The organism is Saccharothrix coeruleofusca, from assembly GCF_017876325.1.
GTDB classification, from domain to species: Bacteria; Actinomycetota; Actinomycetes; order Mycobacteriales; family Pseudonocardiaceae; genus Actinosynnema; species Actinosynnema coeruleofuscum.
The window spans coordinates 7,319,748-7,544,390 of record NZ_JAGINV010000001.1 but is presented as its reverse complement, the minus strand read 5'-3'; the positions used below and the strand labels follow the sequence as shown (position 1 = coordinate 7,544,390).

220 protein-coding genes, 4 tRNA genes, 2 pseudogenes and 2 riboswitches (2 of these 228 running past the window's edge) are annotated in these 224,643 nt (G+C 72.8%); of the genes and pseudogenes, 93 read left to right on the top strand and 133 right to left on the bottom strand.

From position 1 onward, the window contains the following. On the bottom strand, positions 1–1,480 hold the 5' portion of the coding sequence (locus JOF41_RS35170) for an ABC transporter permease (protein ID WP_372448511.1). The gene continues 140 nt to the left of window position 1, outside the view; 1,480 of the gene's 1,620 nt are visible here — the first part of the coding sequence; its start codon is at positions 1,478–1,480; the stop codon falls past the left edge of the window. Next, the gene (locus JOF41_RS35165; RefSeq protein ID WP_209623899.1) at positions 1,456–2,493 is read right to left on the bottom strand and encodes a thiamine ABC transporter substrate-binding protein; all 1,038 of its coding nucleotides are present in this window, start codon (positions 2,491–2,493) and stop codon (positions 1,456–1,458) included. The genes JOF41_RS35170 and JOF41_RS35165 overlap by 25 nt, the downstream gene beginning before the upstream one ends. After that, a riboswitch (TPP riboswitch) is annotated at positions 2,481–2,597 on the bottom strand. Its footprint overlaps the gene before it by 13 nt. A 33-nt stretch (positions 2,598–2,630) precedes the next feature. Here JOF41_RS35165 and JOF41_RS35160 point away from each other — a divergent pair. Beyond that, complete coding sequence (locus JOF41_RS35160) at positions 2,631–2,924, top strand: 4a-hydroxytetrahydrobiopterin dehydratase (protein ID WP_209623898.1); 294 nt, start codon at positions 2,631–2,633, stop codon at positions 2,922–2,924. Here JOF41_RS35160 and JOF41_RS35155 read toward each other — a convergent pair. Continuing rightward, a complete protein-coding gene (locus JOF41_RS35155) occupies positions 2,849–4,093 on the bottom strand; it encodes a mannosyltransferase (protein WP_209623897.1) in 1,245 nt (414 codons plus the stop codon). The genes JOF41_RS35160 and JOF41_RS35155 overlap by 76 nt on opposite strands. Positions 4,094–4,402: 309 nt before the next feature. Here JOF41_RS35155 and JOF41_RS35150 point away from each other — a divergent pair, with 309 nt between their 5' ends. Continuing rightward, entirely contained in the window at positions 4,403–4,957 is a 555-nt protein-coding gene (locus JOF41_RS35150; RefSeq protein WP_189224433.1) for a Uma2 family endonuclease, read from the top strand. A gap of 123 nt (positions 4,958–5,080) precedes the next feature. On the opposite strand, the gene ychF is transcribed toward JOF41_RS35150, so the two are convergent. Further along, positions 5,081–6,160 (bottom strand): redox-regulated ATPase YchF, encoded by a 1,080-nt coding sequence (ychF, locus tag JOF41_RS35145; RefSeq protein WP_209623896.1) that lies wholly within the window; start codon positions 6,158–6,160, stop codon positions 5,081–5,083. A gap of 79 nt (positions 6,161–6,239) precedes the next feature. Between ychF and JOF41_RS35140 the strand changes: the two genes are divergently transcribed. From JOF41_RS35140 to JOF41_RS35130, 3 genes are read left to right on the top strand one after another with little or no spacing between them, the layout of a single operon-like run. Further along, positions 6,240–7,502, top strand: coding sequence for an AlkA N-terminal domain-containing protein (locus JOF41_RS35140; protein ID WP_209623895.1), 1,263 nt, complete (start codon positions 6,240–6,242; stop codon positions 7,500–7,502). Beyond that, positions 7,499–7,996 (top strand): methylated-DNA--[protein]-cysteine S-methyltransferase, encoded by a 498-nt coding sequence (locus JOF41_RS35135; protein ID WP_209623894.1) that lies wholly within the window; start codon positions 7,499–7,501, stop codon positions 7,994–7,996. The genes JOF41_RS35140 and JOF41_RS35135 overlap by 4 nt, the downstream gene beginning before the upstream one ends. A 41-nt stretch (positions 7,997–8,037) precedes the next feature. Beyond that, on the top strand, positions 8,038–9,972 hold the full coding sequence (locus JOF41_RS35130; protein ID WP_189224429.1) for an ABC transporter ATP-binding protein: 1,935 nt from the start codon (positions 8,038–8,040) through the stop codon (positions 9,970–9,972). An 86-nt stretch (positions 9,973–10,058) separates the two neighbouring features. Here JOF41_RS35130 and JOF41_RS35125 read toward each other — a convergent pair whose 3' ends face one another. Continuing rightward, entirely contained in the window at positions 10,059–12,947 is a 2,889-nt protein-coding gene (locus tag JOF41_RS35125) for an AAA family ATPase (RefSeq protein ID WP_209623893.1), read from the bottom strand. Then, complete coding sequence (locus JOF41_RS35120; protein ID WP_189224428.1) at positions 12,944–14,089, bottom strand: exonuclease SbcCD subunit D; 1,146 nt, start codon at positions 14,087–14,089, stop codon at positions 12,944–12,946. Before JOF41_RS35120 ends, JOF41_RS35125 begins: the two co-directional genes overlap by 4 nt. A gap of 87 nt (positions 14,090–14,176) precedes the next feature. On the opposite strand from JOF41_RS35120, the gene JOF41_RS35115 reads away from it, so the two are divergent. From JOF41_RS35115 to JOF41_RS35105, 3 genes are read left to right on the top strand one after another with little or no spacing between them, the layout of a single operon-like run. Continuing rightward, positions 14,177–15,118, top strand: a complete 942-nt coding sequence (locus tag JOF41_RS35115) for a DNA recombination protein RmuC (protein ID WP_209623892.1) — start codon at positions 14,177–14,179, stop codon at positions 15,116–15,118. Positions 15,119–15,170: 52 nt separating this feature from the next. Then, a complete protein-coding gene (locus JOF41_RS35110; RefSeq protein WP_189224426.1) occupies positions 15,171–15,866 on the top strand; it encodes a DUF6542 domain-containing protein in 696 nt (231 codons plus the stop codon). 56 nt (positions 15,867–15,922) lie between these two features. After that, positions 15,923–16,786, top strand: coding sequence for an aminoglycoside phosphotransferase family protein (locus JOF41_RS35105; protein ID WP_209623891.1), 864 nt, complete (start codon positions 15,923–15,925; stop codon positions 16,784–16,786). Positions 16,787–16,824: 38 nt separating this feature from the next. Here the strand turns inward: JOF41_RS35105 and JOF41_RS35100 are convergent, their stop codons facing one another. Next, positions 16,825–17,769: a 4-hydroxy-3-methylbut-2-enyl diphosphate reductase gene (locus tag JOF41_RS35100; protein WP_209623890.1), complete on the bottom strand. Its 945-nt coding sequence runs from the start codon at positions 17,767–17,769 to the stop codon at positions 16,825–16,827. A gap of 64 nt (positions 17,770–17,833) precedes the next feature. On the opposite strand from JOF41_RS35100, the gene JOF41_RS35095 reads away from it, so the two are divergent. The 7 genes from JOF41_RS35095 (at position 17,834) to JOF41_RS35065 (ending at position 22,668) form a co-directional block, all read left to right on the top strand. After that, the gene (locus JOF41_RS35095; protein ID WP_209623889.1) at positions 17,834–18,325 is read left to right on the top strand and encodes a lipid droplet-associated protein; all 492 of its coding nucleotides are present in this window, start codon (positions 17,834–17,836) and stop codon (positions 18,323–18,325) included. Then, on the top strand, positions 18,322–19,566 hold the full coding sequence (xseA, locus tag JOF41_RS35090; protein ID WP_189224422.1) for an exodeoxyribonuclease VII large subunit: 1,245 nt from the start codon (positions 18,322–18,324) through the stop codon (positions 19,564–19,566). The genes JOF41_RS35095 and xseA overlap by 4 nt, the downstream gene beginning before the upstream one ends. Beyond that, positions 19,547–19,951 carry a sugar ABC transporter substrate-binding protein gene (locus tag JOF41_RS35085; RefSeq protein ID WP_189224421.1) on the top strand — a complete coding sequence of 135 codons (405 nt, stop codon included), beginning with the start codon at positions 19,547–19,549 and terminating at the stop codon, positions 19,949–19,951. The genes xseA and JOF41_RS35085 overlap by 20 nt, the downstream gene beginning before the upstream one ends. Next, positions 19,948–20,157 carry an exodeoxyribonuclease VII small subunit gene (locus JOF41_RS35080; protein WP_189224420.1) on the top strand — a complete coding sequence of 70 codons (210 nt, stop codon included), beginning with the start codon at positions 19,948–19,950 and terminating at the stop codon, positions 20,155–20,157. Before JOF41_RS35085 ends, JOF41_RS35080 begins: the two co-directional genes overlap by 4 nt. A 47-nt stretch (positions 20,158–20,204) precedes the next feature. Then, the gene (glpX, locus tag JOF41_RS35075) at positions 20,205–21,260 is read left to right on the top strand and encodes a class II fructose-bisphosphatase (protein WP_209623888.1); all 1,056 of its coding nucleotides are present in this window, start codon (positions 20,205–20,207) and stop codon (positions 21,258–21,260) included. Between the two features lie 122 nt (positions 21,261–21,382). Then, complete coding sequence (locus JOF41_RS35070) at positions 21,383–22,144, top strand: S1 family peptidase (RefSeq protein ID WP_209623887.1); 762 nt, start codon at positions 21,383–21,385, stop codon at positions 22,142–22,144. A 95-nt stretch (positions 22,145–22,239) separates the two neighbouring features. Continuing rightward, entirely contained in the window at positions 22,240–22,668 is a 429-nt protein-coding gene (locus JOF41_RS35065; RefSeq protein ID WP_209623886.1) for a L,D-transpeptidase, read from the top strand. A 34-nt stretch (positions 22,669–22,702) separates the two neighbouring features. On the opposite strand, the gene JOF41_RS35060 is transcribed toward JOF41_RS35065, so the two are convergent. Beyond that, positions 22,703–23,674, bottom strand: a complete 972-nt coding sequence (locus JOF41_RS35060) for an NAD(P)/FAD-dependent oxidoreductase (protein ID WP_209623885.1) — start codon at positions 23,672–23,674, stop codon at positions 22,703–22,705. A gap of 64 nt (positions 23,675–23,738) precedes the next feature. On the opposite strand from JOF41_RS35060, the gene JOF41_RS35055 reads away from it, so the two are divergent. Next, a complete protein-coding gene (locus tag JOF41_RS35055) occupies positions 23,739–25,133 on the top strand; it encodes a class II fumarate hydratase (protein WP_209623884.1) in 1,395 nt (464 codons plus the stop codon). 261 nt (positions 25,134–25,394) lie between these two features. Here JOF41_RS35055 and JOF41_RS35050 read toward each other — a convergent pair whose 3' ends face one another. Further along, positions 25,395–26,363: an EamA family transporter gene (locus tag JOF41_RS35050; protein WP_209623883.1), complete on the bottom strand. Its 969-nt coding sequence runs from the start codon at positions 26,361–26,363 to the stop codon at positions 25,395–25,397. 47 nt (positions 26,364–26,410) lie between these two features. Between JOF41_RS35050 and pdxR the strand changes: the two genes are divergently transcribed. The 3 genes from pdxR (at position 26,411) to JOF41_RS35035 (ending at position 30,903) form a co-directional block, all read left to right on the top strand. Continuing rightward, positions 26,411–27,781, top strand: a complete 1,371-nt coding sequence (gene pdxR, locus JOF41_RS35045; protein WP_209623882.1) for a MocR-like pyridoxine biosynthesis transcription factor PdxR — start codon at positions 26,411–26,413, stop codon at positions 27,779–27,781. 85 nt (positions 27,782–27,866) lie between these two features. Further along, complete coding sequence (locus tag JOF41_RS35040; protein WP_209623881.1) at positions 27,867–29,417, top strand: ATP-dependent DNA ligase; 1,551 nt, start codon at positions 27,867–27,869, stop codon at positions 29,415–29,417. A gap of 46 nt (positions 29,418–29,463) precedes the next feature. After that, on the top strand, positions 29,464–30,903 hold the full coding sequence (locus JOF41_RS35035; protein ID WP_189224412.1) for a GuaB1 family IMP dehydrogenase-related protein: 1,440 nt from the start codon (positions 29,464–29,466) through the stop codon (positions 30,901–30,903). Positions 30,904–30,949: 46 nt separating this feature from the next. Here the strand turns inward: JOF41_RS35035 and phoH2 are convergent, their stop codons facing one another. Both phoH2 and JOF41_RS35025 read right to left on the bottom strand, forming a co-directional pair. Further along, positions 30,950–32,206, bottom strand: a complete 1,257-nt coding sequence (gene phoH2 / locus JOF41_RS35030; protein WP_244992795.1) for an RNA 5'-3' helicase PhoH2 — start codon at positions 32,204–32,206, stop codon at positions 30,950–30,952. 462 nt (positions 32,207–32,668) lie between these two features. Continuing rightward, complete coding sequence (locus JOF41_RS35025; protein ID WP_209623880.1) at positions 32,669–33,976, bottom strand: DUF885 domain-containing protein; 1,308 nt, start codon at positions 33,974–33,976, stop codon at positions 32,669–32,671. Between the two features lie 184 nt (positions 33,977–34,160). Between JOF41_RS35025 and JOF41_RS35020 the strand changes: the two genes are divergently transcribed. Both JOF41_RS35020 and JOF41_RS35015 read left to right on the top strand, forming a co-directional pair. Beyond that, the gene (locus tag JOF41_RS35020; RefSeq protein WP_209623879.1) at positions 34,161–34,484 is read left to right on the top strand and encodes a hypothetical protein; all 324 of its coding nucleotides are present in this window, start codon (positions 34,161–34,163) and stop codon (positions 34,482–34,484) included. 299 nt (positions 34,485–34,783) lie between these two features. After that, on the top strand, positions 34,784–35,146 hold the full coding sequence (locus JOF41_RS35015; RefSeq protein ID WP_209624675.1) for a hypothetical protein: 363 nt from the start codon (positions 34,784–34,786) through the stop codon (positions 35,144–35,146). A gap of 236 nt (positions 35,147–35,382) precedes the next feature. Here JOF41_RS35015 and JOF41_RS35010 read toward each other — a convergent pair whose 3' ends face one another. Next, the gene (locus JOF41_RS35010) at positions 35,383–36,162 is read right to left on the bottom strand and encodes an isoprenyl transferase (protein WP_189224409.1); all 780 of its coding nucleotides are present in this window, start codon (positions 36,160–36,162) and stop codon (positions 35,383–35,385) included. An 81-nt stretch (positions 36,163–36,243) separates the two neighbouring features. Between JOF41_RS35010 and trhA the strand changes: the two genes are divergently transcribed. After that, positions 36,244–36,921, top strand: a complete 678-nt coding sequence (gene trhA, locus JOF41_RS35005) for a PAQR family membrane homeostasis protein TrhA (RefSeq protein WP_209623878.1) — start codon at positions 36,244–36,246, stop codon at positions 36,919–36,921. A gap of 20 nt (positions 36,922–36,941) precedes the next feature. Further along, a complete protein-coding gene (locus tag JOF41_RS35000) occupies positions 36,942–37,334 on the top strand; it encodes an NUDIX hydrolase (RefSeq protein ID WP_209623877.1) in 393 nt (130 codons plus the stop codon). A 75-nt stretch (positions 37,335–37,409) separates the two neighbouring features. Here the strand turns inward: JOF41_RS35000 and abmR are convergent, their stop codons facing one another. Next, complete coding sequence (gene abmR, locus JOF41_RS34995) at positions 37,410–37,958, bottom strand: ATP-binding transcription factor AbmR (RefSeq protein WP_189224407.1); 549 nt, start codon at positions 37,956–37,958, stop codon at positions 37,410–37,412. Positions 37,959–38,036: 78 nt separating this feature from the next. Next, a complete protein-coding gene (locus tag JOF41_RS34990; RefSeq protein WP_209623876.1) occupies positions 38,037–40,007 on the bottom strand; it encodes a thioredoxin domain-containing protein in 1,971 nt (656 codons plus the stop codon). 266 nt (positions 40,008–40,273) lie between these two features. Between JOF41_RS34990 and JOF41_RS34985 the strand changes: the two are divergent. After that, a pseudogene (locus JOF41_RS34985) lies at positions 40,274–41,044 on the top strand (metallophosphoesterase); the annotation flags it as partial. 11 nt (positions 41,045–41,055) lie between these two features. Here JOF41_RS34985 and JOF41_RS34980 read toward each other — a convergent pair. Both JOF41_RS34980 and mca read right to left on the bottom strand, forming a co-directional pair. Further along, on the bottom strand, positions 41,056–41,304 hold the full coding sequence (locus JOF41_RS34980) for a hypothetical protein (protein ID WP_372448510.1): 249 nt from the start codon (positions 41,302–41,304) through the stop codon (positions 41,056–41,058). After that, entirely contained in the window at positions 41,301–42,182 is an 882-nt protein-coding gene (gene mca / locus JOF41_RS34975) for a mycothiol conjugate amidase Mca (RefSeq protein ID WP_189224404.1), read from the bottom strand. The genes JOF41_RS34980 and mca overlap by 4 nt, the downstream gene beginning before the upstream one ends. A 109-nt stretch (positions 42,183–42,291) precedes the next feature. On the opposite strand from mca, the gene JOF41_RS34970 reads away from it, so the two are divergent. Both JOF41_RS34970 and greA read left to right on the top strand, forming a co-directional pair. Next, the gene (locus tag JOF41_RS34970) at positions 42,292–42,711 is read left to right on the top strand and encodes a DUF4307 domain-containing protein (RefSeq protein WP_307867667.1); all 420 of its coding nucleotides are present in this window, start codon (positions 42,292–42,294) and stop codon (positions 42,709–42,711) included. A gap of 183 nt (positions 42,712–42,894) precedes the next feature. Beyond that, entirely contained in the window at positions 42,895–43,392 is a 498-nt protein-coding gene (gene greA, locus JOF41_RS34965) for a transcription elongation factor GreA (RefSeq protein WP_189224402.1), read from the top strand. Positions 43,393–43,450: 58 nt separating this feature from the next. Here greA and JOF41_RS34960 read toward each other — a convergent pair whose 3' ends face one another. Beyond that, positions 43,451–43,945, bottom strand: a complete 495-nt coding sequence (locus JOF41_RS34960; RefSeq protein ID WP_189224401.1) for an Lrp/AsnC family transcriptional regulator — start codon at positions 43,943–43,945, stop codon at positions 43,451–43,453. 75 nt (positions 43,946–44,020) lie between these two features. Here JOF41_RS34960 and hppD point away from each other — a divergent pair, with 75 nt between their 5' ends. The 3 genes from hppD (at position 44,021) to JOF41_RS34945 (ending at position 45,885) form a co-directional block, all read left to right on the top strand. Then, positions 44,021–45,202: a 4-hydroxyphenylpyruvate dioxygenase gene (gene hppD / locus JOF41_RS34955; RefSeq protein WP_189224400.1), complete on the top strand. Its 1,182-nt coding sequence runs from the start codon at positions 44,021–44,023 to the stop codon at positions 45,200–45,202. 140 nt (positions 45,203–45,342) lie between these two features. Beyond that, positions 45,343–45,579: a hypothetical protein gene (locus JOF41_RS34950; protein ID WP_209623873.1), complete on the top strand. Its 237-nt coding sequence runs from the start codon at positions 45,343–45,345 to the stop codon at positions 45,577–45,579. Between the two features lie 33 nt (positions 45,580–45,612). After that, positions 45,613–45,885 (top strand): DUF2277 domain-containing protein, encoded by a 273-nt coding sequence (locus JOF41_RS34945; protein ID WP_209623872.1) that lies wholly within the window; start codon positions 45,613–45,615, stop codon positions 45,883–45,885. Positions 45,886–46,178: 293 nt separating this feature from the next. On the opposite strand, the gene JOF41_RS34940 is transcribed toward JOF41_RS34945, so the two are convergent. The 3 genes from JOF41_RS34940 to JOF41_RS34930 form a co-directional block, all read right to left on the bottom strand. Then, positions 46,179–47,330, bottom strand: coding sequence for a cystathionine gamma-synthase (locus tag JOF41_RS34940; RefSeq protein ID WP_189224397.1), 1,152 nt, complete (start codon positions 47,328–47,330; stop codon positions 46,179–46,181). A gap of 84 nt (positions 47,331–47,414) precedes the next feature. After that, the gene (locus tag JOF41_RS34935; RefSeq protein WP_209623871.1) at positions 47,415–48,578 is read right to left on the bottom strand and encodes an RDD family protein; all 1,164 of its coding nucleotides are present in this window, start codon (positions 48,576–48,578) and stop codon (positions 47,415–47,417) included. A gap of 119 nt (positions 48,579–48,697) precedes the next feature. Then, the gene (locus JOF41_RS34930) at positions 48,698–50,068 is read right to left on the bottom strand and encodes a cystathionine beta-synthase (RefSeq protein WP_189224396.1); all 1,371 of its coding nucleotides are present in this window, start codon (positions 50,066–50,068) and stop codon (positions 48,698–48,700) included. A gap of 168 nt (positions 50,069–50,236) precedes the next feature. On the opposite strand from JOF41_RS34930, the gene JOF41_RS34925 reads away from it, so the two are divergent. Then, entirely contained in the window at positions 50,237–51,454 is a 1,218-nt protein-coding gene (locus tag JOF41_RS34925) for an acetyl-CoA C-acetyltransferase (protein ID WP_209623870.1), read from the top strand. A gap of 157 nt (positions 51,455–51,611) precedes the next feature. Here the strand turns inward: JOF41_RS34925 and JOF41_RS34920 are convergent, their stop codons facing one another. Beyond that, positions 51,612–52,412: a Bax inhibitor-1/YccA family protein gene (locus JOF41_RS34920; protein WP_189224394.1), complete on the bottom strand. Its 801-nt coding sequence runs from the start codon at positions 52,410–52,412 to the stop codon at positions 51,612–51,614. A gap of 232 nt (positions 52,413–52,644) precedes the next feature. Between JOF41_RS34920 and JOF41_RS34915 the strand changes: the two genes are divergently transcribed. From JOF41_RS34915 to JOF41_RS34865, 11 genes are all read left to right on the top strand, one after another. Beyond that, positions 52,645–54,051 carry an MSCRAMM family protein gene (locus JOF41_RS34915; protein WP_209623869.1) on the top strand — a complete coding sequence of 469 codons (1,407 nt, stop codon included), beginning with the start codon at positions 52,645–52,647 and terminating at the stop codon, positions 54,049–54,051. 10 nt (positions 54,052–54,061) lie between these two features. Continuing rightward, positions 54,062–54,775: a class F sortase gene (locus tag JOF41_RS34910; RefSeq protein ID WP_307867665.1), complete on the top strand. Its 714-nt coding sequence runs from the start codon at positions 54,062–54,064 to the stop codon at positions 54,773–54,775. Positions 54,776–54,813: 38 nt separating this feature from the next. After that, positions 54,814–55,971 carry a polysaccharide deacetylase family protein gene (locus tag JOF41_RS34905; protein ID WP_189224391.1) on the top strand — a complete coding sequence of 386 codons (1,158 nt, stop codon included), beginning with the start codon at positions 54,814–54,816 and terminating at the stop codon, positions 55,969–55,971. A 104-nt stretch (positions 55,972–56,075) separates the two neighbouring features. Then, the gene (pqqA, locus tag JOF41_RS34900) at positions 56,076–56,195 is read left to right on the top strand and encodes a pyrroloquinoline quinone precursor peptide PqqA (protein WP_189224390.1); all 120 of its coding nucleotides are present in this window, start codon (positions 56,076–56,078) and stop codon (positions 56,193–56,195) included. Positions 56,196–56,257: 62 nt separating this feature from the next. Beyond that, complete coding sequence (pqqC, locus tag JOF41_RS34895; protein ID WP_189224389.1) at positions 56,258–56,950, top strand: pyrroloquinoline-quinone synthase PqqC; 693 nt, start codon at positions 56,258–56,260, stop codon at positions 56,948–56,950. Next, positions 56,947–57,216 (top strand): pyrroloquinoline quinone biosynthesis peptide chaperone PqqD, encoded by a 270-nt coding sequence (gene pqqD / locus JOF41_RS34890; RefSeq protein ID WP_189224388.1) that lies wholly within the window; start codon positions 56,947–56,949, stop codon positions 57,214–57,216. Before pqqC ends, pqqD begins: the two co-directional genes overlap by 4 nt. Then, the gene (gene pqqE / locus JOF41_RS34885) at positions 57,209–58,282 is read left to right on the top strand and encodes a pyrroloquinoline quinone biosynthesis protein PqqE (RefSeq protein WP_189224387.1); all 1,074 of its coding nucleotides are present in this window, start codon (positions 57,209–57,211) and stop codon (positions 58,280–58,282) included. The genes pqqD and pqqE overlap by 8 nt, the downstream gene beginning before the upstream one ends. Next, on the top strand, positions 58,279–59,154 hold the full coding sequence (pqqB, locus tag JOF41_RS34880; protein WP_209623868.1) for a pyrroloquinoline quinone biosynthesis protein PqqB: 876 nt from the start codon (positions 58,279–58,281) through the stop codon (positions 59,152–59,154). The genes pqqE and pqqB overlap by 4 nt, the downstream gene beginning before the upstream one ends. A gap of 52 nt (positions 59,155–59,206) precedes the next feature. Next, complete coding sequence (locus JOF41_RS34875; RefSeq protein WP_209623867.1) at positions 59,207–60,487, top strand: sensor histidine kinase; 1,281 nt, start codon at positions 59,207–59,209, stop codon at positions 60,485–60,487. Beyond that, positions 60,439–61,086, top strand: a complete 648-nt coding sequence (locus JOF41_RS34870) for a LuxR C-terminal-related transcriptional regulator (RefSeq protein ID WP_189224384.1) — start codon at positions 60,439–60,441, stop codon at positions 61,084–61,086. Before JOF41_RS34875 ends, JOF41_RS34870 begins: the two co-directional genes overlap by 49 nt. A gap of 53 nt (positions 61,087–61,139) precedes the next feature. Then, on the top strand, positions 61,140–62,780 hold the full coding sequence (locus tag JOF41_RS34865) for a DUF885 domain-containing protein (RefSeq protein WP_307867664.1): 1,641 nt from the start codon (positions 61,140–61,142) through the stop codon (positions 62,778–62,780). A 30-nt stretch (positions 62,781–62,810) separates the two neighbouring features. Here JOF41_RS34865 and JOF41_RS34860 read toward each other — a convergent pair whose 3' ends face one another. From JOF41_RS34860 to JOF41_RS34800, 14 genes are all read right to left on the bottom strand, one after another. Next, the gene (locus JOF41_RS34860; RefSeq protein ID WP_209623866.1) at positions 62,811–65,936 is read right to left on the bottom strand and encodes an AfsR/SARP family transcriptional regulator; all 3,126 of its coding nucleotides are present in this window, start codon (positions 65,934–65,936) and stop codon (positions 62,811–62,813) included. Positions 65,937–66,124: 188 nt separating this feature from the next. Then, positions 66,125–66,199: transfer RNA gene (locus JOF41_RS34855), tRNA-Leu, on the bottom strand. 87 nt (positions 66,200–66,286) lie between these two features. Beyond that, positions 66,287–67,357: a SagB family peptide dehydrogenase gene (locus JOF41_RS34850; protein ID WP_189224382.1), complete on the bottom strand. Its 1,071-nt coding sequence runs from the start codon at positions 67,355–67,357 to the stop codon at positions 66,287–66,289. Continuing rightward, a complete protein-coding gene (locus tag JOF41_RS34845; protein WP_229795853.1) occupies positions 67,338–68,426 on the bottom strand; it encodes an ATP-grasp domain-containing protein in 1,089 nt (362 codons plus the stop codon). The genes JOF41_RS34850 and JOF41_RS34845 overlap by 20 nt, the downstream gene beginning before the upstream one ends. Before the next feature lie 32 nt (positions 68,427–68,458). Next, the gene (locus JOF41_RS38040) at positions 68,459–68,581 is read right to left on the bottom strand and encodes a hypothetical protein (protein WP_268248749.1); all 123 of its coding nucleotides are present in this window, start codon (positions 68,579–68,581) and stop codon (positions 68,459–68,461) included. Positions 68,582–68,770: 189 nt separating this feature from the next. Next, on the bottom strand, positions 68,771–70,096 hold the full coding sequence (locus JOF41_RS34840; RefSeq protein ID WP_189224380.1) for an NAD(P)/FAD-dependent oxidoreductase: 1,326 nt from the start codon (positions 70,094–70,096) through the stop codon (positions 68,771–68,773). Positions 70,097–70,253: 157 nt separating this feature from the next. After that, positions 70,254–70,793 carry a hypothetical protein gene (locus tag JOF41_RS34835; RefSeq protein WP_209623865.1) on the bottom strand — a complete coding sequence of 180 codons (540 nt, stop codon included), beginning with the start codon at positions 70,791–70,793 and terminating at the stop codon, positions 70,254–70,256. After that, positions 70,790–72,112 (bottom strand): DUF58 domain-containing protein, encoded by a 1,323-nt coding sequence (locus tag JOF41_RS34830; RefSeq protein WP_209623864.1) that lies wholly within the window; start codon positions 72,110–72,112, stop codon positions 70,790–70,792. Before JOF41_RS34830 ends, JOF41_RS34835 begins: the two co-directional genes overlap by 4 nt. Then, the gene (locus JOF41_RS34825; protein ID WP_209623863.1) at positions 72,109–73,068 is read right to left on the bottom strand and encodes an AAA family ATPase; all 960 of its coding nucleotides are present in this window, start codon (positions 73,066–73,068) and stop codon (positions 72,109–72,111) included. The genes JOF41_RS34830 and JOF41_RS34825 overlap by 4 nt, the downstream gene beginning before the upstream one ends. Beyond that, positions 73,065–73,529 carry a hypothetical protein gene (locus JOF41_RS34820; protein ID WP_209623862.1) on the bottom strand — a complete coding sequence of 155 codons (465 nt, stop codon included), beginning with the start codon at positions 73,527–73,529 and terminating at the stop codon, positions 73,065–73,067. The genes JOF41_RS34825 and JOF41_RS34820 overlap by 4 nt, the downstream gene beginning before the upstream one ends. Further along, complete coding sequence (locus JOF41_RS34815; protein WP_209623861.1) at positions 73,526–74,191, bottom strand: DUF4129 domain-containing protein; 666 nt, start codon at positions 74,189–74,191, stop codon at positions 73,526–73,528. Before JOF41_RS34815 ends, JOF41_RS34820 begins: the two co-directional genes overlap by 4 nt. Positions 74,192–74,236: 45 nt before the next feature. After that, positions 74,237–75,055, bottom strand: a complete 819-nt coding sequence (locus JOF41_RS34810) for a GSU2403 family nucleotidyltransferase fold protein (protein WP_209623860.1) — start codon at positions 75,053–75,055, stop codon at positions 74,237–74,239. Next, positions 75,052–76,041, bottom strand: coding sequence for a type IV toxin-antitoxin system AbiEi family antitoxin (locus tag JOF41_RS34805; protein ID WP_209623859.1), 990 nt, complete (start codon positions 76,039–76,041; stop codon positions 75,052–75,054). Before JOF41_RS34805 ends, JOF41_RS34810 begins: the two co-directional genes overlap by 4 nt. Positions 76,042–76,233: 192 nt before the next feature. Then, a complete protein-coding gene (locus JOF41_RS34800; protein ID WP_209623858.1) occupies positions 76,234–76,932 on the bottom strand; it encodes a uracil-DNA glycosylase in 699 nt (232 codons plus the stop codon). Between the two features lie 30 nt (positions 76,933–76,962). On the opposite strand from JOF41_RS34800, the gene JOF41_RS34795 reads away from it, so the two are divergent. Further along, positions 76,963–78,432: a S10 family peptidase gene (locus JOF41_RS34795; RefSeq protein WP_189224373.1), complete on the top strand. Its 1,470-nt coding sequence runs from the start codon at positions 76,963–76,965 to the stop codon at positions 78,430–78,432. 72 nt (positions 78,433–78,504) lie between these two features. Here the strand turns inward: JOF41_RS34795 and JOF41_RS34790 are convergent, their stop codons facing one another. Both JOF41_RS34790 and JOF41_RS34785 read right to left on the bottom strand, forming a co-directional pair. Further along, on the bottom strand, positions 78,505–78,690 hold the full coding sequence (locus tag JOF41_RS34790) for a DUF397 domain-containing protein (protein ID WP_209623857.1): 186 nt from the start codon (positions 78,688–78,690) through the stop codon (positions 78,505–78,507). Between the two features lie 10 nt (positions 78,691–78,700). Further along, positions 78,701–79,528, bottom strand: coding sequence for a helix-turn-helix domain-containing protein (locus tag JOF41_RS34785; RefSeq protein WP_189224371.1), 828 nt, complete (start codon positions 79,526–79,528; stop codon positions 78,701–78,703). Between the two features lie 245 nt (positions 79,529–79,773). On the opposite strand from JOF41_RS34785, the gene JOF41_RS34780 reads away from it, so the two are divergent. Next, positions 79,774–80,109, top strand: coding sequence for a hypothetical protein (locus JOF41_RS34780; protein WP_189224370.1), 336 nt, complete (start codon positions 79,774–79,776; stop codon positions 80,107–80,109). Positions 80,110–80,140: 31 nt separating this feature from the next. Here JOF41_RS34780 and JOF41_RS34775 read toward each other — a convergent pair whose 3' ends face one another. From JOF41_RS34775 to JOF41_RS34735, 9 genes are all read right to left on the bottom strand, one after another. Further along, positions 80,141–81,145 (bottom strand): ABC transporter ATP-binding protein, encoded by a 1,005-nt coding sequence (locus JOF41_RS34775; protein WP_189224586.1) that lies wholly within the window; start codon positions 81,143–81,145, stop codon positions 80,141–80,143. A gap of 4 nt (positions 81,146–81,149) precedes the next feature. Next, positions 81,150–82,133: an ABC transporter ATP-binding protein gene (locus JOF41_RS34770; protein ID WP_189224369.1), complete on the bottom strand. Its 984-nt coding sequence runs from the start codon at positions 82,131–82,133 to the stop codon at positions 81,150–81,152. 14 nt (positions 82,134–82,147) lie between these two features. Next, the gene (locus JOF41_RS34765) at positions 82,148–83,104 is read right to left on the bottom strand and encodes an ABC transporter permease (protein WP_189224368.1); all 957 of its coding nucleotides are present in this window, start codon (positions 83,102–83,104) and stop codon (positions 82,148–82,150) included. Next, complete coding sequence (locus JOF41_RS34760) at positions 83,097–84,020, bottom strand: ABC transporter permease (RefSeq protein ID WP_189224367.1); 924 nt, start codon at positions 84,018–84,020, stop codon at positions 83,097–83,099. Before JOF41_RS34760 ends, JOF41_RS34765 begins: the two co-directional genes overlap by 8 nt. Before the next feature lie 65 nt (positions 84,021–84,085). Continuing rightward, positions 84,086–85,699: a peptide ABC transporter substrate-binding protein gene (locus JOF41_RS34755; protein WP_209623856.1), complete on the bottom strand. Its 1,614-nt coding sequence runs from the start codon at positions 85,697–85,699 to the stop codon at positions 84,086–84,088. Between the two features lie 146 nt (positions 85,700–85,845). Then, positions 85,846–86,802 (bottom strand): Ppx/GppA phosphatase family protein, encoded by a 957-nt coding sequence (locus JOF41_RS34750; RefSeq protein ID WP_189224365.1) that lies wholly within the window; start codon positions 86,800–86,802, stop codon positions 85,846–85,848. A gap of 64 nt (positions 86,803–86,866) precedes the next feature. Further along, positions 86,867–88,183: a lytic transglycosylase domain-containing protein gene (locus tag JOF41_RS34745; RefSeq protein WP_189224364.1), complete on the bottom strand. Its 1,317-nt coding sequence runs from the start codon at positions 88,181–88,183 to the stop codon at positions 86,867–86,869. Positions 88,184–88,355: 172 nt separating this feature from the next. Further along, positions 88,356–88,784 (bottom strand): DUF501 domain-containing protein, encoded by a 429-nt coding sequence (locus tag JOF41_RS34740; protein WP_189224585.1) that lies wholly within the window; start codon positions 88,782–88,784, stop codon positions 88,356–88,358. A 53-nt stretch (positions 88,785–88,837) separates the two neighbouring features. Next, entirely contained in the window at positions 88,838–89,203 is a 366-nt protein-coding gene (locus tag JOF41_RS34735) for an FtsB family cell division protein (RefSeq protein WP_209623855.1), read from the bottom strand. Between JOF41_RS34735 and JOF41_RS34730 the strand changes: the two genes are divergently transcribed. Beyond that, complete coding sequence (locus JOF41_RS34730) at positions 89,193–89,465, top strand: hypothetical protein (protein WP_209623854.1); 273 nt, start codon at positions 89,193–89,195, stop codon at positions 89,463–89,465. The genes JOF41_RS34735 and JOF41_RS34730 overlap by 11 nt on opposite strands. Before the next feature lie 82 nt (positions 89,466–89,547). On the opposite strand, the gene eno is transcribed toward JOF41_RS34730, so the two are convergent. Beyond that, entirely contained in the window at positions 89,548–90,834 is a 1,287-nt protein-coding gene (gene eno / locus JOF41_RS34725) for a phosphopyruvate hydratase (protein ID WP_189224362.1), read from the bottom strand. 89 nt (positions 90,835–90,923) lie between these two features. Between eno and JOF41_RS34720 the strand changes: the two genes are divergently transcribed. After that, on the top strand, positions 90,924–91,649 hold the full coding sequence (locus JOF41_RS34720) for an alpha/beta fold hydrolase (RefSeq protein ID WP_307867661.1): 726 nt from the start codon (positions 90,924–90,926) through the stop codon (positions 91,647–91,649). A 63-nt stretch (positions 91,650–91,712) separates the two neighbouring features. Next, complete coding sequence (locus JOF41_RS34715) at positions 91,713–92,090, top strand: tetratricopeptide repeat protein (RefSeq protein WP_189224361.1); 378 nt, start codon at positions 91,713–91,715, stop codon at positions 92,088–92,090. A gap of 330 nt (positions 92,091–92,420) precedes the next feature. On the opposite strand, the gene JOF41_RS34710 is transcribed toward JOF41_RS34715, so the two are convergent. From JOF41_RS34710 to JOF41_RS34690, 5 genes are all read right to left on the bottom strand, one after another. After that, positions 92,421–93,272, bottom strand: coding sequence for a lytic transglycosylase domain-containing protein (locus JOF41_RS34710; RefSeq protein WP_307867659.1), 852 nt, complete (start codon positions 93,270–93,272; stop codon positions 92,421–92,423). Positions 93,273–93,316: 44 nt separating this feature from the next. After that, positions 93,317–94,426: an SMI1/KNR4 family protein gene (locus JOF41_RS34705; protein ID WP_209623852.1), complete on the bottom strand. Its 1,110-nt coding sequence runs from the start codon at positions 94,424–94,426 to the stop codon at positions 93,317–93,319. 21 nt (positions 94,427–94,447) lie between these two features. Next, entirely contained in the window at positions 94,448–94,990 is a 543-nt protein-coding gene (locus JOF41_RS34700) for a hypothetical protein (protein ID WP_209623851.1), read from the bottom strand. Between the two features lie 86 nt (positions 94,991–95,076). Then, positions 95,077–98,250 (bottom strand): S41 family peptidase, encoded by a 3,174-nt coding sequence (locus tag JOF41_RS34695; protein ID WP_189224357.1) that lies wholly within the window; start codon positions 98,248–98,250, stop codon positions 95,077–95,079. Positions 98,251–98,289: 39 nt separating this feature from the next. Next, positions 98,290–98,715: a MarR family winged helix-turn-helix transcriptional regulator gene (locus JOF41_RS34690; protein ID WP_189224356.1), complete on the bottom strand. Its 426-nt coding sequence runs from the start codon at positions 98,713–98,715 to the stop codon at positions 98,290–98,292. 83 nt (positions 98,716–98,798) lie between these two features. Between JOF41_RS34690 and JOF41_RS34685 the strand changes: the two genes are divergently transcribed. Further along, a complete protein-coding gene (locus tag JOF41_RS34685; protein ID WP_189224355.1) occupies positions 98,799–99,161 on the top strand; it encodes a VOC family protein in 363 nt (120 codons plus the stop codon). 19 nt (positions 99,162–99,180) lie between these two features. On the opposite strand, the gene JOF41_RS34680 is transcribed toward JOF41_RS34685, so the two are convergent. Together JOF41_RS34680 and JOF41_RS34675 are read right to left on the bottom strand one after the other, a co-directional pair. Further along, the gene (locus JOF41_RS34680; protein ID WP_189224354.1) at positions 99,181–99,351 is read right to left on the bottom strand and encodes a DUF397 domain-containing protein; all 171 of its coding nucleotides are present in this window, start codon (positions 99,349–99,351) and stop codon (positions 99,181–99,183) included. Further along, on the bottom strand, positions 99,348–100,181 hold the full coding sequence (locus JOF41_RS34675) for a helix-turn-helix domain-containing protein (RefSeq protein ID WP_209623850.1): 834 nt from the start codon (positions 100,179–100,181) through the stop codon (positions 99,348–99,350). The genes JOF41_RS34680 and JOF41_RS34675 overlap by 4 nt, the downstream gene beginning before the upstream one ends. An 86-nt stretch (positions 100,182–100,267) precedes the next feature. On the opposite strand from JOF41_RS34675, the gene JOF41_RS34670 reads away from it, so the two are divergent. Further along, positions 100,268–100,471, top strand: a complete 204-nt coding sequence (locus JOF41_RS34670) for a hypothetical protein (protein WP_189224352.1) — start codon at positions 100,268–100,270, stop codon at positions 100,469–100,471. Here JOF41_RS34670 and JOF41_RS34665 read toward each other — a convergent pair. Genes JOF41_RS34665 through mfd form a run of 3 tightly spaced genes read right to left on the bottom strand, consistent with a single transcriptional unit; the run spans position 100,456 to position 105,912 of the window. After that, the gene (locus tag JOF41_RS34665; RefSeq protein ID WP_189224351.1) at positions 100,456–101,394 is read right to left on the bottom strand and encodes a nucleoside triphosphate pyrophosphohydrolase; all 939 of its coding nucleotides are present in this window, start codon (positions 101,392–101,394) and stop codon (positions 100,456–100,458) included. The two genes, JOF41_RS34670 and JOF41_RS34665, sit on opposite strands and share 16 nt — an antisense overlap. Further along, a complete protein-coding gene (locus JOF41_RS34660) occupies positions 101,391–102,335 on the bottom strand; it encodes a SurA N-terminal domain-containing protein (RefSeq protein WP_189224350.1) in 945 nt (314 codons plus the stop codon). The genes JOF41_RS34665 and JOF41_RS34660 overlap by 4 nt, the downstream gene beginning before the upstream one ends. Positions 102,336–102,348: 13 nt before the next feature. Next, positions 102,349–105,912, bottom strand: a complete 3,564-nt coding sequence (mfd, locus tag JOF41_RS34655; RefSeq protein ID WP_209623849.1) for a transcription-repair coupling factor — start codon at positions 105,910–105,912, stop codon at positions 102,349–102,351. A gap of 191 nt (positions 105,913–106,103) precedes the next feature. On the opposite strand from mfd, the gene JOF41_RS34650 reads away from it, so the two are divergent. Continuing rightward, positions 106,104–107,237: a PQQ-dependent sugar dehydrogenase gene (locus JOF41_RS34650; protein WP_209623848.1), complete on the top strand. Its 1,134-nt coding sequence runs from the start codon at positions 106,104–106,106 to the stop codon at positions 107,235–107,237. 414 nt (positions 107,238–107,651) lie between these two features. Here JOF41_RS34650 and JOF41_RS34645 read toward each other — a convergent pair whose 3' ends face one another. Both JOF41_RS34645 and JOF41_RS34640 read right to left on the bottom strand, forming a co-directional pair. Further along, positions 107,652–108,245, bottom strand: a complete 594-nt coding sequence (locus tag JOF41_RS34645) for a TetR/AcrR family transcriptional regulator (protein ID WP_189224583.1) — start codon at positions 108,243–108,245, stop codon at positions 107,652–107,654. Between the two features lie 104 nt (positions 108,246–108,349). Then, positions 108,350–109,309 carry an acyl-CoA desaturase gene (locus tag JOF41_RS34640; protein ID WP_209623847.1) on the bottom strand — a complete coding sequence of 320 codons (960 nt, stop codon included), beginning with the start codon at positions 109,307–109,309 and terminating at the stop codon, positions 108,350–108,352. A 540-nt stretch (positions 109,310–109,849) separates the two neighbouring features. On the opposite strand from JOF41_RS34640, the gene JOF41_RS34635 reads away from it, so the two are divergent. From JOF41_RS34635 to pth, 7 genes are all read left to right on the top strand, one after another. After that, a tRNA-Gln gene (locus JOF41_RS34635) sits at positions 109,850–109,920 on the top strand. 115 nt (positions 109,921–110,035) lie between these two features. Beyond that, a complete protein-coding gene (locus tag JOF41_RS34630) occupies positions 110,036–111,661 on the top strand; it encodes a GGDEF domain-containing protein (RefSeq protein WP_189224346.1) in 1,626 nt (541 codons plus the stop codon). 65 nt (positions 111,662–111,726) lie between these two features. Further along, complete coding sequence (gene glmU / locus JOF41_RS34625) at positions 111,727–113,202, top strand: bifunctional UDP-N-acetylglucosamine diphosphorylase/glucosamine-1-phosphate N-acetyltransferase GlmU (protein ID WP_189224345.1); 1,476 nt, start codon at positions 111,727–111,729, stop codon at positions 113,200–113,202. Positions 113,203–113,216: 14 nt separating this feature from the next. Continuing rightward, positions 113,217–114,188, top strand: a complete 972-nt coding sequence (locus JOF41_RS34620) for a ribose-phosphate diphosphokinase (RefSeq protein ID WP_189224344.1) — start codon at positions 113,217–113,219, stop codon at positions 114,186–114,188. Positions 114,189–114,431: 243 nt separating this feature from the next. After that, positions 114,432–115,034, top strand: coding sequence for a 50S ribosomal protein L25/general stress protein Ctc (locus JOF41_RS34615; protein WP_189224343.1), 603 nt, complete (start codon positions 114,432–114,434; stop codon positions 115,032–115,034). A gap of 58 nt (positions 115,035–115,092) precedes the next feature. Next, entirely contained in the window at positions 115,093–115,605 is a 513-nt protein-coding gene (locus JOF41_RS34610) for a DivIVA domain-containing protein (protein WP_209623846.1), read from the top strand. Continuing rightward, on the top strand, positions 115,595–116,164 hold the full coding sequence (pth, locus tag JOF41_RS34605; protein ID WP_189224341.1) for an aminoacyl-tRNA hydrolase: 570 nt from the start codon (positions 115,595–115,597) through the stop codon (positions 116,162–116,164). The genes JOF41_RS34610 and pth overlap by 11 nt, the downstream gene beginning before the upstream one ends. Positions 116,165–116,392: 228 nt before the next feature. Here the strand turns inward: pth and JOF41_RS34600 are convergent, their stop codons facing one another. Further along, entirely contained in the window at positions 116,393–118,039 is a 1,647-nt protein-coding gene (locus tag JOF41_RS34600) for a fatty acyl-AMP ligase (protein WP_209623845.1), read from the bottom strand. 158 nt (positions 118,040–118,197) lie between these two features. Here JOF41_RS34600 and JOF41_RS38035 point away from each other — a divergent pair, with 158 nt between their 5' ends. Both JOF41_RS38035 and JOF41_RS34580 read left to right on the top strand, forming a co-directional pair. Beyond that, positions 118,198–119,367, top strand: a complete 1,170-nt coding sequence (locus JOF41_RS38035) for a DivIVA domain-containing protein (RefSeq protein WP_276515727.1) — start codon at positions 118,198–118,200, stop codon at positions 119,365–119,367. Between the two features lie 44 nt (positions 119,368–119,411). Further along, on the top strand, positions 119,412–120,044 hold the full coding sequence (locus JOF41_RS34580) for a class I SAM-dependent methyltransferase (RefSeq protein WP_209623844.1): 633 nt from the start codon (positions 119,412–119,414) through the stop codon (positions 120,042–120,044). Between the two features lie 115 nt (positions 120,045–120,159). On the opposite strand, the gene JOF41_RS34575 is transcribed toward JOF41_RS34580, so the two are convergent. The 12 genes from JOF41_RS34575 to JOF41_RS34520 all read right to left on the bottom strand — a co-directional run bounded on the left by JOF41_RS34575 (position 120,160) and on the right by JOF41_RS34520 (position 133,340). Then, positions 120,160–121,932, bottom strand: coding sequence for an ABC-F family ATP-binding cassette domain-containing protein (locus JOF41_RS34575; RefSeq protein ID WP_209623843.1), 1,773 nt, complete (start codon positions 121,930–121,932; stop codon positions 120,160–120,162). A gap of 117 nt (positions 121,933–122,049) precedes the next feature. Further along, positions 122,050–123,015 carry a 4-(cytidine 5'-diphospho)-2-C-methyl-D-erythritol kinase gene (locus JOF41_RS34570; RefSeq protein WP_189224337.1) on the bottom strand — a complete coding sequence of 322 codons (966 nt, stop codon included), beginning with the start codon at positions 123,013–123,015 and terminating at the stop codon, positions 122,050–122,052. 127 nt (positions 123,016–123,142) lie between these two features. Continuing rightward, positions 123,143–123,949: a MetQ/NlpA family ABC transporter substrate-binding protein gene (locus tag JOF41_RS34565; protein WP_209623842.1), complete on the bottom strand. Its 807-nt coding sequence runs from the start codon at positions 123,947–123,949 to the stop codon at positions 123,143–123,145. A 30-nt stretch (positions 123,950–123,979) separates the two neighbouring features. Next, a complete protein-coding gene (locus JOF41_RS34560) occupies positions 123,980–124,663 on the bottom strand; it encodes a methionine ABC transporter permease (RefSeq protein ID WP_189224335.1) in 684 nt (227 codons plus the stop codon). After that, on the bottom strand, positions 124,660–125,670 hold the full coding sequence (locus tag JOF41_RS34555) for a methionine ABC transporter ATP-binding protein (protein ID WP_189224334.1): 1,011 nt from the start codon (positions 125,668–125,670) through the stop codon (positions 124,660–124,662). Before JOF41_RS34555 ends, JOF41_RS34560 begins: the two co-directional genes overlap by 4 nt. Positions 125,671–125,878: 208 nt before the next feature. After that, positions 125,879–125,969, bottom strand: a riboswitch (SAM riboswitch). An 86-nt stretch (positions 125,970–126,055) separates the two neighbouring features. Continuing rightward, a complete protein-coding gene (gene rsmA, locus JOF41_RS34550) occupies positions 126,056–126,928 on the bottom strand; it encodes a 16S rRNA (adenine(1518)-N(6)/adenine(1519)-N(6))-dimethyltransferase RsmA (RefSeq protein WP_307867654.1) in 873 nt (290 codons plus the stop codon). Positions 126,929–127,241: 313 nt separating this feature from the next. Beyond that, positions 127,242–128,663: a resuscitation-promoting factor gene (locus JOF41_RS34545; RefSeq protein ID WP_189224333.1), complete on the bottom strand. Its 1,422-nt coding sequence runs from the start codon at positions 128,661–128,663 to the stop codon at positions 127,242–127,244. A gap of 293 nt (positions 128,664–128,956) precedes the next feature. Further along, complete coding sequence (locus JOF41_RS34540; RefSeq protein ID WP_209623841.1) at positions 128,957–129,793, bottom strand: TatD family hydrolase; 837 nt, start codon at positions 129,791–129,793, stop codon at positions 128,957–128,959. Beyond that, on the bottom strand, positions 129,790–131,580 hold the full coding sequence (metG, locus tag JOF41_RS34535) for a methionine--tRNA ligase (RefSeq protein ID WP_189224331.1): 1,791 nt from the start codon (positions 131,578–131,580) through the stop codon (positions 129,790–129,792). The genes JOF41_RS34540 and metG overlap by 4 nt, the downstream gene beginning before the upstream one ends. Positions 131,581–131,853: 273 nt before the next feature. Then, positions 131,854–132,306, bottom strand: coding sequence for an Imm1 family immunity protein (locus tag JOF41_RS34530; protein ID WP_209623840.1), 453 nt, complete (start codon positions 132,304–132,306; stop codon positions 131,854–131,856). A 43-nt stretch (positions 132,307–132,349) separates the two neighbouring features. Continuing rightward, complete coding sequence (locus JOF41_RS34525; RefSeq protein WP_209623839.1) at positions 132,350–132,526, bottom strand: DUF397 domain-containing protein; 177 nt, start codon at positions 132,524–132,526, stop codon at positions 132,350–132,352. A gap of 13 nt (positions 132,527–132,539) precedes the next feature. After that, the gene (locus JOF41_RS34520) at positions 132,540–133,340 is read right to left on the bottom strand and encodes a helix-turn-helix domain-containing protein (protein WP_307867653.1); all 801 of its coding nucleotides are present in this window, start codon (positions 133,338–133,340) and stop codon (positions 132,540–132,542) included. Positions 133,341–133,472: 132 nt separating this feature from the next. On the opposite strand from JOF41_RS34520, the gene JOF41_RS34515 reads away from it, so the two are divergent. Together JOF41_RS34515 and JOF41_RS34510 are read left to right on the top strand one after the other, a co-directional pair. Next, positions 133,473–133,688, top strand: a complete 216-nt coding sequence (locus tag JOF41_RS34515) for a hypothetical protein (RefSeq protein WP_209623837.1) — start codon at positions 133,473–133,475, stop codon at positions 133,686–133,688. Between the two features lie 128 nt (positions 133,689–133,816). Further along, the gene (locus JOF41_RS34510) at positions 133,817–134,140 is read left to right on the top strand and encodes a hypothetical protein (protein WP_209623836.1); all 324 of its coding nucleotides are present in this window, start codon (positions 133,817–133,819) and stop codon (positions 134,138–134,140) included. Positions 134,141–134,175: 35 nt separating this feature from the next. Here JOF41_RS34510 and rsmI read toward each other — a convergent pair whose 3' ends face one another. Next, positions 134,176–135,021, bottom strand: a complete 846-nt coding sequence (rsmI, locus tag JOF41_RS34505; RefSeq protein ID WP_209623835.1) for a 16S rRNA (cytidine(1402)-2'-O)-methyltransferase — start codon at positions 135,019–135,021, stop codon at positions 134,176–134,178. A 24-nt stretch (positions 135,022–135,045) separates the two neighbouring features. On the opposite strand from rsmI, the gene JOF41_RS34500 reads away from it, so the two are divergent. Next, positions 135,046–136,617 carry a dolichyl-phosphate-mannose--protein mannosyltransferase gene (locus JOF41_RS34500; protein WP_189224324.1) on the top strand — a complete coding sequence of 524 codons (1,572 nt, stop codon included), beginning with the start codon at positions 135,046–135,048 and terminating at the stop codon, positions 136,615–136,617. On the opposite strand, the gene JOF41_RS34495 is transcribed toward JOF41_RS34500, so the two are convergent. From JOF41_RS34495 to JOF41_RS34485, 3 genes are all read right to left on the bottom strand, one after another. Next, positions 136,568–137,803, bottom strand: a complete 1,236-nt coding sequence (locus JOF41_RS34495) for a hypothetical protein (protein WP_209623834.1) — start codon at positions 137,801–137,803, stop codon at positions 136,568–136,570. The two genes, JOF41_RS34500 and JOF41_RS34495, sit on opposite strands and share 50 nt — an antisense overlap. Positions 137,804–137,944: 141 nt before the next feature. Further along, a complete protein-coding gene (locus JOF41_RS34490) occupies positions 137,945–139,963 on the bottom strand; it encodes a serine/threonine-protein kinase (protein WP_209623833.1) in 2,019 nt (672 codons plus the stop codon). Between the two features lie 29 nt (positions 139,964–139,992). Beyond that, positions 139,993–140,553 (bottom strand): TetR/AcrR family transcriptional regulator, encoded by a 561-nt coding sequence (locus JOF41_RS34485; protein ID WP_209623832.1) that lies wholly within the window; start codon positions 140,551–140,553, stop codon positions 139,993–139,995. Positions 140,554–140,618: 65 nt separating this feature from the next. On the opposite strand from JOF41_RS34485, the gene JOF41_RS34480 reads away from it, so the two are divergent. Next, the gene (locus JOF41_RS34480) at positions 140,619–141,347 is read left to right on the top strand and encodes an SDR family oxidoreductase (protein WP_209623831.1); all 729 of its coding nucleotides are present in this window, start codon (positions 140,619–140,621) and stop codon (positions 141,345–141,347) included. A gap of 33 nt (positions 141,348–141,380) precedes the next feature. Here JOF41_RS34480 and JOF41_RS38030 read toward each other — a convergent pair whose 3' ends face one another. After that, a complete protein-coding gene (locus JOF41_RS38030) occupies positions 141,381–144,380 on the bottom strand; it encodes a UvrD-helicase domain-containing protein (RefSeq protein WP_209623830.1) in 3,000 nt (999 codons plus the stop codon). Positions 144,381–144,581: 201 nt separating this feature from the next. Between JOF41_RS38030 and JOF41_RS34470 the strand changes: the two genes are divergently transcribed. Next, complete coding sequence (locus JOF41_RS34470; protein WP_209623829.1) at positions 144,582–145,547, top strand: ArsR/SmtB family transcription factor; 966 nt, start codon at positions 144,582–144,584, stop codon at positions 145,545–145,547. 514 nt (positions 145,548–146,061) lie between these two features. Here JOF41_RS34470 and JOF41_RS34465 read toward each other — a convergent pair. The 7 genes from JOF41_RS34465 to JOF41_RS34435 all read right to left on the bottom strand — a co-directional run bounded on the left by JOF41_RS34465 (position 146,062) and on the right by JOF41_RS34435 (position 151,635). Then, the gene (locus JOF41_RS34465; protein WP_189227809.1) at positions 146,062–146,676 is read right to left on the bottom strand and encodes a hypothetical protein; all 615 of its coding nucleotides are present in this window, start codon (positions 146,674–146,676) and stop codon (positions 146,062–146,064) included. Between the two features lie 41 nt (positions 146,677–146,717). Beyond that, the gene (locus JOF41_RS34460) at positions 146,718–147,440 is read right to left on the bottom strand and encodes a Crp/Fnr family transcriptional regulator (RefSeq protein ID WP_268248888.1); all 723 of its coding nucleotides are present in this window, start codon (positions 147,438–147,440) and stop codon (positions 146,718–146,720) included. Positions 147,441–147,882: 442 nt separating this feature from the next. Next, positions 147,883–147,955 (bottom strand) — tRNA-Ala (locus JOF41_RS34455). A 61-nt stretch (positions 147,956–148,016) separates the two neighbouring features. Continuing rightward, positions 148,017–148,682, bottom strand: a complete 666-nt coding sequence (gene sepX / locus JOF41_RS34450; protein WP_209623828.1) for a divisome protein SepX/GlpR — start codon at positions 148,680–148,682, stop codon at positions 148,017–148,019. A 153-nt stretch (positions 148,683–148,835) separates the two neighbouring features. Beyond that, a complete protein-coding gene (locus JOF41_RS34445; RefSeq protein WP_209623827.1) occupies positions 148,836–149,501 on the bottom strand; it encodes a GNAT family N-acetyltransferase in 666 nt (221 codons plus the stop codon). Further along, a complete protein-coding gene (gene glp, locus JOF41_RS34440; RefSeq protein WP_209623826.1) occupies positions 149,502–150,725 on the bottom strand; it encodes a molybdotransferase-like divisome protein Glp in 1,224 nt (407 codons plus the stop codon). It lies immediately after the preceding gene. 28 nt (positions 150,726–150,753) lie between these two features. Beyond that, on the bottom strand, positions 150,754–151,635 hold the full coding sequence (locus tag JOF41_RS34435) for a UTP--glucose-1-phosphate uridylyltransferase (RefSeq protein WP_189220943.1): 882 nt from the start codon (positions 151,633–151,635) through the stop codon (positions 150,754–150,756). 38 nt (positions 151,636–151,673) lie between these two features. Between JOF41_RS34435 and JOF41_RS34430 the strand changes: the two genes are divergently transcribed. The 4 genes and pseudogenes from JOF41_RS34430 to mscL form a co-directional block, all read left to right on the top strand. Continuing rightward, positions 151,674–152,252, top strand: coding sequence for a 5-formyltetrahydrofolate cyclo-ligase (locus JOF41_RS34430; RefSeq protein ID WP_189220944.1), 579 nt, complete (start codon positions 151,674–151,676; stop codon positions 152,250–152,252). Positions 152,253–152,339: 87 nt separating this feature from the next. Next, complete coding sequence (locus tag JOF41_RS34425; RefSeq protein ID WP_189220945.1) at positions 152,340–152,618, top strand: FmdB family zinc ribbon protein; 279 nt, start codon at positions 152,340–152,342, stop codon at positions 152,616–152,618. A gap of 87 nt (positions 152,619–152,705) precedes the next feature. Beyond that, the gene (locus JOF41_RS34420; protein WP_244989768.1) at positions 152,706–153,212 is read left to right on the top strand and encodes an SAF domain-containing protein; all 507 of its coding nucleotides are present in this window, start codon (positions 152,706–152,708) and stop codon (positions 153,210–153,212) included. Between the two features lie 81 nt (positions 153,213–153,293). Then, positions 153,294–153,680, top strand: a pseudogene (gene mscL / locus JOF41_RS37550) (large conductance mechanosensitive channel protein MscL); the annotation flags it as partial. A 270-nt stretch (positions 153,681–153,950) separates the two neighbouring features. On the opposite strand, the gene JOF41_RS34410 reads toward mscL, so the two are convergent. After that, complete coding sequence (locus JOF41_RS34410) at positions 153,951–154,145, bottom strand: hypothetical protein (protein WP_209623824.1); 195 nt, start codon at positions 154,143–154,145, stop codon at positions 153,951–153,953. Further along, the gene (locus JOF41_RS34405) at positions 154,142–154,642 is read right to left on the bottom strand and encodes a MogA/MoaB family molybdenum cofactor biosynthesis protein (RefSeq protein ID WP_189220948.1); all 501 of its coding nucleotides are present in this window, start codon (positions 154,640–154,642) and stop codon (positions 154,142–154,144) included. The genes JOF41_RS34410 and JOF41_RS34405 overlap by 4 nt, the downstream gene beginning before the upstream one ends. 94 nt (positions 154,643–154,736) lie before the next feature. On the opposite strand from JOF41_RS34405, the gene JOF41_RS34400 reads away from it, so the two are divergent. Further along, complete coding sequence (locus JOF41_RS34400) at positions 154,737–155,759, top strand: NAD-dependent epimerase/dehydratase family protein (RefSeq protein WP_209623823.1); 1,023 nt, start codon at positions 154,737–154,739, stop codon at positions 155,757–155,759. Here the strand turns inward: JOF41_RS34400 and JOF41_RS34395 are convergent. The 3 genes from JOF41_RS34395 to JOF41_RS34385 are packed head-to-tail and all read right to left on the bottom strand — an operon-like array spanning position 155,728 to position 158,652. Next, positions 155,728–156,747: a sensor histidine kinase gene (locus JOF41_RS34395; protein WP_209623822.1), complete on the bottom strand. Its 1,020-nt coding sequence runs from the start codon at positions 156,745–156,747 to the stop codon at positions 155,728–155,730. The two genes, JOF41_RS34400 and JOF41_RS34395, sit on opposite strands and share 32 nt — an antisense overlap. Further along, positions 156,747–157,442 carry a response regulator transcription factor gene (locus tag JOF41_RS34390; RefSeq protein WP_189220951.1) on the bottom strand — a complete coding sequence of 232 codons (696 nt, stop codon included), beginning with the start codon at positions 157,440–157,442 and terminating at the stop codon, positions 156,747–156,749. The genes JOF41_RS34395 and JOF41_RS34390 overlap by 1 nt, the downstream gene beginning before the upstream one ends. A 4-nt stretch (positions 157,443–157,446) precedes the next feature. Further along, the gene (locus JOF41_RS34385) at positions 157,447–158,652 is read right to left on the bottom strand and encodes a hypothetical protein (protein WP_209623821.1); all 1,206 of its coding nucleotides are present in this window, start codon (positions 158,650–158,652) and stop codon (positions 157,447–157,449) included. A gap of 150 nt (positions 158,653–158,802) precedes the next feature. Here JOF41_RS34385 and JOF41_RS34380 point away from each other — a divergent pair, with 150 nt between their 5' ends. From JOF41_RS34380 to JOF41_RS34360, 5 genes are read left to right on the top strand one after another with little or no spacing between them, the layout of a single operon-like run. Further along, positions 158,803–159,438 carry a glycosyltransferase family 2 protein gene (locus JOF41_RS34380; protein ID WP_189221695.1) on the top strand — a complete coding sequence of 212 codons (636 nt, stop codon included), beginning with the start codon at positions 158,803–158,805 and terminating at the stop codon, positions 159,436–159,438. A gap of 11 nt (positions 159,439–159,449) precedes the next feature. Then, positions 159,450–160,115: a TIGR04282 family arsenosugar biosynthesis glycosyltransferase gene (locus tag JOF41_RS34375; RefSeq protein WP_372448509.1), complete on the top strand. Its 666-nt coding sequence runs from the start codon at positions 159,450–159,452 to the stop codon at positions 160,113–160,115. Continuing rightward, positions 160,112–160,711, top strand: coding sequence for a class I SAM-dependent methyltransferase (locus JOF41_RS34370; RefSeq protein ID WP_209623820.1), 600 nt, complete (start codon positions 160,112–160,114; stop codon positions 160,709–160,711). Before JOF41_RS34375 ends, JOF41_RS34370 begins: the two co-directional genes overlap by 4 nt. After that, positions 160,708–161,745: a molybdopterin-dependent oxidoreductase gene (locus JOF41_RS34365; protein WP_209623819.1), complete on the top strand. Its 1,038-nt coding sequence runs from the start codon at positions 160,708–160,710 to the stop codon at positions 161,743–161,745. The genes JOF41_RS34370 and JOF41_RS34365 overlap by 4 nt, the downstream gene beginning before the upstream one ends. Beyond that, complete coding sequence (locus JOF41_RS34360; RefSeq protein ID WP_209623818.1) at positions 161,742–162,143, top strand: hypothetical protein; 402 nt, start codon at positions 161,742–161,744, stop codon at positions 162,141–162,143. Before JOF41_RS34365 ends, JOF41_RS34360 begins: the two co-directional genes overlap by 4 nt. A 32-nt stretch (positions 162,144–162,175) precedes the next feature. Here JOF41_RS34360 and JOF41_RS34355 read toward each other — a convergent pair whose 3' ends face one another. The 10 genes from JOF41_RS34355 to JOF41_RS34310 form a co-directional block, all read right to left on the bottom strand. Beyond that, a complete protein-coding gene (locus JOF41_RS34355) occupies positions 162,176–163,699 on the bottom strand; it encodes a trypsin-like peptidase domain-containing protein (protein WP_209623817.1) in 1,524 nt (507 codons plus the stop codon). Positions 163,700–163,770: 71 nt separating this feature from the next. Further along, a complete protein-coding gene (gene galT, locus JOF41_RS34350; protein ID WP_209623816.1) occupies positions 163,771–164,859 on the bottom strand; it encodes a galactose-1-phosphate uridylyltransferase in 1,089 nt (362 codons plus the stop codon). Next, entirely contained in the window at positions 164,856–165,653 is a 798-nt protein-coding gene (locus JOF41_RS34345; protein WP_189220956.1) for a DeoR/GlpR family DNA-binding transcription regulator, read from the bottom strand. Before JOF41_RS34345 ends, galT begins: the two co-directional genes overlap by 4 nt. A 1-nt stretch (position 165,654) precedes the next feature. Further along, the gene (locus JOF41_RS34340; protein WP_209623815.1) at positions 165,655–167,637 is read right to left on the bottom strand and encodes a beta-galactosidase; all 1,983 of its coding nucleotides are present in this window, start codon (positions 167,635–167,637) and stop codon (positions 165,655–165,657) included. Between the two features lie 238 nt (positions 167,638–167,875). Further along, positions 167,876–169,255 (bottom strand): HAMP domain-containing sensor histidine kinase, encoded by a 1,380-nt coding sequence (locus JOF41_RS34335; protein ID WP_189220958.1) that lies wholly within the window; start codon positions 169,253–169,255, stop codon positions 167,876–167,878. Continuing rightward, positions 169,252–169,944 (bottom strand): response regulator transcription factor, encoded by a 693-nt coding sequence (locus JOF41_RS34330; RefSeq protein WP_189220959.1) that lies wholly within the window; start codon positions 169,942–169,944, stop codon positions 169,252–169,254. Before JOF41_RS34330 ends, JOF41_RS34335 begins: the two co-directional genes overlap by 4 nt. Positions 169,945–170,072: 128 nt before the next feature. Further along, positions 170,073–170,678, bottom strand: coding sequence for a trimeric intracellular cation channel family protein (locus tag JOF41_RS34325; protein ID WP_189220960.1), 606 nt, complete (start codon positions 170,676–170,678; stop codon positions 170,073–170,075). A 49-nt stretch (positions 170,679–170,727) separates the two neighbouring features. Continuing rightward, complete coding sequence (locus tag JOF41_RS34320; RefSeq protein WP_189220961.1) at positions 170,728–171,867, bottom strand: GNAT family N-acetyltransferase; 1,140 nt, start codon at positions 171,865–171,867, stop codon at positions 170,728–170,730. 10 nt (positions 171,868–171,877) lie between these two features. Continuing rightward, positions 171,878–172,702, bottom strand: a complete 825-nt coding sequence (locus JOF41_RS34315) for a 3-hydroxyacyl-CoA dehydrogenase family protein (RefSeq protein WP_189220962.1) — start codon at positions 172,700–172,702, stop codon at positions 171,878–171,880. After that, positions 172,699–173,019, bottom strand: coding sequence for an EthD family reductase (locus JOF41_RS34310; RefSeq protein ID WP_189220963.1), 321 nt, complete (start codon positions 173,017–173,019; stop codon positions 172,699–172,701). The genes JOF41_RS34315 and JOF41_RS34310 overlap by 4 nt, the downstream gene beginning before the upstream one ends. A gap of 55 nt (positions 173,020–173,074) precedes the next feature. Here JOF41_RS34310 and JOF41_RS34305 point away from each other — a divergent pair, with 55 nt between their 5' ends. The 3 genes from JOF41_RS34305 to JOF41_RS34295 all read left to right on the top strand — a co-directional run bounded on the left by JOF41_RS34305 (position 173,075) and on the right by JOF41_RS34295 (position 176,178). Beyond that, on the top strand, positions 173,075–173,719 hold the full coding sequence (locus tag JOF41_RS34305; protein WP_189220964.1) for a histidine phosphatase family protein: 645 nt from the start codon (positions 173,075–173,077) through the stop codon (positions 173,717–173,719). Positions 173,720–173,995: 276 nt separating this feature from the next. Next, positions 173,996–174,628: a 5,6-dimethylbenzimidazole synthase gene (bluB, locus tag JOF41_RS34300; protein ID WP_189220965.1), complete on the top strand. Its 633-nt coding sequence runs from the start codon at positions 173,996–173,998 to the stop codon at positions 174,626–174,628. A 71-nt stretch (positions 174,629–174,699) separates the two neighbouring features. Continuing rightward, entirely contained in the window at positions 174,700–176,178 is a 1,479-nt protein-coding gene (locus JOF41_RS34295; protein ID WP_229794835.1) for a diguanylate cyclase, read from the top strand. A 76-nt stretch (positions 176,179–176,254) separates the two neighbouring features. On the opposite strand, the gene JOF41_RS34290 is transcribed toward JOF41_RS34295, so the two are convergent. Continuing rightward, on the bottom strand, positions 176,255–176,902 hold the full coding sequence (locus tag JOF41_RS34290) for a response regulator (RefSeq protein WP_189220967.1): 648 nt from the start codon (positions 176,900–176,902) through the stop codon (positions 176,255–176,257). 172 nt (positions 176,903–177,074) lie between these two features. Continuing rightward, complete coding sequence (locus JOF41_RS34285; protein WP_209623814.1) at positions 177,075–177,707, bottom strand: peptidoglycan recognition protein family protein; 633 nt, start codon at positions 177,705–177,707, stop codon at positions 177,075–177,077. Positions 177,708–177,856: 149 nt separating this feature from the next. Between JOF41_RS34285 and JOF41_RS34280 the strand changes: the two genes are divergently transcribed. Continuing rightward, the gene (locus tag JOF41_RS34280) at positions 177,857–181,042 is read left to right on the top strand and encodes a penicillin acylase family protein (protein WP_209623813.1); all 3,186 of its coding nucleotides are present in this window, start codon (positions 177,857–177,859) and stop codon (positions 181,040–181,042) included. A gap of 68 nt (positions 181,043–181,110) precedes the next feature. Here JOF41_RS34280 and JOF41_RS34275 read toward each other — a convergent pair whose 3' ends face one another. Further along, positions 181,111–181,863 (bottom strand): FkbM family methyltransferase, encoded by a 753-nt coding sequence (locus JOF41_RS34275; protein WP_209623812.1) that lies wholly within the window; start codon positions 181,861–181,863, stop codon positions 181,111–181,113. A 17-nt stretch (positions 181,864–181,880) separates the two neighbouring features. Beyond that, complete coding sequence (locus JOF41_RS34270) at positions 181,881–182,819, bottom strand: hypothetical protein (RefSeq protein ID WP_229794838.1); 939 nt, start codon at positions 182,817–182,819, stop codon at positions 181,881–181,883. Positions 182,820–183,039: 220 nt separating this feature from the next. Here JOF41_RS34270 and JOF41_RS34265 point away from each other — a divergent pair. Continuing rightward, positions 183,040–183,112: transfer RNA gene (locus JOF41_RS34265), tRNA-Arg, on the top strand. Positions 183,113–183,288: 176 nt separating this feature from the next. Here JOF41_RS34265 and JOF41_RS37545 read toward each other — a convergent pair. From JOF41_RS37545 to JOF41_RS34230, 7 genes are all read right to left on the bottom strand, one after another. Next, positions 183,289–184,653 (bottom strand): tyrosine-type recombinase/integrase, encoded by a 1,365-nt coding sequence (locus JOF41_RS37545; RefSeq protein WP_244989766.1) that lies wholly within the window; start codon positions 184,651–184,653, stop codon positions 183,289–183,291. Then, positions 184,650–184,859 (bottom strand): helix-turn-helix transcriptional regulator, encoded by a 210-nt coding sequence (locus JOF41_RS34255; RefSeq protein WP_244989765.1) that lies wholly within the window; start codon positions 184,857–184,859, stop codon positions 184,650–184,652. Before JOF41_RS34255 ends, JOF41_RS37545 begins: the two co-directional genes overlap by 4 nt. A gap of 12 nt (positions 184,860–184,871) precedes the next feature. Then, positions 184,872–186,446, bottom strand: coding sequence for a replication initiator (locus JOF41_RS34250; protein ID WP_209624630.1), 1,575 nt, complete (start codon positions 186,444–186,446; stop codon positions 184,872–184,874). A 26-nt stretch (positions 186,447–186,472) separates the two neighbouring features. Continuing rightward, positions 186,473–187,942 carry an FtsK/SpoIIIE domain-containing protein gene (locus JOF41_RS34245; protein ID WP_209623811.1) on the bottom strand — a complete coding sequence of 490 codons (1,470 nt, stop codon included), beginning with the start codon at positions 187,940–187,942 and terminating at the stop codon, positions 186,473–186,475. Between the two features lie 317 nt (positions 187,943–188,259). After that, complete coding sequence (locus JOF41_RS34240) at positions 188,260–188,517, bottom strand: AMED_5909 family protein (RefSeq protein WP_209623810.1); 258 nt, start codon at positions 188,515–188,517, stop codon at positions 188,260–188,262. Then, positions 188,517–188,732: a hypothetical protein gene (locus JOF41_RS34235; RefSeq protein ID WP_307867648.1), complete on the bottom strand. Its 216-nt coding sequence runs from the start codon at positions 188,730–188,732 to the stop codon at positions 188,517–188,519. Before JOF41_RS34235 ends, JOF41_RS34240 begins: the two co-directional genes overlap by 1 nt. A 4-nt stretch (positions 188,733–188,736) precedes the next feature. After that, positions 188,737–189,189: a hypothetical protein gene (locus JOF41_RS34230; protein ID WP_307867647.1), complete on the bottom strand. Its 453-nt coding sequence runs from the start codon at positions 189,187–189,189 to the stop codon at positions 188,737–188,739. A gap of 158 nt (positions 189,190–189,347) precedes the next feature. On the opposite strand from JOF41_RS34230, the gene JOF41_RS34225 reads away from it, so the two are divergent. Together JOF41_RS34225 and JOF41_RS34220 are read left to right on the top strand one after the other, a co-directional pair. Further along, a complete protein-coding gene (locus JOF41_RS34225) occupies positions 189,348–190,091 on the top strand; it encodes a DUF5919 domain-containing protein (protein ID WP_209623809.1) in 744 nt (247 codons plus the stop codon). A gap of 11 nt (positions 190,092–190,102) precedes the next feature. Then, positions 190,103–190,573 (top strand): NUDIX hydrolase, encoded by a 471-nt coding sequence (locus JOF41_RS34220; RefSeq protein WP_209623808.1) that lies wholly within the window; start codon positions 190,103–190,105, stop codon positions 190,571–190,573. An 18-nt stretch (positions 190,574–190,591) separates the two neighbouring features. Here JOF41_RS34220 and JOF41_RS34215 read toward each other — a convergent pair whose 3' ends face one another. The 11 genes from JOF41_RS34215 to JOF41_RS34170 form a co-directional block, all read right to left on the bottom strand. Next, on the bottom strand, positions 190,592–191,938 hold the full coding sequence (locus tag JOF41_RS34215; protein ID WP_209623807.1) for a hypothetical protein: 1,347 nt from the start codon (positions 191,936–191,938) through the stop codon (positions 190,592–190,594). 667 nt (positions 191,939–192,605) lie between these two features. Then, complete coding sequence (locus JOF41_RS37540; protein WP_189220971.1) at positions 192,606–192,794, bottom strand: DUF5708 family protein; 189 nt, start codon at positions 192,792–192,794, stop codon at positions 192,606–192,608. 166 nt (positions 192,795–192,960) lie between these two features. Next, positions 192,961–193,170 carry an AMED_5909 family protein gene (locus JOF41_RS34210; RefSeq protein WP_189220972.1) on the bottom strand — a complete coding sequence of 70 codons (210 nt, stop codon included), beginning with the start codon at positions 193,168–193,170 and terminating at the stop codon, positions 192,961–192,963. Between the two features lie 317 nt (positions 193,171–193,487). Next, complete coding sequence (locus tag JOF41_RS34205; RefSeq protein WP_209623806.1) at positions 193,488–193,934, bottom strand: SRPBCC family protein; 447 nt, start codon at positions 193,932–193,934, stop codon at positions 193,488–193,490. A 351-nt stretch (positions 193,935–194,285) separates the two neighbouring features. Further along, entirely contained in the window at positions 194,286–194,990 is a 705-nt protein-coding gene (locus JOF41_RS34200) for a DUF998 domain-containing protein (RefSeq protein ID WP_209623805.1), read from the bottom strand. A gap of 371 nt (positions 194,991–195,361) precedes the next feature. Beyond that, entirely contained in the window at positions 195,362–196,573 is a 1,212-nt protein-coding gene (locus JOF41_RS34195) for an FAD-dependent monooxygenase (protein ID WP_209623804.1), read from the bottom strand. A gap of 21 nt (positions 196,574–196,594) precedes the next feature. Then, entirely contained in the window at positions 196,595–197,239 is a 645-nt protein-coding gene (locus tag JOF41_RS34190; RefSeq protein ID WP_209624624.1) for a malonic semialdehyde reductase, read from the bottom strand. A 73-nt stretch (positions 197,240–197,312) separates the two neighbouring features. Beyond that, complete coding sequence (locus JOF41_RS34185; RefSeq protein WP_209623803.1) at positions 197,313–198,488, bottom strand: DUF5624 domain-containing protein; 1,176 nt, start codon at positions 198,486–198,488, stop codon at positions 197,313–197,315. A 44-nt stretch (positions 198,489–198,532) separates the two neighbouring features. Beyond that, entirely contained in the window at positions 198,533–199,660 is a 1,128-nt protein-coding gene (locus tag JOF41_RS34180) for a hypothetical protein (RefSeq protein ID WP_209623802.1), read from the bottom strand. Positions 199,661–199,848: 188 nt separating this feature from the next. Then, on the bottom strand, positions 199,849–201,834 hold the full coding sequence (locus JOF41_RS34175) for a glycosyltransferase (protein WP_209623801.1): 1,986 nt from the start codon (positions 201,832–201,834) through the stop codon (positions 199,849–199,851). Between the two features lie 174 nt (positions 201,835–202,008). Continuing rightward, positions 202,009–203,445, bottom strand: a complete 1,437-nt coding sequence (locus JOF41_RS34170; protein ID WP_209623800.1) for an MFS transporter — start codon at positions 203,443–203,445, stop codon at positions 202,009–202,011. 559 nt (positions 203,446–204,004) lie between these two features. Here JOF41_RS34170 and JOF41_RS34165 point away from each other — a divergent pair. Further along, positions 204,005–204,175, top strand: coding sequence for a hypothetical protein (locus JOF41_RS34165; protein WP_209623799.1), 171 nt, complete (start codon positions 204,005–204,007; stop codon positions 204,173–204,175). 546 nt (positions 204,176–204,721) lie between these two features. On the opposite strand, the gene JOF41_RS34160 is transcribed toward JOF41_RS34165, so the two are convergent. Together JOF41_RS34160 and JOF41_RS34155 are read right to left on the bottom strand one after the other, a co-directional pair. Further along, positions 204,722–205,024 carry a hypothetical protein gene (locus JOF41_RS34160; protein ID WP_209623798.1) on the bottom strand — a complete coding sequence of 101 codons (303 nt, stop codon included), beginning with the start codon at positions 205,022–205,024 and terminating at the stop codon, positions 204,722–204,724. Next, the gene (locus tag JOF41_RS34155) at positions 205,021–206,184 is read right to left on the bottom strand and encodes an FAD-dependent oxidoreductase (protein WP_209623797.1); all 1,164 of its coding nucleotides are present in this window, start codon (positions 206,182–206,184) and stop codon (positions 205,021–205,023) included. Before JOF41_RS34155 ends, JOF41_RS34160 begins: the two co-directional genes overlap by 4 nt. A gap of 110 nt (positions 206,185–206,294) precedes the next feature. Here JOF41_RS34155 and JOF41_RS34150 point away from each other — a divergent pair, with 110 nt between their 5' ends. Further along, positions 206,295–206,891, top strand: coding sequence for a TetR/AcrR family transcriptional regulator (locus JOF41_RS34150; RefSeq protein WP_209623796.1), 597 nt, complete (start codon positions 206,295–206,297; stop codon positions 206,889–206,891). A gap of 201 nt (positions 206,892–207,092) precedes the next feature. Here the strand turns inward: JOF41_RS34150 and JOF41_RS34145 are convergent, their stop codons facing one another. Beyond that, the gene (locus tag JOF41_RS34145; protein ID WP_189220985.1) at positions 207,093–207,707 is read right to left on the bottom strand and encodes a TetR/AcrR family transcriptional regulator; all 615 of its coding nucleotides are present in this window, start codon (positions 207,705–207,707) and stop codon (positions 207,093–207,095) included. A 161-nt stretch (positions 207,708–207,868) separates the two neighbouring features. Here JOF41_RS34145 and JOF41_RS34140 point away from each other — a divergent pair, with 161 nt between their 5' ends. From JOF41_RS34140 to JOF41_RS38720, 4 genes are all read left to right on the top strand, one after another. Then, positions 207,869–209,200 (top strand): DUF6351 family protein, encoded by a 1,332-nt coding sequence (locus JOF41_RS34140; protein ID WP_307867644.1) that lies wholly within the window; start codon positions 207,869–207,871, stop codon positions 209,198–209,200. A gap of 265 nt (positions 209,201–209,465) precedes the next feature. After that, positions 209,466–209,885, top strand: a complete 420-nt coding sequence (locus tag JOF41_RS34135) for a VOC family protein (protein ID WP_209623795.1) — start codon at positions 209,466–209,468, stop codon at positions 209,883–209,885. A gap of 135 nt (positions 209,886–210,020) precedes the next feature. Next, the gene (locus JOF41_RS34130; protein WP_209623794.1) at positions 210,021–210,263 is read left to right on the top strand and encodes a hypothetical protein; all 243 of its coding nucleotides are present in this window, start codon (positions 210,021–210,023) and stop codon (positions 210,261–210,263) included. Beyond that, positions 210,188–210,505 (top strand): acyl carrier protein, encoded by a 318-nt coding sequence (locus tag JOF41_RS38720; RefSeq protein ID WP_372448508.1) that lies wholly within the window; start codon positions 210,188–210,190, stop codon positions 210,503–210,505. The genes JOF41_RS34130 and JOF41_RS38720 overlap by 76 nt, the downstream gene beginning before the upstream one ends. Positions 210,506–210,886: 381 nt before the next feature. On the opposite strand, the gene JOF41_RS34120 is transcribed toward JOF41_RS38720, so the two are convergent. After that, positions 210,887–211,966, bottom strand: a complete 1,080-nt coding sequence (locus JOF41_RS34120; protein WP_209623792.1) for an epoxide hydrolase family protein — start codon at positions 211,964–211,966, stop codon at positions 210,887–210,889. Positions 211,967–212,062: 96 nt separating this feature from the next. Here JOF41_RS34120 and JOF41_RS34115 point away from each other — a divergent pair, with 96 nt between their 5' ends. Further along, positions 212,063–212,626, top strand: coding sequence for a CGNR zinc finger domain-containing protein (locus JOF41_RS34115; RefSeq protein WP_209623791.1), 564 nt, complete (start codon positions 212,063–212,065; stop codon positions 212,624–212,626). Positions 212,627–212,671: 45 nt separating this feature from the next. Here the strand turns inward: JOF41_RS34115 and JOF41_RS34110 are convergent, their stop codons facing one another. Beyond that, positions 212,672–213,307: a TetR/AcrR family transcriptional regulator gene (locus JOF41_RS34110; RefSeq protein ID WP_209623790.1), complete on the bottom strand. Its 636-nt coding sequence runs from the start codon at positions 213,305–213,307 to the stop codon at positions 212,672–212,674. Positions 213,308–213,437: 130 nt separating this feature from the next. Between JOF41_RS34110 and JOF41_RS34105 the strand changes: the two genes are divergently transcribed. Beyond that, the gene (locus JOF41_RS34105) at positions 213,438–213,998 is read left to right on the top strand and encodes a hypothetical protein (protein WP_209623789.1); all 561 of its coding nucleotides are present in this window, start codon (positions 213,438–213,440) and stop codon (positions 213,996–213,998) included. A gap of 49 nt (positions 213,999–214,047) precedes the next feature. Here JOF41_RS34105 and JOF41_RS34100 read toward each other — a convergent pair whose 3' ends face one another. The 5 genes from JOF41_RS34100 to JOF41_RS34080 all read right to left on the bottom strand — a co-directional run bounded on the left by JOF41_RS34100 (position 214,048) and on the right by JOF41_RS34080 (position 218,136). Then, a complete protein-coding gene (locus JOF41_RS34100) occupies positions 214,048–215,052 on the bottom strand; it encodes an SMP-30/gluconolactonase/LRE family protein (RefSeq protein ID WP_209623788.1) in 1,005 nt (334 codons plus the stop codon). Between the two features lie 52 nt (positions 215,053–215,104). Continuing rightward, positions 215,105–215,974 (bottom strand): helix-turn-helix transcriptional regulator, encoded by an 870-nt coding sequence (locus tag JOF41_RS34095; RefSeq protein ID WP_189220994.1) that lies wholly within the window; start codon positions 215,972–215,974, stop codon positions 215,105–215,107. Between the two features lie 100 nt (positions 215,975–216,074). Further along, the gene (locus JOF41_RS34090; protein ID WP_189220995.1) at positions 216,075–216,539 is read right to left on the bottom strand and encodes a MarR family winged helix-turn-helix transcriptional regulator; all 465 of its coding nucleotides are present in this window, start codon (positions 216,537–216,539) and stop codon (positions 216,075–216,077) included. Positions 216,540–216,642: 103 nt separating this feature from the next. Next, the gene (locus tag JOF41_RS34085; RefSeq protein WP_189220996.1) at positions 216,643–217,089 is read right to left on the bottom strand and encodes a winged helix-turn-helix transcriptional regulator; all 447 of its coding nucleotides are present in this window, start codon (positions 217,087–217,089) and stop codon (positions 216,643–216,645) included. Positions 217,090–217,755: 666 nt separating this feature from the next. Next, complete coding sequence (locus tag JOF41_RS34080; protein ID WP_189220997.1) at positions 217,756–218,136, bottom strand: winged helix-turn-helix transcriptional regulator; 381 nt, start codon at positions 218,134–218,136, stop codon at positions 217,756–217,758. A 153-nt stretch (positions 218,137–218,289) separates the two neighbouring features. Between JOF41_RS34080 and JOF41_RS34075 the strand changes: the two genes are divergently transcribed. Beyond that, positions 218,290–219,018: an alpha/beta fold hydrolase gene (locus JOF41_RS34075; RefSeq protein WP_209623787.1), complete on the top strand. Its 729-nt coding sequence runs from the start codon at positions 218,290–218,292 to the stop codon at positions 219,016–219,018. Positions 219,019–219,161: 143 nt separating this feature from the next. Further along, on the top strand, positions 219,162–220,184 hold the full coding sequence (locus JOF41_RS34070) for an alpha/beta hydrolase family protein (RefSeq protein ID WP_209623786.1): 1,023 nt from the start codon (positions 219,162–219,164) through the stop codon (positions 220,182–220,184). Positions 220,185–220,190: 6 nt separating this feature from the next. Here the strand turns inward: JOF41_RS34070 and JOF41_RS34065 are convergent, their stop codons facing one another. Next, the gene (locus JOF41_RS34065) at positions 220,191–220,925 is read right to left on the bottom strand and encodes an SDR family NAD(P)-dependent oxidoreductase (RefSeq protein ID WP_209623785.1); all 735 of its coding nucleotides are present in this window, start codon (positions 220,923–220,925) and stop codon (positions 220,191–220,193) included. Positions 220,926–221,018: 93 nt separating this feature from the next. Here JOF41_RS34065 and JOF41_RS34060 point away from each other — a divergent pair, with 93 nt between their 5' ends. Then, on the top strand, positions 221,019–221,903 hold the full coding sequence (locus tag JOF41_RS34060) for a LysR family transcriptional regulator (RefSeq protein WP_209623784.1): 885 nt from the start codon (positions 221,019–221,021) through the stop codon (positions 221,901–221,903). Here JOF41_RS34060 and JOF41_RS34055 read toward each other — a convergent pair. Next, entirely contained in the window at positions 221,870–223,417 is a 1,548-nt protein-coding gene (locus tag JOF41_RS34055) for an MFS transporter (RefSeq protein WP_189221002.1), read from the bottom strand. The two genes, JOF41_RS34060 and JOF41_RS34055, sit on opposite strands and share 34 nt — an antisense overlap. A 47-nt stretch (positions 223,418–223,464) precedes the next feature. On the opposite strand from JOF41_RS34055, the gene JOF41_RS34050 reads away from it, so the two are divergent. After that, complete coding sequence (locus JOF41_RS34050) at positions 223,465–224,043, top strand: helix-turn-helix domain-containing protein (protein WP_189221003.1); 579 nt, start codon at positions 223,465–223,467, stop codon at positions 224,041–224,043. A gap of 94 nt (positions 224,044–224,137) precedes the next feature. Next, a protein-coding gene (locus JOF41_RS34045; RefSeq protein ID WP_209623783.1) for a class I SAM-dependent methyltransferase crosses the window boundary here: on the top strand, positions 224,138–224,643 show its 5' portion. 367 nt of this gene lie beyond the right edge of the window; 506 of the gene's 873 nt are visible here — the first part of the coding sequence; it begins with the start codon at positions 224,138–224,140; the stop codon falls past the right edge of the window.

Here is a 224,643-nt window from a genome sequence, read left to right as displayed (position 1 = left end):
CCACCGGCAGCGTGGGCGCGTCCGGTCGGGCCAGGAAGCTGGTCGCGCCGAACTCGCCCAGCGCCACCACGAACCCGAACCCGGCCGCGGCCAGCAGCGACCGCGCGGCCAGCGGGAAGTCCACCTCCCGCCACACCCGCCACGGGCTCGCGCCCAGCGCGGCGGCGGCCTGCCGCAGCCGGGTGTCCACCGCGCGCAGCACCGGCAGCACGATTCGCACCACCAGCGGCGTGACCACCAGGGCCTGGGCCAGCGGCACCAGCACCGGTGAGGTGCGCAGCGCGTCCACGGTGATCAGGTAGCCGAAGCCGACGGTGACCGCGGACACCCCCAGCGGCAGCATCAGCGCGGTGTCCAGCGCCTCGGCGAACCACGAGCCCGTCCGCCGCAGGCCCACCAGTACCACCGCCGACAGCACGCCCACCGCCAGCGCCAGCAGCGTGGCGTCGGTGGCCACGCGCACCGAGTTCACCGCCGCGTCCAGCCCGGACACCGCGAGCGTGCCGCGCTCCCCGGTGCCCGCGAGCGCGCGGTAGCCCGCCAGGCTCCAGCCGTCCACTGCGGACACCGAGCGGATCAGCAGTCCCACCACGGGGGTCAGCAGCGCCAGCACCACCGCCCACGCCGCCGCCACGACGGCCCACTCGCCGCCCGACGGCCTGCGCGGCGGCTCCACCCGCAACCGCAGCCCGGACTCGCGCCTGCGCCGCGCCACCGCGCCCAGCAGCAGCGCGGCGAGCACGGCGGCGAACTGGAGCAGCGACAGCGCCGCCGCGCCGGACAGGTCGAACAGCTCGACCGTGCGCAGGTAGATCTCCGTCTCCAGGGTCCGGTGCCGGGCCCCGCCGAGCACCAGCACGACGCCGAAGCTGGTGGCGCAGAACAGGAACACCACCGACGCGGCGGAGCCGACGGCGGGCGCCAGCGCGGGCAGCACCACCGACGTGAACGCCCGCAGCCGCGACGCGCCCAGCGCCCGCGCCGCGTCCTCGGCCCGCCGGTCCACCCGCGCCCACAGCCCGCCGACCGTGCGCGCCACCACGGCGACGTTGAAGAACGCGTTGGCCAGCACGATCGGCAGCACGCCGCCGTCGGGCCACAGCGCCCGGAACGCCAGCCCCACCACGACCGTCGGCAGCACGAACGGCACCATCACCGCCGCCCGCACCACCGCGGCACCGGGCACCCGGCAGCGGGCCAGCAGGAACGCCACCGGCATCCCGGCCAGCAGCGCCAGCGCGGTGGCCGCGGCGGCCTGGCCGAGGGTGAACGCGACCAGGTCCCAGGTGGCCGGGTCGGCCAGCGCGGGCAGCACGCCGCCCTCGTCCAGGCCGAGCCCGACGATCGCCAGCACCGGCCAGGCGAAGAACACGCCCAGGAACGCCAGCGGCACCAGCGCCGCGAGCGACCAGCCGACGCGCGCCCTCCCGGTCAGCCCCGCACCAGCGCGCGCGGTCAGCCCTGCACCAGCGCGCGCCACTGCTGCACCCACTGCTCGCGGCCCGCGTCCACCCGCTCGGCGGGCAGGGTCCGCGACGTGCCGGGCAGCGGCGCGGCCTTGGCCCACGCCTCGGGCAGCGCCACGCCCTCGCGCGAGGGGTAGACGTACATCTGCTCGGGCACGTCGGCCTGGAACCGCTCGGAGAGCAGGAAGTCCAGCACCTTCCGGGCGTCCTCGGGGTGCTTGGTGCCGTTGAGCACGCCCGCGTACTCGACCTGGCGGTAGCAGGTGTCCAGCAGCGCCTTGGTGCGCGGCACGCCGTCCTCGCCGATCTCGGCCGAGGGCGAGGAGGCGTAGGAGACCACGATCGGCCGCGGCCCCTTGCCGCTGGAGCCGGAGAAGTCCTGGCCGTAGGCCTCCTCCCAGCCGCTGACCACCTTGACGCCGTTGGCCTTGAGCCCGCGCCAGTAGTCCTGCCAGCCGGACTCGCCGAACTCGGCGACGGTGCCCAGCAGGAACGCCAGTCCGGGCGAGGAGGTGGCCGGGTCCTCGACCACCAGCATGTCCTTGTACTTGGGGTCGAGCAGGTCCGCGTAGGTGCGCGGCTCGCCCACCGCCGCCAGCGCGGCCACGTCGATGTTCAGGCACACGTCGCCGACGTCGACCGCGTGCAGCAGGTTCGCGCTGTCGATCCGGTAGCGCTGCGCGCCCTTGTCCGCTTCGGGGCTGGCGTAGTCGGCGAACACGCCGCCCTCGACCGCGCGCGAGGCGAACGTGGAGTCCACGCCGAAGGCCACGTCGCCGATCGGGTTGCCCTTGGTGAGCACCAGCTTGTTGGTCAGCTCACCGGCGTCACCGCCGGCCAGCGTCTTGATGGTGATGCCGGTCTCGTTCTTGAACGCCTCCAGCGTCTCCGGCTTGGCGGCGAAGGAGTCGTGGGTCACCAGCGTCACCACGCGCTCCCCGGCGGCGGGCTCGGGGCCGCCGCCGGTCACCGAGCAGGCGGTGAGCAGCGCCAGCGAGCAGGCAGCGGTCAGCAGTGGTCGGAGCATCATCTCTCCCTACACCGGCATTACCCGGATCAGGTGCGGACGGTCGAGGGCTGGCGTGCCCTCCTCTCAGCCCGGCGCGACACCGGACTCCCGTGGTGATCGGGCATTTTACGGCATCCGGTGGCACGATCAGGCCCATGGCCGAGCTGCTGACCGACGACCAGCTCAACGCGGAGCTGGCGAAACTGCCGGAGTGGAGCGCCCAGGACGCCGCGCTGGTGCGCACCGTGGAGCTGGCGAGCTTCACCCGGGCGATCCAGGTGGTGAACCGGGTGGCCGAGATCGCCGAGAACGACGACCACCACCCGGACATCGACATCCGCTGGCGGACGCTGACGTTCCGGTGCAGCACCCACTACCTGGGCGGCATCACCGCGCTGGACGTCTCCTTGGCGGAGGAGATCGACGGCGTGCTCGACGCGCTGTCCTGACGCCCGCCCTGACGCCCTCTCAGCGCCACCGCGATGGCGACCAGCGTCAGCACGCCCGCGGCGGGGTAGACCCAGCCCAGCGCCGAGTAGTACCAGGGCCTGGGGATGGTCCAGATCGACGGCTGCACCCTGAGCAGGAACGAGATCAGGAAGCTGCCGATCGCCACCACCCAGACCCACGCGGCCACCGCGCACAGCCGGTGGCCGCCCCGGTACACCAGCCACATCAGCGCGGGCACCACCCACACCCAGTGGTGGCTCCAGGAGATCGGCGACACCAGCAGTCCCAGGAACTGCACGGCCACCACACCGGCGAGGGTGTCGCGCGCCCGCACGGCCGCGCGCAGCGCCCACAGCGCCAGCGCCGCCGCGACGGCCACGCCGAGCAGGAACAGCGGCCCGCTGCCCACGTCGTGGCCGACCGTGCGCGACAGCGCGCCGCGCAGCGACTGGTTGATCGCCGAGCCGACCGGCCCCACCCGTTCCGCGTCGCCCAGCAGTTGGAACCAGAACTGGTGCGACTGCCCGGCCGACACCAGGTAGCCCAGGCCGACGGTGACGCCGAACGCGACGAACGACCACACCGCCGCCGCCCACCGGCGGGTGGCCAGGAAGTACAGCCCCGAGATCGCCGGGGTCAGCTTCACCCCCGCCGCGACGCCGACGCCCGCGCCCGCCACCCACGACCGGGCGCTGACCACCGTGCCGATCAGCAGCGCGGCCAGCACGAGGTTGACCTGCCCGTAGTTCAGCGTGGTGCGCACCGGCTCGACCCAGACCAGCAGCCCGGTCCACAGCAGCACCCGGCGCGGCTCGGCCGAGCCGACCAGCCGCAGCGCGGCGCGGACCAGGAACCACAGGCAGGCCAGGCACAGCAGCTGCCAGAACCAGCGCGCCACGCCCCACGGCACCCAGGACAGCGGCACGAACACCAGCGCGGAGAACGGCGGGTAGGTGAACGGCAGCGCGAACTGGTCGGAGAACTCCTTGAGCCGCCACTGGTACAGCTGACCGGTGAACAGCTCGGGCGAGGCGTTGCGGTAGACCATCAGGTCGATCATGGTCATCTTCGCCTGGAGCGCGACCATCGCCAGGTGACCCAGCAGCGAGAGCCCGAAGATCCACGGCGCGAAGGCCAGCGCGCGGGCTTCCAGGGCACGCAGGTTCACAGCACTGCCTCCACGATGGTGTGAATTACGCGACTACCGGGGCACGAATCCGGGTACTCGTACGTCAAGAGGAGTGGGAGATCAACCGCAGCAAGGGGATATGCATGACCGCCGACATCGTCGTGTTCACCGTCGCCGCCTTCGGGATGCTGGCGACCGCCGGGGGCGTCTTCGCGCTCGCCCGGCACAGCCGCAACGAGGTCCGCTGACGCCGGGTGGGGCCTCCTCGACCGAGGAGGCCCCACGTCCCGGTGTACCGCCCCCAGGCGGCGACATGTCGACATCGCGACAGCACAGTAGCTTGACCTGATGCCACCTCCGCGCCCGGAAGGCCGGTTCGCGGACGATTCCGACCACTTCTCCGGAACACCGCGCCACGTCGAAGTGATCGACGGTGCCCCTTTCTCCCTGCGGCCCCAGCGGTCGTGGCACGGCCGGTTCATCACCGGACTCACGGTCGCGCTCATGGACCAGGCCCCGGACGGTTTCGAGGTGGAGCGCGAGATGACGATCCGACTCGACGCCCGCAACCGCCCGGAACCGGACCTGCTGGTGTCCACCGCGCGATACGACCCGAACCGAACGTGGTTCGAGCCCGCGGACGTCGCGCTGGTCGTCGAGGTGGTCTCACCGGAATCCGCCCACCGCGACTTCAACGTCAAGCTGCGCAAGTACGCCGAGGCAGGCATCCGGCACTACTGGTGCGTTGAGGACGAGGACACCACGCCCGTCGTGCACGTCTACGAGCTGGACACGCCCACGAAGGCATACGCGCCGGCGGGGATCTTCCGGCACTCGCTCCAGCGTTCAGTGCCGTTCGACATCAACCTGGACCTGGGCGCACTCGCCACCGGCCGCCGGTAGGGAGGTGGGCGCCACGCGCCCACCCCGCCTGCAAGTACTACCCGACACGACCGCGAGGGCGCACAACTACTACCCGGCAACCCGGACGCGCGGTTCGCCCTACCCGGATGCGCGACTCGCGGGTCAGACGTTGAAGCGGAACTCGACCACGTCGCCGTCGGCCATGACGTAGTCCTTGCCCTCCATGCGGACCTTGCCCGCCGCCTTCGCCGCCGCCATGGAGCCCGCCTCGACCAGGTCGTCGAACGAGACCACCTCGGCCTTGATGAACCCGCGCTCGAAGTCGGTGTGGATCACGCCCGCCGCCTGCGGCGCGGTGGCGCCCTGCGGGATGGTCCAGGCCCGCGCCTCCTTGGGCCCGGCGGTCAGGTAGGTCTGCAGGCCGAGCGTGTGGAACCCCGCGCGGGCCAGCGCGTGCAGCCCCGGCTCCGGCTGGCCGATGGACTCCAGCAGCTCGCGCGCCGACTCCTCGTCCAGCTCCAGCAGCTCGGACTCGACCTTGGCGTCGAGGAACACCGCGTCGGCCGGGGCGACCATCTCGCGCAGCTCCTTGCGCTTGGCCTCGTCGGTGAGCACGGCCTCGTCGGCGTTGAAGACGTAGAGGAACGGCTTGGTGGTGAGCAGGCTCAGCTCGCGCAGCAGCGAGGTGTCCACTTCGGACTGCGCGGCGAACAGGGTGCGCCCGCCGTCGAGGATCGCCTTGGCCCGCTGCGCCGCCTCCAGGGCGGGCCGCCGGTCCTTCTGGGTGCGGGCTTCCTTCTCCAGCCTCGGGACGGCCTTCTCCAGCGTCTGCAGGTCGGCCAGGATCAGCTCGGTGTTGATCGTCTCGATGTCGCTGGCCGGGTCGACGCGGCCGTCGACGTGCACCACGTCCTCGTCGTCGAAGACCCGGATGACCTGGCAGATGGCGTTGGCCTCGCGGATGTTGGCGAGGAACTTGTTGCCCAGGCCCGCGCCCTCGGACGCGCCCTTGACGATGCCCGCGATGTCGACGAAGGACACCACGGCGGGCACCTCGCGCTCGGAGCCGAAGATCTCGGCCAGCTTGCCGAGTCGCGCGTCCGGCAACGGCACCACGCCGACGTTGGGCTCGATGGTCGCGAACGGGTAGTTCGCCGCGAGCACGTCGTTGCGCGTGAGGGCGTTGAACAGGGTGGACTTGCCGACGTTGGGCAGGCCGACGATACCGAGGGTCAGGCTCACGGACCAGCAGTCTACGCGCTGCGCCCCCGTGTCCGATTTCCGCGAGACCTCGGACGTCCCCGCTGGCAGAGTGGTGTGCGTGCTGCTCGACACCGAACGCGCCTACCGGGCGGTCGCGGCCCGCGACGCCCGGTTCGACGGGTGCTTCATCCTCGCCGTCCGCACCACCCGGATCTACTGCCGCCCGTCCTGCCCCGCGGTGACGCCCAAGCGGCACAACGCCGAGTTCTACCCGACGGCCGCCGCCGCGCAGGCCGCGGGCTACCGGGCGTGCCGCCGCTGCTTGCCCGACGCGGTGCCCGGCTCGCCGGAGTGGAACCTGCGGGCCGACCTGGCCGCGCGGGCCGTGCGGCTGATCTCCGACGGCGTGGTGGAGCGCGAGGGGGTGCCGGGTCTGGCCCGGCGGCTGGGCTACTCGGAGCGGCACCTGTCGCGGGTGCTCACCGCCGAGGTCGGCGCGGGACCGCTGGCGCTGGCCAGGGCGCACCGGGCGCACTCGGCGCGGCTGCTGATCGAGACCACCGACCTGCCGTTCGCCGACGTGGCCTTCGCCGCCGGGTTCGCCAGCGTGCGGCAGTTCAACGACACCATCCGCGCGGTGTTCGCCTGCACGCCCTCGCGGATGCGCGCGGCCCGGTCGGCGGTGGGCACGACCGGCCGGATCACGCTGCGGCTGCCCTACCGGCCGCCGTTCGACGCCGAGGGGCTGCTGGCGTTCTTCCGCGCCGAGGCCATCCCCGGTGTGGAGGACGTCTCCGACGGCACCTACGCCCGCTCGCTGCGGCTGCCGCACGGCCCGGCCACGGTGCGCCTGACCCCCGCCGACGGGCACGTGTCGTGCTCGCTGCGGCTGGCCGACCTGCGCGACCTGGGCACGGCGGTGAGCCGGGTGCGGCGGCTGCTCGACCTGGACGCCGACCCGCAGGCGGTGGACGCCTTCCTGGGCCGCGACCCGGTGCTGCGCCCGCTGGTGCTGGCCCGGCCCGGCGTGCGGGTGCCGGGCAGCGTGGACGGCGCGGAGACGCTGCTGCGCGCACTGGGCCACGTCTCCCCCGGTGAGCCGCTGGAGGTCCCGGACGGGCCGATCACCCACCTGTACCCCGCGCCGTCGGCGATCGACTCGCCGGTGGCCCGCGCGCTGGCCGAGGGCAGGCTGGTGGTCGACGTCGGCCGCGACGCCGACGACCTGCGCGCCGAGCTGTCGGCGTTCCCCGGCGTCGGGCCGGAGGTCGCCGACCACGTCGTGATGCGCGTGCTGGGCGCACCCGACGTACCGCTCACCCCCGACCACTGGCGGCCGTGGCGCTCCTACGCCGCCATGCACCTGAGGAGGACCGCGTGACCGCGTTCACGTCGACCGTCGAGACCCCGATCGGCCCGTTCACCGCGGTGGTGGCCGCCGACGGCGCGGTGCTGGCCAGCGGCTGGACCGCCGAGCTGGACGACCTGCTGCCGCAGGTCTCGCCGTCGCTGCGGCCCGACGCCGTCGCCCCGCGCCGCGACCTGGGCGCGGTGACCAGGGCGGTGCGCGCCTACCACGCGGGCGACCTGGCCGCGATCGACGACGTGCCGGTGCGGCAGCGGTCCGGGGCGTTCCTGGAGCGGGCGTGGGAGGTGCTGCGCTCGGTGCCCCCGGGCAAGCCGGTCAGCTACACCGAGTACGCCCTGCTGGCGGGCCGCCCGGCGGCGGTGCGGGCGGCGGCGACGGCGTGCGCGCGCAACGCCGCGACGCTGTTCGTGCCGTGCCACCGGGTGGTGCGCACGGGGGGCGCGGTCGGCGGGTTCCGCTGGGGCCCGGACGTGAAGCGGTGGCTGCTCGACCACGAGCAGCGCTGAACCCGGTGGCGCGTCGCCGGTCCGAGCGGTTACCTGGACCGGTGACGGGGGTGCTGATCGGGGTCGAGAACGTCGCCACGCCGGAGTGGGCCAAGCGCAGCCGCAAGGCGGTGCGGGTCAGCCTGGGCACGGCGGTGCGCAGCCTGCCCAGGGCGATCCGGCTGGTGGGCGCGCTGGCCTGGCGCACGTCGCCGAAGCTGACCGCGCTGGCGGTCGCGGTGCACGTGCTGTCGGGCTGCGTCACCGCGTTCGGGCTGCTGGCCACCGCGGACGTGTTCGCCGCGCTGCTGCGCGAGGGGCCGACGCCGCAGCGGCTGGCGCAGTCGCTGCCCGCGCTGGCCGTGGTGGTCGGGTCCTACGCGCTGCGCGCGGCGCTGGACGCGGCGGTGGCGGCGGTGGAGAGCTCGTTGCAGCCGCGCGTCACGCGCGCGGCCAACGACGAGGTGACCGCCGCGCTGGTGCGGGTGGAGCTGCTGGCGTTCGAGGACGCGGACTTCCGGGAGCTGGCCAGGCAGGGCGGCAGGCAGGGGGTGCGCAGCCTGGAGACCAGCCTGCGCCAGCTGACCGCGCTGCTGTCGTCCACGATCACGCTGCTGGCCGCGGTGGTGACGGTGGCGCTGCTCAACCCGTGGCTGGCGCCCGCGCTGCTGCTGGCCGCGACGGCCAACGCGTGGGCGGCCGGGCGGATGTCGCGGCTGCGCTACGAGCACTTCCTGGACTCGGTCACCCGCACCATGCGGCAGCGCGTGGTGGAGGAGGTGGCCACCTTCCGCGAGTTCTCGCTGGAGCGGCACGCGCTGACGCTGCAGGAGCGGCTGCTGGCCGAGCACCGCCGGATCGCGGAGAGCCTGATGGCCGACCAGATCCGGATGGCCCACCGCACCAACGGCGTCCGGCTGCTGGGGCGGGCGCTGGCCGGGGTGGGCACCGGCGCGGCGTACGCGGTGCTGGGGCTGCTGCTGTACGCGGGGGCGCTGGACCTGGCGCTGGCGGGCACCGCGGTGCTGGCGATGCGGACCGGGTTCTCCGCGCTGTCGGCCACCACCGGCTCGGTGAACTCGCTGTACGAGGACTCGTTCTACATCGACTTCTACCTCAAGCTGATCGACGAGGGCGCCGCGCGGCGGCAGCGGTCCACCGGGGTCCAGGCCCCGCACGACCCCGAGCGGATCACCCTGACGGGGGTGTCGTTCACCTATCCGGGCAAGGAGGAGCCCGCGCTGCGGGACGTGGACCTGACCGTCGAGCGCGGCGAGGTGATCGCGCTGGTGGGTGAGAACGGGTCGGGCAAGACGACCCTGGGCAAGGTGCTCACCGGCCTGTTCCCGGCGACCTCGGGCACGGTGCGGTGGGACGGCGTCGACCTGGCCGAGGCCGACCTGCGCTCGGTGCACTCGTCGGTGGCGGTGATCGCGCAGGAGCCCGCGCGGTGGCCGATGACCGCCCGGACCAACGTGACCGTGGGGCGGCTGGACCGGGAGGACCCGGACGGGGCGGCGTGGCGGGAGGCGGTGACCGGGTCGGGCGCGGACGAGGTGATCGCGTCGCTGCCCGCCGGGCCGGACACCGTGCTGTCGCGGCAGTTCAACGACGGGCAGGACCTGTCGGGGGGCCAGTGGCAGCGGATGGGCATCGCCAGGGGCACCTACCGGGACGCGGCGGTGCTGGTGGCCGACGAGCCGACCGCGGCGCTGGACGCCAAGGCCGAGGCGCGGGTGTTCGAGGGCCTGCGCCGGGCGACCGCCCGGCGCACCACGGTCCTGGTGACCCACCGCCTGGCCAACATCCGCAACGCCGACCGGATCGTGGTGCTGGACCGGGGCCGGATCGTCGAGCAGGGCACCCACGAGGAGCTGATGGCCGCCCGCGGCCACTACCACGAGCTGTTCGAGCTCCAGGCCTCCGCCTACCGCGGCGACCTGCTCCCCCCATCCGCGTCGGCAAGTACTACCCGACCCACCGAAACCGGCCGTTGACTACTACCCGGCCCGTGCTCCTCACAGGCGCGGGTAGTAGTTACGCGCTCGGCGAGGGGGCACGGGTAGTACTTGCCGACGCGGGGTCAGCCGGTCACGAGTTGCAGCGTCGAGCCGGTGCGGGCCTTGCGGACCCTCAGCCGGGTCGGGATGCGCTGCCGCAGCTCCTCCACGTGCGAGACCAGCCCGACCACCCGACCGCCCTCGCGCAGCTCGTCCAGCGTGGTCATGACCAGGTCGAGGGTGTCCGCGTCCAGCGTGCCGAAGCCCTCGTCGATGAACAGCGTGTCCAGCACCGCCCCGGCGCCCACCACGTCCGCCAGGCCCAGCGCCAGCGCCAGCGAGGCCAGGAACGACTCCCCGCCGGACAGCGTCTTCGCGGGCCGCCGCTGGCCGGAGTAGTCGTCGAGCACGTCCAGCCCGAGCCCGCCGCGCGTCCCGCGCGGCCCGGCCTCGGTCGAGTGCACGAACCGGTAGCGGCCCTGGCTCATCCGCTCCAGCCGCGTGCTGGCCGCCACCGCGACCTCCTCCAGCCGCGCGGCCAGCACGTAGGTGCGCAGGGTCATGCTGCGGGTGTTCTGCCCCATGCCGTTGATCACGTCGGTCAGCGCGTGCAGCTCGGCGTACTCGGCCTCGACCGGCTCCAGCTCCGCCCACGCCGCGCGCAGCTTCCCGGCCAGCGCGCCGGTCCGCGCGGCCCGCTCGCGGGCCGCCGCCAGCTCGGCCGAAGCGCGCCTGGCCGCCTGGTCGGCCTCCCGGAACCGCTGCTCGGCCCCCTCGACGTCGACCTCCTCGGCCGGGTCGACCTCGGCCAGCTCCGGTTCGGCGAGCACCGCCTCGGCGGCGGCCCGGACGTCGTCGACCCGCCGCACCCGCTGCTCCAGCTCGGCCACGGCGGCCTCCTCGCGGGCCGCCGCCACCGCTTCGGCGACGTCGGCGAACCCGGCCTCGGCGGCCAGCCGCGACGTCTCGACGCGCTGCTCGGCCAGCCGCTCCGCGCAGTCGGCGACCGCGTCCCGGCGCTGGGCCAGCGCGGCCAGCGCGTCGGCCAGGTCGAGCAGGTGCGCCCGCCGCGCCACCACGTCCGCGAACTCCCCGCGCGCCGCCGCCAGCCGCTCGGCCCGCTCGCGCACCACCTCGGCCAGCTCGGCGCGCCGCGCGGCCAGGTCCGCGACCTGCTGGTCCAGCTCGGCGCGCCGCGCGGCCACCCGATCCGCGACGCCCTCCGCCTCGGCCAGCGCCGACTCCCGCGCCGTCCGCTCCCGCGCCACCGCCGCGACCCGCCGGTGCTCGGCCGCCAGCTCCTCGGCGGGCCGCTCGCCCGCGGTCTCGCGCAGCGCGGACACCCGCAGCTCCGCCTGCACGGCGGCCTGCTCGGCGGCCCGCCGCCGGTCCGCCGCGCGCTGCTCCGCCCCGGCCGCGCGCTCCTCGTCCTCGGCGGTCACCGAGCCGTGCACCGCCCGCGCGGGCGCGGGGTGCTCGGCCGACCCGCACACCGGGCACGCCTGGCCGTGCCGCAGCGCCAGCGCCAGCTCCCCGGCCATGCCCTCCAGCCGCTGCTCGCGCACGCGCTGAAGGGTGTCCTTGGCCTGCTGCTGCGCGTCGACGGCCGCGCGCCGCGCCTCCTCGGCCGCCCGCAGCGCGGCGACCGCCTTCGGCAGCTCGGCGGCGGCGTCCGCCCTGGTCCGCACCTCGTCCAGCCGCGCGGCGGCCACCTTGGCGTCCTCGACCGCGCGCCGGGCCCGCTCCAGCCGCTCTGGCAGCCCCTCCTGCTCCGCGACCAGCTCGGCCAGCCGCGCGGACGCCCGCTCGTGCTCCTGCTCCCAGCGCGCCGCCCTGGCCAGGTCGTCGCGCTGCCGCTCGGCCTCGGCGGCCAACTGGGTCAGCCCGCCCGCCTCCTCGCGGAACGCCTCGCTGTCGGCGCGCAGCCGCGTGCCGGTGTAGCCGAACGACGCGACCTCGCGCGCGGCCTGCTCCTCAGCGGCCACCGCGGACCGCAGCGCCTGCTCCAGCCGCCGCACGGCGGTGTGCGCGGGCACCACGACCGACGCCCGCCGCGCCGCGTCCCGCTCGGCCAGCCACTCCCGCCGCCGAGGCTCGGCCTCCGCGCAGCGCTGCAGGTTGCGCCGCGCCTCGCGCACCCGCCGCACCCGCTCGTGCCGGACCTTGGCCAGCTGCCACCGCTGCTCCACCGCCCGGCACGCCGCCGCCGACGCCTCGGCGCGCGCCGCCGCGTCCCGCTCGGCCTCGTCGAGCCGCTTGACCAGGGAGCTGAGCCACTCCTCGTCGCCGCCGCCCTCCGGCGGCTCCTCGTGCACCACGCCCGCGATCTGGTTGACCAGCGCGCGGTTGGCCTCCCGCAGCTCCCGCAGCTCCCGGCCGCGCACCGTGCGGCGGTCCCGGAACCACTTCTCCACGGCCAGGAACCGCTCGGTGCCGAACAGCTTCTCCAGCAGCTTCTCCCGCTCGGCCGTCTCGGCCCGCAGGAACTTCGCGAACTCGCCCTGCGGCAGCAGCACGACCTGGAAGAACTGCTCGGCGGTCATCCCCAGCAGGGCCTCGACCTCGCGCGCCACCTCGTCGATGCGGGTGTGCCCGTCGCCCTGCCAGCCGCTGACCCAGGTCAACGACACCTTCGCCTGCTGCCGGGTGGAGCCGCCGCCGCGCTTCTTGGGCCGCTCGTACTCGGGGCTGCGCACCATCCGGAACCGGCGCTCGCGCACGGTCAGCTCCAGCGACACCTCGGTGACCGCCTCCGGGTCGGCGTAGTCGCAGCGCAGCCGCTTGACCTCGCCGCGCGCGCCGGGGACCTTGCCGAACAGCGCGAACGCCACCGCGTCCAGCAGCGTGGTCTTGCCCGCGCCCGTGTCGCCGTGCAGCAGGAACAGCCCGTCCGAGCCGAGCAGGTCGAAGTCCACGACCTCCCGCCCCGCGTACGGGCCGAACGCGCACAGCTCCAGCCGGTGCAGCCTCACCCGACCCCCTCCCGCGCGGCGGCCTCGAAAGCCTCCCGCAGCAGCGCCAGCTCCCGCTCCGCCGGGCCGTCGCCGCGCACGTCCTCGATGAAGCAGCAGGCGATCTCCTCGTCGCCGCGGTCGCGCACCCGCTCGGCGAACCGCAGCTCGCCGGGACGCCCGCCCTCCGGCCGCCACTCCACGTGCACCGCGTGCGGGAACCTGCCCTGCAGGCGGCGCAGCGCGTCCAGCGGGCGCACCGGGTCGGTCAGCACCACGGACAGGAAGTGGTCGGCCACCGCGTCGTGCTCCGGGTCGAGCAGCAGGTCGTCGAGCGCGCCGGTGAGCGTGGCCAGCGCCCTGGGCACCGGCAGCTCGCGCCGCTCCACGCCCGCCAGCCCGCCCGCGTCCAGCTCCACCAGCCACACCGACTTGGTGTGCCGGGCCTCGGAGAACGAGTACGCCAGCGGGCTGCCCGAGTACCGCAGGTGCTCGGCGATCCGCTGGGCGCCGTGCAGGTGGCCCAGCGCCACGTAGTCCACGCCGTCGAACACCGCGCCCGGCACGTCCTGGACCCCGCCCACGGCGATCGTCCGCTCCGACTCGCACGGCTGGCCGCCGGTGACGAACGCGTGCGCCAGCACCACCGACCGCGCGCCCGGCCGCCCGGCCAGGTCGGCGCGGACCCGGCGCATCGCCTCGGTCAGCACCCCGCCGTGCCCCCTGGCCTGCGGGACCTCCAGCCGGTGCCGCGCGGTCTCCGGCTCCAGGAACGGGATGCCGTACACCGCCACCGGTCCGTGGTCGTCGGCGAACAGCACCGGCTCGGCCAGCGACCCGATCCGGGTGCGCAGGTGCAGCCCGCCCGCCTCGGCGAACCCGGAGAACATGCCGATCCGGGCCGCCGAGTCGTGGTTGCCCGGCGTGACCACCACCCGCGCCCCGGCCGCGCGGAGGCGTTCCAGCACCCGCGAGCACACCGCCACCGCTTCGGCGTTGGGCACCGCGCGGTCGAACAGGTCGCCGGAGACGACCACCGCGTCCACCCGCTCGTCGGACACCAGGTCGGCCAGCCCGCCCAGCACCTCCTCCTGCTCCCGCAGCAGGTCGCGGCCGTGGAACACGCGCCCCACGTGCCAGTCGGAGGTGTGCAGCAAACGCATGGCGGTCACGCTAGGGGGGAGCACCCGCCGGGCCGCGCACCGGCCCCGGCGTGTCGTTCGATCGCGCGTTCCCGGCATGATCGGGGCGTGACAGCGGTCCTCAGCACGGCGGCGGTGGTCGTGGCCCTCCTGCTCGCGGGGGCGCTGGTCTTCCTGTGGCGGCTCTACCAGGACGCCGTGCGGCGCACCGACGTCGCGCTCCTGGCCGTCCAGCAGGAACGGGCGCGCGCCGACGCGCAGCAGGTGGCGTTGCAGCGCTACGAGGTGGCGTTCTCGTCGGTCAGCGGCCGGGGCGAGCTGGGTGAGCGGGTGCTGGTGGAGACGGCGCGCGCGCTCGGGCTGCGCGAGGGCCTGCACTTCGAGCTCCAGGTCGACGTGGCGGGCGGCGGCTCCGTGCGGCCGGACATGGTGCTCACCGTCGGTGGCGGCAGGCGGGTGCCGGTGGACGCGAAGATGAGCCTGGCGCTGTGGGCCGAGGCGGTGGAGACCGACGACCCGCGGGAGCGCGCCGAGGCGCTGCGGGTGCACGTGCGGCACATCCGGGCGCGGGCCGCGGAGCTGGCGGGCAAGGGCTACCAGCGCTGGGCGGACGCCATCTACGGCACGATCATGTTCGTGCCCAACGACGGGGCGGTGGTGGCGGCCATGGACACCGACCCCGAGCTGCTGCGCTGGCTGCTGGACCGCCGGGTGTTCCTGTGCGGCCCGACCGGGTTCGCGGTGCTCGCCTCGGCGGCCATGTTCGCGGCGACCGACCGCGCGCTGGCCGACGACGTGGAGCAGGTCCGCGCCCAGGCCGGGCGCGCGCACCGGGCGGCGGACTCGGCGGTCGAGGCGGTCAACCTGTCCAGCACCCACCTGCAGCGCTTCCTGTCGGCGCGGCGGCGCGAGCTGGAGGCGCTGGAGGGCTTCCGGGCCGCGGTGGAGCCGCTCAGCGCCGCGTCGGGCACGCCGACGCCGGTGCCGCTGGTGCGGCGCGCGGACGAGCAGGCCGAACTCGGTGCACCCTTGGACGCCCGCGAGGCGTAACAACAGTCGGCTACCGTGTGCCGACCAGGTCTCACCCGAACGAGGAGTGTTCGTGACCGCTGCAACGCGCGACCGGCGCGGCGAGCCGGAGGACGACGAGGACTTCGAACCCGTCCGCTGGAACGACCGCGCCATGTTCGGCACGTTCCGCGGCCTGCCCTGGTGGGCGGCGGTGCTCGGCGCGTTCGCGCTGGCCACCATCGGCACGTTCATCGACGTGAGCTCCAGCAGGACGGTCGGCTGGATCTTCGGGATCACCTTCTTCGCGGGCGCGGTGGGCGCGGTGGTGCTCGTCGAGCGCCGGTCCATGTTCGGCCCGGTGGTGCAGCCGCCGCTGGTGCTGGCGATCGTGGTGCCGCTGGTCGTGCTGGTCACCCAGGGGTTCCCGTCGGGCGGGCTGACCTCGGTGGGGCTGACGCTGGGCAAGCCGCTGATCGACGGCTTCCCGGCGATGGCGCTGACCACGGCGTGCACGGTGCTGATCGGGATCTACCGGGTGTTCACCCAGAAGGACCCGAACCGGCGGGCCGAGGACGAGGACCCGGCCGAGGAGCCCCCGGCGGTGGTGCGGGAGGTCGTCGAGGAGGAGCGCCCCCGGCGTCCGCGCGACCCCGACGCCCCGCCGCGCCGCAAGCCCGCCGCCGACGCGGACCGGCCCCGCAAGCCGCGCTCCGGCGCCGACCGGCCGGGGTCGTCCGGCCGACGCCCGGAGCGCCCGCGCCGCCCGCGCCCCCGCGACGACGACTGACCCGAACGCTCGGTTCGCGCGTGGTAAGGCGACACGTGTTGCGTTAGGGGGGTGGGGTGCACGTCGGGGAGTTGGCCGTGGACGTGGGCCTGGTGCGGCGGCTGCTCGCCGGGCAGTTCCCCCGGTGGGCGGACCTCGACCTGACGCCCGTGGCCTCGACCGGCACGGTCAACGCGCTGTTCCGGCTCGGCGACGAGCTGGTGGTGCGGCTGCCGCGCGTCCCATGGGGCGTCTCGGACGTGGCCAAGGAGCACCGCTGGCTGCCCCGCCTGGCCCCGCTGCTGCCCGTCCCGGTCCCCGAGGTGCTCGGCCGGGGCGAGCCCGCCGACCACTACCCCTGGCCGTGGTCGGTCTGCCGCTGGCTGGACGGCCAGCCCCCGCGGACCGGTGGCGAAGCCCTCGCCCGCGACCTGGCCGGTTTCCTCGCGGCGCTGCACCGGGCCGACCCCGAGGGCGCGCCCGACGCCCACCGCGGCGGGCCCCTGCGCGACCTCGACGCGCCGACCCGCGAAGCCATCCGGGCACTGCGCGGCGAGATCGACGCCGACGCCGCCACCGCCGTCTGGGAGCAAGCCCTGGCCGCGCCCGCCTGGACGGGCGCGCCGGTGTGGGTCCACGCCGACCTGATGCCGGGCAACCTGCTGACCTCGGGCGACCGGCTCGCCGCGGTCATCGACTTCGGCACCGCGGGCGTCGGCGACCCGGCCTGCGACCTGATCGCCGCCTGGTACCTGCTCACCCCGAGCGCGCGGGAGGCGTTCCGCGCCGCCCTCGCGCCGGACGAGGCGACCTGGACCAGGGGACGCGGGCGCGCCCTGTCCATGGCGCTGATCCAGCTCCCGTACTACCGCGACACCAACCCCGCCATCGCCGCGCAGGCCAGGCGCGCGATCCGCGAGTCGACCGCGCCAGAGTCCTAGCGCCAGAGCCCTAGCGCCAGAGCCCTAGCGCCAGAGCCCTAGCGGACGGCGTCCTTGCGCAGCTCGCGGGGCAGCGCGAAGGCGAGCTTCTCGTTGGCCGTGGTGATCTCCTCGACCTCGCCGTAGCCGTGCCCGGCCAGGAACTCCAGCAGGTCCATGACCAGGATGTCCGGCACGGACGCGCCGCTGGTCACGCCGACCGTGGTGACGCCCTCCAGCCACGCCGGGTCCACCTCGCGGGCGTAGTCGACCAGGTAGGCGGCCTTGGCCCCGGCCTGCAGCGCGACCTCGACCAGCCGCACCGAGTTCGACGAGTTCTTGGACCCGACCACCAGCACCAGGTCGCACTCCGGCGCCATGGTCTTGACCGCGGTCTGCCGGTTGGACGTGGCGTAGCAGATGTCGTCCGACGGCGGCTCCTGCAGGTCCGGGAAGCGCTCCTTGAGCTGCCGCACCCGCACCATGGTCTCGTCCACCGACAGGGTGGTCTGGGACAGCCAGACCACCTTGGACGGATCGCGCACCACGACCTTGTCCACGTCCTCGGCGGTGTCCACGAGCTGGATGTGCTCCGGGGCCTCGCCCGCGGTGCCCTCGACCTCCTCGTGCCCCTCGTGGCCGATGAGCAGGATGTCGTAGTCCTCGCGCGCGAAGCGCTTCGCCTCGTTGTGCACCTTGGTGACCAGCGGGCACGTCGCGTCGATGGTGCGCAGCTGCCGCGCCGCCGCCTCCTGGTGGACCGCGGGCGACACGCCGTGCGCGGAGAACACCACGAGCGCGCCCTCGGGCACCTCGTCGGTCTCGTTGACGAAGATCGCGCCCCGCTTGGACAGCGTCTCCACCACGTGCTTGTTGTGGACGATCTCCTTGCGCACGTACACCGGTGCGCCGTACTGCTCCAGCGCCTTCTCGACGGTGACCACGGCACGGTCCACGCCCGCGCAGTAGCCGCGGGGCTTGGCCAGGAGCACTCGCTTGTCCATGCCTCCAGGGTACGGGCGGCGCGCGCCTAGGCATCGGCCGCCCGACTGGGGCAGGCTAGGGCCCATGAAGCCACTGCCGCTGCCCGTCCGCGTCGCCGCGGGACTGGCGGTCACCGCCGTCGAGCAGGCCCGCAAGCTCCCGCGTCAGCTCGTGGGACTGCCGGTCACGGTCGTCAGCGAGGCGCTGCAGCTGTCCATGCGGGTGCAGCAGACGGTGACCGAACTCGCAATCAAGGGCGACGACGCGCTGTCCGCGCTGCGGCCCGCCGACGACGAGCCGGAGTGGGCCACCTTCGACGAGGACGACGAGGACGGCGAGGACGCTGCGGCCGGGGCCGACCCGTGGGCCGAGGAGGAGCGCGCCCTGGCCGCCGAGCCGCCCGCGGCGCTGCTGGACTACGACTCGCTCACGCTGCCCCAGCTGCGCGCCAAGCTGCGCGGGCTGAGCCTGGCGGACCTGGAGTCGCTGCTGGCGCACGAGCGCGCGCACGCCGCGCGCCCCGAGTTCACCGGGATGCTCTCGCGCCGCATCGCCAACCTGCGCGCGCAGTCGTGACGGACGAGAAGTCCACCGCGGAGAACCCGTGGCCGGTGCGCACGGTGGCGCGCAAGATCTTCGACTGGATCAACCGGCTGGGCGAGGTGTGGGTCGAGGGCCAGGTCACCCAGCTCAGCGCCCGCCCCGGCACGTCGACCGCGTTCCTGACGCTGCGCGACCCGTCGGTGGACATGTCCATGACGCTGACCGCGCCGGTCGGCCTGGTGCGCGAGGTGCAGCTGGCCGAGGGCAGCCGGGTGGTGGTGCACGGCAGGCCCAACTTCTTCCCCAACCGGGGCACGCTGAGCCTGCGGGTGGACGAGATCCGCGCGGTCGGCGTCGGCGAGCTGCTGGCGCGCGTGGAGCGGCTGCGCAAGCTGCTGGCCGCCGAGGGCCTGTTCGACCCGCGCCGCAAGCGCAGGCCGCCGTTCCTGCCGAACAAGATCGGCCTGATCACCGGGCGCGCGTCGGCGGCCGAGCGGGACGTGCTGACCAACGCCCGCGCGCGCTGGCCCGCCGCGCGGTTCCGGGTGGTCAACGTCGCGGTGCAGGGGGCGTCGGCGGTGCCGGAGATCCTCACCGCGCTGTCCACCCTGGAGCGCGACCCCGAGGTGGACGTGATCATCCTGGCCAGGGGCGGCGGCAGCGTGGAGGACCTGCTGCCGTTCTCCGACGAGGCGCTGTGCCGGGCGGTGTCGGCGTGCCGCACGCCGGTGCTGTCCGCGATCGGGCACGAGCCGGACACGCCGCTGGTGGACCACGTGGCCGATGTGCGCTGCTCCACACCGACCGACGCGGGCAAGCGCGTGGTGCCGGATGTGGCGGAGGAGACCGAGCGGGTCCGGCAGCTGCGCGACCGGAGCCGCCGCGCGCTGCGCGGGTGGGTCGACCGGGAGCGCAAGCTGCTCGACGCGCTGCGCACCCGACCTGCGCTTTCCGACCCGCACGGGCCGCTTCAGCGGCGCGCGGAGGAGGTCGGGCGGCTGCGCGACCACGCGCTGCGCGCGGTCCGCGTCCGACTCGATTCAGAGCAGGCGGGACTCGCCGCGACCACAGCGCGCTTGACGACCTTGGGCCCGGCCGCCACGCTGGCCCGTGGGTATGCCGTGGTGCAGGTCGTGACCCCGCAGGGGGTCGACGGGGTGGTCCGCTCGACCACCGACGCGCCCGCGGGCACCCGACTGAGGATTCGCCTGGCTGATGGGGCCGTGCACGCGGTCGTCGAGGAAGGAGGTGGTGGTGCCCAACCCGGCACGTGAGCCCACGTTCCTGCCCTTGACGATGGCCGCCTGCGACACTCGGGACGAGGCGGTGCGCCACGTGCGCGGCAGCGCCGAGGCCGCCGACCGCGCCGCCGCCGACTGCTGGCTGGCGCTGGTCGCGGGCTGCACGTCGGGCAGGCAGGCGCTGATCAACCGGCTGCACGACCTGTCCGAGGCCACCGGCGGCTACGCAGGCACGCGCTGGTGGCTGTCGCACGGCTCGGTGCACCGCAAGCGGGTCGCCGAGGCCGAGCACCGCATCGACGACGCGGTGCGGGAGGGTGACGGGGCCGAGTTCGCGGAGGCGTTCATCGGCTACGACCAGGCCGTGGCGACCGTCGTGGTGCACGTCCGCAACCGATTGGGGAACCTGTCCAGGTGAGCGAGCCGGGGTACGAGGCGGCCAGGGACGAGCTGGTCGAGGTGGTCCGCAGGCTGGAGGCGGGCGGCCTGTCGCTGGAGGAGTCGCTTGCCCTGTGGGAGCGCGGCGAGCAGCTGGCCAGGACCTGCGAGCGGCACCTCGCGGGCGCGCGCGAGCGGATCGATCAAGCGCTCGCCGTGGCCGAGGAGGACGTGGCCGAGGTGTGATCCCGTGCGAGGATTGGTCTACCGGCCGGTAATCGCAGGAGGAGCGCATGGTGTCCAGCAGCAGCCCGTCCGAGCGCCGTCGTGAGGCGCCCGACCGGAACCTCGCGCTCGAACTGGTCAGGGTGACCGAGGCCGCCGCGATGGCCGCGGGCCGCTGGGTGGGCCGGGGCGACAAGAACGGCGGCGACGGCGCGGCGGTCGACGCGATGCGCAAGCTCATCGGCACCGTCTCCATGTCCGGCGTGGTGGTCATCGGCGAGGGCGAGAAGGACGAGGCGCCGATGCTCTACAACGGCGAGGAGGTCGGCGACGGCAACGGCCCGGCCTGCGACGTGGCGGTGGACCCGATCGACGGCACCACGCTGATGGCCAAGGGCATGCCCAACGCGCTGGCGGTGCTCGCGGTGGCCGAGCGCGGCGCGATGTTCGACCCGTCCGCGGTGTTCTACATGGAGAAGCTGGCGGTCGGCCCGGAGGCGGCCGACGTCGTCGACATCACCGCCCCGATCGCGGAGAACATCCGGCGGGTCGCCAAGGCCAAGCACAGCGACGTGTCCGACGTGACGGTGTGCGTGCTGGACCGCCCCCGGCACGAGTCGCTGGTGCGCGAGATCCGCCAGGCGGGCGCGCGCATCCACTTCATCTCCGACGGCGACGTGGCGGGCGCGATCTCCGCGGCCCGCCCGAACACCGGCATCGACCTGTTGGTGGGCATCGGCGGCACGCCCGAGGGCATCATCGCCGCCGCGGCGCTGAAGTGCATGGGCGGGGAGATCCAGGGCAAGCTGTGGCCCAAGGACGACCAGGAGCGGCGCAAGGCGCTGGACGCCGGTCACGACCTGGACCGCGTGCTGACCACCGACGACCTGGTGCGCGGCGACAACGTGTTCTTCTGCGCCACCGGGGTGACCGACGGCGACCTGCTGCGCGGCGTGCACTACCGGGCGGGCGGCTGCACCACCCAGTCGATCGTGATGCGGTCCAAGTCCGGCACGGTGCGCATGATCGACGGTTTCCACCGCCTCACCAAGCTGCGCGAGTACGCCTCGGTGGACTTCGACATCCTGCCCCGGGACGAGAACGCCCTCCCCCCGCTGCCGTAACCGCCGCCACGAGTTAACCGTCAAGCGTAACTACCGGTCGTAAGTAGGTGGTGACGCTGGGCTGCGCCTCCTTACCTTCCGATAATCCTCCGGCCCCCTGCGCCGGAGGAGGAGAGGAAGTGATGAAGGTTCGCACCCTGTTCACCGCCTTGGCCGTCGCGATGGGCGCGGCGCTCGCGTCCACCGCCGGGGCTTCCGCGACGGAGGACGGCGGCGTCACGCCGTTCATCGTCGGCGGCGGCAACGCCACGCAGACCTACTCGTTCATGGTGTCCCTGCAGAGCACCTCGGGCAGCCACTTCTGCGGCGGCTCGCTGATCAAGGCCAACTGGGTCGTCACGGCCAAGCACTGCGTGGAGGGCCGCTCGGCGTCCTCGATCCGCGCGCGGATCGGCTCCACCAGCCGCACCAGCGGCGGCACGGTCGCCTCGGGCGCCCAGGTCGTCACCCACTCCAGCTACGACATCGCGCTGGTGCGGCTGGCCACCTCGGTGGGCCAGGCGCCGATCGCGGTGGCCGCCGAGTCCGGCCCGGTGGGCACCGCCACCCGGATCATCGGCTGGGGCCAGACCTGCGCCCCGCGCGGCTGCGGCAGCGCGCCGGTCACCCTGCAGGAGCTGAACACCTCCATCGTGTCGGACAGCAGCTGCTCGGGCATCTACGGTCCGGGGGAGATCTGCACCAGCAACCCCGGCGGCAGGGCTGGCGCCTGCTACGGCGACTCGGGCGGCCCGCAGATCAAGTCCGTGGGCGGCACGTGGCAGCTGATCGGCGCCACCAGCCGCGCGGGCAACAACAGCACCACCTGCGCCACCGCCCCGTCCATCTACCTGGACGTGCCCGCGTTCCGCTCGTGGATCGGCCAGTACGCGGGAACCGTGTAGTTCGGTAGTCCACTGTGGACGTCAGGCCGCCGCTGGGAACACGGGGGTTCGACCGCCGCGGAGGCGGGTAGCCAACCGGAAAGGGGTGATAGCAGATGAAGACGCTCAGCACTGCGGCGATCGCCGCGCTGGCACTGGGTTTCGGCTTCGCGGCACCCGCTTCGGCGGCGACCGGCACGCCCTGCTCCATCCGCGACGGCGCGTGCGTGCGGCTGTCGACCAACCAGGCGTGGCTGGTCTACCGGGGCGAAGCCAGCTACGGCCCGGTCCCGGTGGCCCACGGGCGGCCGGGGTACGAGACACCGACCGGCACGTTCCCCGTGCTGCGCAAGGTGAGGAACGACTGGAGCCGCCCCTACAACGCGCCCATGCCGCACGCGGTCTACTTCACCACGGACGGCATCGCGTTCCACGAGGGCGGTCTGACCGAGCAGTCGCACGGCTGCGTGCGGCTGTCGAACGAGGCCGCGGCCACGTTCTACGCCAACCTGTTCCCCGGTGAGCAGGTGCAGGTGGTGCGGTGACCGCGACGGCGACGGGGGTGGGCCCGCGACGGGCTCACCCCTCGTTGCTGGAGTGGCCGGGGAACAGGTGCGCCTCGGGGTTGAGCGCCACCGCGATGTTGTTGACCGCCGTGGCCGCTTCGCCGAACCCGGTCGCGATCAGCTTCACCTTCCCCGGATAGGCCGCCACGTCGCCCGCCGCGTACACCCGGTCCAGCGCGGTCTTCATGGTGGTGTCCACGGCGATGGCGCGGTGGTCCAGCTCCAGCCCCCACGACTCGATCGGCCCCAGGTCGGCGGTGAAGCCCAGCGCCGCCACCACGGTCTGCGCGGGCAGCACCTTGCGGTCGCCGCCCTTGAGCGAGAGCTCCACCTCCTCCACCGACTCGCCGCCGCGCAGCTCCGCCACCTGGGCGTCGGTGATGATCTCCACGCCCAGGTCGCGCACCTGGCGCACGGTCGGCGGGTGCGCGCGGAAGGTCGAGCGCCGGTGCACCACGGTGACGCTGGACGCGATGGGGGCCAGCGCCAGCGCCCAGTCGAACGCCGAGTCGCCGCCGCCGACCACGACCACGTCCTGGCCCGTGTGGGCGTTGAGCACCGGCACGAAGTGCACCACCCCGCGCCCCAGCCAGCCCTCGGCGGCGGGCAGCGGGCGGGGCCGGAACTCGCCGATGCCCGCGGTGATCAGCACCGCGCCCGCGCGCACCACGGCGCCGTCGGCCAGCCCCACCTCGACACCGCCATCCACAGTGGACAGCGTGCGGGCCTGGCGGCCGAGCAGGTAGACGGGGTTCCACTGGGCGGCCTGCTGGACCAGCCCGGCGACCAGCTCGCGCCCGCGCACAGCGGGGAAGCCGGCCACGTCGAAGATCATCTTCTCCGGGTACATCGCGGTGATCTGGCCGCCCGCCTCGGGCAGGGCGTCCACCAGCGCGACGGACAGGTCCCGGAACCCGGCGTAGTAGGCGGCGAACAACCCCGTGGGGCCCGCGCCGACGACCAGTAAGTCGACCTGGAGGTCCATTCCTCGACCTTAGGTGTTCATGGCCACTGTGCCCAGTGCCTCGTCCGGGTCCAAACTCGGTGACATGGGTGAACAGGAGTACCGCGTCGAGCACGACACGATGGGTGAGGTCCGGGTGCCGGTCGACGCGCTGTGGCGGGCGCAGACGCAGCGCGCGGTGGAGAACTTCCCGATCTCGGGTCGGGGCCTGGAACGGGCGCAGATCCGGGCGCTGGGCCTGCTCAAGGCGGCGGCGGCGCGGGTCAACGAGCGGCTGGGCGTGCTCGACGCCGACCTGGCCGGGGCCATCGCGGCGGCGGCCGACGAGGTCGCGGCGGGCGAGCACGACGCGCACTTCCCGGTGGACGTGTTCCAGACCGGGTCGGGCACCTCGTCGAACATGAACGCCAACGAGGTCATCGCCACCCTGGCCAGCCGCGCGCTCGGCCGCGACGTGCACCCCAACGACCACGTCAACGCCTCCCAGTCGTCCAACGACACCTTCCCCACGACACTGCGGGTAGCCGCGACCGAGGCGGTCGCGCGGGACGTCATCCCGGCCCTGGAGCACCTGGCTGACGTGCTGGATGCCCGCGCCGCCGACTGGACCTCGCTGGTCAAGTCCGGTCGCACGCACCTGATGGACGCGGTGCCGATCACGCTGGGCCAGGAGGTCGGGGCGTGGGCCACGCAGGTCCGGCACGGCGTGGAGCGGCTCACCGCGAGCCTGCCGCGCCTGGCCGAGCTGCCCATCGGCGGCACCGCGGTGGGCAGCGGCCTCAACGCGCCCGCCGGCTTCGGCGCGGCGGTGTCCGCGGAGCTGGCGGCGGTGACCGGCCTGCCGCTGACCGAGGCGCGCGACCACTTCGAGGCCCAGGCCACGCAGGACGGCGTGGTCGAGGTGTCCGGGCAGCTCAGGGCGACCGCGGTGAGCCTGTTCAAGATCGCCAACGACCTGCGCTGGCTGGGCTCGGGCCCGCGCACCGGACTGGGCGAGCTGGCGCTGCCCGACCTCCAGCCGGGCTCGTCGATCATGCCCGGCAAGGTCAACCCGGTGATCCCCGAGGCCGCGATGATGGTGGTGGCCCAGGTGATCGGCAACGACGCGGCGGTGGCCTTCGCCGGGTCGCAGGGCAACTTCCAGCTCAACGTGATGCTGCCGGTGATCGCGCGCAACGTGCTGGAATCGGCCCGGCTGCTGGCCGCCGTCGCCCGGCTGCTGGCGGACAAGGTGCTGGTCGGCGCGCAGCCGCAGGTGGAGCGGATGCGCGAGTACGCCGAGTCCTCGCCGTCGATCGTGACGCCGCTCAACCGGTACCTGGGGTACGAGGAGGCGGCGTCGATCGCCAAGCAGTCGCTCAAGGAGCGCAAGACCATCCGCGAGGTGGTGCTGGAGCGCGGCCACGTGCCGGGCAAGCTGACCGAGGCCCAGCTGGACGAGGCCCTCGACGTGCTCCGCATGGCCCGCGGCGGCCGCTGACCCCCTCCCCCGCGAGTCGAACGCTCAGGTACCGCGAGTCGAACGCTCAGGACCCCTGAGTTCTGCGTTCGGAGTTGGAGAGCGCGCTCGCCGCGCGGCAGGTCGCCAAGGGCGGCGCTCGCGGGCACCCCGCTTCGCGCGCGCCGCCCTGCTGCGTCGGCAAGTACCACCCGACGGGGGCGGGAAGGTCGGTAAGTACCGCCCGAGAGGCACGAAAGCGCCTGACAGAGCGCAAAAGTGCGGGGCGGGGTGCGCGAATGTTCAGTTCAGGGTGTCTGAGCGTTCGACTCGCGCGAGGGGGAGTGCGACACGCGGGGCGGATGGGTGAGTTGTGACGGGGAGGGGCGGGGTGGGGGGTGTGGGTGTTTGAGTCGGCAGGGGGTGGGGGGTGGGGTGGCGCAGGCCGACGGCGCAGCCGAGGGCGACGAGGAGTGCGCCGGAGGTGTTGAGCGGGGTGAGCTGCTGGACGCCCAGGGCGACGGAGGCGGCCAGGCCCGCCACCGGCATCAGGCCGATCAGCACCCCGGCCCGGTCCGCGCCCAGCCGGGCCACGGCGTGGTACCAGAGGCCGAACGCCACGGCGGTCAGCACCGTGCCGAGCACCACCAGCGCCACCCCCTCGCGGACGGTCGGCACCTGCCAGCCGCCGACGAACGTGCCCAGCACGGCCCCCGCGCCCGCCGCGATGAAGCAGCACCACGTGGCCACCGCGACCCCGCCGAGCCGCCGCACCACGCCCACCGCGAACAGGGTGAACGACACCTCGCCCGCCGTGGTCAGCAGCGCCAGCAGCAGTCCCGGCCCGTGCCACGCCCCACCACCGGACAGCAGCACCACGCCGCCGACCACCACCGCGGCCCCGGCCACCGCGGCGGGCGCGGGTCGCCGTCCCGCCGCCAGCGGGGCGGCCAGCGCCAGCACCAGCGGTGACGTGCCGAGCACCGCGGCGACGAACCCCGGTTCGGCGAACGCCTGCGCCTGCACCAGGCAGGCGTTGAACCCCAGCATGCCCGTGGCCACCAGGCCGAACAGCGCGGGCAGGTCGCGCGCGGACGGCAGGGGCAAGCGCTTGCCGCGCATCGCGGTCCACGCCAGCAGCACCAGCCCGCCCAGCAGGTAGCGCAGGGCTTGACCGGACAGCAGCGGGTAGTCCTGGAGCATTCCGGAGACAGGGACGGACGCGCCCACGATGACCGCGCTCAGCGCGCCCGCGGTGACAGCGATTCTCATGACGGCCACCTTTCCGGTGAAGTGGACCACCTTTAAGCTCCACTTCGATGGCCGCGAACTGGACCACTTTCCGGGAGCTGCTGCTGCCCGCGTCGGCCGGGCGGCGGCGCGGGGTGGAGGCCGAGCTGCGCCGGGCCATCCGCGACGGCAGGCTCGCGCCCGGTACGCGGTTGCCGTCCAGCCGCGACCTCGCCGCCCAGCTCGGCGTCGCGCGCGGCACCGTGACGGCGGCCTACGAGCAGTTGGCGGGCGAGGGCTACCTGGTGGCCAAGCGGGGGTCGGGCACGACGGTCGCCGCGACCTTCCCGCGCGCCGGGGCCATCGCAGAAGCCGAGACCGCGCCCCGGTGGCGCTACGACCTGCGTCCCGGTGTGCCCGCGTTGAGCGGGTTCCCGCGCGAGGAGTGGTTGCGGGCGCAGAGGAACGCGCTGACCGCGCTGACCGCCGAGGAGCTCGGCTACCCCGACCCGGCGGGTTTCCCCGGACTGCGCGCGGAGCTCGCCGACTACTTGGGCCGGGTGCGGGCGGTGGCGGCGCGGCCGTCGGAGGTGGTCGTCACCAACGGCGCGGCGCAGGCGATCTCGTTGCTGGGCCGGGTTTTCCGCGACCTCGGGCACGTCAGCGCCGCGGTCGAGGAGCCGGGCCACTTCGGCACCGAGGAGACGCTGGCGGCGCAGGGGCTGCGGGTGGAGAGAATCCCCGTGGACGAGAAGGGGTTGCGTGTCGACGCTCTGTCCACAACGGACTGCCGGGTGGTGTTCGTGACGGCGGCGCACCAGTTCCCGCTTGGCGTGGTGCTGCACCCGGAACGGCGGCGGGCGCTGGTGGAGTGGGCGCGGGAGCGCGACGGGTTCGTGGTGGAGGACGACTACGACGCCGAGCACCGCTACGACCGGCCCGCGCTGGGCGCGATGCAGGCGCTGGACCCGTCGCAGGTGGTCTACCAGGGCAGCGCCAGCAAGGTGCTGGCGCCCGCGCTGCGGCTGGGCTGGCTGGTGCTGCCGCCCGCGCTGGCCGGGCCGGTGGTGCGCGGCAAGACGCTGACGGACCTGGGCACCGGCACGCTGCACCAGGCCGCGCTGGCGGAGCTGCTGCGCACCGGCGGCTACGACCGGCACCTGCGCCGCACCCGCCAGCTGTACCGGGTGCGGCGGGACGCGCTGCTGGACGAGCTGGCCCGGCTGCTGCCGTCGTGGGAGCCGATCGGCGTCGCGGCGGGGCTGCACGTGGTGCTGCGGCTGCCCGAGGGCACCGACGACGCGGCGCTGCGCGACCGGCTGGCCCGGCGCGGCGTGCACGTGTTCGCGCTCAGCGGCTACAGCCGCGCGCCGATCTTCCCCGGACTGGTCCTCGGCTACGCGGCGACCAGCCCGGACCGGCTGCGCGCGGCCGTGCGGGAGCTGCGCGACTGCGCCTGACCGGCTGCCTGACCGGCTACCCGACCGGCTGCCCGACCGGCTGCCCGACCGGCTTTTGTCGGTGCCCCGGTGCACCATGGTCACCGTGCTGTTCGCCGAAGTCGTCGAGACCTCCGCCGCGGTCGCGGCGACGCGCTCCCGCCTGGCCAAGGTCGATGCCCTGGCCGCGCTGATCCGCCGGATGAGCACGCCAGCGGTGGTGTCGTTCCTGGTCGGCGTGCCCAGCCAGGGCCGCATCGGAGCGGGTTTCCGCACCGTGCTGGACCTGGTCGTGCCGCCCGCCGCCGAGCCCGCGCTCACCGTGGCCGAGGTGGACGCCGCGCTGGGCGAGTTCGCCGCGATCGGCGGCAAGGGCTCGGCTCAGCGCCGGGCGGCGCTGCTGACCTCGCTGTTCGGCCGGGCCACCGAGGCCGAGCAGGACTTCCTGCGCAGGCTGCTCACCGGTGAGCTGCGGCAGGGCGCGCTGGAGGGGGTGATGCTCGACGCCGTCGCGCGGGCCGCCGACGTGCCCGGCGAGGTGGTGCGGCGGGCGTTCATGCTCTCCGGGAAGCTGCCGGAGACCGCGGCGGCGGCGATGGCGGGCGGTGAGCGGGCGCTGGCCGCGGTGCGGCTGGAGGTGGGCCGCCCGGTCCGGCCGATGCTGGCCTCCCCCGCCGAGTCGCTGGGCGGGGCGCTGGCCGAGCTGGGGCCGTGCGTGGTCGAGCACAAGCTCGACGGCGCTCGCATCCAGGTGCACCGGTCCGGCCGGGAGGTGCGGGTGTTCACCCGCACCCTGCGCGAGGTCACCGCGACCGTGCCCGAGCTGGTCGAGCTGGTGCGCGGGCTGCCGTGCGAGTCGGTGGTGCTCGACGGGGAGACGCTGGCGCTGACCGACGAGGGCAAGCCGCGCCCGTTCCAGGAGACGATGAGCCGCTTCGGCGCTCTGCTCGACGCCGCCTCCGCGAAGAGGCGCACGTCGGAGGGGGACGCGCGCGAGCTGCTGCTCAGCCCGTTCTTCTTCGACTGCCTGCACCTCGACGGCGTGGACCTGCTCGACGCGCCGCTGCGCGAGCGGCGGGCGGCGCTGCGCCGGGTGGCGGCCGGGCACGTCATCCCCGGCGCGGTGGAGCCCGACGAGCCGGGCGCGGCGGAGGTCCTGGACGACGCGCTGGCGTCGGGCCAGGAGGGCGTCGTGGTCAAGTCGCTGGAGTCGGTGTACGCGGCGGGCAGGCGGGGGCGGGCCTGGCAGAAGGTCAAGCCGGTGCACACGCTGGACCTGGTGGTGCTCGGCGTGGAGTGGGGCAGCGGCAGGCGCCGCGGCCTGCTGTCCAACCTGCACCTGGGCGCGCGCGACCCGGACGGCGGCCCGCCGGTGATGGTGGGCAAGACGTTCAAGGGGCTCACCGACGAGCTGCTGGCCTGGCAGACCCGCGAACTGGGGGCCATCGCGGTGCAGCGCCCGCCGTGGGGCGTGCTGGTGCGCCCCGAGGTGGTGGTGGAGATCGAACTGGACGGCGTGCAGGTCAGCCCGCGTTACCCCGGCGGGGTGGCCCTGCGGTTCGCCAGGGTGGTGCGCTACCGGCCGGACAAGGACGCCGCCGAGGCCGACACGATCGACGCCGTGCGGGCGCTGCTGCCGGGCGCGCGGCGGAGTTGACCGGAACGGCGCGCATCGCCGTTCGCGCGGGTATCGTCAGGTTCTCGTGCGATTCATCGAAGGGCATCGGCCCAGCTACGACCTGACCTACGACGACGTGTTCCTGGTGCCCGGCCGCTCGGCCGTGGAGTCCCGGTTCGGCGTCGACCTGTCCACCGCGGACGGCACCGGGGCGACCATCCCGATCGTGGTGGCCAACATGACCGCGGTCGCGGGCCGCCGGATGGCCGAGACCGTGGCCCGCCGCGGCGGCCTGGTCGTCCTGCCGCAGGACGTGGCCCCGGACGCGGTGGCCGAGATCGTCTCCTGGGTCAAGGAGCGGCACCCGGTGTGGGACACGCCGCTGGTGCTGACCGCCGGCGACTCGGTGGCCGACGCGGTGAACCTGCTGCACAAGCGGGCGCACGGCGCGGTCGTCGTGGTCGACGAGGACGGCAGGCCGGCGGGCGTGGTCGACGAGGCCGCGTGCACCGGGGTCGACCGCTTCACCCGGCTCGGCGACGTGGCCGACGAGCGGTTCCTCGCGCTGCCCCTGGACACCGCGCCGCGCGAGGTGTTCGACCGGCTCAACGGCGGCACCCAGCGGGTGGCGCTGGGCGTGGACGGGCAGGGCCGCCTGCGGGGCGTGATGACCGCGCTGGGCGCGCTGCGCGCCGAGGTCTACGCGCCCGCGCTGGACGCCGAGGGCAGGCTGCGGGTGGCCGCCGCCATCGGCGTCAACGGCGACGTGGGCGCCAAGGCGGCCGCGCTGCTCAAGGCGGGCGTGGACGCGCTGGTGGTGGACACCGCGCACGGCCACCAGGAGAAGATGATCACCGCCCTGCGCGCGGTCCGCGCGGCGGGCCCGACGGTGCCGGTGGTGGCGGGCAACGTGGTCACCGCCGAGGGCGTGCGCGACCTGGTGGAGGCCGGGGCCGACGTGGTCAAGGTCGGCGTCGGGCCGGGCGCCATGTGCACCACGCGGATGATGACCGGTGTGGGCAGGCCGCAGTTCTCCGCGGTGGCCGAGTGCGCCGCCCAGGCGCGCGCGCTGGGCAAGCACGTGTGGGCCGACGGCGGCGTGCGGCACCCGCGCGACGTGGCGCTGGCGCTGGCGGCGGGCGCGTCCAGCGTGATGGTGGGCTCCTGGTTCGCGGGCACCTACGAGTCGCCCGGCGACCTGCAGCGCGACGAGGCGGGCAGGCTGTACAAGGAGTCCTTCGGCATGGCCTCCAAGCGCGCGGTGACCGCCCGCACCCGCACCGACAGCGCGTTCGACCGGGCCCGCAAGGGCCTGTTCGAGGAGGGCATCTCGTCCTCCCGGATGCGGCTGGACCCGACCCGGCCGGGCGTGGAGGACCTGCTGGACTCGATCACCGCGGGGGTGCGCTCGGCGTGCACCTACGCGGGCGCGAACACCCTGGAGGAGTTCCACGAGCGGGCCACGCTGGGCATCCAGTCCGCCGCGGGCTTCGCCGAGGGGCGGCCCCTGCCCTCGGGCTGGTGACGTGGCGGGTGGCCTCCCCCGGCGCGGGAGAGGCCACCCGGTCGGGTCAGGGGGCGTAGTCCTCCAGCATCTCGGTGACCAGCGCGGCGATCGGCGACCGCTCCGAGCGGCTCAGCGTGACGTGCGCGAACAGCGGGTGGCCCTTGAGCTTCTCGATGACCGCCGCCACGCCGTCGTGCCTGCCGACCCGCAGGTTGTCGCGCTGCGCCACGTCGTGCGTGAGCACCACCCGCGACCCGGAGCCGAGCCGGGACAGCACGGTGAGCAGGACGTTGCGCTCCAGCGACTGCGCCTCGTCCACGATGACGAACGAGTCGTGCAGCGACCGGCCGCGGATGTGGGTCAGCGGCAGGACCTCCAGCATCCCGCGGTCCATGACCTCCTCGACCACGTCCTGGCTGACCAGGGCGCCCAGGGTGTCGAACACCGCCTGCGCCCATGGCTGCATCTTCTCGCTCTCGGAGCCGGGCAGGTAGCCCAGGTCCTGCCCGCCGACCGCGTACAGCGGCCGGAACACCACGACCTTGCGGTGCTGCCTGCGCTCCATCACCGCTTCCAGGCCCGCGCACAGCGCCAGCGCCGACTTGCCGGTGCCCGCCCGTCCGCCCAGCGAGACGATGCCGACCTCGGTGTCCAGCAGCAGGTCCAGCGCCACGCGCTGCTCGGCGGAGCGGCCGTGCAGCCCGAACGCCTCGCGGTCGCCGCGCACCAGCCGGACCCGCTTGTCCGGCGTGACCCGGCCCAGCGCGCTGGCGGTGCCCGCGAGCAGCCGCAGGCCGCTGTGGCAGGGCAGCTCCGCCACGTGGGCCAGGTCGAACGCGGTCGGGTCGACGGTGCCCTCGCGGTACAGGGCGTCGACCACGGACTGGTCCACGTCCACGTCCGACATCCCCGTGTAGCCCGACAGCGTGACGTCGAGGGCGCGGTACTCCTCGGCCGCCAGGCCCACCGCGCCCGCCTTGACGCGCAGCGGCATGTCCTTGGTGATCAGGGTGACCGCGGCCCCCTCGGCGGCCAGGTTGAGGGCGCAGGCCAGGATTCGGGCGTCGTTGGAGTCCGTGCGGAAACCCGCGGGCAGCACCTCCGGATCGGAGTGGTTGAGCTCGACGCGCAGGGTGCCGCCGTCCTCGCCGATCGGCACCGGTGCGTCCAGGCGGCCGTGCTCCAGCCGCAGGTCGTCGAGCAGGCGCAGCGCCTCCCTGGCGAACCAGCCCAGCTCCGGGTGGTGGCGCTTGCCCTCCAGCTCGCTGATCACCACGAGCGGGAGGACCACCTCGTGCTCGCCGAACCGGGCCGTGGCCATCGGGTCGGACAGCAGCACCGAGGTGTCCACCACGTAGGTGTGGGTGGTGGGCGCGCCGCGGCGCCGGGACGTGCTGCGCGATGAGCCTGAGGAACGGCTCGCGGGTCGTCGTGCGTTCACGGCAACTCCTTCACGAACGCGGCACCCGCGTCCGCTCCTCGCTGGGCCAGGCACCACCCCGATCGGTCGGACCACCCGTTTCAGGTGCTCCGACCACGAGGGCCGGGTGCCGGCCCCCTCGCGCTCACCACAGCCACGATCAGGGCCTCCCTGCGCGGTCCGCAGTGGACGCGGCCCGCCAGTTCGGAAGTTACCTCCGCGACTACCTCTTCTGCAGGCAGCCACACAGGTGATTCGCCAACTCGTCATCCGCGGGCAAAATCACCGAAAGATGCCCACAACGGGTGCTTGCGCGCCGCCCGCGATCGTCACCTGACCGAAACGAACGCTCGTCCGCCCAGCTCAGCGGGGGTGCGGCCGGATGCCGTCCGGGTGATCACCGGCTGTGGTCGGTCCGCCGGGCAGCTCACGCGCCAAGTCCTCCTGCAACGTCCGGGGGACCAGCGGTTCATCCAGCAGGCGCAAGTAGCGGTCGCTGAGCGTCCCGCCCCCAGTCCCACTGCCAGTCCCACTGCCGGTCCCACTGCCCGGCTCCCGGTCCAGCCACGCGCGCACCAGCCGCGCGCCCTCGACGTAGGTGGTGGTGTAGGCGCGCCACAGCGGGTCGGCCAGGAAGCGCACCATCCGCCGGGCCCGCTCCTCGGGCACCAGCAGCCAGCGGCGCAGGAACGCCACCACGTCGTCGGGGTGGGCGCGCCGGTCGTGCAGCATCAGCGCGGCGTCCTGCCGCACGGTCAGCAGGCCCGCCACCGCGTCGTCCACCCGCTCGGCCAGCTCGCCGTCCAGGCGCAGGCCGCGCGCCCCCAGCACCTCCTCGGTCCAGCGGCCCCAGCCGGGGCCCACCGCGGCGTGCAGGCCCAACTCGGCCAGCCCCTCGGCGAGCAGGCACTGCGGGGTGTTGATCAGGAAGATCGACTGCTCGGCGTGGCCGCGCGCGGCGACCAGGCCCGCATCCTTGCGGCAGTGCTCGGTGTGGTGGCCGGGGTAGGACTCGTGGGCGACCAGGTGCGGCAGGGTGGACATCCGATGGCCCGCGTCGGCGTTGACCGCCACCAGCGAGCGGAAGCCGCCCAGGTAGCGGTTGAAGCCGCTCCACGGCTGGTCGGCGACCACCCGGTAGCGCACCTCCTCCTCGGCGGGCAGCCCGCAGCGCCCCCGCACCCGCTCGCGCAGGGCGTCGGACAGGGCGTGCACGCACTCCGCCAGCCTGCGCGGCGGCACCTGGTCGTGCTCCCGGTGATCGGCCAGCCTGCGCCGGAGCGGGCCGTCGCCGGGCAGCAGGTCCTCCAGGGCGGCGTGGGCGCGGCGGTAGTCGTCCGGCTCGCCGGGGCGGATGTCGACCTGGAAGTAGGCGCGCACCTCCGCCACGAACGGCACGCGCACGCCCGCGAGCTTGCGCGCGGTGCACTCCAGCGCGGTCAGGTGGGCGTCGAGGAAGCGCTCGCGGACGCCGGGCAGGCCCGCGCCCGCCAGCTCGCGGCGCAGCAGGCCCGCCCGGTCGGCCAGCGCGGCGGGGTGCCACCTCGGCTCGTCGTCCACCCGCGCGCGCAGCGACCGGTCCCCGGTGAACGCGTCGACCAGGCCGGGCGAGAGCCGGTCCAGGCGCAGCCCGAGCAGCTGGTACTCCCGCACCACCTCGTCGGCGTCCACGGGCCCGAGGGTACGGCGAACGGGCGAGTATCACCGGTACAGGGGAAACAAGCGCGAAAGCCTCACACCATCGGGTATTCAGTGGGGCGCGCGGTATCCGTTCCCCGGTATGTTCCTGATCGTAAAGCCCATAAGTACATCCGGGTGTTCCGACCGGGATTTTTCGCCTCAAGGAGAGAATCACGTGCTGAAGAAGGCAGCTGCGGTCACCGCTATCGCCGCCGGTTTCCTGATGGTCGGCTCCCCGGCCTTCGCGACCGCGGGCGAGGAGCACGGCGTCCCCGGCATCGAATGGCTGAACTACGAGGACAACGAGAGCACCGAGGCCGCTCAGACCGGCCTGCTCAACCTCAACGACTCCGAGGTCCTGAGCGACATCTACGCCTGCGGTCTGGAGGTCATCCCGGTCATCCCGATCATTGCGGAGAACGACACGGTGACCTGCTACAGCCAGGACGAGAACGAGACCGCCATCGTCGGCAACGAGACCGACATCGACAGCGACTGAGAGCCCACGCGGGGGCAGGCCGGACGGCCGGTCCCCCGTGCCGGTGCCGGGTGGCGGTGGGAACTCCGGCCCACCGCCACCCTCCTGCGTCCCCGCGGACGTCAGGCGGGGAGTTGACTCGGGTCGCCGTCGATTGCGGCATTTACCAGAACCGTTGGCGGCACAAGCGGGAACACACCACGAAGTCACACGATCGGGTATTGAAATCGCACACCGCGGATCATCCCGATAGGTTCCGAACGCGGAAGCCCAGCAGTGCCACACGGGCCCCGACCCCTGAAATCCACAACCAAGGAGAAATGCACGTGCTGAAGAAGGTAGCTACGGTGGCCGCCATCGCCGCCGGCTTCATGATGGCCGGTTCTCCCGCTTTCGCGACCAGCGGTGAGCCGCACTACTACGGCTACGGCTACGGCGACGTCCCCGGCGTCGAGTGGCTGAACTACGAGGACAACGAGTCCAACACCGCCGACCAGGTCGGTCTGATCAACCTCAACGACTCCGAGCTGCTGAGCGACGTGTACCTCTGCGGCCTCGAGGTGATCCCGATCGTGCCGATCCTGTCCGAGAGCGACACGATCACCTGCTACAGCGAGGACGAGAACGAGACCGCGATCGTCGGCAACGAGACCGACATCGACACCGAGACCGCGGCGGAGTAGGACGGGGCGTCCAGCCCGTCCGGTTCGAAGCGAGTGCACCGCGAGGGCGGTGGCGGATCCCGATCCGCCACCGCCCTCCGGCGTTCCAGCCCCGAGTCGAGCGCCCGGACACCGCGAACCGGGCGTTCGCGCACCCCGAACTGAGCGTTCACCCACCACGAGCCGAGCGTTCCGGGAGGCCGGGTAGTAGCTACCGGCCCCCTGCGGGACGTCGGGTAGTACTTGCCGACGCGGGGTCAGGAGCCGAAGCGGCGGTGCCGGGCCGCGTAGTCGCGCAGGGCGCGCAGGAAGTCGGTGCGGCGGAACTCCGGCCAGTACGCCTCGCAGAACCAGAACTCCGAGTGCGCGGACTGCCACAGCATGAACCCGGACAGCCGCTGCTCGCCGGAGGTGCGGATGAGCAGGTCGGGGTCGGGCTGGCCGGAGGTGTAGAGGTGCTCGGCGATGTGGTCCACGTCCAGGACCTCGGCCAGCTCCTCGATCGTGCCGCCGGACTCGGCGTGCTCCAGCAGCAGCTTGCGCACCGCGTCCGCGATCTCCTGGCGACCGCCGTAGCCGACCGCGACGTTGACCTCCAGGCCCGTCCGGTCACGGGTGCGCAGCGAGGCCGCGGACAGCCGCGCGGCGGTCTCGGTGGGCAGCAGGTCCAGCGCGCCCACGTGCCGCACCCGCCACGGCTTGTCCGGCTCGGCCAGCTCGTCGACGATGTCGGCGATGATGTCGAGCAGCGGGTTGAGCTCCTCGGCGGGCCGGTTGAGGTTGTCGGTGGACAGCAGCCACAGCGTGACCACCTCGACCTCGGCCTCCCGGCACCAGGTCAGCAGCTCCAGGATCTTGCGCGCCCCGGCCCGGTGGCCGTGCGCGACGTCGGTGAAGCCGGCCTCCTTGGCCCAGCGGCGGTTGCCGTCGAGGACGACCCCGACGTGGCGCGGTCGCTGCTTGCCGTCCAGCCACCGGGTGAGGCGGTACTCGTACCCTTTGAGAAGGACGCTCTTGACGCGCTCGCGAAGACCCACGCTGAAAGAGCGTACGCCGGGTGGTGTCGCTCACGCCGTGGTGTGCTGCCCGCCAACTTACGCTCCCGTAACCTCAGGCAGGTGAGCACGTCGACGCACTCCAACACCCCCGCACCGGCGCTGCGTCCTCGTTTGCGCGGCTGGCTGCACCTGTGGTCCTTCGTCGTGTCGGTGGCGACCGGCGCGACCCTCATCGCCCTCGCGGCCGCGACGGTCTCCGCCAAGGCCGCGCTGGCCACCTCCGTGTACGGCGCGACCGTACTGGGCCTGTTCGGCGTCAGCGCGCTGTACCACCGGGTGAACTGGCAGAGCGTCCGGGCGCGGACGTGGATGAAGCGCCTGGACCACTCGATGATCTTCGTGTTCATCGCGGGCACGTACACGCCGTTCGCCCTGCTGGCCATGCCCCCGTCGACCGGCAACACGGTGCTGGCCGTGGTGTGGATCGGCGCGCTGTGCGGCGTGACCCTGAAGCTGGCCTGGCCGCACGCGCCCAGGTGGCTCGGGGTGCCCATCTACATCGCCCTGGGCTGGGTGGCCGTCTTCGTGCTGCCCGACCTGCTGCACAACGCGGGCGTGGCGGCCCTGGTGCTGCTCGTGGTGGGCGGCCTGCTCTACACGGTGGGCGCGGTCTTCTACGCGACCCGCTGGCCCAACCCGTGGCCGCGGGTGTTCGGCTACCACGAGTTCTTCCACGCCGCGACGGTGCTCGCGGCGCTGTGCCACTACATCGCGATCTGGTTCGCCATCTACTCCTGACGGTCGCGGGAGGCGTGGGGATGATCGACAAGGTGGCGTGGGTGCGGGTGGAGGACGGCCGGGTGCTGGGGGCGCGGTCGCGGGGCAAGGACGTGTACTACCTGCCCGGCGGCAAGCGCGAGCCCGGCGAGACGGACCTGCAGGCGCTGGTCCGGGAGGTCGAGGAGGAGCTGGCCGTGGTCATCGTCCCCGGCACCGCGCGCCACCTGGGCACCTTCCAGGCGCAGGCGCACGGCAGGCCGGAGGGCGTGGTGGTGCGGATGACCTGCTACACCGCCGACTACCGCGGCACCCCGACCGCGAGCAACGAGGTCGAGGAGGTGGCCTGGCTGACCTACGCCGACCGCGACCGCGTCTCCCCGGCCAACCGGGCCGTCCTCGACCACCTCCACACCACCGGCCTCCTTCCCTGAGCGCAGGCAAGTACTACCCGACGCCCGCCCGCGGGCCGGTAACCACTACCCGACCTCCCGGAACTCGCGGTGAGCTCAGCTCAGGTCGGGTCCCTGGGCGCGCAGGTCGTCGACCTTGGCCATGGCCTCGCGCAGCTCGGTCAGCCAGGTGTCGGCGTGCTCGCCGACCAGCCGGACCGCCCAGGCCAGCGCGTCGGACCGGGACCGCGCCACGCCCGCGGCGACCAGGGTGTCCAGCACCTTGCGCTCGGGCTGCTTGAGCCTGGTCATCACGGGCACGGACAGGGTGGTGAACAGCTCCCGCGTGCCGCCCAGCCGCGCGCCCCAGGCGACCTTGCGCCGGTAGCGGTGCTCGGCCTGGCGGGCGATCTCGATCCGCTCGTCCCTGGTCTGCTCGCGGAACCGGCTGATCCGCCCCGACTCGGCCGCCGCGCGGGCCGCGTCGTCGTCGAACTCGCCCTCCAGCGGTGGCAGCTCGCCGACCACGAGGATCTCCTCGCGGTCGACCACCACCTCCGGGGCCCCGGTGAACCAGCCGTCGGGCAGCCTGCCCGCGAACCACGCCGCCGCGTCGGTGGCGGGCGGCAGGTCGCCCTGCTGCCAGCCTCCCCAGCTTCGCCGCATCGTCCCCACCTCGCTTGATTACATGATTACGACGCTTCCGAAGTTACGCGCGCAACACAGCGGGGCAAGAGGGGTTCGCTAGCGGTGGACGGCCAGTGCCTCGGTCAGCTCGGCGACCGAGGTGACCGGGCGGTCGCACACGAAGCCGCGGCAGACGTAGGCGGCGGGCGCGCCGTCGACCAGCGGCCGGTCGGCCAGCAGCGGCGTCGAGTCCGGCTCACCGGCCACGACCACGCCGCCGCCGTGGACGCCGCGCCAGGCGGCGGAGACCAGCTCCGGGGACGCGCCCGCCACGGCCACCTGCACCGGGCCGAGCGCCAGCGCCTCGGCGACGCTGAGCCAGTTGCCCGCGAACCTCGGCTCGCGGGCGGCCAGCAGACCGGCGCGGTCGACCGCCGCCTCGGCCGCCGCCCGGTAGGCCGCCGCGTTGGGCGCCCCCAGGGCGGACGCGGTGACCAGCGCCGAGGCCAGTGCCGACGCGCCGGACGGGGTGGCGTTGTCCGAGGGGTCGGAGGGGCGCTGCACCAGGGCCTCGGCGTCGTCGGCGGTGTCGTAGTAGGTGCCGGGTTCGGCGCCCGCGAACCGGGTCAGCGCGGTGTCCAGCAGGTCGCAGGCGGTCAGCAGCCACCGGGTGTCGGCGGTGACCTGGTGCAGGGCCAGCAGCCCCTCGGCCAGGCAGCCGTAGTCCTCCAGCACGCCCGCCGCGGTGCCCGCCACGCCGTTGCGGGAGGTGCGCAGCAGCCTGCCGCCGACCAGGTGCACGTCGAGCAGCAGCGTCGCGGCGCGCTCGGCGGCGGCGATCCAGGACGGCACGCCGAACACCGCGCCCGCCTCCGCCAGCGCGGCGACGGCCAGGCCGTTCCACGAGGTCACGACCTTGTCGTCGCGCGCGGGCTGCGGCCTGGCCTCGCGGGCGGCGAGCAGTCGCCGCTGCCAGGCGGGGTTGGACTCGCCCAGCAGCCGCAGCGTGGACGTGCCGTGCTCGAACGTGCCCTCCTCCGTCACGCCGTAGCGGGCGGCGGCCGCCGGGCCGTCGGCGCCCAGCACCTCGTCGAGCTGCGCCGGGGTCCACACGTAGGTGGCGCCCTCGACGCCCCCGGTGTCGGCGTCGAGGGACGCGGCGAAGCCGCCCTCCTCCGTCAGCAGGCAGCGCAGCAGGAAGCCGGCGGTGTCCCGGACCACCTCGCGGTAGCGGGGGTTGTCGTCACGGCGGCTGAGGTGGGTGTACACGCGCAGCAGCAGGGCGTTGTCGTAGAGCATCTTCTCGAAGTGCGGCACCACCCACGCCGCGTCCACGCTGTAGCGGGCGAACCCGCCGCCCAGCTGGTCGTACAGGCCGCCGGACGCCATCGCGTCGCACGTCACCCTCGCCATGGAGAACGCCTGCACCGAACCGGTGCGCTCGTGGTGGCGCAGCAGGAACTCCAGCACCATCGACGGCGGGAACTTGGGCGCGCCGCCGAACCCGCCGTTGGCGCGGTCGTAGTGGCCCAGCAGGGACACCACCGCGCCCGCCAGCACGTCCTCGTCCACTGTGGACGACGGCAGCGGCTTGACCGCCAGCTGCTCCACGATGCTCGCCGCCGCCTGGCGCACCTGGTCGCCCTGCTCCCGCCAGGCGTGCTCGATCGCCTCCAGCACCTGGCGGAACGACGGCATCCCGCGCACCGGCACGGGCGGGTAGTACGTGCCCGCGTAGAACGGCTCGCCGTCGGGGGTGAGGAAGCAGGTCATCGGCCAGCCGCCCTGGCCGCTCAACGCCTGCGTCACCGCCATGTAGACCGCGTCCACGTCGGGCCGCTCCTCGCGGTCCACCTTCACGTTGACGAAGTGCTCGTTCATGTACCGCGCGGTGTCCTCGTCCTCGAACGACTCGTGCGCCATCACGTGGCACCAGTGGCACGCCGCGTAGCCCACCGACAGCAGCACCGGCACGCCCCGCTCGCGGGCCTCGGCGAACGCCTCGGGCGACCACGGGTGCCAGTCGACCGGGTTGTCCGCGTGCTGGAGCAGGTACGGGCTGGTCGAGGACGCGAGCCGGTTCGTCATGCCCCCACGGTAATTGGGCGGCGTCCCGGCTACCGGTCGGCGAGACTGGCCGGGTGGAGATCGTCATCCCGGACGGGTCGCTGGTCCTGCTGGTCGACGTCGCGCTGCCCGGCGCGGTGCCGGGCGACCGGCTGGACGAGGTCGCCCGGCGGCTCGCGGACCGCGAGGTCGTCCTGGTCGAGGGCGGCGCCCCGGAGGCGCTGCTGCACCTGGCCAAGGAGGCGGGCGCGCGGCCGGTGGCGGTCAGCGCCCACCGCAAGCCGCGCGGCTTCCGCCGGGTCCACCTGACCGGCGGGGAGCCGGTGGAGCTGGTGGTCGAGCCGCTGCCCAACGACCTGCGCCACGAGACCGGCCCGTTCGACGTGATCGGCGACGTGCACGGCTGCGCCGCCGAGCTGGCGCGACTGCTGCGCGAGCTGGGCTACCGCGACGGCGCGCACCCCGAGGGCCGCAAGGCGGTGTTCGTCGGCGACCTGGTCGACCGGGGACCGGACACGCCCGGCGTGCTGCGGCTGGTGATGGACATGGTGCGGGCCGGTCGGGCGCTGTGCGTGCGCGGCAACCACGAGGAGAAGTTCGTGCGCGCCTTGCGGGGGCGCGACGTGCGGGTCACGCACGGCTTGGAGCTCTCGCTCGCCCAAATGGCCCGCGAGACGCCCGAGTTCCGCACCGAGGTGGTCGAGTTCTGCGACTCGCTGGTCCCGCACTACCGGCTCGACGGCGGCAGGCTGGTGGTCGCGCACGCCGGGCTGCCCGAGCGCTTCCACGGCCGGGAGTCCTCCCGCGCCCGCAGCACCGCCCTGTACGGCGTGGGCACCGGCGAGCGCGACGAGCGCGGCTTCCCCGTCCGGCTGCCATGGGCCGACGACTACCGGGGCGACGCGATGGTCCTCTATGGACACACCGTGGTCGAGGAACCGCGGTGGGTCAACGGAACCCTGTGCCTGGACACCGGCTGCGTGTTCGGCGGCCGTCTCACGGCGCTGCGCTACCCGGAGCGCGAGATCGTGTCCGTGCCCGCGCTCCGGGTCTGGTACAGCCGCGGCGGCTAGTCCTTCTTCTTCGCCGACTCCGCCTTCTCCTCCGCCGCGGGCGGGTCGAAGGAGGCGGGGAGCTTCTTCAGGTGCTTGCTCATCGAGCGGACCAGGAAGAACACCGCGATGAAGAACAGCACCAGGAGCAACAGCCCCAGCGGGGAGGACTTGCCGAAGTCCTCCTGCTGCCCGCCGGGGTCGTTGGAGGTCGAGGGCTGCACGAGCACCAGCGCCGTGGTCTGGTCCCAGGGGACCGGGTTCACGCTGTCACCTTTTCCCTAACTCCCGCGAACAGGTCGTCCTCGGGGACGGTGCTGTCGACCAGCGAGCGCGCCAGCTCGTACTCCTCGGTGGGCCACAGCTCGCGCTGCAGCTCCAGCGGCACGGCGAACCAGCGGCTGGTCGGGTCGATCTGGGTGGCGTGGGCCTTGAGGGCCTCGTCGCGCTGCGGGAAGTAGTCCGCGCACTCCACGCGCGTGGTCACCCGCTCCATCACGTCCGGCCGGTCCGCGCCCCAGCCCGCCAGCCACTCCGCGTACGGCGACTCCTGCCCCATGGCCAGCAGCGCCTCGTGGAAGGCCAGCAGCTTGGCGCGGGAGAAGCCGTGCGAGTAGTACAGCTTGAGCGGCTGCCACGGCTCGCCCGCCTCCGGGTAGCGGTCCGGGTCGCCCGCGGCGTCGAACGCGGCCACCGAGACCTCGTGGCAGCGGATGTGGTCGGGGTGCGGGTAGCCGCCGTTCTCGTCGTAGGTGACGACCACGTGCGGGCGGAACTCGCGCATCAGCGCCACCAGCGGCGGCACCGACTCCTCCAGCGGGACCAGCGCGAAGCAGCCCTCGGGCAGCGGCGGCAGCGGGTCGCCCTCGGGCAGGCCCGAGTCCACGAAGCCCAGCCAGCGGTGCTGGATGCCGAGGATCTCGGCCGCGCGCGCCATCTCCTCGCGGCGGATCGCGGCCATGTTCTCCAAAACGTCGGGTCGGTCCATGGCGGGGTTGAGGATGCTGCCCGCCTCACCGCCGGTGCACGTCACGACCATCACCTCGTGGCCCTCGGCCACGTAGCGCGCCATGGTGGCCGCACCCTTGCTCGACTCGTCGTCGGGGTGCGCGTGCACCGCCATCAGTCGCAGCTTCTCAACCATGACGGTGGTAGTCCTCCTTGGCCCTGCCGAACGGAGCCCCCTCGGCCCCTGCGACACTCAACGCGGTGGTCGCGGCACATTGTTCCCCACGGGTAGGAGGCGCGAGCAGGTGGCAGGACGCGCGCTGCCCGAGGGCAGGTACGGCAAGACGAGCAAGCCGATGCCGAAGTGGGCCCGGTGGTCACTGCCCGTGATCGCCGTGCTGCTGGGCGCCGTGGTGGCCTGGGTCGGCTACCGCAACCTCGGCGCCAAGCCGGTGGAGGCGAAGCAGACCGCTTTCCAGGTGCTGGACGCGGGCTCGGTGGAGATCACCCTGGAAGTCGTCCGGGACACCCCCGACCGTGCGGTGGTGTGCGTCGTTCGTGCACGCTCCGATGATGGCGACGAGGCGGGCAGACGCGAGGTGCTGGTGCCTCCGGGGCCGGGCACCACGTTCGCCAGGACCGTCCTCAAGACGTCGAAACCCCCCGTGACCGGAGAGGTCTTCGGCTGCTCCTACCAGGTCCCGGCCTACCTGTCCACGAGGTAGCGGCCAAGCGGGTGATCTGCGGCTTTGTTGCCGCCTCGGGGAACGAAACACCGTCGCCGAACGTTGTCGGCATGTTACTCTTGCCTTTCAGCACGGCCCCGGCGCGGGCCGTGTTTTTCCGTTCCGGACGTTCGCGTCCGGGAACTGCCAGCCCACACCACGGGCCTGGAGCAAGACGAGGAGTTGGTAACCGTGAGCGACACTGAGGTGACCTGGCTGACCCAGGAGGCCTACGACCGGCTCAAGACCGAGCTGGACGAGATGATCGAGAACCGCCCGGTCATCGCCGCGGAGATCAACGCTCGCCGGGAGGAGGGCGACCTCCGGGAGAACGGCGGCTACCACGCGGCGCGCGAGGAGCAGGGCAAGCAGGAGGCCCGCATCCGCCAGCTGCAGGAGCTGCTCCGCGTGGCCAAGGTCGGCGAGGCCCCCACCGTCAACGGCGTGGCCGCGCCGGGGATGGTGCTCACGGTGCGTTACGAGGGCGATGACGAGACCGAGGAGTTCCTGCTCGCCACCCGCGAGGAGGGCGCGCACGGCGCGCTGGAGGTGTACTCCCCCTCGTCCCCGCTGGGCAAGGCCCTGCTGGGCGCCAAGGAGGGCGAGACCCGCGAGTACGAGCTGCCCAGCGGCAGCACGATGAAGGTCACGCTGATCAAGGCGGTGCCCTACTCGGGCTGAGGTCCGTGCCAGAGGGGCGGCCACCACGCGGGGTGGCCGCCCCTCTCGCGTGTCGCGGTCAGGTGATGCGCTCCAGCAGCGGGCGCACCCGCGGCGGCACCGGCGTGGACAGCGCGATCGAGCTGGACAGCCGCCGCACGCCCGGCACGTCCACGATCTCGTCGATCACCCGCTGCAGGTCGGCGTTGGACCGGGCCACCACCCGCGCGAACAGGTCCCCCTGGCCGGTGGTCGCGTGCACCTCGCACACCTCGCCGATGGCGGCCAGCCCGTCCACCACCTCCCGCCGCCTGCCCTGCGCGATCTCCAGCACGGCGAACGCGGTCAGCCCGTAGCCCATCGCGGCCAGGTCCACCGCGGGCGGGAAGCCGGTGAGCACACCCCTGGCGGTCAGCCGGTCCAGCCGCGCCTGCACCGTGCCGCGCGCCACGCCCAACCTGCGCGAGCACTCCAGCACCCCCAACCGGGGCTCGTCGGTGAGCAGCAGCAACAGCCGCGCGTCGAGCCGGTCCACCGACTGGTCAAAGTGCTCAACTTGTCCGTCCTGAGCCATGAACCACTGTACAAACTGACCAGCCGAACAACAGGCTGTTGCCCACCCTGTTCACCGGCTCACATCCTGTGACCCATGACGCAGCAGCTTGACGACGTGAGCTACGACCAGCTCCGCCAACTCGTGGGCCTGGTCGACTACGACGGGACGCGGGACCCGTTCCCCGTCCGCTCCATGGACGCCGTGGTCTTCGTGGTCGGCAACGCGACCCAGACCGCGTGGTTCTACCAAGTCGCCTTCGGGATGCAGCTCGTCGCCTACGCCGGACCGGAGACCGGGCAGCGGGACCACAAGTCCTTCGTGCTCAAGTCCGGCTCGGCCCGGTTCGTCATCAACGGCGGCGTCGCGCCCGACAGCCCCCTGCTCGACCACCACCGCAGGCACGGCGACGGCGTCGTCGACCTGGCGCTGGAGGTGGACGACGTGGACAAGTGCGTCGCGCACGCCCGCGCCCAGGGCGCCACCGTGCTGGAGGAGCCGCACGACGTCACCGACGAGCACGGCACCGTCCGGCGCGCGGCGATCGCGACCTACGGCGAGACCCGCCACAGCCTGGTCGACCGGTCCCGCTACCACGGCCCCTACCTGCCCGGCTACGTGGCCAAGCAGAGCGCGGTGGTGCGCCCGGAGGGCTCGCCCAAGCGCCTGTTCCAGGCCGTCGACCACTGCGTCGGCAACGTCGAGCTGGGCAAGATGGACTACTGGGTCGAGTGGTACAACCGCGTCATGGGCTTCGTGAACATGGCGGAGTTCATCGGCGACGACATCGCCACCGACTACTCGGCGCTGATGAGCAAGGTGGTGTCCAACGGCAACCACCGCGTCAAGTTCCCGCTCAACGAGCCCGCCATCGCCAAGCGCAAGTCCCAGATCGACGAGTACCTCGAGTTCTACGAGGGCGCGGGCGTGCAGCACATCGCGCTGGCCACCAACGACATCGTGGCCACCGTCGAGCACATGCGCGCGGCGGGCATCGAGTTCCTGGACACCCCGGACTCCTACTACGACGACCCGGAGCTGCGGGCGCGCATCGGCGAGGTGCGGGTGCCGATCGAGGTGCTCAAGCAGCACCGCATCCTGGTCGACCGGGACGAGGACGGCTACCTGCTGCAGATCTTCACCGCGCCGATCGGCGACCGGCCCACGGTGTTCTACGAGCTGATCGAGCGGCACGGGTCGCTCGGCTTCGGCAAGGGCAACTTCAAGGCCCTGTTCGAGGCCATCGAGCGGGAGCAGGAGCGTCGCGGGAACCTGTGATCTTCAGCTTCGCGAGGGGCGGGTCCAGCGGGCCCGCCCCTTTTTGCTGTCGGTCGGTCCGGGGCGCGGCGCGGGACCTCCACGGACGGGTACGCTCGGCTTGGGGATTCCCCTCACACCGCGTTCACCTGGGAGGTGGCATGGCGCTCGCGGGACGGGTCACCGCGCTGCTCCCGCTCGCCGGAGCGGTCGCCACGGCCGTGGCGCTGACCGGCGCGGCCTTCTTCACCGTGGCCCACGCGGGCTGCGAGGACAGCGGTCGGTTCGTGCAGCGCGAGGACGGCGCGGTCGAGTTCGTCGGCGGCTGCCTCGACGGCCACGACCTGCCCACCGCGCCCGAGCCGGTGGACAGCGCGCGGTACGACGTCAAACCCTGAGCTCCGCCCGCCGTTTCGCGCGATAGTGGTCGCATGTGTCGGAACATCCGGGTGCTGCACAACTTCGAACCGCCCGCGACCGAGGACGAGGTCCACGCGGCGGCGGTGCAGTACGTGCGCAAGGTCAGCGGCACCACCCACCCCTCGGCGGCCAACGCGGAGGCGTTCGAGGCGGCCGTGGCGGCGGTCGCCGAGGCCACCAGGGTCCTGCTGGACAGCCTGGTGACCAAGGGCCCGCCGCGCGACCGCGAGGTCGAAGCCGCGAAGGCGAAAGCCCGCGCCGCCGACCGCTACCGCCCCCGCTGACCCACCCCCGCGAGTCGAACCTCCAGACACCCTGAACTCAACATTCGCGCACCCCGACCGGCACTTTCGCGCCGGTCGGGGTGTAGTTACCGGCCCTCCCGGCGGCCTCGGGTGGTACTTGCCGACGCACCAGGGCGGGCGCGCGCGAAGCACGCGCAGCGGACCGCCCGCGACCCGCCATCCTTGGCGACCTGCCGCGCGGCGAGCGCACCCCCACCACACCCCAACGACGAACTCAGGGGTCCTGAGCGTTCGACTCGCGGTACCTGAGCGTTCGACTCGCGGGGTGGGGGTCAGGACAGGGCGGAGAGGAGGTCGGCGACCAGGTCGTCGGCGGACTCCAGGCCCACGGAGATGCGGATCAGCGCGGCCGGGACCTCCAGCAGCGTCCCCGCCACGCTGGCGTGGGTCATCCGACCGGGGTGCTCGATCAGCGACTCGACCCCGCCCAGCGACTCGGCCAGGGTGAACAGCCGGGTGCGCGAGCACACCTCCAGCGCGGCCTCCTCGCCGCCCTCGACCACGAACGAGATCATGCCGCCGAACCGGCGCATCTGCTTGGCCGCGACCTCGTGGCCGGGGTGCTCGGGCAGGCCGGGGTAGAGCACCGACGCCACCCTCGGGTGCCGCGTCAGCGCCTCGGCGACCCGCTCGGCGTTGTCCGAGTGCTTCTCCATGCGCACTTCGAGGGTCTTCAGGCTGCGCAGGGTCAGCCACGCGTCGAACGCGCTGGGCACCCCGCCCGAGCCGTTCTGCAGGAAGCCGAACTGGGCGTCCAGCTCGTCGTCGGAGGTGATCAGCGCGCCGCCGACCAGGTCGGAGTGGCCGCCGATGTACTTGGTGGTCGAGTGCATGACCACGTCCGCGCCCAGCTCCAGCGGGTTCTGCAGGTAGGGCGAGGCGAAGGTGTTGTCCACCACCAGCCGCGCGCCCGCCGAGCGCGCGACCTGGGACAGCGCCGCGATGTCGGCGATGTTGAGCAGCGGGTTGGTGGGCGTCTCGACCCAGATCACCTTGGTGTTGGGGCGCACCGCGGCGCGCACCGCGTCCACGTCGGACAGCGCGACCGGGGTGTGCTCGACGCCCCACGGCCGCAGCACCTTGTCGATGAGCCGGAACGAGCCGCCGTAGGCGTCGTTGGGGATGATCAGGTGGTCGCCGGGGCGCAGCAGCGCGCGCAGCGCGGTGTCGGTGGCGGCCATGCCCGAGGCGAACGCGCGGCCGTGCCTGCCGCCTTCCAGCGCGGCCAGGCACTCCTCCAGCGCCCGCCGCGTGGGGTTGCCGGTGCGCGAGTACTCGAACCCCTGGCGCAGCCCGCCCACGCCGTCCTGCGCGTAGGTGGAGGTGGCGTAGATGGGCGGGATGACCGCGCCGGTGGTGGGGTCGGGTTCCTGCCCGGCGTGGATCGCCCTCGTTGCGAAGCCCTGGTGGCCGCTGTCCGTCATGCTCCCCAGGCTACGGGGGCGTGAAAAGCGGCCGCCCGCCAGCCGATCGGCTGACGGGCGGTGGGTGCTCCGGGGGGAGAGAAGTCACCACTGCTGGGGCGGCTGCTGCTGGCCGTACCCCGGCTGCTGCTGGCCGTACGGGTTGGCCTGGGGCTGGCCGTACGGGTTGGACTGCGGCTGCTGGCCGTAGCCGTAGGGCTGCTGCTGCGGCGGGTACTGCTGCGGCTGGCCGCCCGCGCCGGGGTGGCCACCGGGGTGTCCGCCGGGCACGCCCTCGGGGGCGTTCACCACGACCGTGCCCATGATGCTGTCCGCCCAGGTGCGCTTCCTGGCGTCCCACAGCGGCGCGAAGAAGCCCACGTAGCAGGGCAGGATGTCCACGAAGTGGCACAGCTGGCGGACGAAGGCGTTGCCGAAGCCGATCGGCTGACCGGTCTCCTCGCTGACCAGCTTGATCTTGGCGACCCGCTTGCCCAGCGTCTGGCCGGTGCTGCCCTGGAGGTAGCAGGCGTTGTAGAGCGCCCAGCCGAACGAGAGCAGGCCGCTGAGGGCGTAGAAGATCATCAGCAGCGACAGGTCGGCCATCGCGATGCCGATGCCGATGAGCAGGCCCATGACCACGGCGGGCGTGCCGTAGTCGACCAGCGCGCCGAGGGCGCGGGTGCCCCACTCGGCGTAGCCGCCTGCGGGCGCGGGGTGGGCCTGCTGGCCGTAGCCGGGCGGCGGGGCACCCCACTGCTGCTGCGGCGGCTGGCCGTAGCCGGGCTGCGGCGCACCCCACTGCTGCTGCTGACCGTACTGCGGCGGCTGGCCGTAAGGGGCGGGCTGCTGGCCGTACTGCTGCGGCGGCTGCTGCCCGTACTGGCCGGGCGGCGGCGGGAAGCCGGGCTGCGCCTGCGGCTGGGCCGGGAACCCGCCCGAAGCGGCCTGCTGCTGAGCCTGCTGGGCCTGCTGCTGTGCTTGCTGCTGGGCCTGCTGGGCCGCTCCGGACGACACCACCTGGGTGGCGTCGGAGTTCGCCGCGGGCTGCCCCCCGGTGGCGGGACCGGCGGAGGCCCCGGAAGCCCCGGTGGAGCCGCTGGACACGACCTGAGTGGCGTCGGAGGACGGGAAGACCGGGGCCTGCCCACCCGCGTGACCGCCGCCGGGCACGACCTGGGTCGCGTCCGGGTTGGCTGGCTGCTGCCCCGGCTCCTGCTGCGGTTGACCGCCGAACTGCTGGTTACCTGGCGGCTGCGGAGCGTTCATCGCAGTTTCCAACCCCCTTGGCGTGCGCCGTTGGTGTGACGAGATCGGTGGCTCACGCTAGCGGATGGTGACGGGGGCGGAACCGGCAACCGCCCCCCGGTGCCCCGGCGGGCAGCCGATCAGCGCCCCGCCAGGAACCCCAGGATGTCCTGCCGGGTGACCACGCCCGCGGGCTTGCCGTCGTCGAGCACCAGCGCGCCGTCGGCGGAGGACAGCGCCTGCATCGCCGCGCCGACCGGCTCGCCCGCGCCGATGGTGGGCAGCTTGGGCGACATGTGCTTGTCCAGCCGGTCGGTCAGCTGCGCCTTGCCGGTGAACAGCGCGTCCAGCAGGTCCCGCTCGTTGACCGCGCCCGCGACCTCGGCGGCCATCACCGGCGGCTCGGCGTTGACCACGGGCATCTGGGACACGCCGTACTCGCGCATGATCGCCACCGCCTCGGCGACGGTCTCGCTGGGGTGGCCGTGCACCAGGTCGGGCATCCGGCCGCCCTTGCGGCGCAGCACGTCGCCGACCGTGGCCCCGGAGGTGTCCGGCGACAGGAAGCCGTAGGAGGCCATCCACTTGTCGTTGAACACGCTGGACAGGTAGCCGCGCCCGCCGTCGGGCAGCAGCACGACGATCACGTCGTCGGGGCCGCAGTCGCGGGCCACCCGCAGCGCCGCGGCCACGGCCATGCCGCAGGAGCCGCCGACCAGCAGGCCCTCCTCGCGGGCGAGCCTGCGGGTGATCTCGAAGGAGTCCGCGTCGGACACCGCGACGATGTCGTCGCAGACGGTCCGGTCGTAGGCGTCCGGCCAGAAGTCCTCGCCCACGCCCTCGACCAGGTAGGGCCTGCCCGTGCCGCCGGAGTAGACCGAGCCCTCCGGGTCCGCGCCGATGACCTTCACCCGACCGCCGGAGACCTCCTTGAGGTAGCGGCCGGTGCCGGAGATGGTGCCGCCGGTGCCGACGCCCGCGACGAAGTGGGTGATCCGGCCCTCGGTCTGCCGCCACACCTCCGGGCCGGTGCCGTGGTAGTGGCTGGCCGGGTTCTCCGGGTTGGCGTACTGGTTGGGCTTCCACGCGCCGGGGATCTCGGCTACCAGGCGGTCGGAGACGTTGTAGTAGGAGTCGGGGTGCTCCGGCGGGACCGCCGTCGGGCACACCACGACCTCGGCGCCGTAGGCCTTGAGCACGTTGCGCTTGTCCACGCTGACCTTGTCCGGGCAGACGAACACGCACTTGTAGCCCTTGCGCTGGGCCACCAGCGCCAGGCCGACCCCGGTGTTGCCGGAGGTGGGCTCGACGATGGTGCCGCCCGGCTTGAGCTCGCCGGAGCGCTCGGCCGCCTCGACCATGCGCAGGGCGATCCGGTCCTTCACGCTGCCGCCGGGGTTGAGGTACTCGACCTTCGCGAGGATCAGCGGCGACAGCCCTTCGGCGAGCGCGTTGAGCTTCACCAGCGGTGTGTTGCCCACCAGGTCGACAACGCTCTCGACGTACTCCACGGGAGTTGCCCGCCCTTCCACAGCTGCCGGATGACCCGACGAGCGTATCTCGCGCCCCCTGCCGCCGCCGCCAGGAGGACCAGCGGCGTGGGTCACCAACCGCGGTCGACCTGAACCAGCGTTAACTAGGCTGCGCACACACGCCGCGGCGAAACAAAGGAGTTCCGTATGCCTGAGGCCGTGATCGTCTCCGCCGCCCGGTCCCCCATCGGCCGCGCGGGCAAGGGCTCGCTCAAGGACGTGCGCGCCGACGACCTGACCGTCCAGGTGCTCAAGGCCGCGCTGGCCAAGGTCCCCCAGCTCGACCCCGCCGACATCGACGACCTGATGCTCGGCTGCGGCCTGCCCGGCGGCGAGCAGGGCTTCAACATGGCGCGCGTGGTCGCCGTGCTGGCGGGCTACGACACCCTGCCGGGCACCACGGTGACCCGGTACTGCGCGTCGTCGCTGCAGACCACGCGGATGGCGCTGCACGCGATCAAGGCGGGCGAGGGCGACGTGTTCATCAGCGCGGGCGTGGAGACGGTCTCCAGCTTCGCCCGCGGCAGCTCCGACAGCTGGCCGGACACGCACAACCCGCTGTTCGCCGACGCCGAGGCGCGCACCGCGGCCACCGCCGCCGGGGCGTCGTCGTGGGAGGACCCCCGCCAGTCCGGGCAGCTGCCCGACATCTACATCGCCATGGGGCAGACCGCGGAGAACCTGGCGCTGGCCAAGGGCGTGACGCGGGAGGAGATGGACCAGTTCGGCGTGCGCTCGCAGAACCTGGCCGAGAAGGCCATCGCGGACGGGTTCTGGGCGCGCGAGATCACGCCCGTGACGCTGCCGGACGGGACCGTGGTCTCGGCTGACGACGGTCCGCGCGCCGGGGTGACCTACGAGGGCGTCTCCGCGCTCAAGCCGGTGTTCCGGCCGGACGGGCGGGTCACCGCGGGCAACTGCTGCCCGCTCAACGACGGCGCGGCGGCGCTGGTGATCATGAGCGACGTGAAGGCGCGCGAGCTGGGCATCACGCCGCTGGCCCGGATCGTGTCCACCGGCGTGTCCGGCCTGTCGCCGGAGATCATGGGCCTCGGCCCGGTGGAGGCGTCCAAGCGGGCGCTGGCGCTGGCGGGCATGTCGATCGGGGACATCGACCTGGTGGAGATCAACGAGGCGTTCGCCGCCCAGGTGATCCCGTCCTACCGGGACCTGGGCATCGACCTGGACAAGCTCAACGTCAACGGCGGCGCGATCGCGGTGGGTCACCCGTTCGGCATGACCGGCGCGCGGATCACCACGACGCTGATCAACTCGCTGCAGTTCCACGACAAGCAGTTCGGCCTGGAGACCATGTGCGTCGGCGGCGGGCAGGGCATGGCCATGGTGCTGGAGCGGCTGAGCTGACCCGGTGCCCCCCGCCCCAGGGCCGCCGGGTAGTAGCGAGCGGCCCTGGGGCGGGGGTCGGGTAGTACTTGCAGGCGCATGAGGAAGGGCGCCCGCCGGGAGGCGGGCGCCCTTCCTCATGGAGCTGGGTCGTGCGGCTGGGTCGTGACGCGGAGTGCTAGTCGCGCTGCAGGTAGGACAGCAGGCGCAGGATCTCCAGGTACAGCCAGACCAGGGTGGTCATCAGGCCGAACGCGGCCCACCACGCCCACTTCGCCGGGACGCCGCTGCGGATCATCTCGTTCGCGGCCTCGAAGTCCAGCAGGAAGTTGAAGGCCGCGATACCGATCACCACGAGGCTGAACACGATCGCCAGGGCACCGCCGTCGCGCAGGCCCATGTTCACGCCGAACAGGCCCAGCAGCAGGTTGCCCAGCATCAGCACGGCCGCGCCCACGGTCGCGCCGATGATCCACTTGGTCAGCCGGGGGGTGACCCGGATCGCACCGGTCTTGTAGACCACGAGCATCGCGCCGAACACGCCGAACGTGCCGAGGATGGCCTGCCAGGCGATGCCGGGGAAGATCGCCTCGAACACGCCGGTGATGCCGCCGAGGAACACGCCCTCCGCCGCCGCGTAGGTCAGCACCAGCGGCGCGCTGGGGGTGCGCTTGAAGATGATGACCAGCGACACGACCAGGCCGACCAGCATGCCCGGCAGCATCAGCGCCATCGGCGCGACCTGGCCGGTGAGCACCAGCCACGCCGAGACGAAGCCGGTGACCAGGGTCAGTGCCAGCGTGGTCGCGGTCTTGGTGACCACGTCGTCGATGGTGATCGGGCGCTCGCCGGTGGTCGGCGGAGCACCCTGGTAGCCGCCGTACTGCTGCGCCTGGTACGGCTGGCCGAAGCCTGCGTAGTTCCCGTAACCGCCGCCGGTCGGCAGGTTGCGGAACGCGGGGTTGCTGGTGGTACGCACCTCGTCCTCCTGTGGCGTCTGACGCCGTCACGGGGTTCAACGACCACACGAGTCGATCGGTTCCCGTCGGGTAAAAGCGACTTTACCCGGACGGAACGATCTCGAACCCACCGCGACGCGCTGCGGAGCGTAATCGTGATCCCACTCCCTCGGAGGCTTGTCCGCCACCCGGATCAGCCGGAAGGCTCACGGCGGCAGTTCGCCCCCCTTGACCTAGGGAGTTCAGGCCGACATGGGCTGGAGACGACTGGCAGGTGCGGCGCTGGCCGCCGGTGTGACCTTGCTCGCGGTGCCCGGCACGTCGCACGCCGAGGTGCAGCGCGGCATCGGCCACGAGCACGAGGCCCAGCCCTACCGGGGCAACCCGGCGGGGCCGGACTGGTCCGGCTCCTACATGTGGCGCGGCAAGCAGGTGTGGTGCGTCGCCTACTCCCTCAAGGCTCCCGACAGCGGGGTGGAGTACAAGGAGGGCGACGAGCTGCTGACCAAGGGCGGGGACAGCCTCAGCCCGGAGATCGCGGCGAACATCTCCTACCTCCTGCTGCGCTACTCGACCACCCGTTCGGCGGATGAGGCGTCCGCGCTGTCGCACCTGCTGCACAGCTGGACCGCCTACCCGCACAAGGACATCACCACCGACCCCAACGCCGACTTCCGGCACATCGCCTACGACGAGAAGTTCCACTTCGACCGGCTGCCGCAGAGCGCCCGCGACGCCATCGCGCGGCTCAAGGCCGACGCCGAGGCCAACCGGGGCCCGTGGGCCGCCCAGGTCATCGCGCCGGAGGCGGAGCAGGTCATCGGCTCGCCGGACACCTGGACCGTGGCCATCGCCAAGCAGGGCGGCGGCGGGGTCGGCGGCGTGCCGGTGACCGTGGAGCTGACCGACGCGACGCTGGAGGGCGGCGCCGCCACCGCGGAGCTGACCACCCCCACCGACGGCAAGCCGCTGACGGTCAAGGTGGTGCCGACCGGCGCGAAGCCCTCGTTCAGCGTGAAGCTGGACAGCCCGGCCGACCGGCCCGTCGTGCACGTCCCGGCGGACACCGACATGCAGCGCATCGTCACCACCGGCGGCGAGAAGAAGCTGACCGCGAACGCCTCCACCACGGCCAAGACCGCGCCGGGCGCGGTGAAGGTGGCCAAGACCGACGCCGAGACCGGCAAGGCGCTGGCGGGCGCGGCGCTGCGGGTCACCGCGGCGGACGGCTCGACGCCCGCGATCGGGCAGGACGACGCGCCGCTGGTCGGCCCGGAGGGCACCCCGGTGGTCGTGCAGACCGGCGCGGACGGCACCGCCACCGTGCCCGACCTGCGCACCCCGCAGGACATCTGCCTGATCGAGGTGGCCGCGCCCAAGGGCTACGAGGAGTTCTACGACCCGAACTCGCCGCCCAAGGTGTGCGGCAAGGTCGAGGCCGGGCAGACGCTGGCGCTGGCGCTGACCAACAAGCCGAACAAGCCCGTGGTGCCGATCACCATCCCGGCGGGCGCGGAGGGCGCGGGGGTGGTCGCCAAGGCGGCCTACACCACCGAGCCGAACACCGGCGCGCTGGTCGGCTTCGGCGGCGCGGTCCTGGTGGGCGCGGCCCTGCTGGGCTTCGTGGTGCGCCGCCGCCTGGCAGCGGCCCGCTCGTAGAGTCCTCCCCGTGAAGGCACTGCTGACCGGCGCGGCGGTGGCGGGCGTGCTCGCCGCCGCCGCGCTGGTCGTCGCCCCGCCCGAGGGCCTGGTCCGGCCGGTCGTGCTGGCGGGCCGCGCCGAACCGGCCGAGCCCGCCGTGCCGCACCCGCTGGGCGACAGCCTGCGCACCGGCCGCGGCGTCGACCTGACGGGCGTGCTGGCGGGCGCGAACCCGCCCGCCACCCCGTCCACCCCTCCCCCAGCCACCCCCGACCCGCCCCCGCAGCGGCAGCCGACCGCGCAGCAGCCGGGCACCGTGCGGCTGCCCGCGGGCTCCACCGCCACGCTGGTGCGCCGCGAGGTCACCGCGGACGGCACCCTGCCGGTGCCCGACGGCGTCGGCGAGGCCACCTGGTGGGGCGTGGACCTGGGCGCCGCCGAAGGCGCCACGGTGCTCGCCGGGCACGTCAACTGGAAGGGCGCCACCGGCCCGTTCGACGAGCTGTGGCGGGCGCGGGTCGGCGGCGAGGTCACCGTGGTCGACACCGCGGGCAAGGCGTTCCGGTTCACCGTCAGCGAGGTCGCCACGGTGCGCAAGGACGACCTGCCGCGCCGGGCGGTGGAGCTGTTCGGGCCGCGCGGCGGGCACCGCCTGGTGCTGGTCACCTGCGGCGGGCGCTGGGTCGGCGGGCAGCTGGGCTACGAGGAGAACCGGGTGGTGATCGCGACTCCGGCGGGGTAGCGCGCAACCTCGGGGCACCCCGAGCCGTCTTGATCGGTGTGAAGCGATGGGGCTTGGTCTCTACTGCTGTCGCGCTGGCGTTGACGCTCGTGGTGCTGGCGGTCATGGGGGCGCGTGAACCGCTGCCCGGCAACGACGCGGGCGAGCTGGCCGCGCCGCTGCCGATGGCGCCGCGGGTGCCCACCAGCAGTTCCAGCGGTCCGCCGCCGACGGTGCCGCCCCCGGCGAACCCGCCGTCGTGGATGCGCCGCCTGCAGCCCAACGAGAAGCCGCCGCAGTTCGTGCTGTTCTCCTTCGACGGCGCCGCGTCCAAGGCGCACTGGGACCGCGTGCTGCCGCTGACCAAGCGGGTCAACGCGCACGTCACCGGCCTGCTGTCGGGCGTGTACCTGGTGGCCGACCAGGACAAGAGGAGCTACACCGGGCCGGGGCACGAGCCGGGGTACGCCTCCATCAGCTTCGGCGGCACCCGGCAGGAGGTGGCGCAGCGCATCGAGTACCTCAACGACGCCATCGAGGCGGGCCACGAGATCGGCACCCACTACAACGGCCACTACTGCCAGGGCGACGAGCCCAGCGTCGGCCGCTGGGACACCGCCGCGTGGAACCGCGAGCTGGACCAGTTCTTCGAGATCGTGGACAAGGCCAGGCGGCAGGGCTTCGCCCTGGACCCGGCGGCGGTGCGCGGCGGGCGCACGCCGTGCCTGGAGGGCAAGTGGGACCAGGCTTTCCCGGCCATGAAGCAGCACGGCCTGGTCTACGACACCAGCCACGTCAGCCTGGGCGTGGTGTGGCCGTCGGTGCAGGACGGGCTGTGGGAGTTCCCCATGCCCGAGGTGCGCGTGCCCGCGCTGGGCAAGCAGGTCGTGATGATGGACTTCAACCTCTGGTACGCGCTCAACGGCGCCAAGGAGGACGCCTCGAGGGCCGCCGAGTACACCCAGGTCGTGGTGGACACCTACCGCTCGGTGTACCGCAAGACGTTCAACAGCAACCGCGCGCCGCTGGTCATCGGCAACCACTTCAACGAGTGGGCGGGCGGCGCGTTCAGCGCGGCGGTCGAGCAGTACATGGGCGAGGTGTGCGTGCAGCCGGAGACCGTCTGCGCCACCTACACCGAGGTCATCCAGTGGATGCAATTGCAAGACCCCGTTGTGCTGGAGCAGTTCCGCCGGATGCCCGCCGCGCGGAACTGATTGCCGCGCAACACTTCCGGCGATCTGGCGCAGCCCTGGGTGGACGCTCTAACGTGGGTCGTGCCGCCGCGCCCCACGGAGATCGAGCATCCGAGGAGTTGCGCATGAAAGCCACGAAGACGGCTCGTCGCGTCCCGCCCAAGCCCAAGCGCGCCTGGGTCAGGCCCGACTTCCGGGACGTGGACACCCCCATGGAGGTCACCGCGTACGCCGCCCGCGCCTGACCAGCCGTCCCCGCCGTGGCTCCGGCCTGCCACGGGGTCACGGCCGACTCGAAGGGTCGCGGATGAGCCGACCGCTGGCGCCCGAGGAGTTCACCGCCCGGCTGCGGGCGCTGTCGTCGCGCTACTGGGACGACCACCCGTTCCACCTGCGGCTGCACGCGGGCGCGCTGGGCGAGCACGAGCTGCGGTCGTGGGCCGCGAACCGCTGGTACTACCAGCGCCGCATCCCGCAGAAGGACGCGGCGATCCTGGCCAACTGCCCGCTGCCGGAGGTGCGGCGGCGGTGGCGCGAGCGGATCGCCTGGCACGACGGCGAGCGCGCGGGCGAGGGCGGCGCGGAGAACTGGCTGCGCATGGCCGAGGCCGTGGGGCTGTCCAGGCAGGAGGTGCTCGACGAGCGGCACGTGCTGCCCGGTGTCCGGTTCGCCGTGGACGCCTACGTGACCTTCGCGCGCACCAAGCCGTGGGTCGAGGGGGTGGCCTCGGGGCTGACCGAGATGTTCTCCCGCGGCCTGATGGCGCGCAGGCTGGCCGACATGCGCGAGCGCTACCCGTGGATCGCCGAGGACGGCTTCGCCTACTTCACCTCGCGGCTGGCGGTGGTGGCCGACGAGGGCAAGTCCACCTTGGACATCGTGGTGCGGCACTGCCGCACGCGCGAGCAGCAGGACGCGGCGGTGGCCGCGCTGGCGTTCAAGTGCGACGTGCTGCGGGCGATCCTGGACGCGGTCGACTACCACGCGAGCGGGTCGTGAGCGCGGTGGACGTGGTGCCGCGACTGCGCCCCGGCGTCAAGCGGAGCTACGACGAGGTGCGGCGCTGCCACGTGGTGCTGTTCCCCGAGGGGGTGCTGGTGCTCAACGAGACCGCCGCCGCGGTGGTGGGGCTGTGCGACGGGCGCAACTCCGTCCGCGACATCGCCGCCCGGCTGGCCGCCGAGTTCGACGGGGTGCGGGTGGCGGACGTGGTGGAGCTGGTGGGCAGGCTGGCCGAGCGGAGGGTGGTGGAGCTGCGTGGCTGAGCCGCCGTTCGGGCTGCTCGCGGAGCTGACCCACCGCTGCCCGCTCAGCTGCGGGTACTGCTCGAACCCGGTGGAGCTGGTGCGCCGCGAGGCCGAGCTGGGCACCGCGCGCTGGTGCGAGGTGTTCGACCAGGCCCGCGCGCTGGGCGTGCTGCAGGTCCACCTCTCCGGCGGGGAGCCGCTGGCGCGCGGGGACCTGCCCGAGCTGGTCGAGCACGCGGCCGGGCTGGGCTGCTACGTGAACCTGGTGACCAGCGGGCTGGGCCTGACCGCCCGACGGCTGGCCGACCTGGCCGCGCGCGGCGTCGACCACGTGCAGCTGTCGGTGCAGGACGCCCGGCCCGGCGAGGCCGACCTGATCGCGGGCGCGCGGGCGTTCGACCACAAGCTCGCCGCCGCCGGGCTGGTGCGGGAACTGGGCCTGCCGCTGACGGTGAACGCGGTGCTGCACCGGCTGAACCTGGACCGCGTGGACGGGATCATCGCGCTGGCCGAGCGGATGGGCGCGCAGCGGTTGGAGCTGGCCAACACCCAGTACTACGGCTGGGCGCTGCGCAACCGGGCGGCGCTGCTGCCGCGCCCGGACCAGCTGGCCCGCGCCGCCGAGGTGGTGGCCGCGGCGCGGGAGCGGCTGGCCGGGCGGATGGAGCTGGTCCACGTCGTCGCGGACTACCACGAGGCGCACCCCAAGCCCTGCATGCACGGCTGGGGCGCGCGGCAGCTCACCGTCGCGCCCGACGGCGACGTGCTGCCGTGCCCGGCGGCCGGGGTGATCCCGGACCTGGGCGTGGAGAACGTGCGGGACCGCCCGCTGGCCGACATCTGGCACCACTCGCGCGCGTTCAACGCCTTCCGCGGGTTCGACTGGATGCGCGAGCCGTGCCGCGGCTGCCCGCGCAAGGAGCTGGACTTCGGCGGCTGCCGCTGCCAGGCGTTCCAGCTCACCGGTGACGCGGCGAACACCGACCCGGTGTGCTCGCTGTCCCCGCACCGCGCCGAGGTGGACCGCGTGCTGGCGCTGGAGCCGGAGCCCGCCGCGCCGGTCCGGCGGGGGTTCGGGCGGTGAAGGTCGTGCTGCTGGGCACCGCGGCGGGCGGCGGTGCGCCGCAGTGGAACTGCGCGTGCGAGCTGTGCGCGCGCACCCGTGCGGGCGGGTTGCCCGCGCGGTCCCAGGACTGCCTGGCGGTCAGCGGGAACGGCGCGGACTGGTGGCTGGTCAACGCCTCCCCGGACCTGCGGGTCCAGCTGGCGGTCACGCCGGAGCTGGCGGCCGGGCCGGGGCCTCGGGACACCCCGGTGCGCGGGGTGCTGCTCACCGACGCCGAACTGGACCACACCCTCGGACTGCTGACGCTGCGCGGGGCCGCCGGGTTGGCGGTGCACGCGCCCGCCGCGGTGCTGCGCGCCTTGGCGGACACCCGCGCGGTGCTGGCGACCTACGCCGCGTGGTCGTGGCAGGAGGTCGGTTCCGAGCGGCCGGTGGAGCTGGCGGGCGGGCTCGTGGTGACCGCGCACCCGGTCAGCGGCAAGCGCCCCAAGTACGTCGGCGAGTCCTCTGTGGACGGTTCCTGGGTGGTGGCGTACCGGTTCGCCGACCCCGTCACCGGCGGCTCGCTGCTGTACGCGCCCTGCCTGGCCGCGTGGCCCGACGGGTTCGACGACCTGCTCGCCGCCTCGGACGTGGCGCTGCTGGACGGCACCTTCCACGCGCCGTCGGAGATGGGCTCGGCGACCGGCCGGGCGGGCGGGCAGGCCGCGATGGGGCACCTGCCGATCGTCGACAGCCTGCCCCGGCTGCGCCGCCACCCCGGCGTGCGGCGCGTCTACACGCACCTGAACAACACCAACCCCGTGCTCGACCCGTCCTCGGCGGAGCACGACGCGCTGCGGGAGGCGGGCGTGGAGGTGCTGCCCGACGGGGCGCTGCTGGAGCTGTGATCGGGGGGTTGGACCTACCGCGCGGCAGCCCGCCGGTCGGGAGAATCGGCGCATGACGGACAAGGACCTGCTGCGCGGCGCGAGCGACCGCGCGCTGGCGGTCGTGCTGGCCATGGCGAAGGCGCCGCTGGCGGTGCTGGGGTTGCCGCTGGTGCCGCTGCAACTCCTCGGCTACCCGCTGATCCTGGTCACCGTCGGCGTGCCGCTGACGCTGGGCGCGACCGCCCTGGCCCGCGGCTACGCCAACCTGCACCGCGACCTCGCGGGCCGGGTGCTGGGCGAGCAGATCCCCCGCCCGTACCGCGCGCCCGCCAACCGGGGGCCGATGACGCGCGTGCGGACCATCGCCACCGACCCGGCGACGTGGCGGGACCTGGCGTTCCTGCCGCTCAACGCGATCGTGTCGGTGCTCTTCGGCTTCCTGCCCGCCGCGCTGTGGGCCAGCGGCGCGCTGGCCATGGCCACCCCGCTGCTGTGGCAGCTGGGCGCGGACGGGCTGGCCTACCTCGGGATCGACGAGCGCACCCCCGGCGGCTACGTCGCCGTGCCGCTGCTGGCCACCGCCCACCTGGCGCTGGCGTGGTGGGCAACGCCCCGGCTGGTGCGGGTGCCCGCGCTGCTGGCCAGGTGGCTGCTCGCGCCGTCCGCGCGGGCCGCGCTGAGCACCCGCGTGCGCCAGCTCGCCGACTCGCGCGCGGACACCGTGGACGCGCAGGCCGCCGAGCTGCGCCGGATCGAGCGCGACCTGCACGACGGCGCGCAGGCCAGGCTGGTGGCGCTGGGCATGAGCCTGGGCATGGCCGAGGAGCTGCTGGCGCGCGACCCGGAGGCGGTGCGCGCCCTGCTGGCCGAGGCGCGCGAGTCGTCCTCCCTGGCGCTGGCCGAGCTGCGCGGCCTGGTGCGCGGCATCCACCCGCCGGTGCTGGCCGACCGCGGCCTGGACGGCGCGCTGCGGGCGCTGGCGCTGGCCCACCCGCTGCCGGTGGCGGTGGACGTGGAGCTGGCGGGCCGCCCGCAGGCCCCGGTGGAGTCCGCCGCCTACTTCGCGGCGGCCGAGGCGCTGACCAACGTGGCCAAGCACAGCGGCGCGACCGGGGCGTGGCTGCGCGCGCGGCACGAGGCGGGCGTGCTGAGGCTGGTCGTCGGCGACGACGGCCGCGGCGGCGCGCGGGCGGACGCGGGCGGCGGGTTGCGGGGGATCGAGCGCAGGCTGGCCGCCTTCGACGGCACACTCGTGATCACGAGCCCGGTCGGCGGGCCGACCACCGTGACCATGGAGCTGCCGTGCGCGTTGTCCTCGGAGAAGACCTCGTCCTGCTCAGAGACGGCCTGATCAGACTGCTGCGGGCCTACGACTTCGAGGTCGTCGAGGCGGTCGACTCCGGTCCGGCGCTGCTGGAGGCGCTGGTGCGGCACCGGCCGGACGTGGCGGTGGTGGACGTCCGGCTGCCGCCGACGTTCACCGACGAGGGGCTGCGCGCGGCCATCCGGGCCCGCAAGCGCGTGCCGGGGCTGCCGGTGCTGGTGCTCTCGCAGTACGTCGAGCGGCTCTACGCGCGCGAACTGCTGTCCGACCGCGGCGGCGCGGTCGGCTACCTGCTCAAGGACCGGGTCTCGGACGTGCGGCAGTTCGTCGACGCGATCCGCCGGGTGGCCGCGGGCGGCACCGCGATGGACCCCGAGGTGGTCACCCAGCTGCTCGCCCGAGGCGGTCGCGACCAGTCGCTGGCCGCGCTGACCCCGCGCGAGCGGGAAGTGCTCTCGCTGATGGCGGAGGGCCGTTCGAACGGGGCCATCGCGGCGCGGCTGTTCGTCACCGAGAAAGCGGTCGGCAAGCACATCGCGAACATCTTCGCCAAGTTGGACCTGCCGCTGTCGGAGGACGACAACCGCCGGGTGCTCGCGGTGCTGGCTTATTTGGACCGGCTGTAAATCGTTTCTTAGGCTAAGTAGCATTTCCTTTCCCGACGACCTGGGAGAGCCCGGTGGACCGAACCGCAAACCTCGCCGAGGAACTGCTCGACCTCATGGCGCGGCAGTCGCCGTTGAGCGTGACGCTCTTCGGCTTGCCCGGATATGACGACCTGCTCACCGACCACCGCGAGGAAGCGGACGAATCCGCGCGGGCGCGGGCGCTGGCGATAGCCGAGCGGGCCCGCGCCGTGCCCGCCGACGACGACCCGGTGACCAGGGCCGTGGTCGTGCAGCAGGCCGAATCCCTGGTCGACCAGATCGACGCGCGCGGCGTCGAGTACACGATCACCGACTCGTTCTTCGCCCCGGTCGGCGAGCTGCTGACCATCATGCCGATGGTCCAGGTCGCCTCCGCCCGGCAGGAGCGCGACTACCTGGCCCGGCTCGCGGCCGTGCCGGAGTTCCTGCGGACCGTCGCCGGGCGGCACCGCGCGGGCGCGGCGGCCGGGCGGACCCCGGTGGCGCACCTGGTGCGGGCCGCCGTGGCGCACCTGGACCGCTACCTGGCCGCCGACCAGGACCCCTTGGCCCAGCACGCGGGCGGGGCGGAGTTCGGCGCCGAGCGCGACCGGCTGCTGGCCGAGGCGGTGCGGCCCGCGTTCGCCGAGTACCGCGACGTGCTCGCCGACCTGGTCCCCACCGGTCGCCCCGAGGACAAGGCGGGCCTGTGCTGGCTGCCCGGCGGCGACGCCGCGTACGCCGCGCTGGCCCGCGCCCAGACCACGACCCGCCGCACCCCCGAGGAGGTGCACCGGACCGGGCTGGAGGTCGTCGCGGGCCTGGCCGAGGAGTACGCCGAGATCGGCGGCCGGGTCTTCGGCACCACCGACGTGGCCGAGATCTTCCAGCGGCTGCGCACCGACCCGGCCCTGCGCTGGGACTCCGAGCAGGAGCTGCTCAGCGCCGCCCGCGCGGCCGTGACCAGGGCGGAGGAGGCCGCGCCGCGCTGGTTCGGGCGGCTGCCCGACGGCCGCTGCGAGGTCGAGCCGGTGCCCCCGGCCGACGCCCCCGGCGCGCCCACCGCGTACTACACGCCGCCGTCGCTGGACGGCACCCGGCCGGGCACCTACTACGCCAACACCCACCGGGTGCGGGAGCGGTTCCGCTACCAGGCCGAGACCATCGCCTTCCACGAGGCGGTGCCGGGGCACCACTTCCAGATCGCGCTGGCCCAGCAGCTGACCGACCTGCCGGTGCTGCGCAGGCTGGCGCCGGTGACGGCGTACCTGGAGGGCTGGGGGCTGTACTGCGAGCGCCTGGCCGACGAGATGGGGCTGTACTCCGACGACGTGGCGCGGCTGGGGATGCTCGCCATGGACTCCCTGCGGGCCGGGCGGCTGGTGGTGGACACCGGCCTGCACGCGCACGGCTGGAGCCGCGAGCGGGGCATCGCCTACCTGCGGGAGAACACGCCGGTGGCGCTGGTGGAGATCGAGTCGGAGGTGGACCGCTACATCGCCGCGCCGGGCCAGGCGCTGGCGTACATGGTGGGGCGGCTGGAGGTGCAGCGCGTCCGCGCCGAGGCGGAGGCGGCGCTGGGGGCGCGGTTCGACATCCGGGCGTTCCACGACGTGGTGCTCGGCGGCGGGCCGCTGCCGCTGGCGGTGCTGGACCAGGTGGTCCGCGACTGGGCGGCGGGGCAGGCCGCCTGAGGCGCGGTGCTCGGACGCCCGGTTCGCGGGTCAGCGGCGGATGTGGGGGTGCTCGTCCAGGTCGGGGTCCGGGTGGTAGCCGGTCTCGGCGAACAGCGCCTGCGCCTGGTCGCTCAGCTGGGCGGCCAGGTCGTGCTGGCCGCGCCGGACGCGCACCCGCGACAGCGTGCGCAGGGCGCGGATCTCGACCGGGCGGTAGCCGCAGGCGCGGGCGCGCTCCAGCGCCACCTCGCCGTGCAGCTGCGCCTGGTCCAGGTCGCCCAGCCGCACCAGCGCCGCCGCGAGGCGGGTCAGCGCGTCGGTCTCGCCCCAGCTGAAGCTGGTCTCCCTGGCCAGCTCCAGCGCCCGCAGGTGGTGGGCCTGCGCCTCGGCCGCCGCGCCCAGCCGCAGGCACACCGCGCCCAGCGCGTTGAGCGTCCACGCCAGGGTGCCCCGGTCGCCGATCCGCTCGGTCAGCTCCACCGCCAGCTCCGCGTCGGCGCGGGTCCGCGCGGTCACCCCGGTCGTGCAGCGCAGCAGCGCCCGGCCCGCCAGCGCGGTCGCCTCGCCGTAGCGGTAGCCCAGCTCGCGGTTGGTCCCCAGCGCCCTGGCGTAGAGGTCCTCGGCCGCGTCGTGCTCGCCCAGGTCGCGGTGCGCGTTGCCCAGGTCCACCAGCAGCACCGCCACGTTGAACCGCGCGCCGGTCCGCTCGCCCAGCTCCAGGGCCCGGCCGAAGTGCTCGCGGGCCCGCGTCAGCTCGCCCAGCTGCCAGTACGCGAACCCGACGTTGGCCAGCGACATCGTGATGCCCGCCGGGTTGTCCTGCTCCTCGTACAGCCGCAGGGACCGCAGCCCGCAGGCGATGGCCTCGCGCGGCGCGCCCAGGCGCTGGTGGGCGGCGCTGAGGTTGTTCAGCGCCGCCGCCTCGCCCTCGGCCCAGCCGCTGCCCGCGTGGCCGCGCAGCGCGGCGGTCAGGTGCTCGACGGCCTCCTCGTAGCGGCCGTTGTTCACGCAGGCCAGCGCGATGCTCTGGTGCATCGCGGCCTGGGCGCGCCGGTCACCGGCGGCGTGCGCGGCGGCCAGCCCGGCGGACGCCGCGGCCAGCCACTCGGCGTGGTGGCCGCGGTGGTGGAAGAACGCGCGCAGGGCGTCGGCCAGGTGCCAGGCGTGCGGGCGCGGCCCGCGCCGGGCCGCGGCGTCCACCGCCGCGGTGAGGTTGGCCCACTCCTCGTCCAGCCACGCCAGCGCCGCGTCGGCGTCCGGGAACCGGTCCGTCGGCGGGGTGGGGCGGGGCAGCCGCAGGAAGTGCGGGATGAGCGCGCGCCCGGCCGCGTCGGCGGTGCTCAGGTAGTGCTCGTAGAGGCGTTCGCGGGCCCGTTCCCGGTCGTGCTCGTCGTCCTCGGCCTCGGCGCGGTCCACCGCGTACCGGCGCAGCAGGTCGTGGGAGCGGTAGCGGCCCCGGCCGTGCCGCTCCACCAGGTGCGCCGCGGCCAGCGCCTTGAGCTGCCGGTTCACCACCGCCTGCGGCTGCCCCACCAGCGCGGACACCGCCTCCGCGGTGAACGTCCGCCCCGGCACCGCGCCCAGCCCGCGGAACAGCCGCCGCTGCTCGGCGGGCAGCGCCCGGTAGGACAGCGCCATGGCCCGCGCCACCGGGCTCTCCCCCGCGCCGTCCACGGTCAGCTCGGCCAGCAGGTCGCCCTGGGACAGCTCCCGCACCAGGTAGCCCAGCTCCGGCTCGGGCCCGGCGGCGGCGTTGGCCGCGGCGATGCGCAGCGCCAGCGGCAGGTGCCCGCACAGCCTGGCCAGCTGCGCCGCGGCGGCGGGCTCCGCGCTGACGTGCTCGCGGCCCAGCGCCTCCTCCAGCAGCCGCAGCGAATCGCGCTCGGGCAGCACGTCCAGCGGCAGCGCCCGCGCCCCGGCCAGCGCCACCAGCTCGCCCAGCCGGTTGCGGCTGGTCACCAGCACCGCGCCGGAGGGCGGCAGCAGCGGCGTGACCTGCGCGGCGTCGCGCGCGTTGTCCAGCACCACCAGCACCCGCCTGCCCGCCACGGTGGAGCGGAACAGCTTGGCCTGGCCGTCCAGGTCCGGCGGCACCGACCTGGGGTCGCAGCCCAGCCCGCGCAGCAGCTGGGCCAGCGCGGCCGACGGCGGCAGCGGCTCGTGCTCGGCGTCGAACCCGCGCAGGTCCACGTACAGCTGCCCGTCCGGGAACCGCTCGCGCGCGCGGTGCGCCCAGCGCAGCGCGAGGGCGGTCTTGCCGACACCGGGGGCGCCGCTGACCACCCAGATGTCCGTGCCACCCGCCGGGCCGCCCGCCGCGCCGGTCCCGGCGTCCAGTTTGGCCAGCTCCGCCTCGCGGCCGACGAACCCGGCCACGTCGTGCGGCAGCTCGGCCGGGCGGGCGGGTTCGGCCGCGCGCTCGGTCGCGCGCGGGGCGTCCGGGGGCGGGTCGCCGCGCAGGATGCGGGTCTCCAGCTCGCGCAGCTCGGGGGCGGGGTCCAGGCCGAACTCGTCGGCCAGCCTGGTGCGCAGCGCCCGGTAGGCGGCCAGGGCGTCGTTGGTGCGCCCCTCCCGGTGCAGGCTGTGCATCAGCAGGCCGACCAGCCGCTGCCGCACCGGCTGCTCGGCCACCGCCTCGGTCAGCTCGTCGAGCACCTGCCTGCCCTCGCCCAGCCGCACCAGGATCTCCAGCCAGTCCTCCAGCGCCGTCCAGCGGGCCTCCCGCAGGCCGCCGCACAGCCGGTCGCGCACCTCCGGCGGGGCGGCGTCGGCCAGCGGCTCGCCGCGCCACAGCGCCAGCGCCCGGCCCAGCAGCTCGGCGGCGCGCTCGTCGTCCGCCTCGCGGGCGAGGGCCACCAGCCGGGCGAAGCGGTGCGCGTCGACGGCGGCCGGGTCGACCCTGAGCACGTACCCGGCGCCCTCGTTGGCGATCTCGGGCGGGTCATCGGCCTGCCGGAAGGCGGTGCGCAGCCGGGAGACCAGCGTTTGCACCGTGCCTCGGGCGGAGGCGGGCGGGGCGGGGCCCCAGACGAGGTCGATCAGCCGGTCCACCGGCACCGAGCGGTTGGCCTCCAGCGCCAGCACGGCGAGCACCAAGCGCTGCTTGCGGGAGCCGAGGTCCAGCCGCCGCCCGGCCGACCACGCCTCGACCGCGCCGAGGACGCGGAGATCCAATGGCCACCTCCAGCGCCAGTATGCCGAGCGCGTGCGCGCCGATCATCTCCTGGCTCTGTAGACGCCGGTCAGCCCTGAGTGGTTGCCCCGGTCGGGCTACCCCGCCGGGTCGGGTCGCGCGGCGGCGCGGGCGACTCGCCCCCACGAATGCGTGTTCACCCCACAGTGGGTACAGGCGCATTGAGCAGTGCCCCCGACGGGATTCGAACCCGTACTGTGACTCTTTTAAGGAGCCTGCCTCTACCCGGTTGGGCTACGGGGGCAGCGGGGAGCCTAGGCCGTTACCGTGTGTTCGTGGGGCTTGTTGCACGCACTTCCCCCGCACGGCTCAATGCGAAGCTTTATCGAGCTCATTCGGGTAATGGGCCGAGCGCACTCATACCGAGTACGACTTCGTGATATGCGTCACAGCCCAATGCGAGTTCTACGAGTTCATCCCGCAATGCTGCGGTGAAGCCGATACCAAAACCCAGGGCAGTAGCCACCAGATAAGCGGTCTGGGACAAGTGGCCCACATCCATTTGGACCACTCGATAGGCGCGCGAGGTGTCGTAGCGCCACCGCGTCCGCTCCAGCACCGCGGTGTAGGCCAGCACCAGCGGGGCCCGCCCCACCCACTCCTGATCACCTGCGGCTTCGGACATCTCCTCGGCCGTCCACACCGGACCGATCCGCTCCAGCACGTGCGCCGAGCCGTCGTAGTGGTACCAGCCCGGCGCCAGCCCCTCGACGGAGCGCGCATGGACGTAGACCTCCACCGGGTGCCTTCCGCCCCCCGATGGAGTGGTCTTGAACACTGTCCCGCTGCGGCCGATCCGAGGGCGCACCGGGGAGGGTGCCGCGAGCACCGCGAGAAGTTCACCCACTCGGCCCAACGGCAACGGACCGTCACCGAACTCGCGGGTCGTGCGGCGGGCCAGCAGGACGTCGAACAGCCCCTCCCGCGCCCACGACGGCCGCGCCGGGCGGGCGGGCAGCGGCACCCGCTCGCCGCCTAGGCTGCGGAACGGCGGGGGCGGCGGCACGGTGGACAGCTTGGCCTCCAGCGCCGCGTCGTGCTCGTCGGCCCCCAAGTACGGCGCGTCGCCCAGCGTGCGGCTGGCGAAGTGGAAGTACCGCGCCGAGGCGCCCCAGTCCGCCCAGCCGCGCAGCAGCCGCAGCTCCTCCTCGTGCCTCGGCGAGCCCTCCACCACCAGCACGCCCGCCTCGACCAGCTCGTCGAGCACCTTGCGCAGCGCCACCCGGTCGGCCTCGGCCAGCGGGGCGAGCAGCTCGTCCACGTCGGCGAACCGGGCGAACTTGCGGCACAGCAGCTCGGCGGTCTCGCTGATGGCGAACTGGCGGTGGTGCAGGTAGTCGTCCCAGATCACGGTGCCGTCCCGGTAGAACAGCGCCGCGTGCTCAGCGACCTTGACCCGCACCGAGCAGCTCCTCGAACCGGCCCGCCACCCAGTCGTGCACCGCGTCGGACACCCGCTCGTCACCCGCGCGGTGCTCGAACCAGCGCCAGTCGCAGTTGACGTTGACCTCCAGGAAGACGTGCTCACCACCCGCGACGAGCAGGTCGAACGCGGCGACCTGGAGCCGCCAGTGCCTGGCCAGCGCCCGCAGCCGCCCGGCCAGCCCGTGCGGCACCTCGACCGGGGTCACCCGCACCGCGTCGGGGTCCACCCACAGCTGCGCCGGGTCCAGCTTGTCCACCTGGTAGGCCAGGCAGCGCTCACCGACCACGAAGATCCGCAGCTCGGTGTCCGCGCCGACGTACTGCTGCACGATCACCGGGGCGGGCTCGGGCGCGTCGCCCGCGCGGTGGGTCTCCAGCGGGCGCGGGAACAGGCCGTGCTGCACGCCGGGGCGCGGCTCCAGCAGGTGGCGGCCCGTGGTCTTGACGATGCACCGGCCGCCGCCGGGGCGGGTGCGGCCGGGCCGGGTGGTCACCGCGGTGCGCGGCACCGCCAGGCCGAACGCGGCGGCGTCGGCGAGCTGGGTGAGCCGGTCCAGGTGGGCGGTGTGGCGCACCGGGTTGACGTGGGCCCAGTCGCCGCGGGTGGACAGCCAGTTGGCCACCGCGCCCCACTGGTCGGCGGCGTAGGCCGCGGCCAGGGTGCCCGGCTCGACGGGCAGCGCGGCGAGCTCGAAGTGCCTGCGCCACACCAGGACCGGGCGCAGCAGCCAGCGGTCCAGCTCCAGCAGCGGGGTGTCGGTGTAGACGGTCAGCGGCAGGTCGACGCACCGGTCGGCGTCGATGCGGGCCATCCGGATGCCGCGCTCGGCCAGCGCGATGGACAGCTCGTTCATCTCCATGTCGGCGGAGCGGGCGAGCACCAGCACGCAGGGCACCGGTTCGCCGTCACCCTCGTCGACCACGCCCAGGCTGTGCACCTTCTCCTGGAAGTCCAGGCACTGGGGGTGGGTGCGGAAGAGGTAGTCCTGGCCTTGCAGCAGCAGTGGGGTGGGTTTCGCGGCTCGAACGCCTTCGGGCGGGGGCACCAGATCGCTCCCCCGCCCGGAAGCGGACATGCTCAGTCGTCTTTCTTGCTGCGGAAACACTTTCCAGCGGTGGCGTACTCGGCGGCGTACTCCGCCAGCGCACGATCCTCGATCTCACCGCGGCGAAGCTGTGCGGCCAGCTCCTCGAGAGACATCGCGGTCACCTTCTCTCCCCACACTTGTGCTTCACGCATTCAGGTGATGCACCAGCCGTAGTCTGTGGTTCACGTTACGCAATGTCAAGACGGCCCGTTGGCATTGCTCTGAACGGGGGATTAAGTTACGGCCTTGGGCCAGATGGACGTGAGCCCACTGCCCCCGAACGGGGCAGTGGGCGGCGACGCTCAGCTCTTGGTGGCGCGGTCGAACTCGGCCTTGGGGTCGTGGATCTGCCCCAGCGCGACCACCTCGCGACCGGAGAACAGCGCCTGCGTCCAGTCCACGAAGATGCGGAACTTGCGGTTGACCGTGGGCATGAACATCACGTGGTAGCTGCGGTGCATGAACCACGCCACGACGCCCTTGAACCGCAGGCCGAACACGTCGGCCACGCCCTTGTACAGGCCCAGCCCGGCCACCGAGCCCAGGTACTTGTGGTAGTAGTCCTTGGGCTTCTTGCCGCGCAGGCTGGCCACGATGTTGGCGGCCAGCAGCTTGGACTGCCGGATCGCGTGCTGCGCGTTGGGCACGCAGGTCGCGTTCGGGTCCTCCTCGGTGCGCGAGAGGTCGGGCACCGCCGAGCAGTCGCCCGCCGCCCACACGCCGGGCAGGCCGACCACCTGCATGGCCGCAGTGCACCGGACGCGACCGCGCTCGTCCAGCGGCAGGTCGGTATTGCGCAGCACCGGGTTGGCCTTCATGCCCGCGGTCCAGATGATGGTGTCCGAGTCGAACTCGGTGCCGTCGTCGAGCACCACGTGGCCGCCCTCCAGCGACTTCACGCGGGTGTCGAGGTAGCACTTGATGCCGCGCTTCTCCAGCTGCTCGACGGTGTAGACGCCCAGCGGGGCGCTCACCTCGGGCATGATCCGGCCCGCGGCCTCGACCAGCACCCAGTGCATGTCCTCGGGCTTGAGGCCCTCGTAGTAGCGCAGCGCGTAGCGCGCCATGTCCTCCAGCTCGGCCAGCGTCTCGATGCCCGCGAAGCCGCCGCCGATCACCACGAAGCTGAGCAGCCTGCGGCGCAGCTCCGGGTCGTTGGTGCTGGCCGCCTGGTCCAGCCGGGACAGCACGTGGTTGCGCAGGTAGATGGCCTCGCCGATGGTCTTCATGCCGATGCCGACCTCGGGCAGGCCGGGGATGGGCAGGGTGCGCGAGATCGCGCCCAGCGCGGAGACCAGCACGTCGTACTCGAACTCCTCGACGTGCCCGTCGGCCAGCTCCACGGTCACGGCCTTGCGCGCGTGCTCGATCTTGGTCGCGCGGCCGGTGACCACGTGGCAGCGCTTGAGGACGCGGCGCAGCGGCACCACGACGTGGCGCGGCTCGATCGACCCGGCCGCCGCCTCGGGGAGGAACGGCTGGTAGGTCATGTGCGGCTGCGGGTCGATGACGGTCACGGACGCCTCACCGGAACGCAGCTTCCTCTGCAGCCCCAGCGCGGTGTACATGCCGACGTACCCACCGCCGACGATCACGATCCGTGTGGGTTGCGACTTCACAGCAGCCATACGGACATGGTGACACCGGACCCGCCCATAGCGCGTATCGGCGAGCCCCGTTGTGACGACTGTCGCGAGGTGATGGTTGACACGCAGCCGCCCACCTGCGCTGATCGGCGAACCCGCTGCGAGGATCGATCCAGCGGACCGGTGGAGGACCGTTCCGTCAGCCCTTGCGGCGCATCAGGAGGACCGCCGCGACCACCAGCCCGACCGCGGCGAGCAACCCCACGACCTCCACTGCGGGAGCCGTTCGGCTGACCGGCAAAAGGGTGATCATGCCCGCGAGGGTGAGCACGGCGAGTTGCACCGAGAGGAACCGGACCGCCGGCTTCTTTAGGGCGAACGGGTGAACCCGCGATCGGGCGGGCAGGAGCGCCGCGTAGCCGCACAGGACGTGCAGCAGGTGCAGCAGCACGACCAGGGCCAGCACCCCCGGCCGCACCGGCGGCCCACCCGCGAGCACCACCGCCGCCGCCGGGTAGGCGATCGCCAGCGCGGACGCGGCCGACGCCGGGATGGCCGCGGCGACCCCCACCAGGACCAGGTAGAGCCCCAGCACCAGCGGTGCCACCCCGTTGGCCGACAGCACCCCGGCGACCGCCGCGCCCACCGCGACCACCGCCGCGCGCAGCACCCAGCCCGGCCACCCCGGCCCCAGCACCCCGTCCGGTTCGGCGGCATTCCGTTCCGGCGGCGCGGTCACCGGACCACCCGCCGTCCCGGCCGGGCCGCCAGCCGCAGCGCGCCCGCCAGCGGCGCGCCACCCCCGTCCCAGCGCACCACGACCACGCCGTGCCGCCGCATCGCCTCCAGCCGGACCTCGTGCTCCAGCTCCACGATCCGCGCCGCGCCGGGCCCCCACGGCGTCTCCGGGTCCGGCGTCAGCGGCCCCGGCAGCACGTCCACCGCCAGCACCGCGTTGCCGCGCCGGGCGGCGTGCACGGTCAGCTCCACCACCGGGGCGTCCAGGAACGGCGACAGCACCACCACCAGCGCGCCGTGCGGCACGTGCAGCACCGGCTTCGGCGCCCACCCCGCCGACCGCGCGCACCGCACCAGCCCGGTGCGCAGCCGAAGCAGCTGCCGCCGCCCCACCCCCGCCCGCACGCCCAGCTGCGGTCGGCCCAGGTCGGCCAGCGCCACCCGGTCTCCCTGCCGCAGGTAGCCCGCGGCCAGCGAAGCCGCCGCGGTCACCGCCAGGTCCAGGCTGCCGCCCGGCCGGACGGTGACCGCGCGACCGGTGGCCGTCCAGTCCGCCACCTCGGCGGTCACGTCCAGCCGGGTGTCCAGCGCCAGCAGCACGTCCGCGTCGGCCTCCGCGTGGTGCTCGCGCACGTGCAGCGCGCCCGCGCGCAGCGACACCCGCCAGTCCACCCGCCGCAGCCGGTCCCCCGGCTGGAAGGCGCGGATGTCGCGCAGCTCCACCGAGTCGCCCGGCCTGCGCGCGCGGTGCGCCCCCACCAGCCCGAGCGGGCGGGCGGGCAGCAGCCCGGCGGGCAGCGGCCGGACCGGGGGCAGCGTGGTGCGGCCCAGCTCCGGCGCGGTCACCGGACCGTGCACCAGCAGCCCGTCCGGGCCCGCGACCAGGTGGTCCGGGCGCAGCGCGGCGCCCTGCCCCCAGCTGTCGCGGCGCAGCGCCACGGTCACCGCCCCGGCGGAGGCGGGCAGCAGGTGCACCGGCCCCACGCCCTCCTCCCGCCCGTCGGGCAGCCGGACCGCCATCAGCTCGGCGCCCTCGTCGCCGTCGAGCTCCACGGTGGCCCTGGTGGAGCCCACCTCCCCGATCCTGGGCAGCGCCCGGACCCGCACCGACGGCGTGCCGCCCACCGGGGACACCAGCGCGACCAGCGTCGAGACCAGCAGCGGCGCGCCCAGCAGCACCAGCTCGACCCGGTGCAGCAGCGCGCCGAGCACCACCATGCCCACCCCCAGCCCCACCCCGCGCACCAGCGCGTCGGTGGGGTGCCAGCGCGCCCCCCGGCCCCCGGTGAACGCCTCCCGGACGCGCTCGGCGCGGCTCACCGCCGGGCACCCGCCGGTCCGGGAACCCGGCCCAGCAGCTCGGTGACGACCTCCACCCCCGTCGTGCCCGAGGTCCACGTCTCCGGGCGCAGCGTCAGCCGGTGCGCCAGCGCCGGGACCGCGCACTCCTTGACGTCCTCGGGCAGCACGAAGTCCCGCCCGTCCAGCACCGCCAGCGCCCGCGCCACCAGCACCAGCGCCTGCGCGCCGCGCGGCGACGCGCCGACCTCCACGGCCGGGTGGGCGCGGGTGGCGGAGGCCAGGTCGACGCAGTACCGCAGCACGTCCTGGTCCACCGGCACCTGTTCGACGCCGCGCTGCAGCACCGCCAGCCCGCCCTCGGCCAGCACCGGCGCCACCTCGGTCTCCTCCCGCTGCCGGGCCAGCCTGCGGCGCAGCACCTCCACCTCCTCCTCCGGCGGCGGGTAGCCGATGTCCAGGCGCAGCAGGAACCGGTCCAGCTGCGCCTCCGGCAGCGGGTAGGTGCCCTCGTACTCGACCGGGTTCGCGGTGGCCAGCACGTGGAACGGGCGCGGCAGCGGGAACGTGCGGCCCTCCACCGTGACCTGGCGCTCCTGCATGGCCTCCAGCAGCGCGGACTGCGTCTTGGGCGGGGTGCGGTTGATCTCGTCGGCCAGCAGCAGACCGGTGAACAGCGGGCCCTGCCGGAAGCTGAACTCGCGTGCGCCGGGGTCGTAGAGGAACGAGCCGGTCACGTCGGCGGGCAGCAGGTCGGGGGTGCACTGCAGGCGGGTGAAGTCCAGCCGCAGCGCTTGGGCCAGGGTGCGCGCCATCAGCGTCTTGCCCAGGCCGGGCACGTCCTCCAGCAGCACGTGCCCGCCCGCCAGCAGGGCGGCCAGCGCCAGCCGCAGGGAGCGCCGCCGCCCCACCACGACGGTGCCGACGGCGGCCAGCACCGCCTCGGCCTCGGCGGCGATGCTCTCGGTGGTCGTCACAGCTCCTCCAGCAGCTCGGCGAGCCTCTTCGGGTCGGGCAGGGGCGCTTTCGGGTCGGTCACCAGGCGGTGCAGCTCGGGCCCGAGCAACCGCTCGGCGCGCGGGTCGGCCAGGTCCGGCACGCCGTGCCGCTGGCGCAGCCGGGCCTGGGCGAGCCGCCGGAGCCGGGGGTGCACGCGACTGGCGAAGCGGTCCGGGTCCACGGCTGCCTCGGCCAGCCGGGTGGCCAGCGTGCTGGCCTGCACGTGCACCACACCGCCGGGTTCGACCGGCGGGGGCGACCAGACCACGTCGGTGGCCCTGGGCAGCCGCCCGACCAGCAGCGCCAGCGCCGCGGCGGGCAGGGCGACCAGCGCCGCCCAGTGCGGCGGCGCGCCCGCCCGGTGCAGCGCGAACCCGGTGACCGCGCCCGTCAGCAGCGCCGCGCCGAGCGAGCCGACCCGGCCCAGCAGCGGGGTCACCCGAGGTCCCGCACGATGCGCTCCAGCGCGTCCGCGGCGGTGCGCGCGTCGGCGTCGGTGACCTCGCCGCTGCCGAACCGGGCGCGCTGGTAGACCCGCCGCAGCGCACCCGTGGCGTCGGGGTCCACCCGGTGGCGGGTCAGCAGCCCACCGGTGAACTCGGTCGGCGTCTGGTGCGCTTCCCTCGGCGTCCCCGACGCCGCGGCGGCCCGCTCCAGCGTCAACCAGGCGGCGACCACCGCGTCCCCCGGCGGCCCGCTGTCAGCGGCGCGCAGGTCCGCCAGCGCCCGGCGGGCACCGCGCACCAGCACCTCCGCAGGCGCGGGCGTGTCGTCCGGCGACGACTCCTCGGCGACGTGCCCCGCACCGCGCCGCCTGCGCCGCCAAGAGGCGTCCCGCAGGTAGCCGACGAGCAGCCAGAGGAGGGCGGCACCCAGCAGCACCAGCACGAACAGCACCAGGGCGACCAGCGACGCACCCGTCACGCTGCCCTCGACGTCGGTGCTCTCGACGCCCCGCACCGGCGGCTGGGTCCACGTCGGCGCGTCGGCACCCGCCGCGTCGCGGGGCCCGTAGGGCACCGGTGAGGTCCCGCGCGCCGCCAAGGCGACCAGGACCAGCGCGGAGCCCACCACGAGCGCGAGCGCGGGTCGGGACCTCATGCCGTCAGGATGCCCCCTCCCTCCTCCCCCGCGCCCCGTTTCCCCTCAACCCGCGCGAGTCGAACGCCCGAGTTCGCGCAACACGTCCTCGACCAGGGTCACGGTGGACATCCTGATCACATCGGCGTCCTCGAAACCCTGTTCCGCGGCGGCGGCGAGGGCAGGCAGCACACCGTCCGGGTCCGTCCCGTGGTGGCGCATCGCCGCCACGGCGCAGCGGACCACCTCTCCCGCCAGATCACTCGACGCGAGCTCCCGCAGCGTCCGGGCCAACCGCGCCGGGTCGGTCGTGCGCAGCAGCCGCAGGACGTCGAGCCCGTCCTTCGGCTTGAGGCGGTGCGGTTGCTCCCGGCGCTCATCGATCTTGATCATCTTCGACACCAGCAGGGCCGCCGGTCCGGCCACCCTGATCCGGAAGGACCGCGTGTCCACGCCGTCGAGAGCGGTGATCGAGTGCACCTCGTTGTCCACGACCGAAGCTTCCAGTCCCAACGTCCGCCGAGCGACCCGGTTGCCGTGCCCCGGCAGCCGGGCGCCCCTCCTGCCCCCGACACCGCTGAGCGCTTCGGGGACCATCAGGTCGACCGCCACCCGCCCGCGTCCCAGCCAGGTCCCCGGCTGACCACCGGGGACGAACCCGGCCGCGCGCATGGCCTCGCCGATCAGCGGTTCGTCCGCCAGCCTGCTGGGTGTCAGCGCCAGGTCGGCGTCGGTGGTGGTCGGCGCGGTCGAGAGGTCCGCGTCCCCGCTGTGCAAGTAGACGGCCTGGGCTCCGACCAGGACGGCGGCGTCGCGGTGCGGTCCCAGCGCGTCGAGCGCGTCGAGCAGGACGGATCGGGCCACCACGTACTCGGCGGGGGTCACGAGGCCCACCCCAGAGCCGACACCAGGTGCTCGGCCTCCTCGCTCGACCGACCGGGGCCGGTCAGGAGGTCGGCCACCACCTGCGCGGGAGCGGCGCACCTGATCCCACCGACCAGCCGGGCCTTCTCGTGCACGACCTCGTCGTACGGCCGCGCCACGAGCACGTTCGCCCCCCGCTCGACCCTCCTGAGCCCCAACCGGGTCATCAGGTCGACCGGGTCCTCCGCGTACAGGCTCAGGGAAACCAGCGGGGACAGCGGTGTCACGCCCTCCGGCAGGTACGCCCGCGCGGCCGCCGAGCCGGTCACCGCGACGCCCCCACCGACGCCCGACATCGCGGTCAGCGCGTGGTTCACGCCACGCGGGTCGAGTGCGGGCACGACTTCGTTGGAGCTCATCAGTCGGTAGTCCTCCACCCACCTGCCGACCAGCGCCCGCTTGCGCACGGCGACGACCGCTCCGCCTTCTCCGCGTTCGACGACGGCTTCCCGGTCCAGCAGGTCGAGCACCCTGGCGCTGGACGCCGCGCCGACGCCGGCCCGCTCGGCCAGTTCCCGGACGCCCACCGGCAGGGCGGTCTCGCACAGCTCCAGCACCACCTTCGCGGCGGCGGGGCCGCGCAGCGATTTGAGCAAGCGGTCGGCGGGGTCGCGGAACCCGCTCCGGTCGGCCCCGGCCCGGTCGATGAAGACCGCCGGGCGGTCGATCGCGAGGCGGAGGTTGCCGGTGGCGTCGAACCACCCCAGACCGTGTTCCGCCAGCCGCGCGCGGGTGCGGGGCGAGACGAACGGCGCGACCAGGATCGCCCCACCGACGTCGTCGGTGCGGTAGGACTCGATCCGCGCGGCCACCGCGGCGACGTCCCTGGGCGTCACCGCGGCCTTCGACTCGATCAGGACGACGGTGCTCGTGCCGTCCGGCGCGGTGAGCACGAGCCGCGCGTCGGCCCTGCCCGCACGGCGGCCACGGTTGGGCTGGTGCGCCACCTCCCAGGTGGGCGGGAGCGCCTCTCGAACAGCCTGCCCGGCGGACCACACCAGCTCCGCACTCGCCGTTCCAAGTTTTATCGGATTCCGTGACACGCGGAACAGGCTACATTGCGGAACGGCTGGTTCCGCCCACTTACTTGTCGCTCAAACGGGTGGTCTTGGGCGTTCGGCTCGCGGGGAGCCGGGAGGTCAGAGGCCTGCGGTGGTTTTGGCGGTGCGCAGGACGTCCTCCACCATGGACTGCGTCAGCAGGCCGGTCTGGGTGTTGCGCTGGCTCACGTGGTAGCAGCCGAACACGTGCAGCGGCGGGCCGCCGTCCAGCGCGGGCAGCTCGTACGCCACCCCGTGCCCGAAGACCGGCCGGGGCCGGGGCACCTCCCAGCACGCGGCCAGCACGGGCAGCAACGCCTGCCAGCCGAACGCCCCCAGCACGACCACCGCCCGCAGCGTCGGCCGCAGCAGCTCCAGTTCGTGCACCAGCCACGGTCGGCAGTTGTCGCGCTCGGCGGGCGTCGGCTTGTTCTGCGGCGGGGCGCACTTGACCGGCGCGGTGATCCGGGTGCCGAACAGCTCCAGGCCGTCGTCCGCGCGCACCGCCGTCGGCTGGGACGCCAGCCCCACGGCGTGCAGCGCGGCGTAGAGCACCTCGCCGGACCTGTCGCCGGTGAACATGCGGCCGGTGCGGTTGGCGCCGTGCGCCGCCGGAGCCAGACCGACCACGGCCAGCGCCGCGTCGGGCGGGCCGAAGCCGGGCACCGGCCGCCCCCAGTACTCCTCGGCGCGGAACGCCGCCCGCTTGACCCGCGCCACCTCCTCGCGCCACGCCACCAGCCTGGGGCACGCGCGGCAGGTGGTCACCCGCCGGTCCAGTTCCTCAAGGCTGCGCACCGCGCCCGCTCCCGACCGTAGAGTTCGACCATGACCGACAAGGACACCGACGCCAAGCCCGAGGACGACAAGGACCTGCCGACCGACGACCTGGTCACCACACAGCACAGCACCACCGTCAAGCGCCGCAAGCTGAACTACACCACCACGACCGGACGGGTGGTGCTGCGGCAGGAGGTGCTGACCGACGGCAAGTTCGACGGGCACCAGCCGAAGGCGGAGGTCTTCCTCACCGCGTACACGCTGGACGGCGCCGACCCGACCAAGCGGCCCGTCACGTTCGCCTTCAACGGCGGCCCCGGCTCGTCGAGCGTGTGGCTGCACCTGGGCCTGTTCGGGCCGCGCCGGGTGGTCTCCGGCGACGTCGGCGACCTGGTGCCGCCGCCGTACGAGCTGGTGGACAACGCCGAGACGCTGCTCGCGCACAGCGACCTGGTCTTCATCGACCCGGTCTCCACCGGCTACTCCCGCGCGGTGAAGGGCGAGAAGCCCGGCGAGTACCACGGGTTCAAGGGCGACATCGAGTCCGTCGGCGAGGTGATCCGGCTGTGGACCTCGCGCAACGGCCGGTGGATGTCGCCGAAGTTCCTCGCGGGCGAGTCCTACGGCACCACTCGCGCGGCGGCGCTGGCCGAGCACCTGCAGACCCGGTACGGCATGTACCTCAACGGCCTGGTGCTCATCTCGTCCGTGCTGGACTTCGCGACGCTGGACTTCAACGAGGGCAACGACCTCCCGCACACCCTGTTCCTGCCGACCTACGCCGCCATCGCGCACTACCACGGCCTGCACGGCGACCGGCCGCTGGCGGAGGTGCTGGCCGAGGCCGAGGAGTTCGCCTCGCGGGACTACCCGTGGGCGCTGGCGCGCGGGCACCGGCTGTCCACCGAGGAGCGCGCGGACGCGGTGGCCCGCCTGGCCGCCCTGACCGGTCTGTCCGAGGACTACGTGGACCGGGTGGACCTGCGGATCGAGCACGTGCGGTTCTTCACCGAGCTGCTGCGCTCGCAGCGCAAGGTGGTGGGCAGGTTGGACGCCCGCTTCACCGGTTGGGACGCCGACTACGGCCGCGAGCTGTTCAGCGAGGACCCGTCGTACTCGGCGATCCTCGGCCCGTACACGGCGGCGCTGAACCACTACGTGCGCACCGAGCTGGGGTACTCCAACGACCTGCCGTACGAGATCATCTCGCGGTCGGTGCACCCGTGGTCGTTCAAGGAGTTCGAGGGCGCGCACGTCACCGTCGCGGGCAAGCTCGCGGCGGCGATGCGGGCGAACCCGCACCTGCGGGTGCACGTCGCCTTCGGCTACCACGACGGCGCGACGCCGTACTACGCGGCCGAGCACGTGTTGGCGCACCTGCAGATCCCGAAGGAGCTGCACGACAACATCGAGTCGGCCTACTACCCGGCGGGACACATGATGTACGTGCACGAGCCGTCGCGGGTGCAGCAGTCGAAGGACATCGCCGCTTTCGTCCAGTCGGCGTCGAACCGCTAGCGCGTCCACGCACGACCGCCGCGGTGACCCCCGGCTTCTCCTGCGAGAGCGCCGGGGGCCGCCGCACTCGCGTCAGTCCTTCAGGCCGGCGACGAACGCCGCCCACCGCGCGCGCGGAACCACGATCGGCCCGGACTCGCGGTGCTTGGTGTCCCACACACCGACGACGGACGGTCCGTGAGCCACCTCGACGCAGGTGTTCGCGCCGTCGCTGAAACTGCTGGTCCTGCGTTCGCCCCAAGGGATGTTGGCGGTCATGCCCCCTCCGTTACCCGAGTTGCCGGATGCGCCCGCTCACGATCGTCGCAGACTCATCGGGTGCGCAGGCCATCGTCCACAGCCGCTCGAAGCGAGTTTGGTAGACCGCGATCTCCGCGGGCTCGTGGAGGTACGTCGCAGTGGTGGCGCCGTCGATGTAGACGCGGTGGACCTCCGGGTCCCGCACCCGGAGCACCGTGAACCCGACGCCCACCATGGGGTGCAAGCCCAGGCTGAAGGGCAGGACGCGGACTTCCACCGTCGGCCATGTCCCCGCCTCCAGCAGATGCTCCAGTTGCTCCGCGGCGGCGCGGTGATCGGCGGGCAGTCGGTGCAGGGCGGCTTCACCGAGCACCACCCTGACCCGCGGCGCGCCCTGTCCGGTCAACACCTGCCCGCGCGTCAGCCGGTCGGCGACGCGCTGGTCGAGGTCCTCGGTCGTGCTCTGCCCCAGCAGATCGCGGGCGTAGCCCGGCGCTTGGAGCACGGCGGGGATCAGTTCGGCGTCGTGGTAATCGATCTCGTGGGCGGCTTGCTCCAGCAGTACGAACGACTGCGCCCAGTCCGGGACGTGCGGCATCCTCGCGCGCTTGCGCGCTCTGCTCGCGAGGTCGACCAGGGCGGTCAGCTCGTCGCCCTTGACGCCGTAGAGCTCGGCGAGCCGGTGGGTTTCGGCGATGGTCGGCACGCGCTGACCGAGTTCGACTCGGGACACCTTGCCCACGTGCCAGCGGAGCACGGGATCGGTCTCGACTTGCTGGGTCCTCAGGCAGGCCCGCTCGCGGTACGCCCGTAGACGCTGCCCCAATTCGACGCGCAGCGGGTTCGCGACGGCCAACTGTCCTCCTCTGCCGAGAGCGTCTCGGCGTCCATCCTGCCCGGCTCGGGCGGGCGCACCGAATCACCCCATCAGTGAATCGCCAACTGACGATCGTCAGTTATACGGTGCGTAAGCGTCACTCCAGTCCGTTCCCGACGGATGCGCCCGAGGGTGACGCCCAGGGCGGCGGACCAACCCCGACTGGTCCGCCGCCCGGTTCGGGAAATCGGGCACAGCGGCGTCCCAAGACACGGAGGTGCAAGGTGAGCGGTGCGTTCTGGGTGCTTCTCGTGATCGGCGCCGCCACGGGTGTCGCCGTGGCCTCGGTGATCGTTCCCCTTCTGCTGGCCCGCAGGCGCAGGACGCGGATGTACGCCGAACTCCGCGAGGAGATCGAGCGCCTGCGGACCCTCCGACAGCCCGTCCACGCCGTCTCCTCGGACGGGCACGCCGAGGCAGGGGCATCCCCACGTGCCTCTGACGCCCCTGTCTCGGCCCCACCCGAGCCGCCTCGGCGCACCGTGCGCATCGAGCTGGCCGGTGGCAAGCACCGACCGGAGAACGTGGCCGCACGCGTCTGGCTCGCGAGCGCCGCGTGACGGCACCCCTGGGGCAGGCGACCACCAACCGCTACGGCACGACGGAGCGCTCCTCGGCGAAGTGGCAGGCGCTGGGGTGGTCGAAGGGGAGTCCGCGCTCGACGAGCGCGGGTTCTTCGGTGGCGCACACGTCCTGGGCCTTCCAGCAGCGGGTGCGGAAGCGGCAGCCGGACGGCGGGTCGATCGGGGAGGGCACGTCGCCGGTCAGCCGGATCACGTCCCGCTGCCCGCGCAGCGCGGGGTCCGCCACCGGCACCGCCGACAGCAGCGCCTGCGTGTACGGGTGCGTGGGGTGCTCGTAGATCTGCTCCTCGGTGCCGATCTCCACGATCTTGCCCAGGTACATCACCGCGACCCGGTCGGACAGGTGCCGCACCACCGACAGGTCGTGCGCGATGAACACGTACGCCAGCCCGAACTCCGACTGCAGCTCCCCCAGCAGGTTCATCACCTGCGCCTGGATGGAGACGTCCAGCGCGGACACCGGTTCGTCGCACACGATCACCTTGGGCCGCAGCGCCAACGCGCGCGCGATGCCGATGCGCTGCCGCTGCCCGCCGGAGAACTGGTGCGGGTACCGGTTGATGTGCTCGGGGTTGAGCCCCACCACGTCGAGCAGTTCCCGCACCCGCCCGGCGCGCGAGCCGCGCGGCGCGACTTCCGGGTGGATCTCGAACGGTTCGCCGACGATGTCGCCGACGGTCATCCGGGGGTTGAGCGAGGTGTACGGGTCCTGGAGCACGATCTGCATGTTCCGCCGCAGTTCGCGCAGCTCCGCGCCGCGCATCGGGAACATGGGCCTGCCCTCGAAGTACGCCTCGCCCGACGTGGGCGGCTCCAGCCGCATCAGCACCTGGGCCAGCGTGGACTTGCCGCACCCGGATTCGCCCACCACGCCGAGGGTTTCCCCCGCGCCCAGGGTGAACGACACGCCGTCGACCGCGCGCACGCGCCCGATGGTGCGCTTGAACAGCACGCCCCGCGTCACCGGGAAGTGCTTGACCAGGTCGCGGACCTCCAGCACGGGTTCAGCCACGGGTTCAGCCACGGCCGACCACCTCCAGTGCGAAGTGGCACGCGCTGGTGCGCCCGGACCCCAGCGGCACCTGCGGTGGCACTTCCAGCGAGCACACCTGCTCCGCGCGCGGGCAGCGCGGGTGGAACGGGCACCCCGGCGGGATGCGCAGCAGGCTGGGCGGCAGGCCCTTGATCGTCTCCAGCTTGGTTCCCTTGGACTCCAGGTGCGGCAGGGACCGCAGCAGCGCCTCGGTGTAGGGGTGGCCGGGCGCGCGGAACAGCGACAGCGCGTCGGAGTGCTCGACGATGCGCCCCGCGTACATCACCGCGATCCGGTCCGCGACCTCGGCCACCACGCCGAGGTCGTGGGTGATCAGCACCAGCGCCATCCGCCGCTCCCGCTGCAGCTCCGCCAGCAGGTCCATGATCTGGGCCTGCACGGTGACGTCCAGCGCGGTGGTCGGCTCGTCGGCGATGAGCACCTCGGGGTCCAGCGCCAGCGACATCGCGATCATCGCGCGCTGCCGCATCCCGCCGGAGAACTGGTGCGGGTAGTCGCGGACCCGTTGCGCGGCGTGCGGGATGCGCACCAGGTCCAGCAGCTCCACGGCCCGCTTGCGCGCGTCGCGCCTGCTCATGCCGCGGCGCAGGCGCAGCTGCTCCTCGATCTGGAAGCCGACGGTGAACACCGGGTTCAGCGCCGACAGCGCGTCCTGGAAGATCATCGCGATGCCCTCGGCGCGGACCTCGCGGCGGCGCTGCGGGGTGGCGGTCAGCAGCTCCTCGCCGCGGAAGCGCACCGAGCCGCCGGTGACGAAGGCGGGCGGCGTGTCGAGGATGCCCATCACCGCCTGCGCGGTGACGCTCTTGCCCGACCCGGACTCGCCCAGCACGGCCAGCGTCTCCCCGGCCTGGACGTGGTAGGTCACGCCGTTGAGCACGTGCGCCACCCCGTCACGGGTGCGGAACTCCACGTGGAGGTCCTCGACCTCCAGCAAGGCGGTCATGCGGTCCTGCCCTCCTAGCGGAGCTTGGGGTCGAGGGCCTCGCGCACCGCGTCGCCCAGCATCACGAACGCGAGCACGGTGGCGGTGAGGAAGCCGGCGGGGAACAGCAGGGCGTGCGGGGCCACCCGGATGTAGTCCTTGGCGGCGCTGATCATCACGCCCCAGGACACCACCGGCGGGCGCAGCCCGATGCCCAGGTAGGACAGCGTCGCCTCGGCGCCGACGAACGCGCCCAGCGCGATGGTGGAGTAGACCAGCACCGGGGCGACGCAGTTGGGCAGCAGGTGCTTGGTGATGATGCGCCCGGTGCCCGCGCCCAGCGAGCGGGCCGCCTTGACGTAGTCCTGCTGCTTGGCCGCGATGGCGGTGGACCGCATGATGCGCATCGACACCGGCCACGACAGCACCGAGATCGACAGCACCACCTGCGCCACGATCCGCGCCGCGCCCGCGCCGCCGCCCGCGTTGAGCGTGGTCAGGATGACGATCGCGCCCAGCACGAACGGCACGCCCACGAAGATGTCGGCGATGCGCGAGACCACCGCGTCCAGCCAGCCGCCGTAGAACCCGGCCAGCAGCCCCAGCGACGCGCCGAACAGCACCACGCCCACCGTGGCCAGCAGGCCGACCACGATCGTCGCCCGCGCGCCGTGGATGACCCGCGCGTAGATGTCGTAGCCCTGGTTGTCGTAGCCGAACCAGGCCGCCGCCGAGGGGCCCTGGCGGCTGCGGGACAGCTGCGCCAGGGTGGGGTCTGCGGAGGTGAACAGCTGCGGCACCGCGGCCATCAGCACCACCAGCAGGATCAGCGCCACCGACACCCAGAACAGCGGTCGCCCGCGCAGCTCCCGCCAGGCGTCGTCGAACAGGCCGCGCGGCTTGTCGGCGTCCCCGCCGCCCGCCCCGCCCACCGGGCCGCCCGCCGGGCCACCCACCGCGGTCAGTCCACCGGCCGCCACCGCGTCAGTCATAGCGAATCCTCGGGTCGAGCACGGCGTAGAGCAGGTCCACCAGCAGCGTCATCAGCAGGTAGACCAGCACCAGTACGGTGACCAGCCCGGTCACCATCGCGCCGTCCTTGGTCAGGATCGAGCGGAACACCAGGCCGCCGATGCCGGGCACGTTGAAGATGCCCTCGGTGATGATGGCCCCGCCCAGGAACGCGCCCAGGTCGGTGCCCAGGAACGTGATCACCGGGATCAGGGAGTTGCGCAGCAGGTGCACGCCGATCACCCGGTTGGTCGGCAGCCCCTTGGCCAGCGCGGTGCGCACGTAGTCCGCGCGCCGGTTCTCCGCGATGCCCGCCCTGGTCAGCCGGGTCACGTAGGCCATGGACAGGCTGGCCAGCACGAAACCGGGCACGATCAGGTTGCCGAAGGTGGGCGTGCTGACCGTCGGCGAGATCCAGCCCAGCTGCAGGCCGAACACCAGCTGCACCACGTACCCGGTGACGAACACCGGGATGGAGATCAGGAACAGCGTGGACACCAGCACCAGGCTGTCCAGGAACCCCCGGTTGCGCAGCCCGCTGACCACGCCCGCGGTGATCCCGATGACCGCCTCGACCAGCAGCGCCACCAGCGCCAGCCGCAGGGTCACCGGGAAGGTGGCCGCGATCCGCTCGCCGACCTGCAACCCGGCCGAGGTCTGCCCGAAGTCGCCCTGCACCAGGTTGAGCAGGTACTTGCCGTACTGGACGACCAGCGGGTCGTCCAGGTTGAACTTCTCGCGCATCGCGGCCACGTACGACTCGGGGCAGTCCCGCTCGCCGCACTTGCCCTCGAACGGGTCGCCGGGCACCGCCCACACCAGCGCGTAGATCAGGAACGTGGTCCCCAGGAACACCGGGACCATCTGCAACAGCCTGCGCAGCACGTACCGCCCCACGGGCGCCACTCCCCTCAAGCGGCCCGGCCCGCCCGCACGGGTGCGGACGGGCCGGGCGCCGGTGTTCAGCCCACTTCGACGCTGGGGACGTCCAGCGTGCGGAACGGGTCGAGGTTGGCCACCTTGAGGCGGTTGGACTTGCCCGCGATGGTGTTCTGCGTCCACAGCGGGATCGACGGCATGTCCTGGGCCACGATCCGCTCGGCCTCCAGGTACAGCTTGATCGCCTCGTCCTCGCTGGTGGCCTTGTCGGCCTCGGCGATCTTGGCGTCGAACGCCGGGTTGGAGTACAGGCCGTCGTTGGACGACGCGCCGGTGCGGAACAGCGGGCTGAGCCAGTTCTGGATGGACGGGTAGTCGGCGATCCAGCCCGACCGGTACATGCCGGTCATCTCGTGCGCGTTCACCTTCTGCCGGAACTCGCCGAAGCTGGTGGAGGGCACGAACCTGGTCTCGACGCCGAGGGTGTTCTTGATGCTGTTGGCCACCGCCTCGGCCCACTCCTGGTGCCCGCCGTCGGTGTTGGACAGCAGCAGGATCTCCCCGGTGTAGCCGGACTTCTGGAACGACTCCTTGGCCTTCTCCGGGTTGTAGGTGCAGTACTCGCCGCACTGGCCGGGCGTGTAGCCCTTCATCAGCGGGTGCACCCAGCCGTCGGCGGGCTTGCGGGTGCCCTCGAAGATCCGCTGGGTGATCTCCTCGCGGTTGATCGCCATGGAGATCGCCCGGCGCAGGTCCACGTTGTCGTAGGGCTTGAGGTAGAACGGGAACGCGATGGTCTGGTTGTTCAGCGTCTCCCGCTGCACCACCCGGTCGCCGAGGTCGGACTCGTACTTCTTGCCCGCCAGCGCGTTGGGCGGCAGCTCCTCCAGGAAGTCCAGGTTGTTCGCCACCAGGTCGGCGTAGGCGGACTCGCGGCTCTGGTAGACCTTCAGCGTCAGGTCCTTGAAGGTCGCCTTGTCGCTGCCCTGGTAGTCGTCGTAGCGGGTCAGCTTGATCTCCGCGCCGGGCTGCCGGGAGACGAACTTGAACGGCCCGTTGCCGATGGGCGCGGCCTCGAAGGCCGCCCGGTCCTTGAAGAACGCCTCCGGCAGCGGCGCGAACACCTCGTAGCCGACGGTCACCGGGAACACCGAGAACGCCTCGGACAGCGTGATGGTGAAGGTGTGGTCGTCGACGACCACCAGACCGGACATCGCGTCGGTGGTCGGGGTGGGCGCCTTCTCCGGGCCGTCGGGGCCGTCCGGGTCGGCCGGGTGGACGTCCTGGTAGCCCTGGATCTGCGAGAAGAAGGTGGCGCCCTGGGTGGCGTTGGGGCCGTAGGCGGTCCAGTTCCAGGCGTCCACGAAGCTCTTCGCGGTCACCGGGCTGCCGTCGTGGAACTTCCAGCCCTGCTTGATCTTGACGGTGAACACCTTGGAGTCGGTGGTCTCGATGGACTCGGCCATCGCGTTGGCGGGCTGGGCGTCCTCGCCGCGGTACTCGACCAGGCCGGTGAACAGCGGGTCGAGCACCCGGCTGCCACCGGTCTCGGTGGTGTTGCCGGGCACCAGCGGGTTCTCCGGCTCGGTGTTGAAGATGGTGATGCCCGCGTCGGCGGAACCGGTGGTCTCGGCGGCCCCGCAGCCTGCCGCGACCAGAGCGACCCCCGTGGCGGCGGCGACCAGGCGTGCGCGCATACGTCCTCCCCACTGTCTCGACTCGACCGGCGGTAGCCGAGGAGAGCCGACTGCATCCGCAGCGTGGTGGGGACGCTAACCCCCGTGTGGTCGGTGCCACACGGGGTAGCGATTACAAGCTCGTCACGATCGATCCCAGTTGACATTCACCGCGACAGGGAAAACGCGATGCCGTCGAGGATGTCGTGCTCGCTGGCGACCAGCTCGGTGACGCCCGCGTGCTCGGCTAGGTGCTCGGCGATGGTGCGCACGACCAGCGCGCCGCCGGTGATCACGTCCACCCGGCCGGGGTGCATGGGGCCCAGCGCGGCCCGCTCGTCGTGGCTCATGGTCAGCAGCCGGGAGGTGGTCTCGCGGATCTGGTCGACGCTCAGCCGGGCGAGGTGGATCTCGTCCGGCTCGTACCGGGGCAGGTCCTTGGCCAGCGCCACCAGCGTGGTGACGGTGCCCGCCACGCCGATCCAGGTGCGGGCCTTGGCCACCGGCACGTGCTCGAAGGCGGCCTTGAGGGTGTCCGAGGCCACCGCCACCGCGTGCTCCACCTGCGCGGGCGTGGGCGGGTCGTCGGGCAGGCAGCGCTCGGTGAGCCGGACGCAGCCCACGTCCACCGACTTGGCGGCCTCCACGGCCCCCCGCACCCCGTCCCAGGCGCCCAGCACCAGCTCGGTCGAGCCGCCGCCCACGTCGGAGACCAGGAACGGCCCCTCCTCGGGGGCCAGGTCGGAGACCGCGCCGGTGAACGACAGCCGGGCCTCCTCGTCGCCGGTGATCACCTCGGCCTCGACGCCGAGCACCTCGCGGGTCATGGCGAAGAACTCGTCGCGGTTGGCGGCGTCCCTGGTCGCCGAGGTGGCGACCATGCGCACCCGCTCCGCGCCCCTGCGCCGCAGCACGGCGGTGTAGTCGACCAGAGCCTCCCTGGTGCGCCGCAGCGCCTCCTGGCCGAGCACGCCGGTGGCGTCCACGCCCTGGCCGAGCCGGACCACGCGCATCTCGCGGTGGACGTCGCGCAGCCAGCGCGACCCGTCGTCCGCCGCGGTCACATCGGCCACCAGCAGGCGGATCGAGTTCGTCCCGCAGTCGATCGCCGCCACCCTCGCCATCTCGTCTCCGTCCTCTTGGCGCTGGTGGGAACGGTAGACGACGGCGCGCGCCCGGCTGGACCGGCTAGACCGGCTTCAGCGAGGACACCGCGGCCGGGAACGCGACCTGGGACGTGGCCGCCGGGGTGTCCGCGGCCGTGGTCGTGGTCGTGGTGGTCGTCGTCTCACAACCCGACGGCGTCGTCGTCGTGGTGGTCGTGGTCGACGTGGTGGTCGTGGTGGTGGTCGTGGTCGTCGGCGTGGGCGGGCACGTGTCCGTGGTCGTCGTAGTCGTGGTCGTGGTGCCGTCGGACGACGTCGTGGTGGTGGTCGTGCTGCCGTCGGACGACGTCGTCGTGGTCGTGGTGCTGCCGTCGGGCGACGTCGTGGTGGTCGTGGTCGGCGAACCGGGGTTCGAGCTGCCGGGGTTGCCGGGGGTGCCCTGCTGCGGGTTCGTGCCGGGGTTGTTCGTGCCAGGGTTGTTCGTGCCCGAGTTGCCCGGCCGCGACGAGCTGCCGCCGGGGTTGACGTTCAGCGGGGTGAAGTCGTCGTCCGAACCGGGCAGGCTCGGCAGCGGCGTCACGCCGTCCGCGTAGGCGTCCGCCCAGTACAGGACCGTGCGCACGTACTCGTCGGAGTGGTTGTAGCGGAACACCGACCGGGCGCGCTGGGCCGGGTCGCTCAGGTCCGAGTTGTAGGCGCACAGGTAGTTGCCCGCGCCGACGGTCGCGTCGTAGATGTTGTTCGGGTTGCTCTGGCCGTCGTTGTTGCCGTCCGCCGCGTAGCCCGCCCAGGTGGAGGGGATGAACTGCATCGGCCCGACCGCGCGGTCCCACGTCGTGTCGTAGTCGTACCGGCCGTCGTCGGTGTCGGAGATGGCCGCCATGCCGGGACCGCCGTTGAGCACCGGGCCCAGGATCGGGTTGATCGTGTTGCCCCTGGCGTCCACCCGACCGCCGCGCGCGTGGCCGGACTCGATCCGGCCGATGCCCGCCAGCAGCGACCAGTGCAGGTTGCAGTTCGGCGTGGTCCGCTCCAGCCGGTCCGCGGCGCGCATGTAGGCGTCCAGCATCACGCCGGGCAGGCCCAGCGGGCCGCTGGTGGCACCGCCGCGCAGCTGACCGGGCGACAGGTCGTCGCCGAACCCCGACGGGTCGTCCGCCTCGGCCAGCAGCGCGGCGCTGAGCTCGTCGGTCTCCGGCAGCCTGCCGGTCGCGCCCAGCGCGCCGTCCTCCTGCTGCGCCAGCGCGGCCAGCACGTCACCGGGGGTGGGCGGAACCACCTCGATGCCGCTGCGGCCCGCCACGTTGACCCAGTCCGGGCCCGCCGCGCCGTGCAGCAGCGCGGGCACCAGCATCGCGCACGTCGCGGTCGCCGCTATGCCCCACTGCCGTGGCGTCATGGTGCCCGGATTCACTCTCCGCTTGCGTCCCCGTCGCTTCGGCACAGCCGCGAACTCCCCATCGTGTCGCTCCCCGACCACGATCCAGCGTGCCCCATACGACTCACGCTGTCACGGCCGGGGGAGGCATTGTGTCCCGGACACTGCCCTCAGGGGTCAGTTTTTCACCGTTTCAGTTTTTCACCGTTGCCGCGCAGTCGCCGCTGGGCCACCACTCGGCCAGCGCGTCCAGCGCCTCGTCGCCGAAGGGGTTCACGCCCCGCCCCACCGCCAGCGCGTGCGCGACGTGCACGTGCAGGCACTTCACCCTGCCCGGCATCCCCCCGGCGGTGACCTTCGTGCCCAGCGGCTCGATCGCGTCCCGCTCGGCCAGGTACGACTCGTGCGCCCGCAGGTAGGCCGCGGCCAGCTCCTCGTCCACGGCCAGCCGCTCGGTCATCTCCTTCATCAGACCGGCGCTCTCCAGCCTGCTGACCAGGGAGTTCAGCCTGGGGCAGGTCAGGTAGTACAGGGTCGGGAAGGGAGTGCCGTCCTCCAGTCGGGGGCTGGTCTGCACCACCGCCGGGTGGCCGCTGGGGCAGCGCGCCGCCACGGCCCTCATGCCGCGCGGCGGACGCCCCAACTGCCGCGCGACCACCTCCCGGTCGTCCTCGCTCACTTCGCCGCCACCGAGTCCCACAGCTGCTGGTACCACGCCTTGTCCTCGGCCGGCTCGCTGGCCGGCCTCTCCTGTTCCAGTTCGCGCTCCGCGTCTCCGGGGAGCTGCACGACGTACGGGGTCTCGCCGGGCCGCACGTAGTGCAGCCGCCTGCGGGCCTCCGCCTCCACCTGCGCCGGGTCGGTCAGCTGCTGCTTGCGCTGCTCCAGCTCGGCGACCTCGGCCCGCAGCGTCTCCTGCGACGCGGTCACCTCGCGCAGCTCCTCGCGCTGCGCCAGGTAGGTCCGCAGCGGCACCGCGATGCTCAGCGCCAGCGCGCACACCACCATGGCCAGCAGCGCCGCCCGGCGGGTGCCGCTCATCCCGAACGCGCCGCCGGTGCCCGCGCCCGCCCTGGTCCGCGCCCTGCTCTGGGGCCTGGACTGGGGTCTGGACCGAGGTCTGCCCTGGGACCCGGCCTGGGCACGCGCCCTGGCCTGCCCCTTGGCCTCCGGCTTCGGCGGCGGTTTGGGCTGCGACTTGGACGGCGACTTGGACTGCGACTTCGGCTGGGCCTTCGGCTGGGCCTTCGGCGGCGGTGCGGGCTGGGTGGCCTTCTGCGACTTCGGCTGGGCTTTCGGTTGAGCCTTCGGCTGGGCCTTGGCAGAACGGCGGTCCCGGCGCGCGTCGCTGGACGCGCGCCGGGACCGCCGTTCCCGTGGAGCCATCAGCTCTCCGGCGTGTACCGCGGGAAGGCCAGGTCGCCCGCGTAGCGCGCGGCGTCGCCCAGGGCCTCCTCGATGCGCAGGAGCTGGTTGTACTTCGCGGTGCGCTCACCGCGGGCGGGCGCGCCGGTCTTGATCTGGCCCGCGCCGGTGGCCACGGCCAGGTCGGCGATCGTGGTGTCCTCGGTCTCGCCGGAGCGGTGGGACATCATCGACTTGTAGCCGTAGGAGGTGGCCAGCGCGACCGCGTCCAGCGTCTCCGACAGCGTGCCGATCTGGTTGACCTTCACCAGCAGCGCGTTGGCCGCCCGGCGGGAGATGCCCTCCTCCAGCCGCTCCGGGTTGGTGACGAACAGGTCGTCGCCGACGATCTGGACCTTCTCGCCCAGCTCGGCGGTCAGCTGCACCCAGCCGTCCCAGTCGTCCTCCGACAGCGGGTCCTCGATGGAGACCAGCGGGTAGGAGTTGACCAGCTCGGTGTAGTAGCCGGTCATCTGCTCGGCGCTGCGCTTGGTCTTCTCGAAGGTGTAGGCGCCGTCGCCGAAGAACTCGGTCGCCGCCACGTCCAGCGCCAGCGCGATGTCGCGGCCCGGCGTGTACCCGGCCTTCTCGATCGCCTGCAGGATCAGGTCCAGCGCGTCCCGGTTGCTCGACAGCGCGGGCGCGAAACCGCCCTCGTCGCCGAGGCCGGTGGCCAGGCCCTTGCTCTTGAGCACCGACTTCAGCGCGTGGTAGACCTCCGCGCCCCAGCGCAGCGCCTCGCGGAAGGACTCCGCGCCGATCGGCGCGATCATGAACTCCTGGATGTCCACGTCGGTGTCGGCGTGCGCGCCACCGTTGAGGATGTTCAGCATCGGCACCGGCAGCACGTGCGCGTTCGGGCCGCCCACGTAGCGGAACAGCTCAAGGCCGCTGGAGGCCGCGGCGGCCTTGGCCACCGCCAGCGACACGCCCAGGATGGCGTTGGCGCCCAGCCGCGACTTGTCCGGCGTGCCGTCCAGGTCGACCAGCTTCTGGTCCACCACGCGCTGCTCGACCGCCTCGATGCCGACCAGCTCGGGGCCGATCTCGTCGAGCACCGCGGTCACCGCGCGCTCCACGCCCTTGCCCAGGTAGCGCTTGGCGTCGCCGTCGCGCAGCTCGACCGCCTCGTGCTCACCGGTCGAAGCCCCGGAGGGGACCGCGGCGCGCTCCAGCGTGCCGTCGTCCAGCGCCACCTCCACCTCGACGGTGGGGTTGCCTCGCGAGTCCAGGATCTCGCGGGCGCCAACCTGCTCGATGACCGCCACGTGCGCTCCCTCGTCAGACCATCTCTGTATCGGTGACGAGACTAGTTGGTGACTTCTGCGCTCCGCCGCCGCACTGGCAGACTTCCGGTGTGTCGGTCCACGTGCGAACGGGTGGCGAAGGTCCCGCGCTGGTGCTGCTGCACGGGCTGGGGGCGACCGGCGAGGTGTGGCGGGAGGTGGCGCCGCGCTGGCCCGGTTCCTGGATCGTTCCCGATCTCCCAGGTCACGGCCGTTCCGACCCGTTGACCAGGTACTCGTTCGGCGCGCTCGCGGCGGCCGTGGCGCCGGCGATCCCGGCCGGACCGGTGGCGGTGCTGGGGCACTCGCTGGGCGGGGTGGTCGCGCTGGCGCTGGCCAGCGGGTGGTTCGGGGTGGAGGTGCGCGCGGTCGCCGGGCTGGGCGTCAAGCTGCTGTGGACGCCCGAGGAGCTGGCCAAGGCCGCCGAGGTCGCGCGCAGGCCCCCGAAGGTGTTCGACTCCCGCGAGGACGCCGAGGCGTGGGCGTCCCGACTGGCCGGGGTGCCGCTGTCCGAAGGCGTCACCGGCGCTGACGGCGGGCTCGGCGGTGGGCCCGGCGGGTGGCGGGCCGCGCTGGACCCGGCGGCGTTCGCGGTCGGCGCGCCGGACGTGCCGGGGCTGCTGGCGGTCAGCAAGGCCGACCGGACGGTGCTGGCGGCGGGAGCCGACGACCACATGTGCCCACCCGCTGATCTGCTCGCCGCCGACCCGAACGGGCTGGTGCTGCCCGGTGTCGGGCACAACGCGCACGTGGAAGCGCCCTCGGCGCTCGACCCGGTGCTGGAGCTGCTGAGGTGAACATCCCGTCATCCGGTCGGCAGTCGAAGGTGGGCCGGTCGCGCGGGTAGCGTTGATCGGACCATGAGCGACAGCACCTTCGACGCCTTCCGCCGAGCGGAGGCCCTGCTGGCGGACCGCCGTCCGCTGGAGGCCCTGCGCGAGCTGAAGGCCGTGCTCGACGCGGCGCCGGACCAGCGCAGCGTGCAGCTGCTGGCCGGGCGGGCCTACCTGGGCTCCGCCCAGCTCAAGCGCGCCGAGGAGGCGTTCCGCAAGGTGCTGGAGCTGGACCCCAGCGACTACTACGCGCGGTTCGCGCTGGGCCGGACGCTGCAGCGGCAGAGCAGGCTGCCGGAGGCGCTGGCGCAGCTGCGGATGGCCGCGGCGATGAACCCGACCCCGGAGTACCAGGAAGCCCTGGGCGAGGTCAGCGCCCGCCTCGCCGTGGAACGCGACCGCTGACCCCCACGAGCCGCGCGGCAGGTCGCCAAGGATGGCGGGTCGCGCCGCTGCGCGCGCCCCTCTGGTGCGTGGGCAAGTACTACCCGACGGGGTTAAGTGGGCTGGTAACTACTACCCGAGGGGCGCGGAAGCGGGCGCGGGCTGGGGCGCGAGAAGCGCGTGTCAGGGCGCGAAAGCGCGGGTCAGGGCGCGAAAGCGCGGGTCGGGGTGCGCGAATGTTGAATTCGGGGGTTCTGAGCGTTCGACTCGCGGGGGCGACACGCCCAACACGCCCATAGGTGGGTGACACCGGGAGCGGGCGTGTGCGGTCTGAAGGTTGAACTCGCGGGGTCAGGGGGTGCTGGCTCGGGCGTAGGCGTCGGCACCGCTGAAGACGTTCTGGCCGTACTCGACGGACTGGTTGTAGGTCAGCACGGCCGCCCACCAGCCTTCGCCGGTGGCCAGGTCGCGGTTGCCCGAGCACAGGTAGCGGGCGGCGGCCAGGGCGGCGTCGTCGATGTTCTGCGGGTCCGGGGAGTTGCCGTCGCCGTTGGCGCGCACCGCGTACCTGGCCCACGTGGTGGGGATGAACTGCATCGGCCCCACAGCGCGGTCCCACTGCGTGTCGCCGTCCAGGGTGCCGCCGTCGCTGTCGGGGATGGCCTTGACGCCCGGTCTGCCGTCCAGCGGGATGCCGATGATCGGGTCGGACGGCCTGCCGTCCTCGCCCAGCCGGAGACCGCCGATGGTGCCGTGGTGCGACTCGACGCGGCCGATGCCCGCCAGGGTGGCCCACGAGATCCGGCACGCCGGGCTCTGCGCCCTCATCAGCAGGTCCGCCATGGCGTACGCGCGCAGCGCCCGCACCGGGATGTCCGTCTTCTCCGCCATCTGCCGCGCCCACGCCTCCAGGGGCTCGACGCCCGCGCTCTGCTGGGCGGGCGAGGCCTGGGGCTGCTGGGAGGTGGGCACCTGGCCGCCCTGCTCCGGCGCCTGGGAGCCGGGCTCGACCTGTTGGAACGGCACCGGGAACGGCGGGTCGGCGAACTGCGGGGACCTGCGGTCGAACCTGCTCAGGGCCCATGCCCCGCCCGCGACCACGGCGAGCAGGAGCAGCACGAGCAGCAGGCGGCCCAGGAGGTTGTCGACGCGACCCCTGGCCGGACGGCGGGTTTCGACCTCGGACGGCGGCGAGACGACCACCATCCCAGGCTACGTCGTAGTTGAAGCTTTTTCGGGTGGTGCGGTTACGGCGAAGGCCGGAAAACGGCGTGCTCCACCAGGTCGTCCTCCTGGTCGAACCGGGCGAACCCGGCGGTGCGGAACCGGCCGCGCAACCACTCCAGCAACGTCGTGACCAGGCCGTGCGGCAGCGGCGGACCCTGCTCGGCGTGCCGGGGCCAGGCCACCAGCGGCCAGCTCTCCGGGTCGTCACCCCCGGTCAGGTACGCCAGCACGTCGCCGTCGATCGAGTGCGCGATCGGCAGGAACGCGCCCAGCGGGTAGAACTCCGGGTGCGCGTCGCGCAGTTCGCGGTAGGTGCGGCGGACGCCCGCCACGTGCGCGAGCAGGCCGTCCTCGGCCAGCGGAGCCGGGAACAGCCAGTGCCCCGCCCACGAACCCGCCCCGTAGCGCCGCATCAGCGCCACGAATTCGGCGGGCAGCGCGGTGCCCAGTTCGGCCGCCAGCCAGTCCCACGTGCCACCGCCCAGGTTCGGCCGCTCCGGCGGCACGACCAGGGCGCACAGCGCCGCCAGGCCGCTGCCCCGCACCAGCGCGGCCCGGCGGGCCTCGGGCACCTCGGGCTCGGGCGGGGGCGGGGTCCACGGCGAGGCGCCGACCAGGAACGCGGTGCGCCGGGCGGTCGCGGGCAGCGGGCCGAGGTCGCGTCCGCTGGGCAGCGGCAGCCCCTCGGCCACGGCCAGGGTCAGCGCGGCGGTCACCGGCAGACCGTAGTCGTACCAGGGGTCGACGCCGCGCTCGGCGGCATCCATCTCGAACACCACCACCGGCCACCGGTCCGGGTCCGCCGAGGCCGTGGTGTCCCAGAACAGGTAGCTCGACGCGCGGGTGACGCCCCACGCCAGCAGGCCGTCCGGCACGGCGAACCCCGCGTCGCGGGAGCTGACCCGGCACACCCGGTGCGCCTCGCCCAGCCACACCCCGTAGTCGAACCGGCCCACGCGCGAGCACGGCACGTGCAGCCACAGGAAGTCGCCGACGTCCAGCGGGCCGAAGGTGCCCGCCAACTCCTTGTAGTCGCCGGGCAGGCGCAGGCCCAGCCACGCCTCCACGGCCGCCCAGTCCACCGGGACCGGCGCGGGCGCGGGTCCGACCAGGGCGGAGAAGGAGTCCACGCCCGCATGGTGGCACGCGGATCAGGTCGTCGTGGGCGGGATCGGGGACTCGGTGCCCGAGGGCTCCACGGCCGCGCGCCCCAGGGGCACTTCGGCGGCCTCGGTGGTGGACGGCGGTGGCAACACCGGACTCAGCAGCCGCCGCGAGGGCGTGGTCGTCGGCGTCTCCGTCCGCACCAACTGCCGCTGTTCCAGGTGAGCGGGCGGCTCCGCCGGCGGTGTGTCCACCGCGGCGACGGGCGGCGGCGCGTCCCGCGTCGGCACCACTCCCCTGGCCGGGGTCCGTCGGGGAGGCGGTGGTGGTGGCGGTGGCTCGACGTGAGCCACCTCGCGCAGCGCCACGGGCTGCTCGACGTGGGTGAGCGTGACGGCGGGCGGGCCGGGCCGCGTGCTGACCACTGCCGGCAGGTCGGCCACCTCGACCTCGCCGCGCGGCACGCGGGCTCGCTCGCCCCACCCGAACAGCACCAGCAGCGCCACACCACCGCCCAGCAGCACCAGCGGCAGCACCAGCACGGCCGAGAAGCAGCCGCGCCCGGTTCGCGGCGACTCCCGGTGACTCACACCCCCACCCCCGAACCGATCTTGACCACATCTTGGTGATCGGTTCGGGAGCGGCTCCGGGACACTGCCCGATGGGGTGGACTCGATCAGGTGAGCGGGGGCAGTTGCGGCGGCCTCGCGGCGGGCCGGGCCTCCAGCGCCTCCAGGGCCAGCCGGACCGCGGTGTCCAGCTGCGGGTCGCGCCCGGCCACCCGGTCCTGCGGGGTGATCACCACCTCGACGTCCGGGTCGACGCCGTGGTTCTCCACGCCCCAGCCGTGGCCTGCGAACCACGACGCGTACCGGGGCTGGGTGACCAGGGTGCCGTCCACGAGCGTGTACCGCATGTCGATGCCGATCACACCGCCCCACGTCCGGGTGCCCACGACCGGGCCTATGCCCATCTCCTTGATCGCCACGTTGACGATGTCGCCGTCGGACCCGGCGAACTCGTCGGCGATGGCCACCACCGGGCCGCGCGGCGCGTCGCCGGGGTAGCTCTCGGAAGTGGTGTAGCCGCGGGCCACCGACCAGCCGATGACCTTGCGCCCCAGCTTCTCCACCACCAGCTGGGAGGTGTGCCCGCCCGCGTTCTCCCGCACGTCCAGCACCACCGCGTCACGGGCGACCTCCACCCGCAGATCGCGGTGCAGCTGCGCCCAGCCCGCGCCCATCATGTCCGGCACGTGCAGGTAGCCCACCCGCCCGTCGGACAGCTCGTGCACGCGGGCGCGCCGGTCGGCCACCCAGGCGTGGTAGCGCAGCGCCCCCTCGTCGGCCAGCGGCACCACCACGACGCGGCGCGGCTCGCCCCCGCCGCCGGGCCGGATGGTCAGCTCCACCGGCTTGCCCGCCGTGCCGACCAGCAGCGGCGCGGGGCCGGTGAGCGGGTCGACCTGGCGGCCGTCCACGGCCACCACCGCGTCGCCGGGCCGCACCGCGACCCCCGGCGCGGCCAGCGGCGAGCGAGCGGCCGGGTCGGAGGTCTCGCCGGGGATCACCCGCACCACCCGCCACGCGCCGGACTCGTCGCGCTCCAGGTCCGCGCCGAGCAGGCCGACCCCGCGCCCCCTGGAGCGCCGCGCCGGGATGACGTAGGCGTGCGAGGTGCCCAGCTCGCCCTGCACCTCCCACAGCAGGTCCACCAGGTCGTCGTAGCTGCCCAGCCGGTCCACCAGCGGCCGGTACCTGGCCAGCACGCCCGCCCAGTCCACGCCGCCCATGTCGGTGCGCCAGAAGTGGTCGCGCATCAGCCGACCGGTCTCGGCGTAGGACTGCCGCCACTCCGCGGCGGGGTCGACCACCACCCGAACGCGGGACAGGTCCACCTCGACCGAGTCGGGTTCGTCGGTGTCGACCTTGCGGTCGGTGGGCACCACGCGCAGGTCGTCGCCGTCGAAGACCACCATGCGCTGCCCGTCGCCGGTCACCGCGAACCCGTCCACGCCGTCCACCAGCACGTCGGTGCGCGTCTTGGCCAGGTCGAACCGCTCCAGCACGGCGCGCGGCGGGCGGGCGTCCGGACTGGCCAGGTTGTCGCCGAGCACGCCGCGCAGCGGGCTGCGCAGCCACAGCAGGCCGCCCTTGGCGGCGGTCAGCGCGGAGTACCGCGCGGCGGGCACCGGCACCGTCACCACCCGGTCGGCCAGGCCGTCCAGGTCCACGACGGTGATCGGGTTCTCCTCGTCCTTGTCCTTGTCCTTGTCGCCGGAGTCGTCGCCGACCGGGCGGCCCAGCCGCATCGGGTCGAACGGCGAGGGCGTGGTGGCGGCCAGCGGCAGCAGGTACGGGCGGCAGCCGGTGGGGAAGGACAGGTCGAACACGTGCGCGTCGTAGACCGGGTCGAAGCTGCGCACGGACAGGAAGGCCAGGTAGCGGCCGTCCTCGGTGAACGCGGGCGAGAAGTCGGAGAACCGCAGCGGCGTCACGTCCACCACGGACAGGTCGGTGGTGTTGGTCATCCGGATGTGCCGCAGCGGGTCGGGGCCGGGGTGCGACCAGGCCAGCCAGTTCGAGTCCGGCGAGAAGGCCAGGTCGCTGACGTGCGGGTTGGCCCCGCGCAGCACCTCGCGGACCTCGCCGGACTCCACCTCCACCAGCAGCAGCCGCCCGTCGTGGGTGGCCACCGCGAGCCTGCGCCCGTCCGGGGACACCTCCAGCTCCAGCACCCGGCCCAGCCTGCCCACGGCCACCCGGCGCGGCGCGTTGCCCGGCTCGACCCCGCTCGCGGGCGCGAACTCCAGGCCCTCCTCGCCCTCGGCGTCGGTCACCCACACCACGCCGTCGCCGACCACCCTGGGCAGCCGGGCCCGCACGCCCGGCTGCTCGGCCAGCGCCCGCACCGGCCCGTCCCGGTGGGTCACCCAGTGCACCGTGCCGCGCACCTCGACCGCGCTGGCCCGGCCGGTCCGGTCCGGGTGCACGTCGTCGGGGCTGGGCGTGATCGGCCGGGGCGCGCGGGCCGTGCGGGGGCCGCCGAGCACCACGTCCAGCCTGCGCGGCTCGGCGTCCAGGCCGTCCAGCAGGTACAGCTCCCCCGCGCACTGGTAGACGACGCGGGTGCCGTCGGTGGTCGCGGCGCGGGCGTAGAACTCCTGCTCGGTGTGCCTGCGCAGGTCGGTGCCGTCGGGGCGGACCGAGTACACGCTGCCCACGCCCTCGTGGTCGGACAGGAAGGCGATGCGCTCGCCCACCCACATGGGCGCGGTCAGCGAGGAGGTCAGCTCGGACAGGACGCGGCGGAACTCGCCGCCCCCGGCGGTGTCCACCCACAGCTTGCCCGCCGCGCCACCCCGGTAGCGCTTCCACCACGCCGGGTCGTGGCCGTAGACGCTGGTCGCCACGACCTGCCCGGACGGCCCGAAGGCCACGTCGCCGACCCAGCCGAACGGCAGCCTGCGCGGCGGGCCGCCGTCGACCGGCAGGGCGTGCGCCCACTGCCGGTTCGAGGTGGCCTGCCCGGCGGTGGTGACCGCGACGACCTCGCCGTCCGGGGTCCACGTGCACACGCTCGTCCCGTGGTCGCCCCAGTGCGTGAGGCGGGTGGCGGGTCCTCCCGCGACGGGCGCGAGGTGCACCTCAGGGGCCCCGTCGCGGGTGCTGGTCCAGGCCAGCAGCGAGCCGTCCGGGGAGAAGCGGGGGTTCGACACCGGCACCTGGTCGGCGGAGGCGCGCCAGGCCCGGCCGCCGTCGATCGGAGCCAGCCACACGTCGTCCTCGGCCACGAAGGTGACGAGGTCGCCGTGCAGGTGCGGGAAGCGGAGGTAGGCGGGTTCGGTCACCTCATCGACGTTAGCGGCGATCACCGGTCCGCCGCCGGGTCATCGCTCGAACGCCGCCGCCATGCGGTCCAGGTCGGCGAGCAGGTCGGCGAGGCGCTCCGGCGGGACCGCGTCGGTCATCCGCTGGTCGACGGCGTAGACGGCGGAGCGCGCCGCGTCGAGGCGGCGGCGGCCCTGCTCGGTGAGGTGGGCGGGCAGCGCGCGACCGTGGTCGGCGGCGGCCGGTCGGGTGATCAGGCCGCTGTCCTGCAAGCCGCGCAGGACGGTGTTCATGGACTGCCGGGTGACGAAGGTGCCGCGGGCCAGCTCGGCGTTGGACAGGCCGGGCCGCTGGTCGAGCAGTTCCAGGCAGGCGTACTGCGGCACGGTCAGGTCGTGCTCGCGCAGCGCTCTGTCCAGGGCTCCGCGCAGCGCGGCGGCGGCGCGCTTGACGCGGTAGCCGAGGCGTTGGGTCGCATCCTCCATGTCAGGAGTTTGACATACCCGCGCCCGGCGTTCTACGGTCCGTCATGTCAAAGTCCTGACATCGAGCTGAGGAGCACACCACCATGACGGTCACCGGACCGGACTTCATCGCCCTGCAGGTGCGCGACGTCGAGGGGGCCGCGCGCTTCTACGAGGACCACCTGGGCCTGCGCCGCGCGCCCCAGTCACCGCCCGGCGCGGTCGTGTTCACCACCGAACCGGTCCCGTTCGCCGTCCGCGAGCCGCTGCCGGGCGTGGACCTCGACGCGGTCGAGCGCCCCGGCACCGGCGTCGCCCTCTGGTTCCGCACCGACGACGCGCAAGCCCTGCACGACCGGCTCGCGGACGCGGGCGTCCCCATCGCCAAGGGCATCGGCGACAGCCCCTTCGGCAAGACCTTCACCTTCATCGGCCCCGAGGGCTACGCCATCACCGCCCACGGCTGACCCGCCCCGCGAGTCCGGATCAGACCCGCTTCAGCCGTGCCAGGAAACTCGCCGCCGAGCGGGCCGGGAAAGCCAGCACCGGCCCGCTCCGGTTCTTCGAATCACGCACCGCCACGCCGCCAGGCAGATGCGCGATCTCCACGCAGGCGGTCTCGGTCGCGCTCCGACTGGACTTCCGCCACACGGTCATCCGTGCCGTCCCTCCGCGTACGTGGAGATCAACTCCGCCGAGTCCTCGACGCTCGCGGCGGCGGCCAGCAACGTCGGCTTGATGTCAAGGTATGCCTGAACGTCCTCGGGCTTGTCCAGGAACAAGTTCGACCGCAAGTGCTCCAGGTGCACCACCGGGGTGGTGCGCGCTGTCTCCAGCAACGAGAAGGGTCCGTACAGACCGGGGTACCAGCTTCGCTGGGCAGGCACCACGCGGATGGTCACGTTGTCACGCTCGACCATCGCCAGCAGGTGGCGTGCTTGCTCGACCATCACGGACCGCCCTCCCAGAGGGCGGCGCAGCACCGACTCATCGACAACCGCCAGGTAGGGAACCGGCTTCTCGCGCGTGAGCACCTGCTGGCGATCGAGCCGCACCTCCACCCGCGCCTCGGCGTGAGCGTGCGGCAGTCCGCTCTCGACCATGATCGCGCGGGCGTAATCGGGCGTCTGGAGCAAGCCGGGCACGAGCAGCGGTCCGACTTCGGTGATCGCGGTCGCCACGCGCTCGTACTCGATCAGGGCCTTGAGCTGCTGGGGCAGTTCCGCTCCGGTGCCCAGCCAGTTGGAGCCGGCCGCCTCGCGGGCCAGCTTGAGCAGTTCGCGCCGCTTGGCGCCGACCACGCCCATCGCGCCGAGGATCGACGCCACCTCGGTCTCGGTCGGCACCCGCTCGCCGCGCTCGACGCGGCTGACCGTGCTCTTGCTCAGCCCGACCCGCTGTCCCAGCTCGACGATGCCCAGACCCTTGCCCCTGCGCAGGTCCCGCAGTTCCGCGCCCAGGGTCCGGGCCCGCGCGTTGCTCTCCATGCGGACCACCCTAGGGATTCACCCAAACGAGAAGCGCGGGAATTCCCAGGAACTGCCACACTCTTCCCGAAACCAAGGGAGGCGACGTGGACATCCACGGGTGGGCGCGCATCAGCCGGGAAACGCGCATCGACTGGACCGTCGACCCGCACGAAGTCGTGCTCACCTTCGACGGGCCGCAGGGCTTCGAGCTGCTCGCCGACGCCGAAGCCCTGCGCCACCTGATCCGCGAGTGCGGCGCGGCCCTCGCCGAGTTCGAGCGCGAGAACGCGCCTCAGGCGGGCCAGTGAGCGCGCCAGTCGCGCGCCGTCATCGCCGTCACGCCCGCCGCGCGCGCGGACTTCTCCGCCGCCCGCACCCTGGCCTCGAAGGCCCGCGCCACGGCCCGCAGCTCGGTCTCCGGGTCCTCCCCCGCCAGCTTGGCCAGCGCCGCCGTGGCGAACAGCCGCTCGCCGGTGCCCTCGCCGCCGGGCAGCAGGTCGGCGGGCAGCCCGGCCCGCGAGGCGCGCTGGGCCAGCTTGCCCGCCAGCGCCACCGCGGGCTGGCCGGAGGCGACGCCGTCCAGGCTGGACTCGCGCCGCTTCTCCACCTGCTTGAGCTCTTCCCACCGGTGCTGCTGCGAGGTGGCGTCGTGCACCGCCGGGTCACCGCCCTGGAACACGTGCGGGTGCCTGCCGACCAGCTTGGCCACCAGGTCGGCGGCCACCTCGTCGATGCCGAACGGCTCGGCGTGCTCGGCGGCGATGCGGGCGTGGAACAGGACCTGCAGCAGCACGTCCCCCAGCTCCTCGCGCATCGCCGCCCGGTCGCCGTCCTCGATGGCCTCCAGCAGCTCGTAGGTCTCCTCGACCAGGTACTGCCGCAGCGACTTGTGGTCCTGCTCGGCGTCCCACGGGCAGCCGCCGGGCGAGCGCAGCCGGTCCATCACCGACACCACCTCCAGCAGCTCCGCGCCCTCCGGTTCGGGGCCGCGCACGACCCGCGCGCCCGCTTCGACCAGCCGGGCGGCCCGCGGTTCGGACAGGTCGGTGGTCAGCAGCACCGACCCCGGCGGCAGGACCTCCGGCGCGGGGTCGACGCCCTCGGACAGCGGCACGCCCTCCCCCGCGTACACCGCCGTCGCGGCCCGCAGGACGGGCAGCGCGGCGGCGGGCAGCAGGTCGGGCAGCCGGTCGTCGAGCAGGACGACCGCGGGCGTGGCGACAGCGGTCACGACGCCCGCTGCGGGCGCACGGCCACCTGGTAGCCCGCCCGCTGCCCCTCGGAGGGGGCGACGGCCATCTGCGAGGAGTCCCACACGCCGTAGCGCGGGTTGACCCGGATGTCCTGCCGGTCGGCGTGGAACTGCACCAGGCGCAGCCCCACCTTGGCCAGCGCGTCGGGGGTGGCGGGCTCGGCACCGGTGTCGCCCTCGGGCGCCTCGGCGTCGGTCTCGCGCTCCTTGACCAGCGCCACCATCCACAGGCCGGAGTCCGGGTCCGGCGGGAACGCGACCACGGTGTTCGCGGGCACGCCGAACAGCGGGGTGGCGGCCAGGCCGGGCGACTGCACCGCGTGCACGGACTCGCCGGTGCCGCCCGCCTGCCGGTCCTCCTGCTGGGCGGCGCGGATGAACTCGGCCATCTTCGCCGGGTCCTTGGCGACCTCGTCGGCCTTGTCCCTGGCCTCCTCGGTGGACTTGGTGAAGAAGTAGTCGAAGGTGACCGACAGCTTCTCGAAGTACTTGCGGCCCAGCTCAAGCTGCAGGTACTGGTCGCGGGCGCGCTCGTCGCGGATGGTGGTCGCGTCGAACAGGGTGCCCGCGCTGGCCGCCTCGCCGCCGCCGAGCCGCTCCATGGCCTCGGTGAGCGTCTCGTCGCTGACGCTCACGCCCTCCTGCTGCGCCAGCTGGAGGGTCAGCTCGTGCTGGATCTTGTACGTCAGGATGTTGCGGGCCGCGTCGGCCAGCCCCATCTCCGGCTGGCCCTGCAGCGCGGGGCCTTCCGCCCGGCGGTCCAGGTAGTCGTCGAGTCGTTGCTGGACGAACTCCAGCGGGATCGCGGTGTCGCCGATGATGGCGGCCGAGCCCACCTGGCTCGGGCCGGACCCGCAGCCCGCCACGAGCAGTGCGACGGCCACGCCGACCAGGGTGAAGCGCCTCTGCACAGTCCTCACGCGAAATACCTTCTCACGAACCCGTGACGGGGCTCACGGGAGTACCCGACAAAGATTCCAGGAAGTGCGCGCACCACTGGAGCAGTTCCTGGTCGCGCAGCTGCGGTGCGCCCATCCGGCCGCCCGCCGCTCCCTCGGTCGGCCGAGGCACCGACACGGTGGCGGTGGCCTGCTTGTAGACCGCCTTCGGGTGCAGCCGCTGCAACCGCACCAGCTGCGAGTCCTTCAGCTTCAGCGGCGCGAACCGGATCGAGCTGCCCTGGGTGGCCACCTCGGTCACGCCGTGGGCGCGGCAGGTGTGCCGGAACCTGGCCACCGCGAGCAGCCGCTCGACCGGCAGCGGCGGGGTGCCGTAGCGGTCCTTGAGCTCGTCCCACACCGCCTGCAGGGCGGCCTCGTCGCCCGCCGCCGCGATCTTGCGGTACGCCTCCAGCCGCAGCCGCTCGCCCGGCACGTAGTCGTGCGGGATGTGCGCGTCGACCGGCAGCTCCACCCGGACCTCGGCCAGCTCCTCCTCGCCGTCCACGGCCGCGCCCGCGTGCCTGCGGAACGCCTCGACCGCCTCGCCGACCAGCCGCACGTACAGGTCGAAGCCGACGCCCGCGATGTGGCCGGACTGCTCGGCGCCCAGGATGTTGCCCGCGCCGCGGATCTCCAGGTCCTTCATGGCCACCGCCATGCCCGCGCCCAGCTCGGTGTTCTGCGCGATGGTGGCCAGCCGGTCGTGCGCGGTCTCGGTCAGCGGCGCCTCCGGCGGGTACAGGAAGTAGGCGTACCCGCGATCCCGGCCGCGGCCCACCCGCCCGCGCAGCTGGTGCAGCTGGGACAGGCCCAGCAGGTCGCCGCGCTCGACGATGAGGGTGTTGGCGTTGGAGATGTCCAGGCCGGTCTCCACGATCGTCGTGCACACCAGCACGTCGTACTCGCGCTCCCAGAACCCCTGGATGATCTTCTCCAGCTTGTCCTCGTTCATCTGGCCGTGCGCGGTCACCACCCGCGCCTCGGGCACCAGCTCGCGGATGCGCCGGGCGGCCTTCTCGATCGTGGACACCCGGTTGTGCACGTAGAACACCTGGCCGTCGCGCAGCAGCTCGCGCCGGATGGCCGCGGCGACCTGCTTGTCGTCGTAGGCGCCGACGTAGGTCAGGATCGGGTGCCGCTCCTCGGGCGGGGTGAGGATGGTGGACATCTCGCGGATGCCCGCCAGCGACATCTCCAGCGTGCGCGGGATCGGCGTGGCGGACATGGTGAGCACGTCCACGTGCGTGCGCAGCGCCTTGATGTGCTCCTTGTGCTCGACGCCGAAGCGCTGCTCCTCGTCCACGATGACCAGGCCGAGGTCCTTGTAGCGCAGGCCCTTCTGCAGCAGCCGGTGGGTGCCGATGACGATGTCCACCTCGCCGTCGGCCAGGCCCGCGACGACCTGCTCGGCCTCGGCCGGGTCGGTGAACCGGGACAGGCCCTTGACCTTCACCGGGAAGGCGCGCATCCGCTCGGTGAAGGTGTTCAGGTGCTGCTGCGCCAGCAGGGTCGTGGGCACCAGGACGACGACCTGCTTGCCGTCCTGCACCGCCTTGAACGCCGCGCGCACCGCGATCTCGGTCTTGCCGTAGCCGACGTCGCCGCAGATCACCCGGTCCATCGGGACCGAGCGCTCCATGTCGGCCTTGACCTCGTCGATGGCCGCCATCTGGTCCACCGTCTCGGTGAACGGGAAGGCGTCCTCCAGCTCCCGCTGCCACGGCGTGTCCGGGGCGAAGGCGTGGCCGGGCGCGGCCTGCCGGGCGGCGTAGAGCTGCACCAGCTCGGCGGCGATCTGCTTGACCGCCTTGCGCGCCTTGGCCTTGGTGTTCTTCCAGTCCGAGCCGCCCAGCTTGTTCAGCGTGGGCAGCTCGCCGCCGACGTAGCGGGAGACCTCGTCGAGCTGGTCGGTGGGCACGAACAGCCGGTCGCCGGGCTGGCCGCGCTTGCTGGAGGCGTACTCCAGCACCAGGTACTCGCGGGTCGCGCCCGCCACGGTGCGCTGCACCATCTCCACGTAGCGGCCGATGCCGTGCTGCTCGTGCACCACGTAGTCGCCCGCCTTGAGCGCCAGCGGGTCCACCGCGTTGCGCCGCCGCGACGGCATCCGCCGCATGTCCTTGGTGGACGTGCCGCCGCGCCCGCCGGTCAGGTCGGTCTCGGTGAGCACCACCAGCGCCAGCTCGGGCAGCGCGAAGCCGTCCTCCAGCGCGCCGCGCACCACGGTGACCTTGCCCGCCTCGGGCACCTCGGTCAGCGCGTCCACGCACCCGGCGGGCACCTCGGCGTCGCGCAGCTGCTCGGCGGCGCGCTGGGCGGTGCCCGCGCCGGGCACGACGAGCACGGCCGTGCCACCGGAGGAGGTGTGCGCGCGCAGGTCGGCGAAGGCCCGGTCGATGTCGCCCTGGTACGCCTCGACGTGCTTGAACTCCAGCCGCAGCACGTCCGCGCCCTCGGTGGTGAGCTGGCTCAGCGTCCACCACGGCCTGCCCGCGGCGCGCGCGGCGTCGGCGACCTCGTCCAGCCCCCGGTAGGCGGACGCGCCAAGGTCGATCGGGGCCTTGCCGCCGCCCGCGGCGGCCATCCAGGACGCCTCCAGGAACTCCTGGCCGGTGCGGACCAGGTCGTGCGCGCGGGCCCGGATCTTCTCCGGGTCGTTGAGCACCACGTGGGTGCCCTCGGGCACCACGTCGGTGAGCAGCTGCAGCTCCCCCTCGCACAGCGCGGGGATCAGCGCCTCCATGCCCTCGGACGGGATGCCGCTGGCGATCTTGTCCAGCATCTCGGCCAGCTGCGCGTCGGCCTGGTGCTGGGCGGCCAGCTCGGCGGCCCTGGCCCGGACGTCGTCGGTGAGCAGCAGCTCCCGGCACGGCGGCGCGGTGAACCCGGCGACCTCCTGCGGCAGCGACCGCTGGTCGGCCACGGCGAACGGCCGGATCTCGCTGACCTCGTCGCCCCAGAACTCCACCCGCAGCGGGTGCTCGGCGGTCGGCGGGAACACGTCCAGGATGCCGCCGCGCACCGCGAACTCGCCGCGCTTCTCCACCATGTCCACGCGCGTGTAGGCCAGTTCGGCGAGGCGGACCAGCAGCTGCTCGAAGTCGTGCTCGGAGCCCACCGCCAGCTCCACCGGGGCCAGCTCGCCCAGACCGGGGGCCATCGGCTGGATGAGGCTGCGGACCGTGGCGACGACGACCTTGAGCGGGTTGCCCTCGGGGTGGGCCAGCCTGCGCAGCACCTGCAACCGGGCGCCCACGGTGTCCGCGCGGGGCGAGAGCCGCTCGTGCGGCAGCGTCTCCCACGACGGGAAGATCGCCACCGCGTCGTGGCCGATCAGGTCGCACAGCACCGAGGTCAGCTCCTCGGCCTCGCGGCCGGTCGCGGTGACCGCGAGCACGGGCGCGCGCTGGGCCAGCGCGGCGGCCACCACCGGCCGCGCGGCGGGCGCGCCCTCCAGTTCCAGCGCGGGCGCGCCGACCGAGTCGATCAGCGCGCGCAGCGGCTTGTCGGGCAGGACGGCGGTCAGCAGACCGGACAGCGGACCGGGCTGGGGCATGTGCGGCAGCTCCCGTGCGGTGAAACGCGGACAGACCCCTGCCCGGGACGAGTCGGCCTCAGCAGGGGTGCTCGCCCCCAGCCTACGGGGACGGCGCGGTCGCCCGCCCGCTGACACCGGGATCGCGGGGCGGGCGGCGAGGCGCGGGTGGCAGACGGGGACCCCACACCGGATGGGGCATCCTGGTCGGCATGGCCCGACTCGCCGGTTTCGCCGCGGCAGCGCTCATGATCACCGCGGGTAGCGCCGCGGGTTGCACCGCCGAGCCGTCCACGGGCGGCAGCGCCCCGACGGTGAGCGCGCCCGGCGCGAGCACCGGCTCGGATTCGGGTTCGGGCAAGGGTCTGGCGGTGGAGACCGTCGCCTCCGGGCTGACCCACCCGTGGGAGGTCGGCTTCCTGCCCGACGGGCGGATGCTGGTCACCCAGCGGCCGGGGAAGATCAGCCTGGTCGCCGACGGGCGGGTGACCGACCTGGACGCCGACCTCACCGACGTGGTGGCGCGCGGCGAAGGCGGGCTGATGGGGCTGGTGGTGCAGGGCGAGAACCGGTTCACCACCTGCCACAACACCGCCCAGGACGTCCGGCTGGTCACCTGGGAGCTGACCGGGACCACCGCGAAGCGGGTCGCGGACCCGCTGCTGGCCGGGCTGCCCGCCAACCCCAGCGGCAGGCACTCCGGTTGCAGGCTGGCCCTGGACCGGGACGGCACGATCCTGGCGGGCACCGGCGACACGGCCAGGGCCGCGGTGTCGCAGGACCGGTCCAGCCTCGGCGGCAAGGTGCTGCGGATCGACCCCGAGAGCGGTCAGGCGACGGTCTACACGTACGGGCACCGCAACGTGCAGGGCGTGGCCGTGCGCGAGGACGGGATGATCTTCACCGCCGAGCACGGCCCGGACGTGGACGACGAGGTCAACGTGCTGCGCGAGGGGGCGAACTACGGGTGGGACCCGTCGCGGGGCGGGACCGTGGGCGGGTACAACGAGGAAGTGCCCATGACCGATCTGGAGCGGTTCCCGGACGCGGTGCGGGCGGTGTGGTCCAGCGGCAGGCCCACCGAGGCGCTCTCCGACGCCGTGTTCCTGTCCGGCGAGCGGTGGGGGGACCTGGACGGGGTGCTGGCGGTGACCGCGTTGAAGGGGTCGAAGCTGCTGCTGTTCACCGTGACGCCGGAGGGCGGGGTGCACTCGGTGGCGGTCCCGCCCGAGCTGGACGACACGTTCGGCAGGCTGCGGGGCGCGGAGCTGGGGCCCGACGGGGCGCTCTACGTGACCACGTCCAACGGCACCGACGACAAGGTCCTCAAACTCACCCCCCGCTGACCCCCGCGAGTCGAACGCTCAGGTACCGCGAGTCGAACGCTCAGGACCCCTGAGTTCGTCGCTCAGGTCGCGCGAACTGAGCGTTCGGGTCGTGTGAGTTGAGCGTTGGGGTTGGGTGGGGGTGAAAAGCGGCGCTCGCGGAGTCCGCTGCGCGCTCCGCGCGCGCCCCTGATGCGTGGGCAAGTACTACCCGGCGGAGTTGGGAGGGCCGGTAAGTACTACCCGAGGTGCGGCGGAAGCGCGGCGCAGGGCGCGAAAGTGCGGGTTGAGGTGCGCGAACGCTCGGTTCGTGGTGTCTGGACGCGCGACTCGCAGGGGCGACACGCCCGACACGCCCATGAGTGGGTGACACCGGGAGCGGGCGTGGTCGTCCTGAGCGTTGAACTCGGGGGTCCTGAGGGTTCGACTCGCGGGTCAGCGGATGCGGAGCTTGGGTTTGTGGTCCATGTGGGACAGGCCCTTCCAGGCCAGGTTCACCAGGTGCGCGGCCACCTCGTCCTTCTTCGGCTTGCGCACCTCCAGCCACCACTGGCCGGTCAGCGCGACCATGCCGACCAGGGCCTGGCTGTAGAGGGCGGCCAGCCTGCGGTCGTAGCCCTGCCGGGAGAAGTGCAGCCCGAGGATGCTCTCCACCTGGGAGGCGATGTCGTTGAGCAACGAGGAGAACGTGCCGGTCGACGAGGCCACGGGGGAGTCGCGCACCAGGATGCGGAACCCGTCGGTGGAGCCCTCGATGTAGTCCAGCAGCGCGCAGGCGGCCTGCTCCAGCAGCTCGCGGGGGTGCCCGCCGGACAGGGCGTTGACGATCTGGTCCATCAGCGACTGCATCTCGCGGTCGACCACGACCGCGTAGATGCCCTCCTTGCCGCCGAAGTGCTCGTAGACCACGGGCTTGCTCACGCCCGCCCGGTGCGCGATCTCCTCGACGGAGGTGACCTCGAAGCCCTTCTCGGCGAACAGGGCGCGGGCCACGTCGAGCAACTGCTCGCGCCGCTCCTTGCCGGTCATCCGCACGCGCGGTACCGGCGTCGCGTCGTCCTGCTTCCTGGCCGCCATTTCAGCCAGCCTAAACGCCCGCCCCCGCGCCGGGCGCGAGGGGCGGGCGGTGGAGGTCACTTCTTGGCGGAGATGCGGGTCAGCCGCTGCTGGTTGGGCCAGCGCACGTTGGTCGCCCAGCCGAACTTCTCGAACGCCCAGATCATCCGCGCCGAGATGTCGATCTGGCCGCGCTTGACGCCGTGCCTGGCGCAGGTCGGGTCGGCGTGGTGCAGGTTGTGCCAGGACTCGCCGAAGCTCAGGATCGCCAGCGGCCAGAAGTTGGCCGACTTGTCGCGGGCCGCGAAGGGGCGGTCGCCGATCATGTGGCAGATCGAGTTCACCGACCAGGTCACGTGGTGCAGGAACGCCACCCGCACGAAGCCCGCCCAGAAGAACGCGGTGAACGCGCCCCACCAGGACAGCGTGGCCAGGCCGCCGATGAGGGCCGGGAGCAGCAGGCTGGCCGCGGTCCACAGCGGGAACAGCTTGTCGACCTTGACCAGGTCCTTGTCGGCCAGCAGGTCGGGGGCGAAGCGCTGCTTGTTGGTCTTGTCGCGCTCGAACAGCCAGCCCATGTGGGCGTGCCAGAAGCCCTTGGCCAGGGCCACCGGGCCGCTGCCGAACAGCCACGGCGAGTGCGGGTCGCCCTCGCGGTCGGAGAAGGCGTGGTGGCGGCGGTGGTCGGCGACCCAGTCGATGACCGGGCCCTGCAGCGCCATGCTGCCCGCGATGGCCAGCGCGATCTTCAGCGCCCGGTTGGCCTTGAAGGAGCCGTGGGTGAAGTAGCGGTGGTAGCCGACCGTCACACCGAGGCCGGAGATGCAGTAGAACAGCGCGAACAGAGCGACGTCGACCCAGCCCAGCCCCCAACCCCAGGCGAACGGGACGGCCGCGAGCAGTGCCAGGAACGGCACGATGACGAAGACGTAGACGCCGGCCTGCTCGGCGTTGCTGCGCTGCCCGTCCGTCAACGGCTTCGGCCCCCTGTTCGGGGGACCCGGCGGCGTGGACCTGTTCTCCAGGGTGCTGGTCATACAACTACCTCTTGTTGTAGTCCGGTCGAGTGCTACTTACGGCACCGTAACTTACGGCAGCGTAAGTTAGCTGGACTCCGCCCGCCAGAGCTGCGCGCGTTTTCACGGCGTGTTCTCAGGAACTCCGGCGTGTCACGTCGCAACTGGGCACATGCGGAGGTGGGATCGCCACGGAGCTGGGCCCGGCCCCGGCGTTCTCCCGGTGTCGCATGACCTCGGAGTACCCGTTCTGGCGGCGATCTACCGCGAACGACGTCGTGCCGTGCGCGTGACCGATGGGCCAGGCGGTCGTGGACGGGCCGGCCCGATACATCGAGGTGTCCGGCGCGGAGCGCACCGCGTCCCGCAACACCGACCGGGAGGGTACGAAAGGGCACTGACCGGGTTTGTCAGTTCGCTCAAGCAACCGAGTTGACCAGCCATAACACGCTAGGTAACGGTCCAGTCACGAAAAGCAGACGGCCAGTTGAGTGGTGCTGCTGACCTGGGGACCGCACTCGTGACAACATGTGTGCGCGCGAGCGGACCACCTCGCGGCGATCCGCCATGGTGTAAAGGCAGCACCTCGGATTTTGGTTCCGATGGTCCAGGTTCGAATCCTGGTGGCGGAGCGAGAGACCGGGCCGGCCATCCGGCCCGGTCGCCCTGCGCGCGCATGGGGGGTGGGGGCCGCTGCACGAGGACACGGTCGACGAGCAGGAGAACGGGGCGCCCTCGCTCCACGAGATGTCCGACGCCTGGCTGGTCGGCCGCGCGAGCGAACTGGTGGCCGTGGCCCAGAGCAGCCACCTGTCCGATCAGCTCGAAGCGGCCCACGAGGTGGACGACATCCTGGCCGAGGCGCAGGGCCGGGGCGAGCCGCGCATCGTCGCCCAGCTGCTGCGCGCCTCGGCCATCGTCCGGCTGGTCACCCCCGGCCTGGTCGACATGGTCGACGAGATGCTCGACGAGATGCTGGCGCACACCCGCAGGCACGGCCTGGTGGTGCTGGAGGCCGAGGCGCGGGCCCTGCGCGGACGTCGCTACCTGCTGGGCGGGTACGAGGACAAGGCGCTGTCCGAGGTCGCCTGCGGCCTGGCCATGCTGGAGGAGGACCTCACCCCGGACCCGATGCTGGACAAGCGCACCTGGGACCGGCTGCTGGCCTCGGCGCTGCAGAGCACCGGCCTGGTGCTCACCCAGCTGGGCGTCTACGAGATGGCCGACCAGGTGCTGGCGCGGGCGCACAACGCCATCCGGCAGAGCGCCGGGCCGCACCAGATCTACGTGCACCTGATGAACCGGGCCCGGATGCTGATCGGCTGGGGCCTGCGCCTGGAGCGGGTGAACAACTTCGAGGAGGCCGCGGACCGGTTCACCACCGCCTCCCGCATCGCCGAGGCGGTCGAGGGCCCCTTCCGGGAGTCGCTGCACCCCGGCAGGCGCGACCGCTCGGCCGCCGAGCAGGTGCCGGTGATCGGCGCGGCGCACGCGCTGGCCAAGCCCGGCCCGGAGCACATCGCCCGGCTGTGGAGGCTGCGCGAGCTGTCGATGTACGCCCGCGAGCTGATCATCGTCTCCATCGCGCTGTCCCGCTGCCTGGAGCTGGAGGAGCTGCCCCAGCAGGCGCTGCAGGTGCTCAACGACGCGCGCACCAGCCTGGAGCACGACACCTCCGAGCCCACCCTGATGCTGTGCCTGGTGCGCGAGTACGCCCGGCTGTCCGGCCCGCACGGCGAGCACACCCCGTCGGCGCTGCAGGACTACGCCAACGCGCTGGAGGTGGAGCTGTGGCTGATGCAGGAGGCGCGCACCGCGACCCTGATCACCCGGCGCGACCACGAGCGGCTGGCCAGGGCGCACGGCGCGATCGCCCAGCAGGCGCTGCAGGACCCGCTCACCGGCCTGCCCAACCGGCGCGCGCTGGACGACCGGCTGGCCGCGCTGATCAGCGCCCAGACCAACCCGATGGCCATCGCGCTGGTCGACCTCGACGGCTTCAAGGTGGTCAACGACAAGCACTCGCACGCCGAGGGTGACGACGTCCTGCGGGTGATTGCCAGCACACTCCGGCAGGCCCTGCGGGGGGACGACCTGGTCGCCCGCTACGGCGGTGACGAGTTCGTCGTGCTGCTGCCCGGAGCGCCGCTGCACGCCGCCGAAGCGGCGCTGGGCCGCGCCGTGGAAGCCGTTGCCAGCTTGCCATCCGACCTGTCCAGGGGTGTCACGCTGTCGGTCGGCGTGATCTCCGTGCGCCCCCGCGAAAGCGCCCACGACGCCCTCGCCAGGGCCGACTCGGCGATGTACGCGGCCAAGCGCCGGGGCGGCTGCCAGGTCGCCGCGGTAACCGGCGACCTGCCGCCGGAGGCTTAGTATCGACACCTGGCGGGAGCCAGGCTTTCCCGCTGCAGGCACGCACTCAGCTAGGGAGAGCGCTGATGCTCGAGGGTGTCCCCACCCCAGTCAGCACGATCGTCCTCGCAGCGGGGGAAGGCACCCGCATGCGCTCAGCCACCCCCAAGGTGCTGCACCGCCTCGCCGGCCGCGCGCTGGTGGAGCACGCGGTGCGGGCCGCGGCGGGTCTCGACCCGACCCACCTGGCCGTCGTGGTCGGCCACGGCCGCGCCGCGGTCACCGAGCACCTCGACACCCTGGCCGCCGACCTGGACCGCAAGGTCGTGGTGGCGGTGCAGGAGGAGCAGAAGGGCACCGGGCACGCGGTCGGCTGCGGCCTGGCCGAACTGCCCCCCGACCTGACCGGCACGGTCGTGGTCACCTACGGCGACGTGCCGCTGCTGGACACCGACGCGCTGCGCGGGCTGCTGGTCGAGCACGGCGAGCGGGGCAACGCGGTCACCGTGCTGACCGCCGTGGTGGCCGACCCGACCGGCTACGGGCGCATCCTGCGCGACGCCGACGGCTCGGTGCGCGGCATCGTCGAGCAGAAGGACGCCACCGAGGCCGAGCGGGCCATCACCGAGATCAACTCGGGCGTGTACGCCTTCGACGCGGCGGTGCTGCGCGACGCGCTGTCCCGGCTGTCCACCGACAACGCCCAGGGCGAGCTGTACCTGACCGACGTGCTGGCCATCGCGCGCGGCGACGGCGGCCGGGTGGGCGCGCTGGTCACCGCCGACCCGTGGCTGGTGGAGGGCGTCAACGACCGGGTGCAGCTGGCCAGGCTGGGCGCGGAGCTCAACCGCCGGATCGTCGAGCGCTGGATGCGCGAGGGCGTCACCGTGGTGGACCCGGCCACCACCTGGCTGGACGCGGACGTGCGGCTGGCGCGGGACGTGCTGGTCGAGCCCGGCGTGCAGCTGCGCGCGGGCACCACCGTGGACGAGGGCGCGACCATCGGCCCGGACACCACGCTCAGCGGCTGCGCGGTCGGCGCGGGCGCGTCGGTGGTGCGCACGCACGGCAGCGGGGCCGAGATCGGGCCCGGCGCCTCCGTCGGCCCCTTCGCCTACCTGCGGCCGGGCACCCGGCTGGGCGAGGCGGGCAAGATCGGCACCTTCGTCGAGGTGAAGAACTCCGAGATCGGCACGGGCAGCAAGGTGCCGCACCTGAGCTACATCGGCGACGCCACGATCGGCGAGCACAGCAACATCGGCGCGGCCAGCGTCACGGTGAACTACGACGGCGTGAACAAGCACCGCACCGTCGTCGGGTCGCACTGCCGCACCGGCTCGGACAACATGTTCGTCGCCCCGGTCACCGTCGGCGACGGCGCCTACACCGGCGCGGGCACCGTGCTGCGGCGCGACGTGCCGCCCGGCGCGCTGGCCGTGTCCGGGGGGCCCCAGCGCAACCTGGAGGGCTGGGTCCTCACCCGCAGGTCCGGAACGCCCGCCGCCGCCGCGGCGGAACGCGCGCTGGCGTCGCAGAACGAGAAGACAGAAGAAGGGCGCTGACCGTGAACCCCACGATGTCCGGGACACCCAAGAAGAACCTGATGCTCTTCGGCGGGCGCGCCTACCCCGAGCTGACCGAGCAGGTCGCCAAGCACCTGAACGTGTCGGTCACCCCCCAGTCGGCCTACGACTTCGCCAACGGCGAGATCTTCGTGCGGTTCGAGGAGTCGGTGCGCGGGTGCGACGCGTTCGTCGTGCAGAGCCACTGCGCGCCGATCAACCAGTGGCTGATGGAGCAGCTGATCATGGTGGACGCGCTCAAGCGCGCCTCCGCCAAGCGGATCACCGTGATCATGCCGTTCTACCCCTACGCGCGGCAGGACAAGAAGCACCGCGGCCGGGAGCCGATCTCCGCCCGGCTGGTGGCCGACCTGTTCAAGACCGCGGGCGCGGACCGGCTGGTGGCCGTCGACCTGCACACCGCGCAGATCCAGGGCTTCTTCGACGGCCCGGTGGACCACCTGTGGGCCATGCCGCTGCTGGCCGAGCACATCCGCGCCAAGTACGCGGGCCGCGAGATCACCGTGGTCTCGCCGGACGCGGGCCGGACCAAGCTGGCGGAGAAGTGGGCGGACACCCTCGGCGGCACGCCGATCGCGTTCATCCACAAGACCCGCGACCCGCTGCGGCCCAACGAGGTGGTCGCCAACCGGGTGGTCGGCCAGGTCAAGGACCGGCTGTGCGTGGTGATCGACGACATGATCGACACCGGCGGCACGATCACCAAGGCGGTCGACCAGCTGCTCGCCGAGGGCGCCTCGGACGTGGTCATCGCGGCCACCCACCCGGTGCTGTCCGGCCCGGCCGTGCAGCGGCTGCGCGACTGCGGTGCCCGCGAGGTGGTGTTCACCGACACCCTGCCGATCCCTGCGGAGAAGCGGTTCGACGCGATGACCGTGCTGCCGATCGCCCCGCTGCTGGCGCGGGTGATCCAGGAGGTCTTCGAGGACGGCTCGGTGACGAGCCTGTTCGACGGCAACGCCTGAGCCCGGTGGTGCCCCGCGGGTGCCGGTGAGCACCCGCGGGGCACCCCGATTAGGGCTCCTCCCCGCGGTCGGCCTACACTGTTCAGGTTGCCTCGGCGAGGGCGAGCACCACGCTCGGCGTGATCGACGCGGCGGTTGTGGTGCCGCGCGTGTGTACCCTCCGCGCCACCCCTCCGTCGCAGGCCGCCACCCGCTCAGCCCCGCCCGACGTACAAAAGGCCATATCGTAAGGAGAGCCCCACCGTGTCCGAGGTCCGTCTCGCCGCCGAGCAGCGCACCGAGTTCGGCAAGGGCGCTGCCCGCCGCACCCGTCGCGCCGGCAAGATCCCCGCGGTGCTCTACGGGCACGGCTCCGACCCGAAGCACCTGGCTCTGCCGGCGCTGGAGTTCGCCCGTGTCGTCCGCGAGCACGGTCAGAACGCGGTGCTCACGCTGGACATCGACAGCTCCAGCGAGCTCGCCCTGACCAAGACCGTCACCACCCACCCCATCAAGAACTACATCGAGCACGTCGACCTGCTGCTGGTGCAGCGGGGCGAGAAGGTCACCGTCGAGGTGCCCGTGGTCGTCACCGGCGAGCCCGCCCCCGGCACCCTGGTCACCCAGGACCTGACCACGCTCCAGGTCGAGGCCGACGCGCTGAACATCCCCGAGCAGGTCGAGCTGTCCATCGCGGGCGTCGCGGCGGGCACCCAGATCCACGCCTCGGAGCTGGCCCTGCCGCAGGGCGCCACCCTGGTCACCGACCCGGAGGCCCTGGTGCTGGTCGTCGGCGCCGCCCCCACCGCCGCCGAGATGGACGGCGACACCGCGGCCGGCGAGTCCGAGGCCACCGAAGAGAGCTGAGCCCACCACGTCGGGCTGGTCGAACGGCACGCCTCCCCCACCGGCTGGTGGGGGTGGCGTGCCGTTGCCGCACCTGACCCCGGCGCTGGTGCGCCGCACCACGTTCCCCCGCAAGCGCGGCAGGGGCTACGACCCGGCCCAGGTGGACGCCTTCCTGCGGCACGTCGCGAACGCGCTGGCCCAGCACGCCGGGCCGCACCCCGACCAGGTGCGCTCGGTGGTCTTCCACGAGGTGCCCGGCGGGTACGACCAGCAGCCGGTGGACGAGTTCCTGGCCAGGCTGGAGTGGCAGCTGCGCAGCGGCCACGTGCCGCCGACCGCGCTGCGCAGCGGCGCGGACCTGCTGGCGGTGAAGCTGCCCCGCGCGTCGAGCGGATACGATCGCACCGAGGTCGACGCCTTCCTCGCCCGAGCCGCCGCCGCTCTGGAGGGCCAGGGCAGGATGAGCGCGAACGAGGTCCGCCACACCAGGTTCAGCACCACGTCGGGTCTGCGGCGGGGCTACCAGGTGCGCGCGGTCGACGCGCTGTTGGACGAGCTGGAGCAGGAGTTGCGGTCCCGTGGTCGATGAGCTGGCCCTGGTAGTCGGCCTTGGCAACCCCGGCCCGAAGTACGAGGGCAACCGGCACAACGCGGGCTTCCTGGTCCTCGACGTGCTGGCCGACCGGGTGGGCGGCAGGTTCAAGGCGCACCGGGGTGGGGCGGACGTGCTGGAGGGCCGTTTGGCGGGCCGCCGGGTGGTGCTGGCCAAGCCGCGCGGCTACATGAACACCTCAGGCGGGCCGGTGGCCGGGACGGCGAAGTTCTACAAGGTGCCGCCCGCGTCGATCGTCGTCGTGCACGACGAGCTGGACCTGCCCTTCGGCACGGTGCGGCTGAAGCTGGGCGGCGGCGAGAACGGGCACAACGGCCTGCGGTCGATCACCAAGTCGCTGGGCACCAAGGACTACCACCGGGTGCGGTTCGGGGTGGACCGGCCGCCGGGCCGGATGGACCCGGCGGACTACGTGCTGCGCGACTTCTCCGCGACGGAGCGCAAGGAGCTGGGCTTCGAGCTGGACCGCACGGCGGACGCCGTCGAGGCCCTGCTGTCGCTGGGCTTGGAAGCCGCCCAGAACAAGTTCCACTGACCCCACTCCCGCGCGCGATTTCCGCGCACCCCCCTGGTGCGTCGGCAAGTACTACCAGAGGGGTGTGAGAGGGCCGGTAACTACTACCCGAGGTGGGTGAGAGCGGGCGTCAGGGTGCGCGAACGTTGAATTCAGGGTGTCTGAGGGTTCGACTCGCGGGGGCGACACGCCCAACACGCCCATGGGTGGGTGACACCGGGAACGGGCGTGGTGGGCGTGTCGGTGGGGTCAGGAGGCGGGGACGAGGGTGGTGGCGGCGGAGCGGCGGAGCTTGCCGGACGGGGTCTTGGGCAGGCTGCCCGGCGGGAGCACCACGATCGAGAACGGGCGCAGGCCGACCGCGTCGACCACCTTCACGCTGATCTGCTTCTGCAGGTCCCGCACCGCGTCCTCCTGGTCGGCCAGGCGGGACTCGACCACCACGGCGAACCGCTCCCGCCGCGTGCCCGCGTCCAGCCGCACGGCCACCGCGTTGCCCGCGCGCACGCCCTCGACCGAGGTGGCGGCCCGCTCGATGTCGGTGGGGTAGATGTTGCGCCCGCCCATGATGATCACGTCCTTGCGCCGCCCGCACACGACGACCTGGCCGTCCACCACGTAGCCCTCGTCGCCGGTGTCCAGCCAGCCCTCGGCGTCCTGGGTGGCCAGCGGGCCGTCCACGGTCAGGTAGCCCGGTGTCACCGCCTCGCCGCGCACCCGCAGCTGTCCCACCTCGCGCTCGCCGCGCACCGCCCCCGACTCGTCGACGACCTGCACCTCCAGCCCCGGCAGGGGCGGTCCGAGCAGCGGGAACACCCTGGCGTCGGGCGCGTCGGAGGGCACCGCGCGCCGTCCGGCGGCCAGCTCCTCCTGGTCGACCGAGTCCACCGCCATGCCGGTGAACACCGGCGCGAACGCCACGCCCAGCGTCGTCTCGGCCATGCCGTAGGCGCACAGCACGCACTCGGGCCGCAGCCCGAAGCGCTCCCCCGCCGACACGAAGGCGTGCACCGCGGCCGGGTCGATCGGTTCTGCGCCGTTGAGCGCGATGCGCAGCGAGGAGAGGTCGAACGCGTCGTCGGCCTCCACGCCCGCCATCCGCCGGGCCACGATGGCGTAGGCGAAGTTGGGCGCGGCGGTGATGGTGCCGCGGTACCGGCTGATCAGGTCCGGCCACAGGGTCGGCCTGCCGAGGAAGTCCGCGGGCGTGACCTTCACCAGGTCGATGCCCAGCAGCATCGGCACGGTCAGGAAGCCGACCATCCCCATGTCGTGGAACAGCGGCAGCCAGGAGACCATCCGGTCGTTCTCCGGGTCCAGCTGGGCCGCCACGCGCATCCCCTGCGCGTTGGACCACAGGTTGCCGTGGGTGATCCGGACCGCCTTCGGGTCGGCGGTGGAGCCGCTGGTCAGCTGCAGCAGCGCCGGGCTGGACTCGGGCACCTCGACCGGTTCGGCCAGCGGCTCGCCGTCCAGCGCCTCCAGCAGCCGGTAGCGGATGCCGCGCTCGTCCAGCACCGGGGCCAGCGCGTCGAACGGGGCGCCCAGCAGCACCAGCTCCGCGCCGATCATGCGCAGCACGCGGACCGTGTCGGCGGCCCACTCGCCCAGGTCGGTGCGCGGGGTCGGCTGGTGCAGCATGGTGGTGCTGCCGCCCGCCAGCCACACGGCCTGCACGGCGGGCGCGATGGCCGCCGGGTCGCCCGCCAGCACGGCGACCGCCGCGCCGGGCGCGACCCCGTCCGCGACCAGCGCGCCCGCCGCCCGCCGCGCGTGCTCGTGCACCTGCGCCCACGTCCGGTGCGTCGGGGAGTTCGGTTCCCCCGTCGTCATGCCCCGGACGCGGCCGCCTGCGCTCGCCGCGGTCGCCACCATCGTGTCCACGAACCGACTCATGCGCGCCAGCCTAGAACGCGCCGTCTCATTAACCCGATAGGACGAAACAAGTCCACCCCCTTAACGCGATACTCCCCGGTACAGACGTGAAGGAGGTTCGGGTGGATCGGGCGGGGTACGACGCGCGCCAGCTGCGCAGGCCGGCTCATCCTGCGCCGTTGCTGACGGCGCAGGACTTGCGCCAGGTCACCTTCCACCGGCCGCCCCCCGGCCTGCCGGGCTACGACGAGTCCCAGGTCGACGCCTTCCTCGACCGCGTCGAGGAGACGCTGCGCGGTCGCGACGACGTGACCGAGCAGGACGTGCGCCGGATGCGCTTCCGCCCCGCCCGCCCCGGCTACCACGCGGCGGAGGTGGACGCCTTCCTGGAGCTGGTGGCCGAGACGCTCAGGTCGACCCCGCAGCGCAGGCAGGCCGTGGCCCCGGCCACCGGCGCGCACGCCACGTCCACCGGGATGCGCCCCGCGCCCCGGCTGACCCCGCAGGACGTCCGAGGCGTGCGCTTCCACAAGCCCAGACCGGGCAACCGCGGCTACGAGGAGGGCGAGATCGACGCGTTCCTCGAACGCATCGAGGCCACCCTGCGCGGCCAGGACGACCTGACCGCGCTGGAGGTGCAGGAGGCCGAGTTCAGCTACGCCCCGGCGGGCCAGGTCGGCTACGACGAGGACGACGTGGACACCTTCCTGGACCTGGTGGTGGTGACCCTGGAGCGCACCCCGCCGCGCCCGGCGCCCCCCGCCCGGCCCGTCCCGCCGCCGCCGGTGCGGCCCCGCCCCGGCCCCGGCACCCGCCCGCTGACCGCCAGGGACGTGCGCACGGTCGCGTTCGGCAAGCCCGCCAGGGGCAGCCGCGGCTACCAGGAGTCGCAGGTGGACAAGTTCCTGGACCGCATCGAGAAGACGCTGCTGGGCCAGGACGACCTGACCGCGCAGGAGGTCCGCGAGGCCCGGTTCAGCCGCCCGATCTTCGGCAGGCGCGGCTACGACGAGACCGAGGTCGACGCGTTCCTGGCCAGGGTGGAGAAGCAGCTGGGCGAAGGCCCACCCCGGCCCGCCGCGCTGCCGCCGATCAGCTCGTGGAAGCAGCTGCGCCTGATCAAGATCCCGCTGGCCGCTCCCAACCAGCGCGGTTATCGCACCTCGCAGGTGGACCGGGTGCTGGAGGAGGTCGGCATCGCGCTGGACGGCATGATCGGGGCCACCTCGGCGGAGGTGGCCAAGGCCAGGTTCGCGCTGTCGCTGATGGCGGGCCAGGGCTACGACTGCGACTACGTGGACGAGCTGATGCCGCTGCTGGCCGAAGAGCTGCGCCGCCGGGGCCGCTGAACCAGCGACCACCCCGCGACCGCTTCGCGACCACGAGGAGCCCGGTGACCGAGCCGTCCTACCTGACCACCACGCGCGCGTCCTACGACGCCGTCGCCGCCCACTACGGGGCCCAGTACGAGCGGGAGCTCGCGCGCAGGCCGCTGGACCGGGCCATGCTGGCCGCCTTCGCCGAGCTGGCGGGCCCCGGACCGGTTGCCGACGTCGGCTGCGGCCCCGGCCATGTGACGGCCCACCTGCGCGCCTCGGGCGTCGAGGCGTTCGGCGTTGACCTCTCGCCGGGGATGGTCGCCCGCGCCCGCGAGCTGCACCCCGGCCTGCGCTTCGAGGAGGGCGGCATGACCGCCCTCGGACACGCCGACGGCTCGCTGACCGGTGTGCTGGCCTGGTACTCGCTGTTCCACCTGCCGCCCGAGGAGGTGCCCACCGCGCTGGCCGAGTTCCACCGCGTGCTGGCCCCCGGCGGGCACCTGCTGCTGGCGTTCCAGCTGCGCGACGACCACGTGGACCTGGACCGGTGGTTCGACCAGGAGATCACCCTGCGCTTCCACCGGCTGGTGCCCGACGAGGTCGAGGAGCTGCTGCGCGGGGCGGGGTTCTCCCCGCTGGCGCGGATGACCCGCGAGCCCGTGGAGGGCGAGAAGCCGCCGCGGGCCTACCTGCTGGCCCGCAAGTAGCGTCTGCAAGTACTACCCGTGCCGCTTCTGCGGGCCGGTAACTACTACCCGCGCCGAAGTCGGGTAGTAGTTACCGGCCCACGGCGACGGGCCGGGTAGTACTTGCAGGCGCGGGTCAGCCCTCGGCGGTCTCGACGGCCAGCAGCCACTGGGCCTCGACGTCCTCGGCCTCGGCGAGCACCGCCTTCAGCTCGGCGTCCAGCGCCATCAGCCGCTCCGGGTCGGTGGCCGCCTCCGCCAGCTTGGCGTGCAGCTGGGCCTCCTTCTTCTGCAGCGCCTCCAGCCGCCGCTCCAGCCGGGCCAGCTCCTTGCGGGCGGCCCGCTGGTCGGCGGCCGAGGAGGACGACGGCGACGCGGCGCGCGGCGCGGGGGCGGCCACCGCCTCCCGCTGGGCGTCGCGGCGGCGCAGGTACTCCTCGATCCCGCCGGGCAGGTCGGTCAGCCCGCCGTCGCCGAACAGCGCCACGACCTTGTCGCACACCCGCTCCACCAGGTACCGGTCGTGCGAGATGACCACCAGCGTGCCCGGCCACGAGTCGAGCAGGTCCTCCAGCTGCTGGAGGGTGTCGATGTCCAGGTCGTTGGTCGGCTCGTCGAGCAGCAGCACGTTCGGCTCCGCCATCAGCAGCCTGGCCAGCTGCAACCGCCGCCGCTCACCGCCGGACAGGTCGCCCACCGGCGTCCACTGCCGCTGCGAGGAGAACCCGAACCGCTCGGCCAGCTGCGAGGCCGACAGCTCCTGCTTGCCCAGCACGACCCGCCTGGCCACCTCCTCCACGGCCTCCAGCACCCGCATCGAGCCGTCCAGGTCGTGCAGCTCCTGGCTCAGGTGCGCCAGCTTCACCGTCTGCCCCTGCACGCGCCTGCCCGCGTCCAGCTCGCGCTCACCGGCCAGCGCGCGCAGCAGGGTCGTCTTGCCCGACCCGTTCACGCCCACGATGCCGACCCGGTCGCCGGGGCCGATGCGCCAGGTCAGGTCGCGCACCAGTGTCCGCTCGCCAACCTTGAGCGTGGCGTCCTCCAGCTCCACCACCGTGCGCCCGAGGCGGCGCTTGGCGAACGCCATCAGCTCCACGCTGTCGCGCGGCGGCGGCACGTCGGAGATCAGCGCCTCCGCGGCCTCGATCCGGTAGCGCGGCTTGGACGTGCGGGCCGGGGCGCCCCGGCGCAGCCAGGCCAGCTCCTTGCGGGCCAGGTTGCGGCGCTTCTCCTCGATCGCGTCGGCCAGCCGGGCGCGCTCGGCGCGGGCGAAGATCCAGTCCGCGTAGCCGCCCTCGTACTGCTCGACGCGCCCGCCGACGACCTCCCAGGTCCGGGTGCACACGGTGTCCAGGAACCACCGGTCGTGGGTGACCACCACCAGCGCGCCACGCCGCGACAGCAGGTGCTCGGCCAGCCAGCGCACGCCCTCCACGTCGAGGTGGTTGGTCGGCTCGTCCAGCACCACCAGGTCCAGGTCCTGCACCAGCGCGGCGGCCAGCGCGACCCGCCGCCGCTCGCCACCGGACATGGTGGCCACCGGCGAGTCCAGCCCGAGCGCGGTGATGCCCAGCCCGTCCAGGATCGACCGCACCCTCGGGTCGGCGGCCCACTCGTGCTCGGCGGCGAACCCCAGCGGGTCCAGCACCGCGTTGCGCACGGTCGAGCCGTCGGGCAGCGAGGTCCGCTGGGTCACCACGGCCATCCGCAGGCCGCGGGTCTGGCTGACCCGCCCCTCGTCCGGCTCCTCCAGCCCGGCCAGCACCTCCAGCAGGGTGGTCTTGCCGCCGCCGTTGAGGCCGACGACGCCGATCCGGTCGCCGTCGCCCACGCCCAGGGAGACCCCGTCGAGCAGCGGGCGCACACCGAACGACTTGGAGACCGTCTCCAGGTTGACCAAGTTGGCCATCAACACACCTTCATCGAGATCGTGGGACGCGAGTGGGACACACCGGGCAGTCCCGCCCCTCAAGCCTAGACACGCGGCGGCCCCCGGTTCCGGACACCGGGCGACGCGGTCGAGCGGTCAGGCGTGGACCTCGGGTGGGGTGGGCCTGGGCGCTTCGTCGGTGCCGACCACCCGCGCGCCGTGCACCGGTCCCTGGGCGACGCGGACCGTGCGGCACACGCCCGCGCCCGCCAGCTCGGCGGCCACCCGGACCGCCGAGTCGCCGTCGGCGCACAGGAACGCGCAGGTCGGACCCGAGCCGGACACCATGCCCGCCAGCGCGCCCGCGTTCACCCCGGCGCGCAGCGTGCGGCGCAGGTTGGGGCGCAGGGACACCGCGGCGGCCTGCAGGTCGTTGCCCAGCAGCAGCGCCAGCTGGCGCGGGTCGCCCGAGGACAGGCCCTCCAGCACGGCCTCGGCGGGGCCGACGCGGGGCGGGTCGCCGTCCGCGCGCAGCCGGTCCAGCTCCTGGAAGACCTCCGGTGTGGACAGGCCGCGCCGGTCGAAGGCCAGCACCCAGTGGAACGTGTGCCGCGCCAGCACCGGCACGATCCGGTCGCCGCGGTCGGTGCCCAGCGCCGTGCCGCCGTAGAGGGCGAACGGGACGTCCGCGCCGATCTGCCCGGCCAGCTCGGCCAGCTCGTCGCGGGTGATCTCCACCCGCCACAGCGCGGCCAGCCCGACCAGGGCGGCCGCCGCGTCCGCGCTGCCGCCCGCCATGCCGCCCGCGACCGGGATGCTCTTGCGGATCACCACCCGGACCTTGGGGTCCTCGGGGTCGCGCCCGGTGTGCTCGGCCAGCACCCGCACCGCCCGCCAGGCCAGGTTGGACGGCCCGGTGGGCACCGCGTCGGCGCCCTCGCCGTGCACCTCCACACCGGGGTCGTCGGCGATGGCCACGGTGACCTCGTCGGTCAGCGACAGCGCCTGGAAGATCGTCACGAGGTCGTGGTAGCCGTCAGCGCGCGCGTCGCCCACTGCCAGGTGCAGGTTGACCTTGGCCGGGACGCGGACGGTGACCGGTGGCGGGACTACGGCGAGCACACCCTGAAGCCTACGGCTGTCGCGGGTGCTCGCGCTGCCACCGGTGGCCGAACTCCCGGAACGCGACCGCGCCCGCGAGCGCCGCCCGAAGGGGTCGGGCGGTGCTCGCGGGCGCGGTCGGGTGGGGTCAGACGGCCAGGACGGAACCGGCGAAGGTGTCCTTGATGTAGTCCTTGACCTGCTGCGACTGCAGCAGCGCCAGCAGGTCCTTGATCCGCTGGTCGTCCTTGAGCTCGGCGCGAGTGACCAGGCCGTTGGCGTTGGGGTTGCCCTCGGCCTTCTCCAGCGCCAACGCGTCGTCGGCGGGCTTCAACCCGGCGTCGATGGCGTAGTTGCCGTTGACCACCGCCGCGTCGGTGTCCTCCAGCGACCGGGGCAGCTGGGCCGCCTCCAGCTCGACGAACCGCAGGTTCTTCGGGTTCTCCGCGATGTCGCGGATGGTGGCGGTCTTCTCCGCGCCCTCCTTGATCTTGATCAGGCCGTTGTCCTGGAGCAGCTTGAGCCCGCGGGCCTCGTTGGTGGCGTCGTTGGCGACGGCGACCTGGGCGCCGTCGGGCAGGTCGGCCAGCGACTTGTGCTTGTTGGAGTACACGCCCAGCGGCTCGACGTGCACCGGGCCGATCCACTCCAGCTGGGCGCCGCTCTCGCTCTTGAAGGTGTCCAGGTAGGGCACGGTCTGGAAGTAGTTCGCGTCCAGCGAGCCGTCCACCAGCGCGGTGTTGGGCTGCACGTAGTCGGTGAACTCGACGACCTCGATCTTGAGGTTCTTCTCCGCCGCGAGGTTGTCGGCGACGTAGCGCAGGACCTGGGCGTGGGGCACCGGGCTGACGCCCACCTTCAGCGGCGCGTCGGGGTTGCCCGCCGCGCCGTTGTCGCCGCTCCCGCAGCCTGCCGCGAGCAGCACAGCGCCGAGGAGGGCAGCACGAATACGCATGGTGTTCCTTAACTACGGGGTGGGTCCGGATCAGACGGAGGCGTGCCTGCGGCGGTCGACAGCGCGCGCGGCACGGTTGAAGGCGAACTGGATGAGCGTGGCGATGACCGCCAGCACCGCGACCGTGCTCCACAGCACCCGGTCGTCGAAGCGCTGGTAGCCCAGCCGCACGGCGAGGTCGCCGAGACCGCCGCCGCCGAGCACCCCGGCCATCGCCGAGTACCCGAGCAGGGCGATCGCGGTCACGCCGATGGCGTTGATCAGCGCGGGCAGCGACTCGCGCAGCAGCACGCTGCGGACGATGCGCGTGGTCGTGGCGCCGGTCGTGACCGCGGCCTCCACCACCGAGACGTGCACCTCGCTCAGCACGTTCTGCACCAGCCTGCCGACGAACGGGATCGCGCCCACCGACAGCGGCACGATCGCCGCGGTCGGCCCGATGGACTGGCCGATGACCAGCCGGGTGAGCGAGGTCAGCAGGACGAGCAGGACCAGGAACGGCATGGCGCGGCCGAGGTCGACCACGAAGCCGAGCAGCTTGTGCAGCAGCGGCCTGGGCCGCAGCCCACCGGGGGCGGTGAGCTGCAGCCAGACGCCGACGGGGATGCCGAGCAAGGTCGCGATCAGGGTGGAGACGGCCACCATGTACAACGTCTCGCCGGTCGCGGTGACGAGGTAGTCGAACACGGTGGACCAGGGTGTTGCCTTCCTCACGCAGCTACTCCCTGCGGACCCGTCGGCGTGCGGCGCACGGCGCCGCCCGCCTCGGTGATCCACTCCAGCGCCGAGTCGGCGCGCTCGCCGTTGAGGCCGACGCGGAACCGCGCGACCGGGGTCTCGCCGAGCCTGGTCAGGCCGCCGCCGAGCAGGTTCAGCTCCACGCCGAAGCGGCTGGTGGCCTCGGGCAGCAGCGCGCCCACGGCGGCGAAGCCGACCAGCACCACGTCGGCCACCCGGTCGTAGGAGCGCTCGACCGCCGGGTTCTGGTCCACGGCGGGCAGCAGCGAGGCGGCGGTCCGGCTGGCCGCGTCGGAGACCAGGTCGAGCACCTTGCCGTGCTCCACGACCCTGCCGCCCTCCAGCACCGCCACGTCGTCGCAGATGCGGCGGACCACGCCCATGTCGTGGGTCACCACCAGGACGGTCACGCCCAGCTCGGCGCGGGCCCGGTCCAGCACGGTCAGCACGGAGCCGGTGGTCTCGGGGTCCAGCGCGGAGGTCGGCTCGTCGGCCAGCAGCACCGACGGGCTGGCGGCGAGCGCGCGGGCGACCGCGACGCGCTGGCGCTGGCCGCCGGAGAGCTGGTCGGGGTAGGAGCCCGCCTTGTCGGTCAGGCCGACCAGGTCCAGCAGCTCGGCCACGCGGGTGCGGCGCTGCGGCCCCGGCACGCCCGCGGACTCCAGCGGCAGCGCCACGTTGCCCGCGGCGGTGCGCTGGCGCAGCAGCGAATCCCCTTGCGGCACAACGCCGATCTGCCTGCGGGCGGCGCGCAGCGCGGACCCGCCCAGCGACACCAGGTCGGTGCCGTCGACGCGGATCGCGCCGCTGTCGGGGCGCTCCAGCAGCGCGACGCAGCGGGCCAGGGTGGACTTGCCCGCCCCGGAGGGGCCGACGACGCCGAGCACCGTTCCGGCGGCGACGTCCAGGTTCACGCCGTCCAGCGCGCGAACCTGACCGGTACTGCCGGGGAAGGTCTTGGTGAGGTTTTCGACTGTGATCACGTTTTCGCTCCACGACTGCGCGCGGCAGCGCGCGCTCGTGGCGCGCGCGACCGAGATCTGCTGCTGAAGGGGTGTCCGCAGAGGACGGCGAGGATTGCCTGGTGCCGCTGGTGCCGCTAGGCGAGGGAGCCGCGACAGCCCGTGGCAGTGCGACGGCCGTGGTCGACGACTCGCCTGCGTGTGAGCATTCGCGTCCTGGGCACGTGATCCTCCATCGATCCTGGCTGAAGCACCTGCCCCATGGGGGGTGGTTGCTGCGGCGTCGTGGAGCCAGGTCTCTCGGCCGCTCGGGATGGCAGCACGAGTACACCCGACGACCCGAGGTTGACGCAAGCCTGTAAACGGATCGTTCGACAAATCACACAGATGGCCGAAGGATCACCGGCTATCGAGTGGCAGCGGCTTCGGCTATCCGGATGAAGTCGTGAACTCCCAACTGCTCGCCGCGAGCGCCCGGATCGACCCCGGCGGCCAGCAGCAGCCGCTCCGCCTCGGCGGGCGACCCCGCCCAGCCCGCCAGCGCGCCGCGCAGCGTCTTGCGGCGCTGCGCGAAAGCCGCGTCCACCAACGGGAACAGCACGTTCCGGTCCACAGTGGACAGTGGCTCGGGGTGCCGCCGGAAGGCCACCAGCGCGGAGTCCACGTTGGGCACCGGCCAGAACACCGAGCGCGACACCGGCCCGGCCCGGTGCGCGTCGGCGTACCAGGCCAGCTTCACGCTGGGCACCCCGTAGACCTTGCCACCGGGGCCCGCGGCCATCCGGTCGGCCACTTCGGCCTGCACCATCACCAGGCCGGTGCGCAGCGAGGGCAGCTCGGCCAGCAGGTGCAGCACCACGGGCACGGCCACGTTGTAGGGCAGGTTCGCGACCAGGGCGGTCGGCGCGACCGGCAGCTGCCCGGCGGTGACGCGCAGCGCGTCCGCCGGGACCACGGACAGCCGGTCGGCCAGTTCGGGGGCGCGCTCGGCGACGGTGGCGGGCAGGCGGTCGGCGAGCACCGGGTCGATCTCCACCGCGACCAGCGCCCGGCACGAGGGCAGCAGGGCCAGGGTCAGCGAGCCCAGGCCCGGCCCGACCTCCAGCACCACGTCGTCGGCGGTCAGCTCGGCGGAGGCGACGATGCGGCGGACCGTGTTCGGGTCGTGCACGAAGTTCTGCCCCAGCTTCTTGGTGGGGCGGATGTCCAGCTCGGCCGCCAGCCGCCGCACGTCGGCCGGGCCGAGCAGCGCGCTGCCCGCCTGGGGGGTTCCGGTCACCACCGCATTCTCCCCTCCCCTCCCGCGAGCCGAACGCCCCGGCCCCCTCCTACGCCTGCAAGTACTACCCGACCCGCTCCATCGAGCGCATAACTACTACCCGACGACCGACGGTCACGGAGCCGGGTAGTAGTTACCGGCCCACTGCGGGGCGTCGGGTAGTACTTGCAGACGCGGGGAAGGCGACCGCCGCGTCCCGGAGGTGGGACGCGGCGGAGGTGGGACGCGGCGGAGGTGGGACGCGGCGGAGGTGGGACGCGGCGGAGGTGGGACGCGGCGGAGGTGGGACGCGGCGGTGGGGGAAGCCCAGGGGTTACGGCAGGCCGAGCTTGGCGCGGCAGCCGGGCCAAGCCGAGTAGGTGCCGCCGCGGCCGTCGCGGAGCTTGGTCGCGACGGCGATCTGCTGCTCGCGGGTGGCCTGGTGCGGGTACGCGGCGTACTGGCTGCCGCCGTAGGCGTCCCAGGTGCTCTTGTTGAACTGCAGGCCGCCGTAGTAGCCGTTGCCGGTGTTGATGGCCCAGTTGCCGCCCGCCTCGCACTGCGCGAGCCGGTCCCAGACCGCGCCGTCGGGCGGGACCTTGGTGCCGACCTTGACCTTCTTGGCCTTCGGCTCCTTGGTGACCTTGGTGCCCAGCTGCTCGCGGGCGACTTCCTTGCCGTTCTTCATCGTGACGCGGTAAGTGACGATCTTCTCGCCCGCCTCACCCGCCTCGACGACCTGCTTCTCGCCCTTCATCATCGAGGCGTCGGGCACCTCTTCGACGGGCGGGGCGATGGCCTCGGTCGCGTTGACCACCGAGACTCCGGTGCGGCTGATGTGCACCTCGGCGCCGTTGGTGATGCGCAGGTCCAGCGCCGTCTCGACCTTGTCCTCGGCGCCGAGGTTGAGGTTCTCCTTCTCGACCAGCTCGCGGACGTCCAGCGCGGTGGTCCGGATCTGCCGGGGGGCCTGGCCGCCGTCGAAGAGCGTGATCGTCTTGAGGCTCTTGACCTCCAGCGACATGCCTTCGAGCGGGACGTCCTGGCCGCGGTCGACGGAGACCCACGCGCCCTCGTCGTTGACCTGGAGCTGGTCCAGCGCCTCGCCGACGGTGACCGAGCGGACCCAGCCCTCGCGCTGCTCGCCGTCGACGGTCATCTTGACCTGGCGACCGCGGTCGAGGGTGATCTTGCCGCCGTCGCTGACCTTGGCCTGCGGGGAGGGGCTGAGCGCGTCGTGCTCGCCGACGGTGATGCCCTCGTCGGCCAGCACCTCGCCGACGGTGGACTCGTACGTGCGGACCGTCTTGGCCTCGCCGTCGATGTCCACGGTGACCGACTTGTCCATGGCGATGGCGGTGGCGCCGCCGCCGGAGACGGTCACCAGGATGGTCGCCACGGCGGCCTTGAGGAAGCGCCGCTTCCACTTCCCGGCGGCCTCGACCAGCGCGGCGGGCGGGGCGTCGGGCCGCTCGGCGGCGTCCGCGCTCGCGACCCGGTCCTGGGAGACCTCGTCGGGCAGGATGATCGGCGGCAGGAGCGTGGTCTCGGCGTTGATCAGCCGGATCAGCTCGTCGACGTCGAGGTTGGCGTTGGCCAGCAGCTCGTCGGCCTCGGGGCCCAGCACGTCCATCACGTCGTCGGGCGTGATGGCGAACACCGAGGTGTCCCAGTCCTCGACCGGCCGCTCCATGGTGGCGACCGCACCCGGCTGGACCGGGGTAAACCAATCGGTGTCCTCGTTGAACGAGTTCACGGGGTTCCTTACCTCCTGAAGGCGCGAAGCCGCTCGGTCGCGCGCGTCCGGCTGTCGGTGGTCAGCAAGTGATCCCGGCAGCTCCCGCGCGTTCGCTCGACTTCATCGCTTCTGGTGTCCAGTACCCGCCCCGACTGCGGGTGCGCGCCCGCCGTGGACGGGGAGTCGCACTGCGGGGCACGGTCACGGGACCGTAACGGGTGTACGGGGGTTGTGCAAACACCCCTGCTTTTCTTGTGATCCCAGTCACCTCGTTGGCGGAGCAACCGGGTAGACCATTCGTCGTAACGCGGCTACGACCGCGTCGCGTCACCAAGACCGAAGATCCGTTCGGCGTTCCGGGTGACCGCGACCGCGAGATCAGCCACGTCGACCTGACGCAGCGTGGCGATCTCCCGGAGGGTGTAGTTGGCGCAGTAGGGCTCGTTCGGACGCCCCCGAAACGGGTGAGGCGTGAGGAAGGGCGCGTCGGTCTCCACCAGCAGGCGGTCCTCCGGCACCCACGCCACGGCCTCGCGCAGCGCGTGCGCGTTGCGGAACGTGGCCGTGCCCGCGAACGACAGCACGAACCCGCGCTCCACGCACGCGCGCGCGAAGTCGAGGTCGCCGGAGAAGCAGTGGAAGACCACATCGGCAGGCGCGCCCTCGTCGTCGAGCACCTTGAGGATGTCGTCGTGGGCGTCCCGGTCGTGGATCATCAGCGGCTTGCCCACCCGCTTGGCCAGGTCGACGTGCCACCGGAACGCCTCGTGCTGGGCCTGCTTGGGCGCGTAGTCCCAGTAGTAGTCCAGCCCGGTCTCGCCGACGGCCACCACGCGCGGCTGCGCGGCCAGGGCGCTCAGCTCGGCCTTGTCCGCGTCGCTGAAGTCCGACGTGCGGGTGGGGTGCAGGGCGACGGCGGCGAACACCCGCTCGTCCCAGGTGGCCGCCTCGGCGGCCCACCGGGCGGCGGCCATGTCGTCGGCGACGGTGACCACCCGGTCCACGCCCGCCGCGACCGCCCGGTCCAGCACCTCCCGCACGCCCTCCGGGGTCCGCGCGCCGCACGCGTCGAGGTGGGTGTGGGCGTCGACCACCGGCGCCGGAAGGCGCTCCGGCACCGGCGGTCGCTCGCCCCTGCGGGGAGTCACCTGACGATCGGGGCCCACTCCGGGCCGGTCTCGGCCAGCTCCGGGTCGAGCTTGGCGAACAGCGGGGTCGGCTTGTCCAGCGGGCGGCCCACCTCGATCGGCGTGGACGCCCACCTGGCCTGCTCGCCCGCGTAGTCACCGGTCAGCACCGGGTACTCGCGCTCGGGCACGTCCAGGTCGGTCACCTCGGTGATCCGCGGCTGGGCCGACCACACGCCGGTGCCGCCCAGCAGCTCGTGCACCTTCTGCGCCGAGTGCGGTAGGAACGGCGTGAGCAGCGTGTTCGCGTCCTGCACCACCTGCAACGCGGTGTGCAGCACGGTGTCCCGGCGGGCCGGGTCGTCCTTGAGCTTCCACGGCTCCTGGTCCGACAGGTACCGGTTGGCCGCGCTCACCACCCGCATCGCCTCCGAGGAGGCCGCCTTGAACCGCGACCGGCGCAGGTGCCCGCCCACGGTGTCGAACGCCTTGCGGGACAGCTCCAGCAGCTCCTGGTCGGCGGCGGTCGGCGCGGTCGGCGCGGGCACCGCGCCCACGTTCTTGTGCGCCATCGAGATCGACCGGTTGACCAGGTTGCCCCACTCGTTGGCCAGCTCGAAGTTCGTCCGCCGGACGAACTCGTCCCAGGTGAAGTCGGTGTCCTGGTTCTCAGGGCCCGCCACGGAGATGAAGTAGCGCAGCGCGTCCGGCCCGAACTGGCGCAGGAAGTCGGTCACGTAGATGACCGTGCCGCGCGAGGTGGAGAACTTCGACCCGCTCATGGTCAGGAACTCGCTGGAGACCACCTCGGTGGGCAGGTTCAGCGTGCCGAACGAGCCCGCCTGCCCGCCCCGGTCGCCCGCGCCGTTCTGGCCCAGCAGCAGCGACGGCCAGATCAGCGAGTGGAAGACGATGTTGTCCTTGCCCATGAAGTAGTAGCCCTGGGCGTCGCCGGTCCAGAACTCCTTCCAGGCGTCGTCGTCGCCGCTGCGCCGCGCCCACTCCACGCTGGCGCTCAAGTAGCCGATCACCGCGTCGAACCACACGTAGAACCGCTTCATCGGCTGCTCGCGCCAGCCGTCCAGCGGGATCGGCACACCCCAGTCCAGGTCGCGCGTGATCGCGCGCGGACGCAGGTCGTCCAGCAGGTTCTGGCTGAACTTGAGCACGTTGGGCCGCCACTCGGTGCGGGTCTGCAACCAGGAGCCCAGCGACTCGGTGAACCGCGACAGGTCCAGGAACAGGTGCTCGGTCTCGACGAACTTCGGCGTCTCGCCGTTGATCCGCGAACGCGGGTTCTTCAGGTCGATCGGGTCGAGCTGGTTGCCGCAGTTGTCGCACTGGTCGCCGCGCGCGCCGTCGTAGCCGCAGATCGGGCAGGTGCCCTCGATGTAGCGGTCGGGCAGGGTGCGGCCGGTGGACGGGCTGATCGCGCCCATCTCGGTCTTGGGCACGACGTAGCCGTTGCGCCACAGCGACAGGAACAGCTCCTGCACCACCTGGTAGTGGTTGCCGGTGGTGGTGCGGGTGAACAGGTCGTAGGACAGGCCAAGGCCCTGCAGGTCCTCGGCGATGACGCGGTTGTACTTGTCGGCCAGCTCGCGGGTGGACAGACCCTCCTTCTCGGCCTGCACCGAGATCGGGGTGCCGTGCTCGTCGGTGCCGCTGACCATGAGCACCCGGTGGCCCGACATTCGCATGTAGCGGGAGAAGACGTCGGAGGGGACACCGAATCCGGAGACGTGACCGATGTGGCGGGGGCCGTTGGCGTAAGGCCAGGCCACCGCGGTCAACACGGGGGCACTCATGGGGCAAGCCTACGGAGGCCCGCCCACCCCGCGTGTCGAACCCCCAGGTACCGCGAGTCGAACGTCCAGGTACCGCGAGTCGAACGTCCAGGTACCGCGAACTCAGCGCTCAGGTACCTCGAGTTCACCGTTCGCGTCGAGGAACTCCCGCCACGCCACCGAGCTGAACCGAAGCCTCCCCCCTCGGGGCTCTTCGAGTCCCGCGCCATCACTCCACCGGGCACGAACGCCACACTGAGGCGCGCCCGGCGGATTCCCTCGGGATGGACCGGTTCACCTCGGCGTGACCGGCCCCAACTCCACCCACTCGACCGCGTCGGGCAGTTCGGCGCTCTCCAGGAACCGGATGAGCACTTCGGTGAACAGCGGCAACGGCAGCCCGCTGGCAGGCGGGTACTCGTCGTGCGAACCGTGGGTGCCCGGTGAGCGCGGATCGCCCTTCGGGTGTCCGGTGAAGCCGTCCGGGTAGCCGTCGGCGACGCCCGCGTAGACGAGGTAGCCCCACCCGTCGCGGACGGCGAGGTGGAGCACGTGGTCCGGCACGGGCTCGTCGCCGGTCAGCGGCAGGACCACGGTGGGACGCCCCAGGTGCGTGACGTAGGCGTCGTCCGCGTTCGGGTCGGCCAGCGCCCGCACCAAGTCCCGCACGTCCTCCGGGGTGGTCACCTCCGCCTGACCGGCATCGTCGTGACCGGCATCGTCGGGCAGGGCGGGTCCGCGATACACGCGCCAACGGGCTCGCAGGACTGGCGGGGAGGTCATCCGGTCGCTAGCGGGTCGCCAACCGCTCCAGCAGTGCCCGCCACGCGGCCGAGGTGAAGCGCAGCTCCCCGGTCTGCGGGTTCTTCGAATCCCGCGTCATCACTCCACCGGGCACGAACGCCACCTCGACGCACGCCCCGTTGTTGGCGCTGTAGCTGCTCTTGAACCACTGGAGTCCAGACACTGGAGCCTCCCGGCTAACTACCGTCGACCAGAGACCTGATCAACACGAGGGACTGCTGCGGCGACAACGCGACTGAACGCAAGTTATCCACCGCCATCTTATAAGTTCGCACGTCATCTTGGTCCTGCACGTAGACGGCACCGTCGAGCCGTTCTGCGTAAGCCACCGATTGCGCCTGAGCGAAGTCGAGCACGAAGAAACCACCGCTGGTCGCCGCATGGGGGCCATCTTCGGGCCGGAGCACTTGGATGGTGACGTTGCGCCGCTTGCCCAGGTTCACCAGGTGCCGGTACTGCTCCTGCCGGACCTCCGGCGTGCCGACCTCCAGCCTCAGCGCCGCCTCGCCGATCACCGCGCGCAGCTCCAGCGGTTTCGGCTCGGTCAGCCGCTTCGCCCGCGTGACCCGGAAGGACACGAACCGCTCGCTGTGGTCCCGGCGCACGAAGCCCGTCGCATCCGTGATCGCCTGTGCGTACTCCTCGGTCTGGAGCAAACCGGGCAGCACCATCGGCTCGAAGCAGAACTCCGCTTCGGCGAGCCCTTCCAGTCCGACGAAGGTCTTGAACCAGTCCGGCACGAGGTGCGACCACGGCGCCCACCAGCTCCGGCCTTCGGAGCTGCCCGCCAGCGACGCCAACCGATCCACGTCCTTGCGGTCGGCGCCGTAGAAGGTCATCAGCTTCGCCACGTCGTCGGGGAACTGCTGGTAGCGCCCGGTCTCCATGTGCCCGACCTTGGCGCGGGTGATCCCGGTGCCGTCCGCCGCCTTGGCAAGCGTCAGCCCGCTGAGCTTGCGGTAGTGCGCCAGTTCCACGCCGATGAGCCAGCGCAGTGCGGACGGGTCTCGTCGCGTGGTCATGGCGAAGATCCTCGCCCAGCCGCCCGCTTGGGGCAGTCACCTGATCAGGGAATTCCCATCGCTATTTTTCTAGCTTAGTTTCTAGCCATGAACCCCTTGGACCTGTTGGTCAACCCGCCCCGCCTGTTCGCCATCTACGGCACGAGCAAGTTCGATCCGGACGAGCCGTTCGTCGGTTGGGGGCTCGAATTCCCCGACGAGGCCGTGCTGTGGATCAACGGCGCGCACTGGGTCTCCCAGAGCGCGAACTCCCTACTGAGGACCCGGAGCCTCATCGCCGACGCGCACCTGGCCTACCCCTAGGCGGCACGCCTGAGCTGCGCGAACCGCTCCGCACCACCGTTGCGAAAAATTAGTAAACAGCAGCTAACAACTCGCCTGCCTGGGACGACATGCGCGATGCCGAGTACCAGCACCTCTCAGGAGCACGCGTGTCGAGTCCCTACCCCGAGCAGACGCCCCAGGAGCAGACGCCTCATGGCGCCTACCCCACACAGCCGTACCAGGCGCCTGCGCAGTACCCCTCAGGGCAGCAACCGCCCTACCCGCCGCCCTACCCGCCGCAGGGTTACCCGGCCGCGCCTCCGCAGCAGTTCGTGCAGGTCAACGTGAATGGACTGCGGGGACGTATCCAGACCAACCACACGTTCCACCTGATCATGACGCTGGTGACGTGCGGACTCTGGCTGTTCGTCTGGATTCCGATGACGATCATCAACAGCTCACGCAACCACAACCGCGGCCAGGGGTTCTGACCCAGCGGGAGGGGCGCCAACCCCTCCCGCCCACTTCACGAAGCGCTGACGGCCGCGTCGTAGAGGGCCTTCTTGCTCACGCCCGCGGCCTCGGCCACCTCGGCGGCGGCGGACTTGAGCCGCTCGCCGTCGGCCACCCGCTGCTTCACCTCTGCCACCAGCACGTCCATCGACGGGGCGCCGGTGGGCTCGGCCCCGGCCAGCACCACGGTGATCTCGCCCCGCACGCCCTCCTCGGCCCACTGCGCCAGCTCGCCCAGCCCGCCGCGCCGGACCTCCTCGTAGGTCTTGGTCAGCTCCCGGCACACCGCCGCCCGCCGGTCCGGCCCGAGCACCTGCGCCGCGTCCGCCAGCGTGGCCGCCAGCCGGTGCGGCGACTCGAAGAACACGCACGTGCGCGGCTCGGCGCGCAACGCGGCGAACCAGCGCTGCCGCTCGCCCTGCTTGCGCGGCGGGAACCCCTCGAAGCAGAACCGGTCCGACGGCAACCCCGACACGGCCAGCGCGGTGGTCACCGCCGAAGGGCCGGGCAGGCAGGTCACCGGCAGGTCCTCCGCCACGCAGGCGGCGACCAGCCGGTAGCCGGGGTCGGACACGCTGGGCATCCCGGCGTCGGTGACCAGCAGCACCGTCGCGCCGCCGCGCAGCGACTCCAGCAGGCCGGGCAGCCTGGCGGTCTCCACCTGGTCGTAGAAGCTGACCACCCGGCCCGAGGGGGTCACCTCCAGCGCGGCGGCCAGGGAGCGCAGGCGGCGGGTGTCCTCGGCGGCCACCACGTCGGCGGAGGCCAGCGCCTCGGCCAGGCGCGGCGAGGCGTCCCGGACGTCGCCGAGCGGAGTAGCCGCCAGCACCAAACGGCCTGATCCAGATACAAGGCTCACGCCACTCACCCTACGATCGGCCCCGTGAGCCTGATCGCACCGCAGTCCGCAGACGACGTGGCCGACGTCGGCCAGGTGCCGCCGACCACTCCCCCGCCTGCCAACACCGCAGAGGAACGGGCGCGCGTGCTCGACCCCGGTCCGCTGGACAACCGCCTGCGGGGCTGGCTGGTCACGCTCACGATCGCGCTGATCGGCGGGGTGGTGCGGTTCTGGAACCTGGGGTTCCCGACCGACAAGGGCACCCCGATCTTCGACGAGAAGCACTACGTGCCGCAGGCCGCGCAGGTGCTGCGCAACGGCGGCTACGAGGACAACGCGGGCTACGAGCTGGTGGTGCACCCGCCGCTGGCCAAGCAGCTGATCGCGATCGGCGAGTGGCTGTTCGGCTACGACGCGGTGGGCTGGCGGTTCGTCCCGGCGCTGGCGGGCACGCTGACGATCGTGGTGCTGGTGCGGGTGGCGCGCAGGCTGACCCGGTCGGACCTGCTGGGCGCGCTGGCCGGTGTGCTGCTGATCGCCGACGGCCTGAGCCACGTGCAGTCCCGGATGGGGATGCTGGACGTCTTCCTGACCACGTTCGTGGTGGTGGCGTTCGCCTGCGTGGTGGCCGACCGCGACCTGGTGCGGCGCAGGCTGGCCGTGGCGGTGCGCGAGGGCTGGGTGAACAACTCGCCGTACGGGCCGTGGCTGGGTTTCCGCTGGTGGCGCTTTGGCGCGGGGGTCGCGCTGGGGCTGGCGTGCGCGGTCAAGTGGTCGGGCCTGTGGTACATCGCGGCGTTCGGCCTGATGACGGTGGTGTGGAGCGCCACGGCGCGGCGCGCGGCGGGGGTGGAGCACCCGTGGCGGGGCGCGATCGCCAAGGACGTGCTGCCGTCGCTGTTCGCGCTGGTGGCCATCCCGCTGCTGGTCTACCTGGGCACGTGGTGGGCGTGGTTCGCCAGCGAGACCGCGATCGACCGGCACGTGGCGGGGGTGAAGATCCCGGCGGACGGCTGGCTGCCGGACCCGCTGCGGGCGCTGTGGTACTACAGCGGCAACGTGCTGGAGTTCCACACCAACCTGGTCACCTCGGAGACCAACCGGCACCCGTGGGAGTCCAAGCCCTGGACGTGGCCGATGGGCCTGCGGCCGATGCTGTACTACTTCGAGGGCTCGGTGGCCGGGTGCGGCGCGGCCACCTGCGTGGGCGCGATCATGCTGATCGGCACGCCCGCGATGTGGTGGCTGGCGTTCCCGGTGCTGGCGTGGGCGCTGTGGAAGGCGATCGGGAAGCTGGACTGGCGCTACGCGGCCGTGCTGGTCGGCTACGCCGCGGGCTACCTGCCGTGGTTCACCAACCTGGACCGGCAGATGTACTACTTCTACGCGATGCCGATGGCCCCGTTCCTGGTGCTGGGGCTGACGCTGGCCATGGGCGAGGTCCTCGGCCGGGCCGGGGCCGGTCAGGAGCGGCGCGGCACGGGGCTGCTGGTGGTGTCGCTGTACGTGGGTCTGGTGGTGGCCAACTTCATCTGGCTGTGGCCCATCCTCAACGGCAACCCGATCACCCAGGAGATGTGGGACGCGCAGCGCTGGCTGCCGTCCTGGCGGTGAGCGGCACGCCGGTCCACGGCCGCAGGTCGCGCACCACGTCGCGGTAGAAGGCCGTCACGGCGGCCAGCACGGAACCGGCGAACGCGTCGCGCCCGGCCTCCAGCGGGGTGGACCGGGCGACGCGGAACCCGCGGACCTCCCGCATCGGGTCGGCCACCAGCAGCGCCGGGTCGCGCCGGACCGCGCCCAGGGATTCGGCCGCGCCACGCCCCCGGCGGGTGAAGGTCTCCAGCAGCACGGTGTCCGGCGCACCGGAGAGCTGCCGCACCAGCCTGCCCACCTTGGTCGACGACCGGCCTTCGGCGGGCCCGTCGAAGTCGACGTGGCAGGTCACCAGGTCGGCGCGCAGGTCGGCGGTGACCCGCAGCGCCCCGACCGCGCCCGCGATGCGCAGCCCGCCCGCCAGCAGCCCCTCGGCGGCCAGCCGGGCGACCTGCGCGGCCACCCGCGACGTCGGGTCGGCCAGTTCCCGGCGGGTCAGCGCCGGGGTGACCCCCACGCCCGCCTCGCGGCCCAGTTCCAGGGCGGATAACCGGAGCAGGGCCTCGAAGCGCAGCACCGCGTCCGAGGCGGCGGGGGTCGGGGGCGGCGTGCCCGCCCGCACGGCCTCGCGCAGCGGCGCCCAGTCCGGCCCCATGTCGTCGAACCGCAGCGTCCCCGAGTCGGGGTGCACGAGGTAGCGGATCAGCTCGCCGAGCACCCACGCCTGGGCCGCCTCGGCGTGCTCGCGCCTGCGCACGGCCTCGCACAGGACCTCGCTCCAGGACCAGTGCTGCCGCAGGACCTCCCCCGGTTCGGGCGCGGGCAGCGGGGGCACCTGGTTGGACAGGGTGATCACCGCGTCGAAGCCCTGCTCGCGCGCCACCCGCAGGCAGTCCGCCAGCCGCTGGGCGGGGGTCTCGTCGGCGCCGGTCCGCACGTCGACCAGCGCCGTCCAGCTCCGCCTGCCGCGCACCACCCGCAGGACGCCGTCGACCACGCCGCCGTTGTCGAAGGGCACTTCGGTGTAGGCGCGCACCGGGGCGTCCGGCGCGCCCAGCGGCCGGAGCAGCGCGCGGCCGAAGCCGTCGGCCGCGGACATGACCGCGAGCAGGGCGGAGGCCGCCCGGCGGCGCTGCTCCCCGGCGCGGTCACCGCCCGAGGTGGGGATCAGCCGCGCCGCGTGCCAGTGCTGCTCCGACGACATCGCCACCTCGCTGCACACGTCGGGCCGGGGTCATCGCCTTTGGTCGGAATGGGCGACACCACCGTTACCGGACTTGTCCGGTTTCACCCGATCGCATGAAGCCGATTGCTCCGGCCCACCGGCCGGGAGCGACGTCGCCGCTCAGCGCGCGGGACGGGTGGGCGGCTCCGGCCTGCCGATCAGCTGCGTGACCGGCCCCTCCTTGCTCACCCCGGCCTGCATCAGCCAGCCGCTCAGCTCCGCGCGGATGGCGGTCAGGCTGGGCCTGCGCGCCGGGTCCTGGTCCAGCGCGGAGGTCAGCAGCCGGTGGTGGGCGCTGTGCTGGGGCAGCTTCACGCACGGCTCGCCCTGCGCCGCGGCCATCAGCGAGGAGATCGGGTTCTCCCGCTCGCCGCGCGGCGGGTGGCCGGTCAGGGCGTAGCTGACCGTCGCCGCGAGCTGCCAGGCGTCCGAGGCCGGGCTGGCCGCCTCGCCGCGCGCGGTCTCCGGGGCCAGGAAGTCGGGGGTGCCGACCATCATGCCGGTGGCGGTGAGCGTGGAGTCGCCCTTGGCGCGGGCGATGCCGAAGTCGATCAGGTGCGCGGTGCCCTCGCCGTCGACGATCACGTTGGAGGGCTTCACGTCGCGGTGCAGCACGCCCCGGTCGTGCGCGGCGGCCAGCGCGTCGGCCATGTTGACCCACAGCCGGGCGGCCAGGGTGTCGGCCAGCAGGCCGTTCTTGAGCACCACCTCGGACAGCGACTGGCCGTCGATGTACTCCATGACGATGGCCAGGCCGTCCGGGTCCTGCACGATGTCGAACACGCGCACGCAGTTCGGGTGGCGCACGGCGGCCAGCGCCCGCGCCTCGCGCAGCATCCGCTGCTCGGTGTCGTTGTCCGGGGCGTGCGCCAGCTTCACCGCGACCGTGCGGTCGAGCTGGGTGTCCACGGCCAGCCACACCGTGCCGAACCCGCCCCGGCCCAGCTGCCGGACGCGCCGGAACCGCCCGCCCGCCGGGTTCCACACCTTGCCCGGCTCGGGCGCGGTCGGCACCGGGGCGGAGCCGGAGGCCGCCCCGCCCAGGCCGAACGGCAGGGGGCCGGGCGTGTCGGCCAGCTTGGCGGGCGGCGACGTCGGCTCCACGCGCATCGGCTTCGGCTCGACCGGGCGAGGCTCCACCGGGCGCGAGTCGGCGACTCGCGTCGGCGGGTACTGGTGCGGCGGCTGGTAGGGCGGCACCGGCCGGTACGGCGGGCTCTGCGCGGGCTGGTAGGGCGGCGGCTTCTGCGTGCTGTGCGGCGCGCTGTGGCCCGCGCTCAGGGCTGGGTTCGGGGTTGCGCTGTGGGATGTGCTGTGGGGTGTGCTGGGGGGCGCGCTGTGGGGCGCGCTGTGGGGCGCCGAGTGATGCGTCGCGGCGGCGGGAGGCGGCACCTGCTTGGGCTCCGACTTGGGCGCGGGCCCCTGGGACGGCTGGAGCGGCGCGCGGGACGCCGCCGGTTGGGCGGCGGGGGTGCCGCGGTCGCGGCCGGGGCGGTTCAGCATGGCCGTAGTCAACCCGAAAACCCGCACCACCAGGGAGCCCACCAGCGCGACCGGGAAGAACCCGAGCAGCAGGTGGCCCAGCAGCGTCACGGGCAGCAGCGAGGTCGCCGCGAGCAGCACCAGGAACGGCGGCCAGAACACCCGGCGCGGCCAGTTCGGGCCCAGCCGGAACGCCGAGCCCGCCTGCATCATGACGAAGACCAGGCACAGCAGCGCCAGCCCGGCCGTGCCGCACGCGGCGATCAGGAACAGCACTCTGCCGCCGGTGAAGGCGTCCAGCGCCGAGGGGGCCTCGACCAGGTACTCGGCTTGCGTGATGGGGCCGCACGGACTGCTGTCCAGCGACCTCATCTCCCACAGCGAGCGCCGCGACAACAGCTTGTAGGTGTTGGTGAACAGCAGCCAGGGCAGCACGAGCGTGCTGCTCACCCCGAGCACCGCGAAGATCGCGCCGGTGACCGGCCCGTAGGAGTTGCCGACGACGCGCCGCACGGTGATGGCCAGCAGCGCCGCCAGTGTCGGCAGGGTGCCGATCAGGGCGCCGAGCGCGGTGCTGGTCCAAGCCCAGTCACCGGGGCAGAGGGAGATCCCGGACCAGCCGTGCAGCCACTCCAGCAACGACCCGGCCAGCTCCACGAAACTCCACCACCCCTTCTGATCGCCTCTCAGGGTACGGGTGCGGGCCACGCGGACAGGGCCGCCTCGGCGACGTCGGCGAGTTCCGCCTCGGTCGCCCCGTCGCGGGCCAGGTCGGACATGCCGCGCATGACCGCGGAGACCAGCAGCGCCAGCGCGTGCGGGTCGGCGGTGCCGGGCAGCGCGCCGCCGCGCACGTCGTGGCGGATCTTCTCCTCCACCATCGCGGCCGTCGCGCGGCGCTGCTCGGCCAGTTCGGGCGCGTGCAGGACCAGGCAGCCCGGCGGCCTGCCCGGCCGGGTGTACTCGGCGGCGGCCTCGCGCAGCAGCCTGCGGATCGCGAGGCGGGAGGTCGGTTCCTCGCGCAGCGCGGCGACGATGAACCCGCCGTAGGCCGCGGTGTAGTGCCGGACGGCCTCGTCGAACAGCGCGCGCTTGTCGCCGAACGCGGCGTAGAGGCTGGGCGGGTTGACGCCGGTGAGCGCGGTCAGGTCGGCCACCGAGGTCGCGGCGAACCCGTCGCGCCAGAAGGCCATGGTGATCCGGTCGAGCACTTCGTCCCGGTCGAACGCCCTCTTGCGACCAGCCATGGCGCGATTTTATAACGACCGCTACAGTGCCAATTTGTAGCGACCACTACAGATTGGGGGCTTCCATGCTCACCGGCAGGACAGCACTGGTCACAGGCGCGAGCAGAGGCATCGGCCGGGCCATCGCGCGGCGCCTGGCCCGCGACGGCGCGACCGTCGTGGTGCACTACGCGCGCGACGACGCGGCGGCGAAGGAAGTCGTCGAGTCGATCCGGGCCGACGGCGGCGCGGCCGGCGCGGTGCGCGCCGAGTTGCCCGACGAGCTGGACGACCTGGTGCGGGCGCTGCCCGACGAGCTGGACATCGTGGTCAACAACGCGGGCGTCGTCGCGCGCGGAACGATCGAGCAGATTCACCCGGACGAGTTCGACCGGGTGTTCACCACCAACGTCCGCGCCCCGTTCCTCCTGGTCCAACGCCTGCTGCCCCGGCTGCGCGACGGCGGCCGGATCATCAACATCTCCTCCGGGGTGACGCGGGCCGTCAACCCCGAGCTCATCGCCTACGCCATGACCAAGGGCGCGCTGGACACGTTCAGCAAGACCCTGGCCCAGCACCTCGGCCCGCGCGGCATCACGGTGAACACCGTCGCGCCGGGAGCGGTGGACACCGACATGAACGCGGACTGGCTGCGCGACAACCCCGACAGCCAGGCCGCCGTGTCCGCGCAGAACGCCCTCGGCCGCGTCGGCACGCCGACCGACGTCGCCGGCGTGGTGGCGTTCCTGGCGTCGGAGGACTCCCGCTGGATCACCGCCAACTGGCTGGACGCCACCGGCGGCGGCAGGCTGTGACGGCCTCGCGGGAGGGCGGACGCCCTCCCGCGCCTAGATCAGGCTCAGCTGCGTGCCCCGCTTCCTCCGCTTCGGCGGCACCTCGCCCACCCGCTCGAACCCCGACTTCAGGTCATCGAGGAACGGCGACCGGGGCCGCCCGGACGAGTGACTGAGGAACAGGTGCCGCTGCGCCCTGGTCATCCCGACGAACAGCAGGCGGCGCTCCTCGTCCACCTCGTCGCCGGAGTCCGACGCACCGGGCCAGCGCAGCGGCAGCAGCCCGTCCTCGCAGCCGACGATGAACACCACGGGGAACTCCAGCCCCTTGGCGGCGTGCAGGGTCAGCAGCGAGATCCGGTCCGCGCGGGGGTCCCAGGTGTCCACCTCCACCCCCAGCGCCAGCTCGGTCAGGAACCGCTCCAGGTCCTCGCCGCAGTCCCGCGCCAGCGGCTTGAGCAGCTCGTACGCGGTGTGGTCGGCCCCCGCCGCGCGCCGCACCCGCTCCAGCACCGTGGTCCCGGCGACGAACGGCAGCTCCCGCGCGATCCGCTCCACGCCCGGCCGGTCGGCCAGCCGGTCGTGCGAGCGCTTCTGGAACGGCATCCCCGACTGGGTCAGCACGTCCACCAGCACCCGCGACTGCCGGTCGGTCCGGTAGAGCACGGCGAAGTCGGAGAACCCGAGGTCGTGGTGCGCACCGCCGGAGTCCACCCGACCGCTGTCCAGCGCGTGGAACGACGCGCCGCCCAGCACCCGTTCGATGGTGCGGGCCACGAACACGGCCTCGGCCTGCTCGCTGGCCGCCTGGTGCACGCCCACCGGCGCGTCGCCGTGCTCGCCCACCGGCCGCAGCTCCCGGCCGGGCACCAGGGTGGTCGGCGAGATGACCTGCAGCGCGCCCGAGACCACCGGGGCGCTGGAGCGGTAGTTGCGGGTCAGGTGCACCACGCGGGCGGTCGGGAAGTCCTGCCGGAAGCGCAGGAAGAACCCGACGTCCGCGCCGCGGAACCGGTAGATCGCCTGGTCCGGGTCGCCGATCGCGGTGAGGTTGCCCTCCGGCGGGGCCAGCAGCCGCAGCAGCCGGTACTGCCGCTCGTCGACGTCCTGGTACTCGTCGACGCAGATCCACCGGTAGCGGTCGCGGTAGGCGGCGGCCAGCTCCGGGTCGGCCTCCAGCAGCGCCAGCGGCAGCGCGACCAGGTCGTCGAAGTCGACCAGGTCCTGTCGCCGCAGCGCCTCCTTGTACCGGGGGTCGCCCTCGGCCAGCAGCCGCCGCGCCTGCTTCTCCTCCCCCGCGACCTCCAGGGCGACGGCGAGCGCGCGGTCCGGGTCGGCGACGCCGAAGTCGCGGCCCAGCCCGGCGCGCTCGTGCTGCTCGCGCAGGACGCGCACGCCCAGGGAGTGGAACGTGGCGACGGTCAGCGCCCCGGCGTGCTCGGGAACCAGCGCGGCCAGCCGCTCGGCCATCTCCCCGGCGGCGCGGCGGGTGAAGGTGATCGCCAGGCAGTGCTCGGGCGCGACGCCGCACTCGGTGACCAGGTGCGCGATGCGGTGGGTCAGCGTGCGCGTCTTGCCGGTGCCCGGACCGGCGATGATCAGCAGCGGTCCCCCGGTGGTCGAGGCCGCCGCGCGCTGGTCCGGGTCCAGCCCGTCGAGCAGGCCGGAGCCCTCGGGCCGCGCGGGCTCGGCGACGGCGACCGGTTCCGGTTCCGCTTCCGGTCGAGGCGCGGGTTCGCGCTTGGGCTTCGCCGCGGCGGACGCGGTGAACAGCCCGTCGTCGAACAACGACAGGGAGGCGTTGCGCCGCGCCACTTCGCCGGGCTCGAACAGCCTGATCACGCCGTACTCGCCGTCGTAGCCCGCGTCGCGGATGACCTGCCCGCGCCGCAGCCGGGTCAGCGCCTCGGCCAGCAGCGGCGAGTGCGCCTCGACCTCGTCCACCGGGACGTCCTGGAGGATGCCCAGCTCCGGTCCGAGCGCGGCGGTGAGCCGGTCGATCTCGCCGAGCACCTTCTTGCTCTTCGGCCCGGTGCCCAGGATCTCGCTCATGATCTCCGGCAGCGGCACCAGGCTGCGGAACCCCGGCACGCCGTCGGGCACGGTCCCCTCGGGCCGGTCGGCCAGCTCCTCCACGCGGCTGAGCACGCCGACGGTGAGCGGCTTGCCGCACTCCGGGCAGACACCGCCGTGCGCGCGGGTCTCGGCGGGCTCCATCCGCACACCGCACTTGCGGTGCCCGTCGACGTGGTACTTGCCCTCCTCGGGGAAGAACTCGATGGACCCCGCGTGCCCGACGCCGGTCTCCAGCGCCGCGCGCACCGCGTAGTAGTCCACCTCGGTGTCGAACACCGTGGCCTCCCGGCCCAGCATCGGCGGCGAGTGCGCGTCGGAGTTGCTGACCAGGCGGTACTTGTCCAGCCCGGAGATCCGCCAGTTCATCTCCGGGTCGCTGGACAGGCCGGTCTCCACGGCGAAGACGTGCTCGGCCAGGTCGGCGTAGCAGTCCTCGACGGCGTCGAACCCGGACTTGGAGCCCAGCACCGCGAACCACGGCGTCCAGATGTGCGCGGGCACCAGGTAGCCGCCGCACTCCAGGGTGATCTCCAGCAGGTCCCGCGAGTCCAGCCCGAGGATCGGCCGCCCGTCGGAGCCCAGGTTGCCGATCCTGCCCAGCTTCCGGTTGAACTCGGCGGCGGCGTCCAGGTCCGGCAGGTAGATCAGGTGGTGCACCTTGCGCGTGCGGTCGTCGCGCTTGTAGATCGTGGAGATCTCCACCGACAGCATGAACCGCACCGGCGCGGCGGCCAAGCGCGGCGGCAGCCGGCGGTCGATGTCGCGGTCGAGGTCCTCGCGCAGCCGGAACAGGCCCGGCTCGGCGGGCACCAGGTTCTCGCGCAGGTGGTCGTACCAGGCGGGGTGGGTGAAGTCGCCGGTGCCGACCAGGGTGATCCCCTTGCGCCGCGCCCACCAGGTCAGGTGCTCCAGGTCGCAGTCGCGGCTGCACGCCCGCGAGTACTTGGAGTGGATGTGCAGATCGGCCACAAAGCGCACCGCGCGGATGCTACTGGCCGGGCCACCAGGAGGACCGCGCGGCCTGACGCCCCCCGCACCAGGCCGCGCGATCCCCACCCCCCGACGGAGCACCACCTTGGCCCGACCGGCCCACCACCCGCGACGCCCTTGCACCCGAGTGGAAACGCGCAGGCAGCGTGCGTCCATAATCGGTAAGGGGACGTTCCGGGGGGAGTCGCCGTGCTGCGCATCCACTTCACCGCCGCCGACCTGGCCCGCACCACCCTGGCCGCCGAGACCCACCCGCTGTGGGAGGTGGTGCTCAGCAGCTTCCGCCTGCGCGACCGGGACCGCCCGCGCGCGTTCCGGCAGTGGGCGCGGACGCTGCGCCCGGAAGTCCGCTCGGCGGCGCGGCTGCTGGAGGCGCTGACCCCGGCGGGCCCGTACTTCCCGGACTTCCTCACCCCCGCCGAGGGCGCGCGGGGCCTGGAAGCGGGCCTGGACGCCATCCTGCGCACCCCGAAGCCGCGACTGACCGAGGAACTGCGCCTGCTGCACGCCCTGTCGCCGCTGCCGGACCGGCTGGCCCCGCTGACCCGCGGCGACACCGGGGCGCTGGCCGAACTGGTGCGCACGCTGCGCGCCTACCACGCGGCGGCCATCGCACCCCACGAGGACGTGATCCGCGCCAGCGTCAACGCCGACCGGGTGCGCCGCGCCCACGACCTGCTCGACGGCGGGGTGGACGGCCTGCTCGACGGCCTGCGCCCGCTCGCGCGGTGGCACCCGCCGCTGCTGGAGGTCGACTACGCGGTGGACCGCGACCTGCGCCTGGACGGCAGGGGCCTGGTCCTCGTCCCCTCCTACTTCTGCCGGGGCCGACCGGTCGCGCCCGCCGACCCGACGCTCGCGCCGGTCCTGGTCTACCCGATCGACCCGACCCACCGCTGGTCCACCGCGCCCCGCCCGGACGCCCTCGCCGCGCTGCTCGGCCCGACCCGCGCCGCGACCCTCCAGGCGATCGGCGGCGGGGCCAACACCACCGAGCTGGCCCAGCGCGTCGGCACCTCGCCCGCGTCCACCAGCAGGCACACCCAGGTGCTGCGGGAGGCGGGGCTGATCAGCAGCACCCGGCACGGCGGCGCGGTGCTGCACGCGCTCACCCCGCTGGGCGCGGCCCTGCTCCGTCAGCGGGCGACCCGGTAGGGCCGCTCCGTCTCCTCCAAATGAGACATATATCACGTACATGGTAGAGGCGTCGCGATCGATGACGCGACATCAGTTCCAGCACACGCAGCGCGATCCGGCACGTGCCCGAGGGCACATGAAGTCGGCGACTACATCTCATGGCGAGCCAGCGCGAGATTCGCTCCGCCGTGCGATCCCAGTTCCGATAAATTCCGGGTGGTCTAGAAATTTCACAATAGAGGCGCACCGCAGCCCAACATCTGTGAACGCCTCCGATTCAGTCACCGCGACCAGCGGCAGCACCATGTCCACCACAGTCCAATGGATTGGACCACTTTCGACTGTCACCCCGGAGTGGACACTCGGTCCTCCATTCCGGTTTCCGCTCACCAGGCCGTGGATCATCCAGTGCTCAGCAAGCGGTAGTCGGAACTCACCGAAGAACGCGATCAATACCGGCGGCCCACCGCTCGCAGTGGCCGCGCAACTCCTGATCCGATCGCGGTGGGTGGTACGCACACCACCCACCGCCTCACATCCCGTGGTCGCTCCGCTCGCGCTTGGGCACGTAGACCCAGGCGGTCTGCTGGAAGCCCTTGACGTCCACCTCGACCGGGCGGAATGCGATCCGGTCCAAGCCGCGCTCCCCGCCGAGGACCACCTCGGCGTGGAAGCGGTCGGACACGATCAACCCGAAGTCCTCCTCGGGAGCGTCCAGGACGGCTCTGCGGAAGGGCTCGGCGTCGATGAGCCTCGCCGTCGTGGTCACCGGGCTGCCGCTGATGTGCGGCGGGTCGATCACCGTCGCCCCGTCGTCCACGGCGATCCGCACCCTCAACCGGTGGGCGTCGTTGTAAGGCTTGTTGACCTCGGAGAGCGCCAGGTCCAGCTCGCGCAGCACGATGTCCGCCGTCACCCACGCTTTGGGGATGTTCGCGCCGAAGACCAGGGTCACGCTGTCGCCGTCGTCACGCCGGAAGGTCGGCTCGGAGGCGTAGCGCGAGTGGTGGCTCAGGCTGTCGAGGGTAAGGTCGAGCGCCGCGCTCAGCGCCTGGTCGAGGTGGGCCTGCCTGCGCCGACCACCTGAACTGGAGTCCACCACGTCCAAGCGCACGACGGTGCACTCGGTGGCAAGGGGAACACTCACGATTCCTCGCTGGATGGGTCATGATCCGGCAACGTCGCCGTTCACCTTCTAGGGCAAGATCGGACCCCACCACATCCGCTGATGTCTTGTCCGTACATTTGCGGCGACAGCGCTGCTGCGCGGAGGCATCCCAAGCACGGGACCAGCACCTTCCCCCTCTCCGGCCACGAACCGAGCAGTTTGCGCTCGCGCAGCACCTTCACCGCCCGGTGCGCCGACAGGACGGACATCTCGGCCATCTGCCCCAGCTCGTTCTGGGTGAACGGCACCAGAACAGCGCCGTCCTTCAGCAGGTCGCCGCATGCCTCAGCCGCCTCCACCAGCGCGCGCAAGAGGCGCGGCACCGCCGTTCCCGGCCCGTTCTCGACGCGCTTGCCCTCCAACGCGCGCAGCTTGGCGATCACGAGCCGCAGGATGTCGCCTTGGATGGACGGGTACTTGTCCAAGAAGCCTCGAAAGCGCACCTCGGCGATCTTGACGACGGTCACCGCGTCGTGCGCCACCACTGAAGCGGTCCGCGTCCCGGTGCTGAAGAGGGCCATCTCGCCCAGCAACTCACCCCTCCCACGGACGGCGAGCAGCCGCTCGCGGCCCGCCGCGTCACCGCTCAGAATCTTGACGTGGCCGTGGCGGAGCACCATCACGCAGTCCCCCACGGCACCCGCAGACATGAGGCAGTCACCTGGTTCGTACTGGACAGTGTGCCCTCGACCGATGAGGTCGTTGAACACTGGGGGAGGCACTCGCGACTCGAAAGTGTTCATGCCTCAAATAGCTCCACAGTCGAACGACCCGCCGAATGATTCCACTCGACATCGACACGAGAGGTGATCGCGCGCCCCTCCCGGACGACGCCTCGCAATAGTGGCTTCACGGCAAGATCAAATTTGGCGGCGGCACCCATGCACAACCCTCGCGAAGACTCCGAGCATTCAGTGTTCGGAGGACAGAATGCCCTGTGCGCGGCATGGGTTCCAGTCAGCGCACCCAAAAACGTGCACCACATCAGGAAAAAGATCTTCCCGAAGTCCACTCGCGACCCGATCCACCATGGACAGCAACCATGTGACGTACGCCGCACCGCTGCCGGACCAACCGGAGGTCTGGGGCAGCGCCCCAGGATGGGATGTGGGGGCTCCACCCCACAGAACACAACGAGGCGAGGTGGTCGACGCTTTCTGTCGACCACCTCGCCTCGAGGCGAGGTGGAGCTGAGGGGAATCGAACCCCTGACCTACTCGATGCGAACGAGTCGCGCTACCAACTGCGCTACAGCCCCGTGTTCTGTTGTCGTGCGGGGAAAGCATAGCAGTAGCCGGAGGGTGCTTTCGCCACCCCCCTCACTCGCCCACCGCGCGCCGGTAGGGCAGCGCCTCCGGGCCGTCGAGCTCGACGAACACCGGGTCCTCGTCGTCGAGGTCGACCACGACCGTGCCGGGGCGCACGTGGTGCTCGAAGCGGGGCTGCGGGTCGAGGCCGTACTCGGCGGCCTCCTCCTCCTCGAACTCGGGCCGCGCGACCGGCGGGCGCGGCTCGGCGCGGCGGGCGTGGCGGCGGCGCTGGGCGAGCCGGGCCTGGCGGCGGGCGCGGATCTCCTCCTCGATGCGCACCTGGCGGCGCAGGTAGGACAGGTAGCCGACGAGGGCGAGGTCGACCGCGCCGTGCGCCCACCACACCAGGGGGTGCACGAAGCCCGCCACGACGCCCGTGACCAGCGCGGTGAGCAGCAGCGTGCCGACCACGCGACGCCGGAAGGCGTACTTGGCCTGCGCGACGATGGCCGCGGTCTCCGGGTCGTAGCCGCCCCGGCCGGGGCGGAACGGGCGGTACTCGGCCTCGTACTCCTCGAAGTCGTCGTAGTCGTCGAACTCCAGCTCGGACTCGGGCACGGTGTCGTACTCCTCTTCCACGCTGCTCCGCGCGTCGGCCCGCTTGCGGACCACCATGGGCACGAGGACGACCAGCCAGGCCACGACCAGTCCGACCACGATCAGCGAGCTCGGCATCCCCGTCACCTCCCCCTGCCGACGCGTAGTGCACGCGCCACGCTAGTCACAACAGTCACACCCGTGTCGGAGCCACGCCGACCGGAGCACGTACCAAAGTGTGGTGTATCACCCACTTTCGGGTGAGCGAAGTTGAGCCGTTCGGCCTGCTTATCAGGCTGTTCGGGCGCGTCCCTGGGCGACCAGGCGGCGCACCAGGCCCTCCGGGGAGGTCTCCTCGGCGGTGATCGCGAAGCACAGGTGGTCGCGCCAGTCGCCCGCCACGTCCAGGTAGCGCAGGAACAGCCCCTCCTCGCGGAACCCGGCCTTGCCGAGCACGCGCAGGCTCGCCGCGTTCTCCGGCCGCACGGTGGCCTCCAGCCGGTGCAGCCCGGCTTCGCCGAAGCAGTGGTCGACCACCAGCGCCAGCGCCGCCGTGGCCACGCCGCCGCGCGCGCGGTCGGCGGCCACCCAGTAGCCGACCCACGCCGAGCGCAGCGCCCCGCGCACCACGTTGCCCACGGTGATCTGCCCCGCCAGCTCGCCGTCCACGGTGATCACGAACGGCAGCGCCTGGCCGCGCCGGGCCGACGCGCGCAGCGAGGACCACTGGGCGGGCCAGGACATCGCGGAGTTGCGGTCGTACCAGCCGCCGACCGCGGTCGGCTCCCAGTCTTCCAGGTGGGCCTGGTCCCGCAGCCGCAGGCGGGACCACGTCGAGGCGTCGAACAGCCGTGGCGGGCGCAGGGCGACCAGCCCCGCGTCCACCCGCAGCGGTCCCAGCCGCGCGGGCCAGCCGGGGTGCCTGCCCCCGCCCTCCCAGGTCGGACCCGCGCTCATCTACCCCCTCTGAGCCAGGAAGCTGACCATGACCTCTTCGCCCACCGCGATCTCGGTCACGTCCTCGTCCACCATGACCAGGCAGTTCGCCTCCGACAGCGAGGCCAGCAGGTGCGAGCCGGCGGTGCCCAGCGGCTGCACCAGGTACTCGCCGGTGTCGGCGTCGCGCAGCAGCTGACCGCGCAGGAAGCCGCGCCGCCCCTTGGTGGAGGTCAGCGGCGAGAGCAGCCGGGCGGCCACCGCCCGGCGGTACGGGTTGCGCTTGCCCAGCGCGGCCTTGATCAGCGGCCGGACCAGCACCTCGAACACCACCAGGGCGCTCATCGGGTTGGCGGGCAGCAGGAAGGTGGGCACCGCGTCCGGGCCGAGCCTGCCGAAGCCCTGCACGGAGCCGGGGTGCATGGCCACCCGCGTGGTGTCCAGCTCGCCCAGGTCGGCCAGCGCCGCGCGCACCTCGTCGCCGATGGCGCCCCCGACGCCACCCGCGACGACCACGATCTCGGACAGCAGCAGCCTGCCCTCGACCACCTCGCGCAGCCTGCGCGGGTCGGCGGTCTGGATGCCGACCCGGCTCACCTCGGCCCCGGCGTCGCGGGCGGCGGCGGCCAGCGCGTAGGAGTTGACGTCGTAGACCTGGCCCTGGCCGGGCGTGCGGTCCACGTCGACCAGCTCCTCGCCGATGGAGATCACCGACACCCTGGGCCTCGGGTGCACCAGCACCTTGTTGCGGCCCACCGCGGCCAGCAGGCCGACCTGGGCGGCGCCGATGGCCGCGCCTCGGCGCACCGCCACGTCACCGGCTTGCACGTCCTCGCCGGTGCGCCGGACGAACGCCCCCGACGGCACCGGGCGCTGCACGGTCACCTTCGCGGGGTTGCCGTCGGTGAAGCCGAGCGGGACCACGGCGTCGGCCAGGGTCGGCAGCGGCGCGCCGGTCGCGATGCGGACCGCCTGGCCGGGCTGCAGCCGCCGGGGCTGGCGCGAGCCCGCCGGGATCTCGCCGACCACCGGCAGCGGCACCGGTCGCTCGGCGGCGCCCTGCACGTCCACGCTGCGCACCGCGTAGCCGTCCACCGCCGCCTGGTCGAAACCGGGCAGCGGGCGCTCGGCCACGACCTCCTCGGCGCAGAGCAGGCCCTGCGCCTCGGGGATCGCCACCCGGACCGGCGCGGGGCGCACGGCGGCGGCGATCACCCTGGCGAGCTGCTCCTCCACTGACCTCATGTGCCGATCCTCATGCACCGATCCTCGCTCAGGACCCGCTGAGCCGTCCCCGCAACCACTGGGCCAGCTCGGGGCCGTAGTCGGGGTGCTCCAGCGCGAAGTCGACCGCGGCCTTGAGGAAGCCGCCGGGGTTGCCCAGGTCGTGCCTGCCGCCGCGGTGGACCACGACGTGCACCGGGTGGCCCTCGTTGATCAGCAGCGCGATGGCGTCGGTGAGCTGCAGCTCGCCGCCCGCGCCGGGGGTGATGCGCTTGAGGGCGTCGAAGATGGCCCGGTCCAGCAGGTAGCGGCCCGCGGCGGCGAAGGTGGACGGCGCGTCCTCGGCCTTGGGCTTCTCGACCATGCCGACGACCTGCTTGACGTCGTCGTCGCCGGTCTCGCGCACGTCGAACACGCCGTAGGCGGAGATCTGCTCGCGCGGGATGTCGAAGGCGCACAGCACGGTGCCGCCGAAGCGCTCGCGGACCTGCGCCATCCTGGTCAGCACGCCGGTGGGCAGCACCAGGTCGTCGGGCAGCAGCACGGCCACGGCCTCGTCGGCGCCGGTGAGGTTGCCCTCGGCGCAGCCGACCGCGTGGCCGAGGCCCAGCGCCTTGTCCTGGATGGCGGTCTCCACCTGGAGCAGCTCGGGGGCGCGGCGGACCTTGGCGACCAGGTCGGTCTTGCCGCGCTCGGCCAGGGTCTGCTCCAGCTCCGGCTGGGGGCGGAAGTACTGGGCCACGGCGTCCTTGCCGGGGGAGGTCACGATCACGAGCTTGGTCGCCCCGGCTTCGGCGGCCTCGGTGGCGACCAGTTCGATACCGGGGGTGTCGACGACCGGCAGCAGCTCCTTGGGCACCGCCTTGGTGGTCGGGAGGAAGCGGGTGCCCAGACCAGCCGCGGGCACGATTGCTGTCGTGAAGGCGCTCATGAACAGCGAGCGTAACGACGTGCTTGGGGTGGTCCGCGATGACGTCCGACGAACGTGACCGGAAGGCGGCGCACCGCTCGCGGCTGCGCGCGGCGCGGCGTGGCGCGCCCGCCGCGCCGATGGTTTCCCAGGTGCTGCTGGCGACCGCCGCTTTCGGCGTCCGCCCCGGTCAGGTGGTGTGCGCGTACCTGGCCGTCGGCGGCGAGCCGGGCTCCGCGCAGATGCTGGAGTCGCTGCGCGGGGCGGGGTACCGGGTGCTGCTGCCGGTGGTCGTCGGCGACGCGCCGCTGGACTGGGCCGAGCACACCGGCGAGCTGCGCCCCGGCCCGTACGGGCTGCGCGAGCCGGTGGGGCCGCCGCTGGGCGCATCGGCGGTGGCCTCGGCCGCGCTGGTGCTGGTGCCCGCGCTGGCGGTGGACCGGTCCGGGGTGCGGCTGGGCAAGGGCGGCGGGCACTACGACCGGTCGCTGCCGCTGACCTCGGCGCCGCTGGTGGCCGTGGTGCGCGACGACGAGTTCGTCGACTCGCTGCCCAGCGAGCCGCACGACGTGCGGGTTGATGCCGTTCTCACACCTTCGCGGGGACTGATCCGGCTGCCCTGTGGCGTTGACCTGTGAGGTTTGCGCCACGTATGCCACCTGGCGCATCATCGTGCTGGCACTCTCGTCGTGAGAGTGCCAACCAGGACTCGTGGAGGGGCAACCGTGCCGACCTACCAGTACGCCTGCACCGAGTGCGACCACCGGTTCGAAGCGGTGCAGTCCTTCTCCGACTCCGCGCTGACGGTGTGCCCGGAGTGCTCCGGCAAGCTGCGCAAGCTCTACGGCGCGGTGGGCGTGGTGTTCAAGGGCAGCGGCTTCTACCGCAACGACAGCCGCTCGTCGTCCTCGTCGTCGCCCGCTTCGTCGTCTTCGTCGTCCTCGTCGAAGAGCTCGGAGTCGTCGTCCTCCAGCTCCTCCGCGCCCGCCGCGGCGGCTTCCTGACCCGAGTTGTCCACAGGCCCCCGAGTTGTCCACAGCTCGGGGGTCGCCGCTGTCGCGCGGCCCCGCCCGGCCCCTACCGTCGTGGCCATGATCCTGTTCCGGAAGATCTTGGCGGGTGTGTTGGCGCTGGTGGGAGCCGCGCTGGTGGTGTGGCCGGAGCCTGCTCCGGTCGAGGTGGTGGTGGCCGCCCGCGACCTGGCTCCCGGCGTCGTGCTGTCCGCAGCCGACCTCAGGGTGGTCGGTGTCCCTCCCGACCTGCGGCCTTCGGGCGCGGTGCCGCTGGCGGCGGCGCGCGACCGCGTCCTGGTCAGCGCCGCCCGAGCCGGTGAGCCGCTGACCGACGCCCGGCTGGCCGCGCCCGATCCCGATGCCGCGTCCGTGCCGATCCGCCTGGCCGACCCGGAGGTGGCGGCGCTGCTGCGGCCGGGCAGCCGGGTGGACGTGGTCGGCGCGGACTCGCGCGTGCTGGCCGAGGACGCGACCGTGGTGTCCGTGCGCGAGCGGGAGTCGGTGGTCGTCTCGACGGCCCGCGCGGCGGCCACGGCAGTCGCCGCCGAGTCGCTGGAGCACCCACTGGCGGTGACCCTGCGCTGATCGATCCGCCCGACGCATCACCGGACCCCGATCCGGCTACCCTCCGCTGACCTCAAGCACGTCCCCTCGGAGGAGCTGGCTGTGATCAAGGGCTTCAAGGACTTCCTGATGCGCGGCAACGTCATCGACCTGGCGGTGGCCGTGGTCATCGGCGCCGCGTTCGGCGCGATCGTCACCGCGTTCACCAACAACCTGATCAACCCGATCGTCGCGGTGTTCGGCGGGCAGAACGTCGACGGCCTGGCCGTGCAGCTGGTGGACAAGAACGAGAAGACGCTGATGGACTTCGGCGCGCTGATCACCGCGGTGATCAACTTCCTGATCGTCGCCGCCGTCGTCTACTTCGTCTTCGTGATGCCCATGAACAAGATCAAGGAGCGCCGGAAGCGGGGTGAGGAAGCGGGCCCGTCCGAGCCGACCGAGGTCGAGCTGCTGATGGAGATCCGCGACCTGCTGATCCGCCAGGGCGGAGCCCCGGCGGGCGCGGTGGGCGGGACCGGTGGGCCGTCCACCGCCTCGGCGCGGGTCGAGCAGCTGGGCACCGCCCACCCCGGCTACCGGGGGCCGGGCGGCCCTGGCGGCCCCGCGGCCCACGGCGGGCCGTCCGGTCCGGCCGGGCCTCGGCGCTGAGCGGAGCGCCCGCGCCAGGAGAGGGTGAGCCCACCCGGCCGCGTCCGCACCTCGGGTAGTAGTTACCGGCCCTGGTGGGCGCCTCGGGTAGTACTTGCCGGCGCTGGGTCAGGTGCCGTGGTGGGGTGGGCGGTTCTCCTGGTACCAGGAGTCGTCAGAGGAGTCGGTGGGGGCGGGGGTGGGGCGTTCGTCGGTGGTGGTGTCGGGCAGCACTTCGCCGAACACCTCCGCCAACCGGCGGCGGCGGGCCGCGGCGCGGGCCGCGTCCTCGCCGCCGGTCGGCTCGGGGGTCTGGTCGGTCATGCCTCGTCGAGTCCGGAGAGCTGTTCGATGACGTAGGGCACCAGGGCGGACAGGGTGGCCATGCCGTCGCGCACGGCGGAGCGCGATCCGGCGAGGTTGACCACGAGGGTGCTGCCGGACACGCCCACGAGGCCGCGGGAGATGCCCGCGTCCACCGCGCCCGCGGCCAGGCCGGAGGCGCGCAGCGCCTCGGCGATGCCGCTGATGGGCCGGTCCAGCACGCCCTGCGTGGCGTCGGGGGTGACATCGCGCGGCGACACACCGGTGCCGCCCACGGTGACCACCAGGTCCACGCCGCCGATCACGGCTGTGTTCAGCGCGGCGCGGATGCCGACCACCTCGCCTTCCACCGCGACCGTGCCGTCGACGATGAAGCCTGCTTCCTCCAGCAGTTCGGTGACCAGCGGTCCCGTGCTGTCCTCGTGCTCACCGTGCGCGACCCGGTCGTCCACGATCACGACGAGGGCGCGTCCCAGGCGCTGCGCGCTGCGTTCCATGCGGATCACCGTAACCAATGGGAGATCTGACGGTTCCGTGACGTCACGTCGCCACGCGCCTCGGCCGGGCCGGATCACCCCTAACTTCGACGACGTGCGAGTTCTCCTCACCGGCGGCGCCGGCTTCATCGGTTCCCACATCGCCGACCTGCTCACCGCGAGGGGTGACGAGGTGGTCGTGCTGGACGCCTACCTGCCCCAGGCGCACCGCGAGCGGCCCGCCGATGCCTCCGGTGTCGCCGACGTCACCGCGATCGGACCCGCCGATCTCGCGGGTGTCGACGTGGTGTGCCACCAGGCGGCGCTGGTCGGGCACGGGCTCGACCCGTCCGACGCGCCCGGCTACGCGTTCAACAACGACTACGGCACCGCCGCCCTGCTGGCCGCCATGCACGCGGCGGGCGTCTCCAGGCTGGTCCTGGCGTCGTCGATGGTGGTCTACGGCGAGGGCCGGTACCGGTGCGCCGAGCACGGCGTCGTGCGGCCCGGTCCGCGTCGGGCCGAGGACGTGGCGCGAGGCCGCTTCGAGCCGCCGTGCCCGCGCTGCGGGGCGGCGCTGGAGCCGCTGCTGGTGCCCGAGGACGCGCCGCTGGACCCGCGCAGCACCTACGCGGCCAGCAAGCTCGCCCAGGAGCACTACGCGGCGGCGTGGGCGCGGCAGACCGGCGGCCAGGTGTGGGCGTTGCGCTACCACAACGTCTACGGCGCGCGGATGCCGCGCGACACCCCTTACGCGGGCGTGGCGTCGCTGTTCAGGTCGGCCCTGGAGCGCGGCGAGGCGCCCACGGTCCTCGAAGACGGCCGTCAGCGCCGGGATTTCGTGCACGTCAGCGACGTCGCGCGGGCCAACGTGCTGGCCGTGGACACGCCGCAGCAGGAGGGCTCCTTCACCCCGCTCAACATCTGCTCCGGCGAGCCGCGCACCGTCGGCGAGCTGGCCGACGAGCTGGCCGACGCGTGCGGCGGGCCGCGACCTCGGGTGGTCGGCGGGGCCAGGGCCGCGGACGTGCGGCACGTGGTGGCCGATCCGGCCAAGGCGGCCGAGCTGCTGGGGTTCCGGGCGGCGACGGGGTTCGCCGAGGGGGTCAAGCGGTTCGCGTCGGACCCGCTGCGCTGAGCGGCAGCCGCACCTCGAAGCGGCAGCCCCGGCCGTGGTTGCGGGCGTCGATGGTGCCGCGGTGGGCTTCCACCAGGCCGCGCGCGATGGCCAGGCCGAGGCCGCCGCCGACCGGCTGCCTGCTGGGCGTGCCGCGGAAGGCCACGTCGAACACGCGCGGCAGGTCGGTTTCGGGGATGCCGCCGCAGGAGTCGTCCACGTGCAGCAGCGCCTCGCCGCCGTCCACGTCGACCCGCACCGCGACCGTGCCGTCGGGCGGGGTGTGCCGGATGGCGTTGGACAGCAGGTTGCGCACCACCCGCGCCAGCTCCGGGTCGCTGCCCAGCACCACCGGCCAGGTCGGCGCGTCGGCCTCCAGCCGCACGCCCTTGCGCCGCGCCACCGGGTGCTCGGCGGCGACCACCTCGCTGACCACGTCCGCCAGCGGCACCTCCGACAGGGTCAGCCGCAGCGCGCCCGCGGTGATCCTGGACAGCTCGAACAGGTCGTCCACCATGCCCGAGAGCTGCTCGGCCTCCGCGCTGATCCGGGCCGCGTAGTCGGCGACCTCGTCGGGCCGGGCGACCACGCCGTCGGCCAGCGCCTCGGCCATCGCCCGGATGCCCGCCAGCGGTGTGCGCAGGTCGTGGCTGATCCAGGCGACCAGTTCGCGCCGGGACGCCTCGGCTGCGCGCTCGCGGGCGCGGGCCTCCCGCTCCCACACGCTGCGGCGGGCCAGCGCGCGGCCCAGCAGCACCGCGGTCGGCACGGTCACCGCGGCCACCAGCAGGCACACCAGCAGCGTGGTGGTCAGGATCGGGGTGAACATGAACCCGCTGACCGCGAGCACGCCGCCGATGGTGGCCACCACGGGCACGATGGCCAGCACGGTCAGCGCGGTGGTCAGCGAGCCGCCGCTGAGCCTGCGCAGCAGCACCGCGCCCAGCAGCGCCAGCGGCAGCGAGAACAGCACCGCGTAGGGGGCGATGTGGGAGATCTCGACGAGCATCAGGCGGTCCCGTCGTAGCGGTAGCCCACGCCCCACACGGTGGTGATGCGCACCGGCCGGGCGGGGTCGGGTTCGACCTTCTCCCGCAGCCGCCGCACGTGCACGGTGACCGTGGACTGGTCGCCGAACTCCCAGCCCCAGACGCGGGAGAGCAGCTCGGCGCGGCTGAAGGCGGTGCCCCGGTGGGTCAGGAAGAAGGCGAGCAGGTCGAACTCGCGGCTGGTCAGCGCCAGTTCCCGAGCGCCGAGCCGGGCCGACCGGGCACCCAGGTCCAGCCGCAGCTCGCCGTCGACCAGCTCGGGGCCCGGCGCGGTGGCGGCGCGGGCGCGGCGCAGCACCGAGGTGACCCGCAGCGCCAGCTCGCGCGGGCTGAACGGCTTGGTGACGTAGTCGTCCGCGCCGAGCTGGAGCCCGGCGATGCGGTCCTCCTCCTCGCCCAGCGCGGTGAGCATGACCACCGGCACCGCGCCGCGCGCCCGCAGCCTGCGGCAGACCTCCAGGCCGTCCACGCCGGGCAGCATCAGGTCCAGCACGACCACGTCGGGCGGGTGCTCGGCGCAGCGGCGCAGGGCCCGCTCCCCGTCGCCGACCAGCTCGACCTCGTGGCCCGCCAGCTCCAGGTAGCGGCGCACCACGTCGCGCACGGTCGCGTCGTCGTCCACGACGAGCACCCGCCCGGTCACCGACTCGTCCACGGCCTCACCAGTTCGTCAGCAGGAGGTGGTCGACCGCGAGCGCGGTCGCCGCTTGGGCGGCCAGCCACCCGCGCCGCCGGGGCGCGAGCACGAGCAGCCACACCGTGAAAGGTAGCCAGATCCGCTCGACCTCGGCCTTGCTCAGGCCGGACAGGTCGGCGAGCAGGATCGCCAGCGCCGCCGGCCCCGCCAGCCGCAGCGCCGGGCCGCGCCACCGGCCCGCGAGCGGGGCGAGGCCGGTGGCCACCGCGGCGGCGGCCAGGTTCGCCCACACCCAGTAGCCGTAGGAGCGGGAGGACGCGATGCCCTGGTAGTACCGCTCCACGACCAGGTGGTAGCCGTCCAGCCACCAGAACCCGGCCAGCGCGAACGCCCCGACCACGGCCAGCGCGCCGAGCACCGCCCGCGCGATTCCGCGCCGGTCCGGCCACAGCACGGCCAGCGCGAGCGGGCCGAGCAGCACCAGCCCGTAGGACAGGAACACCGCGAACCCCAGCACCACGCCGCCGAGCAGGGCCCGGCGGCACGCCAGCAGGGCGATGCCGACCGCCGCGACACCGGCGAACAGCCCGTCCGCCGACACGCCGACCCACACCGCGCCGGGGAACAGCGCCACGAACGGCAGCACGGCGCGGGCGCGCTCCTCGCGGACCACCGCGCGCACGGCCACCGGCACCGCCACCGCGGTCAGCGCGCCGACCAGCACCACCAGCGCCGAGGCCCAGGCGCCGCCGGACAGGCCGACCCGGTCGAGGCCGACGAACACCAGCAGCGCGCCGGGCGGGTGGCCGGAGACGTGGACGGTCCACGAGTCGGGCTGGAAGTCCAGGATGCGCGAGGAGAACCCGCGCAGCGCCGCGCCGAGGTCGGTCACCCCCGGCACCTCGCTGAGGTACTCGTCGGGGGTGGTCAGGCGGTCGGCGAACCCCCGCCCCCAGCCGCCGACCAGGGCCAGGGAGAACGTCCAGGCCACCGCCGCCGCGTAACCGGCGAGCAGCGCCCCGCGCCACGGCAGGCGCTGCGCCAGCTCGGGGCCGCGCGCCACCACCAGCACCGCCACCACGATCGCGAACGGGGTGCCGACGCCGACGTGCGGCAGCCAGGAGGCGAACAGCGGCGGCGCTCCCGCGAACACCAGGTGGTCGTCCAGCGCCACGCCGGCCGCGGCGGCCAGCACGACGAGGGCCGAGGCGGCCAGCACGCGCAGCACCCGCCCACCGTAGAGGCCCGAACCCGCGTAAGGCCGTCGCGCGGGCGATTCGTCAGAGGTCTGTAAGAACTGCGGAGGCGTCACGATTCCGTAAGCGCCACAACGCTTTTCCAACGTCCACGGCGGACCACTCTTGGCGGCGTGGACGAGATCGACGTGGTGCTCCCCTGCCTCGACGAGGCGGCGGCGCTGCCGGGTGTGCTGGGGGCGATGCCCACCGGTTACCGGCCTGTGGTGGTGGACAACGGTTCGCGCGACGGCTCCGCCGGGATCGCGCGGCGGCTGGGCGCGGAGGTGGTGCACGAGCCGAGGCCGGGGTACGGCGCGGCGGTGCACGCCGGGATCGAGCGGGCGCGCTCGGAGGTGGTGTGCGTGCTCGACGCGGACGGCTCGCTCGACCCCGGCGAGCTGCCCGCGCTGGTGGCGCTGCTGGACGGGGCGGACCTGGCGGTGGGCAGGCGGGTGCCGGTGGCGGGGAGCTGGCCGTGGCACGCGCGGGCGGGCAACGCGCTGCTGGCCGCCCTGCTGCGGCGCCGAGGGCTGCCGGTGCGCGACATCGCGCCGGTGCGGGCGTTCCGGCGGCGTGACCTGCTGGCGCTGGGCGTGGCCGACCGGGCGTTCGGCTATCCCCTGGAACTGCTGCTGCGCGCGAACGCGGCCGGGTGGCGGGTGGTCGAGCGCGATGTGCGCTACGGCCCGCGCGCGGCCGGGACGCGCTCCAAGGTCTCCGGTTCGGTGCGCGGCACGGCGCGGGCCGTGCGCGACATGGCGGCGGTGCTGCGGTGAAAGGTGCTGCGGTGAGCGGTGTCGCGGTGAGGGCGAGCCTGCTGGTGGTGGCCAAGGCCCCGGTGCCCGGTGCGGCGAAGACGCGGCTGACCCCGCCCGCCACCCCCGGTCAAGCCGCCGAGATCGCCGCCGCCGCCCTGCTGGACACGCTGGACGCGGTGCTGCGCACGCCGGGGGTGCGGCCGGTGGTCGCGCTGACCGGGGACCTGTCGGCCGCGTGCCGCCGGGCCGAGCTGCGGGCGGCCCTGCGGCGCTTCCTGGTCCTGCCGCAGCGCGGCGCGGACTTCGCCGAGCGGCTGGCCAACGCGCACGCCGACACCGCGCGGCGGCACGGGCTGCCGGTGCTGCAGATCGGCATGGACACCCCGCAGGTCACCCCGCAGCTGCTGGACTCGTCGGTCGGCGCGCTGGCCGAGCACGACGCCGTGCTCGGTCCCGCCGAGGACGGCGGCTGGTGGGCGCTGGGCCTGCGCGACGCCACCCGCGCCCGAGCGCTGCGGGACGTGCCGATGTCCCGGAACGACACCGGGGTGCGAACCGCGTCGGCCTTGCGGGACAAGGGGATCGGGATGTTGCCGACACTGTCCGATGTGGACACCATCGACGACGCCCTCGCGGTCGCCGGGAACCTCCCCGGCACCCGGTTCGCCGAAGCGGTGCGGGAGGCGGCGCGGTGACCGCCTTCGACGCGGGCCTGCGCGGGCACGAGTGCCTGCTGGAGCTGGCCGACGAGCGGGTGCCGCTGCCGGTCGGGCGCTGGCGGGGCGAGGCGGACGCCGCCGACGAGGTGCTGCTGCGGGCCTGCGGCGGCCCGACCGTGGACCTGGGCTGCGGCCCCGGCAGGCTGGTCGCGGCGCTGGTGCGGCGCGGCGTGGTGGCGCTGGGCGTGGACAGCTCCGCGGTGGCCGTCGCGCTGACCCGCTCGCGCGGCGCGCCCGCCGTGCGGCGCGACCTGTTCGGCAGGCTGCCCGGCGCGGGGCGGTGGTCGCACGCGCTGCTGGCCGACGGCAACATCGGCATCGGCGGCGACCCGGTGGCGCTGCTGCGCCGGGCCGGGAAGCTGCTGCGCCGCGGCGGGAGCGTGCTGGTCGAGGTGGACCCGCCGGGGTGCGGGCTGCGCCGCGAGCGGGCCAGGATCGCGGGCGGGCCGTGGTTCGACTGGGCCCGGCTGGACGCCGCCGCGCTGGCCGCCGCCGCCCGCCGGGCCGGGCTGCGGCCGGGCTGGGTGGTCGAGCGGGACGGCCGCTGGTTCGCGGAGGTAATGCGGCCGTGAGGAGGTCCGACCCCCACCTCGCCGCGCGCGTCGGGCTGTGGCTGGGCGTCGCGTTCGGCCTGTGCTTCGCCACCGGCCTGCTCAGCCACGCCGCGCAGCACCCGCCCGGCTGGTTCACCTGGCCGACGCGGCCGGTGAGCCTCTACCGGATCACCCAGGGCGTGCACGTGGTGTCCGGGGTGGCGGCGATCCCGCTGCTGCTGGCCAAGCTGCACACCGTCTACCCCAGGCTGTTCCAGCGGCCGGTGGTCGGGTCGGTCCGGCACGCGCTGGAGCGCGGGTCGGTGCTGGTGCTGGTCGGCGCGGCGTTCTTCGAGCTGGTGACCGGGCTGTTCAACGCCGCGCAGAACTACCCGTGGGGCTTCTTCTTCCCACCCGCCCACTACGCCGTGGCGTGGGTGGCGGTCGGCGCGCTGCTGGTGCACGTCGCGGTGAAGCTGCCGCTCTGGCGCGCGGCGCCCGAGCCCAGGCGCGCGACGCTGAGCAGGCGCGGTTTCCTGCTCACCACCGGTGGCGCGGTGGCGGTCGCGGTGCTGGCCACGGCCGGTGCGTCGGTGCCGTGGCTGCGGCGGGTCTCGGTGCTGGCGACCCGGTCGGCGGCGCTGCCGGTCAACCGCACCGCCGCGGCGGCCGGGGTGCGGCGGGTCGGCGACGGGTGGCGGCTGCGGGTCGGCGCGCGGGAGTTCTCGCTGGCCGAGCTGGCGGCGCTGCCGCAGACCAGCGCCGAGCTGCCGATCGCGTGCGTCGAGGGCTGGAGCGCCTCGGCGCGGTGGACCGGCGTGCCGGTGCGCGACCTGCTGGCGCTGGCCGGTCTGCCGGTCGGCGACGTGCGGGTGGAGTCGCTGGAGCGGGACGGGCTGTACCGGGCGAGCACGCTGCCCGCCGCGCACGCGGAGGACCCGCTGACGCTGCTGGCCTTGCGGCTGGACGGCGCGCCGCTGCCGCTGGACCACGGCTACCCGTGCAGGCTGATCGCCCCGAGCAGGCCGGGCGTGCTGCAGACGAAGTGGGTCACCAGCCTGGAGGTCCGATGACGCGGTGGGTGCTGGGCGCGGTCGGCGTGGCGTTCGGCCTGTGGGGGGTGTTCCTGCTGCTGCCGCAGGACCTGCCCGCCATCGGCTTGTGGTTGCTCGCCGGTCCCGTCGTCCACGACGCGCTGGTGGCGCCGCTGGTGGGCGGGATCGGCCTGCTGGTGGGCCGCGGACTGCCCCGGCCGTGGCGGGGACCGGTCGCGGCGGCGGCCGTGCTGACCGGGGTGCTGGGCCTGCTGGCCGTGCCGCTGCTGTGGCGGCCGTTCGCGGGCCCGGCCAACCCCGGCCTGCTGGACCGCCCGTACTGGGCCGGTCTGCTGGCCGCCGTGGGCCTGGTCTGGGCGACGGCCCTGGTCGTGGGCGCGGTGCGGCACGTGTCGAGGCCGCGCCCCGGCGGGTGAGCCACCCGTCGGAGCGCGGCCTCGCGGTCCGGTCAGTTGGTGGGCGCGGGCTGGCTGCCCAGGGTCACCTCGACGGTGCGGTCGGTGCCGATGGTCAGCTGCACCTTGTCGCCGGGGGTGCGCGAGCGGACCGCCGCCACCAGCGCGTCCGCGCTGTCGATGCGGCGATCGCCGAACTTGGTCACCACGTCGCCCGCCTTGACCCCCGCCTGCTCGGCCGCACCGCCGCCGCTGACCTCGCGGATCAGCGCGCCGCCCCGGTCGGCGTCGGTGACCTGCACGCCCAGCACGGTCTGCGTGGCCCGGCCGTTCTCGCTGAGCTCCTTGGCGGTGCGCCGGGCCTGGTCGATCGGGATGGCGAAGCCGATGCCGACCGAGCCCGCCTGCGAGGACCGGCCGGAGTTGGGGCTGTAGATCGCCGAGTTGACGCCGATGATGCGGCCCTGCATGTCCACCAGCGGGCCGCCGGAGTTGCCGGGGTTGATCGCCGCGTCGGTCTGGATGGCGTCGAGCACGGAGGACTGGCTGCCGTTCTCGCCGCCCGCCCGCACCGGGCGGTTGAGCGAGCTGACGATGCCGGAGGTGACCGTGCCGTTGAGGTCGAACGGCGAGCCGATGGCCACCACCTCCTGGCCGATCCGCAGGTCGCTGGAGGTGCCCAGCTCGGCGGTGGGCAGCCCGGACACGCCGCGGGCCTTCACCACGGCCAGGTCCGACGACGGGTCGCGGCCGACGATCTCGGCGTCGGCGGTGCTGCCGTCCTGGAACTGCACGCGCACCGGGCCGCCGTTGGCGGCGGACTCGACCACGTGGTTGTTCGTCAGCACCGACCCGTCGGAGCTGATCACGATGCCGGATCCGGCGCCGCCGCTGACCTGCACCTGCACCACGACGGGCAGCACCTTCTGGGCGACCTGCTCGACGGAGCCCTCGGCCGCGCCGCCGGTCTGCCGCGCGGGCGGCGGGGCGTCCAGCGCGTTGACCACGGTGGCGTCCTCCGCGGCCTGGTAGCCGTAGTAGCCGCCGACCCCGCCCGCGACGCCGCCGACGGCCAGCACCAGCGCGGCCACGCCCGCGACGACCTTGCCGCGACCTCGGGGGCGCGGCGGGGCGCTCACCTGCGCGCCGGGCGCGAGGTAGTAGGGACCGGGCTGTCCGGGGGCCTGGCCGGGCATCTGGCCAGGTGCTTGTCCGGGCTGGCCGGGGTCCTGCGCGCCGTGGGACCAGCCCGCTTCCGGCGCGGAACCGGGAGCGCCCGCGAAGGGGACGCCGGGGAAGGAAGTGCCCGCGACCGGGGTGCCGCCCTGCACAGCACCCCGGTCGGTGACACCGGGCGCGGTCCCGTCGCCGCCCTGCACAGCGCCGGGACCGCCTGCCCACTCCGTCCCGGCGGGGCCGCCCTGCACGGCGCCCGCCCGGTCGGCCTCGGAACCACCGGCGCCCTGGCGCGGGTGGTCCTGATCATGACCGGAACCCCCGGTATCGCGCGCCCAAGGGCTGGGCTCGGTGGTCCGGGGCTGCTGCTGCTGGGGCTGCTGCGGCTCGTTCTCGGTCATGTCCACCACTGTGCGGTGCCCGCCTGAGAAGAGGCTTAAACAGACCTGGGCGTCAGTTGTGAGTCCGCGGATCACCGCGCCGAGGCGCGCAGCCGCTCCGCGATCTGCTCCGGGGTGACGTCGTTGACCCACACGCCCATGCCCGACTCCGACCCGGCCAGGTACTTCAGCTTGTCCGCCGTGCGCAGCACCGAGAACACCTCCAGGTGCAGCCAGGCCAGGTCGCGGCCGGTGCGCACGGGGGCCTGGTGCCAGGCCGCGATGTAGGGCAGGGGGCGCTGGTAGAGGCCGTCGAGCCGGTGCAGCACCTCCAGGTACAGCCGGGCGAAGTCGTCCCGCTCGGCGTCGGTCAGCGCGGGCAGGTCCGGCACCTGGCGGTGCGGCACCACGTGCACCTCGACCGGCCAGCGGGCGGCGGCGGGCACGAACGCGGTCCAGTGCCCGGACTCCGCGACGACCCGGACCTCAGCCGCGCGCTCCGCCGCCAGGATGTCACCCAGAAGTGGGCGTCCATGCTCTTCCAGGTACTTCCCGGCCACCGAGAGCATCCGCTCGGTCTTCGGCGTGACGAACGGGTAGCCGTAGATCTGCCCGTGCGGGTGGTGCAGCGTGACGCCGATTTCCTCGCCCCGGTTCTCGAAGGGGAAGACCTGCTCCACCCCCGGCACCTCGGCCAGCGCGGCGGTCCGCTCCGCCCACACGTCCACCACGGTGCGCACCCGGTCCGCGCTCAGCTCGCCGAAGGAGCTGTTGTGGTCGGAGGTGAAGCAGACCACCTCGCACCGGCCCAGGCCGGGCGCGCGGGCCACCATCGGCATCCCGTCCACCGTCGGCGGCAGGTCCGGCACGGTCGGCGCGAACGACGGGAACCGGTTCTCGAACACCACCACGTCGTAGCCGGACTCGGGGATCTCCGTCGGCTTGCCCGGCGTGGACGGGCACAGCGGGCACAGGTCGGCGGGCGGCTTGTAGGTGCGGGTCTGCCGGTGCGCCGCGATGCCCACCCACTCCGCGGTCAGCGGGTCGCGCCGCACCTCCGACAGCGGCTGGGTGCGCGGGAGGTCCCTGGTGTCCACCGCCTGGCGCGGCGGCGCGTCCGGCGAGTCGTCGTAGTAGATGATCTCCCGGCCGTCGGCCAGCTTGCCCGCCGTGCGCTTCACGCGAGTTCCTCTCCCCTGCCGGGCACGTGCGCCAGCACCAGTTCGCCCACTTGCTCGCCGAGCACGGCCCTGGCCTGCTCGGGCAGTCCTTCATCGGTCACCAGCACGTGGGCCTCGTCCAGGTCGGCGATGGTGGAGATGCCGACCGTGCCCCACTTGGTGTGGTCGGCGAGGACCACCACCCGCCCCGCGGCGTCCACCAGCGCCCGGTCGGTCTCGCTCTCGTTCAGGTTCGGCGTGGTGAAGCCGGAGCGCTCGGCCATCCCGTGCACGCCCAGGAACACCACGTCCAGGTGCAGCGACCGCAGCGCCTGCACCGCCACCGGGCCGACCAGCGCGTCCGACGGCGTGCGCACGCCGCCGGTGAGCACCACCGTGCGGTCGGTGCGCCCGCTCTGCTGGAGCACGTCGGCCACCCGGATGGAGTTGGTCACCACGGTCAGGTCCGGGATGTCGTCCAGGAACCGCGCCAGCGTCCACGTCGTGGTGCCCGCCGACAGCCCGATCGCGGTGCCCGGCCGCACCAGGCCGGCCGCCCGCGCCGCGATGGCCTCCTTCTCCGGCAGCTGGCGCACCGACTTGGCCTCGAAGCCGGGTTCGTCGGTGCTGCGGCCGACCACGGAGGTGGCCCCGCCGTAGACCTTCTCCAGCAGCCCGCGCGAGGCCAGCACGTCCAGGTCGCGGCGCACCGTCATGTCCGACACGCCCAGTCGCACCACCAGGTCGCTGACCCGGACCGCGCCGGTGCGGCGGACCTCCTCCAGGATCACCGCCTGCCGTTGTCGCGCCAGCACGTCACACCTCTTCCCTGAGCACGGCCACGCCGCCCGCGGGCACCCGCAGCTGTCCACCGACCCGCGCGCCGGAGAGCAGTTCCAGGCCGGTCGCGGGCAGTTCCGCGTCGCGTTCGCCGTGGTTGACCACGACCAGCCACGATACGTCCGCGCCGTCGAGCGCACCGCGACGGCGGACCGCCTCGACGCCCTCGGGGCCGCGCGCCACGCCCGCCCGGTCCAGCACGGCGGCCACCAGCGCGTCCAGCCCCTCGCCGCGCAGGCCGCAGGCCAGGTACCAGGCGTCGCCGTGGCGGGTCACCGCGGGCACTCCCGCCAGCGGGCCGTCGGCGTAGCGGGAGACCACCTCGGCGGACTCCGCGTGCAGCCACTCCGTCCACACCGCGACCTCGCCGCCGTCGTCCAGCCGGACCGTTTCCCCTTGGCGCAGCGGGAAGAACTCCTCGGTGCGCACGCCCAGCAGCTCGCGCAGCGCGCCGGGGTAGCCGCCGGGGTGCACGTGGTCGCGCCGGTCGGCGATGCCGGACAGGTAGGTCACCAGCAGGTGGCCGCCGCCCGCCGCGTAGGAGGCCAGCGGCTCCGCGTCGTCCATCAGGTACAGCGACGGCACGACCACCAGCCGGTAGCCGGACAGCTCCGCGTCGGGCGGCACGAAGTCCACGGTGACCCCGGCCCGCCACAGCGCGCGGTAGAGCGCGAGAGCGTTGTCCTGGTAGGAGAAGTCGGCGGTCGGGTGCGCGGGCTGGCGGGAGGCCCACAGGGACTGCCAGTCGTACACCAGCGCCACCTCGGCGTCCACAGTGGACCCCACGATCTCCTTCAGGCGCGCGTACTCCGTGCCGACCTGGCACACCTCGCGGAAGATCCTGGTGTCCCCGCCCGCGTGCGGCACCATCGCCGAGTGGAACCGCTCCGCGCCCGCCACCGACTGCCGCCACTGGAAGAACAGCGTGCCGTCGGCGCCTCGGGCCAGGTGCGCGTAGGCGTTGCGCCGCATCTCGCCGGGCGGCTTGGCGGTGTTGCGCGGCTGCCAGTTGACCGCCGAGGTCGAGTTCTCCATCAGCAGCCACGGCCGTCCGCCCGCCAGACCGCGCACCAGGTCCGCGCAGAACGCCAGCTCTACGTGCCGCTCCGGGTCCTCCGCGCGCAGGTAGTGGTCGTTGGAGACGAAGTCGACCTCGCGCGCCCACGCCCAGTAGTCCAGCTCGGCGAAGGTCCACATCACCATGAAGTTGGTGGTCACCGGCACGCCGGGGGTGACCTCGCGCAGCACGTCGCGCTCGGCCTTGAACAGCTCCAGCAGCGCGTCGGAGCAGAACCGGTCGAAGTCCAGCAGCTGGCCGGGGTTGCCGAAGCTCGGCGTCACGCGCGGCGGCAGCACCTGCGCCCAGTCGGTGTAGTGCTGGCTCCAGAACGCCGTGCCCCACGACTCGTTGAGCGCCGCCAGGTCGCCGTGGCGGGCGCGCAGCCACTCCCGGAACGCCGCGCCGCAGCGGTCGCAGTAGCAGCGCGGGACGTGGCAGCCGTACTCGTTGCCGACGTGCCAGGCGGCCAGCGCCGGGTGGTCCCGGTAGCGCTCGGCCAGCGCGCGGGCCAGCGCCACCGCCTTGTCCCGGTAGCGCCGCGAGGTCGGGCAGTAAGCCTGCCGGGAGCCGTGCGAGAGCCGCACGCCGTCGGCCCGCTCGGGCAGCACGTCGGGGTAGCGGGTGGTCAGCCAGGGCGGCGGCGCGGCGGTGGCGGTGGCCAGGTCGACCCGGATGCCGTGCTCGGCCAGCAGGTCCAGCGCGCGGTCCAGCCAGCCGAACTCGTAGCGCCCCTCCTCGACCTCCAGCAGCGCCCACGCGAAGACGCCGACGGTGACCAGGTCGACCCCGGCCCGGCGCATCAGCTCGACGTCCTGCCGCCACACCGCCTCGGGCCACTGCTCGGGGTTGTAGTCCGCCCCCCAGGCCAGGCCGGGCAGGGCGGTGGGCCAGCTCGTCATGGCGCTCAGCGTGGCCGAACGGGACCGCCAAGTCAACACAGTCAAACATGACTGATCGTTCGGGTCTGTTCGGCACTCCCGCCCACTCGACCGCGCACACCTCGGTTAGGGACACCCAAAAATGGAGTTCAGCAGCCAAGTGACAGGGGTTGACACGCACGACAACCAAGAGCACAACGTGCGCAACTTTGTTTGACTCCGTGTTGGGTTGACTCCGTTGGGTGTCCTCCGACCGGGGTCAGGGGCGACCGGGCAGGCGGACCGCGAACAGCGCGCCGCCCTCCGGGGCCCGGCCCGCGTAGACCGCGCCGCCGTGGCGCTCCGCCGCCTGCTTGACGATGGCCAGCCCCAGGCCGGAGCCGGGCAGCGTGCGCGCCTCCGACGAGCGGTAGAAGCGCTCGAACACGTGCGGCAGGTCCGCCTCGGCGACCCCCGGCCCGGAGTCGGCCACCTCCAGCACCGCGCTGCCGTCGCCGAGCTGGCGCAGCTCCACCCGCACCACCCCGTCGTCCGGGGTGAACTTCACCGCGTTGTCCAGCAGGTTCAGCACCGCCCGCTCCAGCGCGCTGGAATCACCCAGCAGCGACCACGGCTGCAGCTGCCGCACCTCGAACCGGATGTCGGTCGCCGCGCGCCTGCGCGCCCGGTCCAGCGCCCGCTCCACCACCTCGACCAGGTCCACCGGCTCCTGCACCACCTGCGGCGCGTCCTCGCGGGCCAGCTCCACCAGGTCGCCGATCAGCGTGGTCAGCTCGTCCAGCTGCGCGCGCACGTCGGCGTGGATCTCCGCCTTGTCCTCCTCGGCCAGCGTGGGCGCGCCCGGCCGCTCGGAGGCCAGCAGCAGCTCCAGGTTGGTGCGCATGGACGTCAGCGGGGTGCGCAGCTCGTGGCCCGCGTCGGCGACCAGCCTGCGCTGCCGCTCCTGCGACTCGGCCACCGCGCCCAGCATCGCGTTGAACCGCTGGGTCAGCCGGGCCAGCTCGTCGTCCCCGGACACCGGGATCGGCCGCAGGTCGCCGGTCAGCGCGACCCGCTCGGTGGCCTCGGTCAGCCGCTGCACCGGCCGCAGACCGGTGCGCGCGACCGCCGTGCCCGCCGCCGCGGCCACCAGCACGCCCAGCCCGCTGATCACGAACAGCACCACGCTGAGCTTGGCCAGCGTGGTGTGCATCGGCTTCATCGACTGGGCGATCACCATGGCCTGGCCGTCGCCGTAGGGCACCGAGATGACCCGGAAGTCCGTGCGGGTGTCGGTCCAGATGTTCTCCAGCACCTTCCCCCGCGCCACCTCCAGGTCGGCGTCGCGGGTGGGCGGCCGGACGGTGTACTTCGGGTACACGATGCTGCCGTCCACGTGCAGCACGCCGATGCGGATGTCCCCGGCGGCCAGGAACGCGCCGGGCATCTCGTCGACCTCGTTGTTGACCTTGGGGGCCGCCACGGCGGCCTCGGCGCGCTGGCGCAGGTGGGCGTCGAGCTGGGCGTGCAGGTTCTGGCTGACCGTCAGGTACGCGCCCAGCGACACCAGGGCCACCGCCCCGGCCACGCAGAACGCGGCCAGCAGGGTCACGCGAGCGCGCAGGGAGAACCGCTGGAAGCGGCCACCGGCATCGATCACGGAGGGGTCTCCCGCAGCACGTAGCCCACGCCGCGCACGGTGTGCAGCAACCTCGGCTCGCCGCTGGCCTCGGTCTTGCGGCGCAGGTAGCCGACGTAGACCTCCAGCGCGTTGCCCGAGGTGGGGAAGTCGTAGCCCCACACGTCTTCCAGGATGCGACCGCGGGTGAGCACCTGCTTGGGGTGCGCCAGGAACAGCTCCAGCAGCGCGAACTCGGTCCGGGTGAGACTGATCGACCGGTCGCCGCGCCGCACGTCGCGGGTGTTGGGGTCCAGCTCCAGGTCGGCGAAGCGCAGCACCGCGCCCGCCGTCTCGTCCCCGGCGTCCGGGGCGGCCCGCCGCAGCAGCGCGCGCAGCCGGGCCAGCAGCTCCTCCAGCGCGAACGGCTTGGGCAGGTAGTCGTCGGCGCCCGCGTCCAGACCGGACACCCGGTCGGACACCGCGTCCCGCGCGGTGAGCACCAGGATGGGCAGGTCGTCACCGGTGCTGCGCAGCCTGCGGCACACCTCCAGGCCGTCCAGCCTGGGCATCATGACGTCGAGGACCATCGCATCCGGGCGCTGGGTGAGGACGGATTCGAGCGCCTGCTGGCCGTCTCCGGCCAGGTCGACCTGGTAGCCGTTGAACTGCAGTGAGCGGCGGAGCGACTCACGCACGGCCCGGTCGTCGTCGACAACGAGGATGCGCATGGGCTCAGTGTTGCCCCTGGTCCTGAGAGCCGCCTGAGAACCCGGTGTGAGCTGTCCCGTCTTTCCGCCGCCACCCGCGGATCGCGCGGAAAGCGAACTCGCGGTGCCGGAACGCGCGGTTCGCGGGATCAGTGCTCCTTGGGGACGGGGGCGTTCCAGCGGCGCCACAGGGCGACCAGGCGCAGCGCCACGATCAGCGCCGAGCCGGCCAGCGCGGTGAGACCGGCGGGCAGCCCGAGGCGGTCGCCCGCCGCGACCACGGCGGCCCCGGCCAGCGCGGCGACCGCGTAGATCTCCCGGCGCAGCACCAGCGGGATCTCCCGCAGCAGCACGTCGCGCAGCGCGCCGCCGCCGATGCCGGTGGTCATGCCCACCAGGCAGGCGGCGTAGGCCGGGACGCCCAGCGCCAGCGCGGTCGAGGTGCCCGAGGTGACGAACAGGCCCAGGCCGACCGCGTCCAGCAGCAGCACCGACCGGCGCAGCCGGGCCAGCGCCGGGTGGAAGCGGAACACCACCACCCCGGTCACCGAGGCCACCAGCAGGTAGGGCCAGGTGACCAGGTTCGTGGGCGGGTGCACGCCCAGCAGCACGTCGCGCAGCGCGCCGCCGCCGAGCGCGGTGGTCAGCGCGATCACGACCACGCCGAACACGTCCAGCCGGGCCCGCACCGCCGCCACCGCGCCGGACGCGGCGAACGCCGCGATCCCGATCAGTTCCAACGCGTCGAGCAACACGGCTGGCCAGGGTAGTTGTCCTGGTCCCAGGGCACCGGGCGGAGCCGGGTCAGAAGAAGTCGGCCAGCCTGGGCACGCCGGGCGCGGCGACCAGCTGGTCCAGCAGCGCCGCGTCCCCGCCGCCGTCCAGCAACCCGGCCCGCCGCAACGCGCGCGTGTCGTGCATCCCGCTGAACCACGGCCCCAGCGCCCGCGCGTGCACCCGGACCGCGCCGCTGCCGCCGGGCTCGACCCGCACCCGCCCGTCCTCCACGACCAGCCGCTGCCGCCCGGCGTGCCAGGGCGCGTGCTCGTCGACGACCTCCAGGTCCACCGCCGCCGGACGCAGGAACGCCGCGCCCGGCCAGCCCCGCGCCGCCACCGCCGCGGGCAGGTCGACCACCCGCAGCAGCCACGTGGAGGTGGTCACGGAGTACCGGATGCCCTGGTTGACCAGCAGCCCGACCACCGCCGGGTCGGTCACCCGCAGCGACAGCCGCTCCAGCGTCCCGCCCCAGGAGGTCAGCTCCCGCAGCAGCCCGAGCGCGGCGTCGGCGTCCCGGCCGACCAGGTCGAACACCTTCAGCCCGTCGCGGGTCCGCTCGGCGGTCAGGTACCCGCGCACCTCGCCGTCGTGCCCCGGCACCACCGACACCACGTCGTGCCGCAGCACGTCGGCCACGTCGACGGCGGGCTTCTCGCGGGTGAGCAGCCCGTCCACCCCGCTGGCCAGGTCGAGGTAGCAGGCGTGCAGCGCGTCCAGGTCGCCCTCCCACGCCGCCCGCGAGAGCACCCTCGGCCCGCGCGGCAGCCGGTCCACGCTCAAGTCCAGCCACTCGAACACGCCCGCCCGCTCCCAGCCGCACGACCGGTACAGGGCGGGCACCGTGGCGTAGAGCACCGACAGCGGCTGGCCGTGCTCGCGCAGCGAGCGCAGGGTCGCGTCGAGCAGGCCGGTGGCCACGCCGCGCCCCCTGGCGTAGGGGTCCACGGCGACGCCGCCGATGCCGCCCATCGGCACCGGCAGCCCGCCGTAGAACTGGTGGAACTCCCGGATGGTCAGCACCGCCGCGGCGCGGCCGTCCAGCTCGGCGACCAGCCCGCGCAGGCCCGGCCGCGCCGGGTCCTCGTCGGGGGCGCTGCCGAACGCGACCTTGCGCAGGCGGGCGGTCTCGGCCGCGTCGTCCGCGGTGATGTCCCTGATCCGCACGCCGTCCTGCTTACCAGGTGAAGAAGCCGCGCCCGGTCTTGCGCCCCAGCTCGCCGCGCTCGACCTTGGCGCGCAGCAGCGCGGGCGGCTCGAAGCGCGGCCCCAGCTCGGCGGCCAGGTGCTCGGCGATGGCCAGCCGCACGTCCAGGCCGACCAGGTCAGTCAGCCGCAGCGGCCCCATCGGCCAGCCGTAGCCAAGGCGCATCCCGGTGTCGACGTCCTCGGCGTCCGCCACGCCCTCCTCCAGCATCCGGATCGCCTCCAGGCCGACCGCGACGCCCAGCCGCGAGGTGGCGAAGCCGGGCGCGTCGCGCACCTCGATCACGGTCTTGCCCAGCGCCTCGGCCCAGCCGCGCGCCCGCGCCACGACCTCGGGTGCCACGCCGGGGTGGTGCACCAGCTCCACCAGTTCCCGCACGGGCACGGGGTTGAAGAAGTGCATCCCGAGGAAGCGCTCGCCGGGCAGGCCCTCGGCCAGCCGCGTGATGGACAGCGACGAGGTGTTGGAGGCCAGCACCGCGTCGGGGCAAGCGCTTGCGGCCTCGGCGAGCACCGCGCGCTTGAGCTCGGCGTCCTCGGGAACGGCCTCGACCACCAGCTCGGCGGGCACGTCGGCCAGCTTCTCCACCACGGTCAGCGCGGCGAGCAGGTCCTCGACGGGCCGGTCCAGCTTGCCGCGCTGGAACGCCTTCTCCAGCGACGCGCGGACCGCCGCCTGGGCCGCCGCCGCGCGCTCCGCGCCCGCCTCGGCGAGCACGACCTCGTGGCCGCCCGCGAGCAGCAGGTGGGCGATGCCCGCGCCCATGGTGCCCCCGCCGATCACCGCCGCGATCATCGCTGCACGACCTCCGCGGCGAACATCGCGACCAGGTCCAGCCCGCCGATCTCGGTCAGGTTGGCGCCCGCGGCCTGCCACTCCGGGGAGGAGAACGCCGCCTTCATCGCGGCCTCGGACTCGAAGTACATCTCGGCGACCAGGTACGGCTCGCTCTCGCCCAGGAACCCCGGCACGAACACCCGGCCGACCCTGGCGACCTCGGCGCGCACCAGGCCGGGCGTCTTGGCCACCAGCGGCAGGTGCGACTGGAAGTAGCGCTCCTCGAACGCCTCGGCGTCCTGCGGTTTCCGGTACAGCGCGATGTACTTGATCATGTGACACCTTCCGTCCGGCATGGCTGCCGGACTGTAACATCGGCACCATGGCGGGGTGCGGATCATCCTGCTGCGCCACGGCCAGAGCCTCGGCAACGTCGACGAACTGGCCTACTGCCGTATACCCGACCACGCTCTGCCGCTCACCCGGCGCGGCGAACGAGAGGCCGCCGCCGCCGGACCCCGGATCAAGACCCTCCTCGACGGCACCCCGGCCGCGGTCTACGTCAGCCCCTACGTGCGCACCCGCTCCACCCTGCGCGGCCTGGCACTGGGCCCGCTGGCCGAACGGGTCGTCGCCGAACCCCGGCTCCGCGAACAGGACTGGGGCAACCTCCAGGACCCGGTGCAGCAAGAAGTGCTCAAGCACCAGCGGCACGCCTTCGGCCACTTCTTCTTCCGACTCCCCAACGGCGAATCCGGCGCCGACGTCGACGACCGGCTCGCCGCGTTCCTGGGCGAACTGGAAAACCGGATGCGCCAACCCGACCACCCGCGCACCGCGCTCGTCGTCTCCCACGGCCTGACCATCCGGCTGCTCTGCCGCAGGCTCTTCGGCTGGAGCATCGAGCTGTTCGAATCCCTGTCCAACCTCAACACCTGCGAAGACCGCGTGCTCACCCACGACGGCACCCGCTGGCACATCGACCGCCCCTTCCCCCAGTGGCGCGACTCCCCCGACGGAGAAACGCAGTATTGAATTGACCCGGCTCCGCCGGGTCGGGCTCGGCCGCCTGGAAGTCGGCTGTATTGATGGCCGCTGCTCCGCAGACGGCGGCTCGGCCGCCCGGAAGTCGGCCCATCGGGACGCGTTTCGGAAAAATCGAAGGGCGTGATTTTTCCGAAAGGCATCCCGACAGGCCGACGCGGCCTCGCGTGGTGGTCGGGGAGGTGGAAAAAGCCGGGGTTGGGGGTGAGACGAATGCCACGGGATCTGTCTGGGGATTTGCGCGGATCGTGGGGCACGATCCGTGGAATGAGCTTCTACGACGTCTTGCACCGCCGCCGGGACACCAGGGGTGAGTTCACCGGCGCCCCCATCCCGCCGGACGTGCTGCGCCGGGTGCTCACCGCCGCGCACGCCGCGCCCAGCGTGGGCCTGTCCCAGCCGTGGGACTTCGTGCTGGTGCGCGACGAGCACACCCGCCGCGCCTTCCGCGACCACGTGCAGGCCGAGCGCAGCGTCTTCGCGTCCGAACTGGACGGTGAGCGCGCGGAGCTGTTCGCCCGGATCAAGGTCGAGGGGATCATGGAATCCTCGATGGGCGTCGTGGTCACCTACGACCCGGACCGGGGCTCGCCCGCCGTGCTGGGCAGGCACGCCATCGCCGACGCGGGCCTGTACTCGGTGTGCCTGGCGATCCAGAACCTGTGGCTGGCCGCCACCGCCGAGGGCCTGGGCGTGGGCTGGGTCAGCTTCTACCGGGAGGACGTGCTGCGCAGGCTGCTGGACATCCCGCCGAGGGTGCGCCCGGTGGCCTGGCTGTGCCTGGGACCGGTGGCGGGGCTGCCCGACACCCCCGACCTGGAGCGCCACGGATGGCGCAGCAGGCTGCCCCTGGAGGAAGTCCTCCACCAGGAGCGGTACAGGCGGCGTCCCGGCCGGTAGCCTGTGGGGACCGTGCCGGCGGTGTGGGGTCCGCGCGCCCCCATCGAGTCGGAATGGAGTGTCGAGCACGAGTGGAGCAGCAGGAGCCGCTGGTACCGGGACAGGTGCCGGAACAGGACCGCGAGGTCAAGGCGTTGCTGAACGCTGGCCGCCTCCCGGAGGCCAACACCCTGTTCGACCAGGTCATGACCAGGCTGCCGACCGGGCTGGACCGCTGGACGCGGTCGGCGGTGCTGGTGAACCGCGCCAAGCTCGCCTGGCGGCTGGGCCGCATCCCGCTGGCGCTGGAGCTGGCCGCCGAGGGCTGGACCGACCTGGACGGCGAGCAGCCCGACTCCCCGGCCGCCGCGCAGGCCATGCACTCGCTGGCCTACCTGCTGGAGGGCATCGGCAACCGGCGGGCCGCGGTGGACATGCTGCGCTCCTCGGTGCGGGCCGCGCGCCGCGCGGGCGCGGCCGAGGTGCTGGGCCACTGCCTGCAGGGGCTGGGCGGCACGCTGAACTTCCGCGCCATCTCTTCCCCGCCCGACGTCGCGCCCGCGATCTTCGAGGAGGCCAGGGACTGCCTCAAGGAAGGGCTGTCGCTGACCAAGGACGCGCAGATGCACCGCGCGCTGCTCGGCGCGTACAGCCGCTCGCTGGCCGGGGTCGGCGAGCTGGACCTGGCCGAGGAGCACGCCCGCGAGACGCTGCGGCTGGCCGCGCGGGCCGACGACAAGTGGGCGCTGGCGGTGGGCAACTGGGTGCTCGCGGTGGTCCGGCGGGACCAGGGCAAGCTGGTCGAGGCGCGCACCCTGGCCAGCCGGGCGGTCGCCGCGTCCGAGGCGATCAACGACCCGTCGCTGCTGCTGCGGTTCTCCCAGGACCTGGCCGACATCTGCGCCCGGATGGGCGACTCGGTGGGCGAGGCCGCCGCGCTGCGGTGCAGCGTCGCGGCGGGCAAGACGGCGTCGGAGACCCTCCAGGAGGGCCTGGCCCAGGCGCTGGAGCAGCGCCGGGTGGCGGTGCAGGCGCAGCGGCTGGCGGTGGCGGCGCAGGAGGCCGCCGCCCGCGACCCGCTGACCGGGCTGGCCAACCGGCTGGGCCTGGAGCGCGCGGCGGCCCGGCTGCTGGAGGGCTCGGCGGCGCGCGGCCGGGTGCCGTGGCTGGTGCTGGTCGACGTGGACTGGTTCAAGGACGTCAACGACGACGCCGGGCACGCGGCGGGCGACGCCGCGCTGCGCGAGATCGCCCGGCTGCTGCGCCGCGAGTGCCGGGCCGAGGACCTGGTGGCCCGGTGGGCGGGCGACGAGTTCGTGGTGCTGCTGGGCGAGGGCAACGCCCCCGACGTGGGCCCGGTGGTGGCCGAGCGCATCCGCGCGGCGGTGGACGCCCACGAGTGGAACGTGGTGCTGGGCACCGCCCGGCGGCCCACCGTGTCGATCGGTGTGGCGGCGGGTCCCGCCGCCCTGGATCAACTGTTCGCCGCGGCGGACATGGCGCTGTACCGGGCCAAGCGCAGGGGCCGCAACCGCGTCGAAGTGGAACCCTCGATCGACCTCCCCGTATAGCGCCCGCAAGTACCACCGGGGGCGCTCACACGGGCCGGTGACTACTACCCGGCCGCCCGAACGGGCATTGCGCGGGCTAGGCGATGAGGCCGCCGCGGAAGGCCACCAGCGCGGCCTGGACGCGGTTCACCGCGCCGATCTTGCCCAGCACGGAGGACACGTAGCCCTTCACGGTGGCCTCGGACAGGTGCAGGGTCGCGCCGATCTCGGCGTTGGACAGGCCCTGCCCGATCAGCACCAGCACCTCCCGCTCGCGCTCGGACAGCGAGGTCAGCAGCCGCCGGGCGGGTTCGGCCGCGCGCTCGCCGTCGGCGACCGCCGCCAGCACGCGGGCGGCCACGCCGGGGTCCAGCACGGCGCCGCCGCGAGCCAGGTCGCGCACCGCCCTGACCAGCTGCTCGGGCTCGGTGTCCTTGAGCAGGAACCCGCTCGCGCCCAGGCGCAGCGCCTCGCTGACGTACTCGTCCACGTCGAACGTGGTCAGCATGGCGACCTTGGGCGGGTCGGGCAGGTCGCGCAGCCTGCGCAGCGCCACCAGCCCGTCGGAGGAGCGCATCCGGATGTCCAGCAGAACGACGTGCGGGCGGTGCTTGCGCGCCAGGTCGACCACCAGGTGCCCGTCGTCGCACTCGGCCACGACCTCGACGTCCCCGGCGCTGCTGAGGATCATGCGCAGGCCCGACCGGACGAGGTCCTCGTCGTCGGCCAGCATCACCTTGATCACGACGCCTCCCCGAGTTGGCGTTTCGTGCTCGTACCGCCCCAGCATCGCGCACCATCGCGCAAGCGGGCGTTAATTCGCCGTTATCTCACCACGCCCCGGAAGGCGTTGGCCAGGGTCACGGCCCCTTGGGGCAGGCCGACCAGCGCGTTCACAGTTGCCAGGACACGCCTGGTCACCCCAGCGCGTGCGCGACCTCCTGGCGCAGCTGCGGGAGCAGGGCGTAGAGCAGGTCGCCGGGGCACAGGGTGTCGTAGTAATCGCGGTGGCCCTGGATCTCGGTGGGCGCGATGTCGTACTGCTGGCACGTGTAGGCGCAGAACGACACGAGCGAGTCCCACTGCAGGCGGGTCGGCTCGACCACCATGTACGTGCCCTCGTTCTCGATGCCGATGGCGTCGAGGTTCTGGCCGGGGCAGTGCGCGCCCTGCACCACCCGGTCGCCCGCCCGCAGCGCGTCGAGGCTGCCGTGCCTGCCCTCCATCAGGAACCCGCCTCGGCTGTTGGTGAAGTGCTGCCCCGAGTCGATCCACTTGTTGCGGTCCATGTGCAGGTCCTGGATCCACCTGGCGTGCGCGCAGGCGTGCGCCAGCGAGTAGTCGGTGACGTTGTCCGAGGCGGTGTGGTGGACGAGGATGCGCACCGGCCGCCGGGCGGCGACGGTCAGCGGGCCGGACGGGGGCCGCGCGCCCCAGTCGGCGCAGCCCCGGATGGGCAGCAGGGGGGTGGCCCCCGCCGCGGGCGCGCCGAGGCGGGCCAGCAGGCCCCCGGCACCGAGCCCGGTGAGCAGTCGTCGACGTCGCAGCATGTCAATTCTTTTCCCACTGTCAGCGAATATGGTCAAGCGGCAACACCCGTACGGCCGATCGGGTTCGGCTAAACGCGAAGCACTTTCGTGATAGCGAGCGGAAAAGTAACGTGCGCCACACCAAACCCGGCTGGAAGGAGCTTCGCGCCATGCGGAGAGCCGCCCGATCGATCGCCGCGGCCGCCGTCCTGGTGACGGTGGCCGCCGTCGCGTCCGTCCCGGCGCGGGCGGAGCCGACGGCCGCGGCGTTCGCCGCCGACGACTTCTGCCTCGGCCAGTGCCACGACATCGTGCCGCCGGGCCAGAACGGCAACGCCACGCTCGCCCAGATCCTGGCGCACCAGGTGTTCGGCACGCGCCCCGCGCACGCGGCCGACCAGCTCGACGAGTACGACGCCCTCGCGTCGGGCTACCGGGGCTTGACCAACGAGCAACTGGGCACCTTCTTCAACGACGCATCCTTCGGCGTGCCCGCCGACCAGGTCGAGAGCACCATCTCACCGCGCGCTGACGTCACTATCGTCCGGGACAAGGCCCTGGGCATGCCCCACATCTACGGAACCACTCGATCGGGCACCGAATTCGGCGCGGGCTACGCCGCGGCGCAGGACCGGCTGTGGCTGATGGACCTGTTCCGCCACCTCGGCCGGGGCCAGCTGTCCGGGTTCGCGGGCGGCGCGGAGGGCAACCGCGCGCTGGAGCAGAGCTTCTACACCCAGATCCCCTACACCGAAGCCGACCTGCAGGCCCAGATCGACCGCGTGGCCGCGCAAGGCGAGCGCGGCGCGCAGGCGCTGCGGGACGTGACCGACTACGTGGCGGGCATCAACGCCTACATCCAGCGGGCCGTCGCCAACCGCGACTTCCCCGGCGAGTACGTCCTGACCGGACACGCCGACGCGATCACCAACTGGAACGACATCCAGCCCTTCAAGACCACCGACCTGGTCGCCATCGCGGCCGTCGTCGGCGGGCTGTTCGGCGCGGGCGGCGGCGGCGAGGTGCAGAACGCGCTGGTGAAGCTGGCCGCGCAGAACCGCTACGGCGCCGAGGCAGGCGACCGGGTGTGGCGCTCGTTCCGGCAGCAGAACGACCCCGAAGCGGTGCTGACCCTGCACGACGGACAGCGCTTCCCGTACGCCACCACCCCCGCGGACCCGCAGGGCGTCGCGCTGCCCGACGGCGGCGTGGTGACCCCCGAACCGGTCGTCCACGACGAGACCACCTCGGCGCGGTCCACCGTGGACGTCCCCGCCGACCTCAAGGCGGCGGAAGGGCTTTTCGCCGACGGCGTGCTGCCGCGCGACCTGCTCACCAAGACGCACGGCATGTCCAACGCGCTCGCGGTCTCCGGCGCGCACACCGACACCGGCAACCCGGTCGCCGTGTGGGGGCCGCAGACCGGCTACTTCGCGCCGCAGCTGCTGATGCTCCAAGAGCTCAACGGCCCCGGCCTGCGGGCGCGCGGCGTGTCGTTCGCGGGCGTGAGCATGTACGTCCAGCTCGGCCGCGGCGTGGACTACTCGTGGAGCGCCACCTCGGCCGGCCAGGACATCACCGACACCTACGCCGTCGAGCTGTGCGAGCCCGACGGCAAGCCGGCCTCCGCCGCGTCGCTGCACTACCGCTACCACGGGCAGTGCCTGCCGATGGAGCGGTTGGAGCGCAAGAACTCCTGGAAGCCGACAGTCGCCGACCCGACCCCCGCCGGCTCCTACACGCTGGTGATGCACCGCACCAAGTACGGCCTGGTGCACAGCCGCGCCCGCGTGGACGGCAAGCACGTCGCCTACACCTCGCTGCGCTCCACCTACCTGCACGAGGTCGACTCCATCATCGGCTTCCAGGAGTTCAACGACCCCGACGCGATCCGCTCGGCGCAGGACTTCCAGCGCGCCGCCGAGCACGTCGGGTACGCGTTCAACTGGTTCTACGCCGACTCGCGCGACATCGCGTACTTCAACTCCGGCGCCAACCCCGTGCGCAAGTCCTTCGTGGACCCGAACCTGCCCGTCAAGGCGGAGCCGTCCTACGAATGGGAGGGGTGGAACCCGAACGACAACACCGCCACCTACACACCGTTCGCCCAGCACCCCAACTCGGTGAACCAGGACTACTACATCAGCTGGAACAACAAGCAGGCCCTGGACTACACGTCCTCGGGCTACGGCAACGGCTCGGTGCACCGCGGCGACCTGCTCGACGACCGGGTGCGCGCCATGGTCTCCAGCGGTACGAAGGTGACCCGCGCGTCGCTGACCAGGGCGATGGCCGAAGCGGGCGTGGCGGACCTGCGGGCCGAGCAGGTGCTGCCCGACCTGCTGCGGGTCATCGACACCGCGACCGTGGCCGACCCCGCGCTGGCCGCGACCGTGGCGAAGCTGCGCGCCTGGCTGGCGGCGGGCGGGCTGCGCGAGGAGACCACCAGGGGCAGCAGGACCTACGCGCACGCCGACGCCATCCGCGTGCTCGACGCCTGGTGGCCGATCCTGGTGCGCGCCCAGTTCCAACCCGGCCTCGGCGACGCCCTCTACACCGAGCTGACCAGGGCCGTCCAGGTCGACGAGCCGCCGTCCGACGCGCACGGCGCCCAGCCGCACAAGGGCTCCTCGTTCCAGTACGGCTGGTGGAGCTACGTGGACAAGGACCTGCGCGCGGTGCTGGGCGAACCGGTGCGGGGCCCGCTGGGCGCGAAGTACTGCGGCGGCGGGGACCTGGCGCAGTGCAGGCAGGTGCTGCTCGACAGCCTCGCCCAAGCCGCCGCCGTGCCCGCCACGGCGGTCTACCCCGGCGACGACAGCTGCGCGGCGGGCGACCAGTGGTGCGCCGACACGATCATCCACCGCCCCATGGGCGGCATCACCCACGACAAGATCAGCTGGCAGAACCGGCCCACCTACCAGCAGGTCGTGCAGTTCCCCGCACGGCGCGGCACCACCGTGGCCAACCTCGCCGCGGGCGGCACGGCCACCGCCAGCAGCTATGAGCGCGGCGCGCACCACTCGCCGCCCGCCAACGCCGTCGACGGCGATCCGGGCACCCGGTGGGCCAGCGACTGGAGCGACCGGCAGTGGCTCCAGGTCGACCTGGGCGCGGTGCGCCGGGTCGGCCGGGTCGTGCTGTCGTGGGAAGCCGCCTACGCGAAGGGCTACCGCCTTGAAATTTCCCGTGATGGAGCACAGTGGCATGAAGTTTTCATCACGAATGCAGGTAATGGCGGTAAAGATGTTGTCCCGTTCGCCTCGGCCGAGGCACGATTCGTACGAATGACGGGTACCCAACGAGCCACGGGCTACGGATACTCGCTGTACGAGCTTGAGGTCTACGACACGTAGACCGGTCCGCAGGAAGACCCCGGTCCACCCCCAGGGACCGGGGTCTTCCGCCTTCTCAGGCGGTCCGCTCAGGTGGGCAGGGGCGTGAACAGGTAGTTCCGCACCCGGTCGGTGATCCGGTCGACCCGCGTCCAAGCCCCCCGGTGCCACACCGACATCCGGTAGCCGCGCTCGCCCAACCACGACGCCACGTCGTCCGCCCGGTAGCCGAACCGCCGGACGTGCCGCTCCTCGACCTCCAGCAGCAGCTTCGGCCGGAACCTCCCGATGGTGTCCTCGCCGCCCTGCAGCACGCGCAGCTCCGCGCCCTCCACGTCGGCCTTGACGAAGTCCAGCCGCTCGACCCCGTTGGCCGCGCAGAACCGGTCCAGGGTGTCCGTGCGCACCAGGACCTCCACGTGCTCGGAGAACTCGGCGTTGGACCCCAGCCCGTCCGCGCCCGCGGTGAGGAAGGAGCGGCCCGTCACCGGCGTCCCGTGCCGCACCGGCACGCTCATCACCTCCTGCCCCTCGGAGGAGCCCAGCGCTACGGAGTGCCGGACCACGTTGCGGCCCTCGCGCGGGCGCAGCAGGTAGGACAGCGCAGGGTGCGCGAAGACCAGCGGCTCGACGCTGTGCACCGTCCCGCTCGGCCCCACCAGGCGGGACAAGGTCACGGTGTAGAGGCCGAGCGCGGCACCGATGTCGACGCACACGTCGCCGGGCCGCACCACCTCGCGCAAACCGATCAGCTCGGGCTCGACGAACGGCGTCAACCGCGCCAGCACGCGCAGCGCGCCCGCCACGGCGGCACCCCGCACCTCGGTCAGGTTCTCGATCACCCCACCACAGTAGGGAATCAGTGCCGAGGCGCGACCCCGTTCGGCCGGGATGCCCCGTTGACGTGCCCCTGGACGTGCCCCTGGACGTGCCCTTGGACGTGCTCCTTGGCGTGTTCCGGGACGTGCTCTTCGGCGGGCGGCAACTGGCGCGCCAACCCCACCTGCTCGGCGAACTCCGCCGCCACCCCCGACCCGCCGTAGATCCCCAGCGCCTGCGCCAAGTGCTGGCGCAGATCCGTGCGGTGCCCGTCGGACAACCGGGGCAGCGCGCTCTCGAAGCTGGTCACCAGCGTGTCGGCCCAGTGCCTGCCCTCCCGCTGGGAAGCGATCCGGACCAGCTCGGCCAGCTGCTGCGACAGCGCGACCGCCTGCTCGACCTGGTACCCGTTGCGGTGCAGCCACCAGATCGTCGCCGTGGACAGGTCGGTCAGCACCTCGTCGCGCAAGTACCGGATCTCGGCCCGCTCCGCCTCCCGCTCGGCCTGCCGCACCGTCGTGGCCCGCAGCAGCTCGATGTGCTTGCGCGCCATCTCCATGTCCGCGTCCAGCACGTGCAGGTCCACCCCCTCGGCGCGGGCGAACACGTGCGTCCCCTCCACCTGCCGCTCCGTCGCCAGCTCATCCGCGAGCTGGTGCCGCAACGGCGCGCAGTGCACCAGCATCGCGCGCTCCGTGATCGCCTTCGCGCGCTGCACCACGTCGTTGACCGCCGCGCTGCGCGGGGCGTTGTGCCGGGCCCCGGTGGTCAGATCCACCCGCCAGTGCACGGTGAACTTCGCCTGGAAGTCCAGCCCGTAGACCGCGCTCGGCAGCGGCGTCTCGAACGGGTGCTCGTGCGAGGTCGGCGGCGGCACGAACGTGAACTGCTCGGCGTTGCGCGCCTGCCTGCGCCGCCACCAGGCGCCGAACGCCCCGAGTGGTCCGGGCCGGAAGTCGGGCCAGGGTCTGCCGCTCATGAGGTGCCGCTCCCGCTAGAGGTGGTTGCCTTCTCCCTACCTCACCCGGTCGCCGGGGAGAAGATGGCGTGGACCACTTCCCCCCAACAGCGGAGAGCGCTCCCAGCCCATCCTCACGCGCGGTGCACGGATGCCGTGGGGAGGGGGTCGCGGATGAGGGCCGGTCGGGTGAGGCCCCACCGACGAGGAGGGCGCGGGCACCCGGTACGCTGTTGCCCGCGCCCTCGTAGCTCAGGGGATAGAGCATCGGTTTCCTAAACCGTGTGTCGCAGGTTCGAATCCTGCCGGGGGCACTCACCTTTCGCCGGGTGAATCAGGCCCTGAGCTGCGTCTACGCGCTCGGGGCTTGATCTTTTAGGTCAGTCACTCTCGGCTGGAATCTGCCCCTGTTTGCCGCCGTCCACGGGACAGCCACGGGACAGACGAAGGCCCCCGGAGGAGCGCTCCGAGGGCCGTTCACGCCGGGGGATCACCCGAGAACGCCGTCAATCCGGCTGTTGAGGCTGTCGCGCTGGCCGTCCACGCACTTGGCGTAGACCTTGAGCAGCACGTCCACCGAGTGACCAGCCCGCGCCGCCACCTCCGTGGCCGGGACACCCGCGTTCAGCCACAGCGAGACCGCAGCATGACGCAGGTCGTACGGCCGACCCGCCAGCGGCGAGGCGACCCGATCCGGCGGAAGGGCGTACGTCCGCGCCTCGGCCCACACCCGCGAGTAGGTCGAGGAGGACACCATGCCACCCCCAGGAGCCCGGAACAGCCGCCCGTCCGCCGCCGTGCCGTACCGGTCCAGGTGCGCCCGCAGGAGAGCCACCAGGACAGGTGGAATGGGCACATAGCGCAGGTCGTTCGTCGCCCGGTGCTTCAGGCCCCGCCGGTCGTGCACCTCCCCCGAGTCGGTCCACCGCTTGCCCGCCGCCGGACGCGACTCGCCGAGCGCCAGCTCCCCCCAGCCGGACTCCGGGAGCTTGCAGTCCCCCTCCCGGAGCGCCAGCGCCTCAGCCGGTCGAGCGGCCGAGTAGTACAGCGTGGCGAAGAACGCCTCCAGATGCGCCCCTCGCTCCCTGTTTCGACGCCCGACGTAGGTCACCCCGGTCAGCAGCTCCCGCACCTGCCGAGGGTTGGCCACTACCCGAGGGTCCACCTGCTCGACCAGCTTCGGAGCCGCCCGCTTGACCTTGTCCAAGGGGTTGTCGGGCAGCAGCTCCCGCTCCACCGCGTAGGAGAGCAGGTTGAACAGCACGGCCCGCTTGCGCCGGTAGGTCGAGGCCGCCACCTGCCCGCCGTCGATCTTCGTGCTGATCACGTCCAACAGCTCCCGTGCGGTGCCCAGGTCAGCCAGGTCGATCAACGATCGGGACCGCCGAGCCAGCCACTCCGCCACGTCCCGATCCGCCCCCGGTAGCTCCTGCGCCCGCGCGGGAGGAGGCAGCAGGTGCGTCCGCAGCACCCGCCGAAGATCGGCGTACGCGGGACGACCCACGCCGTCCAGGACGAACGCCGCCCCGGCGGTGGCCAAGCCGTCAACCGTGCTCTCCCGCGTCTTGGCAGCAGCGCTGGGCCACTTCACCTCCATGTAGAACTGCGCGAACTCCAGGAAGGACAAGGAGTTGCGGCGCTTCAGCTCCGAGACCGGCAGCCCGGTCTCAACGTCGAACCCCTCCCCTCTGCGAGCCGCCTGCATCAACTCCGAACGCCGACTGCTGGCCTGCGCCTTGATCTCGAACCACGCCGAGTGCTCCCGGTCATCCGTGATCCACCGGACGCCGTACTTGCGACGGCGGTTCTTCTTGAGCTGGATCTCCCAGAACCGGACGTTGAACGTGGTCCTCATGCCGCCGCCCGGTAGAGGTCATCCAGCCAGGCGAGGAAGTCCACCCGCTTGCAGCGCAACTCACCGTTGGGCAGCGCGAAGCACCGAGGCCCCTTCCCCGTCTGCCGCCACTTGTAGAACGTGTCCCGCGAGACCTCCCCGCCCAGGGCCTCCAGCATCTCCGGAACGGACATCAACTCCGCCAGCTCACGCACCTTGCCGTTCATCTTTCCCCCTGTTTACGCAGCTAGAGCAGTTGCCGAACGCTCTGACGGACTCGCCGAGGCCAGGAGCGCGGCGGTGTACTCGGCCTTCCACCTGCGCCGTTCGGCGACGGCCCGCAGCAGCAGGTGCGGCCGTGGAGGCACGTTCGGGTCACCGGGCTGGACGTTGTTCCACACGACCCGTGCGGGTTGGTCCTCCTGCTTGATCCCGACGTCGGCCAGCAGTTGCCGAACGAAGGTCACCCGGTCGTGCTTGTGGTCGGCGAGCGACTTGCCGGACCACTTCCGCGACACCAGCACCCGCCGACCGGCCACGCCCAGCGTCGAGCGCTTGTGGGCCTTGCCCTTGCACTTGCCCGGCTCCATCGACAGCCGAGCCCCACGCGGTTGGACGCCGTAGAGCAGCCACACCGGGCACTGCGGCGAGCACGGGGTGACCGCCAACTCCGCGCACAGCCGTTCCGCGTGCTCCTCCTGCCGCGTGGTCTGCGCCTGGTAGCACTCGCCGATGCTCTTGGTCAGGTACTTGGTCAGGTAGCCGATGTGGCGGCCGGCCTCTTCGGTGCCGCCGAGGATGCCCTTGGAGTGCACCTGGACCCCGAACCGCGCCACGTGCGCTGGACGCTCCACCTGGTCCAACGCCTCTTCCCAGGTAGGCAGAGCCGTGCGGGTCTGCCGGTCCACGAAGCCCTTGGCACGGGCGTCCCACACCGGCAGGTTGTCCCCGCTGTACTTGATCTCGTCATGGGCGGGCCACCACACCTGGTGGTAGGTGGCTTCAGCCACCGCGCGCAGCTCCGCCCGCGAGATGCTGCCCCGGATGGCCGCGTGCCAGTGCGGCGCCAGCCGCCGCTGAGGCTCGACGGTGGAGAAGTACTGCACATCCCAGCCCACGCAGCGCCGCAGGTTCTGCACGAACCGGTCCAGCAGGGCCGCGAAGTGCACCGCGTCCCGAGCCGCCCGCCGGTAATCATAGGTGCGCGGATCGACCGGGGTGCCGTCCGGGCGGACCTTGCCGTAGCTGTCCAGGGTCAGCGTCAGGAACGTCGAGGGCCGGTACTTGCCCCCGAACACCCGCCCCACCGTGCGCTTGGCCACCGGCCGCCGGGGCAGGTTGGGCGCGTCCTGCCGCCGCCTGGTCGAGCGCTTGCGGACAGCCCGAGGCCGAGCCTGCAAGGGCGGGAGTGAACCGCGGACTCCCATCTGCCGAAGCTCCGCGTCGATCTCGGCGACCTCTTCGCGCACCTCCTCCGCGCCGACCTCATCGCCCTCTTCCACGGCCTGGCGGTAGGCCGCGACCAGATCGGCCCGGAACGTCGTCAGCGCCCGCTGATCCTCGCTGGGCTGGTTGGGGGTGAAGTCGGGTTCCTCGGTCAGGTGCCACCCCTCCCGGCACTGGGCCATGCGCAACCGGCGGTTCTTCTCCGCGCAGGTCGGGCACACGCTGGCCACCGTCGAGCCGCAGGGCACGGGCACGATGTCCACGCGCCCGGTGTCCAGATCGATCCGCTCCTTGGCCAGGGGCCGGACGCACACGCCGTGTTCCTCGGCGACGGCCCGAGCCACGTCCAGCGCGGCGGGCTGCTTCATGCGGTCGGCGCGGGTCAGGTACTCGCTCACGCCGCCACCTCCCCCGAGCCGTCCGGGCGGGTGGGAAAGTCGTGCACGGTGCCCTTGGCCAGGTAGGAGCCCAGCTCGATCAAGTCGGCGTCGGTGACGTGGAAGGCCCGAGCCCGCTCCGGCTCCCGCTGCCCGTCCTCCTTCAGCCACGCCACACCGGGGGTGTTTTCGCTGATCTCGTGCGCCGCCGCGCCCCGCTGCCGCACCCCGTCCCCAAGCACCATGTCCACCTGTTGCGGCTCATCCAGCCGCAGGGCCACGCGGGTGGTGAACAGGTGCCGGAAGCCCACGACCTCCTTGCGCGGGTCCTGCACCAGGCCCACGACCGCGTAGCCGGGTGCCCGTCCCTGGGAGGTGATGGTCTGGATAGCTCGCGCCGCCCGCTCGCGCAGGTTCTTGTCCGGTTGGTAGGCGATCAGATCGGCCAGCTCGTCGACGACCAGGACCGTGAACGGCTCCCCCGACGAGCGCGCCCACAACCGCCGGATGCCCCGGTAACGAGACGCCCGCTCCTTGACTTCCGAGGCCAGTTCTTCAAGCAGGGCAACGGCTTCCGGCCCGTTGTCGTAGATTACGCGGTCGAAGGCGTCCGGGCACTGACCCAGCTCCATACCGCCCTTGGGGTCGATGCCGACCAGGCGCACCAGGCCCGCGCGGATGGCCGGGGCGAGCTGCCACACGATCGACCACAGCACCGAGCCCTTGCCCGCACCGGGCACGCCGACCACGAGCACCTGAGAGCCCAGCAGCCGCAGCCGCCACGGCTTGCCCGTCTCGGTCCGGCCCACCACCACCCGCTTGAGGTCCACCTCCGCCGAGTCGCCGAGGACAGGCACCGGCACCGGCCGGGCCAGCGGATCGCGGTGCACGAAGTCCAGCTCCAGCAGCCGGGGCCGCAGCACCCGCACCCGGCACGAACGGGCGTGGAAGGAGTGCGCCAGGTTCTCCCGCCGCAGCTCCCACGCTTCCGGCGACTGGGCCGGGGTCATCCGCACCCGAACCCGGTCCCGCCAGCCCTCCGACCGCACCCGCCGCAGCTTGGGCCGGTACTCCCGCCCCCGGTTCTGCTTGGCCAGCTCCGCCAGGCGCATCACCGACCGCCACCGGGGCACGTAGACCGTGGCTCGCCGCCACTCGGTGACCAGCCGGTACCAGCAGTGCCGCAGGAACGAACCGCGATCCAGCCCGAACCACACCAGTAGCGCCGCGACCAGCGACAACAGCGCCAGCACCAGCGGCGAGAGCCCGAACCGCCACCAGCACCAGGCCGCCGAGGCCGGAACCAGCGTCACCACCGGATAGCGGACCACGACGAGCACCAGGCGCACGACGGCCACTAGGGCCAGCCACACCAACGCCACCAGCGCCGCGATCCACTTGGCCTTGCCGGGCACCAGCACCCACCACGGCACCCGAGGCCGCACGCCCTCGAACGGAGCCGGATCGACCCACCTGCCGCCGTTCATCGGGCACCGCCCGACCGGGAGCCGAAGTCCAGCTCCAGCGCCCCCGCACAGGTGTTGCACTCCCTCTGGCCACTCAGCAGCCGCGCGAACCTCTTGCACGTCGCGCAGCGCGTTCGAGTGACCCTCTCTGGCGCACGCTCGCGCCCAAGCCCTACGCTCATCGTTGTTCACTCCGAGTCGGTGTGGACAACGCAGGAGCGGCGAGGTTGGTAGCCGGATTCCGCTCCTGCGTCTTACGTCTCCGTTGTGCCGCAACAAGGTGTGCGGCATCGCCACATGACCCCGCAGGATCATGCGTTCTGTCCAATCAGGACTTTCTAGGGTTCGTCGGGGCTGATCGCCTCCCCCTTCTCGCGCTCGCGCGTGGCCCAGTACAGGGCCTCGTGGTGGTGCCCGCGATCGATCTCGGCGACCTGCCGGTACACCTCCGCGCTACGCAGGTAGAAGACCCGCCACAGCGACCGCGGAGCAGTCGGCGCGGGCATCAACTTCCCCAGCACCTCGTGCGCGTCCTTGAGCGTGGTCACCTCACACGCCGCCGCCCACGGATCGACCTTCCCGGTCTTGGCCGTCATCAACGACTACCCCCGACCGGACCAGGCGAGGCGTCCAACGCCTCCTGCCCGTTGACCAGGGCTTTGATCAGCTGAGGCAGCGCGTCCCTGTCCACGATGAGCACCGCCGGGAAAGCCTGGCCGAAGCGCAGCTCCACCCGGTTGGCGAAGGCCAGCGGCTCCACCCGGATGGGCAGGTTGGCGGTCACGTGCAACCGCACCATGTCCTGCGCCACCGGGTCACGCGGCCTTGGACGCGGGCTTGGCGACCACCGGCTTCATACCGGAGGCCCGCAGGCTGTACCCGAGCTTGGCACGGCAGCGGTGCCGCTCACCGACATGACTGCCCCGGCACGCCTTGTCATCGATCCACGGCGTGACCGTCAGCCCCTCGAACACCACCGGCCGCACGTCGGTGCCGGGGATGGCCTCCGGCGGCACCGGCTGTTGAGCAGCCGCGATCTTCACCGTGACCGCCGCGTCGGTCTTGCGCTCCGCCGCCTGGTCGATCACCAGGACCGACCAGACCAGCAGGCCGGTCTCCTTGTCCTTCTCCTGCTCCACCGGCAAGCCCCGCTGCCGATCCTCGGCGGACTGGAACTTCAGCACCGGCTCGACGCTCATCACCAGCGCACCACGCGGAAAGACGAAGTCGTGCGACGTGGGGAGCCTGCTCCCACCTGTGATCGCCACGGCCGTTCTCCTGTCGTCGATGTCGGCCGGACCCGCTGTCCAGCATCTCGACACCTACGACTTTCGGCGAAAACGTAGGACGTCAGCACCACATGACAGGACATCTAGAGACGTCTATCTTGATCAGAGACGTCCCTGACGCGTCCTAGAGGAGGATCATGTCCAACGAACGGCTACGAGACGCGTTGCTGCGCAACGGTCTCAATTACGAGCACGTCTCCAAGGCCACCGGTGTGGACCAGAAGACCGTGGAGCGATGGGTCACCAAGGGCCGCACGCCCTACCCCCGCCACCGCCACACCATCGCCGCCTTGGTCCGCGAGACCGAAGGCTACCTGTGGCCCGACGCCGTAGCGCCCCAGCGCAAGGCCGAGATCACCGAATCCGAGCTGGTCAAGCTCTACCCCCACCGCAACTCGATCCCGCCGGACCTGTGGGACCACCTCATCACCAACGCCACCCAGCATGTGGAGGTCCTGGTCCACGCCGGGATCTTCCTGATCGAACGGCCCACGTTCGTCCGCGACTTGGCCCGCAAAGCCGAGGCCGGAGCCCGCATCCGACTGAACTTCGGCGACCCCGCCAGTCGCGAAGTCGCCCGCCGCAGCGACGAGGAGCAGCTAGGCAAGGGCACGCTCGGCTCCCGCATCCGCAACGCCCTGGCCTTCTACAGGCCGCTCCAGGACGTCGAGGGCGTAGAGATGCGCTTCCACAGGACCACCCTCTACAACTCCATCTTCCGGTTCGACGACGAGATGATCATCAACACCCACGTGTATGGCTTCCAGGGCGCACACGCCCCCGCCCTGCACCTGCGCCGCCTCTCGGCAGGCGATCTCTTCGAGACCTACTCTGAGAGCTTCGAGCACGTCTGGAACCTGTCCAAGCCAGCGACGTTCTAGGGAGCCACCACATGGGCCGCGTGGACTACTTCCACGACCCGAACGCCCCCAAGGCCAACAGCCTCCGCCCCGCCGTCAGCGCCTTCGTCCAGGACGACCAAGGCCGCATCCTCATGATCCGCCGCACCGACAACGACAAGTACGCCATCCCCGGCGGACAGCAGGAGGTTGGAGAAACCCTATCCGAGGCCGCAATCCGGGAAACTAAAGAAGAAACCGGAGTCGAAATCGAAGTCAAGGGATTGATCGGCCTTTACTCGAACCCTCGCCACATCATCGCTTATGACGACGGAGAGATCCGACAGGAGTTTTCCATATGCTTCCGCGGCAGTCCGATTGGCGGAACTCTAACCAGTAGCAGCGAATCAAAGGAAGTGCACTGGGTCGACCCGAAAGAGATAAACAATCTCGACATCCACCCTTCCATCCTCTTGCGCATAAGCCACGGGCTAGCACGAACCGATAGACCTTTCTTCACATAGAAAACTCTCATTAGCGGGTCACCAGAGGCGTCCACGGCTCCCCGCAATGATAACTTTTTGCGCAAGGAAGCGAATCACCTCGATGTCATGAGCGAGACGCTCAGCCTCCTTTCCGAAAGGTAACAGAACCTCCGCCCGACCTCCTCCATTCTCTTTGCCGTGAACGATTCTACATCGAATGTCATAGACGCGGTCGGCCACCTGGTCGCCAATGCGCGCGGAGCCTCTCAGATTGAGCACCGCGACATCCTTGAGGTAGTCCTTCTTAGTAAGCTTCTCCAGCCGCTCGTCGTCCTCTTGCAGGAACTCGCGAAGCTGGTCGTCGCTCAAACACCTGTTTAGGGTTGTGCATAACTGATCACGCTCCGAGGGCGCACTCTTCCCCGCCTGCATGGCTAGCCCGATAAGCTTTGTAAGCTGCGCATCACTTTCCTTGTCAAACCTGGGGTCTCGCAATTCCTGGCGCACTCTTTCCATTACGTCTGCCTGCCAGAAGGAAGGGAAGAAAAACTCGATAGCCTGATAGTAAGCGAGATACTCCAACAGTGGCGTTTGCGTAGCCGCCCTAGCGTAGGTATATAGAGACACGGCAGGAGCAGCATAATTGTTGCGCGGAAGGGTTACCGGCTGTGAGTCCGCGTCTACAATTATCCGCGCCGGATCGTTCCTCGACCGTCTCCGCATGAACCCCAATGGCAATCCAAATCTAACATCAAGCTCAAAGAACAGGCCGGAGGCGTATGTTTCCATAATTTTAAGCGCCTCGTCATGGCGATCGGTGTCGACGTCATGAATCTTCAACGTCGGGGAACGGTCCCAAAGCGTACCGCCGAACAGACCACTAAGCGACCTCGACATTGGTGACAACTCTACAGTATACGGACACTCATCGTGCCTGAGTTCCAACTTCCAGTCACGATAATCAGCATAGTAGTCGTCTCCTTCCAAGCCATCTTCCTGAGCTCTAGATGACTCGCTACCGAAGCGCCGTTGACGATCAACCTCGGCAAACCTTACACCAGGAAGCTGCCGCACCCACTTATTTACCTGCACCTCGTTTCCGGCGAGTGAACGTGTTACGGCCTCGATAACTTTCTCTTGAGGACGGAACACGGCGGCATACGTATCCAAGAACTTCCATGTCTCGAACGAGCCCTCAATCAGGTACCGGCCGCCGATAGGTCGGATCGTGGTCGGACGCACGTCACGACCACTTGAAAAATGAACTACAAGCGAATAGCGGAACCTCTTTGGCGCATCAACGTCCTCGAACACCTCGTATTTCATCCCTTTTGCGCGAGCATGATCCAAGACATCATCTCGCTCGTCGCCGAAGGACACTCCATCCGGGTTCTCGACCAGCACACGAACCATGCCACCCGCCCACAATCCAATAGGTCTCAGTGCACCTCTATCGCATCGCAACCCCGCCGCGTTTCATCTGAGCAACTGCCGAATCCGGCTCTACGGGATCAAGGCGCGCCGCCTGCGGCAGCGCGCGGCTGGTCCGGTCGCACGTTGGCACCGACTCCCCGCATCACGGCACGCCAGGCTCCCGCTCCGCTCCGCCCAGCGGCCGTGCGCGGAGTCGGTGCACGCGGACCGGAGGCGGCGCGCAGCGCAGCACCGAGCTGGAGCCAGGGAGCCCGCGGCTTGCCGGTCGGGACGATCGCGCGGTCACGCGGCTAGCGTGGGCTGGGCACGGCGATCGACTGCCGCGACGGCTGCGCCGTCTTGCCACCGAGCCGTGAGGCCGACGAGGGCCAGGCCGCCGGAAGCGCTCACCACGGGACGCGGGACAGTCACGGGACAGCGCCCCACGCACCAACGGTAGGAAGGACCGTGTGCGCTGGTCAGCAGCAGTGAGCCAGCCCGGAGCCGACTCTCCTTCCTAAACCGTGTGTCGCAGGTTCGAATCCTGCCGGGGGCACTCACCTTTCGCCGGGTGAATCAGGCCCTGAGCTGCGGCAACGCGCTCGGGGCTTGATCTTTTCCACCGGCCGCCGCCTGCCCCCACCCCGGTCCCCTGCCGCTACTTCTTCTTCACGACACCCAGGTAGACGCCGTACAGCAGCTCCAGGCCGCCCATGAACATGAGCACGACCCCCACCTTGGTCAAGGTGATCACCGGGGTGTGGACATCACCTGTGAACAACCAGAGCAGCAAACCGACGGCGACCGTGACACTCCCACCCGCCAGCGCTTTCGTTGCCGGACTCATCCCACGCCTTCCGCTCTCGGCTCTCGTCCTCCTGAACACGCCGGGCACTCCCCCCGTCGCTCTGACGTGCCGTAACGTACTGGAATCGGCCTGCTGTCCGACGGTGTTCGAAAGATTCACCCCGGCGAAGACGCGGTCCGGAAGTCGAGTGACACCGGGAGACTGACTAGGGTTCATTGGGGCCGATCGCCTCTCCCTTCTCGCGCTCGCGCGTGGCCCAGTACAGGGCCTCGTGGTGGTGCCAGCGGTCGATCTCGGCGACCTGCCGGTACACCTCCGCGCTACGCAGGCAGAAGACCCGCCAGAGCGATCGCGGAGCAGCAGGCGCGGGCATCAACTTCCCCAGCACCTCGTGCGCGTCCCTGAGCGTGGTCACCTCACGCGCCGCCGCTCACGGGCCAGCTCCCGACAGAACTGCAGGCAAGGGGTTGCAACGGTGTAGTTGTAGATGCTCCAACAGCGCTTCGATTTTCTTGTTGATGACATTTCATCGCCCGTCGATGCACTTCGCGTACACCTTCAGCAGCACGTTCACCGAGTGCCCCGCCCGCTCCGCCACCTCGGCGGCCGGGGGGCACCGCCGTTGAACATGGGCCGTAGTAGCCGACCGCGAAAGACGCCGTCAGGTGCGCGCCCCTCTCGTTCCGCCGCCCGTCGTCATGCTGCCGTCCTCGCCGCCACGCTCGCCTGTCGTCACATACGGCTGTTCTGCTGGCCTGCGTGCGCGGCGAGGTCATCGGCCAGCTTCTGTACGAGGCGCTGCAGGAAGCGCTGCGTGAACCAGCGCGCCCACCACGGCGCGGTGTACTGGCCTCGCCAGTGGATGAGAGTCCCACCGTTGGTCGGCGTCAGCTCGACTCGCGCCCGGTAGTCACGGATGACCGGCAGGAACTCCGCTTCGTAGGCGAACAAGGCAGGCTCCCGCAGTTCCGTGATCTGCTCCCGGCTGACGTTCTTGCCCTTGCGGAACGCGCGAACCGCTCCGACCTGATCACGGCCGGCCGGGTCGAGGTTCGCCGAGCGCTCCCGGTCCAGCTCACCCAGGGACGACCACCGGGGCCACGACTCGGCATCGACCAGTAGCGCCCAGATCGCTTCCCGGGGCGCTGTGGAGAAGGCGGAAACGGCGTAGTGAAGCATGGTGTCCCCTTGTTCATCGCGTAGGTTGAAGTACCGCTGTGCACCGGCGCGGTGTCCCTCGCGCGGCTGTCGACGTCACCGGGTCGCGGGCAGGGGCAGGAAGCGCCGGAAGGTCGACAGGGCGAAGCCGAATCCGCGAGCGGTGGACTTGGTGATCATGGCGGTTCTTTCGGGTCAGCGGCAGAGTGCCGCAACGAGTGGCGTTCCGATGGGCGATCTCGCAGGGCCTGCCGACCAGCCACCGGCAAATCCGTGATCAGGCGGGCTGCGAGGTTCGGCGGTTTGCCTCCGACTCGGTGACCGCTCTTTCGCTTCGGCCACCACCACGCCCGGTGTCCGGCGGACGGCGGTTCACGACGCGCTCCGCGACTCGACTCCTGCGCCGGCTGCCGCCAGTGGCCGTGTCGTCGGAACGCCAGTGGGTGCGGTCAGCCGCAACAGCAGGGCCGCCAGTGCGACGAGTGCGCCCCGCTCGGCCAGCCCCAGCCAGTCGGGCAAGTCCGTGCCTGCCAGGATGTGCGGCACGTGGGGAAGCAGGAACGCGGCCGAACCGATGGCGGCGATGACCGTCGCGATGGTCAGGTCCCACCGCCGTGCGCCTGCCGAACGGGCGGCGAGTACGCCCGCGACCGGCAGCAGGATGAACACCAGCGCACCCGCGCAGCGATGTATCTGGCCCGAGAGGTGAACCGGCTCGTTCGGCAGGTTCGTGGGGAACGCAGCGAGCAGGGCCACGGCCGCGCACCACGCCAGGAGCACTCGACGGACCACCGCGGTCGCGGTCGACGTCGCGGCGAGCCCGGCTGTGACCAAGCCCGCGGCGGCGATCCCGATCAACAGGGCCCCCGCCGGAAGTGCGATGTAGTCGCTGACCGTCTGGGCGAAGAGATCCATCCTGCCCGCGCCGACCAGTTCGAGGACGACCAACGTCGCGGCGGCGAGCGCGATCCCGAGCATGGCCGTGGTGTGCGGCGACACCAGGCGTGCGCCGTTGGTGTCGGGCTGGTCGCCAGGTTCTGCGGCACGGGAACGCAAAGCGATCGACTGGGTGGTCACGTTGTCACCTCGTTGGTCTGTAGGCGGACGTATGCCGATTCGGGTGCGCGCGACGGCGAACAGGCGGCGCGCCTGCGCTGAGCAGGCAGTCAGTCGCGATGAGAGGCCCGAAGGTCGACCGCCGGGGCCGTGCTGGGTGGCGGCCTTCTACGGACAGCGGGGCGTTGCCGTGGAGCACGGACGGGTCTTTCCGCTCGGCGGATGTGTTGGTCGCACTTCCATCCCGCCGCCGAAAGACCCGTCCCCTCACCTCAGTCCTCGTCAGCGGGGTTTCCTCGCAGGCGGGGCATCGTCGACGCCCACGGCCGGAACCGGCCCGGCCACCACGCGGATGAACGCGACTACCGCGATCAAGCTGGGGTGTGGACGCGTCACCGAGCCGTGCCGGACAGGACCGGAGCCGGATGTTCGGACGTCCCGGCGGCGAGCTGGCGGTGAATGACCCTGCGGGCGACACCGAGGATGAGCCTGCGCAACGCCGCTGCCCGCCTGCTCGAAGGCACGAACCTCTGCTGCTTGATCTTCGCGGTGCGCTGTTGCTCGGTGATGAACGGGCGAAGCCCGGTCTCCCACGCGGTCAGGGCCTCGTCGAGGTCGTCGGGGTGCTCCCGCATGGCCTTGCCGAGAGCAGCGCCGCCGCACAGCGAGGCCGAGGCGCCCATGCCCGAGTAGGTGGTCAGGCACCACGCCGCGTCACCGAGCAGGACCACCCGGCCCGAGCTCCACCGCGGCATCTTCACCTGGTGGACCGAGTCGAACAGGACGTCGGGGGCGTCCTCCAGGGAGTCCAGGATGTGGCGCACCACCGGGTCGTCCATTCCCGCGTAGACCGACCGCAGCTGCTCGATCCGCGACCCGCTGAACTGCTTCTGGACGTCATCGGTCCGGTACGTCAGCAGCGTCGTGGGCGCGTGATCGGCGAACCCGAACACCCACGCCGCGCGCTTGGCGCGCGGGACGACGACGGTGTCGGTCGGAGCGAACGAGGGCACGTGCTCCTTCAGCTGGAAGGCGCAGACCATCGCGTTCCAATCCGTCATGTAATCCTCGTGCGGGCCGAACACCATCCGGCGCACGGTCGAGCGCAGCCCGTCCGCTCCGACCACGAGGTCGAACGTCTCGCGGTACTGCGTGCCGGAATCGGCGTTCTGGAGCAGGACCCGCGCTCCGTCGGCGTCCTGGGTGATCTCGACCGGGGTGGTGGCGAACCGCACCTCGACCGGGTCCTCGACGGGATCGTCGGTGATGCTGCGCCACAGCGCGGCCTCGATGTCGCCGCGCAACACCGCCGCCGGGCCAGGCTGGTCCAGGAACCCCAGTTCCGGTTTCGGCTCGTTGCGGCGGTTCAGCGCCCAGGTGTTCCCGCCCTCCTTCCACGCCGGGTTGCGGGTGTGCAGGTGATCGGCGATGCCCAGGTCGGCGGCGGCCTGCCTGCCCTCCGGGAACAGGAAGATGAAGTAGCCCCCGGTCCGGCGCTCGGCAGCCCGCTCGATGATCACGGGCGTCCATCCCGCTCGGCGCAGCCCGATCGCCGCGGACATGCCCGCGATCCCCAGACCGACGATCAGCGCACGCTTCTGCATGGTGTTTCCCCTCTTCTCGGATCAGGCGGTGAGAAAGACGTCTTCGTACTGAAGGCGAGGCAGACGCGGGTAGCCGGGCATGCCCTGGACCGGCACGCCCACGTTGACCACGGCCACCGCTCGGAGCTTGCCGTCGGGGAAGAAGTCCGCGTCCAGGGCTTGGTGGTCGAACCTGGTGATGGGCGCCGCGGCGAGTCCGGCCGCGCGGACGCCGATGATGAAGTAGGCGAGCTGGATGTGGGCGTTCATGAGCGCCGAAGCGATGCGGGCCTCCGGCTCGGCCTCGGCGTACAGCTGCTCGGCATCGGGCAGCACCGGGAACGTCTCCGCGAACCTGAGGTGGAAGTCCAGGTCGGCGGCCAGGACGACCGACAACGGCGCCGCCTGGGTCTCGGCCTTGTTGTTGTCCTCGAAGATGTGCGCGAGCAGACGCCCGCAGGCCGTTTCCGACCGGACCAGGACAGCGCGCAACGGCTGCTGGTTCATCGCGGTCGGGCCGTGTTTGACGAGGTCGTAGATGGCGCGCACCTGGGCGTCCGTTACCGGCACGTCCTGGAAATCCGTGACGGTGCGGGCATCGCGGAAGAGCATGTCCTGCGCGTCCTTGGCGAGCGCCAACTCCGCCGTGTCCGGATGTGTCACTTCTGACTCCTGAGGTAGGACCATGGTTTGAGGAGGACGGCGGACGGGGGCAGCACGTCCGCCGTCACCTTCGGCGGGCACTGAGCCGCAACGCTCGTCACCTCCGCGCCCCGGCCGGGTAGGTGGTGTGGGTGAAGCCGGGGAGCTCGACGAGTTCGGGCCGGTTCCCGTTGGCGCTGAGCTGGTCGAGCACGAACTGCACGCCCGCGGTCGCGATCTGCGCGCCGGGGTCCTCCATGACGTAGCGGAGCCTGGTCACGATGGCCCGCTTGTCGTGGACCGACCGGACGCGCGGCATGGCTTCGACCACCTCGGTGTCGGCATCGACCACGGGCGCCTGGTCGATCCGCTTCCGGAAAGCCGGGTAGTCCGGCCACATGAGACGGCTCATCTCCACCGACGACAGGCAGCCGTACCAGAACGTGCGGTACTGCGCCTCGGCCCGAGCGCAGACCTCGCGGTCGGCGAGCTGCTCGGGCCCGATGGCCGGGGCGGTCGGGGCGATGATCAGCCGGGCCGGGTCGAGCTGGTGGCCCGACGCCTCGTAGAGCAGCGGGCACAGGTTGTTGCTCTGCCAGGTCAGGCCCGCGCTCGGGCGTCCGGCGCCACCGGTGACGATCACCATCAGCCGGGCCCAGTCGATGGACTGCTCGTGGAGCCACTTCAGACTCCGGTGCACCGAGTCCAGCGCCGAGAGGGCGAAGGTGGCGGCCATCATGTCGTTGAACGGCACGGGCACCGCGTCCGGTCCGTCGCCTTCGAGCAGGTTCGCGCGCATGTGCTCGAAGTTCAGCAGCTTCGGGTTCTCGATCGCGCGTCCCAGGTAGTCCGCGGTGGTCGCGCAGGTGTAGTCGACCAGGTCGGTGATCTTCTCCTCGCGCCCCCGCCACGCGGTGACCGCGACCTCGTCACGCCAGTAGGAGACGCTGTTGAAGTCCTGCACGACGCGGCACTGCTCGATGAGCTCCCTGGCGGCGGTCTTGCAGCCGAAGTCGCCGAGCTCGCGCAGCCGGGCCAGGTAGGGGATCGCGAGGCCGAGGTGCGAGACCGCGGTGATCTCGAAGAACCCCTTGGTGCCCTTCCTGAAGTCGACCGACGTGGGCGGGCGTCCGCCGCCGGGGAACAGCACCAGGTCGGTGCCCGTCGCCAGCAGCAACGGGGCGTCCGCGTGGGCCTCGCCCAGTCGCCGCTGCAGGTTCTGGCCGATGCTGTCCGGGGCGGAGGTGAACATCTCGAACAGCCGCATGAAGTGCGGGTTGGGCTGGTATCGCATCGAATTCGTCCTTGTCGGCTCGGGTCGGGCGCTGTCGGTCCGGGTCAGGCGTTGTCGAGTGCGAGCTCGTAGACGACGCTGTCCTGGCGGAACCGCACGTCCGGGGTGAGGCTGTTGGCGACGACCAGGAAGGTTCTGCCGTCGGCCTCGAAGAAGCTCGCGTCGGTGCCGCCGAAGGTGGGGAACTCCTCGATCACCTCGAACTTCCCGTCGACCCACCGGTACAGCTGCGACATCAGGTCGGTCTTGGCCACGGGGGGCCTTCCCTGGATGAAGCAGACGCGGACGAGGAACAGCTCGTCGCCGTGCCGGTGGAGGGCGAACTCGCGGCCGCCGAGGCCACCGAGGGACTGGTGCGGCTCGAACAGCTCGCCGTTCCAGCGGTAGAGCGTCGAGTCGCCGTTGATGCACGCGAAGGCCAGCCACTCCTGGCCGTCCTGGGAGAAGTGCCGGAAGCTCCGGCCGAACTTCTCCGCGAAGGTCTGGTAGGGGATGAAGGAATCGCCGTCCCAGCGGTAGACGACGCTGGGGGTGACCTGGTCGGCGTAGGCCAGGAAGTGGTGGCCGCCGACGCGGAAGTGGTCCCAGTTGTAACCCCAGCGCCCGCCCAGGACCTGGAACTCCCGCCACCGCCCGTGGACGCGCTCGAAGATGACCGAACGTCCGTGCCCCTTGGGCGACAGGCCCGGCATGGTCAGCCCCTGGGCCAGCGCCAGGAACTCGCGGTCGTCGATCGAGAAGTGGTGCCACTGCTTGGCCCCGAAGGTGGGCAGCGTTTCGTCGATGACCCACTCGCCGTTCTCGTCCTCGCGGTAGATGAGCGAGTCGACGTCCGTCTCGTACGGCCCCTTCCCGGTGCGGAGGTTGGCGAACGCCAGGTAGTTCCTCCCGCCGCTGGTGAAGCTCAGCGCGTCCTCGCCGCTCGGACAGGGCAGGCGGTTCACCTGGACGAACCGCTCCCCCTCCCAGCGGTAGAGCAGGGCGTCGACGTCGGCGTTCCCGCCGTTCATGTCCGGGGCCCGGTCCGGCAGGTCCTCGGCCAGCTGGGGAACCACGAGGTGCAGCCCGCGGTCGGTCCGGAAAACGTGTGCGCTGCGCGCGCCGGACGTGGCGAGGCGTTGGTGGACCGACAGGATCTTCGCATTCGGGTGAGTTAGGTCGGCGTTCGACACGGAAACTCCTTAACTTAATTAAGGGATAGTGATCAGCATGGCTGGATGGTGCTGAGTTGTCAATCGGATCGGGGCGTCGTAGATAATTCGACCAGCGGTCGCGCAAATGTGTTCGCGCGCATCGGGATAGCCCACTCCAGAATTCACCGAGTGAGCGTCGGCAATTGTTTCGGAAATAGTTCGCGAGTTCAGGCCGCCAGCGCGATGACCGGTGCCGTGCGGCCCATCGCCCGCGCGTACAGGGCTTCGAAGCGCTCCAGCGTGGCCGCCAGGGCGTGGTGCGAGATGATCTCGCCGCTGGCGGCGCCCATCCGGGCCCGCATCGCGGCGTCGTGCACGAGCGTGTGCAGGCGCTGGGTGAGCTGGTCGACGTCGCCGGGTTCGAACAGCCAGCCGTTGCGGCCGGGGTGCACGAGGTGCGGCAGCGCCATGGCGTTGGCGGCGATCACCGGCTTGCCCGCCGCCATCGCCTCCATCGTCGCCAGGCTCTGCAACTCCGCAACACCGGGCATGACGAACAGGTCGGCGCGGGCGTAGGCGTCGAGCAGTTCGTCCTCGGAGACGAAGCCGCGGAAGCGGACGCGGTCGGTGATGCCGAGGTCGCGGGCCAGCAGCTCCCACGCCGTGCGGCAGGTGCCGTCGCCGACGATCTCGCCGGACGCGGCGGGCACGCGGGCCAGAGCGCGCAGGAACTCGTCCACCCGCTTCTCCTCGTCCAAGCGGCCGACGAACAGCGCGGTCGGGCGTTCGCCGCGGGTCACCGAACGCTGGTAGCGGGAGATGTCGATACCGCACGACACCGGCACCGCCCGCTCCGGGAAACCGCTGTCGTGCAGCAGTCGCACGGCGCGCGGTGTCGGGGCGGTGACGATGTCGGCGCGGTCGAAGACGCGGGTCAGGTCGCGGTAGGCCCACTTGCGCGCCAGGCCCCGCAGGAACGCGGGCACGTGCGCGTGGCTGAACAGGTTCTCCGGCATGAAGTGGTTCGTGGCCAGCGTCGGGATGCCCTGCGCGGCGGCGGAGTTCAGGACGTACCGGCCGACCACGAAGTGCGCCTGCACGTGCACGACGTCGGGCTTGAGGGACTTGACGAGCTCGTCGGCCTCGCGGGAGGCCTGCCACGGCAGGCAGAAGCGGAAGTCGGGGTAGAACGGCAGCCGGTGCGACCGCAGCCGGTGCACGGTCACGCCTTCGATCGGCGTGGCGCGCGGCGAGTCCGGGGCGATGACGTGCACGTCGTGGCCATTGCCCGCCAGACCGACGGCGAGCCGTTGCGCGAAGCGCGCCGCACCGTTGACGTCCGGTGGGAACGTGTCGGCGGCGATGACGATCCGCAGCGCGCTGGAGGTGTTCACGGGAAGCTCCGTTCGAAGAGTGGCACGGGGGTGACAGGCGAGTGCGAGCACACCGCCCGTGGCGGCGAGCGCGCAGGTGATCAGCGCTGCGCCGGTCCACGGGGACAGGTGTGCGGCCTCGCCGAGCAGGAAGGCGCCGAGGCCGACCGCGACCAGCGGGTCCGCCACGGTCAGGCAGGCGACGGCGAGATGAGGGGGTCCGTCCGCGTAGGCGTGCTGGACCAGCCAGCCGCCGACCGCGAGCGAGAGCGCGATGCCGAGCGCGGACGCGATGTGCGAGAGCCCGAAACCGCCTTGCTGCACCGACTGCGAGACAGCGCGCATGAGCACGGACACGTACCCGTACGCCACACCACCGGCCGACGCGAACGCCACGGCACGGATGCGCGCGTTGGTGGTGAGCGCGGCGACGACTCCGGGAACGGCGATCCCGCCGAGGGCCACGAGCCCGGCCGTGAGCTCGGCGTCCGGCGCGACCGGGGTCGCGGTCGCGCTGCCGGAGGCGAGGAACACGAACGCGCCCACGCCCACGGTGGTCAGCAGGATCGCCGGGATCTCGCGGAACCGGCGGTCCAGCAACGCGGTCATCCCGATCGCGAGCACCCCGATGGGCTGCACGACCGTCAACGGCGCCATGCCCAGCGCGGCCGCGTGCACCCCTGCGCCGACGGCCAGCAACGCCAGCCCACCCAGCCAGCGAGGATCTCGGACCATGCCGAGCTTCGCCCCGGACACGGTGACCGCGTCGTGCTGCGAACGAGTCGCCAGCGCCAGACACGCGGCACTGAGCACGGCGAGCGTGATGGCCAGCGGTGTCATGCCATCCGCCTGTGCGGACCGGCGGCAGGTAGGGACACGGACATCGCCGCGCGCACGTGGCCGGAGAGAGTCCTCGGTTCACCGGTCGGATTGGTTGGGGCGACCGTCGCGACGGTCGGTTCCTCGGCTCGCACGGCGATCAGCCCCCACCCGTCCGACACCACCTCCAGCACGTCAGACAGTCCTTTGTGGCCGGTTGGCGCGGCGCTGGGCCAGTAGCAGGAAGGCGAGCACAGCGGCGGTCACGAACAACCCGGCCGAGGTCGCGATGTAGCTGTACACGCCCGTGGCGGAGTTGACCGTGGCCCCGTCGACCTCGATCCTCGTGCCGGAGAGGATGGCCGCGCCGGTGAAGCTCACCCCCACCGAGCCGATCGCGCTGGTGACCGAGACCATGCTCGCGGTCACGCCCTGGCGGTCCGGCGCGGTGAGGGCGGCCGCCATGTTGAACCCGGAGGCCAGCAGCGATCCCATGCCCAGGTTCAGGCAGAAGGCGAAGAAGACGGCGAAGGGGAACGAGGACGCGCCGAGGAACATGCCGAACGCTGCCACGGTGCCCACCAGCACGCCCGCGGCCAGTGCCACCGCCGGGTCGGTGCGGGCCGCGACCCAGCCCGACAGCAACCCTCCCGCCATGATCGCGATGGCGGGCAGGCCGAACAGCAGCGCGAGCGAGCCCTGGGCGTCGAGCCCGTAGCCGAGCCCCTGGTCCGACGAGACCTGGGCGATGAGGCTGAGCAGCTGGTCCATGCTCTGCCCGGCACCGGTGGCGAGCACGACCACGAGCAGGGTGAGCACCATCGGCCTGCCGAGGTTCCTGATGTCGATCACCGGCTCGGGAATCCGGCTGGAGACGAGGTACCACCGGGTCAGCGCCACGACGCCCGCGGCGAGCAGCGCGAGCGCGCCCGCGCTGAGCCAGCCGAGGTCCGGTCCGAGGCTGATGTAGCCGAGCACCGCGACGACGCCTCCCCCGAGCAGGAGCGTTCCCGCGACGTCGACCCGCCCCGGAGTCCTCACCTCCGATTCCGGGACGAAGGCGCGGATGCAGGTCACCGCGGCGGCCGCGAACAGCGCCGAGGCCACGAACACGACCCGGAACCCGAACTGCGCCACGAGCGATTCGACGCTGGAGGTCGAGGCGATCCCCACCACTCCCGCGCAGGTGGTCACCGCACCCACGGCGGGCATCGCGATCCGTGGCGCGCACATGTCGCGGACCAGCGAGGCGGTCAGGAACACCGCCGCCACGGCGGCGCCCTGCAACATGCGGCCGAGCACGAAGACCCACAGGCTGGGCGCGATGAGGCAGACCACGCCACCGCCGCAGGCGATGAGCAGCGCGACTGTCAGCATCCGGCGCTTGCCGTGGATGTCGGCGCTCTTGCCGAACAGCGGCGCCCACATCGCCCCCGCGAGCATCGCGGTGGAACCGACCCACGCCGCCTGGGTGGTGTCGAAGTGGTCGAGCATCTGCGGCAGGACGAACAGGGGCATGACGATCACCGAGTCCGCCGTGACGTTCGCCAGGAGCAACGCGGCGATCTGCCCGATGAGCCGCGGGTTCCACCGCGTGTGCGGTGGCCTGCCCGGCGGGGCGTGAGTGCTCATGGTGGTATCCACGAAGCTCCTTCGGTGAGGGGGTGCGGCACGTGTGGACAGCGGGAGAAGTGCTCGCTCGTGACCGAATTTAGGAATCGCCCTCACTCGACGGCAATGGCGAAAGCGCCTCAACGGGGGATTCTCACCAGGTTCCTACCTTCCTCAAGGGGAACTTTTGCGCGGCGCGGTGTGTCGCTCGGCGGAAGTCATCCGCAGTGGCCGAGCCGGGGGGAGCAACCGGATGAAATGCACCGTGTTGGTCGGTGATTCGGCGTCGTCCAGCCGACCCCGCGCAGCGGCAGAACAAGCTGATTGGGCGAAAGAGCGCACAGCGCAAGTCGTTCGCCGCCCGGTGCTTCGAGCCCGCCGGTCGTGCACCACGACCGACGGTGTCCAGCCGGTCCTGGAGGCGCTCGCGCGGACGCCCGCCGGGAGTCACACCGTTGACGTACTACACGGCATCGAGGCGGCCCGGTGCACCGTCGAGCGGCTGATGCGCGAGAGCAGGCCGCGTGGCCTGCCGCGTGACAGGTCGTCGCCCACGACACGACCGGCAGCGGACACCGGCATGCTGGCCGACCTGGTGGAACGTGGCTCCACGACCACGCGTGTCAGCGAACTGCGGGTCGCGGGCATCACCTACGTGCGCACCGCCGCCTGCTGGGTCCACGCGGCGTTCGTGCTCGATGTGGCCATTCGGCCAGCAGCCAGCACCCGGGCAGGCTGCCATCGGCGGTGACCTCGTCGAGCATGTCCAGCGCCGGCCGCCACTTCTCCTTGTGCCGCAACTCGTCCGGGTCAGCCCGACGCAACCGGCGGAGCTCCGCCCATAGTTTTCACGAAGTGTCGACAGCGATGGCCGGCCGTCCGATGGCGGCAACGCGACCGGCGCACTTCGGAGTTCCTCACCCAACTCGACCGCGTTCGTGCCTTGTTCGCGTGACTCGAGCTCTGACTCAGCTTGCAAGTGTCTCGAACGCCTCACACGGCATTTCCTGAAGCTCCGATGGCAAAGGCGCCAGCCGGATCGAGCACGGAGCGAACAGCTGCGCCGTGGGGGCATCCTGTTGTTCTCGGGGACGGTGGGCCTTCGCGTTGGCCGGGTAGCGCAAGTGTTCCCTGCCTGCGAGCCCGCCGGTTGTCGTACCCGCCGCGGCCGGCCCGCGCCTGCCACCGTCCCGCGAGGTAGTCGAAGGCGATGGAGGGGCGGTGGACGTCGGACGCGGCCGCGGCGGGAACTCCGCTGAGTTGTGCCACCGCGGCGGCTACGACCAGGAAGGTCACCTCATGACGGATTTCCGGGGGCGGACATGCGGGTGGCCGTGAACGGGACCGTCAGGAAGATCGCCTTCGCTTCGCCCCTCATCGCGTCTCCGTCCAGCGCGGCGGCACACTTGATCTTCGCTTTGAGGGGCGAGGTGATGGAAGCGGTGAAGGTGACCTCGGCACCCTGGAGCTCGCCCTCGCTGATGGGACGGCCGTCGAAGGTGCCGTTCAGGGTTTCGCCCGCCGATCGCAGGACCAGTTCGACGGTTTCCTCACCGCCCCCGGTGAGCATGGTGAGCTGCCACGTTCCGTCGACGTTCATCGGTTGATCTCCTCCTTGAGCTCTCGCATCCTGTCGCCGCCCTCGTGGCTGTCGTCCCGGTCGAACAGGAAACCGGCCGCACCGTCGAGGGCGGTGGACCATTCCGCGGAGCGCGGCAGCATCGTCCCCTCGTAAGCGCGCACGGCCTCGCCCACCGTGTCGGCGCGGGTCAGGGCCAGGGCGAGTTCGCACGCGTCGAGCATCGCCAGGTTGACGCCGACGCCCACCGGCGGCATGAGGTGGGCGGCGTCGCCGAGCAGGGTCGCGGTCGGCGAGTGTTCCCAGGTGTGCGGCGCGGGCAGCACGAACAGGGGGCGGTCGATGTACGGGCCGTCGTTGTCGGCGATCATGCTGAGCACCCCTGGCGACCAGCCGGCGAACTGTTCGAGCAGGTGAGCCCGCAGGCCGGCGGTGTCGTCGATGCTCAGCCCCGCCTCCGAGATCCAGTGCAGCGGGACGCGCTGGACGATGTAGACCCGGATGTGGTCGCCGCTGTTGCGCTGGGCGGCCAGGGCGCGTTCGCCGTCCGTACCGGTCGCGAGGCCGTGGCCGACCAGCTCGGCGATGCCGGGGTGACGCTCCTCGACGTCGTCGAAGCGGGCCTCCAGGAAGTTCACGCCGGTGTAGTGCGGTACCGCGGAGGAGATCGCCGGGCGTACGCGGGAGAACGCTCCGTCCGCGCCGATGACCAGGTCGGTCTCGACCGTGCCGCCGTCGGAGAAGTGCAGCCGCCGAGGTCCGCCGGTGGGGCCGTCGACCGATTCGAGGGCGCGGCCCCACTGCACGGTGCCCGGCGCGAGGGAGTCGAGCAGCAGGTCACGCAGCACGCCGCGATCGATCTCCGGCTTGTACCGGTCGTCGGGCTCCGGCAGCTGGCGGAACACCACGTTGCCGTCGGTGTCGAAGCGCCGCATCTCCTGGCCCTCCGGGCGGGCGAGGGCGAAGAACTGGTCGAGCAGCCCGGCCTCGCGCAGCGCCAGCTGACCGTCGTCGGCGTGCAGGTCGAGGCTGCCGCCCTGATTGCGGGCGTGCACGCAGGCGTCGCGCTCGTAGACCGTGACCGGGATGCCGTGCCGCTGCAGGATCCGGGCGCACGTCAGGCCGCCGGGGCCGGCCCCGATGATGCTGATCCTGGCCTCGGCCGGTCTGAGGTTCGTCATCGCGTCTTCCTCTCGTGGGTTCGTCGCCCCCGCTACGGTAAACAGAACGATCCCAAACATGCAACTGTTCCAAGTTTTGACCGAGGCCAAGTTTGGCGTAGAGTGAAGGCATGAGCGACTCGGGCCGGCGGCCTGCGGGTCTGCGGGAGCGCAAGAAGGCGGCCACCCGCAAGGCGATCGCCGAGACGGCACTGCGGCTGTTCCTGGCGCACGGCTACGAGCGAGTGGGCATCCGGCAGATCGCCGAGGCCGCCGACGTCTCCGTGTCGACGCTGTTCAACTACTTCCCCGGCGGCAAGGAAGCGCTGGTCTTCGACGACGAGACGGACAACGAGGCGGCGCTGATCGCCGCCGTGACCGACCGGCCGCCGGGCCGGACGATCACCGAGGCCCTGCGGATCCACCTGACCGGCTTCGCCACGAAGCCGTCCGGCCCCGGATCCCGGTTCGCCGAGTTCCAAGCGTTCGTGCAGCGGACGCCCGCCCTGCGGGAGTACGGCCGCACGATGTGGCTGCGCCACGAGGAGGCGCTGGCCCGCGCCATCGCCGCCGAGTCCGGCCTGCCCGCGGACGATCTGACGTGCGCGGCCCTCGCTCGCTTCGCCCTGGAGGCGGTGGCCCTCGCCCGCTCCCGCCCCGACCCGGCCATGGCCTTCACCAAGGCCTGGGAGCTGCTCGACCGCGGCTGGGCAGCGATCACCGCCTGAGCCGGGAGCGCGGCTCAGGCGGGAACCACCGGCGAGAAGGGCGCGCCGAGGTCGTCGAGGGCCTTGGCGGCGTTGGCCCTGGCCAGCTGCGGCTGCTTCTCGAACAGCGCCTTCAACGGCTTTCAGCGCCGCGAGCGGCGAAGGAGCGCACAGCGCGAGGCGTTCGCCGCCGGCGCTTCGCTGAGAAACCTCACCGTCCCATCAAGGGTTCTCGGTGAGCGGGCGGGCTCCTCGGAGGAACTGCTGGGCGGCGGTTTCCACGAGGCCGTCGAGGAGTTCCGGCTTGACGATGTTGCCGTTGACGATGGAGGCGATGCCCTGGAGGGTCGCGAACAGGACGATGCCGATCCGCTCCGGGGCGCCCGCTTCGAGGGCGCCCTGCTCCTGCCCCTGCACGATCAGGTCGTTCATCAGCCCGAACGGCGCTTCGGCCGCCTTGATGATCCGCGTCGCGCCCGGTCGGTGCTTGCTGGTGTACATCAGGTCGAGCAGTGCCGCGTTCTCGGTGGCGAAGCGCAGGTAGGCCGTCATGGCGGCGCGCACGCGGGCCGGGAAGTCCGCTCGCGCGGCGGCCAGCGCGTCGCGCAGGGCGGTGTCCAGCCGGGTGAACCCGGCTTCGGCGAGCGCGTCGAGCAGCGCTTGGCGGTCCGCGAAGTGCCTGCGCGGCGCGGCGTGGCTGACGCCGAGCTCTCGCGCCAGGTCGCGCAGTGACAGCTCGTCCGCGCCGCGTTCGCGCAGGTGGCGCTCGGCGGCTTCGAGCAGCGCGGGGCGGAGTTTCCCGTGGTGGTAGGGCCGCTCGTCGGTCGCAGGTGGCACGGCCTCACGGTAGCGGAAGGTGTTTCGTTGACAACATAGTTGCCAGTGCCTACTTTGTAGCTGGTGACAACATCCAGAACCGCGGCAGTCCCCTCGGGTCGCCGCTCGGTCGTGCTCGTCCCGCGCGAGGTCGCAACCGCGCTCCACCGAGAGGAACGATCGTGAAGCTCGTGCTCGCGACCGCGCTCGTGGCCGGGCTCCTGCCACCCGCTGCCGCGCCACCGTCCCACGTCGAGGGGGTGCTGCCCAGCGGCGCGGCCTACGTCATGGACGTGCCGAGGAACTGGAACCGGACCGCCCTGCTGTACAGCCACGGCTACACCGCCGACGGCGCGCCGAACCCCGCTCAGAACGCGCCGAGCGCGGCGGTCCGGACCGCCGCGCTCGACCGGGGTTACGCGCTGATCGGGTCGTCGTACGCCGAGACGGGTTGGGCGGTCGAGCACGCGCTACCCGACCAGTTGTCCACTGTGGACGAGTTCGCGAAGCGGTTCGGCAAGCCCCGCAGGACTATCGCGTGGGGCGCTTCGCTCGGCGGCATGATCACCACCGGCCTCGCCGAGCGGCACGGCCACCGGTTCGACGGCGCGCTCGCCATGTGCGGGGTGCAGGCGGGTGCGGTCGCCAGCTGGAACAGCACCCTCGACGCGGTCTTCGCCGTCCGGACCCTGCTGACGACCTCCACCGTGCCACTGGTCGACCTGCCCGACCAGGCCACCGCGCTCGCGTCGGCGGCCGAGCTGGTCCCGGCGCTCGACGCGGCGCAGGCCACGGCCCGTGGCCGGGCCCGCATCGCGCTGGCCTCGGCGCTGCACAACATCCCGGCGTGGACCACCGCCTCGTCGCCGGAGCCCGCTCCCGACGACTACGACACCGCGCAGCGCAACCAGTACGAGCAGCTGCACAACATCGTCCACACGGGACTGTCCGGTCGCCAGGAGGCGGAGACCAGGGCCGGCGGCAACATGTCGTGGAACACCGCGGTGGACTACTCGCGCCTGCTCGCCCGCTCCGCCATCCGCCCCGAAGTCGAGGCGCTCTACGCCCGCGCGGGACTGTCGCTCGCCGAGGACCTCGCGACGCTCGCCGGGGCGCCCCGGATTTCGGCCGACCAGGGCGCGGTGGCGTACATGACCCGGAACCTGACGTTCACCGGACGGCCGCGCACCCCGCTGCTCACGATCCACACCACCGGGGACGCGCCCGTGCCGGTGCAGGGCCAGCGCGCTTACGCCGACGCGGTGCGCGACGCGGGCCACGAGAAGTCGCTGCGCCAAGCGTTCGTGCATCGCGGCGGCCATTGCGCGTTCACCACCGGGGAGATGATGGCGGCGTTGGCCGCGCTGGAGGAGCGGGTGGACACCGGCCGGTGGCCCGACACGGGCCCGAACGCGCTGAACGCGGCGGCGGCACGGCTGGACCCCGGCGCGACGCACGCGTACCGGGTCTACCGGCCTGCGCCGTACCCGCGCCCCTTCGACCTGGCGCGGTGACGGTGGGCTGGCGAGGCGGGGGCGGCCGGCTCGGCCGCCGCACGGGTCACCACGGTCGCCCTCGGCTCCTCTCCCGCTCCGTCCGCGGCGAGCCCGGCAGCGAGGGCGCGCGGCGGCGTCGGGAATCCTCCTGGCTGTGCCCGGAGCCGGGGGCGGCCGATACCCTGGGACGACCGGACGTGGAGGCCCGCCGCCGGGCGGTGGCCCACCCGGAACCGCCCCGCCGACAACCGCCGTGCCACCGGCACGGTTCGAGGGAGAGCGCGTGAAGTCTGTCGTCCGTCACGTCACGCTGAACTGCGGCGCCCCGCACGAGCCCTACGACCTGGCCCTGTTCTGGAGCCAGGTGCTGGGCCACCCGGTGGACGAGGAGGACGTCCCCGGCGACGACGCGGTGGGCCTGGCCCCGCCCGAGGGCGAAGGTCCCACGCTGCTGTTCGTCCGGGTCCCTGACGGCAAGCCCGCCGTGCGCAACCGCGTGCACCTGGACCTGCAGCCGGAGCTGTCCCGCGACGCGGAGGTGGAGCGGCTGCTGGCGCTGGGGGCGAGCTTCGTCGACGACCAGCGCACCGAGGACGGCAAGGGCTGGGTGGTGCTGGCCGACCCGGCGGGCAACGAGTTCTGCGTGGAGCGCAGCGCGGCGGAGCGCGCGGCCACCAAGGACGACGACGAGGACGAGGGCTGACCGCCCGCTCGATGAGCGGAAGCCGCCAGGGGAGTTTTCCTGGCGGCTTCCGCGTGTTGTGGTCCCAAGGGCTTCTCGCCACCGCGCGTCTGGGCGGGGAGCGGGAAGCGCCGGCAGAGGGTGGTCGCGGGCTGGGTGCCCGATGCCGACCACCTGCTGCGGCAGGCGGTGCGGTTCGACCTGGTCCTGGCCGCCGCGAGCGGGTGTGAGCTGCTGGAGGTCAGCCCGGACGAGACGCTGGTCGGGCTGGGCGGGCGCGGTGCCACCAGCCGGCGCGCGGACGCCGATCCGGTCACCGCGCTGTGGCAGGCCCTCGGGTGGAAGCCGTCGCGGCGGACACGCCCTTCTTCGACCTGGGCGCGGACTCCCTGTCGCTGATGAGCCTGGCCAGGGAGGTCGGCGCGGAGCTGGGGTGCGGGTGCCCGTCCGCGCGCTGTTCGACGAGGTCGACACGCCGCGCGAGCTGGCCGATCTCGTTCCGCCCGCGCCTGGTCGGACCGCCGAGCCCGCCCCGACCGCCGAACCCGGTCGAGCGGTCGAGCCCGGCCGGACCGCCGAGGCCGACCGGGCGGGGCAGCCCGCCGACGTGCGGGACGTCGTCGCACGCCAGCTCGCGCTGAGCGAGCGGCTGGTCGAGCTCATGCGGCGGCAGCTGGACGCGCTGGCCGAAGGCGGGTCGGCCCCTGCCGCCGCACTGCCCACGCCCCCGCTGCCCACCGCCGCACCGCCGGTGATCCGCGAGCGGCCGACCGCGGCGCGGAGGAGTGGTCGGTCGTCGTTCACCGGGTGGTCGCGCTTGAGCGTGGGCCGGCATGGAATCGCCATGGCGGTATCGGCGATACCTCGCGAGATCTCCGAGCAGTCTGTCTTTTCTACCGCCTCGGCACCATGGGGCTATTCGCCAGCGGCGAGCACGCCCAGGGCGGAACTGCTCGCCGATCCGGGCCATCACCGGGCTGCCGTGGCCACGGCGGACCGGGTGGATGACGCCCACCCTGCCGTCAGGCCAAGGACATCGCGGTGCGGACTCCGGCGACGTACCGCTCCGGGCGCTCCCACGCCGCGAAGTGCCCGCCGCTGCTCTCCTCCACCCAGGACCGGACGTCGAAGAAGCGCTCCGCGAACTCTCGTGGCGCGTTGACGAGGTCCTTGGGGAAGATCGTGAACGCCGTCGGCGCGACGATCCGCTCCCGTGGCCCCGGACCTGTTTCCGCGTACGGGGTGAACGAGGTGCCGATCGAGCCGCTGACCCAGTACGCCGTGATCCAGGTCAGCAGCTCGTCGCGGGTGAACACCGCCGTGACGTCGCCTCCGCAGTCGGTCCACGTGCGCAGCTTCTCCAGCAGCCAGGCGGCCAGCCCGGCGGGCGAGTCGCCGAGTCCCACCGCCAGGGTGTGCGGCTTGGTCGCCTGCTCCCGCATGTAGCCGCCCTCTCGCGCCTGCCAGCGGTGCCCGTGCCGCACGTAGGCCCGCTCGGCCGGGGAGAGGTCCTCCGGGGGGTCGATCAGGAAGCGGTGCTGCGACACGTCGGTCAAGTGCAGGGCGGCGACCCTGTCGGGGTGCTCCGCGGCGAGCACTTCGGCGACGTCGCAGCCGACATCGCCCGCGGAGACGACGTAGCGGTCGTAGCCCAGTTCGGCCATCGCGGCGGCCACCGCCTCCGCCATGGCCGCGGCCGACATGCCCGCACCGGCCACGGGGGCCGCGAACGGGAAACCCGGCAGCGCCGGGGCGACCACGGCGACCTCCGTCAGCAGCGGCAGGACCTTCTCGAACCGCAGCACCGAGTCCGGCCAGCCGTGCAGGAGCAGAACCGGCACGCCACCGGTCGCGCCGCGCTGGTGGATCAGCCGCACGGGGACGCCGCTCAGCTCCCACGGCAGCGCGCGAATCCGCGCCTCGTGCACCCGCCAGTCGTAGTGCTCGGCCCAGTAGGCGACGAGTTCGGCCAGGAAATCACCGTCAACGCCGCGCTCCCAGCCGAATCCCGGCGGCAGCGCCACCCGGCGGTAGGCCCGCAGCCGGGCGCGCAAGTCCTCCAGCACCGGTTGGGGGACGATTTCGGGTGCGGCACCAGCCATGACGACCTCCGCTCTTCTCACCTGATCAGCGACACCAGTAAAAGCTAACAACGGTGTCGTTGGCGAGCAACACCAGTCTCGTGTTACAACGGTGTCGTGCTGTCGCTGAAGGTGGTCGAGGACTTCCTCAACACCCTCGACGAGCGGACGTTCACGCGACACGGGGAGAGCCACGTCCCCGGCGAGCGGCTGACGTCGCCCCGAGCGCTGGCGGACTGGCTGGCGGCCCATGACCTCTCGTCCGGCGACACCCCGTTGCGCACGGCGGACGTGGAGGCCGCCATCGCACTGCGCACGGCGCTGCGACAGGCGCTCGTCGTCGATGCCGAGACCGAGGTCGAGGTCGCATCGGCCCTGCGGGACTACCCGCTGCGACTCGTGCCGGACGCGTCGGGTGGGCTGCGCATCGCCGCCGCGTCCGGCAGGCCGTGGCTGGACGCCGTCGTGGAGACGGTGGCAGGCAGCGCGGCCAGGGGCGACTGGGCACGGGTCAAGCTCTGCGCCGCGCCGGACTGCCGCTGGGCGTTCTACGACACCTCGCGCAACGGCCGTGGCCGCTGGTGCGCGATGGAGATCTGCGGCAACCGCCACAAGACCCGCACCTACCGCGAACGTCGCCACCACGGCGACCGGGAGGCAAGCCCCCGACCGCCGTCGTGACACCGTCCCGCCGGTTCGACGTCGGGTGCGACCGAATTGGACAGTCTACTCAGGACGGTCCGGTCGACCGTTCTTCCGGGGATTCCCCCCGTCCGCGCCGAGGGCGCGCAACAGCCCTTCGACCCCCTCCAGGAGGGTTTCGCAGATCGGCTCGGGGTCCGACAGGCAGCCCGCGGCCATCGCCCCGTCCCGGAGCATGACGAAGTGCCTGGCGGCGGGTTCGGCGGGCGCGGCCCCGGCGCGGGCGAGCAACTCCGTGACGGTGCGCGAGAACCACTGGCGGTGCGCGAGGACGGCCTGGTGCACGGGGTGCTCCGGGTCGGGGTACTCCGCCGCGGCGTTGAGGAAGGCGCAGCCCCGGAACCCCGGCGACCGGATGCCCTCCGCGATGGACCTGCCGACGGCCCGGACGGCGTCCGGGGCGGACAGCACGCCGGAGACGGCGTCGTCGACCTGCCGCCGGATGGCCGCGTCGGCTTCTCGCAGGTAGCAGACGATCAGGTCGTCCTTGCCGGGGAAGTGCCGGTACAGCGTGGCCCTGGTCACCTTCGCCTCGGCGACGATCCGGTCCACGCCGACGGAGTGGATTCCCTCGGCGTAGAAGATCCGGGTCGCCGCGGTGAGCAGCCGGGACCGCGCTTGGGAGACCTGACCCTGGGCGTTCGTCACCCCACCCAGCATAGTCGATAGAACGTTCGGTCTTGACGTGGACGGGCGGAGCTGACAACCTTCCGATGAGACCGAACGTTCTCCTCATCATCTCCGCCGCTCGTTGGTCCGAGCGAGCGGAATCACCACCCAAGGAGTTCTCATGAGCGCCAGCGCCGTCGTCACCGCCGAGGCCACTCCCGCGCCCGCCCTCCGACGCCTGTACTTCACCCGCTTCGGGTTCGCCCTGGTCTGGGCGGGCGCGCTGTTCGCGACCGCGTCGACGCTCGGGCCGGTCAGCATCGCGCTGCTCGTGCTGTACCCGCTGTTCGACCTGGCCGCCGCCGTCGTCGACGTCCGGTCGTCGCGCACCGCCGGGCCCGCCAAGGGCCTGTACGCGAACATCGCGATCAGCGCTCTCGCCTGCGTCGGACTCGCCCTCGCCGCCGCCTCCGGCATCCCGGCGGTGTTGCGGGTGTGGGGCGCTTGGGCGGTCGTGTCGGGCCTGACCCAGCTCGGCGTCGGCCTCAGCCGCCGGGCGCTGGGCGGTCAGTGGGCGATGATCATCAGCGGGGCCATCTCCACCGTCGCCGGGACGTCCTTCGTGCTGCAGGCCGCCCAGCCCGGCGCGTCGCTGGCGAGCCTGGCGGGCTACGCCACCCTCGGCGGCCTGTTCTTCCTCGTCTCGGCGGTGCGCCTCAGCCGCTCGGCCGCAGCGCACTGACCCGCGCTGACCCGCGCTCGCGGGGCACCAGGTCGGGCGAGCGCGGCCGTCAGCACCGCCGCAGCTCGGCGAGCAGCAGGTTCGAGTCGCCACCGACCAGGTTGGCGCCGTTGGTCACGTAGGCGCGGTTCCCGCGCACGACGACGGCCGTGGTGCCCCGCATTCCGTCCCCGGCGTCCAGCAGGGTCTCCCCGGTGCCGTCCGCGCTCACCCGCACGAGCCTGCTGCTCTGGTTGACCGCGGCGAGGATCTCGGTGCCCCGACCGGTGAAGTCGAAGTCGTCGACGCCCTCCAGGCCACTGGCCCGGACCTCGGCGCGGCCGGGACCGCCGTCCTCGGCCACCGGGATGCGGACGATGGTGCCGCGGTCGGAGTTGCTCGCCCACACCGCGCCGTCGTGGACCTTCAGGCCGTTGGCGCCGAAGAAGTCCACGGGCGCCAGTGCCGGGTCCGCCGACCACACGGAGGCCGCGCCGCCGCGCAGCGGGGCCTGCCAGACCCGCCCGCCGGTCGAGTCGGTGACCAGGAAGCGGTCCCGCTCGTCGTCGACCACCAGCGCGTTCGGCATGGTGTCGGCGTGCAGCGGCACGACGAGCTCGGGCGCACCGGAGCGGCGGAGCCGCCAGACCCCGGTCAGCCCGCCCCGCCCCGAGGAGTAGAGGAAGTGCACGGCGCCGCCGCCCGACCGGACGACCCCGGTGACCACGGGGGTTCCGACGACCGGGGTGGTGCCGCCCCCGTCCGGGGGCAGCGGCATGGTGGCGAGCACCCGGACGGCCCCGGTCCGCTCGACCCGCACCACCTGGCGCGCGGGGATCATGCCGACGACCGCGCCGCCGCCGGGCTCCGGGGCGATGCTCTCGGCGGCCTGCCCCGCCGCCCGGTCGAAGTGGGCGAGGACGCGCACGTCACCCAGGCAGGTGCGGCCGTGGTCGGGGCGCGCTGGGGTCGCGAGAGCCGTCGGGGTCGCGAGAGCCGTCGGGGTCGTGGCGAGCAGGGCGGTGAGCACGAGCGCGGTGGTCCGCCGCAGCGGCTGGACGGATCGTTGGGGCACGGTTCTCCTTCGGTCGTGCGGGCGAGGCAGGACAGGGCAGGGCGGGATCGGGTCAGCTCGGGAGGTGCCGCTCCGCGCTCCCGGACGGGGTGGAGCGCTCCCCGCCGAGCACGGCCAGCAGTTCCAGCTGCGTCACCGCGGCGCTGCCCGGCGCGGGTGAGTACACGACCAGGCGCTGGTCCTGCCTGCCCGTCCCCAGCACGTCGAAGTCCAGCTCGACCAGCCCGACCGCGGGGTGCAGGATGCGCTTGCGGTCGCCGCGGCGGACCGCGACGTCGTGCCGGGCCCACAGCCGGGCGAACTCCGCGCTCCTCGCGCGCAGCGCCCCGACCATCTCCCGCACCGCCGGATCGGCCGGGCGGGCCGCGAGGGTCGCGCGCAGGTCGTCCACCCGCGCCCGGCTCTCGTGCTCGTGGTCCTCGACGGGGTGCTGCCCGCGCATCTCCGGGTCGGTGAACCACCGGTAGGTGCAGCTGCGGGCGAGACCGCGGAACCGGGTCCACTCCCCCAGCAGCGCGTCCGCCATCCGGTTCTGGGCGAGCACGATGTTCAGGTCGGAGGCGACCAGGGCGGGCAGGCCCGGCAGCCCGTCCAGCAGACGGCGCAGGCCGCGGTCGACGTGCTCGTCACCACCGGCGCGAGGCGGGGCGAGGTGCCCGGCGAGGCGGAGCAGGTGATCGCGCTCGTCGGTGGTCAGCCGCAGCGCGCGAGCCAGCGCGGTGAGCACCGCGACCGATGGCCGCGGCCCGCGTCCCTGCTCCAGCCTGGCGTAGTAGTCCGGTGACATGCCCGCGAGCTGGGCGACCTCGAAGCGCCGCAGCCCCGGCGTCCGACGCCGTCCTCCGGCCGGGACGCCGACGTCCTCCGGCTGGAGCAGCGCGCGTCGGCGGCGCAGGAAGTCTGCGAGGTCGTCCCGTTCCACGCTCCCAGGGTGGTCCTGGCGAGGCGGGACAACCAGGACTCGCCGATACCACCTTCCCCTGGACCTCTCACTGGCGCGGGGGAGGTCAGGCCGGGGGAGGTCAGGCCGGGGGCGCGTAGTCGACCAGCGCGTGCAGCGACCCCCGCAGGTTCGCCAGGTCGGGGTCGCCGAGGAGCTCGGCCCACTCGGCGCCGAGCCGGTTGATCACGGTCGCCGCGTCGCGGCAGAACCGCTCGCCCAGAGCGGTCAGCCGCACCAGGGTCGCGCGACCGTCGGCGGGGTCCGGGCTCACCCGCAGGTAGCCCGCCTCCTCCAGTTCGCGGATCAGCGTGCTCATCGCCTGCCTGGTCATCCCCGCGCGCTGGGCGAGGGTGACGGCGCGGGTGCCCTCGGCGTCCAGGTTGGTGAACACGGCCGTGTGCGGGCCGCGCACGGCCGGGTGCCCCAGGGCGGTGAGCCTGCCGATGATCTGCTCGTTGACCGCTCGAACGGCGCGCAGGAGCAGCCTGCCCAGCTCGTCGCTGCCCGCGTCGGCGAGCTGGCGGAGCGCCGACTCCTCGGTCATCTGACACCCTCCTCGACGGTGCGGGCGGTGAGGTCGACAACCTAGGCAGTCTAGTTGACTATCGGGTGCGTCCCACCGGTCCGGCGCGGGAAGCGGTCCGTGGCTACCCTTCGGCGGGGGTGGTGTCGTAGGTCTCGCGGTTCAGCAGGACGGTGTCCATGTGCGTCTCGGCCCAGACCTTGAGACCGCGCACCGCCTGGTACAGGGACAAGCCCAGCTCGGTCACCTCGTAGGTGACCGTGACGGGCACCGTCGGCGTCACGGTGCGGGTGACGAAGCCGTCGCGCTCCAGGGAGCGCAGGGTCTGGGTGAGCATCTTCTGGCTGACGCCCGCCAGCAGCCGCGCCAGCTCCGAGTAGCGCATCGGCCGGGGCTCGCCCGTGCCGTCGTGATCCGGGTTGGCCGGACCGCCACCGAGCGCGCACAGGATCAGCGTGACCCACTTGTCGGAGATGCGGTCGAGCAACTCGCGGCTGGGGCAGACGGCCAGGAAAGCGTCGTACTCGACCTTGGCCATGGCCCTCCTCCGGGCCGCGGTCGTCGTCGCCATCGTTCACCACTCTCTCGCAGGGTGTTACTCACCCCAAAGTACCTACTCCCCCGCAGGAAGCCCGCCGCGCCCACATCCGCGAGTTCTCCGTTCAGGTCGCGCGAGTCGAACGCTCAGGTACCGCGAGTCGAACGTTCGGGACCCCTGAGTTCGTCGTTCGGGTTGGGTTATCCAGCAAAGGGTGCGCTCGCCGCGCGGCAGGTCGCCAAGGATGGCGGGTCGCGCCGCCCCCGCATGACCTGCCGGAGGCGAACCACACGCGTCAAGGGGGCCGCAGTCGTGTCCGGGGTTGGTGGTGCGTTCAGGCCCCCTTGACACGTGCGGTCGGGACGAGCCCAGGTCATACGGGGACGGCGCTCGCGGGCACCCCGCTGCGCGCGCTCCGCGCGCGCCCCCCTGGTGCGTGGGCAAGTACTACCCGACGGGGTTGGGAGGGCCGGTGACTACTACCCGAGGTGCGCGGAAGCGGGCGCGCGGGCGCGGGCTGGGGCGCGGGAAGCGCGGGTCGAGGCCGCGAAAGCGCGGGTCGGGGTGCGAAAGCGCGGGTCGGGGTGCGCGAATGTTGAATTCGGGGTGTCTGGGCGTTCGACTCGCGGGGGTGACACGCCCAACACGCCCATAGGTGGGTGACACCGGGGGCGGGCGTGGGCGTCCGCCATCGACCGGTCAGGGGGTGGTGTGGGTGCCGCTGATGGGGCGGGCGTCGTACTCGGCTCGGGCCGCCTGGATGCGCGTCAGGTGCGCGACGCCCCATTGCAGCAGTGGTGCGACGGCTTCGCGGAGGGTGTTGCCCATCGGGGTGAGTTCGTAGCTGACGTGCGGCGGCATGACGTTGTGGACGGTGCGGGTCAGGATTCCGTCGCGTTCCAGCCCGCGCAGCGTGGCGGTGAGCATCCGCTGGCTGATGCCGTCGATGTCCCGCTTGAGCTGGGTGAAGCGGCGCGGGCCGCCGCTGAGGGCGCGCACGATCAGCAGCGACCACTTGTCCGCGACGATGTCGAGCACCGCTTGGGGACGGCAAGCCGGCTCGTCGTCCGCCGCGGTCATGGTTACCTCCGAGGAACCGGGTCACCGGAATGTGCCTTATTGCCAGGGACAAGTCGGGCGATCACGATGATCGTGATTCCCGAACGGTACTTGGTTACGAATCGTAAGTGCCGTTCTCCGAGCACGTCCCGAACCCGGAGGACCACCGCGACCATGTCGACTTTTCTGCTGGTGCACGGCGCTTGGCACAGCGGGCGCTGCTGGGACCGGGTGACGCCGCTGCTGGAGTCGGCCGGGCACCGGGTGCTCGCGCCGTCGCTGACCGGTCACGGCGACCGGGCGCACCTGCTCAGCGCCGAGGTGGGGCTGGAAACGCATATCGCCGACGTCGTGGCGCTGATCCTCGAACAGGACCTCACCGAAGTGGTCCTGGTGGGGCACAGCTACGCGGGGCTGGTCATCTCCTCGGTCGCCAACGACGTCCCGGACCGGATCGCGCACCTGGTCTACCTCGACGCGATGGTCCCCGAGCACGGTGAGACGGCGATCGACGTCCAGCCCGTGACGCAGGGTCTGCTCGACCTCGCCGCGCGGTCCGGCGACGGCTGGCGGGTTCCGCCGCTGCCCGAGCTGCCGCCGCCGCACGGCCTGTTCGGGATCACCGACCCGGCGGACGCGGCCTGGGTGCGCGGGATGCTCTCGGACCAGTCGGCGCGCTGCTTCCAGGAGCCGGTCCGGTTGGACAACCCGGCCGCGAAGGCGATCCCGCGCACGCACATCCACTGCGTCGGGGCGACGATCGACGGCATCGTCCGCCCTCCGGTGCCCCCGGTGCAGCCCAACGGTTCTCCGGCGCGGGTGCGGGAGCTGAAGACGGGTCACGACTGCATGGTCACCGCGCCTGTCGAGCTCAGCGAACTGCTGTGCGAGGTCGGCGTTTGAGGTGTCGCCGTGTCCTCTTCGGACACGGGTCGGGGGGACGGGCCCACCCGCGCTTGCGAAGTGGAACGAAGTTCCGGTAGGTTCTGGAACATGGTTCCGGTTAGTTGCCGGACCCGCATCCACGAACGCGGAAGGACCACGTGATGTCCCAACCAGGGCCGGGCTCCAACCACGCACCGCCTGCCGCCCGGACCTCGCCGGAGAGCGGTCCGCCGTTCAGCGAGGCCGGCGGCATCCCGGTCGACGCCGCCACTCCCGTCACGACCTTCAGCCCCGTGGTGCTCGAGGTGCCGGGCAGGCCGGTCGACCTGCGGATGAAGGTCTCCGCGCCGGCGACCGGCGACGACCTGCCCGTCATCCTCTTCTCGCACGGCCACGGGCCGTCGAACTTCGTCTCGTCCCTGCACGGCTACGGGCCCGTGGTGGACTTCTGGGCGGCCCACGGGTTCGTCGTCATCCAGCCCACCCACCTGGACGCGATGATGCTGGGCCTGCGGGAGGCCGACGACCCGGACGCGCCTGCGTACGCGCGCTCCCGCGTCGAGGACATGCGCCACGTCCTCGACCACCTCGACCAGGTCGAGGCCGCCGTCCCCGGCCTCGCCGGACGCCTGGACCGGAGCAGGATCGCCGCGGTCGGGCACTCCATGGGCGGCCACACGGTGGGTGTGCTGGCCGGTCAGAGCACGGCGGACCCGGCTGACGGGTCGGACCTGGACCTGTCCGACGACCGCGTCAAGGCGGCCGTGCTGCTGGCCGCGCCCGGCCACGGCGAGGACCTCGCGCCCGCCGTGGCCGAGCACTACCCCGCCCTGAAGGCCACCGCTTTCCACGGGATGACCACGCCCGCGCTGGTCGTGGTGGGCGACAAGGACTGGAACGCCCACTTCTCCCAGCGCCGGGACTGGCACTGCGACGCCTACTCCCGCAGCCCCGGCCCCAAGAGCCTGCTGACCCTGTTCGGCGCCGAGCACGGGCTCGGCGGGATCTCCTCCTACGACGCCAAGGAGACCACCGACGAGAACCCCGAGCGGGTGGCCGCGCTGCGGGCGCTCGTCTGGGCCTACCTGCGCAGCGCGCTCTACCCCGGCGACCGCGCCTGGGCCGACGCGACCGCCGCGCTCGCCGCGATGGCGACCCCGGTGGGCGCGGTCGAGTCCAAGTGAGCCTCGTCACCAGGGGATGACGCCGTCGTCGTTGAAGAACGAGCCGGTCGGGCCGTCGTCGGGCAGCGTGGCCAGGCGGATCGGCGTGGCCGCGCCCTCCTGGGGGGTGCGGCCGGTGAAGCCGGTGAAGTCGGTCGCGACCAGGCCGGGGCAGGCGGCGTTGACCAGGATGTTCGTGTCCGCCAACCACCTGGCGTACTGCACGGTGACGGCGTTGAGGAACGACTTCGTCGGCGCGTAGGCCGCCATGACCGGGCCGACGTCGACGTTCGGGTCCGACTGCCAGGTCAGCGAGCCCACGCTGCTGGAGACGTTGACGACGCGCGGCGAGGCCGCGCGGCGCAGCAGCGGCAGCATCGCGTTGGTCACCCGGATGACGCCCAGGACGTTGGTCTCCACGACGGTGCGGACGAGGTCGAGGTCGAGCGCGGTCGGGTCCTGCGTCCAGTCCTGGCTCAGCTCTCCCGAGATGCCCGCGTTGTTGACCAGGGCGTCCAGCTTGCCCGCCTGCCGCTGGACCAGTTCGGCGGCCTGGGCGGCGCTCTGGTCGCTGGTCACGTCCAGCGGCACCCCGAACGCGTCCACGCCCGCGGCGCGCAGCTTCTCGACGGCGGTCTCGCGTCGGACGTCGTCGCGGGCCCCCACGCCGACCCGGTAGCCCAGGGCGCCCAGCCCCGCCGCGATCTCGTACCCGATCCCCTTGTTGGCGCCGGTCACCAGCGCGATCTTGTGCTCACTCACGGCTCCGATGCTGTGCTCGCGGGTGGGCGGCGCGCCAACACCGATCCGGTGCCCTGTCATACCCGGCGGGTATCACCGCAGTACGGTGGTGGAGTGGACCTGCTGGAGACCCGCGAGCTGCGGTACTTCGTGACCGTCGCCGAGGAGCTGCACTTCGGTCGCGCCGCCGAGCGGCTGGGCATCGCCCAGCCGCCGCTGTCCCGCGCGATCCAGCGGCTCGAACGGCGCCTGGGCGTCCGCCTGCTGGAGCGCGACCGCCGCGGCGTGGCCCTCACCGACCCCGGCCGGGTGCTGCTGGTCGAGGCCCGCACGACCCTCGACGCGGCCACCGCCGCCGTCCACCGCACCCGCCGCGCCGCGTCCTCGCGCGAGCGCCTGGTGCTGGCGACGAAGGCGGGCGCGGACCACGAGCTGCTGCGCGAGCTCCTCGACGCCTACGCCGCCGAACCCGACGCGGTCGAGGTCGAGGTGGTGCTGTGCGGGATCGGCGAGCAGCGGCGGCTGCTGCGCGACGGCCGCGCCGACGCGGCGCTGCTGCACCGGCCCTTCGACCCCCTCGTCGAGTTCGACACCGAGGACCTGCTGACCGTGGGGCGGATCGCCGTCCTGCCCGCCGGGCACCCGCTGGCCACGCGCCCGTCGCTGTCCATGGCCGAGGTCACCGGCCTGCCCGACCTGCCCGCCGCCCGCTGGCCCGACCACGACGGCAACTACCCGCCCGGCCCCGGCCCCGAGTTCCGCGACCAGTCGCAGCTGGCCCAGATGATCGCGCTGGGCCGGGCCACGGTGGTCATCTGCGCCTCCGCGCACACCTGGTTGTGGGACGAGCACACCGCGGTCCCGCTGACCGACGCGCCGCCCATCACCACCGTCCTGGCCTGGCCCCCGCACAGCCGCTCCCCCGCGCTGGCCGGGCTGGTCCGCGCGGCCGGGCGGCTGGAGGGTCACCGGCGGGTCGGGCGGGCCGCCACCAGGTAGGCGAACAGGACCGCCATGACGGCCGCGCCCGCCCACAGCGCGGTCCGCCAACCGTCCACGAAGGACTCCTGCGCGGCCAGGACGAGGGCCTGCCCACCGGGGCCCGCGGCCTCGACGGCGGTGGCGACGCCTTCGCGGGCGGCGTTCGCCGCGTCGGCGGGCACAGCGCCGAGTCCAGCGCCGAGTCCAGCGCCGAGCCGGGTGTCGATGGCGTCGCGGTAGCCCGCCGACAGCAGCGCGCCGAGCAGCGCGACGCCGAGCACGGTGCCGAGTTCGCGGGTGACGTCGTTGAGCGCGGAGGCGACGCCCTGGCGTTGCCTGGGCAGGGCGCTGGTGATGGCCTCGGTGGCGGGCGGCATCGTCAGCCCCATGCCCAGCCCGGTGGCGAGCATGCCGGGCAGGACCGCCGGGTAGCCGCCGTCGACGGAGACCAGGACGGCCATGAGGAGCAGACCCGCGCCCGCGAGCAGGACGCCGGTCGCCGTGGTGGCGCGGGCCCCGACGCGCTCGGCCAGGCGCGGGGCCAGGCCGGAGGCCACCATCATCAACCCGGCCATGGGCATCAGCGCCGCCGTGGCCAGCAGGCCCGACCAGCCCAGCACGGTCTGGAAGAACGGGTAGAGCACGACGGTCACCCCCGCCTGGACGCCGAAGACCACCAGCAGCGCCACGGAGCCGTTCGCCAGGCCGCGTTCGCGGAAGAGCCGGACGTCCAGCAGCGGGGCGCGGTGGCGCAGCTCCCAGGCGACGAAGCCCACCACGCCCGCGACGCCGACGAGCAGGCCGGCCAGCGGCAGGGGCGCGGTCCAGCCCCGCTCGGGGGCCTCCTGGAGGAAGAGGACCAGCCCGACCACGGCGACGGGGGACACCAGCGAGCCGACGGTGTCGAAGGAGTTCCGCGCCTGCTCGCGCGAGTCGGGGACCGAGCGCCACGCCATGGCGAACGCGACCACCACCAGCGCGACGGGCAGCACGAACAGGTAGCGCCAGCTCGCCGCGTCGACCAGCACGGCGGAGAGGAACATGCCGAGGACGCCGCCGCCCCCGGCGACGCCGGTCCACACCCCGATCGCCCGGCCGCGCTCCTGGTCGGGGAAGGTGGAGGTGATGACGGCGAGGGTGACGGGCATGATCATGGCCGCGCCCACACCGCTGAGCACCCTGGCCGCCAGCACGACCCCGGCGGAGGGGGCCAGTCCCGCCGCCGCGTTCGCGACGCCGAAGACGAGCAGGCCCGCGAGGAGCACGGGCTTGCGACCCCACCGGTCGCCGATTGCCCCGAGCGGCAGCAGCAGCGCGGCCAGGGCGAGGGTGTAGCTGTTGATGATCCACAGGACCTCGGCCTGCGAGGCGTCGAAGGTGACGGCGAGGTCGGGCTGGGCGACGTTCAGCCCGGTCACCGAGGCGATGACGGCCATCAGGGCGACGCAGACCGCGATGAGGACCCGGCGGCGCAGGCGGGGGTCCGGGATCACCGCGCCGACGTCGGTCCGCGCTTGTCCACTGGTGTTCATGACGCGAACGTACGAAGTGCTTGCGTTCTGGGCATAACCTCTTGCTCATGAAGCAAAACGATGGCGATCTGGACGGCTTGGTGCGCAAGCGCATCCGCGCACTGCGGGTGGCGCAGGGCCTGTCGCTGGAGGAGCTCGCCACCCGCGCGCGGCTGAGCCCGTCCTCGCTCAGCCGCATCGAGAACGGGCAGCGCCGCCTCGCCCTGGACCAGCTCGTCACCCTGGCCCGCGCCCTGGACACCTCGCTGGACCAGCTGGTCGAGACCGGCACCGACGACGTGATCTCGCACCCGGCGGTGGACGCCGCCCACGGGCTGATGCGGTGGCCGATCAAGGCCGACCCCGGCATGTCGGTCGTGCGCCAGCGCATGACGCAGCCACCGCCGGACAACCCGGCGCTCATGCGGGCCCACCCCGGCCGCGAGTGGCTGGTGGTGCTCTCCGGCACCGCCGTCCTGATGCTGGGCCACCGCCGCTTCCGCGTGGAGACCAACCAGGCCGCGGAGTTCCCGACCATGCTGCCGCACGCGATCGGCGCCGAGGGCGGGCCGTGCGAGATCCTGGGCATCTTCGACCGCGACGCCCGCCGGGGGCACCCGAGCGCCGAGGAGGTCCCCACCCGGTAGGAGCGGTTGCGCGTGCGGCAGGCCCAGCACCCACCGTTTTGCCATATACGCAAGGTTCCGTGCTCCTGACGCATGACCGTCCTACCTTGGGTCCATGCCCCCAACCGCGCACCACCACAAGCACCACAAGCACCACAAGCACCACGAGCACGCGCATGAGCACAGCCACGACCAGGCCGAGATCCTCGACCTGGACGCGGAAGTGCTCGCGGAGCACATCGCGTCCATCGTCGACTGGCTGCCCGTCAACACGGCTCCGCGCCGGATCGCGGACCTGGGCTGCGGCACCGGCGCGGGCACCTTCGCCCTGCTCGCCCGCTTCCCCGAGGCCCGCGTGACCGCCGTCGACTCCTCGCCGGAGCACCTGCGCCGGCTGGCGGAGAAGGCCCGAGCGGCCGGGGTCGCCGACCGCGTGCGCACCGTCCAGGCCGACCTGGACGCGTCGTGGCCGGAACTCGGCGCACCGGACCTGGTGTGGGCCTCGGCCTCGCTGCACCACCTGACCGACCCCGAGCGCGCCCTGCGCCGGGTGCGCGACGCGCTCACCCCCGGCGGGCTGTTCGCCGTGGTCGAGCTGGCGGGCTTCCCCCGCTTCCTGCC

Bases quoted from the DNA above. Each gene is read 5' to 3' on its own strand.
- JOF41_RS34190 (WP_209624624.1), bottom strand. From the start codon at position 197,239: ATGGTCCTACCTCAGGAGTCAGAAGTGACACATCCGGACACGGCGGAG.
- JOF41_RS34795 (WP_189224373.1), top strand. From the start codon at position 76,963: ATGACCGACAAGGACACCGACGCCAAGCCCGAGGACGACAAGGACCTG.
- JOF41_RS34395 (WP_209623822.1), bottom strand. From the start codon at position 156,747: ATGCTCGTCGAGATCTCCCACATCGCCCCCTACGCGGTGCTGTTCTCG.
- JOF41_RS35055 (WP_209623884.1), top strand. From the start codon at position 23,739: ATGGGTGAACAGGAGTACCGCGTCGAGCACGACACGATGGGTGAGGTC.
- JOF41_RS34815 (WP_209623861.1), bottom strand. From the start codon at position 74,191: ATGAGGTCCCGACCCGCGCTCGCGCTCGTGGTGGGCTCCGCGCTGGTC.
- JOF41_RS35065 (WP_209623886.1), top strand. From the start codon at position 22,240: ATGAAGACGCTCAGCACTGCGGCGATCGCCGCGCTGGCACTGGGTTTC.
- JOF41_RS34315 (WP_189220962.1), bottom strand. From the start codon at position 172,702: ATGATCGCGGCGGTGATCGGCGGGGGCACCATGGGCGCGGGCATCGCC.
- JOF41_RS34680 (WP_189224354.1), bottom strand. From the start codon at position 99,351: ATGACCGTGTGGCGGAAGTCCAGTCGGAGCGCGACCGAGACCGCCTGC.
- JOF41_RS34430 (WP_189220944.1), top strand. From the start codon at position 151,674: ATGACGTCCGACGAACGTGACCGGAAGGCGGCGCACCGCTCGCGGCTG.
- JOF41_RS35095 (WP_209623889.1), top strand. From the start codon at position 17,834: ATGAAGCCACTGCCGCTGCCCGTCCGCGTCGCCGCGGGACTGGCGGTC.
- JOF41_RS34950 (WP_209623873.1), top strand. From the start codon at position 45,343: ATGGCGCTCGCGGGACGGGTCACCGCGCTGCTCCCGCTCGCCGGAGCG.
- JOF41_RS35150 (WP_189224433.1), top strand. From the start codon at position 4,403: ATGCCACCTCCGCGCCCGGAAGGCCGGTTCGCGGACGATTCCGACCAC.
- pdxR (WP_209623882.1), top strand. From the start codon at position 26,411: ATGGCCGCGAACTGGACCACTTTCCGGGAGCTGCTGCTGCCCGCGTCG.
- JOF41_RS34245 (WP_209623811.1), bottom strand. From the start codon at position 187,942: ATGAACGGCGGCAGGTGGGTCGATCCGGCTCCGTTCGAGGGCGTGCGG.
- phoH2 (WP_244992795.1), bottom strand. From the start codon at position 32,206: ATGGCCACGGCCCGGTTCGGCGAGCACGAGGTGGTCCTCCCGCTCGTG.
- JOF41_RS34620 (WP_189224344.1), top strand. From the start codon at position 113,217: ATGTCCGGGACACCCAAGAAGAACCTGATGCTCTTCGGCGGGCGCGCC.
- JOF41_RS34205 (WP_209623806.1), bottom strand. From the start codon at position 193,934: ATGCTTCACTACGCCGTTTCCGCCTTCTCCACAGCGCCCCGGGAAGCG.
- JOF41_RS34790 (WP_209623857.1), bottom strand. From the start codon at position 78,690: ATGACCGCCAACATCCCTTGGGGCGAACGCAGGACCAGCAGTTTCAGC.
- hppD (WP_189224400.1), top strand. From the start codon at position 44,021: ATGACGCAGCAGCTTGACGACGTGAGCTACGACCAGCTCCGCCAACTC.
- JOF41_RS35165 (WP_209623899.1), bottom strand. From the start codon at position 2,493: ATGCTCCGACCACTGCTGACCGCTGCCTGCTCGCTGGCGCTGCTCACC.
- JOF41_RS34410 (WP_209623824.1), bottom strand. From the start codon at position 154,145: ATGACCGACCAGACCCCCGAGCCGACCGGCGGCGAGGACGCGGCCCGC.
- JOF41_RS35160 (WP_209623898.1), top strand. From the start codon at position 2,631: ATGGCCGAGCTGCTGACCGACGACCAGCTCAACGCGGAGCTGGCGAAA.
- JOF41_RS34515 (WP_209623837.1), top strand. From the start codon at position 133,473: ATGAACCCCTTGGACCTGTTGGTCAACCCGCCCCGCCTGTTCGCCATC.
- bluB (WP_189220965.1), top strand. From the start codon at position 173,996: ATGAGCTTCTACGACGTCTTGCACCGCCGCCGGGACACCAGGGGTGAG.
- JOF41_RS34105 (WP_209623789.1), top strand. From the start codon at position 213,438: ATGAGCGCCAGCGCCGTCGTCACCGCCGAGGCCACTCCCGCGCCCGCC.
- JOF41_RS34340 (WP_209623815.1), bottom strand. From the start codon at position 167,637: ATGACGAGCTGGCCCACCGCCCTGCCCGGCCTGGCCTGGGGGGCGGAC.
- JOF41_RS34185 (WP_209623803.1), bottom strand. From the start codon at position 198,488: ATGCGATACCAGCCCAACCCGCACTTCATGCGGCTGTTCGAGATGTTC.
- JOF41_RS34675 (WP_209623850.1), bottom strand. From the start codon at position 100,181: ATGGAGAGCAACGCGCGGGCCCGGACCCTGGGCGCGGAACTGCGGGAC.
- JOF41_RS34360 (WP_209623818.1), top strand. From the start codon at position 161,742: ATGACGCGGTGGGTGCTGGGCGCGGTCGGCGTGGCGTTCGGCCTGTGG.
- JOF41_RS34945 (WP_209623872.1), top strand. From the start codon at position 45,613: ATGTGTCGGAACATCCGGGTGCTGCACAACTTCGAACCGCCCGCGACC.
- JOF41_RS34755 (WP_209623856.1), bottom strand. From the start codon at position 85,699: ATGCGCGCACGCCTGGTCGCCGCCGCCACGGGGGTCGCTCTGGTCGCG.
- sepX (WP_209623828.1), bottom strand. From the start codon at position 148,682: ATGCCGAGCTCGCTGATCGTGGTCGGACTGGTCGTGGCCTGGCTGGTC.
- JOF41_RS35015 (WP_209624675.1), top strand. From the start codon at position 34,784: ATGCACGTGCTGAAGAAGGTAGCTACGGTGGCCGCCATCGCCGCCGGC.
- JOF41_RS34075 (WP_209623787.1), top strand. From the start codon at position 218,290: ATGTCGACTTTTCTGCTGGTGCACGGCGCTTGGCACAGCGGGCGCTGC.
- JOF41_RS34285 (WP_209623814.1), bottom strand. From the start codon at position 177,707: ATGCTGCGACGTCGACGACTGCTCACCGGGCTCGGTGCCGGGGGCCTG.
- JOF41_RS34405 (WP_189220948.1), bottom strand. From the start codon at position 154,642: ATGGAACGCAGCGCGCAGCGCCTGGGACGCGCCCTCGTCGTGATCGTG.
- JOF41_RS34110 (WP_209623790.1), bottom strand. From the start codon at position 213,307: ATGCTGGGTGGGGTGACGAACGCCCAGGGTCAGGTCTCCCAAGCGCGG.
- metG (WP_189224331.1), bottom strand. From the start codon at position 131,580: ATGAGTGCCCCCGTGTTGACCGCGGTGGCCTGGCCTTACGCCAACGGC.
- JOF41_RS34645 (WP_189224583.1), bottom strand. From the start codon at position 108,245: ATGACCGGCAAGGAGCGGCGCGAGCAGTTGCTCGACGTGGCCCGCGCC.
- glp (WP_209623826.1), bottom strand. From the start codon at position 150,725: ATGAGGTCAGTGGAGGAGCAGCTCGCCAGGGTGATCGCCGCCGCCGTG.
- JOF41_RS34685 (WP_189224355.1), top strand. From the start codon at position 98,799: ATGACGGTCACCGGACCGGACTTCATCGCCCTGCAGGTGCGCGACGTC.
- JOF41_RS34120 (WP_209623792.1), bottom strand. From the start codon at position 211,966: ATGGCTGGTGCCGCACCCGAAATCGTCCCCCAACCGGTGCTGGAGGAC.
- JOF41_RS34270 (WP_229794838.1), bottom strand. From the start codon at position 182,819: ATGAGCGGCAGACCCTGGCCCGACTTCCGGCCCGGACCACTCGGGGCG.
- JOF41_RS34155 (WP_209623797.1), bottom strand. From the start codon at position 206,184: ATGACGAACCTCAGACCGGCCGAGGCCAGGATCAGCATCATCGGGGCC.
- glmU (WP_189224345.1), top strand. From the start codon at position 111,727: ATGCTCGAGGGTGTCCCCACCCCAGTCAGCACGATCGTCCTCGCAGCG.
- JOF41_RS34765 (WP_189224368.1), bottom strand. From the start codon at position 83,104: ATGACTGACGCGGTGGCGGCCGGTGGACTGACCGCGGTGGGTGGCCCG.
- pqqC (WP_189224389.1), top strand. From the start codon at position 56,258: ATGAGCCGACCGCTGGCGCCCGAGGAGTTCACCGCCCGGCTGCGGGCG.
- JOF41_RS34330 (WP_189220959.1), bottom strand. From the start codon at position 169,944: ATGCGCATCCTCGTTGTCGACGACGACCGGGCCGTGCGTGAGTCGCTC.
- JOF41_RS34085 (WP_189220996.1), bottom strand. From the start codon at position 217,089: ATGGCGACGACGACCGCGGCCCGGAGGAGGGCCATGGCCAAGGTCGAG.
- JOF41_RS34600 (WP_209623845.1), bottom strand. From the start codon at position 118,039: ATGAGTCGGTTCGTGGACACGATGGTGGCGACCGCGGCGAGCGCAGGC.
- glpX (WP_209623888.1), top strand. From the start codon at position 20,205: ATGGTGTCCAGCAGCAGCCCGTCCGAGCGCCGTCGTGAGGCGCCCGAC.
- JOF41_RS34160 (WP_209623798.1), bottom strand. From the start codon at position 205,024: ATGAACGTCGACGGAACGTGGCAGCTCACCATGCTCACCGGGGGCGGT.
- JOF41_RS34935 (WP_209623871.1), bottom strand. From the start codon at position 48,578: ATGAACGCTCCGCAGCCGCCAGGTAACCAGCAGTTCGGCGGTCAACCG.
- JOF41_RS34640 (WP_209623847.1), bottom strand. From the start codon at position 109,309: ATGACCAGCACCCTGGAGAACAGGTCCACGCCGCCGGGTCCCCCGAAC.
- JOF41_RS34915 (WP_209623869.1), top strand. From the start codon at position 52,645: ATGGGCTGGAGACGACTGGCAGGTGCGGCGCTGGCCGCCGGTGTGACC.
- JOF41_RS34770 (WP_189224369.1), bottom strand. From the start codon at position 82,133: ATGACCGCCTTGCTGGAGGTCGAGGACCTCCACGTGGAGTTCCGCACC.
- JOF41_RS37545 (WP_244989766.1), bottom strand. From the start codon at position 184,653: ATGAGGACCACGTTCAACGTCCGGTTCTGGGAGATCCAGCTCAAGAAG.
- JOF41_RS34170 (WP_209623800.1), bottom strand. From the start codon at position 203,445: ATGAGCACTCACGCCCCGCCGGGCAGGCCACCGCACACGCGGTGGAAC.
- JOF41_RS34080 (WP_189220997.1), bottom strand. From the start codon at position 218,136: ATGACCGCGGCGGACGACGAGCCGGCTTGCCGTCCCCAAGCGGTGCTC.
- JOF41_RS34750 (WP_189224365.1), bottom strand. From the start codon at position 86,802: ATGGCGAGGGTGGCGGCGATCGACTGCGGGACGAACTCGATCCGCCTG.
- JOF41_RS37540 (WP_189220971.1), bottom strand. From the start codon at position 192,794: ATGAGTCCGGCAACGAAAGCGCTGGCGGGTGGGAGTGTCACGGTCGCC.
- JOF41_RS34575 (WP_209623843.1), bottom strand. From the start codon at position 121,932: ATGGCCAACTTGGTCAACCTGGAGACGGTCTCCAAGTCGTTCGGTGTG.
- JOF41_RS34565 (WP_209623842.1), bottom strand. From the start codon at position 123,949: ATGCGTATTCGTGCTGCCCTCCTCGGCGCTGTGCTGCTCGCGGCAGGC.
- JOF41_RS34740 (WP_189224585.1), bottom strand. From the start codon at position 88,784: ATGAGGGCCGTGGCGGCGCGCTGCCCCAGCGGCCACCCGGCGGTGGTG.
- JOF41_RS34090 (WP_189220995.1), bottom strand. From the start codon at position 216,539: ATGACCGAGGAGTCGGCGCTCCGCCAGCTCGCCGACGCGGGCAGCGAC.
- JOF41_RS34480 (WP_209623831.1), top strand. From the start codon at position 140,619: ATGCTCACCGGCAGGACAGCACTGGTCACAGGCGCGAGCAGAGGCATC.
- JOF41_RS34220 (WP_209623808.1), top strand. From the start codon at position 190,103: ATGGGCCGCGTGGACTACTTCCACGACCCGAACGCCCCCAAGGCCAAC.
- JOF41_RS34310 (WP_189220963.1), bottom strand. From the start codon at position 173,019: ATGATCAAGTACATCGCGCTGTACCGGAAACCGCAGGACGCCGAGGCG.
- JOF41_RS34070 (WP_209623786.1), top strand. From the start codon at position 219,162: ATGTCCCAACCAGGGCCGGGCTCCAACCACGCACCGCCTGCCGCCCGG.
- JOF41_RS34495 (WP_209623834.1), bottom strand. From the start codon at position 137,803: ATGTCGTCGGAGCAGCACTGGCACGCGGCGCGGCTGATCCCCACCTCG.
- JOF41_RS34195 (WP_209623804.1), bottom strand. From the start codon at position 196,573: ATGCAGAAGCGTGCGCTGATCGTCGGTCTGGGGATCGCGGGCATGTCC.
- JOF41_RS35000 (WP_209623877.1), top strand. From the start codon at position 36,942: ATGATCGACAAGGTGGCGTGGGTGCGGGTGGAGGACGGCCGGGTGCTG.
- JOF41_RS35050 (WP_209623883.1), bottom strand. From the start codon at position 26,363: ATGAGAATCGCTGTCACCGCGGGCGCGCTGAGCGCGGTCATCGTGGGC.
- JOF41_RS35060 (WP_209623885.1), bottom strand. From the start codon at position 23,674: ATGGACCTCCAGGTCGACTTACTGGTCGTCGGCGCGGGCCCCACGGGG.
- JOF41_RS34255 (WP_244989765.1), bottom strand. From the start codon at position 184,859: ATGAACGGCAAGGTGCGTGAGCTGGCGGAGTTGATGTCCGTTCCGGAG.
- JOF41_RS34175 (WP_209623801.1), bottom strand. From the start codon at position 201,834: ATGACACCGCTGGCCATCACGCTCGCCGTGCTCAGTGCCGCGTGTCTG.
- mfd (WP_209623849.1), bottom strand. From the start codon at position 105,912: ATGCCCCAGCCCGGTCCGCTGTCCGGTCTGCTGACCGCCGTCCTGCCC.
- JOF41_RS34485 (WP_209623832.1), bottom strand. From the start codon at position 140,553: ATGGCTGGTCGCAAGAGGGCGTTCGACCGGGACGAAGTGCTCGACCGG.
- JOF41_RS35120 (WP_189224428.1), bottom strand. From the start codon at position 14,089: ATGCGTTTGCTGCACACCTCCGACTGGCACGTGGGGCGCGTGTTCCAC.
- JOF41_RS34960 (WP_189224401.1), bottom strand. From the start codon at position 43,945: ATGGCTCAGGACGGACAAGTTGAGCACTTTGACCAGTCGGTGGACCGG.
- JOF41_RS34050 (WP_189221003.1), top strand. From the start codon at position 223,465: ATGAAGCAAAACGATGGCGATCTGGACGGCTTGGTGCGCAAGCGCATC.
- JOF41_RS34225 (WP_209623809.1), top strand. From the start codon at position 189,348: ATGTCCAACGAACGGCTACGAGACGCGTTGCTGCGCAACGGTCTCAAT.
- JOF41_RS34435 (WP_189220943.1), bottom strand. From the start codon at position 151,635: ATGAGCGCCTTCACGACAGCAATCGTGCCCGCGGCTGGTCTGGGCACC.
- JOF41_RS34990 (WP_209623876.1), bottom strand. From the start codon at position 40,007: ATGACGAACCGGCTCGCGTCCTCGACCAGCCCGTACCTGCTCCAGCAC.
- JOF41_RS38040 (WP_268248749.1), bottom strand. From the start codon at position 68,581: ATGTCTCTCGAGGAGCTGGCCGCACAGCTTCGCCGCGGTGAGATCGAG.
- JOF41_RS34650 (WP_209623848.1), top strand. From the start codon at position 106,104: ATGGCCCGACTCGCCGGTTTCGCCGCGGCAGCGCTCATGATCACCGCG.
- JOF41_RS34940 (WP_189224397.1), bottom strand. From the start codon at position 47,330: ATGACGGACAGCGGCCACCAGGGCTTCGCAACGAGGGCGATCCACGCC.
- JOF41_RS34150 (WP_209623796.1), top strand. From the start codon at position 206,295: ATGAGCGACTCGGGCCGGCGGCCTGCGGGTCTGCGGGAGCGCAAGAAG.
- JOF41_RS34420 (WP_244989768.1), top strand. From the start codon at position 152,706: ATGATCCTGTTCCGGAAGATCTTGGCGGGTGTGTTGGCGCTGGTGGGA.
- JOF41_RS35100 (WP_209623890.1), bottom strand. From the start codon at position 17,769: ATGGACAAGCGAGTGCTCCTGGCCAAGCCCCGCGGCTACTGCGCGGGC.
- JOF41_RS34925 (WP_209623870.1), top strand. From the start codon at position 50,237: ATGCCTGAGGCCGTGATCGTCTCCGCCGCCCGGTCCCCCATCGGCCGC.
- JOF41_RS34460 (WP_268248888.1), bottom strand. From the start codon at position 147,440: ATGAACACTTTCGAGTCGCGAGTGCCTCCCCCAGTGTTCAACGACCTC.
- JOF41_RS34715 (WP_189224361.1), top strand. From the start codon at position 91,713: ATGAGCGACAGCACCTTCGACGCCTTCCGCCGAGCGGAGGCCCTGCTG.
- JOF41_RS34250 (WP_209624630.1), bottom strand. From the start codon at position 186,446: ATGAAGCAGCCCGCCGCGCTGGACGTGGCTCGGGCCGTCGCCGAGGAA.
- JOF41_RS34735 (WP_209623855.1), bottom strand. From the start codon at position 89,203: ATGAGCGGCACCCGCCGGGCGGCGCTGCTGGCCATGGTGGTGTGCGCG.
- JOF41_RS34875 (WP_209623867.1), top strand. From the start codon at position 59,207: ATGACGGACAAGGACCTGCTGCGCGGCGCGAGCGACCGCGCGCTGGCG.
- JOF41_RS34280 (WP_209623813.1), top strand. From the start codon at position 177,857: ATGCGGAGAGCCGCCCGATCGATCGCCGCGGCCGCCGTCCTGGTGACG.
- JOF41_RS34240 (WP_209623810.1), bottom strand. From the start codon at position 188,517: ATGACGGCCAAGACCGGGAAGGTCGATCCGTGGGCGGCGGCGTGTGAG.
- JOF41_RS34445 (WP_209623827.1), bottom strand. From the start codon at position 149,501: ATGAGCGCGGGTCCGACCTGGGAGGGCGGGGGCAGGCACCCCGGCTGG.
- JOF41_RS34165 (WP_209623799.1), top strand. From the start codon at position 204,005: ATGCTGGCCGACCTGGTGGAACGTGGCTCCACGACCACGCGTGTCAGC.
- JOF41_RS34055 (WP_189221002.1), bottom strand. From the start codon at position 223,417: ATGAACACCAGTGGACAAGCGCGGACCGACGTCGGCGCGGTGATCCCG.
- mca (WP_189224404.1), bottom strand. From the start codon at position 42,182: ATGGTTGAGAAGCTGCGACTGATGGCGGTGCACGCGCACCCCGACGAC.
- JOF41_RS34745 (WP_189224364.1), bottom strand. From the start codon at position 88,183: ATGACGCCACGGCAGTGGGGCATAGCGGCGACCGCGACGTGCGCGATG.
- JOF41_RS34840 (WP_189224380.1), bottom strand. From the start codon at position 70,096: ATGGCTGCTGTGAAGTCGCAACCCACACGGATCGTGATCGTCGGCGGT.
- JOF41_RS35070 (WP_209623887.1), top strand. From the start codon at position 21,383: ATGAAGGTTCGCACCCTGTTCACCGCCTTGGCCGTCGCGATGGGCGCG.
- pqqA (WP_189224390.1), top strand. From the start codon at position 56,076: ATGAAAGCCACGAAGACGGCTCGTCGCGTCCCGCCCAAGCCCAAGCGC.
- JOF41_RS34630 (WP_189224346.1), top strand. From the start codon at position 110,036: ATGTCCGACGCCTGGCTGGTCGGCCGCGCGAGCGAACTGGTGGCCGTG.
- JOF41_RS34690 (WP_189224356.1), bottom strand. From the start codon at position 98,715: ATGGAGGATGCGACCCAACGCCTCGGCTACCGCGTCAAGCGCGCCGCC.
- JOF41_RS34355 (WP_209623817.1), bottom strand. From the start codon at position 163,699: ATGACCGAGAACGAGCCGCAGCAGCCCCAGCAGCAGCAGCCCCGGACC.
- abmR (WP_189224407.1), bottom strand. From the start codon at position 37,958: ATGCGGCGAAGCTGGGGAGGCTGGCAGCAGGGCGACCTGCCGCCCGCC.